We start from the raw sequence: 210,889 nt of genomic DNA, 5'->3' as shown, positions 1-210,889 counted from the left end.
AGGGGCCTGATTCATAGGCAAAGCGAAGTTCAGCGCCCGTGCTTTGCAACTTGCGAACAACCTTGTGCAGCGAATCCAGGTCGCCACCGATCGTGCCGTAGAACCGGACATCACCGTCACGGCCGACATCAGCCAGTGCGACATCGATGGAGTCTTTGTGAACATCAAGCCCGACAAATATGGTATTCTTCTTCATGACCTGCCTCCTTGGTTGTGGCTCTGTGTGGTGAATTCCCATTCCCAACATAACCCACGTTTGCAAGGGGCAGGTCGCTTACTTTCTACTGACAGACATTATGTCTAGTATAGAGCGGCGAAATCGAAATGCCAGCACCTGTGACTTTAACAAAAAGGTAAAAGAAATCAATATAATGACGCCAAATCGAGTGTACCGCCACAGAACCAGGATGTGAGAAAATGGGCGCCTGCCAGGATCACCCTGTTTTCCCCACATTGCAGCAGGTTTCAAGTATACCAACCATCGAATTGAGCAGCCCCAGCACCTCCGACTGGCCACTTAGATAATAGGGTGCAACCGTTTGATCGTTCTTCCCAATATGAATGCCAAATACATCTATAGCCCTCAATAGAAAGACTTCTTCGTCCGTCTCGTCGTCTCCAAAATAGATCGCCCTTGTTGAGCCGAAAAGTTCCATTGCTGAGATAAGTGCTTCCCCTTTGGTGAATGCTTCCATGGGAACCAGGTTGACCACAAGTTTGCCGCCAATTTTTTTGGGCCTAGGCGCCAGTTGTTCGATGGCTGCATTGATTCGCTTGAGCGCATTCTCACGGTCGGTTGCATATCGGTAATGTAGCGACAGTGACTCCCCCTTGAACTCGATCTCTATGCCCTGCTCATTGAAAAGCATGTCGAATAGCCGGTCCCTCCATTTGAGGCAATGCCTGGCGAACTGCCAGTTTCGCTTGCTATCTTGAGATGGCCATTCGGCCCCATGATTGCCAACGAGCAGGTGCGGCTCAAAACCAAGGATCGCCAGGGCGTCTTCCCTCGACCTTCCGGTGATCACGGCAACTTTCACGAGTTCGATAAGCCGTGCCAGGGTGATTCGGGTCGGGTCGGCAACCCGCGCAGCTTTGTAATCTTCAACTATGGGAGCAAGCGTGCCGTCCAGGTCGAAGGCGAACAACGTGTCAGGAGTTACATAACGAGCAAGAGCGACAAGTCCTTCAGAGTTGAACAAATACGATGACATTACGATTCTCCTCCGATTCTGGTTGCCAGCTTCTCCCGCTGGCGCACGCGTGCAGCGTCAAGGAGCATCCTGCCGGCCCAACGGTATACATTGAAGTCTCTCACCAGTGCCCGCATGCTGAGCATGCGCTCCCGTTGCTCCAAGTCAGGCATGATGAGCGCCCGATAAAGGGCCTCGGCGGTCTGTTCGATATGGTAGGGGTTTACGATAAGTGCTTCGTGCAGTTCGTGGGCCGCACCGGTGAACTGACTCAGGACGAGCACCCCCTGCTCATCGTCACGGGAAGCAACAAACTCCTTTGCCACCAGGTTCATCCCGTCGTGGAGGCTGGTCACCATGCAGACATCCGCCGCCCGATAGTATCGGTTTACCTCTTCAGGCTCGTGGTGCTCCGCCTTGAGGCAGATCGGCTGCCAGGTTCCGCTCGAGAACCGCTGGTTGATGTGTATGGCCAAATTTCGGACCTGTGCTTCAAAAGCCTGGTAATCATCAAGGGCCGAGCGGGTCGGCGCAGCAATCTGGATAAAGGTAAACCGTTCGACCAGCTCAGGGTGCAGTTCAAGCAGCTTTTCTACGGCACGGAACCTCTCGAGAATTCCTTTAGTATAGTCCTGACGGTCAACTCCGAGCCCGATTTTGTGGTTCGACGGGAGTCCCAGCTCTTTACGCACGTCTGCGCGACACTGCTCGACGGGCGCTTGCGTATCCTGCCAGGGGGGTGGCCACTGGATTGAAATCGGGTAGCTTTCCACCATTGTCAGCGTACCGCGACGGGAGATAGTCGACGATTCATGCTCTATGCGCGTTTCCAAGTAGCGGTCAACGGTTTCGAGAAAATTCTTGCAGTGGAAGGGGGTATGGAAACCGAGAATCGTGCTGCCGAGCATCCCTTTCAGGAGTTCTTCACGCCAGGGGCAGATGCCGAAGGACTCAGGGTTGGGCCATGGAATATGCCAGAACGTAATGATGGTCGCCTTGGGAAGCGACCTGCGGATCATCCCTGGCAAAAGTGCAAAGTGGTAGTCCTGTACCAGCACCACAGGATCGTCACTGTCAGCCTCTTTGACCACCGCATCGGCAAAGCGCTGGTTGATGGCCACATACTGTTGCCAATCACTGGAGCGAAAGATAGGGCGAACGTGGGCAATATGGCAGAGGGGCCATAGCCCCTCGTTGGCGAAGCCGTAGTAATATCCGCTTTCTTCTGCCTTGGTGAGCCAAATTCGCCGAAGCGTGTATTCAGGATGTTCAGGGGGGACCTGTGCCCTGTCGTACCGATCCACGGTTTCCCGGTCCGCAGAGCCGCTGCCGTGGGCAATCCAGGTGCCGGAGCAGGCACGCATGACCGGTTCGACGGCAGTCACCAGACCACTGGCGGGCCGATGGACCTCTATCCGTTCGTCTTTTCTGATATGAATATACGGTTCCCGGTTGGAAACAACGATGATTCGCTCGCCAGTGAGCTGTTTATGGAGCAGTTTGCGAAGGGAGTCGGGACTCCAGGTGATGGTGGCGTCATCGGCAAAGCGGCGTTCTGTGTCGAGTGCCCGCAGGAGTGTCCGCAGGTCACCAACGAGCGGTTGTAATTCAGGAGCCACTGCCGGCTGGGAAAATGGTCTGAGTATTCCCTCTCCGCGCAGCATGGCCCGTACGCCATCGATCCATCCACGCCAGCTCAAGTGGGCGACGAATACGGTGATGACGGAGACGACAATCCCAAGCAGCGTAAAGAACATGATGACATATTTGCGGGTATCTGCGCTGCGCCTCGCGACAAAGCTCATGTCGTGGACGAGGACTAGGGAGCCGCTGCGTCCCCCTTCTAAATCCATGGGGTACGTTGCCACGTGAACAGCCCCTTGCGGGAGCATATGAAGCGGTCCTGTCGCCTTATCTTGTGATACTGCCGAGGAGCAGCCGAGTGATTCCGGAAAGGTTGATGTCCGATAGAGCAGCTTGCCATCGCCACCACAGTACCCCAAGGCCAGTAATCGCTCGTCCTGGATGGCCCGAAGCAGAAGGGAGTTGATCTTGGTTTTGTTCCCCTGTTGGAGAAGTTCAGCCAGAGGATCATGGAGGGTGTTGGCAATCAGCCGGGAGCGGATATCCATGTCCCGGACAGACCAGCGGAGGGTAAGCTTGTCAACCAGCGGTACAACTCCATAGGCAAGCAGTGTCAGCGCGATGACCAGGGGTATGATGAAACGCAGTGACAAGCGAAGAGATCTCATAGTGATCATTCTGGAGCACCTCTCTAGAAAGCGGCATCCCAGCGTTTACTGAGACGGATGGCGGCATTGATCAGGCCGACCATGCTGTAAGTCTGCACAAAATTGCCCCACTGTTCTCCCGAACGGATGTCGAGATGTTCGGCAATGAGACCGTGGCGGTTATGCCGCGCCAGCAGGTTCTTGAACAGCACCCTGGCTTCGTCGCTACGGCCTAGGGCCACAAGGGCATAGATGTACCAGTAGGTGCAGACGATAAACGCGTTTTCTGGGGCGCCGAAATCGTCTTTTTCGACGTAGCGGAAAATATAGTCCCCTTGTCGCAATTCCCGCTCAATAGCCGCGACGGTTGATGCAAACCGGGGGTCGTCAGCGGTAAGGAAGCCGACGTCATGCAACAACAGCAGGCTTGCATCAAGTGAGTCTCCCTCAAAGGCTGCGGTGAAGGCTTTATTCTTGTCATTCCATGCCCGGTCACAGACGGTGGCGTGAATCCGTTCAGCCTGGGTGCTCCAGTAGATGACTCGTTCCGTAAGACCGAGGCGGTCAGCGATCTTTGACAGACGATCACAGGCAGCCCAGCACATGATGCTGGAGAATGTGTGAACCCGCTTGCTGCCACGTAACTCCCACAGGCCTGCATCCGGTTGGTCGTGCACCTGAATGGCGGTCTCTCCAAGCGGCTCAAGCCGATGAAAGAGAGCAGCATCTCCCCTGTGCATCAGGCGCCGGTCGAAGAAGACATGGGTAACCGCCAGAATTGCCGAGCCATACACGTCATGCTGGGTCTGCTCATAAGCCTGATTTCCCACCCTTACCGGCCCCATCCCTCGGTATCCGGCAAGCGTCTCTATTTCCCGCTCCTCCAACCGGTCCATGCCGTCTATGCCGTAGACCGGTTGCAGGCGCCCGCCATTGGTGCCGGCCACCAGGTTGACCAGATACCTGAGGTATCTCTCCATGGTGTTAGTTGTGCCGAGTCGGTTCAGGGCATTGACAACGAAATAGGCATCACGAAGCCAGCAGTATCGATAGTCCCAGTTCCTGCCGGAGTTTGGCGCCTCCGGGATCGATGTGGTCATTGCGGCCACAATGGCGCCGGTATCATCAAAAGTATTGAGCTTCAGGGTAATGGCGGCACGAATCACTTCATCCTGCCATTCGAAAGGGACCCCCAGATCGCGGACCCATTCATGCCAATAGGCAAGGGTTTCATGCTTGAATCTGCGTGCCAGTTCGTGAATTGCCTCCGCAATTGTCTCGTCGGGACCGAAAACGAGCGTCAGCTCCTCTTCGAGGATAAATGGCAGCTCCTGGGCAATCGTTGTAATGGATGCATCCGTAGTCAGTCGCAGGACCCAGTCGGGAGACACATAGCGGATATGGTGGCTGCCGTATGTGATGTCGCATTGATTTCGACCATAATCATGGGTCGGGCGAACACGGAGGCAGATCCTAGGGCTTCCGTGAACTCGGCGAATCTGTCTCACCAGCATCATCGGAGTGAACATCCGCCCGTGCAGCCTAAAACGGGGCGCGAAATCAGTGATCTCCACAACCGATCCATTGGTGTCGGTCAGCCGTGTTACGAGAACTGCGGAGTTGGGCAGATAGTTCTGTTCATCCTTGATCTGGTCGATCAATTCGATCGTACAATACCCATTGCCTGAACTGGTTTCATGCTCCTGCAACAAAGAGCAAAACACGGGGTCTCCATCAAAGCGAGGCAAGCAGTACCAGACAATTTCTGCCACAGGATCAATCAAAGCACCGATCTGGCAGTTGCCGATCAATGCAAGGTCAAGGGAACTCTTCATATGTCTATCCCTTTACGACTGCTATCTGGCTGACCATACACAGATGTAACTGGAGGCTCAGACGTGCAAACCAGAGTTGGTACCCCGCATGGTTGTTATCAGCCGTAATCCTTCAAGGAAATTTCCGCACGGAGATGATTCATTTACCACTTGGCGGTTTTAATCATCGGGTCTTCCAGGTCGTAATGAAGCGCGCTTCCTCGAACTCCCTTGATTTACTGGCAGTACGAAAAACCCATTTTTTAAGGTGTGAACACGACACGGCATATTATTTTGCTACACAAATTATATCTTAATACAAACTATAAAGTATATAAAGCTCGTTCGTCAAGTTATGAGATGCAAGCGGACTGGACGTGGCAGATGGACGTATTGAGACTGACTAAATAAAAAAGGGGGGGGCATCGCCCTCCCCCATATCATTGCACTCTCTGGCGGAGAAAATCAGTGATCGATGGCCTTGGCCATGCCGATACCGGTATTCTGGCGGACATAGATCTCGTCCCACATCTCCTCCGACTTGCGGCTCGGGAAGGCGAGGCAGCCTAAGATCGCGGCCAGAAAGCCAATCGGAATAGAAACAATTCCGGGGTTCTTGAGGCCGAAGAGTGGCTTGTCGAGACCCATCATGGATTTGCCATCCTTGTTCTTCTCGTAATCTTCCTTGGCTTTAACAAGGGCCTTTGTGTCACTCTCCTCAAGCATGGTTCCCGGCGGCAATGCGGCCTGCTTCTTCTCCAGGGCCTCTATGGTTTTCTGGGCGCCGGACGCTACAACTTTGGGATAGGTCATGTTGGGAGAAACCATCACTAGCGCGATCGAGACGATGGTGCCGACCACCAGGCCAGAGATGACGCCGGCGGTGTTGAATTTCTTCCAGAACAGTGACAGGAAGACGACCGGCAGGTTTCCGGAAGAGGCAACGGCGAAGGCCAGTGCCACCAGATGGGCAACGTTGGCTTTCTCGGCCATGATTCCGATGACAATGCCGATAGCCCCAACTACCAGAGAGGTAATGCGGGCAGCCATGACCTGCTCGTGCTGATCGGCGTGACCGTCCTTGATCACGTTGACGTAGATGTCGTGGGCAATGGCCGCGGAAGCAGCAAGGACCAGACCGGAAACGACCGCCAGGATGGTGGCAAAGGCAACAGAGCAGAGAAAGGCCAGAAAGATATCGCCGATGATCGGGGAAATATCGGCACCCATCTGTTGGGCAAGTAGCAGGGTGGCCATGTTGCCTCCCTTGTCAACCGAAATGATACCTTGCGGAGTAAGGTGAATGGCGGCACCGAATCCAAGCAGGGTGGTCAGGACATAGAAAGCGCCGATGATCCACATGGCGATGATGACCGACTTACGGGCAGCCTGGGCGGTAGGCACGGTAAAGAAGCGCATCAGGATGTGCGGCATGCCGGCGGTACCAAGCACCAGGGCCATGCCGAGGGAAATCTGGTCGAGCGGTTTCTTGAGAAACAAGCCAGGTTCTAGGAAGCGTTGACCGGCATCAGTACCGGCCAGCGTGATTCCGTCCTTCAGCACCATTTTGGAGACATGGTCCTGAATATAGGGGTTGTTGACGATATCGGAGAAAAAGCCGATCGGGTTGAAATTTGCCTTGGCCATGACCAATACGGAGAGCAGGAAGGCTCCGGACATGAGCAGGCCGGCCTTGATGATCTGGACCCAGGTGGTGGCGGTCATGCCGCCGAAAACGACGTAACCGACCATTAGTATGCCAACGCCAATGATTGAGGTCTTATAGGGGACGCCAACCAGGAGTGCCATCAGCTTGCCGGCGCCGACCATCTGGGCTGTCAGATAGAAGGTGGAAACGGCCACGGTGGAGATGGCGGCTACGGCGCGGACCGGTTTGGGATTGGTCCTGAAGGAAAGGATATCGCCCAACGTATACTTGCCGGCGTTTCGACAGGGCTCGGCGATGATCAGGAGTACCGTGATGTAGGCCACCAGCCACCCGACGGAGTACATGAACCCATCATAACCGTAAAGTGAGATAAGGCCGGAAATCCCCAGAAAAGAGGCTGCCGACATGTAGTCGCCGGCAATTGCCCAGCCATTCTGGGTGCCGGTGATGCCGCCGCCGGCAGCGTAAAAATCGGCTGCGGTTTTTGTCTGTTTGGCGGCCCAGACGACAACGCACATGGTGATGCCGATGATGACGGCAAACATTGTCAGGGTGATGGCCTTGTCAGCTTTCAGTTCCCTCTTTTTGGTGAGCGGCGCTGTTGAGGGAGTTGCGGCCTGGGTTGGTGTCGGGGTTGATGGAACGGCAACGGCAGGAGGACCGGAACCTGATACTGAATTTGATGCAGATACTCCATTGGCCTGATCGGCAGCAAGTGCGACAGAACCCATAATGATGGCTAGTACGAAACCTATGAACAACTTTTTCATTTAAACCTCCCATGGAAGATAGCAACTTCTCGTGGATGAATTACTTTTAGGTACCTTTCGATACATAACAAGGGGCTCTTTGACGTCATGGAACCGTCTAGGCATTTCTCACAAAGACTTCCAGAAGGCCAGGCGAAGCTGATGGGCACACATGTAGAAACCGGCAACGGCCAGGAGAACAAAACCGGGAACCATCAGCATCTGGGGAATCCAGACAGGCCATGCGAGAATCGGGGATGTTTCACCAACCTCCTTGACGGACAGAGCCCCTGCGGCCGTCCTCCAGGCGATCAACGCTCCGAACAGTCCAATCGCCAGTGAACCGATGGCATCAAGAAACGCAACCTTGTTGGGTGACAGGTTGTGGGTGAAGAAATCGACCTTTATGTCGCCACGAATCAGGTGGCAGTAGGCAAAAAAACTCGAGAGGGCGATGGCGGCGCACATCTGCAACATCTCCACGTCTCCGGGTACTGCAAAGCTGAACAGCTTGCGGCCGACAACGGAAACCAACTGCATGACGACCAGCGCCAAGAAAATCAGCCCTCCGCAAAGAGCAAACGCCCGGGATACCTTCAGAAGAAAATTGCCCAGATGACCAAAGGCATCGGATCTGGTGAAGGGGTCGTACGACAACCGTTCTTCTCGCTCGAATTCTTCTTCCATGTGACCTCCGTTACCTGAGTTCGTCCACCAGTTCTCGTGTCAGACGATCGAAATCCCTATTGGCCACATGGGCATAGTAATGGGCCAGAGCCCAGGAAACTACGAACTGTGAAAGGGCAAAGATATACCCGAAGTTTAGAACACCGATGACCTTGATCTTGAAGAGGCTTGGTGTGTAAGCCGCACCGATCGGAAGAAGGAAATAGTAGACCGTTGAAAAGATCCACCAGCCAAAGAGGAAAACGGATTTCTTCCTGTGAAGTTCGACGAACTTCGGGTTTCTGGCGATTGCTGACCAGTCGTACTCTTGCGCCATGATTTGTTACTCCTTTCTGAAATAAATTTGTCCATGAAACGGCGTCCCGCTTCTGACCTCATACAAATCCAGACAATTTCCTCCTTTCCGAAGAGCTAATTTCCTTTCAGTTATCCGCGTGCATAACCGAATCTAGCCGAAAGCATCTCAGCCCCTTCTCGTAAGGATGGGATGATCTCGTTTTCCAAGCGTTCAGCCAGCATCCTGAACGAAGGACCCAACACCGTCAGGGCACCAACGACCTTGCCGGCGTAATCTTTCACAGCGACAGCTACACTGATAATACCGTCGCCCAGGCAGTTGGAGTCCACTGCGACCCCTTTGCAGCGTATGTCGTCCAGTTCTCTTTGAAGCTGGGTCAAGTCGCATGGAACCTGTCTGCTCCTCCCCCGCTTGATCATTTTTTCCATGTCCTGAAATTCGAGAGCCTTGATGGCCTTACCGGCAGCGTTGCTGAAAAACGGAAAAAGCTGACCCACCAGGGGAGCAGCCTTGACCGTCTGGTCACAGTCGACCATGTCCAGGAACATCACTTCATCTCCCTTCAGAACGGTCATGTATACGGCTTCATCATGCTTCTTTGCCAAGTCTTCCAGAACCGGATGGGCATGCTTGATGATACTGGTGCCGTTCAGTATCTTCTGAGAAAGTCCCACGGCACAGATTCCAAGGCGGAGTTTGCCGCTTCCGGGGTCCTTTTCGACCAGTCCCCGCTTTTCAAGTGTTGCCAGAATACGAAACGCCTTGTCCTTGCTGATACCCAATGCGGAGGCAAGGCGCGGCAACGTTAGCAGCATCGTCTCTTCGGCGATTATCAGTTCCAGCATGTCGAATACGATATCCACGGTTCGCACGGAGTAATCGGTTTTGTTTGTTTTAGCCATGTCGGACCTCATTGAATCCTCATCAGTTTCTGAGTATCGGGACACGCGCTTAGCGAAAGACCGCGACGAAATCGCGATGGCAGTTGCCCTGCTGTCGCTTGTCACAGAGTAACGGACCAGCAAAGCGCGAGACGCACCGAGCTCTCGCCGCCTAAAGCGGCAGTTTTCCCGGGAAACGGCAACATGGAAGGATGCAGCCGTCCTACGGCAGTTCACGTTGTGCTACAAATCGTGGGGGGCTCAGGAATGAAAAGGTAAGTGTGAAGGTGGTGCGCGGGCGACCAAATTTGTAGTTGGAATGAAAGGCGGAAAGGTAAACTCTATGGCAGGTGCTAACTTTGTGCTGTACTGAACAGGCCCGACGAAGTAAAACCCGTGAGGGTCAGCAGCCTCAGTCTTCACCTGTTGAACCACTTCTAGGGCATTTTTGACAACATGTTCAACAACAGCTCGTGGACGCTGCTTGGGAGCGCTTCCTCCTGACAGGTACGGATTCCGCATCCCCAGGAAAACGAGGAAGGATGAGGCGACCAGTATGGTTATGAGGAGAATCTTTCGGTTCATGGTAACCCGTGTTCTACGCCATGCTGAAATTATTTCGGTGGTATGAACCATATGCAATCACATATGGTTTGTATACACAAATTTGTTTAAGTATATAACAATTTTTTATTTTGTTCGCAACAACAAATCTCATCCGTGCACCAACGCACGCAACGTACCAGTTTAGTACACATTTCTTCGTGAACGCTGTGCCATATCTACATTAGCGGATTAATTTGCCACCCCTTTAGCGAATGTTCGGATCAAGGCACAGGTCAAGAGACGGGGCTTTACCATAGGCTTTATGGGTGTTTTGTGGTAATTATCTCATCATCAATTAATCAGACATCAACGTACAGGATTTTCACAACCTTTAAGGACTTTTTATGGTAAACACCCCCGAAGTGGTAGCTGGGATTATTGACAATATTCGACGTTTTTTCCAGGTGGTTAATGAACACTCAAAACGGGCTGAAAGGGAAACGGGATTGACTGGTCCCCAACTGTGGGCGATTAAGATGATCGCCGAGTCCGCGCCCATCAAACCTTCCGAACTGGCACGCCGCATGTACCTTCATCCGGCTACTGTTGTCGGGCTTATCGATAGGCTGGAAAGGAAACTATTAGTTACACGTACCCGCTCCAATGAAGACCGGCGGGTCGTGGAAATCTCACTTACCGAACAAGGGAGGGAATTGCTCGCCCTAGCACCCGAAGTACCACAAGGATATCTGGTAAGAGGTTTGGAGAACCTGACAGACAAAAAACTTCTAAAAGTCGCTGAGGGTGTTGAGGAACTGGTGAAGATTCTTGGGGCTGAAGAGATCCCGCCGCAGCTGATCCTGTCTTCAGAGATAAATCTGCCCCGGAAGAGACGATCGCAACTTTAGAGATGCTGTCCGTAATCGATCTCGCGTGCTATGAGCTGCTCAATCATAAACATTAATGGTGAATGGTGAAGGAATTCGCAATGCTCATCGCTCTCGTCATCATTTTTGTCATCGCCTATGCTGCCATCGCCTTGGAACACCCGCTTAAGGTTAATAAGTCCGCTTCTGCCCTGATCGGCGCTGGCCTGCTCTGGACGATCTATGCTCTGTCAACCGGAAATCATAACCTAGTGAACGAGCAGCTCGGCGAATCCCTCATAGGAACCGCCCAAATCGTCTTTTTTTTGATGGGGGCCATGACTATTGTCGAGGTGGTGGATGCGCATAATGGCTTTGATATTATCACCTCGCGCATTAAGACCACCAGACTGACCTCGCTCCTCTGGCTTGTTGGATTTGTAACATTCTTCCTGAGCGCCGTGTTGGATAACCTGACCTCCACCATCGTGATGATCTCGTTGATCAAGAAACTTTTGGACAAGCACGACGACCGCCTCTTCTTTGCCGGCATCACCGTTATCGCTGCCAACGCCGGCGGCGCTTGGTCACCTATTGGTGACGTCACCACCACCATGCTCTGGATCGGTGGCCAGATCACCACCCTTGCAATAATGAAAGGGGTCTTCCTAGCTTCGATCATCAACATGGTCGTGCCGCTGGCCATCACCAGCTGGTTTCTGCGGGGGCGGAAGGTGGCAAGTCCGGTCGAAAGCGTTGAACTCGGTCACCGTGACAAAACCACCCCATTCGAGCAAAATCTCATGTTCGCCATGGGACTCGGCATCCTGATCTGCGTACCGATCTTCAAGACCATCACCCATCTTCCCCCGTTCATGGGGATACTCTTCGGCCTGGGGATCATCTGGTTGGTCGGCGAACTGATTCACAATAAGAAGGATGATGAGGCCAAGGAACACTTGACCCTAGCCAGGGCACTCAAGCAAATAGACATGAGTTCTATCGTCTTCTTCATCGGCATCCTGCTGGCTGTGGCCAGCCTGGAGCACACACACATCCTGACAAATTTGGCCGATTGGCTTAACAAAACCGTGGGGCGCGAGGATGTGATTGTCACCATCATCGGCATGGCGAGCGCCATCGTGGACAATGTGCCGCTGGTGGCCGCCTCAATGGGAATGTACAGCATGTCCCAGTACCCGACCAACAGCTTCCTCTGGGAGTTCATGGCCTACTGTGCCGGCACGGGCGGTTCGATCCTGATTATCGGCTCGGCGGCCGGGGTGGCCGCCATGGGGCTAGAGAGGATCCATTTTTTCTGGTATGTAAAGCGGATCAGCGGATTGGCGCTGGTGGGGTACTTCGGCGGGATCGTCACTTACATAATCCAATATCGGCTGTTACACTGAGGATATTGGATTTTCTGCTCTCTAAAATCTCTTAAATATTCATCACTTTTAAGCGTTTTTCCCTCCATCCTGCAATCCCAAATCAGTGACAGGATGGGAGAACGGATCGATCAGGGATAGATAATCGAACCTAATCCTGTCCGAATTTGCCGGTGTAGGCATTGAGGGGACCAAACCAAACTTTTCACCGTGCAGCGACCAGGAACTCGCTCCTTATAAGTTCGTAGTGATTACAATGAGAACGCATCCTCCACGTTATAGCCCCAGCCCGAGAAATGTGCCAAGGAGGAGAGAGCACTTTACCTTTTCCTTCCAGTAAAGACCGGACATTTTCCAATCCCCTTCCCTTATACGGGCCAGCTGTCGTCCCTCCAAGCCACAACTCCTCAGACGTTGCGCTTGTTGTCCAGGAAAATGGTGACGCAAAAAGAAACGATGCACTTTGATCGCGTGCAACCCTGTTCATCTCGTACAAGTGGGCAAGGGGATAGCTGACCCTATCTAGCAGGTTGAGGGAAGCCATTTGTTGAAAAGTTCCCTTGGAGAAAGGCACCTTAAGCACGTCCGCCATCACAAACTCGAGGTTGTCTGTTTTCCAGGCTTCAGGGAGCTTAATGTGGAACGTTTCGCGAAGATTTCCTTCCAAGGGCAATGTGAATGTCAGATGCCGGTCCCGGGCCAAACGACGGGCTGTTCTGATAAAATTGAGCGAAAGGTCGCACCCCACTGCCCAACTACTCCTTGCGGCCATTTCAAAGGCAACCCGCCCCACAGAACACCCTGCATCGAATGCCGATGAAACATGACCTGCCAGACAAGTGACCAACGCAGCTATCGAACATTCTTCAGTATCACCTAGCAGATCCCTATAATGGCACCAAAGGTATTGGTCAACCATCCCCGCCTCCTCATACCGCCATTGCGCACCTGCCGGGCAACTGTCAGGACTTGGCAGCAGTTGTGCAATCCCTTCCCGAATAGGGAAACGGCGCTTACATTTTTTGCATGTGAGGCTTCCCGTGATGATGTCACCATCAGTTTCGCAATCAACGGAAAGATCCAGCTGATATTCATATGGAAGGCAAACAGGACAAATGAGATGCGGGAGCAGGAAACGTTTCATGACTATGCCTGCAATTTTGAAAAATCCCTGTATATGTCAGGCACAGCCTTTCTCATCATGTTTCGTACTGCCTTCAACATGAGCTCCTCATGAAGCAGAGGTTGACCTGAGATCGAATAATCGGAAACGGTTGTTGCATACTCATGCGATACATGCAGCGCACCGTTTCGCCACATATCCACCTTGATATCCAGATGGCATCTTCCATCAAGGGTCAACAGCGCCGAATTCTGCTCTAAATTTGCATAAACCCTTGAGATGTCGATCCCAGTTCCCACATTCTTCGGCAACTTCTCAACCAATAATACCGTATAGCCTGCCGCACTGAGTTCCTGCTTCAGCGCATCAACGAGGATATCCCCGGAATATACGGGTATCACCCGTTTGGCAATGGTTATCCCGTAGCCGCTTTTCACGTTGACGACCGTGATCTTTGGCGGAATGGTTGTTTTCTTCCTGGGCCTAAAACTTACCTGTTCCAGTCTCCGCATGAGGCGGGAAGGTCTTTTTTCTTGGGTATCCTTCCAGGGACTGCCATTCATCGACAAGAACACTACTCCACTACCTCCTGTTGCATGAACGACCTGCTTGTACCGCAAGGAAGCATTCCGACCCGTAGTTGCGCATCCGGCAATCGTGCCAGCACACCATGCAATCAGTATTACTCCCGTCATCAACCGGTTCATGGCATTTCTCCAGGTAATCAACTGACGGTTCTTAAGTTACGATTTTCCGTTCAGCACCGCGACGATCTCTGGAACTGCCTGGCTCATGACACCGCGCAATCCTTTCTCGATCATATCTCTTGGCAAGCGTTCCCTGTCTATTATCGCAAAATCGGATACCCTCGACTCATAGCTCAGCCGTTTCATTTTTGCGCCATTTTTCCAAACATCCATCGAGATCTTGACCGTGCATGTCACCTCGATCTTCGGAATGCCGGCGGTTTCCTCAAGTTCAACCTGTACCGAAGCCAGATCAATGCCTTTGGAGACTCCCGAGGGCATTGATGCCCCTAATTCGACCCTGTACCCAGCAACGGTCAATTCCCGCTTGAGTGCATCAAGCACTATGTCACCCGCAGAGTTTGCCGACAGTATTTCGCCTGTTACCATCCCGTCGGAATCTTTCCGTTTGCCAATGACCCACCGGACGTTATCCGCATTACTGATGGCTGTGTTACCAGTTCCAGATTTCAGAAACAGATTACCCGAACCTCCTCTGGCTTCAACAGATGGGGAGTACAGAATTGACACGGGAATAGTAGTCGTTGCACAGCCGGCAAGAATACCCATACAATATGTCAACAAAGCAGCACAGATTGTTCTCCGGATCATTACCCTCTCCTTGATTCAACGGTTCACCAACTCATGCCTAATATCCCTGAGACCGGCGGGAGATGGCCTGCATAAGACTATTTTGTCGCGATTACGAATTCATCCCGGCGGTTACTGGACCATGATGCTTCATCGTGCCCGATGGCAACGGGCTTTTCCTTGCCATAGCTGATAACTGACAACCGCTTTGGGGGAATCCCCATCGCCACCATGTACTGCATGGCAACCCTAGCCCGCTTCTCGCCCAAGGCCAGGTTATATTCGTCCGAACCGCGTTCATCGCAATGCCCTTCTATCTGCACGGTAACGTCAGGATCGTTTTTCATGATTTCGGCATGCCTCAAAAGAATTCTGCGGGCTTTTTGCGATAGTACGTACGCATCGAAATCGAAGTATATGTTTTCCATAACTACCTTAAGTTCGCCTGCATTCGGGATCGGCTCCAAGGTATCATGGGTGATACTTTCCTGGTTCAAAGACTGCCTGTTCTGCTGCTTACTGGAAGGTACCGAGACTGTCGGATCAGTTTGGACTGATTTGGAGGGTGTTAAAAACCGCGTAATCGGCTCATCCTTCTTCACCATTTCATTCTTAGCGCAACCACTGGCAACGAACAGTACGCAACTCAATACCAGATGTAACCATGCACCATGGTTCTTCATTCGTGCCTCCTTTACTTGGAATCCAATAAAGATGACCGCTAATCAAGCATTGACGGGTTTATGAGGCTCCATCATTGAAAAATATGAGTGACGCTGACTATTTTATCGGAACCAATTTCTGGAGCGTTATGAAGAAAGAACGATTCGTCACCTTAACCTCCCCTGACAATAAGGGTTCTAAGACCAGTAGCGGTTGAAGTGTGATGTGTCATCTCTCCCTTTTTTTGACCAGACGCAAAGCCATTGCCATGAAGCCGATCAGGGACTTTTCACGGTGGGAGACGACCGCAACTTCCACCTCTCCAACCGGTTTCCCTGTGGCAACTTTCAGGGAAGCACTCTTCTGTATTCCCAGGACCTGACTCGGGTAAATGCTGCGGTAGCCAACAATCAGGAAGCTAACCATGCAGGCCACCGCTGCGTGGGGGGCTATGGCCGGGCCAAACAGCTCCATAGCCATGACCGACGCTGCGATAGGAGTATTGGCCGCGCCAGCCAGAAGAGCCACCATGCCAATAGCGGAAAACGTGGCCACATACGGCTCGCTTAGAAGTTGGGCGAAGAGGTTGCCAGCAGCTGTACCTATGAAGAAAATTGGAGTGACTACCCCGCCGCTTCCACCGCATCCCAGAGTGATGGCAGTGGCTAGCCCCTTCCAGAGGAAAGCTCCAACCGGAAGCACTTCTCCTCTCAGTCCTGCGTCGATGGTTTCCAGGCCCAGGCCAAGATAGCGCTTGGACACTAATGCCCCAATAAGGACGAGGATACATCCTCCCAGAAGTGCATTCATCGATCTGTGCCAAGGTAGGTTGTCGAAAAGTTTATGAATGACTTTCATGGCTTCGATCAGGAGCAGGGCTACAAGTCCGCACCAGATACCAAGCAGGAGCATTTCTGCAAAACTCCTGCTGGTCAATTCCGGGATGACTCGACCCACCTGGTATGAGTACTGTACTCCAAGCTGTGTGGCGACATGATAGCCGACAATGCCGGCCACGAACGACGGGAAAAGCACGTCGTAAAGCATCTGCCCCAAGACCAGGACTTCAATACCGAAAAGAGCGCCGGCAATGGGGGTTCCAAACACGGTGGCAAAGCCGGCGCTAATCCCGCAGATGACAAGTTTACGTTGATCCAGCGGCTCTAACCGCAATAGTCTGCCGAAACCTGACGCCAATCCAGCGCCGATCTGGGCACAGGGGCCTTCTTTACCGGCCGACCCACCACCTGCCAAGGTAATTACAGTAGCCACCAGCTTCACGGGGACCACCGCTAGGGGGATACGTCCCATACGCTTGTGAACCGCTTCAATGACCTTTTCCGTGCCGTGTCCGGCTGCATCCGGGGCCAACCATTGTACTAGCAAGCTGCTCGCTAGAAGGGCAAGAGGCAGGTACAGGTAAGAGTTGGGAACCCTTTCGCACTGTCCGGATGTCCAGGAAAGCGCCCGGAGGAAGACGGTTGTACCGAGCCCCACCAAGACCCCAACGATCGAGGCATAACAACTCCATTTTACTACACTCGCTACGAGGGTTATCTGCTCATTAAGCTTCTGTTTCATAGCGAATCTTATTCCTTGCGGGCTGTAGAAAGACTTTCCATCAGTTTGTGATGGCCCCAGGTCGACTGTTTATGCGATCGGAGGCCATGGGGAGCAGCCCCAATGTATGGCTTACGCCGGACTCAGAGGGGCTGCCGGTTTTGATGTTTAAGGATTTACCGGGACGAATTCATCCCTGCGGTTCTGCGCCCAGGCGTTTTCGTTGTGGCCCGGATTGGCAGGTTTTTCCTTGCCGTAACTGATCACTGAAAGTCGATCAGTCGGTATACCCATGGTTACAAGGTACTCCATGGCTTCTTTGGCTCGTTTTTCACCCAGAGCGAGGTTATATTCGTCGGAACCGCGCTCGTCGCAGTTCCCCTCTATTCTAATTCTGCCCTTGAGGTGTTGCTTGATAACGGCTGCGTCTTTGACAAGTGCTTGACGGGCCTTCTGGGAGAGTTTTGCGGAATCGAAGTCAAAATATACTTTTTCTAGAGCCGACTTCAGCTGTTCGATCCCTTGGTCAGGTTTCTGCGAAAGGGTTGCTTGTGAGGGGGCTTGCTTGGGCTCCTGCTTCACAAGCTGGGTACCGAGCTTATCCGTTTTTGCCACCCCCTTGTCGGTAGCTGCCGGCAACAACGTCTTTGGCGCCAATGACTCATCCTTCTTGACGATCTCCTGCTTGGCGCACCCACTAACGACCAGAGCGACTCCGCAAAATGACACAATCATACCAATTACTCTTCTTTTCATTTTTGTTGTTCCTTTCTGTCGGGTGATCTTCCCTCAATTGCGGGGGGACGCATAAAAGTGGCCAATTCTACATGACTATTTACGTATCGATTTGATGAGTCTAACGTTTTGCTTGCGCATTTTGTTTCTGTCGCATATTATTTGTATATGAATACTATTTTGTCAACTGGTTTTTGGAGCAGTTATGTCTACGAAATCAGAGGCCATTGCGGGAATCGTCGATAACCTTCAACGAATCATCCAAGTGGTCAACGAACAATCGAAAATTTCCGAGCGCGAAACGGGATTAACCGGCCCTCAACAATGGGCTATTAAAGCTATTGCTGAGGCTGAACCGGTCATGGTTTCCGAGTTAGCGCGTCGCATGCACCTGCATCCTGCAACTATAGGTGGAATTCTCGATCGCCTCGAGACCAGGGGACTCATCACGCGCACCCGCTCCCTGGAAGACCGGAGAGTTGTTCATGTAGACTTGACCAGCCAAGGGAAGCTGTATGAAACCAACTCACCCGAGGTGGTCCATCGACTTCTGAAGGCACGTCTGGAAGATCTCTATCAAGAAGAGATTGACCGGATTGCTTTGGCGTTGAAGGGCCTGGCAAAAATTCTCGGAGCTTCTGAAAACAATACCAAGCCCATCAACCCGTTAGATGACAATGTGCGAAGGCGAGCGACGGATGACGGTTCGGATAGTTAATCCCGCATCCATACTCTTTCTAAAGAGTGCTACGCTGGAAGTAGAAGTAGTTTAGAGCTGTATCGAGTTGGCTAAAACAGTATGGGGGGTACAACAATGGAAGATTTCAAACGTATTCTCGTCGTGAGCAGAATGACCGCAAATTGTCAGAAGGCGGTTCACTTCGGTGTATCCTTGGCCCGTAAACACGAGGCGGAACTGACCGTTATTCACGTTATACACAATCCCTTCGGGCTCGAAGGTTGGAACCTACCGACCATCTCCCTTGAGAAGGAGTACCAGGAGATCACGCGGCAGGCCAAGCAAGACCTGGATCGAATTCTGAAGAACGAGCGTAGTGAAGGGCTCGCAGTGACCGAGTTAATCAGGGAGGGAGAACCGACCAAAGAGATTCTTAAAGCAGTGAAAGAGTTGAAGATCGATCTTCTAATCATGCTGGCACATCAAGAGTGGCGGCTCGAGCATTTTCTTTTCGGCCGTAGTAACGAAGAAATCGTTCGAACGATGCCCTGCTCGGTCCTCCTCGTCAAGAATGAGCCTAAACCGGTTAGGTGGTAGACGTATCGTATTAGGCTTGGGTATGGGTCACGCTTCGACGCCGATGGTGGGTTAGGATTCAGTGCCGATCCACATCAACCACACGGCTTATTCGCAATCTACTTAAACAGATCCTCCAGATGCTCTACGAACACGTGTTGCATATCCAACCCCAGCAGGTCTCTGTAATGCTGCTGCCACCCCTCGCGCATCGCTTCCAGGCTCGCCAGCCACGCCAGCTGCCCGGGATCTTGCGACTGTCGCACCTGGTGCTCTACCTTCAAAAGCTCTCCGAAACCTGGATTAAGGAGGCTTGCGTAAAAATGATCGATTTCCGGAACATGTGATGGATCGGCTTCGTGTCTGTCACATGCCCAATCGTCAACCAAAATCACGCCGTACCCGTAATAGACATATTCCGGAACACTTCGACCTCTCCCCTGTTCCCATTCCCACAGCCGGCTTTCCGGAATTGCTGGTGAATACTTGCAGCCTGGTACGTAGCAGGGTATCAATGTGCCCATCAGGGACAGTGTCATCTGGCCGTACCTCAGGGAGGTTCTTACCCTTTCCAGGTCAAGAGGTTTGATTTTTTTCATGATGTTACCTCCTGCCCGTTGTCCACTACGATGCCCCAGCGAGCTTTCCTAGGTACCCTGGTAACCAGATTCCTTAGCCTCTCGATTGCTGATCAGGATCGAGCCTTGGAAATGCTGAGGCTCATGGGCGAGACAGGTGGTAACGCGACGTCGGCTAAGCGGGATGTGTGAAATATCCCCGGCCATGGTGTGACTTGGCATAGAGGTGGGTCGCCGGTAGTCACTGAAAAGTCACGACTACCGTTTGACCTTAGAGATCACTTCCGAGCTGATTCTGGCCGGGTGACCGTCTGGAAACTGGATGAACGGGGCTCGTTGGTGGCCGTGACGCTGCTGAAATGATAGGCTCGCCCCGCCAAATAGAACGGCATAAGGTACCTCCAAACATAGGGCACGGACTCCGTAGGTTAAATAATGTCATGCTACGAAATATTCCCGGTGATCTCGGGAAGGGCATGCTGTTAGTAGCCTTACGGACACGCAGCTTGTTATGGGCGGTTAACGGCTAGAGTTTGATGCCGATGAGGGAGGGATTGTGGGGCCTCTGGTGCTAGAGTCCCCGTGAAGCCTTAAAGCGCCTTGCAGCGATCTGACGCAATTTTGATACTCTCCGGGCGACCCAAGGAGTTGGAAGGGTTTGGAATAATTTTCTCAATTCCTCGATGACTTGATTCGTATCGATTCTGTATTCCGGTTGTCTGCTCTTTTTTTCGTATAGCGTCAGAAACCGGTTGATAACCCAGAGTTCCCACTTCTTTAGCTGCCAATCCCCGGGGTTTTTCGCCAAGTCTTCCCGTTCCTTCTGGGTGATCCTTGCAAGTTGCAGTCGCAAAATCTCTCGATTGCCGAATATCTTTTTAAAATTCTTGATGAACAGGGCATCTTCTGCGGAAAACTTATTAAGGTCACGCGGCAATGCTCCGCAACGCTGCAATTCAGAGACGATATTGACGTGTAGTCCGGTCAAGTCAGCCAGTCTAGCAGATAGGCTTTTTTGTTCAGGCACACTCGCTTTCATCGCATACCCCCGCACTTTTTTTCCCGCCGGACCCTTTCTCTGGCTGCCCGGCGGATTTGATTTGCCTTTTTGATGGTCTCAGGAGTGATCGCGTGAGCGTATAACAATCTGCCAAGAACCTCTCTTGTGGTTGCTGCTTTGCCAGTGCGGTAGTTATTGACGAAGACTTCCATGACATCAGCTTCCAAATCTCCGACCTCCTTCTCTCTGATCAGTTCTTCGCGCTCGTGCTTGGAAAGACCAGCCAATCGGGCCTGCATAAGCCGTCTATTGCTCCAGATGGCTTTCATTCGGACCAGAAACGGATCGTTTTCTTTTACATTGCTCAGGTCGCGGTCAATAAGGCCTAGCCGCTGAAATTCGAGAATTGCTGCAAACTGAAACCCAAGCGCATTCGACAGACGACTCAGATCTGATTTACTCGCTTTCGTCTTCATGAGACCCTCCTTCACGCAGGACGTTGACTGACGGTTTGACCGGGGTGACGTAAGAAATCCTGGCTGACAGCCTCCATTTCTTCCGGCGTTCTAACAGATCGAGGTCAGAAGTAAGGTACGTTGCGCGAATTGGCACGAGATAATGAGTTCTGCTCGGCACAACCCGACCTTTAAAGTTGATCCAGAACATTCCACCCGTTCGTCCAGGGGGGATCAAATCAGTAGCTATGGCCCCTGCCGCCAGCAGTTCTCCGGCGACAAAGCTTGCCGCATCACTCTGCCGCTGTTCGCTGGCACTCCATATGTCGGCAATGATGGATCTGTGGTTAGTGCAGAGGTCGTGCAACGCGGCGAATAGTATCTTAGGGTAAAAATAACAAATGCCCTGCTTAGTCGAAAAAGACTCGACATAATCATGTGTAGGGGCATTTACGTGTTCGGCCAGTATTCTGAGATATTCTGGGATATTCCAGAAGGGCAGCAGCTTTCGGTCAATAGGTCGTGGAATATACTCGTCATTACGCTTGCTACGCCGGATTGGTTTAGGTTCCGTCTGCTGCGCAACCGTCTCTTTTGCGCTCTGGAAATCAGCGCCTTCATCGAACCGCGCCAAGGCGTCAGCTCTCTTGAGAATGTCCAGCAAATGACCCGAATCCTCGGGATTATGGTGACGATTTACGGCTGACAGAATCAACTCAGCTTCCCGTTCAGGCAAACGGCCAGGAAGAAGCAAAGCTGTCAGAACCTTGGCGCTAGAAGCGGCATGCGCCCGCTTGTGGCTAATCCCGAGGTCCCTGTTGTAGAGACGGGGGATCTTTCCGATGTCGTGGCTCAGGGCAGCGATGAGCGCGATCGGTCGCATGAGTCCCGAGTCATCTACAAGCTGTACGATTCGATCCGCAGTATCGATGCAGTGCTGCCTGACGGTGACCATTGCAAGTTTTTCGAATTGCGGTTCGCTATGGATCTTCCACCTGGCTGGATCTCCCTTTATATGCTCTGTGCTGATGGAAGAGACCCCCCCTTCGGTGTCAAGCAGATACAGAATGTCATACGCAATATCTGCATAGTCGCCACGGAGCGTGTCCGCATGCCGACCGATGAACTCCCGAATCTCTAACGTCTTGTAATCTGTTGGATCCATCCCCGCCTCCTTAAACTGAATTGGTGCCGGCAGCAGCCCCGATGCCTAGCAGCCCACCATTTATTAACTCCGACAACCGGTGCGAAGCCTTGTCGCAATTGGACTTGCCCTCTATGACTTCTTGCCCTTCGCCCCTTTTCGGGGCCGTGTGGCGTTGGTCCCTTCAGTGCTATTGTCGCCGGGGGTACCAGGAGGGGCAGTTTTAGGTCTTTGCCGACTACGTCCCAAGTTGCCGTCATCGTCTGTCCCTTGATTCCGTACCGTTATCAAACGTATGACGCCCAAACTGAGAATTGACGTTATTTGCTGCAATCTGTGTTTTGGCTCCATCGCTGCCGTCCGCAAAAAATAGAAGATTTTCTATTAGGTGTGACGGCCAGCAACACCTGTCGGGGGCTACAGTGCCTTTTGAGAGCCACATATAGACCATGCAGAGACGGTGGCATGGATGTAACTAAGCAAAAAACATGGAGATTTGGTGAGATGGTATGCTGCTAACTTTTTTTTGTGTAGATCAATAGAAACAAGATTGGATTTAATATGGGTATCTGTTACGCTTGAAAAACTAAGGAGGACGGTATGGCTGACTTACTTGATAAGGACAGAAAATGTGCTCTCTACGTCAGAGTATCAACGATACATCAGTCAGAAGAGGGCGAGTCGCTGGATGAACAGGTTCGGACACTGCAAAGCTTTTGCGGTTACCGAAAATGGCAGGATGTCACCGTATACCGGGAGGAGGGGTTTTCTGGGAAGGACCTCAACAGGCCGGCGTTCCAGCGGATGATGGCGGATATCCACAAGGGCAATATTAACACGGTCATCGTCAAGAAAATTGACAGGTTGTCGCGCTCCATAATCGATTTCGAAAACTTGTACAAGAAATACCAGGAGAATAATGTCGACCTGATTTCGATTCAGGAAAATTTTGACACGTCGACGGCCATTGGACGCAGTGTCATCCGGATCGTATTGATCTTTGCACAATTGGAACGGGAGCAAACGTCGGAACGTACGATTGATGTCATGGCATACCGGGCGAAACAAGGTCTGTATAACGGTGGCTACCCCCGGCTAGGCTACGATATTGACTATGAGAATAACTGCTTGGTGCCCAATGAAGATGAAATGCCGATTTTACGGGAGGTATTTGAAACCTACATCAGGCTTGGCTCGTTGAGCGGGGCTGCAACTGATCTGAACGATCGAGGTTACAGGATGAAAACGTGGACGACCAAGGCTGGGAAAAAACGAGGAGGGGAGCGCTTTCAGAAGACAAGTCTCAGCCGAATTTTGAACGATCCGGTGTGCATCGGCAAGGTAAAGCACAAGAGCAGTGTTTATGATGGCCAGCAAAAAGCCATCATCAGCGAGGAGCTTTTCAATGCTGCGCAGGCAATTTTGCAGGCTAATAATCTGACCAAAACTGGCTATCGCCAGCTTGAGAACACCTTTTACCTTAAAGGACTCGTCAGGTGTGGTTCATGTCGTTCGGCAATGGCACCGAGTTTTGCCATTTCAAAGGGCAATAAGTACTTCTATTATCGCTGTACGGTAAATAACGACCAAAGCAAGACCACCTGTCGTATAGGCAGCGTCAGTGCTAGAAAACTTGAGGAACTGGTTGTGGACGAATTGAAATTTCTCGCAAGCGACCCTCGGATTATTGTCGGAGTAGTGGAAAATGCGACGAAGGAACAGCGGGAAAAGGTGAATGTGCTTGCGTCAAAGAAAAAGTCTCTACAGGACAAGCAGGGTCACGCGGATAAAAAAGCCAAGAATTTGCTTGGGGTGCTGGGGGAAAGTGGGGTCGAGACTAAGGGCGGTGTTGGTATGATCATGAAGGAACTTGAAGAGCTGGGTTTGCAAAGGGAACAATTGAGGACAGAAATCGAAGGGATTGAATTTCAAATCCATGATCTCGAGAACAAGATTTACAGTGCAGACATCATTCTCGAGAACTTCAAGGTCTTCAGAGAAGTCTATGACCAACTCACCCCAGAAGAAAAATACGATCTTCTCCACCTGCTGATCAAGAAGGTCGTCTATTTTGAAGAGGCGGACGCAACAGAGGACGGTAAGAAGGTGGGGAAAATAAAAATGGATCTATGGGAGTTGCCGCCCATAGATCCATCTAACCTAAGCTCAACAAAAGTTTTTGCTGAGCGTAACACTTGGCTCCCCAGCGCGGACTCGAACCACGGACAAGGTGGTTAACAGCCACCTGCTCTACCGACTGAGCTACTGGGGAATATGTGTCTGCAAGTTGTTAGCCTTACAGGCTTTTCAGCCTCTTTCTGATCCGGTGTCTTTGCTGGACTCCATTTCAATGAAACATGTGCCGAAAAGCATTGGTCTTATACCATGAGATTTTTTAGCCTGTCAATCGTAAAATGTACCACGGTTCCTGGTGGAGTGCTGTGGCTGGTAATATGGTCGCTTGTTGTTATGTGCTTCTTCCGGTCAGGGCTTGAATCGAATGCGGATGTAATGCTGTATTTAATTAATAAAATCATTTTGCCTGTCAAGGGTTGTTGACCCAAGTAAAAGTATTTGACACCCCTTTTGTATCATCAAATCTTTGTTATACTTCTGTAACACGCCAAATCTTAGAGATTAATTTGTTGTTGCTACCAACGGTATGCCAATTGCGAACGTAATACACACCTTCAGGCTGGCATTCGCATCCTCTAAAAATATCTTCTAAAGGAAGAAACTGATGTTCAGACTCATTCTCATTTTTGTGATTGCATTGCTTGCCTCTCCAACATTTGCAGCCGGTCCGCCCAAGACCGAGGAGCAGAAAACCCTTTATGCCATCGGCCTGCTCGTGTCCCGCTCCATTGCTGTATTCAATCTGTCACCCGAAGAGTTGGAATTCGTCAAGCAGGGGCTTACGGATGCCGCTACCGGGAAAAAACCGGATGTTGATTTGAGTAGTTACAACGATAAGGTGCAGGAACTGGCACGGGCGCGCCGCACAGCCCAGGGCGAGAAGCTGGCTGCCATGAACAAGGAGTTCATTGCCAAGGCAGTTGCAGAGAAGGGGGCAGTGAAGACGGACTCCGGCTTGATCTATCTCTCATTGAGAGAGGGGACCGGAACCAGCCCGACCGTTACGGATACGGTCAAGGTCAATTACCGCGGGACGCTTCCTGACGGGAAGGAGTTCGACAGTTCGTACAAGCGCGGCACTCCGACTGAATTCCGGCTGGACGGTGTCATCAAGTGCTGGACCGACGGGCTGCAGAAGATGAAGAGCGGCGGCAAGGCCAAGCTGGTCTGTCCGCCGAACACCGCCTATGGCGATGCCGGTGCCGGGGACCTCATCCTACCGGATGCCACCCTGGTGTTTGATGTGGAGTTGCTTGAGGTAAAAAAATAACCGGAAGAGCCGCATGAGAGTACTTACACGGAAAATAGTCCTTGGCAGCATTATGTTGCTGCCGTGCGCTGCCGTTGCTGACAGCAACTGCCGGGTCATCGAGTTCCCGGATCATGTCGAGGCGGTCTGTAACGGTGCCCCTGAACGGACTGAACCGATGGCTACGGAACAGATTAACCCCCGTGGGGCGCACGTATCGAGGCAGCGTCAGCAACTGGAGAAAATCCGCACCATGAATGCGCAGCGGCTTGAAGCCCCGGTCACATCAAGTACACTTGGCACTGTCCCGGAGAGCGGCGGGAAGGGGTTTTAATCAAACACAAGGAGAGCAGATGAAACTGGCTGTGATGATAGCCTCGGGAGCAATCCTGGCTGCTTTCCAGGTAAATGCCCAGGAGCAGCAGGTGTTCAAGAACTCCATGGACAGGCTCAATTACGGCATTGGCGTCGAAACGGCCAGAAACCTGAAAAATCAGGGGGTCGATGTCAATCTGGACCTGCTGATTCAGGGGGTAAAGGACGGTCTTTCGGGAAGGCCGCTTCTTGTCTCGGAAAAGGAGCTTCGTGGCTCAATCGTTTCGTTTCAGAGTGAGCTGAGACGCCGACAGGCTGTGAGCAAGAGGCTGGCGACGATGGGCAACATTTCGAGTGGGGTAGTTCGGTTCAAGTGATTTCGACTCGTTAACGGCAAAGCCATAACTGACAAGAACACGCAAGAAATCGGGGGGAACATGGACGGGCAATATTCATGGAAATGGCAGTACCTCTTGGCGGCAGTGGCTTTCCTTTCACTGGGTACTCCGGCCTATGCCGGGCCGGGTGGTGGTACCTATTACGCCAACAGTCCGGCCGGCGGCGCTTCCGGCACAGCGCTCAGGAAATTCGTTGATTCCCTGCCGGGGCTTGGACCAACGGGAGCCAACAATCTGGGGAATTATATCTCCGTGGCAACGCCGATCACCGGCAAAGCGGGGGTTCCCGCCGATGGTAATTATTATGAGATCGGGGTGGTCGAGTACTCCCAACAGATGCATTCCGACCTGCCCAAGAAGACCAAATTGCGTGGCTATGTGGACCTGAATCCGGTGTTCGGGACCCTGTCGACGGCATACCGGCGGGCGAACTACCTGGGTCCGGTGATCATTGCCAAGAGCGGTACACCCACGCGGGTCAAGCTGGTCAACCTGCTTCCGTTCGAGAACAGTACTTCGGCCAGGGTGCGTAAGGGTGACCTGTTCATCCCGGTGGATACTACAATCATGGGGTCCGGTTACGGACCCTGCAGTAAGGCATTCCCCGCTGACAACACCTGCGATCCGAAAACGAACACAGCCATCTGTGATTGGAGTTCCAACACTGCCTGCAACAATTACCTGTATACCCAGAATAGGGCCACCTTTCATCTTCATGGCGGCAATAGCCCCTGGATAAGCGACGGCACCCCTCACCAGTGGACCGCGCCGGTCGGCGAGACTTCGGTTCCCTTGGCAATGCGGAAAGGCGTATCGACAAGGGATGTTCCTGACATGCCAGCCTCCGGCGACGGGGCTATGACCTTCTACTGGACCAACGAACAGAGTAACCGGTTCATGTTCTACCACGATCACTCCTATGGCATCACCCGTCTCAACGTCTATGCCGGCGAAGCTGCCGGGTATCTGTTGTGGGATGCAACCGAGGATGACATGATCAACCGCGGGGTGCTGCCGAACGTGGGAGGACCGTACAAATACGGCATCCCGCTCGTAATTCAGGACAAGACCTTCGTCCCCCAGAACGTTGCTGTCCAGGACGCCAAGTGGGATACGACCAAGTGGGGAAAGCCCGGCGACCTCTGGTTTCCCCATGTGTACGAGCCTAACCAGGATCCCAACAGCCCGGACGGCGCCAACCCATTCGGCCGTTGGGACTACGGTCCCTGGTTCTGGCCGCCGGTGGTGATCGCCGATCCTGCCAAAAAGGTTCTTCCCGAACCTTCAGCAACGCCCGAAGCCTTCATGGACACCATGGTAGTTAACGGTGCTGCTTATCCCTATCTGTCGGTGGAAGCACGGCCGTACCGGTTCCGCATCCTGAACGCCTCCAACGACCGGACCCTTAACCTGCAGCTATATTATGCCGACCCGAACGATCCCCTCGGCACCGAGGTCAAGATGGTGCCGGCGGCGCCAACGGCGGGCTTTCCGCCCGACTGGCCGACCGATGGCCGGGCCGGCGGCGTCCCCGATCCGGCCACGGCCGGGCCGAACATGATCCAGATCGGCACCGAGAGCGGCTTCCTGCGTAATCCGGTGGTCATTCCCAACCATCCGGTCAATTACGAGTACAACCGCCGCAACATCGTCGTGCTCAACGTCAACCAGACCGCACTCATGTTGGGGGCGGCCGAGCGGGCGGACGTCATCGTCGATTTCTCCAAGGTGCCGGTGGGCTCCAAACTGATCCTTTACAATGACTCACCGACGCCCAACCCCGGCTTCGATACCCGCTATGACTACTACACGGGCAACCCGGATCAGACCACCAGTGGCGGTGCCCCATCGACCATGCGGGGCTACGGTCCCAACACCCGCACCGTCATGCAGTTCCGGGTAGTGGCACCCACCTCGCCGGTCACCCCCTTTGATCAGGCCAAGATGCAGACCCTGCAGACCGAACTGGCCAAGGCGTTCGACGCCACCCAGCCTACTGCGGTAGTTCCGGCGACCTGGGACGGGGCGGCGACGGACCTCTATTCGAAGATTCAGGATTATTCCTTTACCTTTACGCCGCCAACCGGTTCGGACCTGCAAAAACTGCAGGCGGCCAATGGCGCTGCTACGCCGGTGCCGATGACCATTCCCTTCCAGCCAAAAGCGATCCAGGAGTTGTGGGACCCGTACGGCCGGATGAACGCCACCCTGGGGATCGAACTCCCCTTTACCAGCAACCTGACCCAGACTACTATCCCCATGGGGTATGCCGAGCCGGCCACCGAGCGGATCATCGACGGCCTGCCCCAGATCTGGAAGATCACCCATAACGGCGTTGATACCCATCCGGTGCACTTCCACATGATGAGCGTGCAGTTGATCAACCGGGTCGGCTGGGACGGCGCCATCCGGCCGCCCGATCCCAATGAGCTGGGGTGGAAGGAAACGGTGCGGATGAATCCGCTGGAGGATGCCATTGTGGCCATCCTCCCTAAAAAGATGACCACCCCGTTCGACGCAACGCTTGCTATTCCCGGGAATCACAGCAACCGCCTGATAGATCCCACCCTGCCGGCTGGTGCGAGCATCATCACCACCGACATCGGCAACCTGGGGGTAAGTCCCCAGGCGACGCCTATAAACGGTACGCAGGTGACTATTCCCAACAACCAGTCAAATGCGACCATGAATACCAACGACTTGGACTACGAGTATGTCTGGCACTGCCACATCCTGGGACATGAGGAAAACGACTTCATGCGCCCGATGATTTTCTCGGTGTCCACGACACCACCATTGGCGCCTTCGTTTACCGTCAATGCCAATGCCAACGTCGGGGCCTTTGTCGGCGGACAGCCTGTCCCGGGCAAGACCAACTATGTGAACGCATACACAAACCCGTCCATCAATCAGGTCGTTCTTCAATGGGCAGAAAACATCAATACGCCGGTTTCCAAGCCGAGCAGCTTCAGGATCGACCGCAACACGAATGGCGGTGCGTTCGCGCCGATTGCCTTCGTATCGTACCTGCCGGGCTTCCCCGCCATCTATACCGATTCTACGGTGTCCCCGGGGAACACCTACAATTATCAGGTATACGCCTTCAATGCCGTTAATTCGACGGTCAATTCCGGGGGGGCTGCCGTTGCGGATCTCACCACTTTGAACTGGACCTCACCCCTGAACGTGACGCTTGCGGCCAGCAAGCCAACTCCCCACGTAACCGGCAGCAACGTGCAGTTCACCGCCTTTGCCTCCGGTGCCACTGCCACGGTGGGAGGTGTTGCCTCTACGCTCAAGATCAGCTACGAATATCAGTTTTCGCTGGACACCACCGGCGCCGGGACTGCCTATACGGTGGTGCAGCCGTACAGCACCAGCGCCTATTGGGTCATGCCTGCCTCAACCATGGCCGGTACCTACGCCATCAAGGTCGAGGCACGTACCAGCCCGGCTGGCGCAGTGAAGACTGCCGAAGTCAAGCCATACACCGTGGTGGTACCACCACAGCCACCGGTGACCGTGGCCAGCCCGGTGCCCGGCACCTATACTACCAATCCGCTCTCCGTGACCCTGGCTGCCAGCACCAATTCGCCGCCGGCCACCATCTTCTACACCCTTAACGGTACTGTGCCAACCACCGCATCCACCAAGTATGCCGGACCCATAACGCTGACCGCCACCACTACCATCAACTACTTTGCCGTGGATGTGAACGGCATTCAGGAGGCGGTACACGCAGACACCTGGACCATTCATCAGTCCGACCTGGTGGCCACGGCCCTGATCAACAACGGCGCTGCCGTCACCAACAGCCCCAATGTCACGTTGACCCTGAATGCAACCGACCCGACCGGGGTGGCCACCATGCAGTTCTCCAACGACGGGACATTCTACAGCGCCGAGGAGCCCTACGCCACCACCAAGGCCTGGACGCTGTCAACGGGTGACGGCTTCAAGACGGTGTATGTGAAGTTCCGCGACAAGTCGTTACCCGCCGGTAACCTTTATCCTCCGTTCACCGCGGCCATCACCCTTGCTACTGCGGCGCCGGTCACGTCGGCCAGCCCGATTGCCGGCTCCTATGCCGGTCCGGTAACGGTGCGCCTGATCGCCAGTTCACCGGCCATCATCTACTACACGCTTGACGGCACTGCGCCTACTACTTCGTCGACCAAATATACGAAGCCCATTCAGGTGAGTGCCACCACCACCATCAAGTACTTCGCCATGGACACGGTCGGCAACACCGAACAGGCCAAGACGGGCACCTGGACCATTGTCTCGGCCACGCCGACGGTCGGGGTCAAGATCAACAACGGTGCCTTCAGCACCGGTATTCCGTCAGTCAACCTGGCACTGACCGCCCCCAATGCGTCTTCCATGCAGATTTCCAATGTGGGGGGGAACAATGCCACCGACTGGAGCGCCGAGGAGCCATTCAGCGCCAGCAGGAACTGGCTCCTCACTTCCGGAGAAGGGGTGAAGACCGTGTATGTGAAGTTCCGCGACAAGACGACGAACAACTTCATGGATCCGGTTGCAACGTCAATCGTGCTCGGTATCAAGGACGGTCTCATACCCGGCACGACGAATTATCTGTCCAGTGCGCTGTTTGTGATGAAATTCGCCAGTGGCATGGCTATTCCCGATGACCTGGACATGGCCCACGCCGATGTGGCGCCGTACCGCAATGGGGCATCGCTACCAGACGGCTTAATGAACTCGCTGGACGCCTTTACCATCCTGCTCCGCCAGGTCAACATCATTACGGGGTTCTAGTACGGTGCCCGGACCCCTCTCCGAGAGGGTGCCCTTACTCACACACTACACAGGAGATGCATACAATGAGAAAATGTAACCTTGCTTTGATTCTGGGGACGGTTGGGGCACTGACACTCGCGGGATGCGGCGGAGGAGGTGGCGGTGGTGGCGGTGGCCCTTCGAAGGCGAGCACCAAGCTGTATCTCTTTGGTACCATGTCGTCGAATTACAACATTGCGAGTGTGGACACATCCGTAATCGTACCGAATTTTAAAGACTATACGGCACCGACCGGCTCAACTGCCACAGTCTTTCAACTACGTAGCGGGGTCCTGGTTCCATCGGCCAAGGTTTCACTTGCCACCGCCTCGTATGATACTGTCGGCAAGGTTTTGACGATCAACGTTAGTATGGATCGCTTCAAAAATATGTCGAGCAGTACAACCAGCAACGCAGGCAAGGGAACGGAGTTCGCTACACTGATTACCACTCCTGGCTCGACGTTCCCCTCGGCTGATGCCTCTCCTTATGTCGGACAATTCTGGTTGAATGGACCAAACGTTCGTACTTTGACTGGCTGTAAAGTCAATTACGCACCATAGGTAGTCTGCTTTATTCTGATGTGGAAACATAAAAAGCTGGCAGTGGCTCAGAAATCCACTCCCGGCTTTTTATGTTCAGATGCACTCCCTACCATGCCGGCTGGGGAAAACCTCTGCCGGCCGGACACGGCCTTGGGATCGCTGTGCATGAGTCGTTCGGCAGTTTCGTCGCCCAGGTGGCGGAGGTGTCGGTCCCTGTCAAAGGGGCGATCCGGGTGCACCTGATGGTCTGCGCCATCGACTGCGGCCGGATCGTCGACCCCGACCGGATACTGTTGAAACGTCCTGTACCTGTCCTTCTCTGCCCTGTTGGTTAAATTTCCTTTCGTTGACCATTGCCCGTCGATTGTGCTAACAATCTCTTATAGTTCGCACGGTTTCCGATTCACCCGTCAGCGATTTCTCTCTCGCCATGGGATCTGCCCCATGGCGTCATTAGTTGTCCTGACACGTCGGTACCATAGGAGGAGTAATGTTACTCTGGAAGATTTTCCTGCTCTATACGCGGGTGGCCCTTTTTTCCTGGGGAGGAGGGCCGGCGTCGCTGGCCCTGATGCAGCGTGAGACGACTGCGGCTCTCTGGATACCGCCGGGCGGCATGACAGCGGTGCCCTGGCTGACTCCGGAGGAGTTTGCCGATGCGGTCGCCGTTGGCAACGCCCTGCCGGGACCGATTGCCCCACAGGTCTCGGCCTATGCGGGGTACAAACTGGCCGGCGTTCCGGGCGCCATCGCTGCCGCCGCCGGCACCGTCCTGCCCACTACACTGCTGATGCTGCTCATGATCGTTTATTTCTTCAAGATCAAGGACAGCCTGACCGTGCAGTCGATGTTGAAGATGGTGCGGCCGGTGGTGGTCGGACTCCTGCTCTGGACGGCCTACGATATGGCTTACACGGTATTCGGGGCAGGAAAGCACGGGTGGGTGGGTGCCGGAATGCTCGGCTGGGACAAACTACTGATTATCCTGGTCGCCTTTGGCCTGCTCACCTTTACCAAGGTCAACCCTGCCTTTATCATCCTGGGGGCGGCCATGCTGGGGGGAGCGGTCTACCGCTGAGCTTTGCCGTCAGAACCGGTACCCCACCCCTCCCAGGATCATATCGGTATCCCGGTTGTAGCTGGTGACGATACGGTTCCATGAGCTGCGCAGCGCCCAGTCGGGGGCAAGACGGTAGCTGGCCGTGAGGGTGACGATGCCGGATATGGCCCTGGTCCGCTCACTCGTTTGCAGCGGATTTCGGTAATGATCGACATTGATGTAGGGGCCGACACCGATACCGAGAGAGAGGCGGTCGTCAAGGACCGCCCTGGTCGCCCAGAGCTGGGTGGTCAGGCCGTTTCGTCTGCTCAGGCGGTTATCCCCTTCAAAGAGCCAGCCAACGGTCCAGTCCACATAGCGCCAGAGGCCCCGCCGGTATTCCACTGCTGCAGCGACCGAATGCTCGGAACTGAAGCTGTTCACGATGGTCCGGCCGAGAAAAACGGTCAGCTCGTTTTCGGTAGTTTTCCATCGCCGGGGACTGGCTGAGCGGAGCGGGCCCGGTGTCGGCGGGGCCTCCAACTGGTAGCCGATGCCGATCAGGGTCGAGATGGTGTCGATGCTGGAAGTGGTCTCGACAAAATTGGTGCGCAGCTGGAACAGCCAGCGATCTGCGGTATACCAGGTGGCGGCCAGGCTCATGGTGACTCCCCAGCCGTGATCGTTTTCGTAGGAGGCGCCGGCTTTTGCGGCTGTGGTGTCGAAGTAGCGGAACGGCCCGATCCCCGCTGCCAGTGACAGCCGCCGGTCCATGAGGTTGGTGCGGGTCCAGAGCTGGGCCATGTGGCCATCGCGATGATGGCCTGCCACGTGACCTTCGTTCAGGTAGCTGATGCTGTAGGCAAAGTGCTCGCCCAGCCCTTCCCGGTATTCCAGTTGCCACGAGTAGGAGCTATCGTCGGTGTCAGTATGCTGCATAATCCCGCCGAAGCCGTGGAGTTCCTGGGCCTGTGCCCGGCAGGTCGCCATACTGATCAGTGCACATGCAGCGAACCCACCTGCTAACGAGTTCAGATTCATGCCTACAGTGTATATCCTGCCCACCCTCTTGCAACCCGAGCCCATTTCCTCTGCCTGTTCTTGATGATTTCTTGACCTGTTCTCCGTTGATCTTGATATCACCTTTATGCGGAACCGGCTAAAGTGGAAAATTAAGGGAGCGTGAAATAATGGAATTGGAAAAGAACGGAAACGGCAACCTGCTGCAGAAAATCGTCCGCACCATCTTCGGTGCCCCCAAGTACCTGAAGGACCCCCACCTGTTCCACAAGATGTCGCTCATTCCGATCCTGGCATGGGTGGGACTGGGCGCCGACGGCCTGTCGTCGTCGGCCTATGGTCCCGAGGAGGCGTTCCGGGCGCTCGGGAGTCACACGTATCTGGCAATCCTCCTGGGGCTGACCACCGCTCTTACGGTTTTCATCATCTCCTATGCGTACTCCCGCATCATTGAGCATTTTCCCCATGGCGGCGGTGGTTACATCGTCGCCACCCACATGCTGGGGGAGAAGGCCGGGGTCGTTTCAGGCAGTTCTCTCCTGGTCGACTATGTACTGACCATCACCGTTTCCATCGCCTCCTGCGTCGATGCGCTGTTCAGCTACGTCCCGCAGCATTATCATCACTACAAGGTGCCGTTTGCCTGCGTTCTGGCACTGGGACTGATCATTCTCAACATCCGGGGGGTCAAAGAGTCGATCACTGTGATGGCACCGATCTTCCTTATCTTCGTGCTCACCCACCTGCTGATGCTGCTCGACGGCATCATTACCCATACCGACAGGATCGCCCCCCTGACCAGTGATTTTCAAACCGGTTTGCACCACGATCTCTCCACTATCGGCCTGTTCGGCATTCTGCTCCTCTTTCTCCGTGCCTATTCTCTGGGAGGTGGTACATACACCGGGATCGAGGCGGTCTCCAACGGTCTGCAGATCATGCGCGAGCCGCGGGTACAGACCGGCAAGCGGACCATGATCTATATGGCCACTTCTCTGGCATTCACCGCCGGGGTTCTCTTTCTCTGCTATGCACTGATCGGGGTCAAACCGGTGGAGGGGAAGACCCTTAATGCGGTCCTGGCCGACGGCTTGTTTGCGAACTGGCCCTTTGGGAACATTATCGCGTTCATAACTATCTTTTCGGAAGGTGCCCTGTTGCTGGTGGCTGCCCAAACCGGTTTTGTCGACGGCCCCCGGGTTATGGCCAACATGGCGGTAGACTCCTGGTTCCCGCACCGCTTCGCAGCCCTATCCGTCCGGCTCACCATGCGAAACGGCATTGTCCTCATGGGGGTCTCATCCATAGCCCTTCTCCTGTATACCAAAGGCTCGGTGTCGGCCCTGGTGGTTATGTACTCCATCAACGTTTTTGTCACCTTTTCCCTCTCCCAGCTCGGGATGTCCCGTTTCTTCATCCAGCGCCGGAAGGAGGATCCCAAGTGGCTGCAGCACCTGGCGGTTCATCTGGTCGGCCTGGTGCTCTGTGTGACGATTCTGGTCATCACGACAGTGGAAAAGTTCACCGAGGGAGGGTGGCTGACCCTGCTCATAACTTCCTTGGTCATCGGCCTCTGCTACCTGATCAAGGGGCATTACCAGCGGGTGCGGCAGGGGATGGCCGAACTGGACGAGACCCTGCTCGATTTTCCCACCCACGGCCCGATCAACATGGATCCCCTGCAGAAGAACGAGCCGACCGCCATTCAGCTGGTGTCAGGCTACAGCGGGTTTGGTGTCCACACCCTCCTTTCCATCCTGACCACCTTCCCCAAGACCTACAAGAACATCATCTTCGTCTCTGTGGCGATGATCGACTCCGGCACCTTCAAGGGGGCGGAGGAGATGCAATCTCTGGAGGAGTCGGTGAAATACGGTCTGGAGCGCTACACGAATCTGGCCCGCCGGCTCGGCTTTGCAGCTGACTACCGGATGACACTCGGGACCGAGGTGGTAGAAAGCGCCGTTGACCTGTGCGAAAAACTGGCCGAAGAGTATCCCCGCTCCACGGTCTTTACCGGTCAGCTCACCTTCCGACTGGAGAAGTTCTATCACAAGATGCTCCACAACGAGACCGCCTTTGCCATTCAGCGCCGGTTGCAGTGGAACGGGCTGACCACGGTGATCCTGCCGATCAGGGTGAGAATCTGAAGAAGAGGGCGGAGCATTCCGCCCTCACCAGCCCCCATACGGCTGCCCCCCCTTTTTCCCCTCTCCTTATCTTTCTGAACCGGCCCAAGCCTTTACAGACATCTCCGGTCTTGACGATATTTTGACCTCTTTGCCCGGTAAATTGACCCCCAATTTATGCCGAGCGCGCTAGAGTGATAATCAGACCAAGGGACATCGTTAAGAAAAGTGAGGTGGCAGACCATGAAAATCTACCTGTTCGATACGGAAACCGGCATCTACCTGGGAGAAGATTTTGCGGACGAAGGAGATCGGCCCGGGGAGTATCGGCTGCCGGAAGGAGCCACTACTATTGCTCCGCCGGAAACGGTGAACGGTATCCTGAGATTCGACCGGGCCAGGCAACGGTGGGAAGTTCTGCAGTCCACTATTCGGCAGATCATGGGATTGCGTGGTAGACTTGAGGGAAATGCGGCCGGGGAGACCAACGTATGAATACGTACGAATGGCTGGAAATCATATTCTTCTTTGTCGTCCTGCTGGTCCTGATCAAGCCGCTCGGCACCTTCATGGCCAGGGTTTTCGGGGGAGAACGGACTTTCCTGTCGCCAATCCTGGTCCCTTTTGAAGACCGTCTCTACCGGATCTGCGGGGTGGACAAGGACGAAGAGATGGACTGGAAAGGGTATGCCGTTGCCGCGGCCCTTTTCAACCTGGTGCTCTTCGTGGCGCTCTTCGCCATGCTGATGCTGCAGCAGTTCCTGCCGCTCAACCCGCAGAAGTTTCCCGCCTTTACCTGGCAGCTGGCGCTGAACACGGCGGTCAGTTTCGTCACCAACACCAACTGGCAGGCCTACAGCGGTGAATCGGCGGCCAGTTATTTTACCCAGATGGTGGGATTCGCGGTCCACAACTTCGTCTCCGCCGCCACCGGCATTGCCATCGCGATTGCCGTTATCCGCGGCTTCAGTCGGCGCAGGACTTCCCTGCTCGGCAATTTCTGGGTCGACATGACGCGCTGCACCCTCTACATCCTGTTGCCGATCTCCCTGATTGCCGCCGTATTCCTGGTCTCCCAAGGATCGATCCAGAACTTCAGCGCCTATAAGACGGTACCGCTCGTGCAGGCGGTAACCTACGACAAGCCGAAGCTGGACGGCAAGGGGGACGTCATCAAGGATGCCAAAGGAAATCCGGTCACCGAAAGTGTTACGGTAAAGTACGTCACCATCCCCATGGGGCCGGTCGCCTCCCAGGAGGCAATCAAGGAGCTGGGGACCAACGGCGGCGGCTTTTTCAACGCCAACTCGGCCCATCCTTTCGAGAACCCGACCCCGCTTTCCCACATGGTGGAGATCCTGCTGATCCTCCTCATTCCCGGTTCGTTGACCTACACCTTCGGCGTCATGGTGGGGAATCCCCGCCAGGGATGGACGATCCTGGGGGTAATGCTGCTACTCTTGATCGTCTCCTTCGGCGTCCTGCAGTGGGCCGAAACGAGCGGCAACCCTCTGGTGGCAAGGCTCGGCGTGAGCGGGGCCAACATGGAAGGGAAGGATATCCGCTTCGGACTAGCCGCCACCAACCTATTTGAGGTGGCCACCACCGGCACCTCCTGCGGCGCGGTCGCCGCCATGCACGACTCCATGACCCCCCTCGGCGGCATGGTCCCGCTCTCGCTGATCCTGCTGGGCGAGATCGTCTTCGGCGGGGTTGGCTCCGGACTCTACACCATGCTCGCCTTTGCTGTCATCGCCGTCTTCGTCTCCGGCCTGATGATCGGCCGGACCCCTGAATACCTGGGGAAAAAGATCGAGGTGCGGGAGATGTGGATGTCGATCGTCACGATCCTGACCGCCGGGGTCGTGGTCCTGATCCTGTCGGGGATTGCCATGATCACCACCTCCGCCACGGCATCCATGGCCAATCCCGGCGCCCACGGACTCTCAGAGGTGCTGTACGCTGTCGCTTCCATGGCCAACAACAACGGCAGTGCCTTTGCGGGCTTAAATGCCAACATCAGCTTCTATAACATCTGCGGCTCCTTGGCGATGCTCCTCGGCCGTTACGTGCCGGCGGTCGCTGTGCTGGCCATGGCCGGGTCGCTGGCAGGGAAGAAGTATGTGCCGCCCAGTCTGGGGACCCTCCCCACCGACAAGGTCCCGTTTGCCCTCTGGCTGACCTTGGTCATACTCATCGTCGGGGCGCTGACCTTTTTCCCGGCCCTTTCCCTGGGGCCGATCGTGGAACAGCTGACCATGGCGTCGTAGGGGCGAATCTGGTATTCGCCCCGATGGAATTACCACGAATGCCAAGGGCGGGCGATCACAAGGATCGCCCCTACGGAGATAACCGAAATGTCGAAACATACCCAACAGCCGAAATCGGCCTTTGACCCCGAACTGATCCGGGGGGCATTGGCGGAATCCTTCAGGAAGCTGGACCCCCGTGCTCTCTGGCGCAACCCGGTCATGCTCTGCGTGGAGATCGCCAGCCTCATCACCCTTGTCACCTTCGCCCTGTCCCTGACCGGCGCCAACCGGGAGCCGGCCTGGTTCACCGGTACCGTTTCCCTCTGGCTCTGGCTGACGGTCATCTTCGCCACCTTTGCCGAGGCCCTGGCCGAGGGGCGCGGCAAGGCGCGTGCCGCCAGCCTGCGCAAGAGCCGCACCGACGTGACGGCCAAGCTGCTTTCAAAGCCGGAATTCAGGAGCGCCTTTACCACGGTCGGTGCCAGCCAACTCCGCAAGGGGGACCTGATCCTGGTCGAGGCAAACGATACGATCGCCGGCGACGGCGACGTGGTTGCAGGCGCGGCCCTGGTGAACGAGTCGGCCGTCACCGGCGAATCGGCCCCGGTGGTGCGTGAGTCGGGGGGCGATCGGAGCGCGGTTACCGGCGGCACTACGGTCATTGCCAATGCCATCATCGTCCGTATCACCGCGAACCCGGGCGAAACCTTCCTGGACCGGATGATCTCCCTGATCGAAGGGGCCAAGCGGCGCAAGACCCCCAACGAGATCGCCCTGGAAGTGCTGCTGATAGCCCTGACCCTGGTCTTCCTGTTGGTCTGCGTCAATATCAGCCCCATGTCCACCTACAGCGTCAAGGCTGCCGGCCAGGGAACGCCGGTATCGCTCACCATCCTGGTGGCGCTCTTTGTCTGCCTGGCGCCAACAACCATCGCCGCGCTCCTCCCGGCTATCGGCATCGCCGGCATGGACCGGCTCTTCCAGAAAAACGTCATCGCCCTCTCGGGCCGCGCCATCGAGGCGGCTGGCGACGTGAACGTGCTCCTCCTGGACAAGACCGGTACCATTACCCTCGGCAACCGGGAAGCGGTGGCATTCGTGCCGGTAGGCGGCCATACCGAACAGGAGGTGGCGCAGGCGGCCCTGATGGCGTCGCTCACCGACGAAACGCCGGAAGGGCGGAGCATCGTCGTCCTGGCCAGGAAGAACTACGGACTCCCCGACGATGCGCTTCCGGCCGGTGCGGAAACCATAACCTTCAGCGCCGATACGCGCCTCTCCGGTTTGAACACGGGGGGGGAACAGTACCGCAAAGGGGCCGCCGACTCCACCGTTGCCTTTGTCCGGGGCTTGGGCGCCGGTAGCGTGCCCACGGACCTTGGGGAGATCGTCGACAGGATCGCCCGGGCCGGGGCCACCCCGCTGGTGGTCTGCCGCGACACCGAAATCCTCGGGGTCATAAACCTGAAGGACATCGTCAAGGGGGGAATCCAGGAGCGTTTCCAGCAACTCCGGAGTATGGGGATCAAGACCGTGATGATTACCGGCGACAACCCGCTCACTGCCGCAGCCATAGCGGCGGAGGCCCAGGTGGACGACTTCCTGGCCCAGGCGAAGCCCGAGGACAAGCTGCGCCTGATCAAGGAGAACCAGGAGGCCGGCTACATGGTGGCCATGACCGGCGACGGTACCAACGATGCCCCGGCCCTGGCCCAGGCGGACGTGGCGGTGGCCATGAACACCGGCACCCAGCCGGCCCGCGAGGCGGCCAATATCATCGATCTGGACTCGAACCCGACCAAGCTCCTGGACATCGTGGAGGTGGGGAAGCAGATTCTGATGACCCGCGGCAACCTGACTACCTTCAGCATCTCCAACGACGTGGCCAAGTATTTTGCCATCATTCCGGCGATGATGCTCTCCATCTATCCCCAACTGGGGGTGTTGAACGTGATGCGGCTGGGGAGCCCCTACAGCGCCATCTTGTCGGCAGTCATCTTCAACGCGGTCATCATCCCGATGCTGGTGCCGCTGGCACTCAAGGGGACCAAATTCCGCCCCATGCCGGCCGAGAAGCTGCTGATCCACAACCTCCTGCTCTACGGCGTGGGTGGGATTATCGCGCCGTTTGTGGGGATCAAGGCGATCGACCTGGTCATCGGGATGATGGTGTAACCAATAATGTAGGGGTGCGGTTGCCGCGCCCGGGGCGGGGAAACCCCGCCCCTACGGGAGAAAACAAGTCATGAAGGACCTGAAATCAGCAATTCTGATGCTGCTTGCCTTCACCATCATCTGCGGCGGCATCTACCCGGCCGTGGTCACCGGCGTTGCCCAGGTACTCTTCCCGGGGCAGGCCAACGGGAGCTTCATCTCCGACAAGAGCGGTAAAGAGATAGGTTCGACACTGATCGGCCAGCCTTTTTCAGCCCCGAAGTACTTCTGGCCCCGGCCTTCGGCTACCAGCGATTTTGGCTACAACCCTCTCGGCTCCGGCGGCTCCAACGCCGGCCCGACCAACCCCGATTACCTGAAGACGGTGGCCGACAAGGTCAAGTCCCTCCGTAACACCGGCATTGCCGGCAGTATCCCGGCCGACCTGGTACAGGCTTCTGCCAGCGGGCTCGATCCCCACATCTCGCCGGATTCCGCCATGGTGCAGATTCCGCGGGTAGCCGCGGCCCGCGGCGTGAACGCCGATCTCCTGAAGCGTATCGTTGCCGCCCATACCGAAAACCGCCAGCTCGGTCTTCTCGGCGTGCCGCGGGTTAATGTGCTTGCGGTGAACCTGGAGTTGGATACACTGGCACCATGACCGATAACGGCGATGATACCCGTCCCTCTCCGGAGGCGTTCCTGAAGCTTGCCCGGGCCGAAGAGGCCGAGGCGGAAGAGGGGAGGGGGAAGCTCAAGATCTTCCTCGGCTATGCCGCAGGCGTGGGCAAGACCTACGCGATGCTGGAGGCTGCTGAGCAGCGGCGGATGGACGGCCGCGATGTGGTGGCGGGGTACGTGGAGTCCCACGGCCGGTTCGAGACCGATTCGCTCCTTGCGCTGTCCGGGGTGGAGGTCATCCCCAGGGCGCAGGTCGAGTATATGGGGGTGCTCCTGCCGGAGTTGGACATCGACGGGGTGCTGGCCCGCAAGCCGCAGATCGTCCTGGTGGACGAACTGGCCCACACCAACGCCCCTGGCTCCCGTCACGAGAAGCGCTGGCAGGATGTTGAAGAGCTGCTGGACGCTGGCATCGATGTCTACACCACGGTCAATGTCCAGCACTTCGAGAGCCTTAACGACGTCGTGGCGCAGATCACCGGCGTCATCGTGCGGGAGACTGTCCCGGACAGCTTACTGGACCAGGCGGCGGAGATTCGTCTGGTGGACATTTCGCCGGACGATCTGCTCCAGCGGCTGCGGGAGGGGAAGGTGTACATCCCCGAGCAGGCGGCCCGGGCCATGGAGACCTTTTTCCGCCCCGGCAACCTGCTCGCCCTGCGTGAGCTATCCCTGCGCCGAGCCGCTTCCCGGGTGGACGATGAGATGCGGGCGTACATGGAGACCCGCGCCATTTCCGGTCCATGGCCCGCTGCGGAGCGCCTGCTGGTCTGCGTCAGCGGCAGTCCGTACAGCGAGAAGCTGATCCGCACCACCCGGCGCCTGGCGGACGAACTGAAGGCAGCCTGGCACACGGTCTATATCGAGACCCCCAGCACGTCGAAGCATGCCCGCCAGAACCGGGAGCAGGTTTGGCACGTCATGCGTCTTGCCGAAAGCCTTGGTGCCCAGGTGTCGACCGTGACGGCCACCTCGGTGGCCGAAGCGGCCATCACCTACGCGGTACGGCACAACGTCACCAAGATCGTGGTGGGCAAACCTACCAAGCCGCGCTGGCGCGAGCTTCTCATTCCCCCGATTGTCGATCAGATCATCCGCCTGAGCGGGGTGATCGACGTCTTCGTGGTCAGTATCTCCGCCGGCGAAGGCGCGTCAGCGGCTGTGCCGGTCAGGGGCTGGCAGCCGATCTCCTGGTCGGGTTATTCAGGGAGCCTGATCCTGGTTGCGGCGGCATCGGCGGTCTGTGCCCTGGTGAGTCCGGTTATCGCCCCGACCAACATGGTCATGATCTATCTCCTGGCAGTGGTGCTGGCGGCGATCAAACTCGGTCAGAAGCCGGCCATTCTCACCGCCTTTCTCGGTGTGTTCGCCTTCGATTTCCTCTTTGTCCCCCCCCACCTGACCTTTGCTGTTGCCGATACCCAGTACCTGATCACCTTCATCGCACTGTTCACCGTCGGGGTGGTCATCAGCACGCTGGTCGCCAAGGCGCGCGAACGTGCCGATGCGGTGCGGGTTAGGGAGGTCCAGACCGCCAGCCTCTACTACCTGAGCCGTGACCTGGCCGCTGCGGCCGATGTGGCTTCCATCCTGCAGGCGGTAGTGAAAAACATCGAGGAGACCCAAAATGCGCGGATTGCCGTTTTCCTCCCGGAGGGAGAGAGGCTGGAGATCGTCGCCGCCAGCCAGGGGCTGGAGTTCGACCTGAACGAGCGGGCTGTGGCCGACTGGGCCTTTCGCAACAGCCAGTCCGCCGGCCGGGGAACCGATACCCTGATCTCAGCGGACTTTCTCTACCTGCCGGTGCAGACGTCGGCAGACCCGCTGGGGGTGCTGGGGGTGAAGCTGGAGAACGAGGCAGAGTACCGATCCCAGGAGACCCGCCGCCTGCTGGACGCTTTTGCCAGCCAGACCGCCATGGCCCTGGAACGGGTCCAGTTTTCCCATGAAGCGGAGCAGGCCCAGATATTGAAAGCCCGTGAGAATCTGGAGCGCGCACTCCTCAACTCCATTTCCCACGACCTCCGCTCGCCCCTTTCCTCGATCATTGGTGTGCTGAGCAGTCTCAAGGGGGAGGGGGAGCTGTTGAACGAAAGCGCCAGGAGGAATCTTCTGGAAACTGCCTGGGAGGAGGCGGTTCGCCTGAACCGCTTCGTCGGCAACCTGCTGGACATGACCCGGCTGGAGGCCGGAGCGGTCCGGCTCAAGGAGGAGCTGTGCGACGTTCAGGATCTGGTGGGCTGTGCCTTGGCGGCCCTCGAACAGCGGATCGGTACGCGTACCATCAATGTTGATCTGGCGCCGGATCTGCCGCTGGTGACCATGGATCTGGCACTTATGACCCAGGTGCTGGTGAACCTGCTGGAAAACGCCCTGAAATATGCGCCGTCGGATCGAACGATCGGGATCTCCGCCCGGATCGACGGCGCCTGGCTGATCATCGAGGTCTCCGACCGGGGGCCCGGCGTCCCCCACCACGATCTGAAGAGGATCTTCGATAAATTTTACCGGATTCCGGTTCCCGAGGGGGCCGGCGGCACCGGCCTGGGGCTCTCCATCTGCAAGGGGATCGTCGAAGCCCACGACGGCCGGATTCGGGCCGAAAACCGTTCCGACGGCGGGCTCGTCGTCGACATCCGGTTGCCGCTCAGGCGGCCGGCCCGCGATAGGAAAAAACTCCATGACCAATGATTCGCGCGCTACCAATCCACCCCGCATCCTCGTCGTGGATGACGAGCTTGCCATTCAGCGGTTTCTCCAGACCGCCCTGAACGGCGAAGAGTTTTCCCTTCACCAGGCGGAGACCGGCCGGTCCGGTCTGGTTGCTGCCGCCACGGTCAGACCGGACCTGATCCTTCTTGACCTGGGACTCCCGGACCTTGACGGGGTCGAGGTGATCAGAAGGATTCGCGAATGGTCGACGGTGCCGATCATCGTCCTTTCGGTGCGCGAGCGGGAGGACGACAAGGTCGCCGCGCTGGACGCCGGTGCCGACGATTATCTGACCAAACCGTTCGGTATCGGCGAACTCCTGGCGCGGATCAGGGTATCGCTCCGCCGTTCGGTGCAGCAGGTGACCGAGCCGATCTTCAGGGTCGGGGAGTTGGAGGTCGACCTGGGGCGCCGGCGGGTGACGGTTCGTGGCGAGGAGGTGCAGCTGACCCCCACAGAATACGATCTTCTCCGCCTGCTGGTGATCCACGCCGATAAGGTTCTGACCCATGGCCAGATCCTCAAGCAGATATGGGGCGTTGCCTACGTGGAACAGCCCCATGTCCTGCGGGTCAATATCAGCAATCTGCGGCGCAAGATCGAGGTCGATGCCTCACGGCCCCGCTATATCGTCACCGAACTCGGGGTGGGCTACCGGCTCCGGGCTTCGGTATTATGACGTAACACGTTACAAGAAGTGAGCAAACCTGAACTTCAATAGAACGCGGATTAGGCGGGTTCACACGGATTTGAAGAAAACTATTTCGGACTCGCTTTATCCACGTTGATCCGCTTTCATCAGAGTTGATCCGTGATCTGCATTCAATAAGATGAAAAAATGTACACGGATGTTATACTCCCTCCGTGTCGAATCACTTCTGGAGGATCTTGTGAATATTGCGCTCGTCTCCCGTCAAGGGGAAGCCCAGAGGGCTTATACGGACTTTCTTGCTGCCCATGGTGCCGTTGCCATTCATTTTTCTTCCATTGCCGAGATGTACCAGAAACTTGCGGAGATCCCCATCAGCGGTTTCATTCTGGACATTCCCGCGATCATCAAGGCCACTGAACGGGAGCGGATGCTCCTCCAGACTTTGGAGACGGTCTTTGCGAATATCAGGATCAACTGGAACCACAAGGCCGGATTTCGGGCGCTCTTTTCCGACAGTACCAAGAGCGGTCAGGAGAACCTGCTTGCGTTCCTGGCCCGCTGCGAGATTTTCAAACCCCGCTCCCTGCGCAAGGATGATCGCAAGCCGAAGAACTTCAACCTCCTGGTCTGGGGGGAGTCCGAATCGGAGGCGCAGGCGCGGCGGGCCTTTAGCCTGGATATGTCGCGCAGCGGCATGTTCGTCTGCACCTGTGATCCGTACCCGGTCGGGCGTATGCTGAACGTGAAGATCATGGAACTGGACGACCGCCCGTTCCGCGTCGAAGTCCGCTGGGAGCAGGCGTGGGGGGTGGCCATGCGGATACCCGGCATCGGCTGCCGGTTTGACGGGCTTAAGGGTGAGCGGCTGAAGCTCCTTGAAGCGGCGCTTTTTTAACCGACAATCGAATAATATTGGCACTGAGTACTGTCACGCGTTCGGAATAGTCCCTGCGCATCCGGGCGTGTCCGTGCAGGTACCGGCATTGGTAAGGGAAAGATATGGGATACAACTTTTCTAACGAAGACCAGATTGCGGCAAAGGGTAAAACGATTCTTCTCGTCGAAGATAGTCCTGACGATGCGCTGCTGACCCAGCGATCTCTGAAAAAGGCCAATGTACTCAATGAAGTGGTGTGGCTGAAGGACGGGGCGGAGGCGCTTGATTACCTGTTCAAGGGGTGCCTGGAAGGGGGCATGCACTTTCCGCAGGTCGTGCTGCTGGATATTCATATGCCGCGGGTGGACGGGATCGAGGTGCTGCGGGCGATCCGGGCCGACGACCGGCTGAAGGGGTTGCCGGTCATCATCTTCACCTCGTCAAAAGAGGAACAGGATCTGGTGCTGAGCTACCGCCTCGGGGTGAACAGCTTCATCCGCAAGCCGGTCGATTTCGGTGAGTTCGCCACCATTGTCAGCACCCTTGGCTGTTACTGGCTTCTGGTCAACCGGAGCCCGTTGGAAAAGGGGCACTGACCAACGAATGTCGCCGCTACTTGTCACAAGCTGCTGAGCTACGCCTTCTTGACGAATTCCGATTTCAACTGCATGGCGCCAATGCCGTCGATCTTGCAATCGATATCGTGGTCGCCGTCGACGAGACGGATGTTTCTGACCTTGGTCCCCACCTTGACTACCGCTGACGAGCCCTTGATCTTCAGATCCTTGACCACCGTCACCGAATCGCCGTCCTGCAGCAGGTTCCCGAAGGCATCGCGCACGACCCTCTCTTGCTCGCCGCTCTGCCCGGCTGCAACGATAGCCCATTCATGGGCGCACTCCGGGCAGACATACAGGTTTCCGTCTTCATAGGTGTATTCCGAACTGCATTGCGGGCATGTGGGCAGACTGCTCATTCTGACTCCTATCTTTTTGCTCGGCTGCATTGAGCAGCTAACTGGTAGGCCGGGCAGTCCGTGCCCGGCGTATGACTTATTCGAACCGCCGGTTGTCGAAGATCCGCTTGGTTTTCTTCTCCGACCGCGGCAGACTGCCGTAGTCGAGCAGTTCCACCACCGGCGATACCAACAGGGTGTGCTTGATGCCGGCAGCGATCTGCTTTGCCACCCCGTCGTCCGGCAGGGCCTGACAGTTACCGGCCCGCTCCACCCTGATCTGCATGAAGTCGCGGCCGTCCGGGCCGTGGTCGAACAGCACCTGGTATTCGCTGCCGATCCCCTGGACCTGGTGCAGCACTTCGTCCAACTGGCCGGGGTAGATGTTCACCCCGCGGAAGATGACCACGTCGTCGGAGCGGCCGAGGATCCGGTCGTGGCGGGGGAGCCAGCAGCCGCAGGGGCAGTCCCCTTCGATGAGGCGGGTCAGGTCGCGGGAGCGGTAACGGAGCAGCGGCGCCCCTTCCTTAGCGAGGGTGGTGTAGACCATCTCCCCGATCTCGCCCGGCTTGACCGGTTCCAGCGTCTCGGGGTCGATCACCTCCAGGATGTAGTGGTCGGCCCAATAATGAATGCCGTCGTTGGCGCGGCAGGAGAGACCGGTGCCGGGGCCATAGACCTCGGTCAGGCCGGTGATGTCGTAGATCTCCTCCACCCCGAGGCATTCCCGCATGGTAGCGAGCATGGCGCTGCTGGCGCGCTCCGCCCCCATGATGATCTTTTTCAGGTTGAGGGTATGCTTCAGCCCCTTGCGCTGCACCTCCTCGGCCAGCAGGAGCCCCATGGAGGCGGTGCAGCAGAAGACCGTGGACTGCAGGTCCTGGAGGAAGGTGATGTGGATCTCCAGGTTCCCCGGGCCGACCGGGATGGCCAGGGCGCCGAACCTTTCGCACGCCTGCTGGAAGCCGACTCCGGCGGTCCAGAGCCCGTAGCCGACGGCAATCTGGACCCGGTCCTCCCTGATCAGGCCGGCCAGCTCAAAGCAGCGGGCGAACATCTCCTGCCAGTCATCAAGGTCCTTCCGGGTATAGCAGAGGATCTTCCGCTTGCCGGTGGTGCCGCTGGAGGCGTGGATACGGACGAGATCCGCGAACGGGGCGGCCCTGAGCGCAAACGGATAGCCGGCGGCCAGGTCGTCGGCGGTGATGAACGGCAGTCGCCGGAGGTCGTCCAGGGAACGGATGTCGTCCGGCGTGATACCGGCCTGTGTCAGCCGCTCGCGATAGAAGGGGGCGTTGTCGAAGGCGTGCCTGACACTCCACTTGAGCCCGGCCAGTTGAAGGGCCGGCAGCTCCGCCGGAGAGGATACCTTGGGGGGGAAACGTTTCAGCATGAAGCAACTCCTGACAGCGGTATGAATTTATGCTTTCAGCCCGGCCCGGAAGGCGGCCAGCGCCCCTTCCAGCAGGGTTGGCTTGGCAACAAGCTTGCGGCGGATCGTCTCCTCGATCTCGGCGGCCGTGCAGAAGAGCCGTCCCGGCGCGGCCAGGGCCAGGCCGAGGACGATCAGGTTGACCGCCTGGGGGTTGCCGAGGCTTAAGGAGATGGGGTCGGCGTCGATGGTGGCGATCGGGTGGTCCGCTTCCACTACTGCCAGGGGGGTGGCGTTGGCCACGATCCAGCCGGCTCCCTTCAGAAAGTGACGGTGCAGGGCCACGGTCTCCGCCTTGAGGGACAGGAGGCCGTCGGCCTGTCCCGGCCGCACCAGCGGGCTGGAGAACTCCCCCACCTTCAGGTGGGAGACGACGATCCCTCCCCGTTGGGCCATGCCGTGGGTCTCGGAGGTGAGGACCGGCAGTCCCTTGGCGATGGCGGTCTCGGCCAGGAGCCGGGTGATGAAGAGTATCCCCTGGCCGCCGACGCCGGCGATGATCAGCTGCTGTCCGTTCATGGCCGCTCCTCCCGGCGTGAGATCGCCTGTTGCGGGCAGACGTCCAGGCAGACCCCGCAGCCGCTGCAGATCATCAGGTCCACGGTGACCTTTTTCGTTGCGTCGTCATAGACCAGGGCCGGGCACTCGAACTGGCTGGTGCATACCTTGCAGCCGGTGCAGGTGGCGTCCACCGCGGCCTGGGGGCGCTTCGCCGCCGGTCGGCTCCGGTCCACCAGGCAGGGGCTTTTGGCGATGACTACCGCCACTCCCTCTTCCCGGGCGAACAGCACTGCCTCCTTGACCAGCCTGGTAAAGCCGGGGAGGTCGAGCGGGTCGCCGGTGGTGCAGAAGCGGACCCCGCAGCCGCGGACGATATCCTCGATGACCACGGGCTGGCCGGCCGGGGTGCCGTGGGCCGGGGTCGGCTGGTTGCCGGTCATGGCCGTGGTGGCGTTGTCGAGAATGACCAGGACGAACCTGGCTCCCTGGGCCACGGCGTCGATGAGCGGCGGGATGCCGGCATGGAAGAAGGTGGAGTCGCCGATGGTGGCCACGACATCCTTTTCCTGACCGGTGATCCGGTAGGCCTGGTGGAAGCCGGCGGCCTGGCTGACCGCTGCCCCCATGCAGAGGACCGTGTCCACTCCGCCCAGGTTGAGGCCGAGGGTATAGCAGCCTATGTCGCTGGGGTAGATCCCCTTGGGTGCGGCCCGCTTGATGGCATAGAAGCTGGCCCGGTGGGGACAGCCGGGGCAGAGGGTGGGGCGCCGCCCGCCTCCGGTCGGCGGTTCCGGCAGGAGAGGGGCCGGACAGCCGGCAAATCCGGCGATGAGCCGTTCAACAATCTCGGGGAGCAGTTCCCCTGCCTCGGGAACAGTGCTGGAAAGTTTGCCCCGCACCTTGTAGCGGTCGCGGAGCTGCATCTCGATGACGCCGGTGGTCTCCTCCAGCACCAGGATTTCGTCGAACCGTGCCAGTACCTCTTCGGTAAAGGCGGTGTGCAGCGGATAGGGCTGGATGACCTGATAAAAAGCCAGCTCATCCACCAGTCCGAGGCTGGTCAGGGCCTCACTGGCGTAGCCGGCCGCAGCTCCGGAGGCCACCAGGGCCCGACGGCTCTTGGCCTGCGGGTTGATGAGCCTGGGGGCGGTCTGCCCATAGGCGGCGATCCGCTCCAGCTTCTCGTTCAGCTGCACATGGAGCCGGTAGCGGAAATTGGGAGTGGCTGCCCAGCGGCTCGGATCCTTGGTGAAGGCGGCCAGCCGGCCGAGCTTTTCGACCGGGGCCGGGGCGATGTCCTGGCAGGCGTGGCAGACTCTAGTAGTGGGGCGGAGCATGACCGGGATGCTGAACGCCTCGGAGAGTTCAAAGGCGATGCCGGCGAACTCGCGGGCATCGGCCGGCGAGGCGGGGTCGAGCACCGGGATCTTGGCCAGCATGGCCGTGAGCCGGCTGTCCTGCTCGGTTTGGGACGAATGGGGGCCGGGGTCGTCGGCGCTGACCACGACAAACCCGCCCACCACTCCCAGGTAGGCGGCGCTCATGAGGGGGTCGGAGGCGACGTTCAGCCCCACCTGTTTCATGGCGGTGGCGGCGCGCAGGCCGGCCTGGCTGGCGGCATAGGCGATCTCCAGGGCCACCTTCTCGTTGACCGACCATTCCAGGTGCATGGTGAGTCCTTCGGCCTTCTGCCAAGCCTGGATGGCGGTCAGGATCTCGGAGGCCGGCGTGCCCGGATAGGACGCGGCCACAACACAGCCATGCTCCACCAGCCCGCGGGCCAGTGCTTCATTTCCCTGCATCAGGATCTTTTGTGGTTCGGTCAACAGAGCCTCCTCGCTATTCACTCCCGGCAAAGAGGCTCATTCTCGTTTTGCATCGCGGGTTTGTCAACCCAAAATCCGGTCACGGCAATGGAAAAGGGCCGGCCATTCGCTGGCCAGCCCTTCCGGAGCAAAAGGCTGCTTCGCACGCCACATGGATTCAGTTGATCAGCCGGTCGAAATCGGCGATCAGGTCGTCCGGGTCTTCCAGGCCGACTGACAGGCGCATCAGGGTGTCGCTGATCCCGCGGGCGGCCCGCTCCTCGGGCGGCATGGCGGCGTGTGACATCCTGGCCGGGTAGGAGAGGATGCTTTCCACCCCGCCGAGGCTGACGGCAAAGGCGGCCAGTTCGACCCCTTCCAGGAGTTTCCGGGTCAGGTCGAACGAGTCCAGTTCAAAGGAGAGGACCGCACCGGGGCCGTCGCTCTGCCCCTGGTGGATGGCAGAGCCGGGATGCTCGGCCAGTCCCGGGTAGTAGACCCCGGTGACCCGCGGCTGGTCGGACAACCAGGCCGCCAGTTTCAGTGCGTTTCGCTGACTCTCCTCCATCCGGATTTTTAGGGTCCTTAAGCCCCGGAGTACCAGCCAGCAGTCCTGCGGACCCAGGATGGCGCCGAAGGCGTTCTGGATGAAGCCGAGCCGGCTTCCCAAGTCGCTGTCCTTTGCCACGGCAAACCCGCAGATCACGTCGCTGTGGCCGTTCAGGAATTTGGTGCCGCTGTGGAGGACGATGTCGCAGCCGAGCTCCAGCGGCCGCTGCAGGTAGGGGGTCATGAAGGTGTTGTCCACGAGGGTGAGGAGCCCCTTCGTCTTGGCGATGGCCACGGCGCCGCGCAGGTCGGTGATCTTCAGGAGCGGGTTGGATGGGGTCTCCAGGTAGAGGGCCTTGGTCTCGGGCCGGACCGCGGCTTCGATGGCCGCGTTGTCCGTGGCGTCCACAAAGGTGACGGTCAGCCCCCATTGGCCAAAGAGCCGGGTCAGCGCGCGGAAGGTGCCGCCGTAGACGTCCTCGCAGACCACCAGGTGGTCGCCGGGGGCGAAGAGGAGAAAGGTGGAGCAGATGGCCGCCATGCCCGAGGCAAAGGCAAAGGCGCGGGTTCCCCCCTCCAGGCGGGCGATGGCTTCCTCCAGGGCGTCCCGGGTCGGGTTGCCGGAGCGGGCGTAGTCGTACTTGCCGAAGTTGTCCACGGAGTGCTGGGCAAAGGTGGAGGTCTGGTAGACCGGAATCCCCAGGGCGCCGGTGGCCGGGTCAAAGGTATGGCTGCCATGGATGAGCTGAGTGGCGAATTTCATGCTGGTTCTCCTTGGAGGTGATCGTTAAGCCGTTGCTGCTGCGTATGAGCCGTGACGGGCGGGGGGCCGCTTCCGCCTCTCTCCCGCGATTTGACAAGATTTTCGTCCCATCGGGACAGAATGCCTGTAGCCGGGGGATTCATCCCCCGGTGTGGGGATTGGATTAATCCTTCAGTCACGTACGTGACAAAAGAACCTATCGCTCGAATCCCGGCGATAAATCGCCGGGCTACAGGGCATTCTGCCCCTACGGGGCGTAACCTGAAGAAGCAGAATTAATAATTTAGCGCTTGATCAAGGTCGGCGATCAGGTCATTCACATCCTCGATCCCCACCGACAGCCGGAGCAGCACGTTGCTGATGCCGAAGCGGGCCCGCTTTTCCGGCTCGATGTCGGCGTGGGTCTGCACCTCCGGGAAGGTGATGAGGGATTCCACCCCCCCGAGGCTCTCGGCAAAGGAGATCACCTGCGTCTTCAGGAGCAGCCGTTCCACCAGGGCGGGATCGGTCACCTCGAAGGCGATCATGCCGCCGAACCCCTTTGCCTGACGCTTCAGCAGCTCGTGTCCCGGATGGTCGGGCAGTCCCGGGTAGTGGACCGCGCGGACCAGCGGCTGGGTCCGGAGCCACTCGGCAATGGCTTGGGCGTTTTGCTGCTGTCGGTCGAGGCGCACCGCCAGGGTTTTGAGCCCCCGAATGGTGAGCCAGGAGTCCTGGGGGGCGAGGACCGCGCCGGCCGCGTTCTGGTGGAAATAGACCCGCTCGGCCAGGGCCGGGTCCTTCACCACCACCAGGCCGCAGACCGTGTCGTTGTGCCCGGCCAGGTACTTGCTGCCGCTGTAGATGGCGATGTCCGCCCCCAGGTCCAGCGGCCGGAGCAGGTAGGGGGTGAGGAAGGTGTTGTCGACGATGCAGAGGATCTGCCGCTCCTTGCAGAGCGCGGCCAGGGCGCCGATGTCGGCCACCTTGAGAAGCGGGTTGGTCAGCGACTCGACGAACAGTGCCCGGGTGTTGGGGCGGAGCGCGGCCCGGACCTCCGCCTCGTCGCTGGTGTCCACGTAGGTGAACTCCAGGCCGTACTGCTGGAAGATCTTTTCGAACAGGCGGTAGGTGCCACCGTACAGGTCTTCGGTGACAATCAGGTGGTCGCCGTGCCTGAACAGGAGGAGCAGGCTGGTAATGGCGGCCATGCCGGTCGAGTAGGCGAAGCCGCGACGACCGTTGTCAAGACGGGCCATCCCTTCCTCAAGGGCCTGACGGGTCGGGTTGCCGGAGCGGGTATAGTCGTAGCCGGTGCTCTGGCCGAGGCCCGGGTGGCGGAAGGTGGCGGTCTGGTAGATCGGGACGGTCACCGCGCCGGTGCGGGTGTCCCAGTCGAGGCCGATCTGTGCGGTTTGGGTGGCGATGTTCGTGCTCATGTTCGTTCTCCTCAAATGAAAAATCCCCTTCCGGGGTGCGGAAGGGGACGCCTCATGCGAGTGGTCCGCGCTTCCTTATCTCCCGAAACCGATGGTTTCGCAGGAATTGGCACCTTCCCATGGGGGGTTGCCGCGACGTCAAAGGGCCTGTCCCTCAGTCGCTCTGGATAAGAATGCTGCTATTCGGTTGTCTGTTCTAAATGCTGTAAGTCTATCAGACTCAACAAGTTTAAGCTTTATGATTCTTTATCATTTGGCTTTGGCAAATGTCAAAATATTTTTCCGTGCCGAGGTCAGCGCCCCGGCTGCGCCGCTGATGCGGCGGTTTCCAGGTGCTCGCGGAGGTAGGCCTCTGGTTTCATCATCTGCTGGGTGCGCCAGAGTACCCTGATGATGTACGGGATCTGGGTCGGGCGGACCTGGCGCACCCAGTCCAGGAGGCTCTTCTCGCCCGAGGTGTTGAGGATGGAGCGCCGCCAGGTCTCGGCGTAGAGCTCGAAGAAACGCCTGGCGCCGAGACGCGGCTCCCAGAGCAGGTGGTGCATGTCGAAATTGGCCCAGGGTTGGTTGACGATCCGCCCCTTGACGCTCTCGTAGAATTCGGTGCCCGGCAGCGGGGTGAGAATGGTGAAGCCGGCGCGCTGCAGGCCGTAACGGGCCACGAATTCCCACAACTCAAGGAAATCGTCTTCACTCCAGTCCGGGTCGATGAGGAAGTTGCCGTTGATACCGTACCTGAGCGAACGGGCGACCCGGACCGCCTCGATGCTCTCGGCAACGCCGCTGTCCTTGGTCAGTCCGGTCAGGCCGCGGTCGCTCGCCGCTTCCAGGCCGAGAAAGATATCGAAATCCCTGGCCAGGGGGCGCCAGGCCGCCATGATCTCGCTGCTGCGGCAGATGAGGTCGGTGCGGGTCTGGACGAGAATCCACCGTTTGTATATCCCCCGCTTTTTCAGGGCCGCGGCCAGTTCCAGGCTCCGTTCCGGGTTGTACCAGAAGAGGTCGTCGGCGACGAAGATCGAGTCGCCGGTGGTGGCGAAATCCTCCACTACGGCGTCCAGGCTCCGCTCCCGGCAGGAACGGCCGTACAGCTGCCAGACCGAGCAGAACGAGCAGCGGTGCGGACAGCCGCGGGCGGTTTCGATCAGCCAGACCGGCTTGAACAGGAGACAGTGATAGCCGCTTCTGTGGCGGTCGACCAGGTGCCGTGCCGGCAGGGGGACCAGGTCGAGGCAGGTCCGCTCAAAAAGCGGCGGGGTGGAGAGCCAGCCGTCACGGGTCCTCAGCCGGAGGGCCGGCACCGTTTCGAGGTCGCTCCCGGTGGCGAGTGCCTCAGCCAGGGCCGGCATCACCTCTTCGCCGTCGTCCAGGCAGATGGCATCGATCTCGTCCCGCTCCAGCGGCCCGGAAAAGGCTGCGGCCGCATGGCCGCCGACGACGATGAACGCCTCGGGACAGGCCCGGCGGATCTCCCGGGCGGTTTCCAGTATCCGGTCGTACTCCAGGGCATGGAGGCAGGAGATGCCCACCAGTCGCGGCCGGCTGCGCCTGACCCAGGTTGCGGGGCCGGGGCGGAAGCGGAGATCGGCGATGGTGACCGTATGGCCTTGCCCCAGGAGGGCGGCGCCGAGGTATTCGAGGCCGAGCGGCTCGACCCGGAAGAACGGGCCGAGGCCGAACCGGTCATCGCCGGGATGGGGACGTAGGAGCAGTATGTTCATGGTTTCAGGAGAAAGGGGTGAGTTGTGTGCGATCAGGGGCGACTATACCAATTCGGGCACCCTTTGGCCACTGTTTTGGGGTGTTATCGGCACTGCAGGCCGGTCCGGAGAGTTGCGAGATTCTTTTTCATCAGCGCGATGAAGGTGGCACCGCTGGCCAGTTCGTCCTTGCTGATGTTGTGGGCACCATGGAGCATCAGGATCTTTGCCCCGGATTCCTTGGCGATCATCTCCGCATTGCGTGGTGACAGCAGTTCTTCGCTGTAGACGTAGGTGAGGTGATGCTCCCGCATGAGCTTGACGAGACCGGCAATCGTGGCCGGAGTCGGCTCGGCGTCGGGGTTCACCGCCTGGGCGGAGCGATAGGTGAGCCCGTAGCGGTTGGCCAGATAGCCGAAGGCGTAGTGGCCGCCGTGCAGGAATTCCCGCGTGCCGCAGGTTGCCAGTCCTGCCTTGAATTCGTCGTCCAGTTTCTGCAGCTCGGTCTTGTAGGCCGCAGCCCTGGCTGTATAGTACTCCCTGTTGGCCGGGTCCTTGGTCGCCATCCCTGTTGCCATGTTGTCCACCATGATCCGGGCGTTGCTGAAATCGAGCCAGATATGCGGGTCCATCCCTTCACCATGATGGTGCCCATCGTTACCGGCGGTCATGCCGGCACTCTGTTCCCCTTTGTGCTCTTTGGCGGCGCCAGCCTTAAGGAGCCTGGCCCCCTTGCTGGAATCAACCACCAGCAGTGATTTCTCAGCCACCCCCTTGATGAGCTTCATCGCCCACGGCTCCATCTGCTCGCTGGTAAAGATGAACAGGTCGGCCTTGCTGATCCTCACCAGGTCGTCAGGCCGGGGTTCAAAGCTGTGGGGCTCGACGCCGGGCGGCAGGAGCAGGGTGACGTCGACTTTGTCGCCGCCGATCTCCCTGGCGAAATCGTACAGGGGGAAGAGGGTGGTGACCACCCGCAGCTTCTGGTGCTGCGAGCGGGGGGCATCGTTCTTCTGGCAGGCGCACACGATGCACAGTGCGGCAAAAAGGATGGCGCCGGGGAGCAGTCGTTTCATGGTGTATCCTTACGGGTCTATTGCGCACCAGTATAGACGTTTGGTAGCCGGCTGCAAGCTCTCCGATTAATCGGGACGCCGGGAAGCGAAAGGGGGGCGAGAGCAGATCCGGGTCTCGGTGCGCTGCACGCGGCACACATCGGTGCCAGCAGGCGGGAAACTTTGTTTGCCGTTGGCGCAGAAACGCGCTATCTTCATCCGGCTGCATATTCCCCCGGCAGGTGCTGCCCGGGTCACGAGGTGCCAGATGCGCAACATTCGCGTAACCCCCTTGATCGTACTTGTTCTTGCCCTGCTTGTCGTCCTGCCGCTGTTCGCTCGTGCTGCGGACCCGCTCCCGGCAGTAGTGCCCGCCCCCTCCGCGCTACCAGTTCCGGCACCAGCCATTGTGCCTGCTCAGGAACCGAAAAAGGTCGAGCCGGCTCAGGCAGCCCCGACGGTTCGGATCGGCTATGCCGATATCAGCCGGATCGGCAGCGAATCAGCACCCGGCAAGGCTGCCCAGCTGCGCTTCAAGGCAAAGGCCGATAAGTATCAGACGCAGATAACCGCCAAACAGAAGCAGCTGGAAAAGCAAAAGGCCGCCATCGAGGCGAAACTGCCGTCGCTTCTGCCTGAGCAGCGGGCTGCCAAGGCCAAGGAGTTCGAAAAGAAGGTGGATGACTACCGCCGGTTCGTGCAGAACGCCGAAAAAGAGCTCAAGCCGCTGGAAGAGGAGTTGACCCGCTCTCTGTTCGGCGAGATCGAGAAGGTGGTCACCGATTATGCCAAGGCCAACGGTTTTGCCGCCATCGTGGCGAAGAAAGAGCTGCTCTACCAGGGGGGCAGCGTTACGGTGCAGGACGTGACCGACGATATCCTCAAGCTGGTGAATGAGAAGGGGCAAAAGAAGTAACCCCTCCTGCAACCTTAAGGGGAGGAAACTGATTCCCCCTCTTAAGTTAAGAGGGGGGGCCAGGGGAGTTAAGAATTAAGTCGTTGCAGATCGCTTCTGCCGTATCCTACCGCCTGTAACGGTACGGACTTGGCCGGCGGCCGCCGTCGAACCCCCTGAACCGGCCGTCACCCCGGAAATGACGAGGGTAGGGATAGCTGCCATGCCCTCCGTCGAAGCGGAAGATGAAATAGCCGGGCGGCCAGGTGTCATAGGGGTAGTAGTAAGGGTAGTAGGGGGAGCTGTACCGGTAGTAGGGTTCGTAGTAATAGTCGCGCTCTTCATAGATCCAGTCCGGATCATAGTCCCGCTCGGTGCCGTATTCCTTCCAGAGCTGGATCTCCTTGATGGCGAGCACAGGCAGGACCTGTTCCTCGCCTCCCCGTTTTACCTCCTTCCCGCTGGTCACCGTGCCGATAATGGCCACCAGATTCCCTTCGCGGTAGATGGAGATATTGAGCGGCTCCTTGCTGGTGGCGATGAAGCTGCCCGGAGAACTGAACGAATCGTCCGGTTTGTGCCTGGCATCCAGCGGTAGTTGGGCAATCTCCAGGCTTTTGGGCCTGGCCAGGACGATGGTTCCGCCCAGCAGCAGCTGTTTGCCGACGTATCTGGCCGGGTTGTCCCGCAGTTCGTCGAAGGTGATGGTGTCGTCAACCAGCTTCAAGGCCTCTTCGGTGAAGCCGAAGCAGATGCCGGTCATCAGAAGCAACGCCGGCAACAGAGCTATGATCCGTTTCATGGCGCACCTCGTTGGGGTTGGTTCCCTGCTGAAATGATAGACCGAAACAACCGGTAGTCAATGCATCCTGCCGGGCACACTGGTCGTAATTGCAGAATATTGTCATGTGGTTATGCCGGGTTAGGTGTCTCCATGCCCCTGGGTCTGCGCCAGCAGAAAGTCGACGAAGGCCCGGTTCGGCCGGGAAAGATAGGTATGTTTTTTCCAGGCGATCATCAGGTCGAGATGGAGCGGCGGATCGAAGGAGACCGCAATGAGGTCGTTGTCGTTCGCCACTACCATCCTGAGGAAGGAGGTGATTCCCAGTCCGTCCCTTACCAACGGCTTGATGAGCGAATACAGGTTCGTCTCGAAAACGATGTTGGGTGTCCCGCCTTTCTCCCGCAACTCCTCGAAGAACAGTTCCCGCAGGTAGTACCCCTCTTTGAAAAATACCAGCGGCTCTCCAATGAACTCCGCGAAGGGCACTGAGCGGTGTTGTGCGAACGGATGACCGGGGGGAACGCAGATTACCACTTCCTCCTGCAGGAAGTGGCGGCATTCAAGGGTATCGGGAACCGAGCGCCCGGCGATGACCCCCATGTCCAGTTCTCCCTGGCTGATCATCTTCTGGAGCCGCCAGGTCCCTTCACCGTGAACCGACAGGTGCAGGGCGGGATAGCGCCTGGTGAAGTCGCGGATGATGGCCGGAAAGAAGTAGGCACTCAGCATGGGGGGGATGCCGACCCTCACCTCCCCCCTGCCGAGGCCCCGCAGTTCGGCCATCTCCTGTTCCGCCGATTCCAGGTCGCCCAGAATTCTCCGGGCATGTTCCCGGAAAATTTCACCCTCGGCCGTGAGCGAGACCTTGCGGTCCTGCCGGTTGAACAGGACCAGTTCCAGGGTCTCTTCCAGCTTCCGGATCGCCATGCTGACAGCGGGCTGGGCGACGCGGAGCTGCTCCGCCGCCCTGGTGAAGCTGCCGAGCCGGGCGATTTCAAGAAAGTAGCGGAGCTGCCGTATTTCCATGTTCATTCCTGGCGATCAATACTATTTATCGTAACTATAATTATAATATATTTTTCTTATCCATTGGCAACTGCTACGTTACATTCATGAGAAGCGCTTTCGCGGAAGCGTGCATCAAATGCTTGTTCAGCAGCGGGGACAGGCGGGGAGTGGGGCGTGCAAACAAACGTATCGGCGATCCGGCCGACAGTGGCAGGGAACGGGGCTGGCCATGACAGGTGACTGTGCAGCAACATTTGAGGGCGGACTGATCCGCAGCGGTACGAAGAGCTTCCGGCATGTGAACCTGGCCCTCTTTGCCTCCGGTTTCGTCACCTTTGTTTCCCTCTACGCGGTCCAGCCGCTTCTGCCGGTGTTCGCCCGTGAATTCGGGGTTTCGCCGGTACACGCCAGTCTGCCGCTCTCCATCGCCACCGGTGCCATGGCGATCTGCATGCTGGTTGCCGGCACGGTCTCGGAAACGTGGGGCCGCAAGCCGATCATGACCATCTCACTGGTGCTCACGTCGCTTCTGGCGATCCTGACCGCGTTCAGCCAGACCTTCACTGCCCTGGTTGTTGTGCGACTGCTTCAGGGGATTGTGCTGAGCGGGCTACCGTCGGTTGCCCTGGCCTATCTGAACGAGGAGATCGATCAGTCCTCGGTCGGTGCGGCCGTGGGGTTGTACATCAGCGGTAATGCCATCGGTGGCGTGACCGGCCGCATCCTCACGGCCGTTCTGACCGATCTCTTTTCCTGGCGCGTCGCCCTCGGCACCATCGGGGTCATCTGCCTGGGACTTACCCTGGTGTTCATCTACACCCTGCCGCCTCCCACCATGCTCAAACGGCGGCCGTTCAAGGCCGGGTACCTGGTTACCTCGCTGGTGCAGCATCTGCGGGAACCTGGTCTCGCCAGCCTGTTCGGCCTGGCCTTTGTGGCCATGGGATGTTTCGTTACCCTCTACAACTACCTGACCTTCAGGCTGATTGCGCCTCCCTACAGTCTGAGTCAGACAATCGTCAGCCTGGTCTTTGTCGTCTATTTCATCGGTTCGGGGAGTGCCACCACGGCAGGCCGGCTGGTCAACCGGTTCGGCCGCAGCGCAATCATCCGGTTCTCTCTCATGGTGATGCTCGCCGGCGCCCTGCTTACGTTGGCACAGCCACTCTTTTGGGTCATCGCCGGCGTGGCGCTCTTTACCGCCGGCTTCTTCGGTGCCCATGCCGTTGCCTCGGGCTGGGTGGGGCGGCGGGCGAAGACCGCCCTGGCCCAGGCCTCGTCGCTCTACTTCTTTTTCTACTACCTGGGCTCCAGCGTCTCCGGCACGATTGGGGGGTATTTCTGGGTCCATGGGGGGTGGCACGGGGTGGCAGGTCTCATCGGCGTGCTGCTTGCAGTGGCACTGGCCATCACGGTACGGCTGTCGCGTCTGGCAACGGAATAGTGGATCACTGTCCTGACTGGTCCCTGATCCCCTCCAGCTCTTCCCACCTCTGATAGGCCGCGGCCAGTTCCTCTTCCAGCTCTGCCAGCCGGGCATTGATCGTCGCCACCTCGGTCCCTGCGGTTCGGTAGAACTCCGGGTCGGCAAGGTTTCGGTGCAGTCCTTCCTGTTCCTCCTCCAGGCCGGCGATCCGTTCCGGCAGGGCTTCCAGCTCCCGCTCCTCCTTGAAGGTGAGTTTGCGGGGGCGGTCGGCCGCTTTGCGTGGTTTTTCCGGCACCGACTTTGCCGCCGCCGGCAGGGCCGGGGTCTCGGCTGCCGCCTGTCGCAGCCAGTCGGCATATCCCCCCACGTATTCCCGCACCGTGCCATCCCCACCCAGGACCAGGGTGCTGGTCACCACATTGTCCAGGAACTCCCGGTCGTGGCTCACCAGGAGCAGGGTGCCGGAGTATTCGGCGAGCAGCTCCTCCAGCAGGTCCAGGGTCTCGGCGTCCAGGTCGTTGGTCGGCTCGTCCATTACCAGCAGGTTGGACGGCTTGCTGAAGAGCTTGGCCAGGAGGAGGCGGTTGCGCTCGCCGCCGGAGAGTATCCGCACCGGTGTCCTCGCCCGGTCCGGAGAGAAGAGGAAGTCCTGCAGGTAGCCGATGACATGGCGGGGCTTGCCGTTGATCATCAGGGTGTCGTTCCCCTCGCCCACGTTGTTCTGGACGCTCTTGTCCAGGTCGAGCTGCTCACGCAACTGGTCGAAGTAGAGAACCTCCCGGCGGCTGCCGAGCTGTATCGTCCCTTCCCGGGGCTCCAGCCGCCCCAGCAGCAGCCGAAGCAGGGTGGTCTTGCCCGAGCCGTTCGGGCCGATGATCCCCACCCGGTCGCCCCGCATGATGGTGGTGGTCAGATCCCGGATGACCGGCTGGCCGTCAAAGGCAAAGGTGGCCCCTTCCGCCTCGACCACCAGGGCCCCGGACCGGTCGGCCTCTTGGGCCCGCAGCTTTACCTGGCCGGTCCTCTCCCGCCGCTGCCGCCGTTCCTCCCGCATCTTCTTCAGCGCCCGGACCCGCCCTTCGTTGCGGGTCCGGCGGGCCTTGATCCCCTGCCGTACCCAGACTTCCTCCTGGGCCAGTTTCTTGTCGAACAGGGCCTGGCGGGTGACCTCCGCCGCCAGCAGTTCTTCCCGCCGCTCCACGAACGCTTCGTAGCCGCAGGAAAAGGCGTAGAGCTTGCCCCGGTCCAGTTCGGCGATCCGGTTGGCGAGCCGCCGGGCAAAGGCCCGGTCGTGGGTCACGAACAGGAACGTCTTGACCTGCTTGAGGAGGAATTCCTCCAGCCAGACGATGGTATCGATGTCCAGGTGGTTGGTCGGCTCGTCCAGGAGCAGGATGTCGGGGGCGCCCACCAGCGCCCGTGCCAGAAGGGCGCGGCGCTTGGTGCCGCCGGAGAGGGTGGTGAACAGGGCATCCGGGTCGAGGGAGAGGCGACTGAGAATCCGCTCCACCTCCTGGTGCAGGTGCCAGCCGCCGGTCTCTTCCAGGGCCTTCTGCAGCTGCTCCAGGCGGGAGAGGAGTTCCGGGCTCGCCTTGGCTGACAGTTGGTGGCTGACCTGGTGGTACTCGGCCAGGAGATCGGTGGCCGCACCCATGCCGCCGGCCACCACATCAAAGACGGTACCTTCTAGCCCCCGGGGGATTTCCTGGGAAACCAGGGCGACCTTGAGCCCCTGTTGCCGGTCGATGTCGCCCGATTCAGGCGGGAGTTCGCCGCTGATGACCTTCAGCAGGGTCGACTTGCCGGTGCCGTTGCGCCCCAGCAGGCAGAGCCGGTCGCCCGGTTCCAGTTGCAGCGAGACGCCGTCGAAGAGCGGTGGCCCACCAAAGGCGAGGGTGATGGCGCGAAGGGAAATGAGTGCCACGGTAGCTCCAATATGTTCGGGTTGATAGAGGGCACATAATCTCCTTTTTCACGAGGCGCGTCAACCGTCAGTGATGCTAAAGGAAAGGGGAGTGGCGCAGTGCCTCTCCCCTTTCCTTTGCAGCGTGATGTTGACTGATATGGCTAGTTGGCGTTCACGAATGCCTTGATATCGGTCAGGTTGGTCGCGGAAAGCGTGATCCCGTTATGCCCGGCTACACCGGCTGTCGGGAATTTGCTGCTGATCAGGCTCCCCTTGCCGGACAGGTTGGGTGCGAACCCGGTAGCGTCGTAAGTGCCGAGGCTGTGGCAACCGGCACAGTTGGCATCATAGACGGCCTTACCCGGTAGCGGCGCTGGTGTCGGCGTTGGCGTAGGCGTTGGGGCCGGAGCCGGTGCCGGTGCCGAACCGGAGAGTATGGTCACCTTGGTGGCCACGATTGCCCCGTTGGTGATGAACCCTTCCACCTGCACCTTGACGTTGTTTGCCAGGCCGGTAAGGTTGAGGGCGGAGGCGTCAACGGTAATGCCGTTCACCATGAAGCTGGACTGCGACGCGAAGCTTGTCACCATCCCTTCCAGGCGGACGCTTTGGCCCTCTTCAGGCTCGATCTCGGCCTTCTTTACTTCGATTTCGGATGCGGCCAGCGTTCCGGTCAGACCGGAGAGGGTTCCCTCGACCTTCACGAAGGCACCGACCGAGAGCTGTGACGGCAGTTTCTTGTCGGAGGTCACCTGCAAGGGGCCGATGGTGAACGATTGGTCAACCACGCTGGTCACCGTCCCCCGGATCTTCACCGGGGTGCTGTTGGCGACAAACGGGGCGGACCTCTTGTGGATGCGGGTCGCCTGGATGATCCCACCTTCGCCGGGGAGGCCGTCGATCTTCACCATGTCGCCGGCGGCAAGAGCGGCCAGGCCGGAGATGCCGCTGAAGCGGGTGAAGGAGTCCACGAGCACGGTTTGGCCGAGGATGGTCAGCTTTCCCCCGGCAGCGTCGACAGCGGCAACCGGTCCCTTCAGCAGGTTCTCGTGATGTATTTCCCGCGCCTCCCCCTTCTTCCCGTCGTGATCGCCGCGGATTTCGACGACCATCCCCACCTGGAGTTGGTCGTCGGAGGGGTCGTCCTTGTTGTCCAGGACAATCGACGCGCCAGCCACGTCGAACTGTACGCCGTTGATGGCCAGAGTTCCGACGGGCGCTTTGGCAACGATGCCGGTTGCCTGGGTGCTGTTGGAGATGTCGGTTATCACGCCGCTGGTGAACTTGGCGGGAGCGGCGACGTTGCCGGTGGAACCGCCGCTGCCACACCCCGCAAAGGAGAGTGCGCTCATTGCCAGTATCGCTGAAGTGATAATGTGTTTGTAGTTCATAAATCCTCCTGTAATACGTAAATCGTGATTGCGGTTGCTGCTTCGTGTCGTCTCATGTCCGATGCGAATTGGCCAGATTCCCATCGGCGACATGCCCGGAACGCCGAGATCGTCGTCCTTTGGATCTTTTCACCTCCCGAGTGGCGACCGGCGTTTGCGCAACAAAAAAGCCGGGTTGCCGAAAATATCGTGGATATTTCGGCAACCCGGCTGTCTCGGTGAGACCCTGTAGGCTTTCCGCCCCATCCTCGCGGATGGTTTAGTATTATCGTCTATCGCCTATGTTTTGTGTCGACCGGACAACTGCTGCCGGGGAGGCACAAAATGTTCGCTAAGCGTTACTGGGGGTAGCTTGTCTCCTGTTTCGTATTTTTGGCAACAAAAAAGCCGGGACCGATATCTGTGCAGATATTTCGGCGACCCGGCTGTCTCGGTGAGACCCTGTAGGCTTTCCGTCCCATCCTCGCGGATGGTTTAGTATTATCGTCTACCCACTAATTGTCCTTCTCTGTGCAGAGGAACCATAAATTAATGAGTCAGAGGAGTCAATACAAAAATTTTCAATAGTACAAAGTTGTTAATTAAATAAACCACCTAGCCGCCGGCGCGCTTGACTGTCATTCCCCGCTGTGTCAGTTCGGCCACGAGGAGATCACAGTGGTCGCCCTGAATCTCGATAATTCCGTCCTTTACCGTGCCGCCGGTACCGCAGCGGCGTTTCAGCGCGCCGGCCAACTCCTTGACCGCCTCGTCAGTGCCGGTGATCCCGGTCACCACTGTCACGGTCTTGCCGCCGCGGCCCTTGGTTTCCCGCCTGACCCGGACAATGCCGTCGCCTGCCGGCCGAGCTGCCTGTTTCCGGCAGATGCAGGCAGCTACGGCCTTGCCGCAGCCGGGGCAGACACGGCCCAGCTGCGACGACCAGACCAGCGATGAGCCGGCGTATTTCTTACTCATGGCTTCGCTCCCTGAATCCTGTTACGGCGTACACTTCACGCAGATGGCATATTTGAGATAGCGCCCTTCCGGGAAGGTAACCGGGTAGGGGAAGTCCTCAGGCTGGCCGGCCAGGGTGATGACCCGCAGGTCGCTACCGGCCTGCAGGGCGCCGCGGCGCAGCTCCTTCAGGTAGTCGGCTGTGTCGACTTTCTGGTGGTTGGACGAGGCGATCAGGAGTCCGCCATCGGTCAGCAGGGGCAGGGCGGCTGCCACCAGATCGGCGGTGCCGCCACGGGTGGTGAAACGGCTCCTGGCTGTGGTGGAAAAGGACGGCGGGTCCATGAGGATGACATCGTAGCGTTTCTGGTTGTGGGCCAAGTCGGCCAGTACGGCCAGACAGTCGCCGACGATGAATTCGTGCCGTTTCGGGTTGAGCCGGTTGGCGCCGAAGTTGGCGCGCCCCCATTCGGTGTAGCCGGGCGAGGCGTCCACACTGGTCACCAGGGTGGCCCCGGCTGCTGCAGCCGCCACCGAGAAGGCCGCAGTGTAGGCAAAGAGGTTGAGCATCCGCTTGCCGCGTACCCTTGTCATCAGGTCCCGGCGGTTACGGCGTTGGTCCAGGAACAGGCCGGTGTTCAACCCCTGCTCCAGGCTTACCAGGTACTGCAGGCCGTTTTCCCGCACCGTGAGCGGAGCCGGGGCCGGCGTGCCGGCCAGGAGCCGGCCGTAGCGCTTGGTTTCGCTTACCGCCTCCAGCTCGCGGGTCTTCTGGGGACGGGTTTTTTCATAGATCCCGGCCGGTGCTACCAGTTCCTGCAGTACTTGGGTCACGGTTCGCAGGTGCGGCTGCCAGCCGGCACAGTAGAGCTGGATCAGGAGATAGTCTCCATACCGGTCAACCGTAAGGCCGGGCAGTCCGTCTCCTTCGCCATTCACCAGTCGGTAGGCGTCGGTATCGCCAAGGTCGGCATGGGTCCGGCGGAGTTCACGGGCCGTCTCCAGCCTCTTGCGCAGCCACGCCCGATCCAGGCGGAGACGTTCCCGGCAAAGGACACGGGCGACGATCCGATCCGACGGATCAAGCAGGGCCGTGGCGATAAAACGCCCGCTTGCGTCGGTCAGTTCGATCAGTTGACCGGCACTGCCAGCCGGCCATCGCTTGGTGTAGGCGTCGGCAATGATCCACGGGTGTCCCAGTTCCAGCATCCGCACCGTCTCCGGCCCGACCATCCAGCTACCGTTTTGTTTCATTGTAACCTCTCGGCTGCGAAGGGCGGCACTCAACACGATTGCAGCATAATTGCAAGGTTGTCACATTCGCGTACGTCCCATCGGGACAGAATGCCTGTAGCCGGGGGATTCATCCCCCGGAAATGGATCAGTCTTTTCCTTCAGTCACGTACGTGACGAAAATCATGTGCCGTCCACGAAACCCGGCGATAAATCGCCGGGCTACCGGCGTTCTGTCCCTACGGGACGTAATCCGACAAAGTGGAGTCGGCTACCCGTGTTTTATACAACGAAAGCTTTCTCCGCACAATCAGACGTTATCATTCCAAAAAATGGGTAATCTCTAAGGCGCATAACCGTTTGCGTCATAAAAGTTTCCAGGCTGATTTGCTGTCACATGCGGTATACTCCTTCAAATCCCTCGTGGAGGTGTTCCATGTCCGCAACCGTCCGCCGTTCCGTCTGCCCCTATGACTGTCCCGATGCCTGCGGCATGCTGGTGACCGTGGAGAACGGCCGTGCCGTGAGCGTTGCCGGCGATCCGGACCATCCCTACACCCGGGGTCTCCTCTGCCCGAAGATGATCCGGTACGAGCAGACCGTCCATTCGCCGCGCCGGCTGACCACACCGCTTCTGCGCCAAGGCGCAAAGGGGGATGGGGCGTTCACCGCCATCACCTGGGACGAGGCGATTGAGCGGATTTGCAGCCGGTGGCAAGAGTTGATCGCGACCCACGGGGCCGAGTGCATTCTCCCTTATTCGTATGCCGGCACCATGGGGTTGGTGCAACGCAATGCCGGCCATCCGTTCTTTCACTATCTCGGGGCCTCACGGCTGGACAGGACCATCTGCTCACCGGCAAAGGACGCGGGCTGGAAGGCGGTCATGGGAGATACGCCGGGACTTGATCCCGGCGAGATGGCAGAGAGCGACCTGATCATCCTCTGGGGAATTAACGCCGTTGCCACCAGCATCCATTGCCAGCGGGACGTTCAAGAGGCGCGGCGGCGCGGCGCCGGGGTCTGGGCGATCGATACCTGGCGCACCCCGACACTGGAAGCCGCTGACGAGTCGTTTGTGGTCCGGCCGGGAGGCGACGGGGCGCTGGCTTTAGGAATGATGCATGTCCTGACCAGGAACGGACTGGTTGATCACGACTTTATCCGGGGGAACGTCGCCGGCTTCGACGAGTTCGCGGCCACCGTCCTGCCCGATTGCGCCCCGGCCCGGATGGCGCCGGTCTGCGGACTGGCGGAGGAGGATATCGAACGCCTGGCCAGGGCCTATGCCGCGGCCAGGGCGCCGTTCATCCGCCTGGGGAGCGGTCTTACCCGGTACGGTAATGGCGCCATGACCGTGCGGACCATCACCTGCCTGCCGGCATTGATCGGTGCCTGGCAGCGCCCCGGTGCCGGCCTTTTATGCGGTACGACCAGTGCCCCGGCGTTTCCGCTTTCCCCGCTGCTGCGTGAAAATTTCTCCCCCCGGCCGACTCGGTTGATCAACATGAACCGGCTGGGAGAAGCCCTTACCCGTTTGAACGACCCGCCGGTCATGTCGCTGTATGTCTATCATTCCAATCCTGCGTCGGTCACGCCGGACCAGAACGCGGTGCTTGAAGGGCTTTCCCGCCCCGATCTCTTCACCGTGGTACACGAGCGTTTCCTGACCGATACTGCCCGCTACGCCGACATCGTGCTGCCGGCAACCTCGTCACTGGAGTATGCCGACCTGTATCGCAGCTACGGCACCTACATCGCCCAGCGCTGCGACGCGGCCATTCCGCCGGTGGGGGAGTCGAAGCCGAACTGGGAGGTCTTCAGCCTGCTGGCCCGTGGCATGGGGTGGAATGAGCCGTTTTTCCGCCAGACGACCGACGGACTGATCGATCTCCTGATCGATCAGGAAACCGCCTGGCGCGGACCGGTCGCGAACGAGAGGCTGCGGCGGGGCGAACCGGTGCCGCTGACGGTGCCTACAAGTGCAAGGGGTGGGTGGCTGACTCCTTCGGGAAAGATCGAGATACTGAACCCGCTCGAGCCGGAAACGCTTCCCTGTCTGCTGCCCACCCATGCTGCCGGCGACGGTCTGCCACTCTTACTGCAATCTGCCCCGACCCCCTACGCCCTGAATGCCTCCTTTTACGAACGGGACGATCTGCGGCAGAAACAGGCGTGCATGGCGCTGCTGATGCATCCGGACGATGCGGAACAGCGCGGACTGGCCGATGGCGAGCGGGTGGCGGTAGGCAACCAAGAGGGGGAAGCACTCTTTATGCTTACGGTGACCGAGCGGGTGCCGGCGGGAACGGTGGTGACCGAGGGAGTGTGGTGGGGAGAGTTCATTGACGGCAAGCGGGGCGTCAATACCCTTACATCGCAAAGGCTCACCGACCGGGGCAACGGCAGCACGCTCTACGATGTGGCGGTCGAGGTCAGGAAGTGGGTCGTTGCTGACGATGCATAGCCGTGGTGTGTCCGTGCATTGTGCCGTTGCTTAGTGGATCACGACGCCGCCGGAAACCACGAACTTGACCGCTTCCTCGACGGTCATGCCGCTTTCGAGCACCTCGTCCTCGCGGAAGAAGAGGGCGAACCCCGAGGTGGGGTTGGGCATGGTCGGCACATAGACTACGACCAGCCGTTGACCGTCACGTTCTATCTCGGCTGTTACGAACCCTATTGCCCGGATCCCCGGGCGTGGCCATTCGACGAACACGGCACGCCGGTAGGAGCCCTTTCCCTCGCTGAACACCTTCATCAACTGCTTGCTGGACGTGTAGATCGCATTTACCAGGGGGATGCGGGACAGCAGTTCGTCTCCCCAGGTGAGGAGTTGCGTTCCCAGGACATTGGTGGCCAAGAGGCCGGTCAGGTAAATGACGATGGCGCCGGTGATCATGCCGAGACCGGGGAAGTGGGTCTCCCGGTGGCTGATGGCGCTGAACAGGTTGTCCAGGTAGACGCCGAGGATGCCGTCGGCAAAATTGAAGAGGAACTTGAGGATGAAGATGGTGATCCCCACCGGGATTACCACGAACAGACCGGCGACGAATTTCCCTCTCAGGTGGTTGAGTGCTCTTTCCATACCGTTCCCCTTACGTGGATCATCTTTGGCGAGCATACTCCGTCCCGAGCCGATGTCAACGGTCCGCCGCAGGTGAGAACCGTACCCTTTTTCACGCAACGCCGCCACGACGCAACGAAAAACCAAACAGGGAAAAAAGATCGGGTTATGACGGAAAATGAAATTGCAGCCAAGGTTATGGCCGCATCCTTTCTCATTCGCCTTCGACGGTATCGATCAGTTTTCTATACGCGTCAGCTAACGCATCTTTGAGTTTCAGCAGTTCCGCCGGGGTGTATACCTCCGTACCCTTTTCAATTTCCTTGCGTAGCCTCTCGATCCGCTGCTGGACTGTGTAGATATCATCCACACAGTTCCTCGCGAGCAGCAGACACTCTTCTCTTGCTTGCGGCTCTATGGCCGTCTCAGCCGACATGAGGGGCGAGGCGACTATCACCAGAGATACCGCCACGGCAAAAATCAGACATGCACTCCTTCTCATGGCCGACCTCCTATGATCTGCGTCATAACCTCCTTTAACTACATGATACGCCTCTTCTCGACGTCCTTGTCGAACTCGTCCGGCGTTTTGCACCAACCTCAAGGCAGCCCTCCTCTGCTGATGCTGATATCCCGCCGCGGTGGCGCTCAAATCCGAAAACGAAAAAAGGGTGCGCCTTGCGGCACACCCTTTTTCATTCATCGCCAAGAAAAACGACTAGTTACTTGGCAACCGTCTTGGCCAGCTCGACGGCGATGTCCTTGTAGGGGTTGGCGAACAGGATGATCAGGGCGACAACCAGGACGTAGATGGCGAGGGACTCGATCATGGCGAGACCGATCATCATGGTGGTCAGGATCTTGCCGGAAGCGCCCGGGTTGCGGGAAACGCCTTCAACGGCGCTCTTGACGGCGAGACCCTGGCCGATGCCGGTACCGAATGCACCGATTGCCATACCGAACCCTGCTGCCAGCATACACATTGTGAAAAAGCTCATGTTTCTTCCTCCTTCTGCAGTTTTTATAATTTTCCTAAACAGTATAGGAAAAGGGTTTTGTTAGATTATTCCAGTCACCAGTCACCAGTCACCAGTCACGGATCTTAGTGTGCTTCTTCCAGCGAGCCCTGGATGTAGATCATAGCCAGCAGCATGAACACGAAGGCCTGGATGAACGAGACCAGAACGCCCATCAGCATCATCGGGAGCGGTACCAGAAACGGTGCCAGGGCGAAGAAGATCATCAGGACCAGTTCGTGGCCGTTCATGTTGCCGAAGAGCCGCAGCGACAACGAGAGCGGACGGGAGAGATGCCCGATGATCTCGATGAAGAACATCAACGGCGCCAGCCACCAGATGGGGCCGGTGAAGTGATGGAAGTAGTGGATGCCGTGCTCCTTGATCCCGACCACGTGGGTGGAGAGAAAGACCACGATGGCGCAGGCCGCGGTGGTGTTCAGGTTGGCGGTCGGCGGATAGAAGCCGGGGATCAGTCCGATCAGGTTGGAAACCAGGACAAAGAGTGCCAGGGTGGCGATGAGCGGGAAGTAGCCACGCCCCTTTTCGCCCATGGTCTCGCTGATCATGTTTTCGATCCCGCCAATGATCACTTCCATAAAGTTCTGCAGACCGGAAGGGACTGATTTCAGGCTTTTGGTGGCAAGAATCGAAACCACCAAGAGCAGGGCCATGATCAGCCAGGTGTAGGCAACTGCATCAGCCCCGGCCTCGGAAATGTGCAGCGGCTCAAGGAGAGTGCGGAAAAACTTCAGGAACAGTAATGGATGGACCATCTTTTCTATCCTCCCGAACGGTTCGTCACCTGATAGATGGCGACCGCCATGATATTTATGACTAAGATCGACAGGCCGAGCAGGAGGCCGTAGATATCGACGCCAACCCGCACGATAAGCAGGTAGATGGCGCCTGCCAGCAGGGTCAGCCTGAATAGGTAGCGCACTTGGGCAAAACGTGCTGCCTGGCGGGCCTCAAGATTCAGCGAACGCGCCAGTATGTTTCTGAGCCAGGCAAAATTTGCCAGGGAGAGCAACCCGCCTGCCAGAACTCCGGCAGCAAACTTGGGTGCCGCAAACAACAGGCTGCCCGTTACCAGGAGAATCAGGAGGACCCACCCGCCTCGAAACAGCACGACGAGCAGATTTTCGTCACTTATCCCGGTCACGGTCGCTCTTCTTGATCTCCCTGCCGGCAATGATGTAAATGTTGCGGAAGCCGGCAGCTATGCCGAAAAAGAGGAAGATAAAGAAGAACCAGGGTTTGGTGCCGAACCACTTGTCCAACTGGAGGCCGACGATGACGCCGATGGCGATGGCCACCGCCACCGAGATCCCCATGCTGGAGACCATCCCCAGCGTGCCCAGCAGGTTTTTCTTGTCTTCATCCATTCTTACAGATCGCTTTCTAGCGGCCCCGGTCAGGGGCCGCACGAAAACTCACGCTAGATAGCATAGCTGTTATTGACTGTCAACCGAAAACAGCTTGTTTCCTACAGGGATTTGAAGCTCTTGGCTGCCGCAGCGATGGTCTGGTCAAGGTCGGACTGCGTGTGGGCGTTGGAAACGAAGGCGGTCTCGAATTGGGACGGGGCGAGGTTGATCCCCTCGGCCAGCATCAGGCGGAAGTATTTGGCGAAGGCAGCGGTGTCGCTGGTGGCCGCGCTGTTCCAGTCATGCACCTCCCCCTTGGTGAAGAAGGCACAGAACATGCTGCCGACGCGGGTGGAGTAGATCGGAAAGCCGGCGTCCTTTGCCGCTTTGGCAATGCCGTCGGCCACGTAGGCGCTCTTGTCTTCCAACTCCTTGTAGAAGCCGGGACGCTGCAATAGTTTGAGCATGGCGATCCCTGCGGCCATGGCCAGCGGGTTGCCGGAAAGGGTGCCGGCCTGATAGACGCCGCCGGAGGGGGAGAGGAGGGACATGATCTCTTTCTTGCCGCCAAAGGCACCGACCGGCAGGCCGCCGCCGATGATCTTGCCCAGGGTGGTCATGTCGGGAGTGACGCCGTACAGCTCCTGGGCGCCACCGTAGGCAACGCGGAAGCCGCACATGACCTCGTCAAAGATCAGGATAATTCCTTCGTCACTGCAGATCTGCCGGAGTCCTTCGAGAAAACCGGGCCGGGGAGGGACGGTCCCCATGTTGCCGGCGATCGGTTCGACGATTATGCAGGCAATCTCCCCCTTGTTGTCGTTCACCAGGGCCTTCACCGACTCCAGGTCGTTGAACGTGGCGGTCAGGGTCAGTCTGGCGAAGTCCTGGGGGACGCCCGGGGAGTCGGGAACCCCGAAAGTGGCGGCACCCGACCCCGCCTTGACCAGCAGGGAGTCGGAATGGCCATGGTAGCAGCCGGAGAATTTCATGATCTTGTCCCGGCCGGTATAGCCGCGGGCCAGGCGGATGGCGCTCATGGTTGCTTCGGTGCCGGAGCTCACCATCCGGACCATCTCGATGGACGGGACCGCATCGATGACCATTTTGGCCAGGGTGATCTCCATCTCCGTGGGTGCGCCGAAGCTGCTCCCCTTGTCTGCGGCAGCCTTGACGGCGGCAACCACGTCCGGGTGGCAGTGTCCGACGATCATGGGGCCCCATGATCCGACATAATCTATATAGGCGTTGTTGTCGGCATCGAAGATCCTGGAGCCGGCTGCATGATCGATGAACAGCGGGTCGGCGCCGACCGACTTGAAGGCACGGACGGGCGAGTTGACGCCGCCGGGAATTATGTTCTTTGCTTCGGCGAACAGGGTGGCGGAACGGGTGGTTGACATGGCTGCCTCCGGGAACAGTGTTTTATTAGCGTTTTGTAAAAACTGTTCGGATGGTAGCATAGTGATGTGGCAGTTTCAAGCGTGTAAGGGGCTTGAATATAAAGGAGTGTGGGGATAAATGGTGAAGATGAGAAAAAATTTTTCTGCTTGACTTCATTGGGTAAATGGCATATTGTTCGCTCGATTGTATACAGTATACGTGCCCATGCAACGCCAATTGACGGGCGAAGGCAGGGGTGGGCGTCTGAAATGGAGGAAAACACTATGCTTGGAGCGTATCTGCCGATAGTCGTCCTGGTTGCCATTGCCGTGCTCTTCGGGCTCGGATCAATCATCCTGTCGACGATCATCGGCCAGAAGAAGCCGTCGGTTGTGAAGATGCAGCCGTATGAGTGCGGGATCGAGCCTGTGGGGAGTGCGCGGGAGCGGTTCTCGATCAAGTTCTACCTGATCGCCATGCTCTTCATCCTGTTCGATATCGAAGCCGTGTTTCTCTATCCCTGGGCCATACTCTTCAAGCGTCTCGGTGTGTTCGGCCTTGTCGAGATGGGGGTTTTCATCGTCATCCTCTTTGTGGGTTATATCTATGTATGGAAAAAAGGAGCCTTGGAATGGGAGTAGGACAGCCGCTGGGCGATAACATTATCACCACGTCGCTGGATGGCCTCGTTAACTGGGCGAGGAAGTCCTCCATCTGGCCGATGACCTTTGGTCTTGCCTGCTGCGCCATCGAGATGATGGCAACCGGGGCATCGCACAACGACCTCGACCGTTTCGGCATCATCTTCCGTGCGTCGCCGCGGCAGTCGGACTGCATCATCATTGCCGGTACCGTGACCAAGAAGATGCTGCCGGTCATCAAGACCGTGTACGAGCAGATGCCCGAGCCGAAATGGGTTGTCGCCATGGGCGCCTGCGCCTGCTCCGGCGGTATTTTCGATACCTATAGCGTTGTGCAGGGAATAGACGAGGCGCTGCCGGTCGACGTGTACATTCCCGGCTGTCCGCCACGGCCCGAGGCGCTGCTTTACGGACTCATGAAGCTTCAGGACAAGATCATGAAGGAAAAGAACTCCTTCGGTGCCACCCTCGGCTTTGGCGAGCGCCTTGAGCCGGCAGCATAGACTGCATTCAGAACGACCAGGGGAAAAGGAATGTCAGAGATGGCAGAAAATAATCGTGCAGTTGTGAAACTCAAAGAGCGGTTCGCGTCGTCCATCCTGGATGTGAAGGAGTTTCGCGGTACGGTGACCGTAACGGTCAAGAAAGAGGCGATCGTCGAGATATGCCAGTACCTGAAGACCGGTCTGGCCTTCAATCTGCTTACGGACGTCACCGCGGTGGACTACCTGGGGAAGCAGGACCCCCGGTTTGTAGCGGTGTACAACCTCTACTCGATCCCCAACAAGGACCGGATACTCATCAAGGCGCCGGTCTCCGAGGCTGACTGTACCATCGATTCGGTAACCGGCCTCTGGAGCTCTGCCCTCTTCCTTGAGCGCGAAGTCTACGACCTGATGGGGATCAAGTTTAACCATCATCCAGACCTGCGACGGATACTGATGACCGACGATTGGGTAGGACATCCACTGCGCAAGGACTACCCGCTCCAGGGACCTGACCGCGAGCCATACAAGGGCCGGCTGTCGTAACCAGAACCAACAGGGCATTACTTAACGTCTAACGTAGAGGCGATCAATGGCAAAAGAGATCATGACAGTAAACATGGGGCCCCAGCACCCCAGTACCCACGGCGTGCTCAGGCTGGTTGTCGAACTGGACGGCGAGATCATCGAGAAGATCACCCCCCACATTGGCTACCTGCATCGTGGCGTGGAAAAGCTCTCGGAGCATCGGACCTATCACCAGACCCTTCCGCTCACCGACCGTCTCGACTACCTGGCACCCATGAGCAACAACCTGGGCTATGTGCTGGCGGTAGAGAAGCTGCTCGGCATTGAGGTGCCGGAGCGGGCACAGACGGTGCGGGTGATCATGGCTGAGTTGACCCGTCTCAAGTCGCACCTGGTCTGGATCGCCTGTCACGCGCTCGATATCGGCGCCATGACGGTCTTCATCTACGCCTTCCGCGAGCGGGAAAAGGTCATGCAGTTGTACGAAAAGATCTCCGGCGCCCGTATGACCAGCAACTACTTCCGCGTCGGCGGCCTTTCCGCGGACGTTTATGACGGCTTCGAGAAGGACGTGCAGGAGATCGTGGATACCTTCCCCGGTCACTTCGATACCTACGAGGGGCTTCTGACCAAGAACACCATCTGGCTCCAGCGGACCATCGGCAACGGTGTGATCTCCGCCGAGGACGCCATAGACTTCGGCATTACCGGTCCGGCGCTGCGCGGCTCGGGCGTTGACTGGGACCTTCGTCGTGATAATCCGTACAGCGGTTATGAGAAATACAAGTTCACCGTGCCGGTCGGCGAGAAGTGCGACACCTATGACCGTTACAAGGTGCGGCTCGTGGAGATGCGCGAAGCGGTGAAAATCGTTCAGCAGGCGCTCAACGACCTGAAGCCGGGTCCGGTGCTGGCCGATGCGCCTCAGGTCTGCTATCCGCCGAAGGAAAACGTCTACAACTCCATCGAGGGGCTGATCCACCACTTCAAGATCGCCAGCGAAGGGTTCTCTGTTCCGGAAGGGGAAGTGTACCAGTCGGTCGAAGCCCCGAAAGGGGAGCTCGGCTACTACATCGTCAGCGACGGCGGCAACAAGCCGTACCGGATGAGGATCAGGCCGCCATCATTCGTCAACCTGGGAGCCATCGAGAAGATGGCCAAGGGGGCGATGATCGCCGACCTCGTTGCCGTGATCGGAACCCTTGACATCGTGCTCGGTGAAATCGACCGCTAAACCCTGCAGAGGAGAGAGCGCCCATGAGCCACGCTCAGGCCGAAGAGTTGCCAGAAGATAAAGATATCGATCTTGGACCCGCCAATGCGGTGATCGACAAGTACTTTCACCTGCCCGGGAACCTTATGCCGGTTCTCCAGGGGATTCAGGACGAGTACGGATATGTGCCGAAACCGACCATCGACCTGGTGGCCGAGCGACTAAACGTATATCCGAGCCAGATATTCGGGGTGCTCACCTTTTACGCCCAGTTCCACCTGAAGCCACGGGGCAGGTTCATTATCCGGGTCTGCGTCGGCACCGCCTGTCACGTCCAGGGTGCTCCGCGTATCGTCGAGACCTTCTTCGACAAGTTGCATATTGGCCATGCCGAAACCACCGAAGACCTGCGCTTCACCTTCGAGAAGGTTGCCTGTCTAGGGGCCTGTGGGATGGCACCGTTGGCCATGGTGAACGACGACACCTTCGGCAAGATGACCGTCCAGAAGGTTGACGAGATCGTTGCCGACTACAGCCAGCGGCCAATGAAGTAAGCAAGAGTTCAACAAAACACCAGAGGGCGAATCGCTATGGGTGAAGCAGTAAAGATACTTATCTGTCAGGGTACCGGTGGGGTATCCGCAGGCGCGAAAAAGGTCGAGGCCGAGTTCCTGAGGGTCATCAGGGAAAAAGGGGTCGACGCCGTTGTCGGCAAGCGCTGCGATATCGTCAAGACCGGCTGCCGTGGACTCTGTGCCAACGATGTGCTCGTGGACATCATCACTCCCGAGCAGGGGCGGGTGACCTACGACTTTGTCCTTCCCGAAGAGGTCGAGCAGATCGTTGACGAGCATATTGTCAACAAAACGGTCCTGGAGAAACGCAAGGCCAAGCCCTACTACAACACCTTCGTCGATCAGCAGATGCGGATTGTCATGTCCGGCTGCGGCGAGATCGACCCCGAGAGCCTGGACGCCTATCTGGCCGTGGATGGGTTCAAGGCCATCGAGAAGTGCGTCAAGGAGATGAAACCGGCCGAGGTGACCGAGGAGGTCAAGAAGTCCGGACTCCGTGGCCGTGGGGGCGGGGGGTTCCCCACCGGGATGAAGTGGTCCTTCTGTGCCGCCTCTCCCGGCGACAAGAAATACCTGATCTGCAACGCCGACGAAGGCGACCCGGGTGCCTTCATGGACCGTTCGATCCTGGAAGGCGACCCCTACTGCGTCATCGAGGGGATGATGATCGCTGCCTATGCCATCGGCTGCTATGCAGGGTACGTCTATGTCCGTGCCGAGTATCCGCTGGCCATCGAGCGTCTCCAGAAGGCCTTGGACACCTGCTATGAAAAGGGGTGGCTCGGCAAGAACATCCAGGGATGGGGGATGGATTTCGACCTCAGGATCAAGAAGGGTGCCGGTGCTTTCGTCTGCGGCGAGGAAACCGCCCTCATGGCCTCCATCGAGGGCGAGCGGGGCATGCCCCGTCCCCGTCCGCCGTTCCCGGCGGTCAAGGGCCTCTGGGCCAAGCCGACCAACATCAACAACGTGGAGACGTTTGCCAACGTCCGTCATATCATTCTTCGCGGTTCCGCCTGGTATGCATCCCTCGGCACCGAGACCACCAAGGGAACGAAGATTTTCGCCGTTACCGGCAAGGTGAAGCATACCGGCCTTGTCGAAGTCCCGGCCGGGATGTCGGTCCGTCAGGTCATTTATGATGTCTGCGGCGGTATCCTCAACAACCGGAAGTTCAAGGCCGTTCAGGCCGGCGGGCCGTCGGGCGGCTGTATCCCCGGCGAGATCCTCGATACCCCGGTTGACTACGATTCGCTGATCAAGGCCGGCGCCATGATGGGCTCCGGGGGGCTGGTCGTCATGGACGAAACCACCTGCATGGTGGACGTGGCCCGCTTCTTCCTCAGCTTCACCAGGATGGAGTCGTGCGGCAAGTGCGTACCGTGCCGGATCGGTCTGAAGGCGATGCTGGATATCCTGGAGCGGATCACCGAAGGTCGTGGCGAGATGGCCGACATCGAAACCCTGCAGGAGATGGGGATGACGATCAAGAAGGCCTCCCTCTGCGGTCTCGGTCAGACGGCGCCGAACCCGATCCTCTCCACCATTAAGTATTTCCGCCACGAGTACGAGGCCCACATCAACGACAAGCGCTGTCCGTCCAACTGCTGCAAGGAGCTGCTCCTGTGGCAGGTGGTGGAGGATAAGTGCGTCAAGTGCGGCGCCTGCTTCAAGGCCTGTCCGGTAGATGCCATTGTCTGGGAAAAGGGGCAGATCGCCTTCCTTGACAAGGAGAAGTGCACAAAGTGCAAATCCTGCTACGATGCCTGTCGTTTCATGGCCATTGAGTAGCATTCAAGATCCGAGGGAACAGAGGTCGCGATGGTAAATCTGACAGTAGACGATAAGCAGGTAACGGTCCCGAGGGACTTCACCATCTTTGACGCCGCAAAATCGGTGGGCATCAGGATTCCGATCCTCTGCCACGACAAGAAGTTGCATCCGTTCGGCGGCTGCCGGATGTGTCTGGTGGAAGTGGAGCAGATGAAGGGGCGTCTGATCCCGGCCTGCACCACGCCGGTCAGCGAAGGGATGATCGTCCGCACCACCACGGACGAGATCGTCAAGGCACGCAAGCTGGTGCTGGAGCTCCTGCTCCTCAAGCACCCGATCGATTGTCCGGTTTGCGACGCCGCCGGTGACTGCGACCTGCAGAACCTGACCTACGAGTACAAGGTCAACAGCAACCACTTTGTCGACGAGAAGTTTGCCTGGCCGATCGACTACGAGAACCCGCTACTGGAGCGCGATCAGAACCGCTGCATCCACTGCGGCAAGTGTTCGCGGATCTGCGACGAGATCGTCTCCTTTGGTGCATATTCCTTCATCAACCGTGGCATCGAGGCAAAGATCGGCACGCCGTACGACGGCAAGCTGGATTGCGAGTACTGCGGCTCCTGCGTATCGGTCTGTCCGGTGGGCGCTCTCATCGCCCGTCCGTTCAAGTTCAAGGCCCGCTGGTGGGCACTGAACAAGGTCAAGAGCGTCTGCTCCTACTGCGGCACCGGCTGTCAGCTCACCCTGGGGGTCAAGGACAATCAAGTCATGACCACCATTTATGATGAAGACCAGGGGTTCCACAACGGTCAGCTCTGTACCCGCGGCCGGTTTGCGTACCAGTTCGTCAACAGTGACCAGCGGCTCAAGACCCCGCTCATCCGCAAGGGGAATTCTCTGGTGGCAGCCAGCTGGGAAGAGGCTCTGGGCGTCATTGCCGAGCGTCTGCAGGCGGCACGTCAGAATCCCGCCTCGGCAGCGGCACTGGTTTCGCCGCGTCTGACAAACGAGGAACTGTTCCTCGCCAAGAAGTTCTTTGGCGGCGCTCTGGGGATCGAGGCGGTAGATCACTCCGCCGGGTATGCCCATGCCGCCCTTACTGAAGGGCTTAAGCAGAGCCTGGGCCAGACTGCGTCACCGTCAGTTATAACCGACATCCAGAAGACCAACCTGCTCTTGGTGATCAAGACCGATGCCTACGAAACCCATCCGGTCATCGGTTTCGAGATCAACCTGGGGGTCAAGCGCAAGGACGTTGATCTGCGCATCCTTTCCGACAAGAGGGGGAAACTGAGCAAACTGCCCAAGGCCCAGACATACGTCCACAAGCCGGGTACCGAGCTCCTGCTGGTCAATGCAGTTGCCAAGGCGATCATCGACGCCGGGCTGGCCGATGCCTCTGCCCAGTCGATCCCGGGATTCGAAGCGTTGACGGCCTCACTGGCCGAGTACGCCCCGGAAACTGTTGCCGCGGCTTGCGGTGTTTCCGCCGAAGAGATCAAGTCGCTGGCGGCCGATTACGCCAAGGCCGAAAAGGCCCTCATACTGCTCCCCATCGGTCTCGCCTACGTCGGGCACGGCAAGGAGCTTGCGCAGGCAGTGGCCAACCTGGCGATTCTCACCGGGAAACTCGGCAAGGAAGGGTCCGGTCTGCTGGTCATGGCCGAGAAGAACAACAGCCAGGGTGCCGTTGATCTGGGACTCTATCCGGCCGACCCCGCCAAGGGTGCCCGGGCGATCCTCAACGGCTGCGCAAGCGGCAACGTCAAGACCCTGTACATCGCCGGCGAAAACCCGGTGGTTGCCTATCCGGATCGCAAGCAGGTCGAGTCAGCACTGGACAAGGTCGAGTTCCTGGTTGTCCAGGACCTGTTCCTGACCGAGACCGCCCGGAAGGCCCATGTGGTGCTGCCGGCCTGCTCCTTTGCGGAAAAGGACGGTACCTTCACCAGCGTCGGCCGGGCCGTGCAGCGGGTAAACAGAGCCATCAAGCCGCTGGCGGAAGCGCGGAGCGACTTTGACATCTTTACGGCACTGTCTGCCAAACTTGGTGCCGAACAGCCCTTCTCGACACCGGCAGAAGCATTTGCCGCCATTGCTGCCGAGGTACCTGCCTACGCCGGGCTGACCCTGGCCGGGCTGGGAGACGCCGGTGCGGTGTATGACGTGAAGTGCTCGCCGCGGTTTATTGTGGTCAAAGGCTCACAGCCATCAACCGAGAGCGGCAAATTCGCCCTGGTCGGCGGTAGTGCCCTCTACCACAACGGTACCATGTCCCGCTTCGGGGAGGGTCCGATGCACGTATGCGCCGATCCCTACGTGGAACTGGGGCGTGAAGATGCCAAGGCACTGTCCATCGTCGATGGTGATCTGGTTACCGTCAAGGCCGCGAGCGGTGAGCTCAGGCTCAAAGCCAGGGTAGGGGTCCGGCTGCCACAGGGGGTGGTATTCGCACCGTATCACTTCGGCGAGCAGTCTCTCAATACCATTGCCACCGGGTCGGAAGTGACCTGGGTGAGCATCAGCAAGTAACGACTACGCCAAATCTTCATTAAAGGGGAAGAGGATAGAATGGAAATTTTAGGACTGCCGCTTATCTATTACGGAGCCATGCTTGTGAAGGTGCTCGTGGCCTTTGTCTTTGTCCTTCTGACGGTGGCCTACGCGACGTACGCCGAGCGAAAGATTATCGGTCACATGCAGGTGCGCCTCGGCCCCATGCGGACCGGTTGGCACGGGCTCCTGCAGCCGATCGCCGACGGCCTGAAACTCTTCTTCAAGGAAGAGATCATCCCGAGCCAGGCCAGCACGTTCGCCTTTCTCCTGGCCCCGCTGGCGGCGCTGATCACCGCGTTCATCTCCTTTGCCGTTATCCCCTTCGGCGATACGATCGAGGTGTTCGGCTACAAAGTGCCGCTGCAGATCGCCGCCGTGGCCGATAATGCCGGCAAGGTCTTCGACATCAACGTCGGGGTCCTCTACATCCTGGCCATGGCATCGCTGGGTGTCTACGGCATCGTCCTCGCCGGCTGGTCGTCCAACAGCAAGTACTCGCTCCTCGGCGGCCTTCGCGCCTCGGCCCAGATGATATCGTACGAACTGGCTGCCGGCCTGGCCATCGTCTGTATCTTCATGCTGTCCGAATCACTGTCTCTGCAGAAGATAGTTGCCGATCAGGCGGGTCTCTTCGGCTGGTACATCTTCCGCAACCCCTTCACCTTCGTTGCAGGCATCATCTTCTTCATCTGCTCGCTGGCCGAGATCAACCGTACCCCCTTTGACCTGCCGGAAGCGGAAACCGAGCTGGTCTCCGGCTTCTGCACCGAGTATTCGAGCATGAAGTACGCCATGTTCTTTATGGCGGAGTACGCCAACATGATCACCGTCTGCGCCGTCACCACCACCCTCTTCCTGGGCGGCTGGCACGGACCGCTGCCGCCGGTACTCAACTTCGTCGTCAAACTCTACTTCCTGATCTTCGTCTGCATGTGGGTCCGGGCCACCTATCCGCGCTACCGCTACGACCAACTCATGCGGCTTGGCTGGAAGGTGTTTCTGCCGATCACGCTGCTCCTGATTGTCGGCAACTCCATCTGGATCACCCTGTTCCAGCACTGACCAGTGCCTGCTGAAGACGAAAATTTCTGAGAGGATACGCCCATGATTACGCCATTGCTGCAAGGCCTGAAAATAACCCTGGCGCACATGTTCAAGAAGCCGATCACCCTGCAGTACCCGGATGAACGGCCCGTGGTACGACCGAGCTACCGTGGTCTCCACGCCCTGAAGGTTTCCCATGACCGGGCCAAGTGTGTTGCCTGCTATCTCTGCCCCACCGTCTGCCCGGCTAAGTGCATCACCGTTGAGGCGGGCGAGGACGCCAAGCACGACAAGTATGCGGCCAGGTATGAAATCGATCTGCTGCGCTGTATCTTCTGCGGCTACTGCGTCGAGGCCTGCCCGGTCGACGCCCTGAAGATGACCGAAACCTTCGAGCTGGCCAATTACAAGCGGGCAGACTTCGTCTTCACGAAAGAGCGACTCTTAGAAAAGAAATAAAGGAGCAGCAATGGAATCGATCTTCTTCACCATCGTGGCTGCAGCGGCGATCCTGTTCAGCCTCCTCGTCATCACCTGCAAGAACCCGATCAACAGCGCCCTTTCGCTGGTGATGACCTTCTTCTGCCTGGCGACCTTCTACGTGATGCTCGACGCGCCGTTCATGGCCGCCATCCAGGTGATCGTCTATGCCGGTGCCATCATGGTGCTCATCATCTTCGTCATCATGCTCCTTAACGTCAGGACCGAGTCGGGCCGCAGAACTACCCACGCGCTGTTTATCGGTGGCGCAACAGGGGTCTTTCTGCTCTTTCAGACCTTCTACTTCCTGAACCGGAGCAGCCTTACCGGTGCCAAGGGGGCCATCGACTCGGCAATGATTCAGCAGGTCGGCCACACCGAACTGATTGGTACGGCTATGTTCACCGAGTTCCTCCTCCCCTTCGAGGCGGCCTCCATCCTCCTGCTGGCGGCGATTGTCGGGGCCGTCGTACTGTCCAAGAAAAAACTCTAACAGGAGACGCGACATGCTAGCCCTGCACAATTATCTGATTGTAAGCGCCATAATTTTTGCCATCGGTACCATCGGGGTCCTGACCCGCCGCAACGCTATTGTCATCTTCATGTGTGTCGAGATGATGCTCAATGCGGTCAACCTGACCTTCATCGCCCTTTCCAAGTACCTGGGCAATCTGGACGGACAGATCTTCGTCTTCTTCGTCATGACTGTTGCCGCTGCCGAAGCGGCAGTCGGCCTGGCCCTGATGATCGCGTTCTACAAGAATCGCGAGTCGATCGATGTTGAGGATGTCAATCTCCTCAAGTGGTAATGAACATTCATAATACCTACGGAATTTTCTGATAAAGGAGTCTGGAATGTTTGAATACGTGTGGCTGATACCGTTCTTTCCGCTTGTCGGGGTGGTCATAAACGGCCTCTTTGGGAAGAAGATCAAGAACGAGACCGTGATCGGGGGGCTCGGTACCGTGCTGGTGGCCTGTTCATTCCTCGTTTCCGCCGGCATACTCTTCCAGCTCCTTTCGTTGCCGGCTGAGCAGCGGGTCTATGAGAAGACCCTCTTCACCTGGATACAGGTGGCCCAGTTCAAGGCCGATGTCGGTTTCCTCATCGATCCCCTTTCTGCCATTATGATCATGGTGGTTACCGGTGTCGGCTCGTTGATCCACCTTTACTCCATCGGCTACATGCATGGCGAGGAAGGGTTCTACCGCTACTTCACCTACCTGAACCTGTTCACTTTTTCCATGCTCCTCCTGGTGCTCGGCAACAACCTGCTGCTCATGTTCGTCGGCTGGGAAGGGGTCGGTCTTTGCTCCTACCTGCTGATCGGTTATTACTTCCACAAGAAGTCTGCCGGTGACGCGGGCAAGAAGGCGTTCGTCATGAACCGGGTCGGCGACTTCGGTTTCCTGCTCGGGCTCTTCACCCTCTTCTGGTACCTGGGGAGCAGTAACAATGTCTGGACCATCAACTTCCGCGAGCTGGCCCAGGCCTCCCATCTCCTGCCGGTAGGCGGTGTGGTGACCATCGTGACGCTCTGCTTCTTCCTGGGCGCCACCGGTAAATCGGCCCAGATTCCGCTCTATACCTGGCTTCCTGACGCCATGGAAGGTCCGACGCCGGTTTCCGCCCTCATCCATGCCGCCACCATGGTCACCGCCGGTGTCTACATGATCGGCCGGCTGAACTTCATCTTCATCAAGGCCCCGGAAACGATGCTGGTCATTGCCTGCGTCGGTGCCGCCACCGCCATATTCGCCGCCACCATCGGCACGGCCCAGAACGACATCAAGCGCGTTCTGGCCTACTCGACCGTTTCCCAGCTCGGCTTCATGTTCCTGGCCATGGGCGTTGGCGCCTTTGCCGCCGGTATCTTCCACCTGATGACCCATGCCTTCTTCAAGGCCTGCCTGTTCCTCGGTTCCGGTTCGGTCATCCACGCCATGCACCATGCCCTGCACCATGCACATTCCCATGATGACCCGCAGGATATGCGGAACATGGGTGGTCTGAAGTCCAAGATGCCGGTGACCTTTCTGACCTTCTTGGTATCGACCATCGCCATTGCCGGTATTCCGGGCTTCTCCGGCTTTTTCTCCAAGGACGAGATCCTCTGGCAGGCATTCTCAAACCCGCACCACGGCAGCATCAACTATCTGCTCTGGGCCACTGGCGCCATTGCCGCTGGCTTTACGGCCTTCTATATGTTCCGTCTGGTCTTCATGACCTTCTTCGGTGAGTGCCGGATCAACCCCAAGGCCAAGGACCATCTGCACGAGTCACCGGCGGTCATCACCATCCCGCTCATCGTCCTCGGCTTCCTCGCCCTGGTTGGCGGTTATGTTGGCATTCCCAAGGTGATCGGCGAGCTGTTCGGTGGCATTCCCAACTACTTCGAGCACTACCTGGCACCGGTCTTCGAGATCTCCGAGGAATTCGTCAAGCAGAATGCGCACGCAGCCGGTGCACACCACAGTGCAGCCCTGGAGTGGGGGCTCATGGGCACGTCGGTCGTCATAGCGGTGATCGGCATCAGCATCGCCTTTGCCCTCTACGTCGTCTCGCCGCAGATCCCTGCCAGGTTCACCGCCGCCTTTCCGGCGCTGCACCGGGCGGTCTACAACAAGTGGTATGTCGACGAGATCTATGACTTCATCTTCGTCAATCCCTGCAAGGCGTTTGGCAACTTCCTCTGGAAAGGGTTCGACGTGCTGGTGGTCGACGGCATTGTCAACGGCGTTGCCAAGGTAGTGATGGGGGTCAGCACCGGCATGAAGGGCCTCCAGTCCGGTTATGTTCACAACTACGCCTTCGGTATGGTCGCGGGCGTGGTGGCGATCCTCGCCTTCTACCTCTTTCGCTGAGTGACACGAAACATTTTTACTTGCTGATAAAGGAGCAGATTCAATGAACGAAGCGATCCTGAGCCTGTTGACCTTTCTGCCGTTAGCAGGGGCCATCCTACTGCTCTTCATCCCGAAGGACAATCACGGCCTGCTGCGCGGGTTCACCCTGGCGGTCACCGTTGTGACCTTCCTGGCGTCGATTCCGCTGGTCACCGGCTTTGTCCCCAACGCCGAGTTCCAGTTCGTCCAGAAGATCTTCTGGATACAGGCCGGCCCGTTCCAGATGAACTACCATGTGGGGATCGATGGTATCAGCCTCTGGCTGGTCATGCTGACGACCTTCATCATGCCGATTGCCGTGCTCTCCACCTGGACTGCCGTTGAAGAGAAGGTGAAGGGGTACATGTTTTGTCTGCTGCTCCTGCAGGTCGGCATGCTGGGGGCTTTCGTCTCCCTTGACCTCTTCCTTTTCTACATCTTCTGGGAACTGATGCTGATCCCGATGTACTTCATCATCGGTGTATGGGGCGGCAAGAACCGGATCTACGCCGCGGTCAAGTTCTTCATCTATACCCTGGTCGGTTCGCTCCTCATGCTGGTCGCCATCATTGCCCTCTACTTCAAGGCAGGCGGCGGTGACTTCAGCCTCCCCCACTTCTTTGGCCTCAACCTCGACCCGGCGACCCAGACCTGGATGTTCCTGGCCTTTGCCCTGGCTTTTGCCATCAAGGTACCGATGTTTCCGCTTCATACCTGGTTGCCGGACGCCCATACCGAGGCACCGACCGCCGGTTCCGTCATCCTCGCCGCCGTGCTGTTGAAATTCGGTACCTACGGCTATATCCGGTTCGCCATGCCGCTCTTTCCCGACGCGGTCGCGCGCTTTACCCCGCTCATGGCGACCCTGGCAGTCATCGGCATCATCTACGCAGCACTTGTGGCCATGGTGCAGGAAGATGTAAAAAAACTGGTTGCCTATTCATCGGTGGCCCACCTGGGCTACGTCATGCTCGGAATCTTTGCCCTGAACCAGCAGGGAATCCAGGGTGGCATGCTGCAAATGCTCAACCATGGCGTTTCCACCGGCGCACTCTTCCTCATCGTCGGTTTCATCTACGAGCGTCGCCACACGCGCCTTATCACCGATTTCGGTGGCCTCTCCAAACAGATGCCGATATTTGCCACCATCTTCATGATCGTGACCCTGTCGTCCATCGCCGTTCCCGGCACGAACGGATTCACGGGTGAGTTCCTGATCCTGCTGGGCAGCTTCCAGAGCACGCTCCGTCCTTGGGCTGTGATCGCAACCAGTGGCATCATCCTTTCTGCCGTGTACATGCTCTGGATGTTCCAGCGGGTCATGTTCGGCGAACTGAACAATCCGAAGAACCAGAAGCTGCTCGATCTGAATGCCCGGGAAATCGCGCTCATGCTGCCGCTGATCTTCCTGATCTTCTACATGGGTGTCTACCCGTCCCCGTTCACAAGCAGAATGGCACCGGCGATCGACAAGGTGATTGCCATCAGCAAGGCAAGGCAGAATGTGGTGGCAGCACCGGTATCGATGCCGTCCATGCCTGCCATGCCTGCCATGCCGGCCCTTCCGATGGGTCACCAGGAAGTCGCCCCGCACGGCGAATTTAAGTAAATTGCCCACTAAGCACTGGAGGATACAGTAGATGCAAGCTATCACCATTCCAGCGATCAACTTTGCCGCGATCATGCCGGAGACCATACTCTCCGTAGTGGGCATGGCGCTCCTGCTGATCAACGTCTTCGTACCGAGCGAGAAGAAGGGATACCTGGCCTGGCTCAGTCTGGCCGGTATTATTGTCACCTTTTTCAGCGTTGTCAGTGGCTGGGGGAATCCACAGGAGGGGTTCAGCGGGTCAGTGCTTCAGGACAACTTCTCCCTCTTCTTCAAAGCGGTCTTTCTGGTGGCCGCCGCTCTCTCGGTATTGATCACCGACCAGTATCTCGAGCGTGAAGGGTGCAATCACGGCGAGATCTATCCGCTGCTCCTCTTTGCCACTGTTGGCATGATGCTGATGGCAGCCGGTACCGACCTGATGGTCATTTTCATCGGTCTGGAGATCATGTCGATCTGTCTCTATGTCGTGGCTGGATTCAACCGCGATAATCTGAAATCCAACGAGGCCGGTCTCAAGTATTTCCTCCTCGGTGCATTCTCAACCGGCTTCCTGCTTTACGGCATGGCCCTTACCTACGGTGCCACCGGCACCACCAAACTGGCCAAGATTGCAGCCTATGCCATGCAAAACGGCATGGTTGCAAGTAATCCGCTGCTCCTGGTCGGGATGCTCCTGATGGCAACCGGTTTTGCCTTCAAGGTAGCTGCTGCGCCGTTCCACATGTGGACCCCCGACGTCTATGAAGGGGCGCCAACCCCGGTGACTGCCTTCATGTCAGTCGGTCCCAAGGCCGCCGGATTTGCCGCCTTCCTGCGGGTGCTCGTCATTGCCATGCCGACACTCAGGCCCGAGTGGACCGGACTTCTTTGGATACTCGCCGTCCTGACCATGACCGTTGGCAACATCACTGCTCTTTATCAGCGGAACATCAAGCGGATGCTCGCTTATTCCTCCATTGCCCATGCCGGCTACATGCTGGTCGGGTTCACTGCCGGCAATCCGGTAGGTGCAGCCGGGATCATGTTCTACATGCTCTCCTATGCCTTCATGAACATTGGCGCCTTTGCCATCCTGATCCTTGTCGGACGCAAGGGTGACAGTGGCAACACCCTCGATGACATGGCTGGTTTTGGCTACAAGCATCCGGTCCTCGGTGTGGCCATGACAATCTTCCTGTTCTCTCTGGCAGGCATTCCACCGGCAGTCGGATTTGTCGGCAAGTTCTATCTTTTTTCCGGTGCCATTCAGGCCGGCTATTTCTGGCTTGCCATAATCGGTGTACTGAACAGCGCAGTTTCCGTATATTACTACCTGCGGGTCATGGTCTACATGTACATGAAGGAGCCGGTTGAAGATTTCGGCTTGCTGCAGGTTACTCCGGCTTTTGCCCTCTGCCTGCTGGTTTCGGTGGCTGGTGTGCTGATTCCGGGGATATCTCCCGGCATCCTGCTCGACCTGGCACAAAAAGCTGTATTCATGTAAGCCGCATCATCTTAGATTGACATTTGGAGCCCCTCTGGAAAAATATCCCGAGGGGCTTTTCTTGTACGGTCGACTTTTTTGATAAACGGGGTGGCAACTGTGGCGATGAAGATGATCTTTTCCCGGAACGATTATCGTATCATGGTTGATCATGACGAACGGCGGGCCTGTATTGTCAAAGGGAAGAACACTCTCAACGTTACCCTGGAAGAGCTTACCCCCCTTTCCCCGGTGGCGGCCAAACATCTCAGGCTGATGGGGTGTGAGCCGGCGAATTATCTGAATATCGGGTTTACCAACCAGGTGATCCTGAAGGAGGCAGCTGCTGCCTGGCAACAGGCACTGGAGACCGTCGCGAGTCTGACCAGGAAAAAGGACAGCTCCATGATTCCGACGTTCTGGAACAGTCTGACTGGTCTCCTGGAACTGAGGGAGGCTGAGGATAGTTTTGCGGCCTGTCAGCGGACGGCGAGCATGATGTTCGAGTATGGTGAGCGTAGCGGTCCGCCGAGTTCCTTGCAGGAACTGCGCAAACGTTATCCCCGGTCGGCTGCCTACATCCTGGCAGAATCCCATGCGTTTTCCGCGGATGAAAGGGTAGCTCAGCGCGCGCGACGGGCGATGCATCTTATTGTCAGCAACGGCAATATTGAGAGGGCTCTGGAGTTGCTTCCCAGAACGCCACCCAACCTACAGCATGAGAAACGTCGGCGGGGACCCGATGATGAATAATTGTTGTCTGAAGCGCCAGAGCGGCGGAAAACAGATTAATGGTTGAAAAGGCAAAACAGCTTGAGGGACAAATCCGTGAGCTTACTGATCTCATCGGGATCGCTCGTGCGGTTGTCGAAAGTCTTGAACTGGACGAGGTGCTGGACAAGGTGCTTTCCAGCGCTCGCGACCTGCTGGACATGCCTGCCGGCATGCTGGCCGTCTACGACGAACAGAGGCAGGCCATGGATCTCCATGTCCATTCCGGGTTGTCCGCTGAATTCACAAGTATAGACCGTTGGCCAATTGCCGGCCGTGGCGACAGTGTTACCGCAACGGCTATGACAACAGGGAACGTGGCGGTAGTATCGGATCTGTCGCGGGACACCGCCAACAACGATCAGTCGCTGTTGCGCGAAGGTATCGCTGCGCTGGTCTGCATCCCTCTGCTCCACAACGACCAGCCGGTCGGCGTGCTCTATCTCTATGACTTCGGGCCGCGACAGTTTGCCGACCGACAACTCGACCTGATGGCGCTGCTCTCCTCATTTGCCGTAATGGCGACCAACAATGCAAGCCTGCATGCCCGCACCCGGCAGATGGCCATTACCGACGCCCTGACCGGACTGCACAATAATCGCTATTTCAAACAGGTTTTCCCTCAGGAGATGGCGAGAGCTCGACGCTATGCCAAGCCGTTGACCCTGATCATGATCGATATCGACAACTTCAAGCGGATAAACGACACGTATGGCCACCCGCGAGGGGATCAGGTGTTGCAGTCCCTGGGGAAGGTCCTGTCGACATCGCTCAGGGCTTCTGACTATTCGTTCCGTTACGGTGGTGAAGAGTTTGCCGTAATTCTGCCCGAAACGCGTCTGGAAGGAGCGTTCCTCGTTGCCGAACTGCTTCGCGAAAAGGTCAAGGAAACGGTGACGCCGCTCAAGAGTGACGGCATTGCCCAGCCGGTCACCATCAGCCTTGGTGTGGCCTCCTTTCCGAACGATTACGGCGCGCCCGAACATCTGTTGCGCCATGCCGATCACTGTCTCTATCGGGCTAAACAGGAAGGCAAGGACCGGGTCTACTGGGAAAGTACGCAGGAAGTAAGGAAATTCTCATAGGGGTAGGTAATGTCCGAGGCATTTGAGGAGTATGCCCGTTATTTCCATGCTGATCTCAGGGTCGAGATTGGCATCCGTCTTCCCACGAGGGATATTTTCCGGGAATGGGGGGTAGTTCGGGACTACCATGACGACATGATCGTGGTGGAACTGTCGCGCGACCAGCTTCCTGCCGGCATGACGCTTGATTATGGCGCGATCCTGGATGTGGGAGTCTGGGTTAAAGAGCAGGTGTACACCTGTAATGCAATCATTGTCGGGAAAAAGGGTGTCGTCACCTACGCCATTCAATTGTTGAGCTCGGTTACTCTGAAGGAGCGCCGGGAGTTTTTCCGGATTGGCGTGGCCCTGCGGTTCAAGTATGCCTTCCCACCGCATAACCAGGCAGGCAATGAGGTTCGTGAGGAGCGGGAAAAAAGGGCGGAGTTGGAATATTTAAAGCATATTGACGCCGGAAGCGACTTCGTCGACTCCCAGCTGTTCTTTGCCACCCATCATCATCTGCGACCATCTGGCCCGGAACTGCGGTGGGTCGACAACATCGGCGCGCCAGCTACTATCTGTGGAGGTGGGGTGCGTTTCAAGCTCCCCCGTCAACTGCGTGAAGGGGAAATGCTCAACCTTGAACTCCACTTGCCGCTCAAACCGATGAGGATCGTGCATGCCGTCGCTGAGGTGGTCCATGTCATGGAGCCGGTGCGTAGTTCCGGCAAAGCCAGCATTGAATATCCTACCGGCATGCGTTTCAAATGGATTGACACGCGAGACCGTGAGCTGATCATCCAATACATTTCGAGTGAGCAGCTGGAGCAACTGCGGCGGTTGAGCAGCAGCCTGCGTTATCAGGAGGAGCCGGTTGCAGCGGTAGCGGCCCCCCTGACCTGGCAGCTACTGCTCAGACGGGTGATCATCGCCGTCACCGTAGCGCTCCTTTTCTACGAACTCACCCTCTATTTCATCGAGTACGCCACCAGCAATACCCAAAGCGAGATCCAGAACATATATGGCAAGGAGCTCGGCAAATATCGCCTGAAGCGCTTCATCCCCGATTTCCCCCGCGAGAAGTAGCAACCTCCGTAACTCCCGTCTTGAGAATAACCAGATAGCGGCGCGAAAACCTTAGTACCTTCCCCTGCGTTGCCTCTCGACGGTGTCCGGGTGGTGTCCGTCCCTTTCGGTAGCCAGGGGACGTCCCTCCCGCTGGATCTGCTGCCGACCCTTCCGCTCTACCCGTCCTTCATGCCGGCCCGGTCCGGAGAGAACCGTTGCTGGTTGCGGCGGACGGACAATACGTGGGGGCCGCGTTCGTTCTTGCACCGGTAATGGCGGTACCACCCGGCCCGGGGAGAATACCGACCCTTTTTCATCGTGCAGGAGCCCGCGCTCCTGGCGAATCTGGTTGACGGTTAGTTGTCTGATCCGTACCGGAGGTCTGCGTTCCGGGGCTATAATCCGGATTATCGGGGCATTGGCCGAACGAACGGGGCGGAACGGTGGCGGGGCAAATGTGGCGCCCGGCCTGGTGAAGAGGTACTCCCCCCGAAGTCCGCCGTCACCCCTTCTCCCTGAAACAAAGGCATCTCTGTTGATGACGGTGACGCCGTTTCTGACCCTGACGTTACGGAACTCGAATCGGGACACCGGCTGGTTGACCGCTCCGTTCCAATGGTCGCTCCTACGGTGGCCATAATAGACCTCGCCGGGTGCCAGCGGCACCCATGCGACGTTGCCGGCGGTATAGGTCCAGCCGACATAGCCGGGTGCCCAGACGACCGAGTTTCGTGGTGGCGGTACCCAGCACCAGCCCCTGGCCGGAATGTGAATCCAGCGGCCATAATGGTGGGGTGCCCATCCCCAGGGGTCGTAGGATATCCAGACAAACTGGTCCATCGTCCATATCCAGCGTCCGGAACGGTACGGAGCCCAGTCGACTACGGTTACTCTTGGTGTCCAGACATAGCCGTACTCCTCGACAAGGGTCCAGGAGCCATTGTCGTCGAAATCCGTGGCAAAGTCGTCCAGTTCGTCGGGAAGATAGCGCAGGCTGACGCTGCCGCGGGCCAGTTTGTTGTCGCGATCGTGATTCCAGCGCTCCCATGGGTCGGGTTTTCCGAGGGGGAAGATCTCAGTGTCCATGGTTTGGGCAACCCGTAAAATACTACCGGCAGGGACCCGTATCTTGCCATTTGCGGTCTCGGTTCGGGAATACCCCTTCAGCACCGAGAGATCGGTGCTGCCACTCTCGCCAACATCGACCAGGACAATAGAGTTGTCATAGCAGCCGATGGAGGCGGCGGGGGTCTCAATCTGGATATAATCTATACCCCCCTTGCGGTTGTTGATATAGACATGACCCTGCTGCAGCGAAAAGTGGTGGGACTCTTCCTCAAGGGTCAGGATATCCAGGGCGGTGCGGGCATCAAGCCGCAGGTAGATGCCGCCCAGAAGATGGACCTCGGCCCGGCCGTTGTCAGGTACCCAGATCCGGTCTCCTTGCTTGAGAATCATGTTCTGGGTTGCCGGGAACCATTCGTCGTCCTCGCCGGTGTACACCTGCACATCGCCCTTGACAAGGCTCAAACGTGCGGTTCCCAGGTCGGCGCTCCAGGATGGGCCGGCAAAAGCAAGCACGGCCATAAGGAACAAAAGCCATCTCATATGCAGCTCCTTTTGCTGAACATGGTCTGCTGACAAGCCGAACCATGTACTGCTTTTTGTGGTGAGGTCCCGGGTGAGGTAACAAATATTTTAAGTATAGTAAGTATAACGCAGAGACTGTCACGTGGTTTACCCGTGCGATAAAATTGACAAACAGGGATTGCATCGATACTGTTACGGCATCGGCCGAATTGCTTATTTCTCCACAAGGAAGTGACACGAGTGCAACAGACGACATTGAAAGATGGACCGATCACCCTCATGCTGATCGGTGGGGGTAGCCGCTGCTCGTCATTTATCGGCGCCCTGAGGGCAATCGAGCAGAAAGGGCTCAACGTGGCTTCCGTGGTGGGGTCTTCAACGGGAAGCATCATAGCTGCCCTTTATGTCGCCGGCATGACCACCGACGAACTATACGCCGAGGCCCTGGAGCTTGATGCCGGTCGGTTCAAGGATATCAGCCCCGCTGCCATGCTGACCGGTTATGGGCTCTGCAGCGGTGAAGCGCTGGAACAGTGGCTGAGGGAGCGGCTGGAGGGGAAAACCTTCAGGACCCCCGGCCGTTGCCCGTTGCGGATTATCGCAACCGACATCCTGAACTACGAACCGTTGCTCTTCAGTGCCGAGACAACGCCCGACCTGGACATAGCAACGGCTGTCCGCTGTTCAGCCGGGGTCCCCGGCGTGTTTGCCTGCCGCCGGCTCAACGTGGCCGGGCGGGAACGGGTGCTGGTGGACGGCTCACTAATGGCCGGGCTCGTGGAGAAGCAGCTGGAGCGCAATGAAAAGACATTGGTGCTCAAGACGGTGTCGAAGCGGACGTTGCACCACGGCAAATCCGCACGGTTTAATCTGGAGAGGTATGCCCATGAACTGCTGACCTATTTCATACATGGTCAGGAAAAGGAGTTCGTCAAGGGGGGCAAGTGGAAAGATACCATTCTCATCTATTGTGCCGACATCTCACCGGCCCGTTTTTCGCTCAGTCGTCAGGAACGGATCTATCTGCAGGAGCAGGGATATGAGCAGACGCTCCAGTATCTGGAGTACAAGTGGGGCATCTGACCAGTTGTCATGACGGCCCGGTGTGTTATGATTTTTTAGTTGCTCTCTGCTTTCCGTAGTCCTGCCAGAATCCGAGGTGTTTATCATGCGACTCTCCCGGTGTCTCGTTGTTATGCTGTTTCCCCTTGCACTGTCCGCTTGTGCCATGTTCACTGCCTGGAAATCCATACCGCCGCCCGGAGGGTGCGACCAGTGCCACACTACCCCGATCGGGGGCGACTGGCAGGTGGCGTACAAGGCGCCGATCCTGTCGGACGAGCGGAACCGGCCGTATTTCCAGACCCCGGAATATACCATGCCCAGGCAGGATCAACCGTCGTCGGTCCTGGACCTGCGCAAGGTAGAAGAACTCAAGTGTTTCGAATGCCACAAGTCTCCGACTCCGGCCCATAGTGGACGGACTGGCCGTTTCCACCACTAAGGGAGCATATGAACCGTTTCAGCCGCAAGACCAAGATCGTCGCCACCCTCGGCCCGGCCAGCGCTACTCCGGAAAAGATCACCCGCCTCATGGATGTCGGGGTTGATATCTTCCGGTTGAATTTTTCCCATGGCTCCAATGAGGAAAAGGGGCGGATCATTGAACTGATCCGTCAGCTGTCGCTGAAGCGTGGCAAGGCGGTTGGCATCCTGGCCGACCTGCAGGGGCCGAAGATCAGGACCGGCCGGATGGAGAACGGTGCGATTCCCCTTCGGAAGGGGGAACTGATCGACATCACCACCGACGAAGTGCTCGGACGGCCAGGGCTCATCTCCACCATCTACAAGCCGCTGCCACTGGATGTCCGTCCCGGTTCCCGCATTCTCATGGACGACGGGCTGATCGAACTTAAGGTCAACTCAGTGGAGGGGAACCTCGTCCACTGTGTCGTGGTGGGGGGCGGGGTCCTGAAGGACCTGAAGGGGATCAATCTACCGGGAGTGGACGTCTCCAGCCCATCCCTTACGGATAAGGACCGCATCGACCTGGAGTTCTGCCTGGAGAACAAGGTCGACTACATAGCCCTTTCCTTTGTCCGTAAAAGCGCCGACGTGGAGGACCTGAAGCGGATCATATTCGAGCGGGGGCTGCATATCCCGGTGGTGGCCAAGATCGAAAAACCCGAGGCCTTACGCAACTTCAAGGCGATTCTGAAAGAGGCCGACGCGATCATGGTGGCTCGTGGCGACCTTGGAGTGGAGATCAGCGCCGAACGGGTGCCCCTCATTCAGAAGAAGATCATCAGGGCTTGTAACGAAGCGGGGAAGCCGGTCATCACCGCTACCCAGATGCTGGAGTCGATGATTCTCAACTCTCGCCCCACTCGGGCCGAGACCTCGGACGTGGCCAATGCGATTCTGGACGGCACGGATGCGGTCATGCTCTCCGGCGAGACCGCGTCCGGCTCCCATCCGGTGGAAGCGGTGCGTACCATGGCCAAGATAGCGCTGGATGTGGAACAGAGTGAGCTCTGGCGGTTGCCGCCGCGCCCCATTGTGCACAGTAACAGCATTGCCGTGGCCGTGGCCGAGGCCGCCTGCCACGCTGCCACCACCCTGAAGGCCAAGGCGGTGGTTGCGTTCACCCAGTCCGGGAGCACGGCCATGCTGGTTTCGAGGTTCAGGCCACAACTGCCGATCATCGCCTTCACCCCGGTACGGGAGATCGAGTGCAGGCTGGCGTTGTATTGGGGGGTCACCACCTTTTCGCCGGGTCCGACACCGGATACCGACTACCAGATCCGGCTGGTCGAAGAAACGCTCCTGGCCAAGGGGTTCAAGAAGGGGGACGTGGTGGTGATCACCATGGGGGTACCGGTGGAGAGCAGGGGATCAACCAATCTGATGCGGGTGCACAAGCTGGGTGCCGGCGGTTTTTACGAGATATTTTAGAAGTGTTTGTGGAGGAGCCATGCGCAAGCTGTTCGATGAAACCAGTATCAAGGGGATGCTGCTGAATAACAGGCTGGTCCGGTCCGCCACCTGGGAAGGGATGTGCGCTCCTGACGGGAGGCCGACACAAAAACTTGCCGCCTACTATGGGACTCTGGCCCGCGGCGGGGTGGGGCTGATCATTAGCGGCTATGCCTATGTCCGACCGGATGGAAAACAGTTGCCGGGCCAGTTGGGGGTGCACGACGATGCCTTTGCTGAGGAGTTGGCGGCACTGGCCGGCGCGGTCCATCGGGAAAGCGGTCGGATATGTCTGCAACTGGTCCATGCCGGAGGCCAGACAATGGCCAAGGTTGCCGGGAGGCAGCCTGTCGCTCCCTCGGCCGTGGCGGTCGACCAGTACCCCGAGATGCCGGCAGAGCTTTCGACGGACGACATCGCAGCCCTGGTTACCTGCTTTGCCGATGGTGCACGGCGCGCCAAGGGGGCAGGGTGCGATGCGGTCCAGCTCCACGCGGCCCACGGCTACCTGATCAACCAGTTCCTCTCCCCCCTTACCAACCGGCGGGAAGATGCCTACGGGGGATCGATCGAGAACCGCTGCCGTTTCCTCATGCAGGTGTACCGGGCAATACGGTGCGTTGTGGGCAAGGATTTTCCGGTTCTGGTGAAGCTGAACGGCTCCGATAACCTGCCGGGTGGACTCGATCTGGATGATGCCCTGGTGGCTGCCCGCCTGCTGGATGAGGAGGGGGTGGATGCCATCGAGGTGACCGGCGGCACCCCGGCTTCGGGCAACCAGACCCCGGTCCGCCAGGGAATCGACAAGCGCGAGCAGGAGGCGTATAACCTTCCCCTTGCCTACCGGATGAAGAATGCCGTCAGTTGCCCGATCATGGTGGTCGGGGGCTTGCGGTCGTTTGAGGTGGCCGAGGGGATCATCCGACGGGAGGAGGCCGATTACGTCTCATTTGCCCGGCCGTTCATCCGTGAGCCCCATCTGGCCCTCCGCTGGCGTGAGGGGAACGAGGTCCATGCCCGCTGCATCTCCTGCAACGGCTGCTTCAAGCCCGGCCTGAAAGAAGGGGGAATCTACTGCGTGGTGGACAAGATTGAACGGGAAAGCCGGGGAGTGTCCCTGTAGGCCATGTTTACGCTGAAAAAAACGTGTTCCTCTGAGTAACTCTGTTGCTATATTTGAAGCTACCAGTTTGTCCGCAGGAGTTGCGCCCCGCCCTGCGCCCGTTTACCAATCCCTGATCCCGGTTGCCGACCCATGTCCAATATTGTCCTCCTGATTGTCTGTTTTGCCGCCGGCATGGGGTTGCGCCGCACCGGCCGCTTCCCCGAGAGTACGCCGGCAGCCCTGAACGGTTTCATCATCCATATCTCGCTTCCCGCCCTGGCGCTCCTGCACATCCATCGCCTGAAGGTCGATCCTACGCTGCTCTTTACCGCGGGCATGGCCTGGTGCCTGTTCGGGGCGGGATTCCTCTTCTTCCGCCAGGCCGGGCGGCTCTTCAAGCTTCCCGCCGGCACCGTCGGCGCCCTGATCCTGGTGGGGGGCCTGGGGAACACCTCGTTCGTCGGCCTTCCCATGATCGAGGCCTACTACGGGAAGGAGTATCTGGGTATCGGGCTGATTGCCGACCAACTCGGTTCCTTTCTGGTCCTCTCCACCCTCGGTATTCTCGTTGCCACCCTCTACTCCAGCGGCAATGTCACCCCGCGCCAGGTGCTCCGGAAGGTCTTGTTGTTCCCCCCATTTCAGGCACTGATTCTGGCTTTCCTGCTCAGGCCGATGCCGTTTCCCGACTGGCTCGGCCTGGTGCTGCAGAAGCTGGGCGATACCCTGACGCCGCTGGCTCTTGCGTCGGTCGGCTTCCAGCTTCGCTTTGCCCGGATGAGGGAGGAGTTGACGGGGCTTTCCATCGGCCTGCTCTTCAAGCTGGTGCTCGGTCCTGCCCTTCTCTACCTGCTCTACGTGGTGATCCTCGGCGGCAGTGGCACGGTCATGCAGGTAACGATCTTCGAGGCAGCCATGGCGCCGATGATTACGGCCGGCATTATCGCCGTGGATCACAAGCTGAATCCTTCTCTCGTCACCCTGATGCTCGGCATCGGCATCCCGCTGTCTTTTCTGACCCTGCCGGTCTGGTGGTGGCTGCTGTACGGGGTGTGAGGGCGTGCTCTCCCGAGCAGCAGCATGACGCCGGCTTCGGTTCATTGACGCTTGCCGGTGCCGGTGATATGCTCCGTCCGCGGGGAAATCGTCTTTTCCCGTCATCATTGCCAGCGCAGGTGAACACCCAATGAACCTTACCCTCACGCCGTCCGGTCATCTGCTGCTGATTGATGCAGCATGCGGCGAGACATCGGACGTTTCCGCAGCCGGACCGTTCAACGCCGAAAGGATAGCCCGGGCCTTTGCGGAGTCCCAATCCGCAGGGATCATGACGCTTGCCGGGGGGAGGTCCGCTCCCGACTGGCCGCTCTCCTGGATGTTCTGGCGCGATTTCGGCGCCCGCTATCTGCTCCTGCTCTGCCAAAGCCAGCCAACTGCCGAGCGGCTGGAACCGTTACCCCCCCTTGATGATGCAACCCTCACCCATCTGACCCTCAGCATCCCTCCCATGCCGGGGGCCGAATACTGTACTCCCGAAGCGCTTGCCGCCATCTGGCGCACGCTCGGCGCCTGGGCACTGGATTCGATAGCCAGGGATACGGAGGGGCTGGCCGGCTTTCTGCACCGGTATGCGCCGCTCTGGCGGCAGGTGGGGCGGGTCTGTTTCCATCTGGCGGAGAACAGGCAGGACCCTGAATTCCCCTTTGCCTTCATGGCGACCTACATCCCCCGCCTGGGCAAAAACGCCCGTGCCCAGCATCTCCCCTTAAGCCAGGCGCTCCGCGAGTATGCCGGGGCCAATAACCGCGAAGCGCTGCTGCGCCTGCTGGAGCCGGTACACGAGGCAAGCACCCGCTGTGCCTGGGTGACGGAGCTGCTGGAGAGTGGCGATATCTATCACCCGCTGGCATGGACGCCGGAGGAGGCCTATCCGTTCCTGAAGGATGTACCAACTCTGGAGGAGAGCGGCCTCGTCGTGCGCCTGCCGGACTGGTGGAAGAAACGGCCCCGTCCACGGGTGCAGGCCGTCATCGGCTCCAGTGTCGGAGAATCCCTTTCGGCGCAGTCGTTGCTCGATTTCCGGGTGCAGCTGACCCTGAACGGCGCCGACCTGACACCGGAAGAGGTTGCGACCCTGACCGCAGCCGGTGAGGGGTTGACGCTCCTGCGGGGGGAGTGGGTCGAGGTGGATGGGGAAAAACTCCGCCAGGCCCTGGAGCAGTGGCGCCGGGTCGAGGCCGGGGCCGGGGAGGATGGCCTTTCCTTTGTTGAAGGGATGCGGCTCCTGGCCGGCGCCCGTCGTGACCTGGCCGGCGACGACCCCACGTTGGATGAAACCGGCTGGGCCTTTGTGGAGGCGGGGGGGAGGTTGCGGGAGATGTTGGCCGGGCTGCGGGAACCGGCCAGGCTGGCGGCAGTGCAGGCCGGTTCCCGGTTGCGGGCGACCCTGCGCCCTTACCAGCAGACCGGCCTCAACTGGCTCTGGTTCCTGTCGGAACTGGGGCTGGGCGCCTGCCTGGCCGACGACATGGGGCTCGGCAAGACCATCCAGGTTATCTCCCTGCTGCTGGCCCAACAGGGGCGCAGCGGGAAGCCCACCCCCAGCCTGCTGGTGCTCCCCGCCTCGCTGCTTGCCAACTGGAAGAGCGAGCTGGAGCGCTTTGCACCGTCGCTTTCGGTGGTATGCCTCCATCCGTCGGAAATCGAACGAGCGGAACTGGAGCGGATTGCCGCCGACCCCGCCTCAGGGCTCGCCTCCGCCGATGCGGTGCTGACCACCTACGGCATGCTGCAGCGCCAGGAGTGGCTGAAGGAAACGACCTGGAACCTGATCGTGCTGGATGAGGCCCAGGCAATCAAGAACCCCGGCACGCAGCAGGCCAAGGCGGTGAAGACCCTTTCCGGAAGGGCGCGCATCGCCCTGACCGGTACCCCGGTGGAAAACCGGCTCTCCGATCTCTGGTCCCTGTTCGACTTCATCTGTCCCGGCCTGCTCGGCTCTGCGCCCCGGTTCAAACAGTTCGTCACCTCGCTGGAAAAGCGCGAGTCGCCGTCGTATGCCCCGCTGCGCACACTGGTGCAGCCCTATATCCTGCGTCGCTTGAAGACCGACCGGAGCGTCATCAGCGATCTTCCCGACAAGGTGGAGATGGCGGCCTGGTGCGGTCTGAGCAAGGTGCAGGCCCGGCTGTACAGCCAGGCGGTGAAGGAGCTGGCCACAGCCCTCAAGGAGCAAGAGGGAATGAAGCGCCGGGGGCTGATCCTCTCAATGCTGATGCGGTTCAAGCAGATCTGCAACCATCCGGGTCAGTCCCTGGGGGACGGCGATTTTGCCGAGGAGCGGAGCGGCAAGTTCGTCCGCCTGCGAGAACTTGTGGAAGAGATCGCCTCGCGCCAGGAAAAGGTGCTGGTCTTTACCCAGTTCCGGGAGATGGCAGGGCCGCTGGCCGCCTTCCTGGCCACGTTGTTCGGCCGTCCGGGCCTGGTCCTGCACGGTGGCACACCGGTGGCGGCGCGCAAGAAACTGGTGGACCGCTTCCAGCACGAGGATGGCCCCCCGTTCTTCGTCCTCTCGCTCAAGGCGGGCGGTTCCGGTCTCAATCTGACCGCTGCCGGCCATGTCATCCACTTCGACCGCTGGTGGAACCCGGCAGTGGAGAACCAGGCCACCGACCGCGCCTTTCGCATCGGCCAGAACAAGAACGTCATGGTGCATAAGTTCGTCTGCAAGGGGACGGTGGAGGAGAAGATCGACGCCCTGATTACCGCCAAGGCCGGCCTGGCGACGGAGCTGCTGGAGGGGGCGGAAACCCTGCTGACCGAGATGGACGATGAGGCGCTGCTCAGGATGGTGACGCTCGATCTGGAGAAGGCGGGGATATGAAGTTGCTGAAAAAATTACATCTTCGTATTGACAAACCAGGTCATCCTTAGCACAATCTAGCCAGATGATCTAGCTAGTTGGAGGTGGTGAGTATGAATTCTCAATCGTGGCGGCTGCAGGATGCAAAAAACCAGTTCAGTAAAGTGGTTGAAGCTGCGCTTCATGGTGAGCCGCAGCATGTGACCCGTCGCGGGCGCGAAGTGGTTGTGATCGTTGCCGCCGATGAATACATGCGGCTTGAAAAGTTCAAGGCGGCAGCCATGCCCCGTTTTGTGGATCATTTGCTGGCAATGCCGAAGGATGATGAGGAGTTTGAGCGGCTGCCGTATGTTTCCCGCGAGGTCGAATTCTGATGTGGCTACTCGACACCATGGTGATTTCGGAACTGCGGAAGCGTGCTCCTGACCGGAACGTTGTGGCTTGGTTGTCGTCGGTCCAGGGGAAAGGCCTGTTTATAAGCGTGGTTACCATAAGCGAAATTCAGCGTGGGATCGCCCTGCAGCGGAGCAAGGATGCACCGTTTGCGGAGCGTTTGCAGCAGTGGCTGGACGTGCTGATGAGGGATTACGGTGATCGCGTGCTTCCGGTTACTCCGGACATTGCCTGCCGCTGGGGGGAGCTGACCGCACGTGTCGGTCATGACGGCGCCGATGTGATCATCGCCGCCACTGCCCTTCACCACGGCTTGTCCGTAGTTACCCGCAACGAACGGCACTTCAGCCCGTTTTCAGTCCGGGTTGTTAATCCGTACGACAACAACGGCACGGCATCTTGATGGTGCGGGGATGTGGCCGAATGATGGCAGGCGAGGAGTAAGTTCAAGTGTCAGACCTACACTCTTGACAAAGTCAGATGTGTAGGTCTGATAATCCTAATACTGCCTCAGTGTTTGGATTCACGTACAGGGGACTTGCACCCCATAAGTTCACGCCCATGCCGGGCGTACACCTTCGGCACGACCCCTCTCCCTACGGTCGAGGGTCAGCCTCAGCCCCGTTGGAACAAATTTAAATGAGCAGATGCGGATTAATTATATTGTCAGAACCAATAAATAATGCAAAATATGATTATCATATTTTGCGGAGGTTGCCATGCAAACAGTAATCAGTTCAACCGATGCGGTGAGAAATTTTTCGGAACTGCTTAATAACATTAAATACCGTGGAGATCGGTATACTGTTGTCCGTGGCGGAAAACCGGCCGCATCCCTAGTTCCGGTGGAACCGATCGACAGTGGCGCAACCCTTGCTGACCTGCGTAAGATTGTGCAAGCTTTCCCCCATCTCGACAGAAGTGACTCATTTGAAGCCGATGTTATAGCTGCTGCAAGTTCACAGCCTTCAATGCCAGAGGCTCTGCCATGGGAGTGATACTTGACTCCAGCGAGATCATCGTACTGGAAAGAAGCCGGGGGGTAGTTGAAAATCTAGTGGCTGGTCGTGAAGATGAGCCGTTCGGTATTAGCGTGGTAACAGTGGCCGAACTTCTCCATGGAGTCGAGCGGGCCGACACGGAAACCAGGAAAATAAGACGTCAGGCCTTTGTGGAAAAAGTGATCGAGATGATCCCTGTATTCCCGTTTGACATTGGAGTTGCCCGCATCTACGCCAGAATATGGGCATCACTGGTACAGCGAGGTTTTACGGTAGGTTCTCATGATCTGATTATTGCAGCGACGGCTATTTCTCTGGATTACACGGTTATTACCGCTAACCGGCGCGATTTTGAGAAAATTGAGGGATTACGCCTTGAAGTGCGACAGGCGTAGTTAATCTACGCACATCTTCACATGCACACAGGATAAATGTTCCATTTGGGAAGATGACCGGTTCACGCAAGGAATAGGCGTCAACCATGGAGTCAACCATGACCGCAGATTGCAGGTGATATTTCCCAAAAGTATTTTCCCGAGTTTGAACAACTCTATCCCACCCCGTCGGCCGGACAGCTTACCTAACGTGACGAACCGAAGGAAACCTTTACCATGAGATATTACGGCTGGGCGCCCTACGTTTCGGTGGCGGAGCGGCGGGCAAAGGCGGAGAAGCAGCTTGAAAAGATGAGGAAGAAGGGGCTCAAGGTGCAACCGGTCCTCTTGTCCGGCCGCAAGATCGCCGACTCCTTCTGGGGCAAGGGGTGGTGCGACCATATGGAGTCATTCGGCGATTATGCCAATCGTCTCCCCCGCGGCCGCAGCTATGTCAGAAACGGTTCGGTCTGCCATCTGGAAATCCGGAGCGGCCTGATCAAGGCCATCGTCAGCGGATCGTCGCTGTACAACGTTTCCATCACCATCACCCCGCTCAAGAAAACGAAATGGGATACCGTCAGGTCGGCCTGTACCGGGCGGATCGGGTCGTTGATCGATCTGTTGCGGGGCAAGCTGGACCGTGGCGTCATGGAGGTCGTTTCGGATCGCAGGGAAGGGCTCTTCCCGCTCCCCGGCGAGATGAAATTCGACTGTGACTGTCCTGACTGGGCCGGCATGTGCAAGCATGTGGCGGCGGTACTCTACGGTGTGGCGCCCGGTTGGACCACTCCCCGGAGCTGCTGTTTCTCCTGCGCGGGGTGAATCACGAAGAGCTGGTCGATGTCTCCGCGGCGGTTACGGATGCGGCCACGGCAGGGACCTCCCGCCGGAGGATAGCCGCAACCGGCATTGCCGACGTATTCGGGATCGATCTGGCCGGGTCGGGGGACGCGCTCCCACCGCCGCCGGCCGTTTCCGCCGCAAAGAGACCGGGCCGGGGGAAGGTGTCCACACCATCTGCCGATGCGCAGCCATCCGTTGCGAAACCGTCCACAAAAGCCGCTCCGGCAACGTCGGAGCGTCGCAACGGTACGGCCGGAACAGTGCCGTTTCCCGACCCGCTTACCGGTGATGCCATCCGTGCCTGGCGGTCATCTCTTGGTGAGACCCAGACGGAATTTGCAGCCCGCTGCAGGATTACTTCCTCCAGCATCTCGCAGTGGGAAAAGAAGGGGACGTCTGTCATCGGCGTGCAGTCCCGCACCCTGGCGGCACTGCGCAAGGCGTGGAAGCTTACACGTTAGACTTTCGTGTGCAAAACCGTCCTCGGAGACGCTCATGCTTGGCTCTTGCACACGCTGCAGCGGATTCGACAGACCTGCCGGATGCTCCCCCGTGCTATAATTGATGTAAGGAAAGGGGGCGTTGGTCATGAAAGGATTTGGGAGAAAAGGAATCAAGGCAGAATCGGTCGATGAGCGGTGCGACACCAAGGTCTGGAGCGGAGCGTGCGAAAAGAACGACTACACTGACAGCAGTGACAAATACCTCTGCGTTGCCTGCGGCACGATCAAAAACCTTGACCACGAGGTGCGGCACGAGGTGTTCCCTCTCGTCAGGGGCGATTATGACAACCTCAGTTGAAGAAGGCGATAACAACAATGCACCAACGAAAAAACCCTCCATGCGGAGGGCTTTTTCGTGTCAGCTGTGTTCCCGTGTTTCGTGGAACTCCAGTTCTTTCCAGTTTTCCATCGTGTTCTCCAGTCGCCAGGCACTGCCCGCCAGGTAGGCCAGGTTCCCTTCGCCGTCGATGTAGCAGTGCATCGCTTCCTTGCGCTGGAATTCATCCAGTTTTTTCCGCTCGCCGGTGACCCAGCGGGCGGTGACATAGGAGACCGGCTCGTAGGTGGCTTTGACCTTGTATTCATGCTCCAGCCGGTGCATGACCACATCGAACTGCAAGAGGCCGACAGCGCCGACGATCCAGTCGGAGCCCATCTGCGGGCGGAAGACCTGGGTGGTTCCCTCCTCGGCCAGCTGCACCAGCCCCTTTTCCAACGCCTTCGACTTCATCGGGTCGAGCAGGCGGACCTTGCGGAAATGCTCCGGCGCAAAGTTCGGGATGCCGGTGAATTTCAGATCTTCCCCCATGGTGAAGGTGTCGCCGATTTTGATGGTGCCGTGGTTGTGGATGCCGATGATGTCGCCGGGAAACGCCTCGTCCACGTTGGTCCGGTCCTGGGCCATGAAGATGGTGGCATTGGCGATCTGCACGTCGCGCCCCAGGCGCAGGTGACGGACCTTCATGCCGCGGGTGAACTTTCCGGAGCAGATTCGGAAGAAGGCGATCCGGTCGCGGTGGGCCGGGTCCATGTTCGCCTGGATTTTGAAGACGAAGCCGCTGAACGGTTCTTCGTAGGGGACAACGGTACGGGTGGTGGCTTCGCGGGGAAGCGGTGTCGGAGCATGCTCGACAAAGCTGTCCAGGAGTTGCTGGACACCAAAGGTGTTGACGGCGCTGCCGAAGAATACCGGGGTCTGCAGGCCGGCCAGGTACGCCTCCTGTTCGAACGGATGGGCGACCCCCTCGATCAGCTCGATGTCGTGGCGTAGCTCGTCCACCTGGCTCCCCAAAAGTTCCTCAATGCGAGGGTCATCCAGTCCCTGGACGGTAACGATATCACCCGTGCCCCGGTCGGCCTCGGCATCGAAGAAGGTCAGCTCCTTGGTGTACAGGTGGTAGGTGCCGCGGAAACGCTTGCCCATGCCGATCGGCCAGGTCATGGGGGCGCACTGGATCTTCAGGACGCTTTCGATCTCGTCGATCAGGTCGATCGGCTCGCGCCCTTCCCGGTCCAGCTTGTTGATGAAGGTCATGATCGGGGTGTTGCGCAGACGGCAGACATCCAGGAGCTTCTTGGTCTGGCTCTCCACCCCCTTGACCGAGTCGATGACCATGAGGGCCGAGTCGACCGCGGTCAGGACCCGGTAGGTGTCTTCGGAAAAGTCGTTGTGACCCGGCGTGTCCAGGAGGTTGATCTCAAAGTCTCTGTAGGTGAACTTCATGACCGACGAGGTGACCGAGATTCCCCGCTGCTTCTCCATCTCCATCCAGTCCGAGGTGGCGTAGCGGGCCGACTTGCGGGCGCGGACCTCGCCGGCCTGCTGGATGGCGCCGCCGAAGAGAAGGAGTTTTTCCGTAATGGTCGTTTTGCCGGCGTCAGGATGGCTGATGATGGCGAAGGTGCGCCGGCGGTCGATTTCGTGCTGGTTGTGCTTCTTCAAATCGTTGCTCCGTGTAGATGAGACTGGCACAAAATTATGGCGGGGCCGAACAGCATTGTCACAATGCCTCACTTTTCTCTGAAAAATCACTGGACAAAGAAAAGGCGAAGAGTTTATCTTCGCCTGACATGTGATAATGATTGCATGAACAGTGACAAAAGGGCAATAGATTTTTCAGGGACGCCAACCAGCATGAGTGACTACTACCAGATAGTCCCGGTGGGGACCGCACAGACAGACAGCGATGCCATCCTCGCCACGCTCAAGGCTGTCAAGGATGGGCAGCTGGCGAACGATCTCCGGCTTCTCAACTACTATCATGAGATTCCGGTCAGCTATGGAGCTACCGTCGACTTCATCGAAGGAGACATGGTCGACTTCGGGGTACACCAGCATCAGGCCGTGGTGATGAGGCTGGAAAAGTCGACCATCATCAAGAGCCGGCATTTCCCCCACGAGGTGATCGCCAATGTTTTCAGGGCTGATATCACCCGCTGCATGGTGACCCTTACCAAGTTTGCCTATGGTGTGGTTCGGGCCGAGCGCCGGCGGTTCGTGCGGGTTGCCGTTACCGAGGCGGTGGATGTTGTGTTCCGGACCGACACGGCGACCATTGGCGGCAGGATGACCGATATTTCCGTCGGCGGGATTTCCATACAGCAGGAGAAGGAAAGCGGCGCCATCGACGTCGGCTGCCAGGGTGTCGCCCGGCTGAGCCTGCTGGGCACCCCGCTGGAGATGCCGGCCCGTTTGATCAAGATCCTGTCGGAAGATGGGCAGTTTAAATATGTTTTTGAACTGGATACCTCCAGCAGGGAGGAGGCGGTGATTTCCCGCTTTATTTTCCAGCGCCAGGTTGAGATCATCCGGGAGCTGAAAGACCACATCGTCTGACATTCAGGTCCGTGGCGGCCATGTCCCCTTTGGTTCCCATTGCATACCCCACCACTCCGACCCTGGTAGATACCCACTGTCATCTCGATCTTCATCCGCTTGTCGACCAGCTTCCTGCAGTGCTTGACCGGGCAGGCGCAGCAGGCGTCCGCCGTTATGTCGTCCCCGGCGTGTCCGCCGAAGCGTGGCCGGCCATCGCCGGATGTGCCCGGGAGTATCCGGCCATTCTCCCGGCTTTCGGCCTGCATCCCATGCAGGCGGCTTCATGTTCCGAACAGCTGCTGGCTCATCTGACACGCTTCCTGCCGCAGGCTGCCGCTATCGGTGAAATCGGCCTGGACTATCTCCTGCCGGATCCGGACCGGGAACAGCAGCGGACTGCCTTTTGCGCCCAGTTGAGGCTGGCAGTCGCTGCCGGGCTGCCGGTACTGATCCACTGCCGCCGCGCCTTCAACGATCTCCTGACGATTCTCAGGGAGGAGCGGGTAGGGCGGGTCGGTGGCATCATGCATGCCTTTTCCGGCAGTGTCGAGGTTGCCCGTGACTGTATCCGGCTCGGACTTCTCATTTCCATTTCCGGCACCGTCACCTATCATAATGCCGTTCGGCCGGTTGCTCTGGTGCGTGCGCTTCCCCTGGAGAGTCTGGTCCTTGAGACCGACGCCCCGGATATGACCCCCGAACCATGGCGCGGACAGGATAATGAGCCGGCCTTTATTGTCGAGATTGCCAGGGCCGTGGCAACCATCAAGGAGGTCGATATGGCTACCGTGGCGGCGGTTACCACCCGCAACGCACTGCGACTTATCGGCCGGCACGGCAATACGAGCAACAAGCATCCCGGAGGCGCACATGTCCCATCTCCATAGATTCTCCCGCACCGAACTCCTGGTCGGCAGCGCCGGCCTGGAACGTCTGCAATCCGCCAGCGTGGCGGTTTTCGGTCTGGGCGGGGTTGGCAGCTTTGCCGCCGAGGCCCTCTGCCGTGCCGGTGTCGGCCGGTTGACCATCGTCGATTTCGACGATATCTGTCTCACCAACGTGAACCGGCAGCTCCATGCCATGGACGGCACGGTCGGCAAGGCCAAGGTGCAGGTCATGGCAGATCGGTTGCGTCTCATCAACCCCGACGCCGAAATTGTCCCGTACCGTGATTTTTATGCAGCGGAAAACAGCGAATTTCTCCTTAATGGCCCCTATGACTATGTGGTGGACTGCATCGATCACTTCACCAGCAAGGTGCATCTGATCGTCAGTTGCCTGGAACGGGGAATCCCCATCATCGCCAGTATGGGGGCGGCAGCCAAGCTTGATCCGACCAAGATCCACGTTGCCGACATCGCCGATACCCACAAGTGCCGCATGGCTCGGTCCGTACGCAAGCTCCTGCGGCAGCGGGGGGTTGAACGGGGGGTGACGGTTGTCTATTCCACCGAGGAATACCGCGAACCGCTCAGCAGGGACGCCGGCTGCAAGAGCGACTGCATCTGTCCCAATCGTGGCGAACAGCAGTTTTCCTGCGAGCATCGACGGGTCATCCTTGGCAGTGTTTCGTACATTCCTTCCATTTTCGGTTTGACCATGGCCGGTATGGTGGTTACCCATCTGCTTTCCACTGCTTCAAACGCAAAATAAGGGGGGCTGTTGAAGTTGCAGAGGAGTTGGCTATACTGTTTGCACTAACCAATTGTGAACGGGAGGGACATGCCATGGGAAAGGAATATTCGCTGCAGGAGGCACTGAAACTGGCAGTACAGACCGAGAAGGACAGTATGGACTTCTACCGCAGGGCCGCATCGGTAACCAAAAACGAGCGGGCAAAAAAGGTGTTCGAACTGCTGGCCAACGAAGAGGTGGGGCATCTCAAGTCATTTCTTGAGCACTACAAGGGGACCGAGTTCGGCGATCTGAAGAGTTTCATCGATTCTCCACCCAATGCCAAGAGTGCCACCATAATGGCTCTGGAAAAGGCGATTAAGGAGGATACCCCTGAGCAGCAGGCCCTGGAGATCGCCATGAAGGAGGAGAAGTCCGGTATCCAGCAGTATTCCCTGTTGGTAAAGGACATCATCGATCCGCTGGTGCGGGGGGTTTTCGAGCGGGTCATCAAGGAGTCCCAGGGACACTATGACATGATCGAGGACGAGTACATGCATATCATGGGGATGGTTGATAAGTCCGATCAGGACACCTATGTGAGGGAGTAAATGAAAGCGCCGGCACAAACCGTTGCGTTGGCGTTTCTCCTGTGCGGGGCTGCTGCATTCGGTGCGACCAGGGAAGAGGTGCAGGGCATTGCCTACCATGAGCAGGGGCTCAAGGTGGTAGAAGAAAAGTGCCTTTTTTGCCACAATCGCCATAGGATCGACGCTGCCATCAAGAGCCGTCAGAATATGGAAAAGGTGTTGAAAAAGATGGAGGGAAAGGGTGTCATCCTGACCGACAAGGACCGACAGGTAATGGGTCATTTTTGGGAAAAAAGCCCCTTCAGGGAGCCTCGCAAGTAACGATCCTTGCATACGTGAGAATATAAAGGGCGGCCGGGGAATCCGGCCGCCCTTTGTCGCTGCGGGGGCTCAGGCGATGTTCTGGGAATAGAGGGTTTTTACCCTGGCAAGATAGGCGCGGGTTTCGGTGGGGAGCGCACTCCCCAGCCCTTTACGGTCAACATTGCCCGGTCCCCAGTTGTAGGCCGCCAGTGCGGCATCCATGTTGCCGTTGTAACGTTCCAGCAACTCCTTCAGGAACCGGGTGCCGGCCATGACGTTTTGTTCCGGATCAAAGGCATTGGTGACGCCGAGCTGCCGGGCCGTGGCGGGCATCAGTTGCATCAGCCCCTGGGCACCGGCTGATGATACCGCCCTGGGGTTGAAATTGCTTTCGGCCTTGACCACTGCCTTGATGAGCCCGGCCTCCACACCGTAACGTCTGGAGGCTTTCTGTATGATGCCATCGATGCTGCCAGTCGCTGCCGGTTCCTCTGCCTGAGGTGGTGCCGGTGGGGCGGTTTTCGGCACTACAGCCGCTGGTGAAGCAGGTTGGTTGGCGACAGAATTTTGACCCCCCTGGCGAGATACTTCCAGGAATGCCTGTAAGGCTTCCCGTGCCGGAGAGGTGGGGGAAGGACCATCGTCCGTCGCTAAGGCGCTTCGCATCATCTCCAGTCGCAATACTTCCGCCGCGGTGGCGACGACTGTGGCGCGGTCCTTGCCTCGGGCGTTGTCTGCCAGTGCGAGGATCGCATCGAATGCGGGTCCGCTTCCGGACCGTGGCGTTACTGCCGGGGCGGGGCGCTCTTCGGTGCGGATCGGTTGCGGTGTATTCTGCAGTTGGGAAATGGACATGCTGGCTCCTGCTTTGTCAAGTTGCAGGCAGAGAAAAGCATGGAACGTGCCAGTAAGGGAATGTTTTTCGGTTTGTCAGCTGAACGGCAGAACTCTCAAGTGTCTAAAGAACGCGTGGATGACGGAAGGAATAGCTGCTTTTTTTTCAGCTTTTCAATGAGAGTCGTTCGTTTGAGATTGAGGAGATTGGCGGCTTCTTTCTTGTTGCCGCCGGTTTTCTGCAAGGCCTGAAGGATCAACTGATTCTCGAACTCTTCTACGGCAGTGTTGAGGCAGAATCCTTTTTCCGGCAGCATGAGAGGTTCGGAGGCCGGCAGCGGCCGTGATCCGCGATATTTATCGGGTAGGTCATCAGGGGTTATCGAGCCACTCCCTTTGAGGATAACCAGCCGTTCGACGAGGTTTTCCAGTTCCCGTACATTGCCGGGCCAGTCATAACCGCAGAGCAGGTTCATGGTGCTTCGGTCGAGTCCGGTGACCTTGTTGTGCTTGTCCCGATTGAACCGTTCGAGAAATGAGTTGATCAGGAGCGGGATGTCATCGTTTCGCTCCCGGAGCGGGGGAAGCATGATCGGTATGACAGAGATCCGGTAGTACAGGTCTTCCCGGAACTCCTTTTCAGCAACCATCTTGTCCAGGTTCTGGTTGGTGGCGGCTATGATCCTTACATCCACCTTTTTGGAGCTTGTGGAACCAACTGGCTCGATTTCCCTGTTTTGCAGAACCCGCAGCAGCTTTACCTGAAGATTGGGTTTCATGTCCCCGATTTCATCCAGGAAGAGGGTGCCCCGGTCAGCCATTTCAAAGCGGCCGATCCGCGTGGCAATGGCACCGGTAAACGAGCCCTTCACATGGCCGAACAGCTCGCTTTCCAGCAGGTCATCGGGTATGGCTGCACAGTTTACCGGGACAAAGTTTCGGTTCCGGCGGGTGCTGAGGTCATGAATGGCACGGGCGACCAGTTCCTTGCCGGTCCCTGATTCGCCTTGCAACAGAACGGTCGAGTCCGAGCCGGCAACCTTTTCGATGAGCTCGAAGAGGGAGAGCATCTTGCGACTCTCGCCGATTATGTTGTTGAGCAGGGAGCGGTTCTTGACCTGGGGTTTGGTGCGAAAGCTTCTCGTTTGAAGTGTCTGATGTTCCAGACCGCGCCGGACGTGAGATTCAAGGTCCTCAAGGTTGAACGGTTTTTCCAGAAAAAAGAAAGCGCCGGCCTTGAGCAGGTTAGCAGTCATCTCGAAGTTGGCAAATGCGCTGTATACTATAGTAACTATTTCCGGATGAGTTGCCTTGAGATTCTTGATGAAATCGAGACCATTCACCCTTGGCATCATCAGGTCGGTGATGACCATGTGGATGGTATCCTGATCGATTTTTTCCAGGGCGTCCTGGCCGTCAATTGCCTGCAGGATCTGGTAACCCTTGTAGGCCAGGAAGGCGGCGACGAAATCACGGGTTTTCTTGTCATCGTCGACAATCAGGATTCTCGCGGTATCCATTGGCTTCCGTTCGCGAAGAGGGTATTTTTTGTGCGCACCAACTATACCGTCAATATTTTACCATGTCAATTAAATGACTTCAGGTTTGGAAAAAAAATGACAAAAATGTGACAGGTTCTCTGCTGGAATGAGAATGTTTTTAAAATCAATTAATGGGCGAACGAATAAAAACTATTTAACCAGTAGCTGCTAGTGCCGAATAAGATACAATCATTCTCTAGGCAGCAGCGTTGAGGGTGGCGGATTTCCGCTGAGTCAGGGGGGCTTGAGACGATGGATATCATTAAAGAACATTCAGATATTGGTGTCGGAGAGTTGATCCAACTGGTGAGCTTCATGCTGGGCGAGGAGGAGTTTGGCGTGGATGTGCTGAAGGTCAGGGAGATCATTCGCATGCCGGAGATTACCCGAGTCCCCAACACCCCCCATTATGTGGAAGGGGTGATTAATCTTCGGGGGAAGGTTATTCCGGTCATGTCCATGCGCAACCGTTTTGGCCTCGAGCAAAGGGAGTGGGACAAGCAGACCCGGATAATGGTTATGGAAGTTGACAGCGAGCTTATGGGGTTTATCGTTGATTCTGTTTCCGAAGTCATTCGCATCTCTGAACAGGAGATTCAACCTCCGCCCGCAGTCGTTTCTACCGGAGTGGACCACGAGTGTCTCTCCGGCATTGTCAGCCAGCGGGAGCGTCTGCTGGTCCTTCTTGACCTTGAAAAGGTCTCCAGCAAGGAAGACCGGATGCTCTTATCGATGTAGACCCAAAATTGCTTTTCAATCTTGGATAGTGTGGAGTGGCCATGCCGTTTGCGCCGGAAGATCAAGAACTAATTGATGGATTTTTGACAGAGACCACGGAGCTATTGGATAAGCTCGATGATGATCTGGTCACTTTGGAAAAGACCCCGTCCGATATGGAACTTCTGAACGGTATCTTCAGATCGATCCACACGGTAAAGGGAGCGTCCAGCTTTCTCGGTTTTGATCTGCTGGTCAAAGTGACCCACAAGACTGAAGACGTTCTCAATCGCCTCCGCAAAGGTGAGTTGGTGGTCAACCCCGAGATCATGGATGTGATCCTGGAAGCGGTCGACCTGGTGAAGGTCCTGGTGGGAGATATCAAGGCCGGAGAGATAGTGGAGCGGGAGATCGACGGGACAGTCACCAAGCTGCTGCCTCTCCTCTCGGAGGGGGCAGGTGAGGCGACGGTGCTTGCCGCTCCGCAGCAGGTCGTTTCGGCGGCAGCTTCAGCGGAAGAACCACCGGCCGAGGCTGGAGAAGCGTCTTCCTGTTCCGTACAAGAGCAAGAAAAGGCTTCCACTGACGAGCAGCAGGTAGCTGAGTCGTTACAGCCAACAAAGGAGAAGGCACCGCCACCAAGGCCTGCGGCACCGCCGGCAGTGGCGCCGGGCAAGGAGTTGAAGGCCAAGCCCGAGGACCTTACCGATAGTTCGACGGTCAGGATTGACGTCAAACGGATCGATGATCTGATGAACCAGGTTGGCGAGTTGGTGCTGGAACGAAACCGTATGCTGCAACTGGATAGCGATTTGCGTAGCGGTGCCGATATGAACCGGTTCAGCGAAGAGTTCGGCAAACTGGCCAAGCGGCTCAATTTCGTTACCTCGGAAGTCCAGATGCAGGTCCTCAAAATCCGGATGATTCCGGTGGAGAAAGTCTTTAAGAAGTTCCCGCGGATTGTCAGAAATCTGGCTCGTGAATTGGGAAAAGAGGTGGAACTGCACCTCCTCGGTGAAGAGACCGAACTGGATCGCTCGGTGGTGGATGAAATCGGTGACCCCCTGACCCACCTGATTCGCAATGCCATGGACCATGGTGTCGAGATGCCCGAGGAACGGGCCGCTGCTGGTAAGTCCCGGTGCGGCACCATCGTTCTTTCCGCGGCGCATGAGGGGAACCAGATCGTCATCAGTATCAAGGATGACGGCAAAGGGATTGATCCTGACAAGGTGGCAGCCAAGGCTGTTGAGAAGGGATTGGTCACCCAGGCCCAACTGGCTAACATGGGGACCCGGGAGATCCTTGACCTCATCTTCCTGCCCGGTTTTTCCACGAAAGAAGTTACCACCGACCTGTCGGGACGCGGGGTTGGCATGGATGTGGTGCGGACCAATATCAAGAAACTGAACGGCATCATCGAGATCCGTACCGAACTGGGGCACGGCAGCGAATTTATCCTGCGGCTCCCCTTAACCCTTGCTATAATTCAGTCATTGTTGGTGGATGTGGAAGGAGAGATTTACTCGATTCCACTCGCTGCAGTGTTCGAGACCCTGCGGGTGGAGATGAAGGAATTTCATACGGTGGGAGGACAGGAGGTCCTCAAACTGCGGGATTCCGTGCTGCCGCTTGTCCGCCTTGAGCGGGTTTTCAACGTCAATCATACCTATGCAAACGACGTGTCGTGCTATGTGGTCGTCGTCGGTGTGGCGGAAAAACGAGTGGGCGTGATCGTAAGCAGGTTGCTCGGACAACAGGAAGTTGCCATCAAGTCGCTGGGCAAATATCTGGCAAATGTTCCCGGGATAGCCGGGTCGACAATACTGGGTGATGGCCGTGTCGCCCTTATCGTCGATCCGGTAGGCCTTGTGGAGGGAAACGAAGGAGGGAGTGCCGGTCGTTAGCGGCTGGTGCGGACAACCTATGGCGTTTGAACCGGTTACAGGGGGGAAAACAGCCCCTTCCAAGATTTCTGACAAGGATTTCGAGCTCCTCAGGGATTATATCTACAATCTCTGCGGGATCTATTTCCATGCCAGCAAGAAATATTTCCTCGAAAGCAGGCTTTCACGGCGGATGGAGGCGACCGGCAGCAAAACCCATACTGATTATTACCAGTTGGTCAAGGGGGCTGGTGGCAGCGGGGAGTTGAAGAAGCTGCTGGACGAAATAACCACCAATGAGACCTGCTTTTTCCGTAACCTCCCTCAGCTCAATGCCTTGGAGAACAAGCTCCTGCCCGAAGTGGTGGAGACCAAGAGCAAGATTGGTTTCCGCAAGCTGCGGATCTGGAGCGCCGGGTCCTCTTCCGGGGAAGAGGCCTATACCATGGCCATGATCCTGGCGGAAAAAAGGTCAACGATCCTTAAAGACTGGATCATCGAGATCATCGGGACCGACATCAACGAGACGGTGTTGGCCATGGCCCGAGAAGGGATCTACAATAGCTATTCGGTCAGGAATACCCCCGACTATTATCTGAAGAAATATTTCACCAAGGAAGGCCCCGAACGTTTTGTTCTCTCGCCGGAGGTCAAAAAGTTCGTTACCTTCTCGTCCCTCAACCTGTATGACGACACCAAGATGATCTTCATGAAGAGCTTTGATTTTATCTTCTGTGCCAACGTGCTCATCTACTTTGACACTGCCTCCAAATCGAAGGTCGTGCAGCACTATTATAATAACCTGCAACCCTATGGCTATTTCTTTGTCGGTCAGTCCGAATCACTGCACGGGGTGAATGACAAGTTCAAGACGGTCCACTTCCCGGGTGGTTTCGCCTACAAGAAGTGAGGAAACGGTAATCATGGACAAGACGGCTATGGTACAAAAAGCCCGGGAGATGGTGGCAGAGGTCGATGAACTCCCCACCATTCCGGTGGTGGCGATGAAGGTGCTGGAACTGCTGGAAAAACCTGATGTGGAGCTGGACGAGGTGGTGGATCTGATCCTTACCGACCAGGTCATGGCGGCACGGGTCATCAAAATCGTCAATTCCCCCCTTTACCGGGCGGCCCATGAGATCTCGTCGGTCAAACAGGCGCTCATCTATCTCGGGTTCCGGCATGTTCGGGAACTGGCGCTTACCTGTTCGTTTATCGAGGCCTTCAAGGACAAGGACGGTGCGTTTGATGTTCAGACCTTTTGGGAACATTCCTTTGGTGTCGGCATTGTTGCCAAGCTCATTGCCCAGCGGGCACGGTACCATGACATTGAAAAGGCGTACCTTGTCGGCATCATACACGATATCGGCGAGGTCTTTCTGAGCTACTACCACCAGGACGAGTTCATGAAGATTGTTGCATCGAAGCAGGGCGAGCCGTGCAAGTTCTACACCCTGGAAGAGGAGTATTTTGGCACCACCCACTGTGAGGTTGGCCTCTGCATTGCCGAAAAATGGAATTTCCCCAAGGAGTACAGGGAGATCATTTCCCTCCACCATACTCCGCTGGAAGCGACCATTGACCCACCGCTCAATGCCATCGTCAACCTGGCCGACCTCTTCTGTACGGTGCGGCAACTCGACTACGGCGGGCGGGAGTGGATCTCGTTCAACCTGGCAGAGGAAAAGGCCTGGGAGATTTTGAAGAATTATGCTCCCCACCTGGGAGGCCTGGATGTGGAGCGATTCTGCTATGAGCTTGATGACAGGGTGGAAGAGATTCAAGAGTTGGTCCGGTCGATCTTTGCCGGCATAACGGAGGAGTAACGCGAATATGGTGCTTATGCCGGGCAAACGGATACGGGTTCTGATCGTTGACGACTCGTCATTTATGCGGATGGCCATCAGGGGGATACTCTCCCGTGATCCGGAAATCGAGGTGATCGGGAGCGCTGTCGACGGTCAGGAAGGGGTGGACAAGGCGATTGAACTGAAACCCGACCTGATCACCATGGATATCGAGATGCCGCGGCTGGACGGTATCAGCGCCCTCAAGCAGGTCATGGCAAAAGCACCGACCCGGGTGATCATGGTCTCGACTCTGACCAACGAAGGGGCCAGGGCCACCTTCGAGGCTTTGGAAGCCGGAGCGGTCGATTACATCCCGAAGAACGTGACCGACTCAAGTGATGCCCAGCAGGTCTTCAAGGAAGAGCTGCTGCGAAAGGTCAAGGGGGCGGTCAGCTCACGGTTCCGCTCCCCGGCACTGCCGCGGGCGGCTGTGAGCCCACCCCCACGGCCGGTTGCCAGTCGGCTGCCGAAGCGCAATGTCCAGTTTGTGGGGATAGGTGCCTCTACCGGCGGTCCGGTTGCCCTGCAGGAGGTGCTGTCGCGGATACCGATGAATTTCCCCCATCCGGTTGTGGTGGCGATTCACATGCCCAGGGCCTTTACCGGCCCGTATGCGGAGCGGCTCAATGCCAAGTGCTCAATCCAGATCAAGGAGGCGGTTGACGGCGACATCCTGAAACCGGGGCAGGTGCTTATTTCTCCCGGCGGGCGGCACCTGTCCCTGGTAAAGAGAGGCTCCAACGTTGTGGTTGTAACGGCCCAACCATCCGAGTTTCCCAAGTATCTCTACGTGCCGTCGGTCGATCAGATGCTGACGACCATGGCGGACGTGAGCAACGGTTCAGCGCTGGGAGTCATTCTGACCGGCATGGGTAACGATGGCTTCAAGGGGATGCAGCACCTGAAAAGCAAAGGCGGGGTTTCCATTGCTCAGGACGAGGCGACATCGACCATCTACGGCATGCCCCGGGCCTGTGTGGAGGGCGGCGTTGCCGACGAAGTGCTCCCCCTTGGCGATATCGGCTTCGAGATAGCCAGGGTGGCGGGATAACTGTCAGCGCCGGGCGAAGAGATGAAGCCCGCCATCCTGGCTGGTAACCCGGCAGTCGGAGTACCCCAGGCGCTTGAGGCGAAAAAGGAGAAACGGTGCGGCAAAGGAGGCCGTGTCAGGGAAGAAGAATCCGGTCTCTCCCGTCTCTGATCCGGACGGTTTGGTTTTGATGGCAAAGGCGACGGCAGACCCGAGTGGGCTGCCGTTTTTATTGGTGGACAATCGCAGCAAGCTGCAAACCAGTCTGATGGTGCGGAGCATTCTGCCTATTCGGTACATGGGGCCACTGTACCATGGGGATGGAGAGCCTACAATGGGGTTGAGCTATTGCCCGACCATTGAAGCGAAGGAGCTGCAACGCCGGCTCAGGGCGCTCCTGGTGACGGACTCCATCATGGATACCGATCTGGAACGGCGTCTGGCGCGACTGGAGTTACAATATCGGCTCTATGCCGCCACCTGCCCGGTATCCTTGTGGGCGCCCGGCCTGGTCCTCACCAACGAACTGGTGAACCAGGCCGAACGGTATCTGCCGGTTGCGGAGATTGCCCGCACCTTCAGGCGGTTCAGCCGGCTCGCCATGACTGGCCCGACCCCTTCTGATCCCCTCGTCTTTCATGGTGCCACCGGCTGGCTCCCGGTCCTGCAAAGGCTCGGCTGGCCGTTGACAGACGCCAATCCTGCCGGACTGTTGAGGGCGCTGCACTCTGACCGGGAACGTCGCGTCGGTCTGCTCTTCTCCCTATATCTCCCGGAACGGCATGGCGGAGGATTCAGCCGCTACCCGGGGCAACTGCAGGCGTTACGCGACTGGCTTGCTGTTCGCAGCGGGCAGAAGGGGATGGTCCGCTGCCTGGATGCGGCCTGCGGGACAGGGGAAGGGACCTGGGACCTTGCCGAAGCGCTCCTTGCTACGGGACTCCCTCGCGAACAGGTCATGATTACGGGACTCACGCTGGGAGCCCTGGAACTCTTTGCCGCTGCCCATGCCTTTTTCCCCCAGGACCGTGAACGTCAGCACGCCTACCGGGAGCGGATCACACAGCTCATGGCCAGCGGCATGTCAAAGCGGATGCTGTTCAGGCAGGCAGATCTGAGGGCTTGCGAGGATCTTGGGGGGGATTATTCCGCCATCCTCTGCAACGGGCTATTGGGAGGGCCGATGCTGCATGATCGGGAGAGTGTCGGAAGGGTCGTGAAGGGGCTGGCGGCAAGCCTGGAACCGGGCGGCATTTTGCTGGCCGCGGACCGGTTCCATGCCGGTTGGCGTAAACTGTTCCCCCGCGAACAACTGGCGGAGTTGTTCGTTCTCTGCGGGTTGCGGCTGGTGGCCGGCGGGGAGGGGATTGCCGGAATCAGAATCTGACCAAAAGCCCTCCCCAGGAGAGGCCACCGCCAAAGCCCATGATCAGGATCTGGTGCCCCGGCTTGATGGTGCCGTTGCGGAGGTTCTCGTCCAGGGCCAGCCCGACCGATGCGGCAGCGGTGTTGCCGAACCGGTCCAGGTTGAGGAGGAACCGTTCCTTTTCGATACCGGTCTTTTTGGAAATGAAATCGATGATCCTCACATTGGCCTGGTGGGGGATGATGTAGTCCAGGTCTGTCGGCTTGATCCCGGCCTTGGCCGTGACCTCGGCAATGATCTCGGGAATCACGTCGGTAGCGAAGACAAACACCTTCTTTCCCTCCATCTTGAAGGTGTTTTCTTTGGCCTCTATGGTTGCCGGGGTGATCGGTTTGCGGGAGCCGGATGACGGAATCTGGATCAGCTCCCAGCCGTTGCCGTCGCTCCTGACGATGCTCTGGATGATTCCCTTCGGCTGCTCGGTGGCCCCCAGGATCACTGCTCCGGCACCGTCGCCGAACAGGGGGCAGGTGGTCTTGTCTGCGAAGTCGAGGATCTTTGAGTAGGTGTCGGCGCCGATCACCATCACCCGTTTGTATTTCCCGGAACGGATGAGGTTGTCGGCGACTTCCAGGCCGAAGACCAGGCTGCTGCAGACGGCATTCATGTCAAAAGCGACCGCCTTGGCGGCGCCGATGTTCTTCTGCACCATGCAGGCTGTAGCCGGGAGGTACATGTCCGGTGTGGAGGTGGCAACGATGAGGCAGTCAAGGGAGAGCGGGTCTATGTTGCCGGCGGCAAGTGCGTTGCGGGCCGCTTCGGTGGCGAGGTCGGATGTTGCCTGGTCTTCACTCACGAAACGCCGCTCGCTGATGCCGGTCCTGGACCTGATCCACTCGTCGGCGTTGTCAACGAGATAGCTGAAAAAATCGTTGGTTACTACCCTTTCGGGGATGCCGGACCCGGTGGCAAGCACCTCTGCATGGATCATTGATGTTCTCCCACTGCTGCAAATATTCATAAACTTATCATTTATTGCACAGAAGGTCGAACCATGTCAAATAGAATGCCGTTTCAGCCGGATTAGCCCGGCATAATGGATCACTGTTTTCCTTTGCTGATGGCCGCGTCCAGGACGCTGGCAAGCCATAGGATGCCGAATCCCCAGAGGAGCCAGCGCGCCTCGGGAGAGCTCTGGCGAATCGTTTCGATGGTCTTGATGACGTCGGAAGTGCCGCCGGTTTTTGCCGCGAGCAGGACGGGACTCATCCCCCGGAGCAGCATGAACAGGGCTCCCAGGAGAAAGATGTTGACGAGGATGATGAAGATTCCTCCCTTGACCCGGTCACCCTTGGCCAGTTGGCCGAGGCCGGGAAGGAGGAACGCGGAAAGGAAGGCTGCCTTGATGTTCTGGTGCATCTGAAACGCTCCAATACGTTGTGACGTCCGTACTCCGGCTCCTAACGGGCGGTTGCCGGTCGGATGACGGTAACGGTTTCCAGGGTGATCAGCCCGCCGGACAGCATGCCACGGAGGGAGGGAATCACCGCCTCCAGCCGCTCCCTGGCGTCAATCGCTTCAATGACCAGCGGCAGGTCATGGGCCAGGTCCAGAAGCCGGTCGGCATGGAAGGCGCGACTGCCGCCGAATCCCGCCACCCCCCGCAGGACCGTGGCGCCGGCGATTCCTTCCCGGCGAAGATGCTCCACGATCGCTTCATAGAGGGGGATATGACCGTGGCGGTCGTTTTCGCCGAGAAAGATGCGCAACAGGAGTTCTTCGTTTGTCTGGCCGGTCATGACGGCGTTCTCCTCTTCCAGTACGCGAGGTTTGTTACAGTATCCTGGCAGCCAGGATTCCCAGCCAGGTAAAGGCAAGGCAGATCAGGACACTACCCAGGACATTGCCGGTGGCGATGAGGAACTCACCCTCTTCCAGCAGGCGGAAGGTTTCGTAACTGAAGGTGGAGAAGGTGGTAAGTCCGCCCAGAAAGCCAACGGTGAGGCCGATCCGGAGATTGGGGGAGACGAGGGTGCTTCGGAGGGCGAACTCCATGATCAGGCCGATGAGGAACGCACCGAGGATGTTGACGACAAAGGTCCCGTAGGGGAAGGTGCGTCCCAGCAGGTCGTACACCATGCCGGACAGGTAGAAGCGGCCCAGGCAGCCGAGAGCCCCGAAGACGGCTATGAACAGGGCTGTGACGACAGTGCCGCTCATGGCCGGCTACCTGAAGCAGTACCCGACGCTGACGCCGACAACATCTTCGGTGGAGCGGGGCTGCAGTATCGAGGTCGACTGACTGATCCGCACGGCCGGTGACTGGTCGGTGCGGTACCCCTGGTAAAAGATGGCCGTGCGGACCTTGCCGGTGCGTATTCCCGCCTCGCCAAATGCAGACCAGCGTCCATCGGGCCTGACCGTGGTGGTTCCGTCTCCAACGATATCCACGCTGTTGGTGTTGTAGAAGGGGTAGCTGACTCCACCTTCCAGAAACAGGCGCCAGTTGTTGTCAAAGGTGTGGGAGAGGTTAAGGCCGAGTTTGGCGTAGGCGCTTTCCCAGACTTCCGTATATCCCTGCACCTGCAGGGCCTGGCCGTTACGGTCCGTGGTCGAGGAATCGTGCAGGTCCCGCAGCCAGATGCGGTAGCCGATCCCGGAAAACGGCTGGATGGCAAAGCGTCCGGCTGGAAAGGACCAGCCCAGGTTCAGTTCGCCCTTGCCGCCGACATAGGTAACATCGGTCTTGACCGGCAGGGAACTGGGGGCCTGGGTTTCGCCGTCGTAGTCGATAACGCCGCCGAACAGCTCGCCTTTTGCTTTCATGAACAGGGAGCCGGAGGTGTCGGTCCGGAGAAGGTCCAGCCCGACGGCAGTACCGATGCCGTAGAGGGGACCGCTTTCGGTCAGGAGTTTGCGGCCTCCGCTCTCCTCTTGCCAATGAAAGTACTGGATATAGGGGTAGAGGTAGAGCTCGGTCATCCCCCCGAAGCGGGGTGCCGCCAAGGCCGGTGCCGACCAGAGAGCCAGCAGCGCAGCCAAAACGATGAACACGCCTTTGGTGCGACGCAGCATGCTACTCCTCCTCAACAACAGGTTCAGCCTTCTTACGCCTGGTCCGCTTCGGTTTTTCAACAGGAGTGTCGGGTGCCGCTTCCGCCTGCTGCTCGACCGGTGCCGGCGTTTCTTCTTTGCCGGCCGCCTTTGGGCGCCTGGTACGTTTCGGTTTTTGCTCTTCAGCCGGTGTGGCCGCTTCAGGATGGGTGACCGGTTCGGCAACAACTGCCGGTTCGCTGGCCTCCGGGGCATCCGCTTTTTTCCGCCGGGTGCGCTTCGGTTTCGATTCGCTGGCGACTGCCGGAGCAGTTTCCTCTGGCCGTTGAGACGGTGCCGGCTGTTCCTGCATCACGACCGGTGCCGGCGCAGCGTCAGCCGGGGGTTCGCTGGTCAGTTGCCCCTGTTCGGTATCGGTGGGAGCACCCTTCCCCTTAGCGCGCCTGCGCCGCCGTCGCTTCTTCTTCTGTTCCTCGTGGTGCTCGCCATCATCCTCTTCACCGGTTGTTTCCAGCGATTCCACGGACTCCTGCCCGGCCGGCTCGGCAGTTGGGGGCAGCAGATCGGACTCAGGTGTGGCGGGAGCAGCCATCCCTTCCGTGGGCTTTCCTTTGCCCCGGCGGCGACGCCGGCGGCGTTTTTTCTTCTGTTCCTCAGTCGCCTCGTCACCCTCCGGAGTAACGCTCTCCGCCAGAGGCTCTTCGTCGGTCGGAGTGACAAGGACCTGCGGGTGAACCGCTGCCTCTACTTCGACAACTGCTGCGGCCGTCTCTTCGGCATCTTTCTTCCGTCCCCGCGAGCGCTTTTTCTTGCCAGCCGGCTCGACATCGGTCTCGCTGCTGGCGGTGTCCTGCGGTTCGATGGGAGGAACAATAGGTTTTCGCTCAGGACGTTCCTCTGGCAGCGGTTCGATGTGGGCCGGCTTTTCCCGCTTGACCAGTTCCAGTTCCAACTGGTTCATGAGGAAGGAGGGTTTCCCCTTGATCGTCACCTCGATATCGTAGTCGTTCTCGATCTGGGCCAGGTCCCGTTTCTTGCGGTTGAGCAGGTAGTAGGCCACCTCCAGCGGCAGTTCGCCCCGGACTTCGGCAGCGGTCCCTTTTGCCGCGGCGGCATGGACCTTGCGCAGAAAGGAGAGGGCCATCGATTCGACCGATTTGACCTTACCGCGGCCCTCGCAGTGGGGACACTCCAGGTAGCTGGCCTGGTTGAGCGCCTGTCGGATCCGCTGGCGGGACATCTCCAGGATGCCGAACTGGGAGATCCTTCCCACGGTGACCCTTGCCTTGTCCCCTTTCAGGGCTGCCTTCAGGATCTTTTCCACTTCCCGGATATGCTTGTTGTCCCGCATGTCGATGAAGTCGATGACGATCAGGCCACCCAGGTCGCGCAGGCGGAGCTGGCGGGCAGCTTCTTCTGCCGCCTCCACATTGGTCCTGAACGCGGTGTCCTCCACTCCCCGCTCGCCGGTGGATTTGCCGGAGTTGACGTCGATGGAGACCAGCGCCTCGGTCGGCTCGATTACCAGGGAGCCGCCGGACTTGAGAGGGACCTTTTTCTCGTGGGTCTGGTCGATCTGTTCCTCGATCTGGTAGCGGGAGAAGATGGGGCGTTTTTCCTGGTGCAGCTTGACCAGCTTTTCGTACTTGGGCATCGCCTCCTTGAAGAAGGCCTTGGTCTCCCGGTGCACGTCCTTGCTGTCGATCAGCAGTTCGTCGATCTCGGCGGTGAAGTAGTCCCGGATGCTGCGAATGACCACCGAGTACTCCTTGTGGAGCAGGGCCGGCGCCTTGGCCGACTCCGCCTGCCGCCGGAGCTCCTCGTATTTGGCCACCAACTGGTCCAGGTCCTTCTGGAGCTCTTCCAGGCTCTTGTCCACCGCCTCGGTCCGGATGATGTAGCCGATGCCTTCGGGAATCGTCATCTGGGCTACCAGCGCCTTCATTTTTTTGCGCTCCGCTTCCCCCTCCACCTTGCGGGAGATGCCCGAGGAGTCGCTCCCCGGCATGAGCACCATGTAGCGTCCCGGCAGCGACAGGTATGAGGTGAGGGCTGCTCCTTTCATGTCACGCTCGTCCTTTTCCACCTGGACGATCAGTTCCTGGCCCCGGCGGAGGACCTCCTGGATGCGGGGGCGCCGTTTGCGCTGGTCCTCGGGGACATCGTCGCGCCATTGCCACCATTCCGGGTGCAACTCCCCGATCTGGAGGAAGCCGGGCTTCTTCAGGCCGATGTCGATGAAGGCCGCCTGGAGGGCCGGCTCCACGCGGAGCACGACCCCTTTGTACACGTTGCCGCGGGTCTGTTCGCTGCCGGCGATCTCTATATCCAGATCTATCAGACGGCCTTCGTCGACGATGGCGACCCGCGCTTCCTCGGGATGGAGGGCATTGATGAGCATCTTTTTTGCCATAGGTGCAAGTTCCTTGTGGGGAGGCTGGATGCCAGGCTCCCTGAATGTATGTATGGTCAGCCGGCGGCTGCGGAGCAGCTCGCTTCCGGCGTAACGTCGACTAAAATCGGTAAACTATACCAGAAATTACCCGGCTTGCCCATATAAAAGGCAGGAGCGGGAAATTGACAAGGCGTGCCATCCCCCCTACAATGCCGCTGTTTTCGTATGGAGAAAAGGAGCATGGCATGTTGCAGTTGGACAATCTTAGCAAGGAATTCGGCGGGCGCGAACTGTTTCGCAGGATTTCCTGGCAGTTGAACGGTGGTGAGCGGGTCGGCCTCGTGGGGGAGAACGGAGCCGGAAAATCGACCCTGATGCGGATCATTGCCGGCGAGGTGGAGAGTTCCGCCGGCGAGATCCGAATGGTCCGGGGGGCCACGGTCGGTTATCTCCCGCAGGACGGGCTCGTCACCCGCGGCAGGACCCTTTTTGCCGAGTCCCTGGCCGCTTTGGGCGACCTGCAGCAGATGGAGGAGGAGATTGCGAGCCTCACCGCCGATCTAGCCCATCTCCCCCATGACGACCCGCGCCACGAAGCCCTGCTCGAACGATACGGCCACCTGCAGGAGGAGTTCCGACTAAAGGGAGGGTATGCCAAGGAGGCGGTGGTGGGAACCGTCCTTGCCGGACTGGGGTTTCTGCCGGGCGACTGGGAGCGGGACTGCGGCGAGTTCTCCGGCGGGTGGCAGATGCGGATCGCCCTGGCCCGGCTCCTCCTGAAAAAACCGAACGTGCTGCTTTTGGACGAACCGACCAACCACCTGGACATCGAGGCCCGTAACTGGCTGGAAGGGTACCTCAGCCAGTATCCCTACGCCGTCATGCTGGTCTCCCACGACCGCTTCTTCCTGGACACGGTCTGCAGCCGGATTGCCGAGGTCTGGAACGGCACCCTTGCCGACTACCACTGCAACTACAGCAGCTATCTGGTGCAGCGTGAAGAGCGGGTGTCCGCCCTCAGGGAGGCGAAAAGGCGCCAGGACGAAGAGGTGCAGAAGCTGGAGGATTTTATCGGCCGTTTCCGTTACAAGGCAGACAAGGCGGCCCTGGTCCAGTCCCGCATCAAACAGCTGGAGAAGATCGAACGGATCGTGTTGCCGCCGGAGCGGAAAAGGATCCGCTTCCGTTTTCCCGACCCCCCCAAGAGCGGGCGGATCGTCATGGAACTGAAGGGGCTCACCCGGGCCTACGACAGCAGGGTGATCCTGGATCGGGTCGACCTCGTCGTGGAAAAGGGAGAGAAGGTAGCCCTGGTCGGCCACAACGGCGCCGGCAAGTCGACCCTTATGCGGGTCCTGGCCGGGGGCCCGTTCCAGGGGGGCGAGCGGATCGTTGGCCACAATGTACTGCTCGACTACTTTGCCCAGGACCAGGCACGGGAACTGAACGGCGACCTGACGGCGTACGAGGCGATCCTGGCCGATGCCCCGTACGACATGGTGCCGCGCCTGCGGGACCTCCTGGGCGCCTTTCTCTTTTCCGGGGACGACATCCACAAGCGGGTAGCGGTCCTTTCCGGCGGGGAGCGAAACCGCCTCGCCCTGGCCAAGATGCTTCTCAAGCCGGCCAACCTGCTCCTCATGGACGAGCCGACCAACCATCTGGACCTGTTCAGCAAAGAGGTGCTCCTGGACGCCCTGCGGGACTTTCCCGGTACGGTGGTGTTCGTCTCCCATGACCGGCATTTCATCGACGGCCTGGCCACCAGGGTGGTGGAGGTGGATGGCGGCGCTCTGACCAACTATTTCGGCGACTATGAGTACTTTCTGGCCAAGAAAGAGGGTTGTTCCGAGTCACCGGTCACCAGTCACCAGTCACCAGTCACTGTTTCCAAAGAGGAACGGCTTCGCCAGCGGGACGAGGAGAAGCAGCGCCAGAAGACGGACCGGGCGCGGCAGAAACGCCTGGCCGAGATGGAGTCGGCGATCGAGTTGGAAGAGTCGCGGCAGGCGGAACTGGAAGCACAGTTGGCGGACCCGGCCGTGGCGGGAGATTACACCGAATTGCAGCGGCTCGGCGCCGAGCATGCGGCCCTGGCGGCCCGGATAGCTGCCCTCTATGAGGAGTGGGAACAGCTCCAGGCCGAATTATAGCCGCTTCCGGGAGCGGCTATCCTTGACACTGCCCCACCGTCCCGATACTCTTTACGTGTACCTGATGTCGCGTTTTCAGCAGTGGGGTCAGCGAACCGCCCTGCTCACCGAGGAACAGACCATGCCGGACAGCACCCCCATACCGGAGATCCTCCCCCTCTTCCCTTTGCGGGAAATGGTGGCCTTTCCGTACATGATCCTCTCCCTGTTTCTCAAGGATGAGGAAACCCCTGCCTTTGAAGAGGCGGTTGCCGCGCACAACAGCCTGATCGTGCTGGCAAAACTCAAGAGTGACCCGAATGGTGACGGTTTGTTCCCTTCGCTCCATCAGGTTGGCACGGCCTGCCGCATCACCCGCCTGCGCCATCTGGATGAGGGGGGTGCCAAAGTGACCATGGAGGGGCTTGCCCGGGTCCAGCTCCAGGAATTGGTGCAGGAAAAGCCTCTTACCATGGTCCGGCTGGAACCGCTCCGCGAATTCGTGGAAAAGAGCCTGGTGTCCGAGGCGTTGGTGTCAAGCCTCTCTGCACTCTTGAAGATAGCCCTTTCCTACGGCAGGCCCCTTCCGGACGACGTGATGAAGATGATCGACTACATCGACAACCCGGCCCGCCTTGCCGACCTGGTGACCCTCTATATGAACCTGCCGCTGGATGACCAGCAGACCCTGCTGGAGACCATCGATCCGCTGGAGCGGCTCAAAACGGTCTACGCCCACCTGACCAGCGAGGTTCAGCGGCTGCAGATCAAGGGGGAAGTGCAGGCGGAGGTGACCAAACGGGTCGGCAAGACCCAGAAGGAGTATATCCTCCGCGAGCAGATGAAGCATATCCAGGAGGAACTGGGGGATGAGGACCCCCGGAGCGCCGACCTGAACGAACTCAAGAAAAAGGTCATTGCGGCAGGCATGCCGACCGAGGTGCGCAAGGTCGCCGACAAGGAGCTGAAGCGGCTGGAGCGGATCAACCAGTCATCGCCCGAATACACCGTGGCCCGTACCTACCTTGACTACCTGGCGGGCATGCCCTGGCAGACCGGCACCATTGACAACCGGGACATCACCCAGGCGGAAACGGTACTGGACGAGGACCACTACAACCTGAAAAAGGTGAAGGAGCGGATACTGGAGTACCTGGCGGTCCGCACCCTGAAGGAGTCGATGAAGGGGCCGATCCTCTGCTTTGTCGGCCCGCCGGGGGTGGGGAAGACCAGCCTGGGGAAGTCCATCGCCCGTGCCCTGGGGCGGAAGTTCATCCGCGTCTCCCTGGGGGGGATGCGGGACGAGGCGGAGATCCGGGGCCACCGCCGGACCTACATCGGCGCCCTGCCGGGGCGGATCATCCAGGAGATTTTTCGCTGCGGCGCCAACAACCCGGTATTCATGCTGGACGAGGTGGACAAGATCGGGCTCGACTTCCGGGGCGATCCGGCCAGTGCCCTGCTGGAAGTGCTGGACCCGGAGCAGAACTCCACCTTCACCGACCATTACCTGGACCTGCCGTTCGACCTGTCAAAAGTCATGTTCATCACCACCGCCAACCAGCTTGACCCGATCCCTCCCCCCCTCAAGGACCGGATGGAGGTGATTACCCTCTCCGGCTACACCACCGAGGAAAAGGAGCATATCGCCACCCGCTACCTGGTGCCGAAGGAGATCGAGGAGAACGGCCTTGCCGACTACCACCCCCAGTTTCCTCCGGAGGCGTTGCTCAGAATCATCGAAGAGTACACCCGCGAGGCCGGGGTGCGCACCCTGCAGCGCAACATCGCCTCGGTCTGCCGCAAGGTTGCCAAGGAGATCACCCAGGGGAAACCGCCCCGGGAGACCATCAGTGCCGAACTGGTGAGCGAATTCCTCGGCCCGCGCAAGTTTTTCAACGAGGTGGCCGCCGAAGCGGACCGGGTTGGCGTGGTAACCGGCCTTGCCTGGACCGAGACCGGCGGGGACATCATCTTTGTCGAGGCTACCCGGATGAAGGGGAAGGGAGAACTGATCCTGACCGGTTCCCTGGGGGAGGTGATGAAGGAGTCGGCCCGGGCGGCCCTGTCCTTTGTGGAGGCCAATCAGGACGAGTTCGGGATCAGCGGCGACGCCTTTATTGACACCACCATCCATATCCATGTCCCGGCCGGGAGCATCCCCAAGGATGGCCCCTCGGCCGGGATCACCATGGCGACGGCCCTGGTATCCCTCATGACCGGCCGCTTGGCCCGGCGCGATCTGGCCATGACCGGCGAGATCAGCCTCACCGGCCGGGTCCTGGCCATCGGCGGGCTGAAGGAGAAGGCGTTGGCCGCCCGCCGCGCCGGCGTGGTCAGGATCATCGTCCCGGAGCGGAACCGGGTCGACCTGGATGATCTGCCGGAACCGGCGCGGGCCGAACTGACGTTCGTTTTTGTCAAGGATATCCGTGAAGCCCTGGCCGAGGCGCTGGTGTGATCGGCTTTGTGCGGTTGGATGACAGACTGAAGCAGGTCTTTTTCGAGATTCAGTCGTACTTTGCTCTGGCGTGGAGGGCAGTCAGGGGGATGGTCTTTCCTCCTTTCTATTACCGTGAGTTCGTTGCCCAACTGGACCGGATCGGGGTCGGTTCACTCTTCATCGTCTGCCTGACCGGCCTCTTTACCGGCATGGTCATGGCGCTGCAGGCCCTGATCCAGCTCAAGCCGTTCGCTGCCACCAGCTATGTGGGGGGGATGGTTGCCGTGACCATGGTCAAGGAGCTGGGGCCGGTCCTCTCCTCGCTCATGGTTGCCGGCCGGGTCGGATCGGCCATCACCGCCGAGTTGGGGACCATGGTGGTGACCGAGCAGGTTGACGCCATGCGGGTGGAGGGGACCGACATCGTCAAGCGGCTGGTGACGAGCCGGCTGAAGGCAATGCTGGTCGCCATGCCGCTCCTGGCGATCGTCACCGACACGGTGGCGCTCTTCGGCGGCTACGCCATGTCCATGGGGTACGGGATCAATCCGCTCATGTACTGGAAGTCGCTGCCCCAGTTCATGGTGTTTCAGGACCTGATCGAAGGGGTGGCCAAACCGGCCATGTTCGGATTCATCATTGCCATGATGGCGTGCCATGTCGGTCTGAACACCCGCGGCGGCGCCGAAGGGGTCGGTGCGGCGGTGAAGCGGACCGTGGTGCTGGCCTCGGTGCTGATCCTGATCACCGATTTCTTCATGACCAAGATATTCATCGTTTTCAGGGGATAGGACAAGGATGAAGGCGGCCGATACGAGCGGAATCCTGATGGATAAGGTCACCTACAGTGTCGGAGGGCGGCGTATTCTGGAGGAGTTCGACCTCCGTCTTACCCCTGGCGAGAACCGCACCATTCTCGGGGTGAGCGGTGTCGGCAAGACCACCATCCTCAAGCTGATCCTCGGCCTGCTCAGCCCCGATGCCGGCCGGATCTTCATCAACGGCACTGCCATTGCCGGCTTGCGGGAACAGGAGTTGACCACTGTCCGCCGCTGTATTGCCATCGTGTTCCAGGGAGGGGCGCTGTTCGACTCCATGACCGTGGGCGAAAACGTCGGCTACCGTCTCTTCGAGGAAGGGGAGCTGTCCGAGGCGGATATCGAACGGATCGTCCTGGAGAAGCTGGGCTTTGTCGGCCTGGAGCATGCCATCGACCTCTATCCGTCCGAGCTGTCCGGTGGGATGAAGAAGCGGGCCGCCATTGCCCGCGCCCTGGCGGCCGATCCGGAGTATATCTTTTTCGACGAGCCGACCACGGGCCTTGACCCGATCGGGGTCTACAATATCAGGCATCTGATGCTCCGTCTCCAGGAGGAGGGAAAGACCACCCTGATGGTGACCCACGATCTGGAAACCGCCTTTGCCGTCTCCTCCCGCTTCTCCTTTATTCACCAAAGACGGCTCGTCTTTGACGGCAGCAGTGACGAACTCCGCTCAGCCTCCCTGCCGGAGATCAGGGAGTTCTTCGCCCCGACGGAGCAGTCTCTGTTCACTTATCCCAATGGACTGGAAGCGCGGTTATGAAACGTAGTGATACTCTAGGATGGTCGCAGGTAACAACCGGCATCTTCATCGTCGTCGCTTTGCTGCTCTTTGCCGGCGGCGTGCTCCTCATGGGGGACAAGACCAAGATGTTCGTCCCCAAGGGGGAGATAACGCTGGTCATGGTCGATGTGGCCGGTCTGAAGGTCGGGGCGCCGGTCTGGCTGTCCGGGGTGGATGTGGGGATCGTCAAGGATATCCGTTTTGTCGACGCCAGGAAGAGCAACGATGTGGAGGTCCTCCTGGAGATTGAGAATGAGGCGCTGAAGAAGGTGGGCAAGGATTCCCGGATCACCATCAAGACTCGTGGCCTGATGGGGGAAAAGTACGTGGATATCACCCCCAGCCGGCACTATGCGGAGGTACCGGAGACACGGGTCGCCGGCACCGAGGTGCCGCGACTGGACGACGTGATGCAGAAGGCCGGTTCCGCCTTTGACCGGCTCAACGGGATCATGGACAAGATTGATAAGGGGGAGGGTTCCCTTGGCCGCTTTGCCAAGGATCCCAAACTTTACGACAACCTTTCGCGGCTGACAGCGGAGCTGCAGATCGTTACGCACTCAGTGAACCAGGGGCAGGGGACGCTGGGGAAGCTGACCAAAAACAGCGAGCCCTATGACCGGCTCATTGCCATCCTGACCAGGACCGAGGACACCATCAGGGATATCCAGTCAGCCGATGGCACCCTTGGGCGGCTGGTTCATGATCGCCAGCTGTACGACAAGATGGTGGCCGTGGCCGACAAGAGCACCCAGGCGGCCGAGGATGTACGGGAGCTGAACCGGAAGCTGCTCTCCAGCGACAGTACGGTGGGGATGCTGCTGAGTGACCGCGAACTGTACGACAAGGGGGTGGCCCTCATAGAGCGCGCCGACAGTGCGGTCAAGTCGTTCGACGACGTGGCCGGCCGGTTGCGCGGCACGGAAGGGACCGCCGGCCGTCTCATCAACGACCGGGAGGCCTACGACCGGTTAACCCGGATGGTGGAGAGCGTCGATGCCCTGGTAAAGGACATCAAGGAGAATCCGAAACGGTATGTGAAGTTTTCGTTGTTTTAAGAATGGAGTTTGCACTATGAAAAAGAAAGCAGTCGTCCTCTACAGCGGGGGGCTCGATTCTACGACCTGCATGGCCATTGCCAGGATCGAGGGGTTCGAGCCCTACGCCATCAGCTTTGCCTACGGCCAACGCCACAGTGTGGAACTTGAACTGGCCAAGAAGAATGCCCGGCCCATGGGGGCCAAGGACCATCTGGTGGTGGATTTCGACTACCGCCGGATCGGAGGGAGTGCCCTCACCGCCGACATCGCTGTTCCCAAGGAGGGGGTGGGGAGCGACATCCCGGTCACCTACGTGCCGGCACGGAACACCATCTTCCTCTCCTTTGCCCTGGGCTGGGCCGAGGTGCTCTCCGCCTTTGACATCTACATCGGTGTCAACGCCCTGGACTACTCGGGGTATCCCGACTGCCGGCCGGAATACATCGCCGCCTTCGAGGCCATGGCTAACCTGGGGACCAAGGCGGCGGTGGAGGGGAAGGGCCAGTACACTATCCACACCCCGCTTATCCACCTTACCAAGGCGGAGATCATCACCCGTGGGCTTTCCCTGGGGGTGGATTACGGCCGGACCCACTCCTGCTACGACCCCACCCCGGAAGGGTTTGCCTGCGGCCTCTGTGACTCCTGCCGCCTGCGGCTCAAGGGGTTCATTGAGGCCGGGGTCCCGGATCCGGTGAAGTATGTGCGGCGTGACACGTGACGAATGATCGTGAAATGAGAAAGGTGTAACGTGAATCAGAAGAAAGGGAGTGACAGTCAGTCCCCGGTCCCGGATACCCAGTCTCGTCAGCCGTTGCACGACGTGCAGCAGTTGCACGATCCCCGCAACATCCCGATCAACAAGGTCGGGGTAAAGGACATCTCCTACCCGGTCGTGGTCATGGACAAGAACCGGAAGTTCCAGCAGACCGTGGCCCGGATCAACATGTACGTGGACCTGCCCCATCACTTCAAGGGGACCCACATGAGCCGGTTCGTCGAGCTCCTGAACGCTCACCGCGAGGAGATCGCCCTGGACAAGCTGGAGACCATTCTGGGCGAGATGAAGAAGAAGCTCGGAGCGTCCAGTGCCCACCTGGAGATGGAGTTTCCGTACTTCATCGAGAAACGGGCGCCGGTCTCCAAGGCCAAGGGGCTTATGGAGTATACCTGTGAGTTCAACGCTTCCCTTGCGGAGAGCTTCGACTTCGTCCTCGGCATCAGGATACCGGTCACCTCGCTCTGCCCCTGCAGCAAGGAGCTTTCCCAGTATGGTGCCCACAACCAGCGCTCCATCATCACCATCCGGGTCCGCTACCGGGAGTTCGTCTGGATCGAGGACCTGGTGGCGCAGGTGGAGGAGTGCGGCTCCAGTCCGGTCTATTCTCTGCTGAAGCGGGTTGACGAGAAGTTCGTCACTGAGCGGGCCTATGAGAACCCGAAATTTGTGGAGGACATTGTCCGTGAAGTGACCCAGCGGCTCCTGGCCATGGACAACATTACCTGGTTCAGCGTGGAGGCCGAGAACTTCGAGTCGATCCACAAGCATTCGGCCTATGCCGCGATCGAACGGGATAAAAGAAGGAGCGAGGTTCGAGGATAAAGGACCGAGGATAAAGGGGCCGACGAGCATACTGGAATTCCTTTATCCAACTCCTTGCCCTTGTGGATAAGTCTGTTGAAAACTCCTGAAATTGTGGATAACGCTAAATTTTTCATTTTCATTGGAATGGTGGTTTTACAATCGTGTTACACAACAGCGCCCTGATCGTTTTTGCCAAACATCCCACCCCGGGTCGGGTAAAGACCCGGCTGACCCCTCCCCTCACGCCGGAAGAGGCGACCGAACTCTACCGCTGTATGCTCCTGGACACCCTGGCCAAGGTGCGTTCACTCCTGCAGGTGCAACGTTTTCTTTTTTTTCAGGATGAACCGGCGGCGTTCCCGTATTTTCAGGGAATTGCCTCCGACTTTGTGTTGTTGCCCCAGCAAGGGGGCGATCTGGGGGCAAGGATGGCCGGTGCGTTTCGCGAGGTCCTGTCCCGCGGGCACCAACGGGTGGTCATTGTCGGGACTGATGCGCCGGACCTGCCGGTGGACTATCTGCACCAGGCGTTCCGGGCATTGGCTGAGGAGTCGGTGGATGTGGTGTTTGGCCCCAGCTGTGATGGCGGCTACTACCTGCTGGGCCTGAAAGCGCTGCCCGACAGTCTGTTTGGGGGGATTGCCTGGAGCACCGGTACCGTACTGGCGGAGAGTCTGGCACGGGCCGGTGCAGCGGGTCTGCGGGTGCGGCTGCTGCCCGAGTGGCATGATGTGGATACCCCGGCAGACCTGCAGCGGACTGGGTTGGTGCAGGCCGGGAATTGTGCCCCATTGACGCGTGAGTTTGTTCAACGGCTCAGGTTTCCAGGACGCCAACGGCACTCTTTTCCACGATGTCCTCTATGAAGGGCTGGATGCGGTTCCTCCCGGGATCACCATCATCGTGGTGAGCCGGGAGGCGCCACCGGCACGCTTTGCCCGATTGCAGGCAAATGGCAGGATTGAGCTGCTTGGGTGGGAGCAGGTGCGGTTCACGCTCGAAGAGGCGATGGAATTCGTCAAGGCGAGATCGGCCGATGGAGTTGCTGCGGTTGAGTTGTATCAACAGGCCGGAGAGTGGCAGAAGCGGAACTGTTCTGGGAGCTCGGGAGGGATGAAGAGGCCGTGGCCGCATTGGCAAAAGGATGACATTGCCAGTCGGAGGAGCCTGATCTCCTCGTGAAATTTTCGCGGATCTCCGAACAACTCAAGAGGATCTCCGAATGCCTGCAAAGGGTCTATTAAGGCGCCGGAATCGTTTCACCGAATAAACTGCACTGTTGCCGGAAACCCGCTTATAGCAAGTAAAGGTTCAAATTCATGGCGGTCGGAGGTGAGCATAACCGCATCTTCACGCACAGCGAGCACAACAGCAAAACAGTCGGCAAGGGAGATGCGGCCTCGTGCCTTCAGGCTGCCTGCGGCCTTCCAGAACTCCGCATCCATATCGTTCCTGATTACCAGACCGGCTTTATCCAGGTTGGCAAGTAGTTTTTCTGCCGGTTCAAGGCCATAGCAGCGAAGGCAGTCATAATACACTTCACAGATGTTGACGGCGTGAACGAGGCACGTATTACCCCCTGATTCCAGCGCCTGCCGTACCATAACCGCTCCATCCCCATTCTTTATGAGAGCAAGGATGGCGCAGGCATCCAGAACATATCTCATCGCTTAAACTTCCTCTCCTCAAGTTCGATTTCACTCTGCTTTATCCTGGCAAAATCATTGCTTGATGACATCAACGGATAAGCACCGATTATTGCGTCCAGGGCCGTCTTTCTCTGCTCCGCAGGAGAAACCCGATCTGAGGCAACCTGCAACGGGAATGGCAGCCCCTTGCGGTTGCGCACCGCGGCAAAGAATATCTTGATCGCTTCGCTGGTTGTCAGTCCCAACGTGTGAAAAATGGTTTCGACGTCGGATTTCAGTTGGTCGTCGATTCTCATGCTAATGGTTGCGTTCTTCGGCATGGTGAACCTCCTTGTTCATTTAGAGAGGAATTGTACTGCAAAAGTCACACATTAACAAGATAAGGATGCTGTTTGCCGTGGGAACTGTATGCTACCACCAGATCATCAACCAGAGCAGCTGGGGAGAGAGTGTGACACTGGAAGGTGGCTATGCGCCGGGCTTCACTGTCAGGACCGGGGCAAGCCGGGGGATAGGTGCGCTGATCATCACCTGCGGCACACTGGTGGCTGAAGAGGCCTATGAGGCGGCCGTTTCTTTTGAAAAGCTACTTCAACACCTCCACCTCATACCCCACCCCCTCCAAGTGCCCGATAACATCCTGGATATGATCGTACCCCCGGGTCTCCAGCTCCACCAGTACCTCGGTCTTGCCGATGGGGAGAGACTTTGAGCGGCGGTCGTGATTGATGATGGAGATGTTGGCACGGGCAGTGGCGATCTCTGCCGTCAGTCTGGCCAGGGAGCCGGGGGCATCGTCCAGTTCCACCTTCAGCTTCAGGTAGCGGCCGGCGGCCAAGAGACCCCGTTCCACCACGACGGAGATGGTCTTCACGTCGATGTTTCCGCCCGAGAGGAGGCAGACCGTCTTCCCGGAAAGGTTTGAGGCAGCCCCGCTCATGATTGCGGCCAGCGGCACGGCACCGGCCCCTTCCACCAGCAGCTTGGTCCGCTCCAGAAGCCCGACGATGGCCAGGGCGATATCCTCTTCCCCCACCAGCACCACGTCATCCACCAACTGCTGGACGATCGGGAAGGTGTTCGCTCCGGCCCGCTTGACGGCGATGCCGTCTGCCAGGCTGACCGTGAGCGGAGTTTCCACGATCCTTCCCGTTTTCAACGCCAGGCTCATCGACGGCGCCGCTGCGGCCTCCACACCGATGATCCTGACGCCGGGATTGGTCTCCTTGATGGCGGTTGCCACGCCGGCGATCAGTCCTCCTCCGCCGATCGGCACCAGCAGGTTGGCCAGATCGGGAATCTCCTCCAATAACTCCAGGCCGATGGTCCCCTGGCCGGCCATGACCAGCGGGTCGTCGAACGGGTGGACGAACAGGGCGCCGCTCTCGCGGCCGGCCTGAACCGCGGCGGCGTAGGCTTCGTCGAAGTTCCTGCCGGTCAGGACCACGTCGGCGCCGTAGTCCCGGGTGGCAAAGACCTTCTGGGGCGGGGTGGTCTCCGGCATGTAAACCGTGGCCCGCACCCCCAGCAGGTCGGCGGAAAAGGCAACCCCCTGGGCGTGGTTGCCGGCTGAGGCGGTGATGACCCCGCCGGCCAGGGCTTCCTTGGACTGGGCGGTCATGAAGTTCATGGCGCCTCGGATTTTAAAGGAGCCGGTGCGCTGCAGATTCTCGCACTTGAAATAAAGCGGGATACCCAGATGATCGCTGAAGTGGTGGGAGTGGATCAGTTCGGTGCGGCGCACCCGCTTCTTCAGGCGGTATTCGGCCTCATGGATGAGGCTGTAGGTAAGCGATGTCTGATCGGTCATGGGGATTTAGTGGCTGTGGCCGTGCTGGTGGTCATGGCGGCAGCCGCCGCCGTGGGGGTGATGGTCGTGGGGATGATCGTGGCCATGTCCCGCCCGGGGACGGTGGCGCATCTCCTTGATGACCGGGCCTTCGACGCACATGGTGCACTCCACCTGCAGGGTGGTGTGGGAGATATGGTATTGCTCGAACAGGAGTTCCTCTATGCGGCGCAGTACCCCGGCCTGTTCACCCTTGAACTCGGGCTTCACGTCCACATGGGCGGAGAGGGCGAGGATATGGGAGCAGATGGCCCACAGGTTCAGGTGGTGGACATCGTTCACCCCCTCCACACTCCTGATGGTATCGGCAACGATGGTGCCGGACATTCCCCGCGGCACCCCTTCCAGGAGAATATGGGCCGAATCGCGGATGACCCGCCAGGCCCCCCAGAAGATGACGCAGCCGATCCCGACGGAAATGACTGCATCCAGCACATACCAGTGGGTATAGTACATTACCACCCCGCCGATGATGACGCCGACCGAGGCGGCTGCATCTCCCAGTACGTGGAGGAAGGCGCTGTGTACGTTCAGGTCGTCGTGGGAGTGCTGATGCAGGGCGCCGGCGGCGATCAGGTTCATAACCAGGCCGATCAGGGCGATGACGAACATGGGAACGCTCTTCACCTCCTGGGGGGCGCCGAAGCGGCCCCATGCCTCGTAAAAGATGCCGATGGCGATGAGGAAGACCGACGCGCCGTTGATGAACGAGGCAAAGACCTCGGCCCGGTGCCAGCCGAAGGTCCGGGTATCGCTGGTTGGAAAAGAGGCGAGCTTGATGGCGCCGAGCGACAGGAGCAGGGCGAACAGGTCGAGAAAGACGTGGGCTGCATCGGAGAGCAACGCCAGGGAGTTGGTCCAGATGCCGCCGATCACCTCGGCCACCAGGGTCAGGGCGGTCAGGACGATGGCCCAGGTGAAGCGGCCGGCAATGCTCTTGTCCAGATGTTGGTCAGCGTGCATAAGGTCAGGCACGAGGTACGAGGATCAAGGCGCGAGGAGATCGAGTTACCCCATGCCTTATCTTCGTGCTGCTCGCCTCCGGTTAGAAATCAATGGCCGCTTTCAGGGTATAGATCGGTCGTACTGCATATTCGATCTCGCCGGTTACCTTGATGAACGGCAAGATGGTGATCTTGGCGCCGACAAAGCCGCGGGGGAGCCAGACTTTCTCCTCAGAGAGGGACTTGCCCCCGTTTACCGCCGGTGAGAAAGTTGCCAGGTTTCCCTCCGCTTTGCTGTCCACCCAGACCAGACCGGCGCCGGCATAGGGGGTGATGATGGCGAACCCCTTACTGATATTGGCGTCGATGCCGATGGTCTGCAGATCCAGGTCGTTTACCCCGGCCAGTTTCGTATAGCTGGCCCGAACGCCGAGGGCCGGGGTCACCGCGGTTCCCTCCAGGATTGCCTTGCTCACCTCGAAGCCATAGATCTTTACGTTGCTGTCCGGGACGTAGCTGTACATTGCCCCTACGTCAATGCCGAACGGGAGCCCCTTGCGCGCCCGCAGGCTGGGAATATAGAGGTACGATGGGGCATCGTTGCCCAGGGCGGCCTTCCAGTACTGACTATCGCTCTTGATGTCGATGATGGAGACTTCCGCCCCCAGGTCGAAACCGGTGATGCCGAGCGATGCGGCCGGAGCCGCGTTACGGTACGCCAGGGCCGCGCCTGCCTCTTTGCTCAACTCCTTGAACTGGCTCTGGACGAGGCCGGAAGAGAAGCGGATATCACGGGCGCCGGCGACCGAGGCGGCCAGAAGAGTGCCACCGATGATGAGGCTGGAAAGCATACGTTTCATAATTAAATCCTCCTGCTGCGATTGAAATGACGAAGACAGTGTGAAGGAAGTGTACCAGAGCATTCCCGGACGGTCAACGTCGGAGGGCCTTGCCAGGGGCCGCGCTCCTTGCATTTTCCGGGTTCTGCTGGTATTGTTTGGGCACATTAACCTGGAGGTGTATTCCATGTCGTCCCACTATCGGCTTCTCATTCTCGGCTCCGGCCCTGCCGGCTATACGGCAGCCATTTACGCGGCCCGTGCCAACCTGCAGCCAGCCCTGATCACCGGCCTTGAGCAGGGTGGCCAGCTGATGACCACCACCGATGTGGACAACTGGCCCGGCGATGTGGACGGTGTGCTGGGACCGGAACTGATGGACCGGATGCGGCGCCATGCCGAGCGTTTCAATACCCGGATCATCAACGACTATATCAGCAAGGCGGACCTGCAGCAGCGTCCCTTCGTCCTTACCGGCGAGTCAGGGACCTACACCTGCGACGCCCTGATTGTCGCCACCGGCGCCACGGCCAGGTACCTGGGGCTGCCATCCGAGGAGCGGTTCAAAGGGAAGGGAGTGTCCGCCTGTGCCACCTGCGACGGTTTTTTCTACCGGGGCAAGCCGGTGGCGGTCATCGGTGGAGGGAACACGGCGGTGGAGGAGGCGCTCTATCTCTCCAACATCGCCAGCCACGTGACGGTGGTGCACCGCCGCGACCGGTTCCGCTCCGAGAAGATGCTGGCCGACAAGCTGATCGAAAAAACCCGGGGCGGCAACGTCACCATCGAGTGGAACCATGTCCTGGGCGAGGTCCTGGGGGACGACGGCGGCGTGACCGGCATCCGCATCCGCCATACCAGCGGTTCCACCAAGGATATCCCGGTCCATGGCTGCTTTGTTGCCATTGGCCATCAGCCGAACACCCATCTGTTCGAGGGACAGCTGGAGATGGACAACGGTTACATCCGGACTCAATTAGGGTGCGAAGGGTTCTCCATGGGGACCAGTATCCCCGGGGTTTTTGCCGCCGGCGATGTGCAGGACCAGATCTACAAGCAGGCGATCACCTCGGCCGGCGCCGGCTGCATGGCAGCCCTGGATGCGGACCGGTATCTGGAAAGCGTAAAAAGCGGTGACTCGTGACTGGGAAAACCTTGAACTTTGAACCTTGAACTTCACGAGGCGGCCGTGCGCATTGACGATGAACTCCCCGCCAGGGGGATCGAGAAGAAAGGGAAGGGAGTGCCGGCCCGCAAAGCGGGGTCCGTGGTCACGACCCTTTTTGGCCGTACCCTGCAGCGGCAGGAAGATGCCCTGGACGATTACCAGAAGGAGCTCAAGGAGCTGAAGCGGGAGATCGACCGGGTCGGCGATGCCCTGGACCGGGACCCGACCATGGCCAACTTCAAGGCTTTCCGAGGGCTTCTTTCCCAACTTTCCCGCAAGGTTTTGTCCAACGCCTACAAGCTTGAACTGGTGAGCGGTCCGTCCAGTCCCCGCGTGCACGAGATCGTTGCCACGATCGACCGGGAGGCGGATGAGCTCTACCGCCTGATCATGGCCGAGCAGAAAGACCACATGAAGATCACCGACAAGATCATGGAGCTGAAAGGGCTGGTGATCAACTTCTTCCTGTAGGGGCGGGCTTGAAACCTGCCCCTTTTTTGTGCCAAGGAGACCGATAGATGCTTGCCAAGGTTCTCAGCTCCGCCCTGCACGGCATTGATGCCATTACCGTCGCCGTTGAGGTGGATATCGCCCAGGGGCTTCCCCAGTTTGCCACGGTAGGGCTGCCGGACGGGGCGGTGAAGGAGAGTAAGGACCGGGTCAAAGCGGCACTGAAGAACAGCGGCTACGATTTTCCGGCACGGAGGATAACGGTCAATCTGGCGCCAGCCGACATCAGAAAGGAAGGCGCGTCTTTCGACCTTCCGATTGCCATCGGTATCCTGGCGGCAACCGGGGTAGTAAAGGAGGGGCGCCTGGGTGACTATCTCCTGGTCGGGGAACTTTCCCTGGACGGGAGTATCAAGCCGGTGCGCGGCTGCCTGCCGGTCGCGGTAGCCGCCAGGCAAAAGGGGTATGCCGGTGTCATCCTGGCACGTGATAACGCTTCCGAGAGTGCCGTGGTCGAAGGAATAGTCGTCATCGGCGTCAGCGAACTGGCCGAGGTGGTACAGTTCCTGAATGGTGAGCTGGAGATCGAACCGCACCGGGTGGACGTGCAGGAGCTGTTTCGCCAGGAATCGGTCTATCACGAGGATTTTGCCGAGGTCAGGGGACAGGAGCACGCCAAACGGGCACTGGAGGTGGCCGCTTCCGGAGCGCATAATCTCCTGATGATCGGTCCGCCCGGTTCGGGCAAGACCATGCTGGCCCGCAGGATTCCGACCATTCTGCCGAAGATGTCGTTTGCCGAGGCGATCGAAACCACCAAGCTGTACAGTATCATGGGGCTCCTGGACCGGGAGCGGGCGCTGATCGCCCAGAGACCGTTCAGAAGGCCCCATCACACCATCTCCGACATCGGATTGATCGGTGGCGGCAATACGCCGAAACCGGGCGAAGTCTCCCTTGCCAACCACGGCTTGCTTTTTCTGGACGAGATGCCCGAGTTCAAGAAAAGCGTTCTCGAAGTGCTCCGGCAGCCGATGGAAGATGGCCGGGTGACCATATCCAGGGCGCTCACCTCCATTACTTATCCCGCCCAGTTCATGCTGGTGGCGGCATTGAACCCCTGTCCCTGTGGCTACAGCGGTGATCCGGCCCATACCTGCTCCTGCACGCCACGGGAGATCCACCGTTACCGCACCCGCCTTTCGGGACCACTTTTGGACAGGATCGATATTCATATTGAAGTGCCGGCGGTCAAATATCGCGAACTGGTCGACAGGCAGGAGGGGGAAAGCTCCGCGGCTATTGCTGCCCGGGTCGAACGATCCCGTGTCATACAGCGGGAGCGGTTCAGCGGTACCAAAGTCCACAGCAACGCCCAGATGCCCCCCCGCTTCATCCGCAAATTCTGCGAGCTCGATGCCGCCGGCAACCGGATGCTGGAGATGGTTACCGACCGTCTCGGCCTCTCCGCCCGTTCCTACACCCGTATCCTCAAGGTTGCCCGCACCATTGCCGACCTGGACGGTGCCGAAAACATCCGCGAGCAGCACCTGGCCGAGGCGATCCAATACCGGAGCCTGGATCGGAAGACGGTCTGAAACCCGTATCCCACGGTCATGTCCTACTGCATATCGAACCCTCCTGCATGTGGGGGTAAGTCGTGTGATATCTGCCTTGTTGTCGGGATGTTACAATATTTTGGCAAGTTAACTGTCGCGTGTAGGTTGATCTCCCCTACTGAGAATGTCCATATTGTCCAATACATAAAAAAGAAAAAAACTGACTGTCAAGAAAGCCCACACGTAGTGGCCGTTTCTGAACACGGCCACCTATTCCACACAACAGCTCATCCGACCGATATCCCGCCGGAAGGCCTGGGCTGCCATCTTTATCCCTTCACAGTAGGTGGGGAAGATGTGGGTCGTCTCGATCAGGTCGTCGATGGTGAGCCCGAACCGGATCGCCAGGGTGGCCTCGTGGATCATCTCCGCCGCATGTGGGGCGAGGATATGGACCCCCATGACCTTCCCCGTCTCGTGGTGGGCCACCATCTTCACCAGTCCCCTCGTGTCGTTCACGGCAAGGGCCTTCGGCACCTGGCTCAGTTGAACGGTCCGGCAATTACAGGTGCCGTAGCGGGCCATGTACTGGGCCTCCGTGAGCCCCACCCCGGCCACCTCCGGATCGGTGAATATGGCGAAGGGGATGGAGCCTAAGTCCATCGTCTTTCGTGCCCCCGTGAAGGCGTTTTCCACCGCCATCTTCCCCTCCCTGGCAGCGACGGTCTCCAGGCAAATGTGGCAGACCACGTCGCCGGCGGCCCAGATATGGGGGATGTTCGTCTGGAGATGCTCATTCACCTTGATGTTGCAACCCTTCTCGGTCTCGATGCCGATTCCCTCCAGGTTCAGCCCTTCAATGTTGCCGATAACGCCGGTAGCCACCAGGATATCTTCCCCTTGGACCGTCATTTCCTTGCCGTCCGTCTCGACGACAACCTCCTTGAACGCGCCATTCCTGCGCACCCTGCGGATATTGACCCCCGTGTGGAAATCAATCCCTTCGGCTTCCAGGTAACCGCACAGGGCTTCACATATCTCCGGCTCGGACATGGCGGCGATCCTCCTCGCCACCTCGACGACCTTCACCTTAGTGCCGAAGCGGGCAAATATCTGAGCGAACTCCAGCCCCAGCGGACCTCCACCCAGGACCACCAGGGAGGAGGGGAGCCTTTGTAACGACAGCACCTCCCGGTTTGTTACGTAGCCTGTCTCCGCAAGCCCCTCGATGGGGTAGACCCTGGTCCGACAGCCGGTGGCGATAAGGATATGTTCTCCCTCGATTTCCCTGCTTCCTGCCCGGACGATCCGCTCGGATGCAAAGGAACCTTTCCCGTCGATCCATGTAACATGTTTGAACCCCGTCAGGACATCCTGATAGTTCCTCCGACGGGCTTCCGTAATAAGGAGGTCCTTGTCCGCCATGGCCTTCCCGAAGTCGAAGGCGGGCGGGATGGATGTGATGGAGGCGAAGCGGGGATTGCGGATTGCGTGCAGTTCTCCGGCTACGGCCAGAAGGTGCTTGGTGGGCATGCACCCCACGTTCACGCAGGTCCCCCCCATGGGAAGACCGTCGTTGATGATTACCGTCCTGATGCCGAGGCGGTCCGCCTCCGTCGCCGCCGCAAAGGCTGTAGCGCCTCCTCCCAGAATAATCAGATCGTACCGTTCCATGCTCTCCTCCTTTTCTCTCCGGCAGGCTACCGGAGGAAATCTTCAAAGATCATCCTGCCATGACGCAACGCTTCGTCGAGCGTGTAGGTCTCGCCGTTCGCCAGTTTGGGGTTCTGCTCTTGCCATCTCGCCAGATGTTCCACGGAGCAGAAGAAGTTGATGTATGGGCAGCAGGTTTCGGCCGTGCAGCCGCATCGTTCCCGTTCGCTCACAAACTCCAGCATCCCTTTCGGCTTGCGGGAATCGATCGTGCCGTTTTTCACGGCCACCTCCGTTTCCCCTTCGCACCAAGGGCACCGGGAGAGGATAATGATCGGCTCGTTCAGCATGAAGTGGATACCGAAGGCGTCCGTGGCGCAGAGGGCGTGCACCCGGCGGCCATTGGCGAAAACAACCCGGTGGCGCGTTTCCTGGGCCGAGAAGGGATAGGCGGAGACGATATCTCCCTCTTTTCTCGTCAGGATATCTGCCAGTTCAAGTTTTTCTACGGTGCGGTTAACGAATTCCATTGAAGCGAGGCCCATCTCCTCCCCGATCTCTCGCAGGGAAGGGGCCTTGCCGGTACCTGCAAGCTTCCGCAGGATAAATTTCCTGATTTCGTCTTCTACGGGGTCGAGCTTTGCCGCCGCTCTCCTCCCACGTACCGATTCACCGATCCGCTCAATAAGTCCGGCCAAGACTTCCTCCTCTTTCGTCATGTCGGGCGAAGTTATTCTGCGTACTCCCCGGCGCGGGGATCACCGCGTCTGCTTTCTCTCGATGACTTTCCCCGTATACGTGCCTGCCTTCTGCACCGCTTGCTCAAGCGCCTTGTCGGTCACCGCTTCGTCTACGGCAAGCCGGGCCTTCTTATCATCGAAGGAGACCTTGACACTCTTGACCCCCGCGACCTTTTCCAGCGACTTCCTGATCGCCAGCGGGCAAAGCTCGCAGGTCATCCCCTTGATATCCATCACCACCTGCTGCGCCGCCAGGACGTACCCGGCCGTCAGAAGCAGAACCGCAACCACTACCGTTCCAATTACCCTTTTCATAATCTCGTTTCTCCTTTTCAGCTATAGAGGCATAGTATGATCGTCTTGGAAAAAGCCGCCAGAAGGACCACCACCAGGCCAATCCAGAATATCCAGCGGGAGATGCGCCTGATGCGGACATCCGCAGGACAGGCACAGTCTGATTTTTTCAGGTAGAGCTTCCAGAATGAATAGCCGACCATAACGCCCGCCAGCCCGAGGAAGTAGGGGCGAAACTGCTCCATGAACGACAGCTTCCCGAGAAAGGCGAAGGAAGCACCGAAGAGCACGAAGATCACGGGACCGATGCAGCACGTTGCCGCCAGAAGGGCCGCCGCCATTGCCCCGAGGCTTGTCACGGTTTCCTTTTTCATCTCAGATATCCTCCCTTGCTTGTTCAACGTCATTTACAGCAGCCACCCGGACCGCAGCATTCCTTGTCATCACCTTTCGATTTCGGAGCGCTCGCCTCGACGCCGAACCGGGCATAGGCCGCCTGGACGACACCTTCGACCGTTCCGAGACAGCAGCTCCCCAGCGGGTTTTTTGTCTCGCAGGAGCACCCCTCCTCCGCCATCCTTCGCCTGATGTCGGCAACGACCGTGCTCTTCCCGGTCCGTTCAACTTCGTCGAAGATTTCTTCCATGCTATGGCCGAAGCAGTAGCAGACCGGTCTCGGGGGAGAGGACTCTTTCACTCCGACCCGTACCATCAGGTCTGCCCTGGAAAAGGTCCGGCTACTCTCTTCCGTGAAGTAGACTGTTTCACACCCCATTGAGCCGCAAAAATAGTAGCGGCTGTCGCCGATCAACACCTGCTTTTCTGGCCGAAGCAGGGAGCGGAGGGTGGTTTCCTTGACCTGTTTCCCGCTCATGCCACATTCAGGGCAGAAGATTTCATTCATCACTTTGACTCCTTTGGGCTTCAAGATGCGAGAATTGATGGGAGAAGGAGGGGGAAATCCCCCTCCTTCCGGACATCACGGCAACGGCTGACCAAGCCCGGCCGCTCTCAGGGTCGCCTCATCGGGTCCCCCTTTGGCGCAGCAGGCAGCAAGCCTGCCGTCGATGGTAACGGCCGGGACCGACCGGACACCGAGGCTTTTCGCCCGTTTTGCGACTTCGGGGTCCTTCATGTCGAGGATGGTCACCTCGCAGGATGGGCAGGCGGTCCTCTTCACGAGGTTCACCGTCTCATCGCACGCTGGGCAGCCGGCGCTGAAGACGTCGATTTTTCTCTTGGCGTTCATGATATCACCTCCTTTCCGTGTAACTATTTGACTCCCCCATTCCATGAGGCACAGGCAGGGCAAGAGCCGCTTCCCTCCTTGCGTAGCGGCCAGGAGTTCCAGAGCGAGGCAGACGTCAGCAGGGCAATCCCCGCATACAAGGCTGCTTCGGAAGCGAAGAGGAACTTCCCGATGAGCAGAATGAGGGCCGCAACGGTCCCCATGGTGAGCGGTCCGTATCCGCGCCTGTTCTTCGCCCGCAGGCCCAGAGACACGACTGCCGGGATGAGGAACAGGGCGGTCAGGGGGAGCAGATAAAGGCTGTAGTTGACAAAGCCCAGGCCCAGTGAGCTGAAGACCCCCGCATAGGCGGGCCAGCAGGCGGGGCAGGTAAGCTTCGGAAGAAGCGCCAAGCCTATCCCCGGAAGCATGGCCACTGTCCCGCGCCAGCCGGTCCTGCCGGCATCCGTTGTTGCGGAACCCGCTGCCTCTTCCTTTGCCGGTAAATGTTCACTCCTCGGCATCGTCTTCCTCCTTGGCCTCCAGCGCCTCCAGAATCGGGCATTCTCCGGCAGAGCCGCTTCCGCTGCATGACGCGGCCAACTCTGCCAGCACCTCCCTCATTCTCTGAAGGGTGCGGATCTTGCCCTCGATATCGGCGATCTTCTCCTCCGCCCGCATCTTTACGTCGCCGCAGGTGGTGTCGGGGCCAACCCTGAGGGCGAGAAGCCCGGCAATCTCCCTGAGGGTGAAACCGAGACCCTGCGCCTTCCTGACAAACCGGACACGGGCAACCGTCTCCTCCGGGTATTGCCGGTACCCCGACTCCCGGCGCGGCGGCGGAGGGATCAGCCCCTGCCGCTCGTAGTAGCGGACCGTCTCTATCTTCACTCCAGCCTGTTGTGCCACTTGACCGATGGTCAGCCCTTTCATACACACCTCCCTGACAGAAAGATAAACCCTGTACCAAGGTATAGGGTCAAGAGAAATTTGTAATCAGGTTTTTCCCTTGATACGGCACCCTATAAAATATGTTTTTTACCAACCGGTTGGTTTAATGGGCGGATAAAAGACGATGTCAAAGGGTGAAGCGACAAGGGAAAAAAATCTGGAAACGGCGGCCTAGCTTATCCACCGCAGGGGATTCGGGGCCACCAGTATCAATTACCTCATTACCAAAAAGTCCGAAAAAATGCGGCGTGATTTGATGAGAACAGCGGCGGGTCGTTTTTCAATATCGCCGCCACCGAAGTATGCCGCTTGAATTCGTTGGCCAGGAACAGCCGAACTTCTTTCCGGTCCCATCCATGGGGATGACGAAAGGCGGTGTAGAGTGAAAGATCCCCATCGTAGAACGGCTCGGTTTCATGCCGGGCAGCTTCGTCACCGGCTATGGGCATATTGAAGATCGCCAGGTTCATGAAGCCGATCGCCTCCCGGTGGCGGACGACAAACTCCAGGGTCCGCCTGGCTTCGGTCAGCGTTTCGGCCGGTGTGCCGAAGAGCAGGTAGAGATAGACCGCTATTCCCGCCCGCTGCAGGTTCGTCAGTATCCGCGACGCCTGACCGAGGTCGATTCCCTTTTGGAGCTGGTCCAGCACCCCCTGGTCGCCAGATTCAAGCCCCAGTTTCAGCATCACACATCCCGAGCGCCTGAGTGCAAGGCAGAAATCTGCATCCGCTAACTCCTCCTCGAATCTGGCGAACCCGTACCATGGTGCCGGTGGCGGGTCTGCTGCCAGCGCCCGCATCAGTGCCGGACTGATGGCGTTGTCCAGCAGGTGGATGAGAACCGGCCTGGTCCGTGCGGTCAATTCGTGCAGGTCGGCCAGGGCACGTTGCACCGGGACCGGCCGGTAGCGGTTCCCCTCCGCCAGTTCGGGGCAAAAGGAGCAACGGTTCCAGTAGCAACCACTGGCGCTGCTGTAGGGAAGAATGAATCCCGGTGACAGGTACTCGTGATGGGGCAGGACGCTGTAGTCCGGCGTAACGTGACGGTCGGGCAGACCGTCAACCCCGAACAGTGAGAGCAGTGGGCGTTCACCGGGACCGGCAACCAGTTGGTCGACAAGATTGCCAAACGGGTTCTGCCAGCCGGGCCGCTGCAGCCAGGAGGTTGCCAGCCCGCCGCCAAGAGAGATGCGTAATGCAGGGAACTCGCTTCTGATAAAACCGATCATGGCGAATGTGCAGAGCGCCTGGCTCAGGTAGTTCAGGGAAAATCCCACCACGCGGACCGGTGCATGGGTGGCATCAGCCAGAATGTGCCGCAATCGTGCGCTGAACCAGCGGAAAAAGGGGTTCTGTTCCGGGTGCTGTGCCGCTTTAACAAGATCGCTGCTGCGCAGGGGCGAGAGTTTTTCATGCTGATAATCGGCCAGCCCGAGGGTTGTTCCACTTCCACGGGCGGCGACGGCCAGGACGCGATTGACCTCCCTGACGGCCCGGCTGTAGCGGTCAGGTGAGCGATAGGTCTCACGGTCGTATAGTGCGGCAAGGTTGCGTGCGAGGTTTTTTCCGGCCCTGCGGGTCCAGGTGTCATTTGCTGGCAGCGGCTGTTTCATGAGCCAGAGCTGGCCTTCGAGGTTGGCGTCCAGCACCCGGCAGGGAATGCCGTGAGCGTGCAGTGCAGATGCAAGTCTGGCTATGCCGGCCGGCGGCTCGCATGCTTTGGCAATGGGGGGGAAGATGAGCAGCATGGCGGCATTATGCGCCATGCGTGCCGTTCGATCAAGCGCATTCCCGGCGCAGGAAAGGGCCTCGGGACATCGTCCCAAGGCCCTTCCGACCATCTAAAACGACAGTTTCTACTCAGTTATGACCGGCCTGCCGTCAGACTCGATGGCCACACTGGCCTTCAGGTAGCGTGCCGGGATTCCCTTTTCCTTGAGGATGTCGAAGGCCATTTCAGCCCTGGTGCCGGTAGAGCAGTGGATGATGAGCGGCTTCCCGGAAGGTATCTCCGCGAAACGCCGGGCCATCTCTTCGGCCGGGATGTTCAGCGCTTTGGGGAGATGCCCCTTGGCGAACTCTTCACTGCTGCGGGCGTCGACGATGAGGGCCGACCCTTTTGATACCGCGGCTTCGAATTCCTTGATGCCGATTTCGCCGGCCCCGAGCTTGCGGACGTAGGTGATCGTCGTCGCTGCCGGCCCCTTTGCCAGTTCGTTGCCTGCTGCCTGCCAGGTCGCGGTTCCGCCGGGGAAGACGGTTGCATTTGTGTATCCCCAGTCGCGCATCTGTTCCAGGGCCGCGCTGAGTTCTGCGTCCTGCTCGCAATAGAAGACAATCGGGGCACCCTTGTAGGCCGGGAACTGCTGTTCGCTTGCCGCCAGTTTGGCCGAAGGTATATTGACCGCCCCGGGGATATGGCCTTTCTGTACGGCAGCCGGATTGCGGAGGTCGATGAGGACGATATTGCCCGATTTCACGAAGCCCGGGCTGGACTCGGTGGCTCGCTCGGATTTTCTCCACCCCGGCTCACCCTCGGGAAAGACCCGTACATCCTGGAAACCTAACTTTCTGGCCAGGGCCGCCGATTTCGGGCTGAGCACGCAGGAGAGACCGCCGCAATAGAACACCAGGGTCTTGTTCCTGTCGGTCGGCAATAGTTTTTCGCCATTCTTCTCCAGTTCGTTGAATGGGATGGAGATGGCTGACGGCAGATGCCCTTCGTTGAATTTTCCCGCCGGCCGGGAGTCGATCAGCAGGTAGTTGCCGGCGGCAGGTCCTCTGCGGATCAGTGCATCCAGCTCTGCCGCCTGGATGCGCTTCACCCCTTCCGGCAGTGGCGCAATGAATTTGCTGATGCTCCTGGCCCGGTTCTCCGCGCCGTTGCCGCTGTAATCGACCGTGATCACCTCATCGGGAAGAATGTCCGTTGCCGACGCTGCGTTCTTGAACTGGGTATCCTTGTCATACTTGAAGACGACAACCCCCTTCTGTTCCACCTCTACGGCAATGGTTCGGGATGATTTGGAAACGGCCTTGACCTTTCCCTTCAACTCTTCGGCTGCGGCAGCATTCACTGCCAGGGTGAGCATGGTGCCGATTGCAATCAATGTAACCGCTTTTTTCGCCTTGGACACGCGTCCTCCTACTTGTGTTGACATGAATGGGATATGCCGGTTCCCACCCGAAAGCCCCGGATGGGAACCGGCGGTATGATTACCACTCCTCTTTCTGCTTGTTCACCAGTTTTTCAAAATAGATCTCGGCGTTGGTAAGTTTCCGGATCTCTTCATCCGTATACCCCAACTCCTTGAAGTTCAGTACACCATTGACCGCATGGCAGTTGGTGCAGGTGAGTGCCTTGGTCCTGGTCGTCAGATGGTTGCTGCCGAAATAGACCGTCTGCCAGCCGGGAACGGGGTCATAGCTGGTTATGCCGAGGGTTTTGGCCGCGGAGGCAATGCCGGCCAGCGTGTCGCCGGTGGCCATGGGGGGGGCGAAGTCCATGGACAGCAGGTTGCCGGTTTTCTTGTCAAAAAAGGCCTTACCCTGGAAAATCTTGAACGGGTAGATCTTGCTGGCCTTATCGCCGCGGTTCCCCTTGGGGCCGATGAAGTGGGGGGTATTGACGACCGTCTTGTTGTACCACGCATAGACCGGCACAGTCTCATTGGCCTCCTTGCGCAGGGTGGTCGGCTCGAAGAACTTGTCCGGCCCTTGCTCCCACTTGGTAAAATCCTTGGCCATGGCGCCGCCGGTGCGGGGAATGTGGCAGGTCTGGCAGGCGATGCGCGCCGTGTGGCGGTTGTAATCGGCGTCCTTGTGGGGGGCTTCGCCGTGACAATCCAGACAGGAGAGGCGCAGACCGTCATTGGCCCAGTTGTTCGGGTCGTAGCCGGTCGGTATCCTGTGGCCATTTGTCTTGTGGCAGTCCACGCAGACCATCCCCTTGGCCGCGTGCAGGTCGGTATCCTTGGTAAAGGCGAAGCCGCGCTTGATGAGCACCCCTCCGCCGGCCGACTCGTGGCAGACCATGCAGTTTTTCACCGTCGGCTTACCGATGGCGAGCGCCGCCTTGGTGCTCCTATCCTGTCCCATGACTACCCGCCCCTGGTCGTCCTTGAACGGTTTTCGCTGCCGGAAGTCGTAATCGGTCGAATGGCAGACCAGGCAGTCTACGGATTTTTCCGCTTCCGGGCCAGTGCTGCCGACATCACTCAGGTGATTACCGGGATGGCACGTGTTGCAGCCGGAAAACTTGGACTTGCCGGCGGCATTCTTGGGGATTTCCTTCAGGTTGTTGACGATATCGTTCCCATTGCACATGGTGTAGATACGGTTCAGCATGCCGTATTCCCTGTTCGGGTCGATACCTTCAACGTTGTCGATTTTCGAGGAGTGTTTCCAGTGAACGGTGGAGAGGAACTCCTTGGCCTTGCCGGTGTGGCACTGCTCACAGGTTTCCGGACCCTTGTAGCCGCTCTTCGCAATTTCCTCCTTGCCGGGGTGCTCCTTGGGAGCGGCCAGGGCCGAGGTCGCCAGTAATCCCACGGCAAGGCAGGTAATGGTTGCTGCTAACCGTTTCATAAGAATCCTTTCTTGGAACAATTTTATATATTGATATTGCTATAATTGGATGTCTGCCGCCAAAAAGAAGCCCCCGGGTGGTTCCCGGGAGCTCCCGTTGGTATCAACAGCCGGCGGTTTTACGGAACAGCTTGCTGTTATTCTTGCCGTCGATCGGTTCGAACTTGCAGCGGATTTCGTCGCCTTCGACAATCCGGTGGTCCTTGAACTTGTCGAGGGTCAGGTCGTCGGTGACGATGATTACCACCGACTCTCCGCTCTTGTTGTCCTTGAGGGTTACGGTTGCCGTTTTGGCGTCCTTGCCGGCAATCTCGATCTTTGTTATCACGCCGACCATCTTGATCTCTTCGGCGGAGGCCTGACTGCTTATGGAGAAGATTCCCAAGGCTACCAGGGTTACCAGAACCAATATTGATACCAGTCTTTTCATGATTCAACTCCTTCTGTTAGTGTTGCTTAATTCTACCAAGTGCAATCGAAACTGCAAGCAGGCTTTTCGTCCTAGAACTTGACCTCGAAGGTGCCATAGATGTTCTGGGCGCTCTTGAGCGGTGCGAGCAGTTGCATCTCGGCACCGGTCAGGTCGGATATCCTCTGGGGTGCGCCGACCCAGTTGTTGCTGCCGGTGTACTCGAAATCGTAGTACTGGTAGCCGACCCGGAAAAAGGTCTTGGATAGATACGAAGAGATCGGTTTCAGGTTCAGTTCCTGGATGATGTACCCTTCGTATACATTGCCGCGGGTCCCGACTTTGCTGGTCCAGATGTCGTCGGCAGCCGGAGCGAAGGTTATCCAGTTCCTGGAGCCGTGGTTGTATTCGAAGCCGAGTTTGGTCTTGGTCGGCAGGTCATAGCGGGCACCCACATAGGCGGCCCAGCCGGTCTTGTCGGTCGGGGCTTCGGGATTGAAGAACCGGCCGGTCATGAGCCCCTGGAAGCCGGCATTGGCCGAAACGTTGTCGTTCGGGTGGGTGAGGCTCAGCCCGAACTCGGTAAAGAAGTTCAGGGTTCCCGGCCCGACGTTTTTCAGGGTGCTCATGACTCCGGTGCCGAACCAGTCGATATCCCCCAACTGTACGGCCGGCGCCGTGTTGCCGAAATAGGTGTTGTTCATGACCGGAAAGTCGAAGATATTGTAGCCGTGGTTCCACTGCAGATGAATCCGGAGAGGATCGGTATCGATGGGGATGACTGCAACGCCGAGCATGTCAGTGTCGCGTAGCGTGTTCCCAACCGGTTGCGAGATCCCGGCCTCGAAGCCACGGCCGTAGCAGATCTTGGCGTAGGCGCCGGGAAGGGCATCGATATCAGGAGCCCAACCGAGGGTCATGCCGTCAAAGGCATAATCCACCAGCAGTGACGGGGTGCCGCCGTTGCCGGGTCGTTCGTTGTTCAGCCGCAGGTTGCTCGGAACACCGTTGGTGGAGGGACGTCGGCCGACGGAGATCCAAACCGGCTCACCGGCGATGTTGGCCCAGGTGGCATAGGCCCGGTCGACCCCGAGAAAGTCGCTGGACGGGACATGGCCGATGGTACCGTCGAAGACGCCGACCCGGTCGGCGAAGAACGGCGTCCCGCCACTGCCGGTGACGGCGCTGTCGTTGTCGGAGCCGAAGGTCTTGTACATGAGGAGGCGGACGTTAACCGTCACATCCTGGGTGGCCTTGGCGTGGAGATCGAGGCCGAGCCGGTTGGTGTAGAGGGTGTCGTTGCTCGGTTTGGCGGCCGGTATCGACTTGGCAAAGCCTTGCAGCGCTCCCAGCATGGTCGCGTTGTTGCCGAGGAACGTCTGCGCCCCGCTGACGGTTGATACCTGCTTCATGCTGTTGGCGAAGTTCAAGAAGGCGGCTACCTGTGGACCGGCAGCGACGGGCGAGGCTATGAAACTGTTGTTCATCTGCTGCTGGGCGTTGTTGAAGGTGGCATTCACGTCAACATACGGCTTTGACTCCCCCCGCAGGCTGTCCACCCGAAACCGGTAATCGCCGCCAATGGTCAGCCATTTGCCGAGGGACTTGTCTTCGGTTTTCTTCACCTGTTGTTTCAGGACATCGATCTCTTTCGACAGGGAATCGATCTTCTTCTCCAGATCCTGATCGGCTGCCAGGGCGGCAGCCGGCATGACCAGTCCGGCCAGCAGTGCACCTGTTAGAAATTGTTTTCCTGTTTTTTTCATGGGATCTCCTTAGATTGGGTTTTTAGCTAAAATTGGCTAAGGCTAATCTGCTTCACTGGCTTTAAGTTGTATCACCTTCTTTCCTTATTAGGATGTAGTGGTGTAACTCATTAAAATTGCAACTGTATCCAATAATATAGAATCAGCAATATCTGGGCCAACGTGTGCAGATTCTTATTTATGCTGGGTTTGTGCGGAAAAGCGTGTAGTGGATGAGAAAAATTTCACTGTGATTTGGCGTAGAATAAGTCAAATACCTGACAGAAGGAGTGCATGCACGACTGTGGCGATAATGCATCAGTGCACCTTGAACCAGCTGACCTTGTCGTTAAGTTTTTGGGCCAGCTGTGACAGAGAACTGGAAGAGGTCTGAACTTCCCGGAACGCCAGGAAAAGCTTTCGGGTTACCGCGTCAATGGCAGTCATGTTGTGGTTGATCTCCTCGCTGGTGGAAGACTGCTGTTCGGCTGCCACAGCGGTACGCTGGACCATGTCGGTGACCTGTCCCACATAGTCGACAATCTCGTCAATGGCGGCCAGGGTCTGGTTGACGTGGATCACCACCTTGTCCAGGGAACTGCTCTCCTGGTGCATGAACTGCACGGCGTGGGCAACGCTCTGCTGCATTCCGCCGACCATGTGGCTGATTTCCTCCGTTGACGCGGTTGTCCGTTCCGCAAGCGCCCTGACGCTGTCGGCCACAACCGCGAAACCGCGCCCCATGTCGCCGGCCCGTGCTGCCTCGATCGCCGCGTTGAGGGCGAGGAGGTTGGTCTGGTCGGCAATATCCTTGATGAGCGATACAACCTCGTTGATCTGCTGCGACTGGTCGCCAAGGGATTCAACCCGTGCGGATGCCTCTCTAACCGAGAGAGCGAAGCGATCCATTTCATGCACTGTTTCAGTCATTGCCCCTTTGCCCTGCTCGGCCACCTGTTTCATCTTCTGCGCGGCATCTGCGGTCTCCGAGGAGTTTCTGGCCACTTCCAGAGTCGTCTGGGTCATCTCGGCCATTGCGGTAACCGCCTGCTCGATCTGGCCAGTCTGCAGGCTGGCTCCTTCCTGCAATTCAACGGCAGTCCTTGACAGCTCTTCCGAGCTGCTGTTCAGGTCACGGCTGACGTCATTGATGTTCCCGACCATCCCCCGCAGGTTTCCGACCATTTCGCCTACCTTTGCCTGAACCTCACCCACTTCGTCATTGCTGACATCGGAAAGATTGCCGGTCAGGTCACCCTTTGCAACCTGGGCAGAGGCGCCAAGGAGTTGTTGCAACGGCCCGGCAACGGAGCGATAGATCCAAAAGCCGAAGAATACGCCGATGATGATTGACGCAATGCCGATACCACCGATGAGCGCGGTATTGAAACGGACTATCCGGTTGACCGTGGCGATGGCCTTTTCCTGACCTTCCTGGGCACCTGCAGCAGTCCTTTTCCCCTGCTCGGCCTGGGCCGTTACGATGCCGCGGAGTTTAGCGGCTACCGCCGTAGCCTTGGCCTCCATCTCCATTTTTCGTTTCAGTTTGGTAATAATGCCTTCTTCGGCAAACAGAATCGTTCGGGTGCCATTAAGGGATGCAACGGCTGCTGCCAACATTTTCTGTTCTCTGGCGGCGCCGATTTTTTTCAGGGAGGTGTCCAGATTTTTGTATACGGTGTTGATCTTGGCAAAGGCTGTGTTTGTTTCTGCTGCAATGATGTCCAGATCCTTGGGACTATTGACGGTAAAGAGGCGAGTAGCAAATCCTTCAACGGAGATCCCGAGCGCAACCAGTTCCGAGTTCGCTGCCAGAGAGGTGACGGCAATGGCGGCCTGGGACTGGAAGCCACCCTGCTTGCCGGTGATGGCGCTGTATTTCTCATCCTCATTATCTGCTTCGTCCGAAATATCATCGATGAGCGCATCCAGACGGGTATTGACGTCAGCGAGCCTGGAGTCGCTTCCCGCATCACGTGCCTTGGTGATTTCTTCAATTTTGGCAGCCAATGATTTCACTTCTGCCAGGATCTTTGGGTTGCTACGGACAAAAGAGTTTTGCACTGCCTTGTTCAGCAGCTTTCCCGGATCGCTTTTTGCCCCTTTGCGATTTGTCTCATATATGGACAGCTTGAGCTCTTTCAGGGTGGTCTTGAGCATCTCCAGGCTACGGACCCTGGTGAGGATCGCATCCTTGTTGTCGGCAGAGGTTGAGTAGGCTTTTGAGCGGCTGACTTGCAGCGCCTTGATCTGAGAGTCGAGTTCTTTGAGGCGAGCTGTTGTTTCTTTGAGCCGCTGCGTTGTCTGCTGGCCTGCTTTGGTTGCCTCGTTCTCGGCTTTGAGCCGATTTTCCGTCACCGAGGTCAACTCTCCGGCTATGGCCGCCAGATCATCGGACGTTGACAACCGTTCGCCGGACATTGTCTCAAGGGTTTTCTGGGCTTCTCTGGCAGCAAGCAGAGAGGCGTCCGCCTCTTTCCTGGAAGAGACAAATTCGTCATGCGAGTGCGAGGCACCGACTTTTGTCAGGTCGGAAGTTACGGTCTGCACAGCGCGTTGGAACTCGATAGTACGCAGTTGAAACGGTGTACTTTTTTCCGTCAGATATGAAAGCTTCTCCTTGACAAACCGCATTCCCAAAAAACTGGTCGCGGCTACTGCTCCGATCATGACAACTACCAATAGTACGTTTGCGGTCAGTTTTGCTCTGATGGTCATCAAAAGTTTCCTTGTTGATACGTACGGTGTATTTCCGCACTGTTTATTGGAGAATTATTCGGCAAGCTTGAAAAGTTCTTGAATGATTTGTACGCAAATATTTTTTTGCTGTGCCGCCGACGTTGTCCGGCCCACCGTATCCAGGTCTGAGTAATCTTTGTTAGAGATCTCCGGACGGGAAACTACTGTTCCCGAGTTGCGAGCACCGAATCTCTTGTGCAATTTTGACAAAACAAGTATGCTGAACTTCCATGTGGCGTAGTTAATACAGATTTTGCAGGAGTTTCGGAATGTCAAACGTGAAATGGTTATTAGTGGCAGGATTCGTTGCAGTGTTGCCGGCAGGGGCAATGGCTATGCCCAATATGGTTCCCCCTGCCAACACCAATGTCGAGAAAAAGACGGAAAAGACTGCCGAGCAGCCTCCTTTGGCCGGTAAGGTCATGGAGACCATGGACAGTAGCGGGTATACCTATATGCTGCTGGAGACCAAGGGTGAGAAGAGGTGGGTGGCGATTCCCGAGATGGTTGTCAAGGTCGGTGAGACCGTCGAACTGGAGCCCGGTGTGCAGATGGGCAAATTTACCAGCAAGGCGCTTGACCGGACGTTTGATAGCATTCTTTTCTCCGGTGGGCCGACGGAGAAGTTCAATGAAGAGCGCAAGAAGAACGCCCATGCCGGGGTGAAGTTGGAAGATGTCAAGATAGGGTCGGCGACGAAGACGGAAGGAAAGGTCATTGAAGGGTTGAAGGTGGACAAGGCAGCCGGAGCCAATGCCTACACCGTGGCGGAAGTCTTTGGCAAGAAGGCCGAGCTCAACGACAAGCCCATTGCCGTTCGTGGCCAGGTGGTCAAGGTTTCAATGTCGATCATGGACCACAACTGGGTCCATCTCCAGGATGGCACCGGTGAGGCTGCCAAGCAGAACAACAAACTGGTGGTGACCACCAAGGACAAGGCGACCGTGGGTGACATCGTCACTGCTACCGGCACGGTTCACCAGAATCGGGACTTCGGTGCCGGTTACAAATACGACGCGATCCTTGAGGATGCCAATCTGAAGTAATGGCCACGACGGTAGCCCGTGATACCAACGCCCCCCGATGCGATGCACCGGGGGGCGTTGGCGTTGTTGCTCACAGCAGTGTCTATGGCTGCCGATGTTTACTGCAGCAGCGGTTTTGCCAGGGTGCCGCGGATCGGGATCTGGTAGTGTCCCGGCGAGATCAGGTACTTGACCAGGAGCAGAAACACGAATTTCTGTCGTTCCAGAAATTCCGGCTTGGGCATAAGTTCCAGAGTCAGATTGAGGGGAGAGGCGTTGAGGGGGGCGCTGATCGGCATGTCGCCTTTGAGTCGGACATACAGGCCGTCCCCCTGGAGCGTGAAGCTCTCCAGGCTTGCCCTGCCGCCACCGACCCTGAGCATTCCCTGTACTTCGCGATACGCCGCATCCGGTAGCGGGGTCTCGCCGATCTTGATGCCGTTCAGTTCCGCCCCGCGTACTTGCAGCTGCATGGTTCCCTTTGCTCCGGAGCCGACCCCCTGAATCGTGGTGCTGACGCGTGCGATCCCCTTTGCCTGCGTTCCGGCGACGGTTGCAAAAAATGGGACGGCGCCGAGCGAGAGGTCCCTTATCGTCAACTCCAGTTTTTTCTGCGGTGCAACGGTGATGGTGCCGTTTATGGTGCCGGCGCCGATCCTGCCGTCGAGGGCAACGGTAACGCGGCCGGTCAGCAGGGGGAGGATTTTGAGACGGATCGCGGCCCGGTCAAGGACCAGGATCGGCCCTGCGTCAGTACCGATCTCCAGACGCTTTCCCTGCAGTCCAAGCGGGAAGGCCTTGCCGAAAGCTACTGCCTTGAAGGTGAACCCATCCGCTGTCAGCGTCCTGGCCACGGCCTGCTCCAGAGCCCGGTCCGGAATGAACGCGAGACTGAGGAGCAGGAAGAGCAGTACTCCGCCCGTACTGGCGGCAGCGATGATGACAGGGCGGGGAATGGTCATCGCGCTCCCTGGGGGGCCGGTTTGAGCAGGGCCAGGGTCAGCGAAAGATCGAGCTTTGCCGGGTCGTCGAAGCGGGTCCTCACCAGGGCCTTCTTGATCATGACCGGTTTCGTCCCCTTTTCCAGACGATGGAGCAGGTTAACGGCCTCGTTGGCCGTAAGCCCTTCCAGCTTAACGTCAGCGGCATCTTCCACCATGCCGGGCCGTTCGTCCCCCTTCGCGGGCCGGATCTGGCTCCCTTTTCCCTTGATGCCGATTTCATCGATCAGTTTGGCAGGCGAGTCGTCGGCCCTCACCGCGGAGAGGCGGTTGGCGAGTTTCTGGGCACCGGCGTTCGCCTCGCGAAAGCGCTGACGCAGCACCATCATCTCGGCAAGGGCAGCCTCCCGGCTCTGGCGCTTACTGCCAAGGCGTTTCACCTGGTCGTTGGCCGCCGAATAAAGGATGGCGAGGGCAAGGACGACTGCGATGGCAATGCCGATGCGCAGGCGTATTGGCCGGTCCATACGGTCGTACGTCTCTTTCACCCGGTCGAGGACGCTCATTTTCCCCCCTCCTTAAGCGTGCCCCTCAGGGAGAAGGTGACACTGCCGTCGGGACGTGATTTGATCTCGCCAACCTCAAGCGAGGCGAACACCGGTTTCAGGCGGGCCTTGAAATCGTTGACAGCCTGGGCCGAACGGGCGTCTCCTTTGATCCGGAGTTGACTGCCGTCCAGGTCGGTCTCCACAATGCCGGTCACCTCGTCCCCTTTGGCGTCGGCCAGGAGTCTCAGTGTTGCCAGGACTCCGCCGCTGCCGGAACTGCTGCCGAGTCGCCGGATTTCGGCTCTCAGCTCGGCAACCTCGTCCACCGGTTTTGTCCGGCCCGGGAAGACGTCTTTGTAGATGGTCCGGATGGAGCCGTTCAGGGAATCCAGGTCGCGCGTGGCGAGAAACCAGCGGAGTCCGGTCTCGGCGAAGAGGAGGGTAACGACGGCTGCGGCAAGGATGGCGGTGAGACGGAGCTGTTTCCGGAGCTTTTCGTGTCCTCGGGTGTAGGCAAGGGGACCGTTGCGCAAGTCCAGCGGTGCACCGAAGCAGACGGCTCTGGCCGCGGCAAAGGCAGCCGCCAGGTCGCGGGCTGCTGCCTGGTCAGTGGCAAAGGTCTCGGCCAGCGGTCCGTCTATTGGCAGCGGCGTAACCTTGGGCAAGGTTTCGCCGGAAGGCTCCTGCCGTGCGGCGGCGCCGATGGCAAAGACCGTGGCAACGGTGAGCCCTTTGCCGAGTTCAAGGGCGTTGAGGGTCCTGGCCAGTTCGCTCGGCGCTGCCGAAGGGAGGGTGCGGCAGAAGACCTGTTTCCCTCCCTGGAAGAGTGCCACGGCCGAACCGTCGGTAATTGCCGCATCGCCGGGCCGGGGAAGAAGGTCGGCCCAGTCGAGGAAGGCGGAGGTGACCATTTCGGGCTCAACGCCGTTGTCGGCCAGGAACCGGATCAGGTCGGCAACGGTTTCCCGCGGGCACCAGGCGGCCAGGACAACGCCTTCAGCCAGTGGAATGGCATCACAGGCCAGTTCCTCGCTGTCCAGGGCGGTTTCGCCCCGCAGTTCCAGCGGGAGGATCTCCCGGAGCTTGCGCCGGTCAGTGATCGGCAGGGCTATTTCCCGCAGGGTGAGGAGCGACGGCGGCAGGGAGAGAATAATCCGTGAAGTTTCCACATGGGGGAGGAGATGGCTGGCAATGAGCTCGGCCAGAACGGCACGGTCGGCACAGTCATGACAGAACCCGTCGAGAAACAGGAGCCGGTCCCGCTCCCGGCGAAAGCGGGCAAAGACTACTTCTCCGTCGTTCAGTTGTATGATCTGGATATCCATAATTCCTCGAAAGATGCAGTCCCGGACCGATGGGGCTAGTACCCTGTAACTCTTGAACTAACGTAGGTTGGGTTAGGCGGTTGTATCGCCGTAACCCGACGAATCAGCGGTATATGTTGGGTTACGCTGACGCTAACCCAACCTACAATTCTGCTTTTACCGGTCCCTGTCTAATACTCCCGCCAATACAGGACGGTTGGACCTGTGGGTCGGACCACCGCCTCGATGACCCTGATGGTGCCGTTGACGGTCGCCTCGGCCCGCAGGCGGTAGACGCTCCCCTTGGTTCTCAGCACGGTTTGGAGGCCGGTGGCGATGGTTTCCATCCCCGACACCCGGGTCAGTTCGGCCGGGGACTTGAAGGGGGTGGTCTTCCGGTACTCGATGATGCTATCCGCCAGCGCGTCGGTCATCCGGTCATCCAGGGCCAGCAGCAGCTCCCTGGGGGCGGTGTTGATGTTGATAGGCGCTGCCGGCGCTGCCGGGTCATCGGCATAGACCGTGACAAAAGGACGAAGCTGCTCCAGTGTCTTGCCGCTAAAACCCTTTACCAAGGCAAGTTCCTCCAGGGTTTCCAGCCTGCTGTTCTTGGCGTGGTAAGGAGGTTTCCGGGCCATGTACCAGGCGGATTCCGCCCCGCCGGGATGGGGTTCCTCGTTTTCGTCCACCCAGTCGGCCAGGGTATCGCACAGGTCCGGCGACAGTCCGAGCTTTTTCAGCAGTCTGACTGCTATCCCATAGTAGGCCTCATTGAAGGTACCGTTGGGAAGCGCCACGTGGTTCAGGCTCAGCTTGCCGTTTTCCTCCTCGACGGTCACCCGGAGCGAGCCCTTTTCCTCCTCCAGGACCAGCGGCGTTGCCCAGCGGTCCTGGAGCGAGGAGTAGTTCTGCCCCCCCAGTTCACGCTGCAGCAGCTTGATGGAGCCGGTCATCCCGGATTCGGCGAGCAGGCTTGCCTGCTGGGCGTCCACAGCGTATTGCCGGGACGACGTGTCCACGTAGACCTCGGTGATGAACTCCGTCACCAGGGCCACGAGGATGGCCGTGATCACCAGGGCCAGGACGAGTGCAAATCCCCGCTCCCCCTTCATGGTCCGGTTATCGGCGGGGTGGCTATGGTCGAAAAGTCGACGGTCCGCTCCCCGTCCTTTACCGAGACCGTCACCCGGACCGCCTTCGGCAACCCCATGTTGATGGCGGTATCCCAGCTCTTCACCCACTTGCCGCCGTCATAGCATTCCACCAGGAACCCGGACAACTCTTCCATCTGCGGGTAGCGGGGAGGATCGCCTTCCAGGTAGAGATCCCGGCTCTGCCGGGTGAGCACCATCTTCTGATCCGTAACTACCGGCTGGTAGCGGACCACGATCTGGTCTGAGCTGCCGCTGTCCGGAGAGGGCGGGGCAATGGCGGTAAACTCCAGAATCGATGCAGGGTTGCCGTACTCGTCCCGGTCTTCCACCACAAAATGCAGCCGCTTGTTTCCCCGGACGTAATAGGTACCGGAGAGTTCCCGACGCAGGAGATCGAGGCTGCTCCGCAGCTCACGGCGGGTCTCCATGCCCGCTGTTGCCGCTTCCCGGCCGGCGGTGAGTGAAAAGAAGGTGCCGTAGAGGGCGCCTGCCACCAGGGAGAGGAGCGCCAGGGCGATCAGTACCTCCAGCAGCGTGAAGCCTCGTGCTGCGCTATGCCTGGTCCGGCTACAGTTTTGCCACATACTGGACAAGGGAGAGTTTTCTCCGGGTTCCGTCCCAGGTGACCGTCAGGGTGAGGCGGCTGACGCCCGGGAGCTCAGTCGGGGCAGTGGCGGTTTCCCAGGCGATGAGCGGCCACTGGGGGGCAAAGGTTCCTTTGCTGCCGGCCGGCAGGTCGCGAAAGCCGGGCTCGTCGATCTTCGACCGCGCCAGGAGCAGGGCGATTGTTTCCTCCTTGTCCCTGCTCACAACCGAAAGATGCTGGTTGAAGACGGAGATCACGGTGGTGACGACGCCGGCCATAATGGCCAGGGCGATCAGCACCTCCAGGAGCGTAAACCCTCTCGCCCCGGTCCAGGTCCCCCGATTCATAACCCGGCCTCCTGGTAGCCGCTTGCCACCTTTACCTTGCCGCTGGCCGGATAGGCGGTGACCGTGTAGTTCTCGCCGCCCTTTCCCTGAAGGTGGATGACCAAAAGGTCGGCCAGGCCGCCGGGGCCGACATCGACCATGACCTCGCCGCCGGTCACCCTGCCGAGCCGGCCGGTCTCCACGTCGCTCATGGTGATCCCTGACGCCAATAGCGGCTTGGTCAGCAGGGTGTCGCTAGGCAGGACTTCATCGCCCGAGGCGAGCCGCTTCATGACCGTCAGTCCGGTGCCGCCCGGTTCCAGGTGCAGGCGGTACACGGTCTTGGTGGTAATCGCCTGTTCGCCGAGGTAGCGGAGCATGGCCGCCACCCCCCGGGCCGAACCCCGGAGCGCTCCCGCCTCGGTGGAGGGGAGGAGCGGGAAAATCAGGGCCGCGGTGAGTGACAGGATGGCAACCACCACCAGCAGCTCTAAGAGCGTGAAGCCGTGACTCGTATCCCCCATCATGTTCTCCTGCCAGTTACGAGTCACCAGTCACGGTTTTTCACTGCATGTTCCAGCTGCAGATGTCCGCCGCCTTTCCTTCCCCGCCTTTGGCACCATCGGCACCGTAGGAGCAGAGGTCGTAATCGCCGTGTTCACCAGGGGAGAGGTAGATGTAGTCGTTTCCCCACGGGTCCTTGGGGAGCTGTTTGTTCTCCAGGTACCCCTCTGCCTTGTAGTTCCTGGGGATCGTCCCGATGGTCGGTTTGGTCACCAACGCCTGCAGCCCCTGCTCGGTGGCGGGAAATACGCTGTTGTCCAGCTTATAGAGCTTGAGGGCAGTCTCGATGTTGCGGATCTGCACCTTGGCGTCAGCGATCTTGGCATCGTCGGAACGGCCGATGATCTTAGGCCCGACCAGGGCCGCCAGGAGCGCCAGGATGACGATCACCACCATGATCTCAATCAGGGTAAAGCCGTGGTTGTTACGTCGGTAATTCATGCAAAAAGCCTCCAATGAGGTTAGTGTAGTTCCCTCTCCCTGAGGGAGAAGGGTTCAGTTGCTAAGCCTATTTCACCAACTGGTTCAACTGGAAGATGGGGAGCAGCACCGCCACTACCACGAGCCCGACCGCCAGCCCCATGGCCAGGACCAGAAGCGGCTCCAGGAGGGCCAGGAAGCGCCCCACAGAGGCCTCGAACTCCCGCTCATAGGCGCTGCCCGATTTCTCCAGCATCCCTTCCAGCGTGCCGCTCTTTTCCCCCACAGCGATCATGTGGACCAACAGCGGTGGGAAGACGCTGCTCCGTGCCAGGCTGGCCGAGAGTTTCCCCCCCTCCGCCAGCTCCAATCGAGCCTCGGCCAGGACGACACGGTAGGCCCGGTTCACCACCGCCTCGCCGGTGATCTCCAGTGCCCGGATGACCGGTACACCGCTGGCCAGGAGCAGGCCAAGAACCCGGGCAAAGCGGGATAGGACAAGCTTCTGGACCAGTGCCCCCGCAAAGGGGAGGCGCAGCAGGAGCCGATCCCGTTTGAGGCGGAATTCCTCCTTCTGTGCCAGACGGCGGTAGATGAACGTCGCAGCTGCGACCAGGATGAGGATGAGCCACCACCCCTTGCGTAGCGCGTTGCTCACGGCAATCAGGGCAACGGTGATCAGCGGCAGGGCCGCCTTGTTGTCGGCAAAGACCCCGGTGATCTTGGGAATGACAAAGGCGAGCAGAAAGAGCATCACCCCGCTCCCCACCACCACCATCAGGATCGGGTAGGCAAGGGCGCTGGTCACCTTGCTCCGGACCACCTCCTGTCCCTCCAGGAAGTCGGCAAGCCGCTCCAGCACCTGGTCCAGCGCGCCGCTCGCCTCGCCGGCCGCGACCATGCTGACGTAGCTCTCGCTGAAGATGCGCGGTTCCCGGCCCATCGCCTTGGCCAGCCCGGCCCCTTCCGACAGCCGGTCGCGCACCCTTCCCAGGACCTTGCGGAGTTCGCCCGGCCGTTCCTGTTCCAGGAGGGCGGTGAGGGCTTCGTGGATCGGCACTGCCGAGGAGACCAGGGTGGCCAGCCGCCGGGTGAAGAGGGCGAGTTCGGCTACCGGCACGCCACTGCGAAACGTTCGCGACAGCCCCTTGGCCGGGGCCTCGTCTGCCGGCACCAGGTCGATGGGGAGCAGCCCCTGTTGCTTCAGCCGTTCCCGCGCCGTCCGGATGCTGTCGCTGTCGACCGTGCCGCTGGTCTCCCGGCCGTCGGCCCGATATGCCCTATACTGGAAGGTCGGCATAATCGTCCTGGGTCACCCGCAGCACCTCCTCGATGGTGGTGATGCCTGCCGCGGCCTTGTCCAGGCCGTCGTCCCGCAGGGTGCGCATTCCTTTGGAGACCGCGTATTCCTTGATGACGCCGGCAGGGGTCCGCTTGATGATCATGGAGCAGAGTTCGCTGTCGATGAGGAGCATCTCGTAGATGCCGATCCGCCCCAGCATTCCCAGGCCGAAGCAGTGGTCGCAGCCGCGACCCCGGTAGAGGCGCGGGGGGAGGGTGATGCCGGCGTATTCCCGCTCCGGCTGGTACTCTTCCCGGCAGTGGGGGCAGATGACCCGTACCAGCCGCTGGGCCAGGACCCCGGTCAGGGTGGAGGCGACCATGAACGGTTCGATACCCATGTCCACCAGCCGCGTGACGGCCGTTGAGGCGTCGTTGGTGTGCAGGGTGGACAGGACCAGGTGGCCGGTGAGGGAGGCCTGCATGGCGATTTCGGCCGTCTCCGCGTCCCGGATCTCACCCACCATGACGATGTCCGGGTCCTGGCGAAGGATGGAGCGCAACCCTTGCGCAAAGGTCAGGTCGATCTTCGGATTCACCTGGATCTGCCCGACCCCGGCCAACTGGTACTCGATCGGGTCCTCGATGGTGATGATGTTCTTCTCCGGCGCGTTCAGGCGGGAAAGGGCCGCATAGAGGGTGGTGGTCTTGCCGCTGCCGGTGGGGCCGGTGACGAGGAGGATGCCGTTCGACCGGGTGAGGAGCCGCTCCATGGCGGTTTTGTCCCGGTCGGAAAAGCCGATGTCCGTGAGCGACAGCACCCCCCGCTGCTTGTCCAAAAGGCGCAGCACGGTCCGTTCGCCGAAAAAGGTGGGGATGATGGAGACCCGGATGTCCACCTCCCGGCCGGCCACGATGACCTTCAGGCGACCGTCCTGGGGAAGACGCTTTTCGGCGATGTTCAGCCCGGCCATAATCTTCACCCGGGATACCAGGGCGTCCAGGATCACCCGGGGCGGTGCGAGCATCTTGTAAAGGATGCCGTCGACCCGGAAGCGGACGTCCAACTCCCGTTCGTACGGTTCGATGTGGATGTCGCTGGCCCGTTCCTTTACCGCCTGGAACAGGATCGAGTTCAGGAGCCGGATAACCGGCGCCTCGTCGGTCAGGTCCAGGAGGTCCTGGGGCTGGGAGAGCTCGGTGGCGATGGCTGACAGGTCTTCACCGGCCAGTTCCGCCACCACCTCCCGGGCGCTGCCGGCAAAGCGGCTGTAGAGGCGGTTGACCGCGTCCAGCACCTCCTGCCGCGGCACCACAATCCCTTGGAGCGGCAGGCCGAAGATGGCAGCGACCTCGTCCTGGGCCAGGAGATCGGTCGGCTCCCCCAGGGCCACCAGCAGCCGTCCTTCTTCCTGGCGCAACGGCAGGAGGGCGTGCTTCCGGGCAAAAGTCAGGGGAAGACGGGAGAGCAGGCCACCATCGACCTGGTTGTCGTCGATGGTGGCCTGGAAGGGGAGGCCGAGGCGTTCGGCTATCTGTTCTTGATCATATATGTTCGGCATGACTCTCTCGAGAAGCTAACTTGGCTTTTTGTTGTTTCGTTGTCAACGAATTCTTAATCCGTCTGCGATTACAACGCCGTCAAGAATGCTCAGGCTTCCATTCAAAATCAGTTCGCCGATTATGCTCGTGAAACCACTGTCATACCCCCCTTGGAAGGTAACCTCCAATGGTCTATTACAGACGAGGGATTCAGTGTAGGTAGTTGCCCAGAGTTTGATGACATCCCCATGCGCAGCGGCATTATAAGCGGCTTGGATGGTGGAGTAGTATGTCGTTGCGGTGCCGCCGATGCTTACCTGATGGGCGGCGTCGTAGTCGAAGAGCGCAGTTTCAGTGGTGTCCGCGTTCAGTGTCAACAGGCAGACTCCGGTCCCGGCACACAGGCCGTTTTGCCAGCGAGTGAACAAGGAGTAGGAGGCCGCAGCCGGAGAAAGCGTCAGTTGGGTGCCGGACGGAAATGTCGAAGTACAGTTGGTGTTGCAGACCGTTCCAGCAGGCGCGATGGTGATGAAGCCGTTCCCCGTGCCGGCAAAGACGAGATTCAGCACTCGGGGTGCACCGGTTATGGCAAAAGAGCGGCCGGCCACGTTGTATACGGGAGCGACACTGGCGGTTAAATTCAGATAGTGGCTCCCGTCGTTCTTCGAAATCCCGGAACCGAAGTCAGCGCTGTTAATGGCGCTGAATACTTTATAGTCAACCCTCATGCTCCCATTGGGGGACAGGACCACCTCGAAGATGTTGGGGCTGAATGACCCTTCGTCGCTGTATGTTTCCGCCTGCCACTCGATTACCACCCGTTCGGGGTTGGTCTTATGCTGCACGAAGACGCCGCCCTGGTAAAGGGACGACAGGTCGTTGTTCCATGCGGAGATGACCGGTCCGGTAGTCGGCAGATTGAAGGAATTGGCGTTTCCGTTTGCACCGAACCAGACGTTGCCGTTGGTGTCGACTGTGATCTGTGTGAAGGACTGACCATAGAAGGTGAATGGCCACGGCAGGGTGTAGGTGATGCGGTTTTCGTCCCCGTGGCTGTAATCGTAATCGGGAGTCGGATTATTGAGACGGCTGGCGTCGGTGCCGTCCCAGGAATACGTGGTTTCGGAAAGAATGTAGATGCCATCAGTGGCAGCGAAAACGTTGCTTTTAAGCAGAAGAAAAAGGCAGGCAACGATTATTAATGCAATGAGTTTTTTCCCGCTACGCATCTTAATTAATCCCATCAACCGTCTGTAGTTAGGCTGCATTCAGAATCCTACATAATGCTGACTGATTATCGGACGTCCTACTTGGCTGGGTGCTTGGCTGGGTGTCAGACCTACACTTTTGACAGATCCAGTTTTGCTCTCAATTTTTCGGCAAGCTTCCTCAACTCTTCATCTTGGCCCAACTCCTGCGCGAACCTGCGGCTCGACTGCGATACCGCCGATTCACCTATGTCGAACCGCTCGCCTATCTCCTTCAACTTGGCTCCGCTGTATTTGTGGCAGAGGTAGATGCCGACCTTTTCCGATAATCTGTCGTTTCCTGCAAGATTCCGTGCCGCTTCGATGATCGCTTCCATGGTGGGCCTGGCCGATAGTTTCCTTACCGCCGGCAGATCCCGGCCATGCTGTTTGCCGTCAACATGCCTGGCTGCAATTTCGGTCACAAATTCCGCACCGCCCAAGATGGTCGCGGCTTTTGCCCCGTTCAACGGGCTTTCGTACTCACGTTCAATCAGGTCTTCAACAAATTTTTGATATTTCTTGCAGGCGTTCTTGCCCTTGCCGAAGTAATCAAGGATGAATACCGTCTTCAACCATTCAGGGCTTTTTCTCCCCCCGATATAGTCGAGGTAGCTCGACCACCGATATTCTTCCGGCCTGGATACCATTCCCGCCCGAACCGGGTTGAGATGGATGTAGCGGGATAGCTCTTTCGCGTATTCGTCGGCCTCTATAAGTATCGCTTTATAACGTCCCTGGAATAGATGACCGTATCGCTTTCGCTTGACGTTGAAGTAGTTGGTATATGCCCCGTTAATATGCTGCATGATCTGCGACAGGTTACCGGAGGGGGTCTCCAGCAGCAGATGATAGTGGTTGCTCATCAGGCAATAGGCATGGATAACGGCCCCATATCTGAATACCGCCGATTCGAGGTACGAAAGAAATTGTTCTCTGTCTTTCTGGCTCTTGAATACATCCTTTTGTTCGTTCCCTCTCGATGTCACATGATAGTGTGCGCCAGGAAATTCGATTCGTAGCGGCCTGCCCATGGTTTTTCTCCTTTGATCGCTGTAGCTATTCAGAATCAAAAGAGTATCAAAGAAGGCTATCTTGTCAAATGTGTAGGTCTGACACCTCTTAGGCTTTGACACCTCTTAGGCTTTGTCGAAACGCCTGGCAAATTCGGCAGCCTCGGAGAAAGCCCAACAAAGATACTTGTTGCCATTCTTCTTGTTCCCCTTACCCTTTGTTTTGCCGTTACTGGTCCATTGCGAAGAGACGGCCCGACAGTACGAAGCATAGTTGCCAACCTTTTCAAAACGTTCGACCGGGCCGGTTTCGAGCATGATGGTCAGGCCCAGGATCTTGCCAATGCCAGGAATGGTCACAAGATTCTGGTAGGCATCCCTGAGTTCAAGCTTCTTTTCGATGAATGTCTCAATAGTCCGTATCTGTCGAGTCAAAAAGTCGATGGAGTCTTTGCTTACCTGGCCGGCAAGGGCCAAGTCTTCATTGCCCGCCAGGAGCGGCTGGACACGGTTTTCGCGAAGGCGTCGGATGTCATTCGTTTTCATCTTCGCGCCACAATTGCGAGTGATGATGTTCTGAAGACTGATAAGCAGCGACGATCTCAGGTTCACCAAGTGACTCCGCTTTCTGAGCAGATCACGGATCGGCCGCTCTTCCTTCGGGTAAATGTAGCCTTCCGGCAGAATGTTGAGCCGCAGCATCTCGGCCAACCAGAAGGCGTCGTGTTTGTCATCCACATGCTTGAGACCTGAATATTTCTGGATGGCTGAAGGATTCGCCAGGTGTACGGTGAATCCTTCAGCCATCAACCCATCGACAAGCCAATACCAGTTGTAAGTTGATTCGACGACTACGCCTTCAAGTGTGCCGCTGTACAAGGAAAGCTTCTCGGTGATCGTGGCAATTTCGTTCGGCAGCTTTTCCTTGAAGATGCGTTTTCCGCTTTCATCAATGATTGCCAAATAGCTGTTGGTTGAATGCAGATCGATTCCAGAGTACAGTTTCATTGGGCACCTCCTGATGTTAGAGATTGGTCTCTGTAACAGCATATCAGGAAGTCTTTGCCTCCTCGCTATGCCAGGAGGTGCCTTTTATATGATTATCAGGCCTACACATGCGACAAAACCTCTGATGTCAAAAGTGTAGGTCTGACACCCCATGTCTTTTGACACCCCATGTCTTTTTCTCTGCATGGCCCTTTATTCTCTGTTTACTTATTATCCATATTTTTCTTACCTTTCATCATAATACTTAGTCCGATAATTAACATGATAGCACCAAGAATACTGCTATATTTAATAATCCAGATACTTATTATGACTATTACAAGACCTATAATTACATAGTTCATAGTGCCCTCTCATTGTTATTTGCATTGTTTTTTAGCATCTTTTATTGGACTTAGTATTGAATCTATTAATGCATTAGTCAACAAACTGGCTGGTGGATCAGCCCTCATCAATGCTTTAGCCAACTCACCAACGGCAGTAACAACAGGATCTTCAGGATAATAATGTTGATCGGCTATTGCTGCTCCTGCAGCTATGCCTCCAAAAACCGCAATACCAACAGCATCTAATGGCGGTGGAGTAAAAAAAGCACCTGCGGCAAAGACACTCGCTTGAGTTTGAATGTTTTGCAAAGTTCCATGTGAAGGAGCTAACCCCAGCGGGTCGATAAAGTTAATTGGATTATTTTGAACGTACGAATATAGGTTTATTCCGCCTCTAAAGCCGATCGGATCGCGGCTTATGAAGCGTCCGTCCATCGGATCATAGTATCTGTACCTCAAATAATACAACCCTGTCTCCTTATCCCACTCCCTGCCCGTGTAAGTCAGACTGTTCCGGAAATTAGCTGAGGGCGTCGGCCTGCCGAAGCTTTCGTATTCATAGCTTTGGACAACATTCCGGTTTGAATCGGTAATGGCGGTAACGCTCTTTATCCCGTCTTGATGGAAATAATAGAAGCTGCCATTGCGTTCCATGGCCAAGTGCTCATCAACCCCTGGGCCGTGGGTGTTGAAGGTCTTGGTGACTACATTGTTGCTGTCGGTCTGGATTTCCAGGGCAATGTTGTTCTGATCGTATACGTAATTGTACGTCGTTGTCTTGGTAACGCCGGCGATGAGTGTTGTCAGCTGCTTCTCGATCCTCCTCCCCAGCGGGTCGTACTTGAAGGTGACGGTCCGTTTCTCGGTGGTCCCTTTGCTCTTCTCCATCTTCGTCAACTGGTTTTCAAAGTTCCAGGTGAGGGTCCAGTTCTTGTCGGCGGCGTTGGGGATGGTCCTGGTGGTCTGGTTCCCCAGGTTGTCGTAATCGTAGCCGAGTTGCCTCCCCTTGGTCATCCGGTTGGCCGCGTCGTACTGGTAGCCGGTGTCCTTGGGGCCGGGGCCGGTCAGGCGGTTGCCGACCAGGTCGTAGGTGTACTTCTCCGTCCCCCTGGCGGTGGTAGCTTGCATCAGGCGGTAGGTTTCTTCGTAGTTGTAGGATTCGTTGAAGGTGCCGGTCTTGGTCCTGCGGTTCCCTGCCTGGTCGTGGCTGTAGCCGTAGGCGGCGATAGTTGCGGCCTGGCTCTGATGAGTGAGGCTGGTGAGTCGGTTCAGGTCGTCATAGCCGTAGCTGCCGGTGATCTGGTTCGGGTAACTGAAGGAGTTGCGCCGGCTCAGGCTGTCATAGCCGAAGGTGAACAGCCCGGCGGCGCTGGTGATGCTCTGCAGCCGGTTGGCCGTGTCGTAGGTGTAGCTGATGACCCGCTGATCGGCAGTAGTTGGGAAGTAGGTGACCTGTTGCCGCTGGCCGAGGCCGTCGTATCGGTCGTAGCTGATGGTGCGGCCGTTGCTGTCGCTGACACTCTTTAGCCGGCCGCTGTCATAGTAGTCGTAGAGGTAGCTGATATGCTGGTTGGCCGCCGTATGGAGGGTGCCGTCGGGGTTGTAACTGTAGGTGGCGTCCGAGCCGTCGGCGTAGAGCTTTCTGGTGAGCCTTCCCAGGTTGTCGTAGTAATAGGTGACCAGGAGTTTTTCCGGGGTGGCGGTGGCATCGTATTTCTCTTTGACGAGGCCGCTGTCGTAGTAGGTGTAGTGGATATTCTTCTGGAGTGGGTCGGTTTCGTACTGCAGCCGGCCCAGATTGTCATAACTGAAGCCGGTGGTCTGCTGCTTGGCGTCGGTGACTGCGGTTAGCTTGTCCACGCCGCTGCCGCAGGAGGGACAGGCGGTTGCGCCGTAGGTCAGGACCGTGTCGGCCTTGTTGACGCCGGTGCCGGTCGTGATCTTGGTGACCTGGTGGTTGTAGTTGTACTCGTGTTTGGTTTCGTGCTGCTCCGGGTCGATGACCAACGTGCGGTTGCCGCTGTTGTCGTAGTTCAGGGTGGTGACGTTGTCGGGGAGGTTGGCCGCGTACCTGGTTACGGTCCGTAGCCGGTTCAGGGCGTCGTAGGCCCGGACGGTGCGGAGTTCCTTGCCGTCGGTGCCGATAGTCTTGATCTCCAGGGGATTGCCGTTCTTGTCGTAGCCGGTGACAGAGACCGACACCCCGTCGGGGCCGGTGGCCGTCTGCAACAGCCCGACGATGCCCGCTGTGCGATTCACGGTTGTATCAGGATAATAAAGGTAGCTCGTCGGCTTCTGGTTGGCGTCGATGAACTGCCTGATCGTGCCGTTCGGGTTGTATTTGGCGACGGTGACGAGATTGCCCGGCGCGGTCGTGGTCACCACGTCGCCCCCATTTTCCGTGGTGTAGCCGTAGGTGGTGAGCAGTGGCGTTGTGCCCCGCTCGTCGCTTACGCTGGTGAGCCGGTCGTAATGGGCGGTGTCGTAGGTGTAGCGGTAAGCCGGCTTGATCGGCGGGGTGAGGCTGGCCAGGGTCGCCGGGTCGGTTACGGTTTCCGGATCAATGGCCGGGGTGTAGACGGAGAGATCGACCGGGTTGGTTTCGGTCAGCATGTTGCCATTGCCGTCGTAGGTGTAGAAGGTGGTGAGGAGCTTGGCCCCGTCGTACGGGACAGTCATCGATTTGAGACGTTTGTCGGCATAATAGGTGAAGCTGGTCGCCTTCCCGTCGGGGCGGCTCTTGCTCTTCAGAAGGCCGGTTTGGGTGTCGTAGCTGTAGGTCCACAGGGTGCCGTCCTTCTCGGTCAGGGTGGTAGTAAGGAGCGTGCCGGTCAAGGAGCTAAAAACCAAGCTACGGGTATGCCCTGCCGGTGTTATTGCCCCGTCCGGATCAATGCTGCTTTGTACCCTCAGATCGTCGTAGTAAGCATTGCTGCTGGTATTGCCGTTAGGGTCCCTCTTGGTTACCATGAGCTCTTTGGCGTTATAGATGTACTCCCAGTAACCTCGCACCATGCTGGCAGCGTCTGCTAGAGGGTTCAGCACCCGCCAGAGCCGTCCGTTCTGGTACTGTATGTCGTAGCTCTTGCCGGCCGGATCGGTGACCGTGGTGAGCCGATGGGGCGTGGCGGTGAGATCATAGCCGAGGGTGATGCTGCGGCCCAGGGCATCGGTGATCTGCGTAAGGTCGCCGTTGGTGTATGTCAGGATTGTCCTGTTGTTGTGGCGGTCGACAATTTGGGTGAGGCTGCCGCTCGTGTCGAAATTGTAGGTCAGACCGTCCCGGTTCGTCAGGACGGCGGTGTTGTCGGGATTCCGGGTAAGGGTGGACGAGTCGCCGGCAGGGGGAAGGAATTGGCCGTTGGTCAGCGTAAAAACTGTGATCACGCCGTTGCCGGACCGCAGGTAGATATGGTTGGCGTCGCTGGGCGAGGGGCCGATCAGTTTCGCGCCAAAACCGTGGCTCCACCCCCTGCCGAGCGGGCTGATGTTTCTGTTGAGGCTGTTGTAATAGAGGGAGAAGGTCGTGGAAAAGGTACCGCTGGTTGCGAACAGCACCTGGTCATGCGAATAGCTGCCGCTGCCGACGTCCGCTTTTGAGCTAAGTGGGGCCTTGGGAATACTGTCACAGGGTGGAGACGGCGGTCCTGGATTCGGGTCCGGTCCTGTATTGGGGGCCGGCGACGGGTTGTTAGCCCCTCCGCCACCGTGGTTCTGGTCGCCGGATGTTTCACAGGGCGAACAAGGGCCGCCGCAATCGACTCCTGTCTCCCCCTGGTTCTGAATGCCGTCATCACAGGTTGGATTGCATTGCCATTGAAATACCTGATTCACATAGGCAACCATGACTTGAGTGGAGCCCGGACTATATTGGTTGTCACACGAACAGATCGGTGCCTTTGGGCCGGAAGCATCTTTGTGGAAATGAACCGAACCATCCCACCATACATACCCGGGGACCACGGTAAAACCGTAAGTCGTCAGGCTTTTAGTCGTGCCGTTTACGCTTTCACAATACAGGTAACCCGGGGAACTCCCTCCACTCCCGCCACATGAGTAGGTTACTCTATCCACCGTATCGTAAGCATACTGGCCTGCACATATCTGACCATTGTCGCAGTCCGCATAGGTGGTGCCCGTTTGCACCCAGCTTCCGGGTTTTGAAGTGTCGCAAGCTCCCCATGCCGATGAAGAAACGGATACATTCAAGAGAGCAGTAATAACAAGCAGACGCCATAACTTTATCCGGCTGCTTGACATATTCACTCCAAGATCTCTGAACATCGCGGTTCCTCATGGCCTGCAGATGGCACAACGAATCCGTGAAAATATGTGTTCATCCGTGGTCAAATTGGAGTTTCTCTTCAAGCCCTTCTCTCATGGTCGGGTTATTGTTACGGCTTTGCGGGTTGCTTCAGTGCAGCCGGGATATCCAGCGGCGTGGTCCGCTTGATCGCCTCGTCAAGCTTCTCTCGCTGCCGCTCGGAAACCTCGGCCAGGTCCCTGGCGTCCTTGATGACGCGGGGGGTCAGCAGGATCATCAGGTTGGTCTTGTTCCTGGATTTGTTTTTAGTCTTGAAGAGCCACCCCAGGAGCGGGATGTCTCCCAGGATCGGTACCTTGCTGTAAGACTCCTGTTCTTTGTCCTGGATCAGCCCGGCAATAGCAACGGTCTCCTGGTTTTTCACTACTACCGAGGTCTTGGCCGAACGTTTGGTGGTGGTTATGTCGGCGGCGGCTCCCGTGCTGTTCGCATCCTTGACAGCAGAGATCTCCTGGTAGATATCAAGTTTTACATATTCCCCCTCGCTTACCTGTGGGGTGATCTTCAACGTTATGCCGGTGTCCTTCCGTTCGATGGATTGCTGAGCAGAGTTGGGGAGACTGGAGTTGTAGGTGATGCTACCCCGGAATGGGACGTTCTCTCCAACGAAGATTTCAGCCTCTTTGTTGTCGGAGGTGAGAATGTTGGGGGTGGAGAGAACGTTTGCAATTCCATTTGTTTCGAGCGCTTGAATGGCTACTGCGAAGTTTACCGGCGTTCCAGTAAGGTCGGGGATGGTTATTCCGGCGCCTTTCAATGCAGACAGAACGCTGAAAAGTTGGTTAAAGACACCCTGAGGGTCATATGACCCAGCTACTGTGGCAGTGTTGTTAGAAGAGCCTCCGAGCGCCCCCCACTGTACCCCCAGGCTCTTGAGTTTGTCCAGAGAGACCTCGGCGATCAGTGCCTGGACAAAGACCTGTCGCCGCCGTTTGTCCAGCTTCTGGATCACCTGGAGGAGGTTCTGGTAGTCGTTGGGGGAGGCCATGACAACCAGGGAGTTGGTCGCCTTGTCCGGGGTAATGGTAATTTTCCCCCCCTCGAAAGGAGACTGCTGGGGAGCCGTTGCCGGCTGGCCCGGAGCAGGAGCGGCGGCCGACCCCTTGACCACGCCGTCCAGGACCTTGGCGACCTCGGTGGCGTCGGCATTCTCCATGTAATAGACGTTGACCTTGCTGCTGGTAGTGGGTGGCGGGACATCGAGCAGGGCGACGAACCGCTTCACCTCTTCCTTGTCCTTGTCGCTGCCGAAGACCACCAGGGCGTTCAGTCGGGTATCGGCCACCACGAGGCCGCCGGTCTGGGCTGGCTGGCCCGGCTGGGTCGGCGCCTTGCCGGCACGGCCGGCGAGCCACTCCTGGACCACCTTGGACAGAGCGTCGGCTGCCGCATGCTGCAGAAAGACCAGCTCCGCTTTTTCCCGCGGTTTTTCCGTGTCGATCAGGTCGACAATCTCCAGGAGTTTGCGGATGTTCAGGGCGGAGTCAACCACCAGCACCATGTTGGCCGGTCCGAACGGCGCGATGTAGCCATCCTTGGAGACCAGGGGCTGGAGGAACGTGACCGCCTCCTGGGGTGCGACGTTCTCCAGGGAGATGACCCTGGCCACGTAGGTCTCGTTCACCGGCACCTTCTCGGCGTCGGTGAGCAGCCGGGTTCCGAGCTGCTTGGCTGCCGCGGTCGGAACGATCTTGTTGACCCTGCCGGCCTGGATCAGGGTGAACCCCTTTAGTTCCAGAACCGACGTGAAAACGTTGAACGCCTCTTCGGGGGAGAGCTTGGCAGGCGAGTAGACCGAGATCTTCCCCTTGACCCGTTCGTCCATGACGAAGTTCCTGCCGGTGAGGTCGCTGATGAATTTCACCATGGTCGAGATGTCCACGTCGGTGAAGTTGAGCACGACCCCCTTGGCGGCAAAGGCCTGGAGTGGTAGCGTCAGCAGCAGGAGGAGCAGGGCAATTATGATGGTATGGGAACGTCTCTTCACGATGGGAACCTCCGGGCAGGCAGGAGCAGCGATGAAGGCGGCACCGGTTCGGTGTTCGTTGCCGTTATCGCTGCCGTTGCCTGATTCATCGTATGTCATAGGTGAATGTCGTCGGCTGGCCGTCTCGGATCAGGTCCAGCTTGATCCGGTTCTGCCCCTTCAGAGAGGCAAAGGACTGGATTGCCTTTTCCGGGGAGTCGATGGGAAAGTCGTTGATCCGCAGGAGCACGTCTCCGTTTCTGATCCCGATCGTGCCGAAGATCCCCTGGGGTTTGACTTCGGAAACTCGGAATCCTTCCACCTTCCCGTCTTTGCTGCTGGGAAGGAGCCGGGCATCGGTCATGGCCTGGCCGATGTTGTCCAGGGACGCATTCAGTGCCCGCTGGTCGATTACATAGCTGCCGGCGCCGACCTGGGCGGCGAGCGTTCCGCCCGGCCCCGGCTGCCCCGTCGCAGGAGGCGGCTGGCTGCCCGGCATGCCACCGCCGGCAGTCGGCGAGGTGAGGGTGATGATCTGTCCGCCCGCCTTGATTGAGACCGACTCCTTTTTCACCGTCATCAGTGGCCCCAAGTCGAAGACGCTGTCTCCGAGGCGGAATACCCGCTCTTCCCTGGTGCTGGTGCGCTGGACCAGGGCGAAGGTCTCACGGAACGAGCCGATGGCAGTCCCCAGGAGTATCAGGTCGCCTTGGGAAACGGTGGCTGCTCCCTTCTGCTGGGACTGCGCGGCAACAAACGGGGTGAGTTTTCCCCGGGTCGCCGGACCGAAGAGTCCTTTGTCGAGAATGGTGCCGAAAGAGGCGAGGTCCTCGGCCGGTGCCGCTATCGCAGGTGCTGGCCGCGATTTTCCCATCGACGTTCCGGGAAAGAGCCGGCCGAGCCTGAAGGTAGCCAGGTCAGAGGTGATGAGTGCGAGGGCCGCGATGACGAGTACGGTCAGAAGGATGTTTATGGGGGCAACCAGTTTGTCCATTCCAAGGCCTTACGCGAGGGTGAAATGCGGGGAAATAGTATCAAAATGCCCGCAGTATGCAAGGGAAAAGAGCATCTGCCGACCGCTGGGAGCGGGTTTGGCGGGAGTCGAGGAAGCAGCGGGGGAATGCTCCGGTTTGACTGACAGTTAAACTGTTCAGCTCTTGTATGCAGCCTTGAATAAAGGTATAGTGTGCGGAATTTCATGATTGATGCTAAACGGGAGTCTGTGATGGGTGCAGCCATAAATGAGGGGCGAAAGGGCGTTGGTCCGCTCCTGATCACTGCCGCAACCGATCGGGAGATTGCCCAACTGGTGCGGGAGACCGGAGGGGTACTGGCGCCCGGCACTGAACCCCGCCCTGTTTGGGAATGCGAGTTCGCCGGGCACCGTCTGGTCCTGGCCATTACCGGGATCGGCAAGGTGAACGCCGCATCGTCAGTGACCGCCCTGGTGGCCGGCTACCAGCCGAGCCTCATCATCAATACCGGTTGCGGTGGGGCCTATCCCGAGACCGGCATGCGGGTGGGTGAGCTGGCAATTGCGACGGCAGAGATTTATGGCGACGAAGGGGTCTTGACCGCTGACGGCTGGCATTCCCTGGAACTGATCGGCATTCCTTCCGTGGAGCGGCGGGGGAACCGCTATGCCAACGAGTTTCCCCTGTCACTGGAGGCTGCGGAAAAGGCGTTCCAGTTGGGGATGTCCCTGAATCTGCAGATCCGGCGCGGGAAGTTTGTCACCGTTTCCACCTGCAGCGGCACGGCTGTCCGGGGTGCAGAACTTTACCGGCTGTTCAACGGCATCTGCGAAAACATGGAAGGTGCTGCTGTGGCCCATGTGGCACTACTTTACGGAGTGGATGCCCTGGAGGTGCGGGGGATCAGCAACATGGTGGAGGACCGGGATATTTCCCGCTGGGACATTCCGCTGGCAGCGGAGATGGCCCAGCGTTTTCTGCTGAAGTACCTGGAAAACTATTAGATTACAGACTGGATACGGCGCCCCATGAAAACCTCGAACCTCGAACCTCGAACCTCGAACCTGTCGTTGGGCTTCTCTCCCTGCCCCAACGATACCTATATCTTCCACGCCTTGGTGCACGGACTGGTGCCATCCCCCGGTATCGTCTTCCATGAACGGCTGGAGGACGTGGAGACCCTGAACGCGCTGATCCTGGCCGGGGAACTGGATGTAAGCAAGATCTCCTACCATCTGCTCGGCCATGTGCGGGACCAGTACTGCCTGTTGTCGGCAGGAGGGGCGCTGGGGCGCGGTTGCGGACCGCTCATTGTGGCACGCCCCGGCACGACCCTGGCGGACCTGGCGGGGAAGCCGATTGCCGTACCGGGCCGGTATACCACGGCCTGCCTGCTGCTGCGGCTCTTCGATCCTTCCCTGGCCAACCTGCTGTTCGTACCGTTTCACGAGATCATGGGGATGGTCGAGCGCGGCGCGGTGGCGGCCGGGGTGATCATTCACGAATCCCGCTTCACCTACCGGGAGCAGGGGCTCGTGCAGCTCCTGGACCTCGGCGCCTGGTGGGAGGAGACCACCGGTTGCCCGATCCCGCTGGGCGGAATCGTGGCGCGGCGCTCTCTGGGCGTGGAAACGATCAGGACCGTTGTTGCTGCCATCCGGGCGAGCCTGCTCCATGCCCGGAACAATCCGCAGGTTGCGTTGCCGTATATCCGCGACCACGCCCAGGAGATGGCCGATGAGGTCTGCGCGGCCCACATCGGCCTGTATGTGAACGATTTTTCCCTCGACCTGGCCGAGGAGGGGAGAAGCGCAGTGACCACGCTGCTTCGGCTGGCCGAGGAACGTGGTGTGATACCTCGTTTCGAGGGCAACCTGTTTGAATCGTGAAGCAGTAAGCGAGACATAAGACGTAAAAATCCGGCCCTTACCCCGAGCCCTGAGTCAAGAACATGTACAACGAAAAGATTCGTATACTACTGGTCGATGATTCCGGCGACAACCGCCACTGTTTGCTCCAGTTGCTGGACAGGGTGACATGGTTTGCCTACGACCTTGATTACTGCAATGATTTGTCCTCGGCACCGGAGAAGCTCCTCAGTGCTGCCCATGACGTCTATCTGATCGCCTACCGCCTGGAAGGGACGAACGGCGTCGAGCTCATGCAACGGATTCAGCAGCAGGGGTGTCTGGTTCCGGTCATCATCGTGGCGAGCCGGGAGGAAAGCGGATACGATCTGAATGCCCTGAAGTCCGGAGCCGCTGACTTCCTGATTCTGGACGATATCACGCCGGCCGGTTTGCAACGCATCATCCGTTATGCCATGGAGCGGCGGCGCCAGGGGGAGGCGCTGCGCCGCAGCGAGGAGGGGCTGATCAAGGCCCAGCGAATTGCCCACTTGGGCAACTGGGACTGGAATATTGCCACCGGTGAATTCCATTGGTCGGACGAGGTGTTCAGGATCTTTGGCCTGCGCCCCGGTAACTTTTCTCCCACCTACGAGTCGTTTCTCGGTTTTGTGCATCAGGACGACAAGCTTCTGGTCAATCGAGCGATCAACGAGGCGCTCTATGAGCGAAAGCCATACCAGATCGAATACCGGATTACCCTGGCGAACGGCGAAGAGCGCTATGTGGACTGTCAGGCGGAGGTGACGTACGATCGGGCCGACTACCCGATGCGGATGGTCGGTACCATCCAGGACATCACCACGCGCCGGAAGGCCGAGGTGTCACTGCGCCTGATGGAAGAGAAGTTTTCCATGGCGTTTCGCAACAGCCCCGACTGGATCGTGGTCACGCGGATCGCTGATGGACGGTACATCGAGGTGAACGAATCGTACCTGCAGACCACCGGTTATAGCCGTGACGAAGTGATCGGCCGTACATCGGTCGAGCTCGGCATCTGGCAGGATGCGAAGGACCGGGCCAATATGCTGAAGCATCTGGATGAGTATGGCCGGGTGCGGAATCTGGAGGTCCACTTCCGGGTCAAGTCCGGGGATATCAGGACCATGCTCTGGTCTGCGGAGGTTATCGAATACGGCGAGGAGGCCTGTCTCATCGTAGTTGCCCACGATATAACCGAGAAACGCCAACTGGAGGAGGAACTGCTCCGGAGCCAGGTCAAGCTGTACCAGAATCATGAAGAGCTGAAGCGTTATTTCGCCCAGGTGGAACAGGCCAAGAAGGAGTGGGAACGTACCCTGGACTGCATTGGCGACATGGTGATTCTGGGGGACCGGCAGGGGAAGATCGTACGCTGCAACAAGGCCTTTCAGGAGTTCATGGGGATTCCCTATGAACGGATCATCGGTGCCGATTGGACCGAACTTTTGTACAGTCGTGAATTGAGTACCGGCACCATTTTCCTCCAGAGTATGGAATTGTCACACGAGCCGACCGGTCGCTGGTTTGTTCTGAATCCGTATCAGTTCAGGGACCAAGGGGACGAGGTCACCGGTACGGTGGTCACCATTCATGACATGACCGAGCTGAAGCAGTTGACCGAGCAGTTGCAGCGCATCACCGGCAGTGATGGTGTTGGCTGCGATGGGTAACATGCTGTAAAATAGAACTAATTCTCCTGACCCCTCGCCTTTTACTTGACCCCTGTGTGACGCCTGTGCTATAAGAACGCCTCGCCCAAGAAGGAGGTGCGCATGGCGCAACTGAACTTGGGGGGCAGACTGGCGCTCATGTTGGTGATTTGCCAGCTGTTCCTTGCGTTCCACACACTTCCCCTGCAGGCAGAAGGACTTGCACAGACGTCGCAAGAAGAACCGGCCGCTAAATCGGATGAAGTGGCCAAAGGCGTGGCAGGGACCGCCACTTACTACGCCAGGAAGTACAATGGACGGCGGACATATTCCGGGGCGCGCTACAATCCGCAGAAACTGACGGCGGCCCATGCAACCCTGCCGATGGGAAGCAAGGTCAAGGTGGTTAACCTGGCCAATGATCGGGAGGTTGTTGTTACCATCAACGACCGTTGCCGCAAGAGAAAGTCGAGTCACATCGACTTGTCACAGGCAGCGGCCAGGGAGCTCCGTTTTCTCGGCAAGGGGATGACGAAGGTGCGGATCATTTCCCTGACAGAGACCGAAGAACAAGCTTCCTAACAAAAATCATCTGGGCGAAAACAAGAAAAGAGGCCGGGGAAACCCGGCCTCTTTTCTTGTTCACAGGTGTTGCTCTTATTGTCCGCTGCAAGGATTGTTTTCTTGGCTGTCGACCTAAATAGCCGCTCCGGAGCCCGACTTGAACCAGGACGCACGCCGACCCAACTCGGCTGCCAGCTTTTCAAGCTCTGCCGTAGCTGCACTTATCTGCCCTGCCGCCGCCCTGGTTTGTTCTGACATCTCAGACATTTTCACAACCCCTGACGATACCTCGGTCGCAGTCGCTGCCTGTTCCTCAGTGGCCGTGGCAATCTGGGCAACCATCTGTGACGCGCTGTCACAAACGGTCACGATCTCATTGAGGGATTTCTGGGCTCCGCCAGCCAACGTCACTCCGACATCGACCTGCTTGCGTCCCTCATTCATGGCTTTTTGCGTCGAATTTATGTCGGACTGGATCACACCAATCATATTGGCAATCTCCTTGGTTGCCTCGGTTGTTCTCGTTGCCAGAGCGCGAACCTCATCGGCAACTACGGCGAAACCCTTACCCTGCTCACCGGCCCGTGCCGCTTCGATGGCTGCGTTGAGGGCAAGGAGATTGGTCTGGTCGGCTATCTCGTTTATTACGCCGACAACCCCGCCCACTCGCTCGGAACTCTCGGCAAGCCTCGTCATTACTGTCGCGGCCGTGCTGACCGCAGCGGCAATCCCCGTCATGGCAGTTACCGTTTCTGCGACGGCCTGATGTCCCGCCCGGGCCGTGCGTTGTGACTGAGCGGTCAACTCGGAGGTGTTGACGGCAGTCTTGGCCACATCGCTGACAGTAGCCGACATCTGTTCTATGGCGGTGGCCGACCCTTGGGCCAGGGAAGCCTGCATGTCGACTGCGCGGTCGATGGTGGTGACAGCATTGGTAAGGTCGGTGACCGAGCCGACCATTTTTTTGATGGCCCCAGTCAATTCGACCACGATTTCGCTTAGAGTCTCGCTCGACCCGTTGAAGTCCGCTGCAAGTACCCCGAACTCATCTTTGCGTTGGGCATCGAGCCTTGTCGAAAAATCTCCATTGCCAAATTGTGCGGCAAACTGCTCCAGGTCACCAATAGGGCGCATGACCGATTTGAGCAGGTGTCGACTGGAGAACATGGCAAGGGCCAGTACGGCCGCCCCGATGGAAACCACCAGTATGATTGACGAACGGAACATAGAGTTGACGCTGGTGATTGCCAGGGCTTGGGCTGTCTTGGCCTTTTCGACGCCACTGTCGCCAAGGCTTCTCTGCTCGGCGACAATCCTCTTGAGGCGTTCAGCAGAGGCAGTTGCCTGGGCCGTGACCTCGACAATGTTCGTCAGCCGCTCGTAGGCGCCGTTTTGGCCGAACAAGGCGCTGTTGATGGCGCTGAAATTCGCTGCCACGGCATCTATCCCGGTGACGCCACGGAGCCCTTGGCGCAGCGAGTCGGCCCGGGCGAGAAGGGCATTGATATCTCCCTTTGTCTGGTCCAACTCTGCCTGGTTACGCGCGGTAAACATGTCGCGAACCCGCGCCTTGACCTCCGCACCCAACGAGACGAGGTCGCCGTTTTTGGCCAGCTGTGCACTCACTGCCACAGAATTTGCAAGTGTCTCGTCCAGATGCTTGCCATCGCTGGCAGCTGCCTGGTTCGAGGCCTCAATTGTCTCGCCGAGCGCCCGGATATGCCGGTTGACCACCTTCATGGACTTTGATATGTCCGCCAACGCCCTGGCCCGCTTAACTTCATCGCGCGGATCGAGAGAGACTGAGACGGCGTCGCACAGCACAGGGTAGTTCCTGCCGAAATCGGCCAAAGAATCGGCCAGCTCCCGGATACTCTTTGTTCCCTTCTCGACCTTCAGAACGGTGGTGGCGCCCAGGGCTTTAACGGCACCATCAAGTCGGCTGCGTATCGAAGCGACCTCTTCGCTTGCCTCGGCTGCGGAAAGCTCGGTGAGTGCCAGTTTTATGTCGTTCAGGTGGCCGAGTGCCTGCTGAACCGCCTTGATCCTGGCAGATGAGCGCTTGAAAGAGTCGTTCGCCGAAGCGATATCCCGCACCATCTTCTGTTGCGTCCCTTTCATGGTACGGTCGACCCCCTTAAGGGAACTGCCGATCCTCTCCAGGCTCACATCGATCTGCCGAAGGGCCTTTTGGACTTCATCAAAAGCGGCAATCCGTGCCGACGAGGCAGATTCTATCTCGCGCGTAATCTCGCGCAGGGTCGTCATCTGGCTGTCGCTCAGGTTCGTCTCCCCCTTAAAGGCGGCCAGTTCCGTCGTCACCCTTTCGACTGCAGCAAGTGTCTTTTCGGCATTCTGCCTGGTCGTCACAAGTTCTTGTGAGGTGGTCACAACCGAGAAACGAAGCAGATTGCCGATGTGCTCCTGCAGGGCACGCTGCTGCTCATAAACCTTGAGCTGGTAGGGTGTACTCTGCTCCGTCAAGACATGGAGCTTGTTCTGTACAAAGCGCATTCCTGACAACGAAAACCCGGCAATAATGACGATGCCCAACGCCGTCAACGTCATATTGACAACCAGTTTTTGCTTTAATGTCACGTGGCACCCCTCTGCGGTTCACGGAATGAAATAGGCTTTCCGGAACGGCTCTTCATGTTTTGCATCTGCTCTCGCCCGGGCTGCGGAAACACCGTCTCTGTCAGATGGTATTCCGAACCATGGCTTTTTACGGATTATCGTCACCACGGACTCGTAACTTTAAATTATTACTAAAGAAATTGTGTGTTGGGACGAACAGCTAACGTACAAAACGGAGAAACACATTCTCTAAGCCATATTCAAGGAGGTTGTTCATGAAGAAATTACTGTCAATTGTGTGCCTGCTTGCCTTTGGTGTATTGACCACTGCTGTATGGGGCGACGAACGGGGTTCCAAAGATGAGGCCAAGGTCCTGGTGGAAAAATGTGTCGCATACATCAAGGAACAGGGTAAGGATAAGGCCTTTGCCGAAATTAACAACCCAAAGGGTGGGTTCGTTAATAAAGACCTCTACATCTTTGCCTATGACTTCCAAGGTGAAGTCCTTGCCCATGGTGCCAACCAAAAACTGATCGGCAAAAATCTCATCGATATGAAGGATCCCGACGGGGTATTTGTCATCAAGGGTCTTATTGAACAGGCCAGCAAAGGGGAGGGGTGGTTCAAGTACAAATGGACGCACCCCCAGACGAAAAAGGTCGAAGGAAAGGACGCCTTCGTCAAGAAAGTAGATGACACACTGTGGATTGGGAGCGGGGTTTATCGCGAAGTGAACTAACGAATGATAGCCGGAGAGTACGTCTGAAAAGTCCCGCAACATTGTGTTGCGGGACTTTTTTTATCATGCCGTGCCGGGGAACCCGGCCTCTTATACAGCCAGCTTCACTGCTAACGGGCGGCCTTCTTCCCCTTCTTGCCGGTTGCGACCTTTTTTGAACCCCTTTTACTCCCTTTTTTCGAGACCTTCCCCTTTTTGCCCTTTTTGTGCTTCGTGTACTTTCTGGGTTCGGGAGAGAGTTCATCCTTTATGTTGCTCAGGAGCAGGGTTGTCTCCTCCAGGTTCGGATCGGCCTGTTTGGCCTTCTCCAGGGCCACCTTAGCGTCCTGTATCCGTCCGGTCTTCATGTACACCCGGCCGAGGGCGTTCAGGGCCTTGGCGTGATCCTCCTTGAGTTTCACCGTCTCCTGGTAGCTGGTTGCCGCGTTGTCGTAATCCTTGTTGAATTCATACACCAAGCCCAGTTTGTACTGGTTGTTGGGATCGGCGGGCGAAAGTTCGGCTGACTCCTTCAAGAGGGCGATCAGCGGTTCGTAGGTCTTGGCCTTCACGTAGATTGAGGTGAGTGCCGTCCGCGCTTCCTGGTCACCCTTTTTCAGGCGCAGCACCTCTTTGTACTGCTTTGCGGCCTCGTCCAGCGCGTTGTTCCGCCGAAGCAGGCTTGCCAGTTCTCGATGGGCCTCGATATTGTCGGGGTCGAGTTTGAGGGATTCTCTGTATGCCTCTTGGGCCTCCCGGTACTGTTTGTTGTTCACGTAAGCCTGGGCCAGCTTGAAGTGGACGACCGGATTGTCGGCCCGTGTCTTGAGCAGTTCCTTGTACTGTTCAATCGCTTGGACATGGGTGCCGCGCAGCGTATAGATATCTGCCAGCCGGCGGCGGGCGTCCGCATTCAGGGGGGTGATGCCGATGGCACGCCGGTATTCCACCACTGCTTCATCGAGAAATGCCTTTTTTTCATAAAGCTTTCCCAGTCCCAGGTGGAGTTCGGCGCTCTGGTCCTTGAGGCGGACCGCCTCCTTGTATGCGGCGATGGCCTCATCGTCGCGTCCTGCGGCAGCCAGCGCCGCACCGAGCGACTGGTGGGCTTCGGCCGAGTCGGGACGGGTCTTGGTGACAGCTTTATAGGCTGCAATCGCCTTTTCGAACTCCCTGGCCTTCATGTACTCGTCACCGCTTTTCAGCAGATCATCCGGCTGCGTCGAAGCGGGTGGCGTTGCCGGCACGCCTGCCAGGAGGAATTCGTACTCAGCCCCTTTCTTGTCCCCCTTGTGAACCAGGACCTCGGCCAGGCGACGATGAATCTCCTTGCTGTGCGCGTTGGCGGCCTCAGCCTTTCGCAGTTCGGCCAGGGACTGGTCATACTGTTCCTGGTCACGGTAGGTGTCGGCAAGGCCCAGGAGGGCCTGTTCATTTCCCGGTGCCACGGTCAGCGATTTGCGGTATGCGTCGGCTGCCTTGGAGAGCATGCCGCTTGCGCGGTACGTTTCGGCCATGCCGATCAGCAGCAGGGAATCGGTAGGGTATGCGGCGATTGCTTCCTGGTAATGGTGCAGGGCAAGGGAGTAAAGCTTTTTGTCGCTGAAAATCCGGGCCAGTCCCTTGTGATACTCCGGGTTGCTTCCCCCCATCAGCCCCCTGGTGAGGTCGGCGGCTGCCTCATCTTGATTGGACTGTTCGAGGAGCAGCAGACCTATGCGGCCATTGGCGAGGAAGAAATCGGGGTCGAGGCGCAGAGACTCACGATACTCGGTGATGGCACGTTCACTGTTGCCGGCCTGCTCGAAACCGAATCCTTTGGCGTAGTGACCGGCCGCCCCATCGCTGCAGAGTTCCTGGATGCGTGCTTCGGTTTCCAGCCGTTTCCTGACATCGCCGGTTGCCAACGTCGCGGCCATTTTCTTGGCCTCGTCGCATTTCGCAGCCGGCGCCTTGCCCCAGGTGAAGCCGCAGAAGAGCAGGACCGGCAGAAGCAGAGTTGTGCCTTTAATCAGAACTTTCATGAGGTTCTCTCCAGTGCTGCGTACGTGTGGTGATCTGGCAAAAAGCCGTATGCAAGGGGGGACGAACAGTTCCCATGGTAGATTGCTGGCCCCGAAAAAATGCGAAGTATACACAGCATAGGGCCATATTTCAATGAGTTCTCATGTATACGCCGATTGGTGCGGCTCCGGGAGTCGCATGGCCGGCGCCTTCCCTTGACTTTCAGCGGAAAAATGATTACATGAATGCATATTTCAAGCCCTGCTTCAGGGGAGTGCCATGTCCGTTATTCCGAAGGATCCACTCGGCTGGCTGATGCTGTTTCGTCAGCAAATGAATGAAATATTCACCTTTCTTTCAGGACTGGAGCGCCCCGACCAATTGGGCGAGCGGGAGTTTACGCCGCTCCTGGATATTTACGAAACAGCGGATAATTACTGCATAGAAATAGAACTGCCGGGCTTCCCGCTCAGGGACCTGCGCCTCACTATCTGCTGCAATACCCTGGTCATCGAGGGACAGAAGGGGAAGGAGTGCGGGGGACAGCGTTCCCAGACATATATCTGTCTGGAAAGGCATTTCGGCCGTTTCTGCCGGACCTTGGAAATCCCGCCGGCATGCGATCTGGAAGGGGCGAAAGCCCGGTACGACATGGGGGTGCTTCTGGTGACCTTTCCGCTCAACAGAGAGCGGACGGCAATCGTCAGGACCATTCCGATCCAGCAAGGAGACTAACGTAATGGAAATGGAAATGGAAATAGAGGCCAAACAGGACAACGAAGAACTGAAGATTCCCGATGTCCTTCCCCTGCTGCCGGTACGGGACGTGGTGGTCTATCCCTACATGATCCTTCCCCTGTTCGTGGGGAGGGAGATATCCATCAATGCCGTCGACCAGGCCCTCTCCGGGGACCGCCTCATCTTTCTCGCCACCCAGAAGGAGGTGAGCGACGAGGACCCGGCGCCGGATGCCATCTACACCGTTGGCACGGTGGCCATGATCATGCGGATGCTGAAGCTTCCGGACGGGCGGGTGAAGATCCTGGTCCAGGGGCTGGTCAAGGGGCGCATCCTCTCCTACGAGAGTGAAAAGCCCTATTACTCGGTGCATATCGAGCGGATACACGAGACGCAGCCGCCGGAAGGGTCCCTGGAGGTCGAGGCCCTGATGAGGGCCGTTAAGGATCAATTGGCCAAGATCATCGCCCTGGGAAAGGTGATCTCCCCCGAGGTGATGGTCATCGTGGAGAACATGCAGGAGCCGGGAAGTTTTGCCGACCTGGTGGCGAGCAATATCGGTCTCAAGGTGGAGGAGGCCCAGGGGCTGCTGGAGATATTCGATCCGATAGAGCGGCTCACCAAGGTGAACGAACTGCTGATCAAGGAGCACGAACTTCTCAGCATGCAGGCCCGCATCCAGACCGCGGCCAAGGAGGAGATGGGGAAAAGCCAGCGGGAGTACTACCTGCGGGAGCAGCTCAGGGCGATCCAGCAGGAGCTGGGGGAGACCGATGCCCGTTCCGAGGAGATCTCCGAACTCCGCAAGGCGATCGAGCAGGCCAAAATGCCCGCCGCGATCGAGAAAGAGGCGCTCAAGCAGTTGGGGCGGCTGGAGCAGATGCATCCCGACGCTGCCGAGTCGGGGATGCTCCGGACCTTTCTGGACTGGATGGTGGATATCCCCTGGAGCAAGGCCACCAAGGACTCCCTGGAGATTGCACGGGCCAAGGAGATCCTGGACGAGGACCACTACTACCTGGACAAGATCAAGGAGCGGATACTGGAGTTCCTGGCGGTGCGCAAGCTGAAAAAGAAGATGAAGGGGCCGATCCTCTGCTTTGTCGGTCCTCCCGGTGTCGGCAAGACCTCGCTGGGGAAGTCGATTGCCCGGGCCATGGGGCGCAAATTCGTCCGGATCTCCCTGGGCGGCGTGCGGGACGAGGCGGAGATCCGCGGCCACCGGCGCACCTACGTCGGGGCACTGCCGGGCAGGATCATCCAGGGGCTGAAGCAGGCCGGCACCAACAACCCGGTGTTCATGCTGGACGAACTGGACAAGCTCGGCAACGATTTCCGGGGCGATCCCTCGTCGGCCCTGCTGGAGGTCCTGGACCCGGAGCAGAACCACACCTTCTCGGACCACTACATCAACCTGCCGTTCAATCTGTCCAACGTGATGTTCATTGCCACGGCCAACCAGATCGACACCGTGCCGGGGCCGCTCCAGGACCGGATGGAGGTGATAAACCTTTCGGGCTATACCGAGGAGGAAAAGCTGGAGATCGCTAAACGCTATCTGGTGCCGCGCCAGACCAAGGAAAACGGGATCACGGACAAGCATATCGCCTTCTCCGACGAGGCGATCAAGACGATTATCGGCAAATACACCCGTGAGGCGGGGCTGCGCAATCTGGAGCGGGAGATCGGCTCGGTCTGCCGGAAGGTGGCACGCCGGGTGGCCGAGGGGGAGAAGCGGCGGTTTGCCATCAATGCCTCTGCCGTCCATCGCTACCTGGGTCCCCCGAAGTTCCTCCGTGAAGAGGAGATGGACCGCAACGAGGTGGGGGTGGTTACCGGTCTGGCCTGGACGCCGGTGGGAGGAGAGATCCTCTACATCGAGGCGACGGTGATGAAGGGGAAGGGTGCCCTCACCCTGACCGGTCACCTGGGGGACGTGATGAAGGAGTCGGTGCAGGCGGCCTTATCCTACATCCGGACCCGGGCCAGGGAGCTGAACCTGGAGGATGATTTCTTTGCCGGTCAGGATATCCACGTCCATGTGCCGGCCGGAGCGATCCCCAAGGATGGCCCGTCGGCCGGTATCACCATGGCAACGGCCCTGGTTTCGGCACTTACCAAGGTGAAGGTCAGAAAGGACGTGGCCATGACCGGCGAGATCACCCTGCGCGGCAAGGTGCTCCCCATCGGCGGGCTCAAGGAGAAGATGCTGGCGGCCATCCGGGCCGGGATCAGCACCATCATCATCCCCGAACAAAACCGCAAGGACCTGGTGGACGTGCCGAAGCAGATCCTCAAGAAGGTAACGGTAATCTCTGCACGGGAGATCGACGATGTGCTGAAGGTTGCCCTGGAAACGTATCCGCCGCCCACGGCCGGCAAGCCACCGGCAAAGGTGAAAGCTGCCCCGCGCAAGGTCCTGGTCACCCCGCGCAAAGGGGTGAGGGTCAGAGGAACGGGTGAAGCTTAGGGAACTGGGGGAGTTCGGGTTCATCGACCGGCTCTCCCGGACCGTGAGCCTCCGGGACGGCGTGCGACTCGGCATCGGCGACGATGCCGCAGTCACCGAACCTTTTCCCGGCACGGTAACCCTCACCTCGACCGACATGCTGGTGGAGGGGGTGCATTTCGACCTCTCCTACAGCGACCCCTACCGCCTGGGGCGCAAGTCCCTGGCGGTCAACCTCTCCGATATCGCTGCCATGGGGGGGCGTCCCCGCTTCGTGCTCCTGGCCCTGGCCATCCCGCCAACCCTTTCCGTTGAATTCCTCGACATCTTTACCGCCGGATTCCTGGCCCTGGCCGAGGAGCACGGCGTGTCGCTGGTCGGCGGCGATACCTGCAGTTCAACGTCCGGACTGGTCATCTCCGTCACCGTCATGGGGGAGCAGGAGCCGTCAAAGGTCGTTACCCGCGCCGGGGCGAAGCCGGGCGAGCTGGTCTGCGTCAGCGGCAGTGTGGGTGATGCGGCTGTTGGGCTGGAGCTTCTGCGGCGTGGCGATAGGGAAGGGTGGTGTGTCCGGCGGCATCTGGATCCCACGCCGCGGTTGCGCGAAGGGGAGAGGCTGGCAGCGGCCGGGCTCCCCTCTGCCATGATCGACGTGAGCGACGGTATGTTGGCCGACCTGGGACATATTCTCGAGCATTCGGGATATGGCGCCAGCATCGAACTGGCCCGCCTCCCCCTTTCTGAAGCCTACCAAGAGGCGGTCCACCGGCTCTCCTTGGCTCCGTTCTCTCCCGCCCTTACCGGGGGCGAAGATTACGAACTCCTGTTCACGCTTGCCAAAGACCGATGGCCGATAGCCGAGGAACTCTTTGCGGCTGCCGGAACACAGGTTACGATCATCGGCGAGATCCGTCCCGAACCGGGGATTACCGTTACCGGTCCCGACGGTCTTCCCTGGGAGCCCGGTCCAGCCGGATTCGACCATTTCCGATAAGGTTGCCATGCCCCTTTCAGCGCCGCACACCACTCAGCCCGTGCCACCCGTTATTGAGATCGGCGAGGAGGAACTCCTCGTTATCCAGCGGCTGCTCAAGGAGCAGCGGGGGTTCCGGCTCGACGGCTATAAGGACAAGTGCGTCAGGCGGCGGATATCCATCCGTATCCGTGCCAACCACTGTGCAACGGTACGAGAGTACTGCTCCCTGCTTACGGAGAGCGAGGTCGAACTGGACCGGCTCCTCAAGGTGCTGACCATCCATGTCAGCCAGTTCTATCGCAACCCCCCGATGTTCGAGAAGCTGGGAAACGATGTCCTCCCTTCCTTGATGAGGCTTCGCAGCCAGGAGGGGAGGGTCGCCCTCAGGGTCTGGAGCGTTGGGTGTGCAGGGGGGGAAGAGCCCTATACCCTGGCCATGGTACTGCGTGATCTGATGCCGTCCATCCCGGGAATCGATGTCGAGATTGTCGCAACGGACATCGAGGCCATGGTCCTTGCCGCTGCCCGTCAGGGGAGCTATGTCGAAGAACGGCTGGCAGAACTTCCTCCTTCTTTTCGCAACGCGTATTTTACCCAACAGGCGGACCGGTATCAGCTGAAACCCGAAATCCTGCAGATGGTCTCTTTCCGCCAAGCGGACATGTTCGATACGGATGCCTATGAAGAGTGCGACCTGATCCTCTGCCGCAATGTCCTTATCTATTTCGAGCGGGTCCAGCAGGAACGGATCATTCGCAACTTCGCCCGTGTCCTTCGTCCCGGTGGTATTCTGGTCCTCGGCAAGTCCGAGACCCTCTTCGGCGAAAACCGCCGGCTCTTCCAGGCCATCTGTCCGGTGGAGCGGATTTATCGGGTGGTGAAATAAGTTCTACGTTCAAGGTTCTATGTTCTACGTTTGATTTATTGCATGTCGCATCTCTCACGTTAGAATTCAACCTTGAACGTTGAACCTTGAACTTTTCGGGAGGGCCTTCCATGCATGTTCCCATTGGCTACAAATTCATCCTCGGTTTCGTGGTCGTGGTGGCGACCGTTGCCTTTGTCCCGGCTGCTGTCCGCCTGCTCGGCTACCCGCCCGAGCTGACCAGCATCCTTTCCTATCTGGTGGCACTAACCATCGGCCTGATCCTCGGGTGGTTCTTCACCCGGAGCTTCAACCGGCGGATCGGTGCCCTGACCGCCGCAACCGAGGGGATCAGCCGGGGAGACCTGACCTGTGCAGTCAACGTGCCGGCGAGCCGTTTCCCCGATGAAACCGAGGCCATGGCCAATGCGCTCGCCACGATGGTGTCGAACCTGCAGTCCCTGGTCCGGCAGATCCGGGAGGTATCGGGCCATGTTTCCGACTCGGCCCGTACCCTGTCGGCATCGGCCCTGGAGATCAATGCCTCCACTGAAGAGGTCGCCCAGGCGATCGAACAGATTTCCCACGGTGCGGAGAACCAGGCGGAGATGGTGGGACGGAGTTCCAAGACCATCCACGAGATGGCCATCTCGATCGAGCTGGTGGCGAAGCGGGCCAAGGAGTCGGCCGTTGCTGCCCGGGAAACCAGCTTGACGGCCCAGCGGGGCGGAGAGCTGGCCAACGGAGCGCTTGACCGTATGAAGTCGTTTCTCGACGGGGTCGAAGCGTCAGGGCGACAGTTTGCCGACCTGAATGCCAAGCTGCAGCAGGTGGGGAAGATTGCCGACGTGATCAGCGAGATAGCCCGCCAGACCAACATGCTCGCCCTCAATGCCTCCATCGAGGCGGTCCGGGCCGGCGAATACGGCAAGGGGTTTGCCGTGGTCGCCGAAGAGGTCCGTAGGCTGGCCGATGGGACCGGGAAGTCCGCTGCCGACATCATCGACCTGGTTGAGCAGATCAAGGGTCAGAGCCAGACCGTTCATGCGGCCTTTGCTGACAGCTCCCGGCAGATCGGCGAGGGCAAGAAACATGTCGATACCACGGCAACGGTATTTGCCGAGATCCTGAAAACGGTTCTGGAGACGGAACGGAAGGCGAACAGCATTGCCGATCTTTCCCAGATGCAGAACCAGGGGGCCGAAAAGATGGTGCATGCCATCGACGAGATCGCCCGGGTGGCCGAGGACAATGCCGCTTCAACCGAGGAGGTCTCGGCTGCCACCGAGGAACAGTCGGCTGCCATGCAGGAGATGGTTCGTGCGAGCCAGGAACTGGCGCAGCTTGCGGCTACCCTGCTCCGGGCCGTGGAGCGCTTCAGTATTCCAGCCGGAGCAGGGATGGGCGGGCAATGACTGCTGGCGAACAGTGCCTTCTGGTGCGGGTTGGCGAGGGACGCTATCTACTGCCGGTTGCCGCGGTGGTTGAACTCCTTCCGGTGCCGGCCTGTTCCCCGGTTCCCGGCGCACCTGACTGGCTCCTCGGCGTCTGCTCGCTGCATGGTGAACTTACCGCTGCAGTGGATCTTGCCCGTTTCCTGGATGTTCCCGATGCAGCCCCACCTTCCCTTTGCCTGCTGTTCGATCGGAAAATCGCCGCGCTCGCCCTGCTGGTGTCCGGTGTGGAGCAGTTGGCGGTGACGGGTGATCCCGCTGCCACCCCGATCGAGCCGCAGATGCTCCTTTCCCGCCTGGAAGCCGCCATGACCGCCCTGTTTCCGCCTGTTGCCGAAAAAGGCAGAGGGTAGTAGCCCATGGACATTTCACAGTACCGCGATCTCTTTGTGAACGAGGCGAGGGAGCATCTGCAGACCATGTCCCGACTGGTCGTGGCCCTCGAACAGGGAGCAGCCGACCCGGAAGGCATTGCCGCGCTGTTTCGCGCCGCCCATTCGGTGAAGGGGATGGCTGCCTCGCTTGAACTGGAAGCAATTACCGGACTGGCCCATGCCCTGGAAGACCTCATGGATCGGGTCAGAAAGGGGCTGCCATTTGCCAAGGGGGTGACCGACCTGCTCCTGGAGGGGGGCGATTTCCTTCATCTCATGGTGGATGCGGTAGCAGAGGGGACGTCGGCTTCACCGGCAGAAGAACTCATCGGCCGGATCAGGGGGTACGATCCGGCGTCAGAGGGTGAGCCCGCTGTGCCGGCGGGGCGCGACAAGAAAGTCAGCAGCCGGAAGGAAGCGCCGCCTGGCGACGAACTCCGGACGGTCCGGATCAGGACAACGCTGCTGGACAAGCTGGTGAACTGTGCCGGTGAACTCCTGACGATCCGGCACCGGCTGGAACTCCTGGCCGCGGATGGTGGTGTGCCGGGGCTCATGGAGGCGGTTAATGACCTGACCCGGTTGGTTCGCGGTCTGCGTGACGATGTGACCAGTGCCCGCCTGCTCCCCTTTGCCACGATCAGTGACCGGCTCCCCAGGGTCGTGCGGGACCTGGGCCGCAAAGAAGACAAAGAGGTGACGTGGGTCGCCTCAGGAACCGATGTCGAACTGGACCGCGCCATCCTGGAAGCCCTGGCCGATCCCCTGCTGCACATCATCAGGAACGCCGTCGACCACGGACTGGAAAGGGCCGACGAACGGAGTGCCTATGGCAAGCCGCCGGTCGGGACCGTCCAGCTCCAGGTGGAACGGGAACTGGACCGGGTCGTGGTCACGGTGCGTGACGATGGCCGGGGGATGGACCCGGACAGGATCGTGGCGTCAGCCCTGGCAAAAGGGGTGATCGGGAGTGACGAGGCTGCGGAGATGTCGCGGCACCAGGCGTTTCTGCTGACCTGTCTCCCCGGCTTTTCCACGGCCAGTGAGGTGACGGAGGTCTCCGGCCGCGGCGTCGGTATGGATGCGGTGTTGACCGCCGTCCAGCAACTGGGGGGGACTCTTGCCATTGATGCGGAACCGGGGGCCGGTACGATCATTACCTTGCGGATACCGGCAACGGTTGCCATCATCAATGTCCTGCTGGTGCGGGTAGCCCACTTGACGCTGGCAGTGCCGCTGACCGTGATCCGCCGGACGAGTGACCTCGACCGGAGCGCTATTGTCCGGCGCGATGGGGGGGGATACTTCTCCTGCAACGGTTCAGAACTGCGGTTGGAGCTCCTCGGCAGTATCCTCGGCACCCCCTCGATATCGACTGGCCAGGACCATATCCCGGTGCTTCACTGCGAGGTCCGGGGGGCGCTGGTGGGGTTTGCCGTTGACGAAATCATTGGCCATCGGGAGGTCTACAGCAAGCCGCTCGGCCGCCCGTTAGAGGTCTTGCGCGGTTTTTCCGGCGGTGCCGTTCAGGGTGACGGGAGCGTGGTGTTGATTCTCGACCCGGCCACGCTCCCTGTGCCATATTCGGGTTGCGCCTCATGATCGATTATGGCAAAATCTGTCGCTGAACAGAGGAGGATTGCATGAAGATATTCAGGATGTTCTCCGCACTGGTGCTGCTTCTGGGGTTGATCATCCCCCTTGAGTCCCTTGCCGTTGAGCCGGCCAGGGTCGGCTTGAACGATGTGATCGACTCGGTTGAGCAGCAGTTCAGGATCGGCAGGAACGGCCTCCCTCCGCTGACTACGGTGAGTGCCGACTTCTTCCAGCGCTCCACGATTGCGGCACAGAATCGGGAACTGCGGGCCGATGGCCAGATGTTCCTGAAGCTGGCCACCGGTTCCGAACCCCTCATGTTCCGCTTCGACTACTTCCGACCCCTCACCCAGGAGATCATCTGTGACGGCCGGAGCCTCTGGATGTACCAGCCTGACAACCGCCGGGTAATCCTGAGCGATGTGAGGGATACCTTTGATCCCGATTCCCGCTTCAATCCGGAGCGGGACCGGGCCACCAACTTTCTCCAGGGGCTCGGCCGCATCTCCAAGGACTTCGAGATCACCTTTGCCAGCGGTGTACGGGACGTGGGCGGGAATTACGTGCTGGAGCTCACCCCGCGCCGCGTCAGCGTATCCATCGCCAAGCTTTTGCTGGTGGTGCACAAGGATGCGGTCCTGCGCCACGCTTACAGCCGCCAGGGGCGCAACGATTACGCCCTGAACCGCCCGGAGCTGGAGTTTCCCATTCTCTCCACCACGGTCATCGACCCCGACGGCAACACCACCACCATGGAGTTCAGCAACATAAAGACCAACATCTTTCTCTCCGACTTCTTCTTCAAGTTCATGCCTCCGGCAGATGTGCAGGTGGTACGGCCGCCAACCGGCCGGTAAACGGGCCGACCATGCAGAGTGAGGCCGGTGAATTCAGGGATTTCATAATGTTCAAGCTTTTCAGCCGTATATTGACCGCAGCGCTTGTCGCTGCTCTGGCCGTGCCGGCCGCGGCAACTCCAGTTGCTACCCTCCGGGAGGTAGTCGCCACCCTGGAAAGAGGCTATGGCGCACTGCACGACCTGCAGGCCGGCTTCAGCCAACGGACCACCATCAGTGCCATCAAGCGTGAAGAGAAGGGGAGCGGCGAACTCCTGTTGAAAAAGGGCAAGGGGGCGAATCCGCTGTTCAGGTTCAACTATGCCAATCCGAAACAGCAGATCATCTGTGACGGAAAAACGGTCTGGTTTTATCAGCAGGAGAATCGCCAGGTCTTGGTGAGCGATGCCGCTACCCTCTTTGCCGGCGGCAATGCCATCGCCATGAGTTACCTGACCGGGCTCGGCCGCCTCTCCCAGGACTTCACCATCCGTTTTGCCGGCCAGGCGCCGGACCTGAAGGGGAACTACACGCTGGAACTGCTCCCCAGGAAGCCGACACCGGCGGTTGCCAAACTTCAGCTGACCGTGGCGGGTGACGCGGTGGAGCAGTTTCGGGCCAGCGGCAAGCCGCAGGTTCTCTTTCCGATCATTTCATCGGTTCTCTACGACCCGATGGGGAACCGGACCGTCATCGAGTACAGTAGCGTGAAGGTGAACCGGGGGATGGTGAGTGAGCGCTTCAATTTCAAGGTCCCGCAAGGTGTGCAGGTCATAGAAAATCGGTAACTTATAAGCTACGTAACCAATCCCGGAGGTTATCCATGCCATCGTTTGATATCGTCTCGAAAGTGGAAATGCAGGAGGTGGACAACGCGGTCAATCAGGCGGTCAAGGAGATCGCCCAGCGTTACGACTTCAAGGGGTCCAAGTGTGAAGTGAGCCTGGAAAACGAGAGCATCAAGGTGCTGGCCGATGACGACTATAAGCTGAAGGCGGTCATCGAGGTGCTCCAGTCAAAGTTCATCAAGCGGGGGATTTCCCCCAAGGCGTTACAGTACGGCAAGACCGAGTCGGCCTCCGGTGGCATGGTTCGACAGAACATCGCCATTCAGCAGGGGATCTCCAAGGAGAAGGGGAAAGAAATCATTGCGGTCATCAAGGAGACCAAACTGAAGGTGCAGCCGCAGATCCAGGACGATCAGGTGCGGGTTGTCGGCAAGAACATCGACGACCTGCAGGAGGTCATCCAACTCCTCAAAGGCAAGGATCTGGAGGTGGAGATGCAGTTCGTGAACTTCCGTTCCTGACCGACGCCATTCGCGTCGTCGTTGAAAAGCCATCCTGCGGGGTGGCTTTTTTGTTATGTGACAGTGATTTTTTCTACAAAGGCCGCGACCGCCTTCAGCACGGCCCGGGGTTGGTCCTTGTGCGGCGAATGCCTGCAATCGGGAAGCTTCAGGAGTTCGACATCCTTTACCGTGCGATCGATGATGTGGATTTGCTCCATCGTGCCGTATTCGTCGTCAACACCCTGAATGGCCAGAATCGGGCAGGCGATCGGGGGGAGATAGCCCTCGATGTTCCAGTGCAGAAATGCCGGGTGCAGCCAGATATCGGCCCAGGGCCGGAATGTCAGATCCACGTTGGCGTGGTACCTGGCCAGCTTCTCGCCCAGGTTGCCATCCAGGTAAGCCTCTCTGGCCGCCGCAATGCTGGTGACGGTTAGCTGTTCCACCTTGACATGCGGTGCCATCGCAATCACGCCGGTTAGGTCGCGCTGCGCTCCTCCGGCATAAATCAAGGCGATGGAACCGCCATCGCTATGGCCAAACAGGATCGGCTTCCTGATATGCAACTGATCCAGCAGGTCGGGAAGCGCCTCCAGCGCCTCTTTGTGCATGAAATTGACGTCACGGCTCTGTTCAGTGGGGTCTGACATGCCGTAGCCGTAGCGCGAATACACTACAACTTCACAGCCGCTTGCATCTGCCACCTGCTGCGGAAAATCCCGCCACATGGCGATCGATCCCAACCCTTCGTGGAGCATGACAATGGACGGTCTGTGCACTTTCGCGGTCATGGTCGTTGGTTGCAGTCGTACGTACTCTAGTCGCCGCGATTGAACAGTCAGAAATGCCATTGTCATGCGCTCCTCCTCTGGGGCGACAGATCCCCTCTCATGGGTACAGTGAAACTTTGGTCCATTACCACGCGGTGGCCGGTCTGACCTTCCCGGCCAGCACTGCACCGGTTGTTGCGTCGACCGTGAAACTGCTCATCCATAAGCCGACGCCATCACTCCCGTCGGTAGCGCGGTAGAGGATCAGGAACCGCAGCCGGTCGCCCGGGCTCAGGGTGGCACCCTTCAGTACCATATCAAACGGCAGTACTTCATCCATCCGTATCCGTTTCGGGATGGGGATGGTGGTTGCTTCGGCCAGCACTTTCCGTTCACCGTTCAGCAGGGATACGGTCAGCACTGCCCCTTCTACATTGAAGTAGCGGATGTTTTTCACCAGACCGTCAATAGCTACCCCCTGTCCGAGAGGGGCTGTCTTCCAGGCGTATTTGAAGTCGAATGCGCTGTGCCGATACGGCAGGTCGGCCACTGTGCTCATGCCGGCGGCATGGAGTTCAGGAGCTGTCGACAGCATGCAGAGCATAACCAATGATACGATTCTCAGTAACATTGTCTTCACCTCCTTGCAATATTTTACCTCTAGCGAACAAAAAAGAATATAGGCCGGTGCTGCCTGAACGGCTTGCTGCCCAAAGGAAAAGTAACGGGACGCAGGTCATTACCATGCGTCCCGTTATGGCGGTGCCTGCCTTCACAACAGCGACGTGAAGCCGACTAGTTGGCCCGTAAATACTGGTTCGGCCAGGGGATCTCCACGCGCAGGGCCTTGGCGGCATGGAGCGGCCAGTAGGGGTCGCGCAGCATCTGCCGTCCCAGCAGCACGACATCGGCCTGGCCAGTGGCCACTATCTGCTCGGCCTGGGCCGGCTCGGTGATGAAGCCGACTGCACCGCTGGCAATCCCGGCCTCGGCCCGGACCCTGGCTGCAAAGGGGACCTGGAAGCCGGGACCGAAGGGAACCGGTTCATCCGGTACCGCAAACCCTGAAGAGCAGTCCATCAGGTCCACCCCGAGCTCCTTCAGCTGGCGGGCCAGAAGCACCGACTGATCGATATCCCAGCCACCGGCTGCCCAGTCGGTTGCGGAGATGCGGACAAACAGCGGCAGTTCCTTTGGCCATTCCTGGCGCACCCCGCGGGCCACTCGCAGCGGGAACCGGAGCCGGTTTTCCAGGCTGCCGCCGTAGTCGTCCCCTCGCTGGTTAACCAGCGGAGAGAGGAATTCGTGGAGCAGGTAGCCGTGGGCCATATGCAGCTCAACCACCTGGAAGCCGGCGGCAAGAGCCCGATGGGCGGCGGCGCGGAACTGGGCTTCGATCTCGTCCAGTTCATCCAGCGTTATGGCACGGGGAACGGGATGCCCCACGTCAAAGGGGACGGCGCTCGGCGCAAGCGGCTGCCAGCCGCAGGCCCCCATCCCCAGGGGGCCACCGCCGAGCCACGGCAGTGAACATGACCCCTTGCGACCGGCATGGGCGAGCTGGATGCCCGGCACAGCACCCTGTTCTCTGATGAAGCGGGTGATCGGTACAAACGCCTCGGCATGGGCGTCGCTCCAGATGCCGCTGTCGTCCGGGCTGATCCGCCCTTCCGGGCTTATGGCGGTTGCCTCGACCATGACCAGTCCTGCACCACCCACGGCGCGGCTGCCGAGATGAACGAGGTGCCAGTCGGTGGGCAGCCCGTTGTGACTGGAATACTGGCACATGGGGGAAACGAAAATCCGGTTGCGAAACGTGATGGACCTCAGGGTTAGTGGTGAAAAAAGCATGCTCATGGCTGATTCCTCCGTGGTGTACCGAAACTGTGCGCCATATATAAAAGTATACCTGCAATAGAGAGCACAGCGGTGGCGAGTTATGAATTCGAGGTGGCTTAAGCGGAATTGCAGGCGATATGGGGAGCTGTGTCAACCGGCGTGCAAGATGATGCGGGCAAAACGAAAGGCCCTAGATTTTCGGGTTTTCAATCCGTTTTTCCAGAGCCTCAGGATGGAAAGTTTTTATTCTTTCCACATCTTTAATATACGCCTTATCTGGCTATACTGTCAACCTGCCAGCCAAGGTTTCCGGCGTTAACGGGAGATATATTTTCATGCTCAATAACAGCTCCGGATCAAGGGACAACCACTCTTTGCTGCCTCACATAGTCTTCAGTCATGGCAAAGAAAGCGGTCCTTGGGGGACCAAAATTACCCACCTTGCCGCTCGTGCGAAACGTTGTGGTTGCAGTGTGCAGAGCATTGACTACACCTGTACCACCAATCCTGACGAACGGGTGGAGATACTGCTCGACTCCGTTACTCCGACCGACAAGCCATTAATTCTCGTGGGATCAAGCATGGGAGGCTATGTGTCGGTGGTGGCGTCCCGGGTTATCCGTCCCCGGGGGCTCTTCCTGTTGGCCCCGGCACTCTATCTCCCGGGGCATGGTGTACAAGAGCCAGTGCCGTTTGCCGAGACGATCGAGATCGTTCACGGCTGGGGTGATGACATCGTTCCGCCTGAGAATAGCATCCGGTTTGCCCGCCTGTACCGGACCACTCTGCATATGATTGATGGAGACCATCCTCTCAATGGACAAGTTGACGTGATTGGGGAGTGGTTTGAAAGATATTTGAAAGCGCAGTAGCGTTCCAAGCGCTTCTGCTGAGTATAAATCTGGTTGACAATTCAGTGTTACTGTAATAATTTTAACAAAAATAAAAAAATGTTTTATTAAACCATCTGGGATGCGCTGGAATTCTTTTTTGCAATTCAACGCCGAATGACATAATTATAATAACTGCAGTCATTAGAACTTAGAGGCAGTAGATTGGTATGCGTTTTATGACTGACGTTAATCACATAATGCGTAATGGATTGGAGATACTTTCAAATCCAGAAAGACTATGGATTGTTGTTCTCGATGAGAATCTCAGGATAGTTTCGTCCAATTATCCATGTAAGTCCTTAGCAGATATAAGCCCAGAGGAACTCACCGGAAAACCTTTGGAAGATGTTGATGGGTTCCATGACCTTTGTCTTCTTATTGACAAAGGGTTTTGTTTCAGCTCTCAGCTGTTTAAGGCTTTTGAGCAGAATCTGGTTTGCGATTACGAACCTATTGAAGAGGACAATAAGCCTGTTGGTGGAATATTAAGTATCAGAAAAACTTGTCTGGATGAGTCTCAGTTCTTTCCTTTGAGTGAAATCATTGAAATCATAACTAAAGATGCGGATATCCAAAAGGACGGGGTGATCATCGTCAATAGGGAAGGTGTGGTAACGATGGTCAATAGGTCCTTTGCAGTATTTGTTGGCACACTCCCTCAAAACCTGATCGGCAAGCATTGTCTGAAAACTTACCCTGCGTACTCAAATTCCAAACTTTCTCGTTTGCCGATTGTGATGCAGACCGGGATTGCCGAAATAGGGGTACCACACCTGATTAGCGGCCGGGATTGGATCGTGAGTCGCTATCCTCTGACGAAGAATGGAAGGGTGATAGGCGGATTTGGTAAAATTCATCATGATGAGAAGGCTCAGGTGCTTTCGGATATTTCTATACAACCGCTTGTCCAGAATATTGATGCTGCCAAACTTGCTGTAGCGTTTAAGAAACGTCGCGATCTTCGTTATGATGTCCATAATATTATTGGTCAGAGCAAGATCATGCTGGATCTCAAAGGCAGCCTGCTTCAGGTGGCAGAAAGGGGGTCCAATGTCTTGCTGATCGGGGAAAGCGGTACGGGCAAAGAGCTTTTTGCCCATGCCCTGCATGCAGCCAGCAAACGCAGCAGTGGCCCATTCGTCGAAATCAACTGCGCCGCTATTCCTGAGAACTTACTCGAGTCGGAATTGTTCGGATATGTTGAGGGGGCCTTTACTGGCGCGAAAAAAGGAGGGCAGGTCGGCAAGTTCGAGCTTGCTCATGCCGGAACCATTTTTCTCGACGAAATAGCCGAGTTACCCCTCCATATGCAGGGGAAACTGTTGCGTGTGCTACAGGAAAAAGAGCTTTCTCCGCTCGGAAGTACCAAAACTAAGCATGTTGATGTCAGGGTCGTGGCCGCAACTAATGCCGACTTGCAGTACCTGGTCAATAACGGTAAGTTCCGAATGGATCTTTACTATCGCCTCGACATTATGACACTCCACATCCCACCTCTTAGGGAAAGGGCTGAGGATATATTTCTGCTCACCAAGCATTATATCGACAGCTTCAACGCCGAGTTCGGTCTGGATGTTCAGGATTTGGCACCGGATGCCTGGTTGGCAATCAAAAACTACAATTTCCCCGGAAACGTTCGTGAACTGCGTAACATCATCGAACGCGCATTCAATTCGGTTACGGGCGCCCTGATCGAATTGAAGCACCTACCGAACTATATTGTCCAGCCACCCTCCCATTATTCCCTCCCTGCATTAGAGTTGCCTGCACCAGTCGATTTTGACGAGAGTCTTGGGAAGAAAACCCTGCCGGAAATGATCGAAGAACTGGAGAAACAGCTCATCGAACGGGCCATGAAACAAACTGGTGGTAATAAAAACGAAGCAGCAACCCTGCTGGGCATCTCACGAGCGGCAATCTATAAAAAAACACAGAAATACAATCTATAATAGATTCAGTTCAATCTATCCCTGCCAATTTATTTCCCCGTCATTCACGTGCCGTTTCGTACTGCTCCAAGTTGATTCACATCTGTGTGGACATGGGAGCCCAGTGAACGAATTCGCACTTACTATTGTTTGTCCACGATCGTAGACTAAATTCTACAAACATCGACACAAAATCCACGAAGCAAGATCCGGTTTGTTCGCAGAGTAATCCCTTTAGAAATGAAAATAAATATAAAGCCTAGTATAAACAGTATGTTGTTCATTTATTGGCATTTGATATAAATAAAACTACGTTCTGGCACGTCATTCGCTATCTGTTCGATATCAGAATGATACGACAGTCCAACATTAGTACATCAAGAGGGTCAAAGAGTTCCTTGCTGGCAGCTGTCCCTTCTGTCTCATCATGTTCGAAACGGAATCAAGACCTGCAACCACGAAGTGGAATTGGTGGTTAAAGACCTTGCTGAAATCGTTGCTGCACGACTCTGGGAAGAATCTGTGCGGGTTTGCTGCCGTATTCCTTTCGTTGCTGTGATTCAAGGGGTGGGACGCCACCCCGGTGTTTTCCATGTAGCAGATGAAAAGCCAGCGACAGTGAATAGTGGAAATTCGATACGCAAATAACAAGGAGAGACCAATGAAGAAGACAGTGATCGTTAGCGCGGCTCGTACTCCATTCGGGAAGTTCGGTGGCGCTCTGCAAAGTGTATCTGCAGTCGAATTGGGGGGCATGGCCCTTAAAGGAGCGCTTGAGCGTTCAGGATTGGCGCCCGAGCAGGTTGAGCATGTGTACATGGGGATGGTCCTCCAGGGAGGAGCCCGCCCGATCCCATCCCGTCAGGCATCGAGGCATGCAGGTCTCCCCTGGGAGACAACCTCAGAGACCGTCAACAAACTATGCGCTTCTGGTCTTCGGGCGGTCTCCATGGCGGATCAACTGATCCGCGCAGGCGGAGCGGATATCGTCATGGCTGGCGGAATGGAGAGCATGAGCAATGCCCCCTACCTGCTGACCGGGACGAGGTGGGGGCAGAGAATGGGGGATGGCAGGGTCCACGACACCCTGCTTTATGACGCCCTGAACTGCGCCTTCCACGACAGGCACATGGCTGTCCATGGTTCGGTGGTGGCAGCAGAGTACGGCATCTCCCGCGAGGAGCAGGACGAATGGGCATTGAGAAGCCAGCAACTTGCCTGCAAGGCAATCGCCCTGGGAAGATTTGCCGAGGAAATCGTACCCGTCCTCATTCCCCAGCGCAAAGGAGAGCCGGTGATGGTCAGCCAGGATGAAGGGCCGCGGTCGGACACGACCCTGGATGGCCTGGCGAAGCTTCCGCCACTGTTTATTAAAAACGGTACGGTGACCGCCGGCAATGCCCCCGGCGTCAATGACGGGGCCGGCGCCTTGCTCCTCATGAGCGAAGAAAAAGCACGGGATCTCGGCCTTACGCCGCTGGCGACCATTGTCGCCAATGCCATGGTGGGTGCCGAGGCCGCATATATTGCCACCGTTCCGGGTCTGGCCGTCAACAAGCTGTTGGCGAAAACAGGGCTGAACATCGACCAGGTAGACCTGATCGAGGCCAACGAGGCCTTTGCTGCGGTCTCCCTGGTAAGCGGCAGCATTGCCGGCTGGGACAGCAACAAGGTCAATGTCAACGGAGGTGCCATTGCCCTGGGGCACCCGGTCGGCGCGAGTGGCGCCCGCATCCTGATGAGTCTGATTTTCGAACTGCGGCGCCGGGGGGGCGGACGCGGGATTGCCACCATCTGCAGCGGTGCCGCCCAGGGGGATGCCATGCTGGTTGAAGTGAAGTAGCTGCTCACGGCCGACAACAGGGAGAGGAAGCTTATGGAATTCGAAAATCTGCTGGTCGAACGCAGCGATGGCGTCGCAATCGTCACCATCAACCGCCCCAAGGCACTCAACGCCCTGAATGCCGGGACCCTGGAGGAGCTGCTCAGCGCGGTCACCAACCTGGAGAAGGATGAGCAGGTCAAGGCCATCATTCTTACCGGCTCGGGTTCCAAGGCCTTCGTTGCGGGGGGGGACATCTCCTTCATGCAGAGCCTCCAGCCGATCGCAGCCCGGGAGTTTGCACACCTTGGACAGAAGGTATTCGGCGTCATCGAGGCCCTGGCGAAACCGGTGATCGCCGCTGTCAACGGTTTCGCCCTAGGCGGCGGCTGCGAACTGGCCATGGCCTGCGACTTCCGTCTGGCAGGTGAAAACGCCAGGTTCGGCCAGCCCGAGGTAAATCTGGGAGTCATCCCCGGCTTTGGCGGCTCACAGCGCCTGCCCCGTCTGGTCGGCAAGGGGCGGGCAAAGGAGCTCCTTTTTACCGGCGACCTGATCGATAGCCGGGAAGCGTGGCGCATCGGGCTGGTGAACCGGGTGGTGCCGCAGGAGGCACTGCTTGCGACCGCCCGGGAGATCGCCCGAAAGATTGCCGACAAGGGACCTCTGGCTGTCCGCCTTTGCAAGCATGCGGTCAACAACGGGCTGGAAATGGAGAGCGAAAAAGGATGCGCCTATGAAGCGGAGTTGTTTGCCCTCTGCTTCGCCACCGAAGACCGGGCCGAGGGGATGAGGGCCTTTATCGAAAAACGACCGGCCACGTTTCTGGGCCGCTGACAGAAGGAGGATGGCATGTATCTGGAGCTGACCGAGGAGCAGAAAATCATTCAGGAAACGGCGCGCAACTTCGCTGCTGCCGAGTTGGAGCCGGTTGCCGCGCAACTCGACCGAGGCGGCGATCGGCAGATTTATCTCGATAACCTGAAAAAGCTGGCTGAGCTAGGGTTTATGGGGCTCAATGTCAAGGAGGAGTACGGCGGGGCTGAGGCCGGGGTCGTGGCATTCAGCGTGATGATGACGGAGATTGCCCGGGCCTGCGCAGCCACCGCAGTGACCGTTACGGTCAACAACATGGTCAGCGAGGTCATTCAGGCCATCGGCACAGAGGAGCAGAAAAAGAGGTATATCCCCAAGATCGGTTCCGGGGAGTACCTGGCCGGGGCCTTCGGGCTCACGGAACCGGGGGCAGGCTCCGACCCGGCCGGAATGACTACAACAGCGGTGCTTGACGGCGACGAATGGGTACTGAACGGCAGCAAGATATTCATCTCCAGTGCCCCCTATGCCGGTGTGTTCGTAGTCTGGGCGGTGACCGACAGGGACGCGCCCAAAGGGAAAGGTATCAGCTGCTTCCTGGTGGAACCGTGCATGCCCGGCTTCGTTATCGGCAAGGCGGAGAACAAGATGGGACAGCATGCCTCCTCCACCAACGAGATCATTTTCCAGGATTGCCGCATCCCCAGGGGTGCCCTGATGGGGAAACTGAACGATGGTTTCCGGATCGCGGTGACCGAATTGGCCGGTGGCCGTATTGGGGTGGGTTCACTCGGGCTCGGTATCGGTCTGGCGGCAATGGATTTTGCCACCAGATATGCCTCTGAGAGGTCGCAGTTCGGGCAGAAGATCGCCAACTTCCAGGCAATCCAGTGGAAGATCGCCGACATCTACACGGAACTTGAGGCAGCAAGGTTGCTCCTCATGAATGCTGCTTTCCGGAAGGAGCAGGGGAAGCCATTTGCCAAGGAGGCCTCCATGGCCAAGATGTACGCAACCGAGGCGGCGAACCGGGCCTGTTGCGAGGCACTGCAGATACTGGGCGGTTACGGCTATACCAATGATTTTCCCGTTGAGCGCTTCTATCGCGATGCGCGGATCACCACCATCTACGAAGGGACCAGCGAGGTACAGAGGATGATCATTGCCAGGGAGACACTGAGGCAGTTTTCCTGACGAATGGTCTTGTTCCGGGACGATGTAAAAGGGATGAAGGGAGACGTTATGAAAAACAAGAAAATTTCCATACAGGAAGCGGCTGAACTGGTCAGGGACGGCAGCCGTCTTACCTTTGCCGGATTCACCATCTGGCGCAAGCCGTTTGCCGTGGCCTACGAACTGATCCGCCAGCAGCGCCGGAATCTGCACCTGATCGAAGTTGGCGGCGGCTCGATCAGTGATTGTCTTATAGGGGCCGGCTGTGTCGGCGTTTACGAGTCGTGCTGGGTTGGGCACGAGCTGTACGGGAAATATGGCGCCAACCTTTCCCGCAAGGTCAAGAACAGAGAGATCATCATGGAGGATTACAGCCATGGGGAGATGGTGTTCCGATTCGCCGCCGCCGCGGCCGGGATGCCATTTGCGGTCAGCCAGTCATCCCTGGGAACCGACATCCACAACCCCGAGTACGACATGCTGGGCCGGGCCGGACTGCGCGATGGAATAAAGAATGCCCGTTCCAAGTACCAGTACATGGATGACCCCTTCTACAATGGTGGCAAGTATGTACTACTGCCCGCAGCCAAGGCCGATGTGGCGGTGCTGAGCGTGCAGCAGGTTGGCGAGGAAGGTACGGTACGCATCAAGGGGCAGTACTATTCCGACCCGATGGTTGCCCGGGCGGCAGACATCACCATAGCCATTGCCGAGGAGATCGTCCCGGAATCGTATCTGCGCCGGGACTCGCACGTGAACACAATCCCGAGTTTCGAAGTCGATTATATCGTGGAATGCCCGTGGAGTGCCCATCCATCGGGGATGTTCGGCCGTTACGATGTCGACGGGGATTTCCTGCGCAACTTTTTCCAGCAGACCCGTTCCCAGGAAGGATTTGATGCGTTCGCCAGAGAGTGGATTTTCGGGCTCGACCACGACAGCTACCTGGAAAAGCTCGGCGTCTCGCGTCTGCAGCGGCTGCGGGCCAACACGGCCCTGAACTACAGCACCAACAGGGGAAGGGGGAAATAGCCATGAGCTTGAACAGCGACTATGCAACACCGGAAGAATATGGGCTGGCGGATCTTCTCTGCTGCGCTGCCGCTCGCGAGGTACAGGACAACGAGGTAGTATTTGCCGGCACCGGGCTCCCCATGGTTGCCATCCTCCTCGCCCAGCGGACCCACGCTCCGAACCTGAAACTCATCTTCGAGGCCGGCACGCTGGACGGGCGCCCGCCCGAGATCCCCACCTCAGTGGGGGATGCCCGCTGTGAGGTCGGCTCATCTCTCGCCTCCGGCCTGTACGACGCCTTCAGCGTCGCCCAGCGCGGCTACGTGGATCTCGGCTATCTGGGCGGGGCCGAGGTGGACGAGTACGGCAATGTGAACACCACATGCATCGGCGATTATCTTAATCCGGAACTGCGCCTCACCGGAAGCGGCGGCAATCCGGACATCAACTCCTTTGCCAAAAGAACGGTTTTTATCATGCTTCACGAAAAGCGGCGCTTCGTGGGGAACGTAAGCTATATCACGAGCCCGGGCTGGCGCCTGAAAAACTGGCCGACGGGTGAATGGGTGCACCGGCGTGAGATGTACGGCGCGGCATTCTGTGGTGGTCCATCGGCAGTCATCAGCACCCTGGGTGTATTCCGCTTTGCCGAGGATACCGGCCGAATGTATCTGGATACCTGCCATCCGGGGACCACGGTGGAGCAGATCCGGGAGCAGTGCCAGTTCGACCTGGATGTCACCCGTGTGTCCGGGGAAACAGCACCCCCCACCAGGGGAGAACTTCATCTCATCCACAACGTCCTTGATCCGGAGGAAATATTTATTCCCAAAGTGAAAAACGGTAATGACCGCGGCTGAGGGATAATACAGCATGGCAACGGCGCAGGACCCATTATCACATCCTAGGCAATTCCCCTGGCGCAAGCGAACGATGCGAGCCAGTAGGAATAGACAGGGAACGGAGAAACCATGGAATATATCGACGGCATACGTGTACTCAATCTTGCGGTAAACCTTCCTGGCCCTGCTGCAGCGCGCAAACTTCAACAGTTTGGAGCAACGGTGACCAAGGTCGAACCCCCAAGCGGGGATCCATTAGAGCAGTACCATGCGGGCTGGTACCGGGACATGGCCAAAGGCCAGACGATTGTCACAATCGACCTGAAAATGGCCGAAGGGCACGCCAGACTTGACGAGCTTCTAGCCGGGACGGACCTGCTCATTACCGCTACCAGGCCTGCGGCTCTGGAGCGTCTCGGACTCGGCTGGGCGGAACTGCACCAGAAGTATCCCCGCCTGTGCCAGGTTGCGATCGTCGGTTACCCGTCGCCGCGGCAGAATGAGGCAGGGCATGACCTGACGTACCAGGCGACCTTGGGACTTCTGAATCCTCCCCATATGCCGCGCACTCTCATGGCCGACATGGCTGGCGCCGATCAAACAGTGGGCAGAGCCCTGGCCCTGCTCCTGGCCCGTGAGCTGGGCAACGGGAGCGGCTACGCCGAGATAGCCCTTTCGGAGGCCGCGGCGGAGATGGCAGAGCCTCTCACGTATGGCACCACTATGCGGGGGGCGCTTCTTGGGGGAGGCATTCCCGAGTACAACGTCTATGCTACGAGCGAGGGCTGGGTGGCGGTAGCGGCGCTGGAGCCCCATTTCAAGATGCGCCTGGAGGAATCGCTCGGAGTAAGAACCATCGAGGAATACCGGACCGCTTTCGGGCAAATGAACGCCGACTACTGGCAGGAGTGGGGACGGGAAAAGGACGTACCCATAGTTGTTGTCCAATAATCGTTGGATACGTGCTCAAGTAATTCAAGACGGAAAGGAAGGGAACAATGCAAATCAGCAAAGCTACATTTATCATCACCGGCGCCGGATCAGGTCTTGGAGCCGCGACTGCCCGTTCTCTGGCAGCGGCTGGCGGCAATGTGGTCATAGCCGATGTGAGCAGTGAAGCTGGAGAGAACATAGTTAGTGAACTTGGCGCCAGTGCCCGTTTCGTCCAGACCGACGTTGCCAGCGAGGAGAGTGCGAAGTCATGCGTTGCCGCCGCAGTGGCGACCTTTGGTGGCCTGCATGGCCTGATAAATTGTGCCGGGATTGCGCCCGCGGAAAAGGTCGTGGGCAAGGAGGGGCCCCACCGGCTGGAAACCTTTACCCGCTGCATCACCATCAACCTGATCGGTACCTTCAACATGATTCGCTTGGCTGCTGAGGCTATGCTGAAGAATGAACCAAATGAGAACGGCGAACGGGGAATTATCATCAACACCGCGTCCATTGCTGCATTTGAAGGTCAGCTGGGGCAAGTGGCGTATGCTGCCTCCAAGGGGGGAATCGTTGGCATGACCCTTCCCATTGCCCGGGAGTTTGCCCCGAAAGGGATTCGCGTCATGGCCATAGCCCCTGGGATATTCGACACGGCAATGATGGCCGCCATGCCGGAAAACGTTCGCGATTCGCTGGCGCAGATGATCCCTTTCCCTTCACGTTTTGGCAAGCCCACTGAGTATGCTTCCCTGGCGTGCCATATCATCGAGAACGTGATGCTCAATGGCGAAGTTGTTCGTATAGATGGCGCAATAAGGATGGGGGCACGCTGAACAAATATTGGCCCATTCTCGGGCTTGGCCGATGAACTTGGGGATTGTATCGCGAAACTCTGTGGATGCCGGCTGGAAGATATTCCATGAACGATAGGTCGGTCAGACTGGCAATTACCTGCTCCTTAAGGTTTACATGGCCTGCGGAGCCCAATAGACAGAAAAAAGGACTTGGTCCATAAGGCCAAGTCCTTTCTTTCCTGACGCGATTCTGATTGAACTTCTCAGGGACGTTCTGTTGTCCCCATCAGGTAGCGGTCGCACTCCCGTGCCGCGCCGCGCCCCTCGTTGAGGGCCCATACCACAAGGCTCTGGCCCCGGCGGCAGTCTCCGGCCGCGAAGACTCCGTCAACGCTGGTGGCGTACTTCCCCATGTCAGCCTTGATGTTGCTGCGCGGGTCACGCTCGACTCCGAGAGCCGCCGGGAGTTCCTGCTCGGGCCCCAGAAACCCCATGGCCAGCAGGACCAGAGTCGCCGGCCGAATCTGCTCGGTCCCCGGTACCGGCGTGGGTACAAACTGCCCCTTGTCGTTCTTGCCCCAGGCAACCTGTACCGTATGAACCGCGGTGACGTTGCCATCGGCATCGCCCGCAAACTTTGTCGCCGTGGTCAGAAACAGTCGCGGATCGGCACCGAACTTTGCCGCGGCCTCTTCCTGGCCGTAGTCTGTCTTGTGGGTCTTTGGCCATTCCGGCCAGGGGTTGTCATCCGCCCGGGTCTCGGGTGACCGCGGCATGATTTCCAGCTGCACCGCTGATCTGCAGCCATGACGCAGCGAGGTGCCGACACAGTCAGTGCCGGTATCGCCACCGCCGATGATCACCACATCCTTATCCTTGGCGGAGATGCAGTCGACGCCTTCGCCCAGAATCGCCCTGGTGTTGGCGGTGAGGAAGTCCATGGCGAAGTGGACTCCTTTCAGTGACCGCCCTTCGATCGGGAGGTCCCGGGGAAGGGTCGCGCCGGTTGCAAGGATCACGGCGTCGAACTCGCTCCGGAGCTTTCCCACGGGATAATCGGCAGTCCCGATGTTCGTGTTGCAGACAAAGCTGATCTTTTCCTCCTCCATCAGCTTAATGCGGCGGAGCACCACTTCACGCTTGTCCAGCTTCATGTTCGGGATGCCGTACATCAGGAGTCCGCCGGGAAGGTCGGCCCGTTCGAAAACCGTTACGCGGTGTCCGGCCCTGTTGAGCTGCGCCGCAGCTGAAAGCCCGGCGGGACCGGATCCGACAACCGCGACGCTTTTGCCGGTGCGGATCTTTGGAAGAACCGGCGTTATCCATCCCTCCTGCCAGCCGCGCTCGACAATGCTGACCTCTATATTCTTGATGGTTACCGGAGGTTCGTTGATGCCGAGGGTGCATGACCCTTCGCACGGCGCGGGACAGACCCTGCCGGTGAACTCCGGGAAGTTGTTGGACCGGTGCAGGCGATCCAGGGCCTGACGCCAGAGCCCCCGGTAGACCAGGTCGTTCCATTCCGGGATCAGGTTATTTATCGGGCAGCCGCAGGCCATGCCGCTCACCAGCATGCCGGTGTGGCAAAACGGCACACCGCAGTCCATGCAGCGTGCCCCCTGGGTGCGGAGCCTTTCTTCCGGCATATGCAGATGGAACTCATTCCAGTCGTTGATCCGTTCCAGCGGCTCCCGGTCTGCAGGGAGTTCGCGGTCATATTCCATGAATCCGGTTGGTTTTCCCATAGTCGTTTTCCTGTCACATTGTAGGGGCGGCGTATGCCCTCGTTTTCGGTTAATTCTGCAAAGACGCGAGCAGTGAGTACCTAGTACCACATCGGTCAATGTCCGCTTTGTGCGTTCTCCTCGAAAGCGGCGGCCATCGCATCATCTCCGCTGAGGCCGGATGCCGTGGCCTTTTCCAGCGCCAGCAGTACCCGTTTGTAATCCGTCGGCATGACTTTGACGAATTTGCGCGCATAGGTTCGCCAGTTGAGCAGGACTATCGTCCCCCTGGCGCTGCCGGTACGTTCGACATGCTTCTCGATCATGGCCTTGAGCGTTTCCAGGTCGTTGTCGTCCAACGTCTCCAGAGCGACCATCTCACTGTTGCAGGAGTCTTTGAACGCCTCGAACTCGTCAAGCACGTAGGCGGTTCCGCCACTCATGCCGGCGGCGAAGTTGCGACCGGTCGCGCCCAGGACAACCACGGTGCCGCCGGTCATATATTCGCACCCATGGTCGCCGACACCTTCCACGACCGCATTGACACCGGAGTTGCGGACGCAGAAGCGTTCCCCGGCAATGCCGTTGATATAGGCACTGCCGCTGGTCGCACCATAGAAAGCAACGTTGCCGGCAATGATATTCTCTTCTGCCTTGAATTTCGACGCGGCGGGAGGACGGAGGATGATGGTGCCGCCGCTCAAACCTTTCCCCAGGTAATCATTGGCGTCACCCGAAAGCTCCAGGGTCATCCCCTGCGGGATGAAGGCACCGAAACTCTGTCCGGCCGAGCCGTTGAAACGGAGGCTGACGGTGTCGTCGGGGAGGCCGTCGGCGCCATGGGCGCGGGTAATCTCATTGCCGACAATGGTGCCGACAACCCGGTCGATATTGGTTATGGGAAGCTCGGCCGAGACCTTTTCCCTGTTCTCGATGGCAGGTTTGCATATTTCCAGCAGCCTGGTCATGTCGATCGATTTTCCCAGGCCATGATCCTGGGTTTCGATGCAGTAGCGACTCCCCTTGATCCCCATGTCCGGTTGATAGAGGATGTTGCTGAAATCAAGCCCCTGGGCCTTCCAGTGGGCAACGGCCTTCTTCGGCTCCAGCCGGTTGGCGCGGCCGACCATGTCATTGAAGGTGCGGAAGCCGAGTTCCGCCATGATCTCCCTGACCTCCTGGGCCACGAAGCGCATGAAGTTGACCACGTACTCCGGCCTGCCGGCAAACTTTGCCCGCAAAACCGGGTCCTGCGTAGCGACGCCGGCGGGGCAGGTGTTGCTGTGACAGACCCGCATCATGACGCAGCCCAGGGTTACCAGCGGCGCGGTGGCGAAACCGAACTCCTCCGCGCCAAGCAGGGCGGCGATAGCTACGTCACGACCGGTCTTGAGCTGGCCGTCAACCTCGACAATGATCCGGCTGCGCAGGTCGTTCAGAACCAGGGTTTGGTGGGTTTCAGCCAGGCCGAGCTCCCACGGGAGGCCGGCATGCTTGATGCTGGAGAGCGGCGATGCGCCGGTGCCGCCGTCATAGCCGCTGATCAGCACCACGTCGGCGTGGGCCTTGGCGACCCCGGCGGCAATGGTGCCGACCCCGACCTCGGAAACAAGCTTGACGCTGATCCGGGCACGGCGATTGGCATTTTTCAGGTCGTGAATCA

Annotated in this window: 194 protein-coding genes, 1 tRNA gene, 2 pseudogenes and 3 riboswitches (1 of these 200 running past the window's edge); of the genes and pseudogenes, 102 read left to right on the top strand and 95 right to left on the bottom strand. The window is 58.4% G+C overall.

Features of this window, described 5'->3' with window-relative positions; all coding sequences use genetic code 11:
* The 8 genes and pseudogenes from JN12_RS01475 to JN12_RS01440 form a co-directional block, all read right to left on the bottom strand.
* Nucleotides 1–196 (bottom strand): annotated as a pseudogene (locus tag JN12_RS01475) (IS110 family transposase); the annotation flags it as partial.
* Between the two features lie 238 nt (nt 197–434).
* Nucleotides 435–1,214, bottom strand: coding sequence for a trehalose-phosphatase (gene otsB / locus JN12_RS01470; RefSeq protein WP_145017344.1), 780 nt, complete (start codon nt 1,212–1,214; stop codon nt 435–437).
* Nucleotides 1,214–3,454 carry an alpha,alpha-trehalose-phosphate synthase (UDP-forming) gene (locus tag JN12_RS01465; RefSeq protein WP_145017342.1) on the bottom strand — a complete coding sequence of 747 codons (2,241 nt, stop codon included), beginning with the start codon at nt 3,452–3,454 and terminating at the stop codon, nt 1,214–1,216. Before JN12_RS01465 ends, otsB begins: the two co-directional genes overlap by 1 nt.
* 14 nt (nt 3,455–3,468) lie before the next feature.
* Entirely contained in the window at nt 3,469–5,259 is a 1,791-nt protein-coding gene (locus JN12_RS01460; RefSeq protein ID WP_145017340.1) for a glycoside hydrolase family 15 protein, read from the bottom strand.
* A gap of 444 nt (nt 5,260–5,703) precedes the next feature.
* The gene (locus JN12_RS01455; protein ID WP_145017338.1) at nt 5,704–7,677 is read right to left on the bottom strand and encodes a solute symporter family protein; all 1,974 of its coding nucleotides are present in this window, start codon (nt 7,675–7,677) and stop codon (nt 5,704–5,706) included.
* Between the two features lie 108 nt (nt 7,678–7,785).
* Entirely contained in the window at nt 7,786–8,343 is a 558-nt protein-coding gene (locus tag JN12_RS01450) for a TRAP transporter small permease (RefSeq protein ID WP_145017336.1), read from the bottom strand.
* A gap of 10 nt (nt 8,344–8,353) precedes the next feature.
* Entirely contained in the window at nt 8,354–8,659 is a 306-nt protein-coding gene (locus JN12_RS01445) for a DUF485 domain-containing protein (RefSeq protein ID WP_407925365.1), read from the bottom strand.
* A 110-nt stretch (nt 8,660–8,769) separates the two neighbouring features.
* A complete protein-coding gene (locus tag JN12_RS01440; protein WP_145017332.1) occupies nt 8,770–9,543 on the bottom strand; it encodes an IclR family transcriptional regulator in 774 nt (257 codons plus the stop codon).
* Between the two features lie 929 nt (nt 9,544–10,472).
* On the opposite strand from JN12_RS01440, the gene JN12_RS01435 reads away from it, so the two are divergent.
* A complete protein-coding gene (locus JN12_RS01435) occupies nt 10,473–10,976 on the top strand; it encodes a MarR family winged helix-turn-helix transcriptional regulator (RefSeq protein ID WP_145017330.1) in 504 nt (167 codons plus the stop codon).
* 80 nt (nt 10,977–11,056) lie between these two features.
* On the top strand, nt 11,057–12,343 hold the full coding sequence (gene nhaD, locus JN12_RS01430; RefSeq protein WP_145017328.1) for a sodium:proton antiporter NhaD: 1,287 nt from the start codon (nt 11,057–11,059) through the stop codon (nt 12,341–12,343).
* Between the two features lie 184 nt (nt 12,344–12,527).
* Here nhaD and JN12_RS01425 read toward each other — a convergent pair whose 3' ends face one another.
* From JN12_RS01425 to pal (JN12_RS01400), 6 genes are all read right to left on the bottom strand, one after another.
* Nucleotides 12,528–13,466, bottom strand: a complete 939-nt coding sequence (locus JN12_RS01425; protein ID WP_145017326.1) for a methyltransferase domain-containing protein — start codon at nt 13,464–13,466, stop codon at nt 12,528–12,530.
* A gap of 2 nt (nt 13,467–13,468) precedes the next feature.
* Nucleotides 13,469–14,152, bottom strand: a complete 684-nt coding sequence (locus tag JN12_RS01420) for a hypothetical protein (RefSeq protein WP_145017324.1) — start codon at nt 14,150–14,152, stop codon at nt 13,469–13,471.
* 36 nt (nt 14,153–14,188) lie between these two features.
* A complete protein-coding gene (locus JN12_RS01415) occupies nt 14,189–14,803 on the bottom strand; it encodes a hypothetical protein (RefSeq protein WP_145017322.1) in 615 nt (204 codons plus the stop codon).
* A 77-nt stretch (nt 14,804–14,880) separates the two neighbouring features.
* Complete coding sequence (pal, locus tag JN12_RS01410; RefSeq protein WP_145017320.1) at nt 14,881–15,465, bottom strand: peptidoglycan-associated lipoprotein Pal; 585 nt, start codon at nt 15,463–15,465, stop codon at nt 14,881–14,883.
* 208 nt (nt 15,466–15,673) lie between these two features.
* The gene (locus tag JN12_RS01405; RefSeq protein WP_145017318.1) at nt 15,674–17,026 is read right to left on the bottom strand and encodes a chloride channel protein; all 1,353 of its coding nucleotides are present in this window, start codon (nt 17,024–17,026) and stop codon (nt 15,674–15,676) included.
* A 147-nt stretch (nt 17,027–17,173) separates the two neighbouring features.
* Complete coding sequence (gene pal, locus JN12_RS01400; RefSeq protein ID WP_145017316.1) at nt 17,174–17,761, bottom strand: peptidoglycan-associated lipoprotein Pal; 588 nt, start codon at nt 17,759–17,761, stop codon at nt 17,174–17,176.
* Nucleotides 17,762–17,945: 184 nt separating this feature from the next.
* Here pal (JN12_RS01400) and JN12_RS01395 point away from each other — a divergent pair, with 184 nt between their 5' ends.
* Nucleotides 17,946–18,458 carry a MarR family winged helix-turn-helix transcriptional regulator gene (locus JN12_RS01395; RefSeq protein WP_145017314.1) on the top strand — a complete coding sequence of 171 codons (513 nt, stop codon included), beginning with the start codon at nt 17,946–17,948 and terminating at the stop codon, nt 18,456–18,458.
* Nucleotides 18,459–18,554: 96 nt separating this feature from the next.
* A complete protein-coding gene (locus JN12_RS01390) occupies nt 18,555–19,016 on the top strand; it encodes a universal stress protein (RefSeq protein ID WP_145017312.1) in 462 nt (153 codons plus the stop codon).
* A 98-nt stretch (nt 19,017–19,114) separates the two neighbouring features.
* Here JN12_RS01390 and JN12_RS01385 read toward each other — a convergent pair whose 3' ends face one another.
* The 4 genes from JN12_RS01385 to JN12_RS01370 all read right to left on the bottom strand — a co-directional run bounded on the left by JN12_RS01385 (nt 19,115) and on the right by JN12_RS01370 (nt 22,193).
* Entirely contained in the window at nt 19,115–19,594 is a 480-nt protein-coding gene (locus tag JN12_RS01385) for a hypothetical protein (RefSeq protein WP_145017310.1), read from the bottom strand.
* 550 nt (nt 19,595–20,144) lie between these two features.
* A complete protein-coding gene (locus JN12_RS01380; protein ID WP_145017308.1) occupies nt 20,145–20,612 on the bottom strand; it encodes a hypothetical protein in 468 nt (155 codons plus the stop codon).
* Nucleotides 20,609–21,049, bottom strand: coding sequence for a hypothetical protein (locus tag JN12_RS01375; RefSeq protein ID WP_145017306.1), 441 nt, complete (start codon nt 21,047–21,049; stop codon nt 20,609–20,611). The genes JN12_RS01380 and JN12_RS01375 overlap by 4 nt, the downstream gene beginning before the upstream one ends.
* Nucleotides 21,030–22,193 carry an HD domain-containing protein gene (locus tag JN12_RS01370; protein ID WP_145017304.1) on the bottom strand — a complete coding sequence of 388 codons (1,164 nt, stop codon included), beginning with the start codon at nt 22,191–22,193 and terminating at the stop codon, nt 21,030–21,032. The genes JN12_RS01375 and JN12_RS01370 overlap by 20 nt, the downstream gene beginning before the upstream one ends.
* Before the next feature lie 579 nt (nt 22,194–22,772).
* Between JN12_RS01370 and JN12_RS21175 the strand changes: the two are divergent.
* A pseudogene (locus JN12_RS21175) lies at nt 22,773–23,822 on the top strand (recombinase family protein); the annotation flags it as partial.
* 111 nt (nt 23,823–23,933) lie between these two features.
* On the opposite strand, the gene JN12_RS20695 reads toward JN12_RS21175, so the two are convergent.
* Together JN12_RS20695 and JN12_RS01355 are read right to left on the bottom strand one after the other, a co-directional pair.
* The gene (locus JN12_RS20695) at nt 23,934–24,218 is read right to left on the bottom strand and encodes a hypothetical protein (RefSeq protein WP_246125703.1); all 285 of its coding nucleotides are present in this window, start codon (nt 24,216–24,218) and stop codon (nt 23,934–23,936) included.
* Nucleotides 24,219–24,368: 150 nt separating this feature from the next.
* A tRNA-Asn gene (locus tag JN12_RS01355) sits at nt 24,369–24,444 on the bottom strand.
* Between the two features lie 468 nt (nt 24,445–24,912).
* Between JN12_RS01355 and JN12_RS01350 the strand changes: the two genes are divergently transcribed.
* The 7 genes from JN12_RS01350 (at nt 24,913) to JN12_RS01325 (ending at nt 32,696) form a co-directional block, all read left to right on the top strand.
* Entirely contained in the window at nt 24,913–25,578 is a 666-nt protein-coding gene (locus JN12_RS01350) for an FKBP-type peptidyl-prolyl cis-trans isomerase (RefSeq protein WP_145017302.1), read from the top strand.
* 13 nt (nt 25,579–25,591) lie between these two features.
* Nucleotides 25,592–25,891 carry a hypothetical protein gene (locus JN12_RS20395; RefSeq protein ID WP_170241809.1) on the top strand — a complete coding sequence of 100 codons (300 nt, stop codon included), beginning with the start codon at nt 25,592–25,594 and terminating at the stop codon, nt 25,889–25,891.
* A 19-nt stretch (nt 25,892–25,910) separates the two neighbouring features.
* The gene (locus tag JN12_RS01345; RefSeq protein ID WP_170241808.1) at nt 25,911–26,249 is read left to right on the top strand and encodes an FKBP-type peptidyl-prolyl cis-trans isomerase N-terminal domain-containing protein; all 339 of its coding nucleotides are present in this window, start codon (nt 25,911–25,913) and stop codon (nt 26,247–26,249) included.
* A gap of 60 nt (nt 26,250–26,309) precedes the next feature.
* Complete coding sequence (locus JN12_RS20930; protein WP_145017298.1) at nt 26,310–31,052, top strand: chitobiase/beta-hexosaminidase C-terminal domain-containing protein; 4,743 nt, start codon at nt 26,310–26,312, stop codon at nt 31,050–31,052.
* Between the two features lie 65 nt (nt 31,053–31,117).
* The gene (locus JN12_RS01335; protein WP_145017296.1) at nt 31,118–31,636 is read left to right on the top strand and encodes a hypothetical protein; all 519 of its coding nucleotides are present in this window, start codon (nt 31,118–31,120) and stop codon (nt 31,634–31,636) included.
* Nucleotides 31,637–31,707: 71 nt separating this feature from the next.
* On the top strand, nt 31,708–31,953 hold the full coding sequence (locus JN12_RS01330; RefSeq protein ID WP_145017294.1) for a hypothetical protein: 246 nt from the start codon (nt 31,708–31,710) through the stop codon (nt 31,951–31,953).
* Nucleotides 31,954–32,108: 155 nt separating this feature from the next.
* Nucleotides 32,109–32,696: a chromate transporter gene (locus tag JN12_RS01325; RefSeq protein ID WP_145017291.1), complete on the top strand. Its 588-nt coding sequence runs from the start codon at nt 32,109–32,111 to the stop codon at nt 32,694–32,696.
* A gap of 9 nt (nt 32,697–32,705) precedes the next feature.
* Here the strand turns inward: JN12_RS01325 and JN12_RS01320 are convergent, their stop codons facing one another.
* Nucleotides 32,706–33,698, bottom strand: a complete 993-nt coding sequence (locus tag JN12_RS01320; RefSeq protein ID WP_246125701.1) for a porin family protein — start codon at nt 33,696–33,698, stop codon at nt 32,706–32,708.
* 149 nt (nt 33,699–33,847) lie between these two features.
* On the opposite strand from JN12_RS01320, the gene JN12_RS01315 reads away from it, so the two are divergent.
* From JN12_RS01315 to JN12_RS01275, 9 genes are all read left to right on the top strand, one after another.
* Nucleotides 33,848–35,827 (top strand): APC family permease, encoded by a 1,980-nt coding sequence (locus JN12_RS01315; protein WP_145017289.1) that lies wholly within the window; start codon nt 33,848–33,850, stop codon nt 35,825–35,827.
* A gap of 222 nt (nt 35,828–36,049) precedes the next feature.
* A complete protein-coding gene (locus tag JN12_RS01310; RefSeq protein WP_145017287.1) occupies nt 36,050–36,301 on the top strand; it encodes a hypothetical protein in 252 nt (83 codons plus the stop codon).
* The gene (gene kdpA, locus JN12_RS01305) at nt 36,298–38,076 is read left to right on the top strand and encodes a potassium-transporting ATPase subunit KdpA (protein ID WP_145017285.1); all 1,779 of its coding nucleotides are present in this window, start codon (nt 36,298–36,300) and stop codon (nt 38,074–38,076) included. The genes JN12_RS01310 and kdpA overlap by 4 nt, the downstream gene beginning before the upstream one ends.
* An 87-nt stretch (nt 38,077–38,163) precedes the next feature.
* Nucleotides 38,164–40,233: a potassium-transporting ATPase subunit KdpB gene (gene kdpB / locus JN12_RS01300; RefSeq protein ID WP_145017283.1), complete on the top strand. Its 2,070-nt coding sequence runs from the start codon at nt 38,164–38,166 to the stop codon at nt 40,231–40,233.
* A gap of 70 nt (nt 40,234–40,303) precedes the next feature.
* Nucleotides 40,304–40,873, top strand: a complete 570-nt coding sequence (gene kdpC / locus JN12_RS01295) for a potassium-transporting ATPase subunit KdpC (RefSeq protein ID WP_145017281.1) — start codon at nt 40,304–40,306, stop codon at nt 40,871–40,873.
* Complete coding sequence (locus JN12_RS01290) at nt 40,870–43,584, top strand: sensor histidine kinase (protein WP_145017279.1); 2,715 nt, start codon at nt 40,870–40,872, stop codon at nt 43,582–43,584. Before kdpC ends, JN12_RS01290 begins: the two co-directional genes overlap by 4 nt.
* Nucleotides 43,574–44,284 carry a response regulator gene (locus JN12_RS01285; RefSeq protein WP_145017277.1) on the top strand — a complete coding sequence of 237 codons (711 nt, stop codon included), beginning with the start codon at nt 43,574–43,576 and terminating at the stop codon, nt 44,282–44,284. Before JN12_RS01290 ends, JN12_RS01285 begins: the two co-directional genes overlap by 11 nt.
* A 211-nt stretch (nt 44,285–44,495) precedes the next feature.
* Nucleotides 44,496–45,152 (top strand): PilZ domain-containing protein, encoded by a 657-nt coding sequence (locus tag JN12_RS01280; protein ID WP_170241807.1) that lies wholly within the window; start codon nt 44,496–44,498, stop codon nt 45,150–45,152.
* Between the two features lie 104 nt (nt 45,153–45,256).
* Nucleotides 45,257–45,730 carry a response regulator gene (locus JN12_RS01275; RefSeq protein ID WP_145017273.1) on the top strand — a complete coding sequence of 158 codons (474 nt, stop codon included), beginning with the start codon at nt 45,257–45,259 and terminating at the stop codon, nt 45,728–45,730.
* 38 nt (nt 45,731–45,768) lie between these two features.
* On the opposite strand, the gene JN12_RS01270 is transcribed toward JN12_RS01275, so the two are convergent.
* The 8 genes from JN12_RS01270 to JN12_RS01235 all read right to left on the bottom strand — a co-directional run bounded on the left by JN12_RS01270 (nt 45,769) and on the right by JN12_RS01235 (nt 55,333).
* Nucleotides 45,769–46,110 (bottom strand): zinc ribbon domain-containing protein YjdM, encoded by a 342-nt coding sequence (locus JN12_RS01270; RefSeq protein WP_145017271.1) that lies wholly within the window; start codon nt 46,108–46,110, stop codon nt 45,769–45,771.
* Between the two features lie 76 nt (nt 46,111–46,186).
* The gene (locus JN12_RS01265; RefSeq protein WP_145017269.1) at nt 46,187–47,482 is read right to left on the bottom strand and encodes a phenylacetate--CoA ligase; all 1,296 of its coding nucleotides are present in this window, start codon (nt 47,480–47,482) and stop codon (nt 46,187–46,189) included.
* A gap of 27 nt (nt 47,483–47,509) precedes the next feature.
* Entirely contained in the window at nt 47,510–48,040 is a 531-nt protein-coding gene (locus JN12_RS01260; protein ID WP_145017267.1) for an indolepyruvate oxidoreductase subunit beta, read from the bottom strand.
* Nucleotides 48,037–49,848 carry a thiamine pyrophosphate-dependent enzyme gene (locus JN12_RS01255; RefSeq protein ID WP_281287703.1) on the bottom strand — a complete coding sequence of 604 codons (1,812 nt, stop codon included), beginning with the start codon at nt 49,846–49,848 and terminating at the stop codon, nt 48,037–48,039. The genes JN12_RS01260 and JN12_RS01255 overlap by 4 nt, the downstream gene beginning before the upstream one ends.
* Before the next feature lie 157 nt (nt 49,849–50,005).
* Entirely contained in the window at nt 50,006–51,139 is a 1,134-nt protein-coding gene (locus JN12_RS01250) for a trans-sulfuration enzyme family protein (protein WP_145017265.1), read from the bottom strand.
* 275 nt (nt 51,140–51,414) lie between these two features.
* Nucleotides 51,415–52,557 (bottom strand): trans-sulfuration enzyme family protein, encoded by a 1,143-nt coding sequence (locus JN12_RS01245; RefSeq protein WP_145017263.1) that lies wholly within the window; start codon nt 52,555–52,557, stop codon nt 51,415–51,417.
* 72 nt (nt 52,558–52,629) lie between these two features.
* Nucleotides 52,630–52,731, bottom strand: a riboswitch (SAM riboswitch).
* 119 nt (nt 52,732–52,850) lie between these two features.
* Nucleotides 52,851–54,278, bottom strand: coding sequence for a B12-binding domain-containing radical SAM protein (locus JN12_RS01240; protein ID WP_145017261.1), 1,428 nt, complete (start codon nt 54,276–54,278; stop codon nt 52,851–52,853).
* A gap of 83 nt (nt 54,279–54,361) precedes the next feature.
* Complete coding sequence (locus tag JN12_RS01235) at nt 54,362–55,333, bottom strand: metal ABC transporter substrate-binding protein (protein ID WP_145017259.1); 972 nt, start codon at nt 55,331–55,333, stop codon at nt 54,362–54,364.
* Nucleotides 55,334–55,580: 247 nt separating this feature from the next.
* Here JN12_RS01235 and JN12_RS01230 point away from each other — a divergent pair, with 247 nt between their 5' ends.
* Entirely contained in the window at nt 55,581–56,228 is a 648-nt protein-coding gene (locus JN12_RS01230; protein WP_145017257.1) for an OmpH family outer membrane protein, read from the top strand.
* 106 nt (nt 56,229–56,334) lie between these two features.
* Here JN12_RS01230 and JN12_RS01225 read toward each other — a convergent pair whose 3' ends face one another.
* Nucleotides 56,335–57,009 carry a Slp family lipoprotein gene (locus tag JN12_RS01225; RefSeq protein ID WP_145017255.1) on the bottom strand — a complete coding sequence of 225 codons (675 nt, stop codon included), beginning with the start codon at nt 57,007–57,009 and terminating at the stop codon, nt 56,335–56,337.
* Nucleotides 57,010–57,129: 120 nt separating this feature from the next.
* Nucleotides 57,130–58,017, bottom strand: a complete 888-nt coding sequence (locus JN12_RS01220; RefSeq protein ID WP_145017252.1) for a LysR family transcriptional regulator — start codon at nt 58,015–58,017, stop codon at nt 57,130–57,132.
* A 211-nt stretch (nt 58,018–58,228) separates the two neighbouring features.
* On the opposite strand from JN12_RS01220, the gene JN12_RS01215 reads away from it, so the two are divergent.
* Nucleotides 58,229–59,443, top strand: a complete 1,215-nt coding sequence (locus tag JN12_RS01215) for an MFS transporter (protein ID WP_145017250.1) — start codon at nt 58,229–58,231, stop codon at nt 59,441–59,443.
* 4 nt (nt 59,444–59,447) lie between these two features.
* Here the strand turns inward: JN12_RS01215 and JN12_RS01210 are convergent, their stop codons facing one another.
* From JN12_RS01210 to JN12_RS01195, 4 genes are all read right to left on the bottom strand, one after another.
* Nucleotides 59,448–61,349: an ATP-binding cassette domain-containing protein gene (locus tag JN12_RS01210; RefSeq protein WP_145017248.1), complete on the bottom strand. Its 1,902-nt coding sequence runs from the start codon at nt 61,347–61,349 to the stop codon at nt 59,448–59,450.
* A gap of 143 nt (nt 61,350–61,492) precedes the next feature.
* Nucleotides 61,493–62,722 carry a DUF5666 domain-containing protein gene (locus JN12_RS20625; RefSeq protein WP_246125700.1) on the bottom strand — a complete coding sequence of 410 codons (1,230 nt, stop codon included), beginning with the start codon at nt 62,720–62,722 and terminating at the stop codon, nt 61,493–61,495.
* Nucleotides 62,723–62,919: 197 nt separating this feature from the next.
* Nucleotides 62,920–62,996, bottom strand: a riboswitch (cyclic di-GMP riboswitch).
* A gap of 138 nt (nt 62,997–63,134) precedes the next feature.
* Nucleotides 63,135–63,211, bottom strand: a riboswitch (cyclic di-GMP riboswitch).
* A 105-nt stretch (nt 63,212–63,316) separates the two neighbouring features.
* Nucleotides 63,317–63,679, bottom strand: coding sequence for a translation initiation factor Sui1 (locus tag JN12_RS01200; RefSeq protein WP_145017246.1), 363 nt, complete (start codon nt 63,677–63,679; stop codon nt 63,317–63,319).
* Between the two features lie 21 nt (nt 63,680–63,700).
* Entirely contained in the window at nt 63,701–64,912 is a 1,212-nt protein-coding gene (locus JN12_RS01195; protein ID WP_170241806.1) for a class I SAM-dependent rRNA methyltransferase, read from the bottom strand.
* A 415-nt stretch (nt 64,913–65,327) separates the two neighbouring features.
* On the opposite strand from JN12_RS01195, the gene JN12_RS01190 reads away from it, so the two are divergent.
* On the top strand, nt 65,328–67,358 hold the full coding sequence (locus tag JN12_RS01190) for a molybdopterin-dependent oxidoreductase (RefSeq protein ID WP_145017244.1): 2,031 nt from the start codon (nt 65,328–65,330) through the stop codon (nt 67,356–67,358).
* Between the two features lie 30 nt (nt 67,359–67,388).
* On the opposite strand, the gene JN12_RS01185 is transcribed toward JN12_RS01190, so the two are convergent.
* The 7 genes from JN12_RS01185 to hemL form a co-directional block, all read right to left on the bottom strand.
* Complete coding sequence (locus tag JN12_RS01185; RefSeq protein ID WP_145017242.1) at nt 67,389–67,979, bottom strand: DUF502 domain-containing protein; 591 nt, start codon at nt 67,977–67,979, stop codon at nt 67,389–67,391.
* 193 nt (nt 67,980–68,172) lie between these two features.
* A complete protein-coding gene (locus JN12_RS01180) occupies nt 68,173–68,460 on the bottom strand; it encodes a hypothetical protein (protein ID WP_145017240.1) in 288 nt (95 codons plus the stop codon).
* Between the two features lie 220 nt (nt 68,461–68,680).
* On the bottom strand, nt 68,681–68,956 hold the full coding sequence (gene atpE, locus JN12_RS01175) for an ATP synthase F0 subunit C (RefSeq protein WP_145017238.1): 276 nt from the start codon (nt 68,954–68,956) through the stop codon (nt 68,681–68,683).
* A gap of 104 nt (nt 68,957–69,060) precedes the next feature.
* The gene (locus JN12_RS01170; protein ID WP_145017236.1) at nt 69,061–69,750 is read right to left on the bottom strand and encodes a F0F1 ATP synthase subunit A; all 690 of its coding nucleotides are present in this window, start codon (nt 69,748–69,750) and stop codon (nt 69,061–69,063) included.
* A 5-nt stretch (nt 69,751–69,755) separates the two neighbouring features.
* Entirely contained in the window at nt 69,756–70,139 is a 384-nt protein-coding gene (locus JN12_RS01165) for an ATP synthase subunit I (protein WP_246125698.1), read from the bottom strand.
* Entirely contained in the window at nt 70,123–70,362 is a 240-nt protein-coding gene (locus JN12_RS01160) for an AtpZ/AtpI family protein (RefSeq protein ID WP_145017232.1), read from the bottom strand. The genes JN12_RS01165 and JN12_RS01160 overlap by 17 nt, the downstream gene beginning before the upstream one ends.
* A gap of 101 nt (nt 70,363–70,463) precedes the next feature.
* The gene (gene hemL, locus JN12_RS01155) at nt 70,464–71,747 is read right to left on the bottom strand and encodes a glutamate-1-semialdehyde 2,1-aminomutase (RefSeq protein WP_145017230.1); all 1,284 of its coding nucleotides are present in this window, start codon (nt 71,745–71,747) and stop codon (nt 70,464–70,466) included.
* 264 nt (nt 71,748–72,011) lie between these two features.
* On the opposite strand from hemL, the gene JN12_RS01150 reads away from it, so the two are divergent.
* The 17 genes from JN12_RS01150 to JN12_RS01070 all read left to right on the top strand — a co-directional run bounded on the left by JN12_RS01150 (nt 72,012) and on the right by JN12_RS01070 (nt 89,909).
* Entirely contained in the window at nt 72,012–72,368 is a 357-nt protein-coding gene (locus JN12_RS01150) for an NADH-quinone oxidoreductase subunit A (RefSeq protein ID WP_145017228.1), read from the top strand.
* Nucleotides 72,359–72,871, top strand: a complete 513-nt coding sequence (locus JN12_RS01145) for an NADH-quinone oxidoreductase subunit B (RefSeq protein WP_145017225.1) — start codon at nt 72,359–72,361, stop codon at nt 72,869–72,871. The genes JN12_RS01150 and JN12_RS01145 overlap by 10 nt, the downstream gene beginning before the upstream one ends.
* A gap of 39 nt (nt 72,872–72,910) precedes the next feature.
* Nucleotides 72,911–73,399 carry an NADH-quinone oxidoreductase subunit C gene (locus JN12_RS01140; RefSeq protein ID WP_145017223.1) on the top strand — a complete coding sequence of 163 codons (489 nt, stop codon included), beginning with the start codon at nt 72,911–72,913 and terminating at the stop codon, nt 73,397–73,399.
* Between the two features lie 46 nt (nt 73,400–73,445).
* Complete coding sequence (gene nuoD / locus JN12_RS01135) at nt 73,446–74,615, top strand: NADH dehydrogenase (quinone) subunit D (protein ID WP_145017221.1); 1,170 nt, start codon at nt 73,446–73,448, stop codon at nt 74,613–74,615.
* A 23-nt stretch (nt 74,616–74,638) separates the two neighbouring features.
* Nucleotides 74,639–75,148, top strand: coding sequence for an NADH-quinone oxidoreductase subunit NuoE family protein (locus JN12_RS01130; RefSeq protein ID WP_145017219.1), 510 nt, complete (start codon nt 74,639–74,641; stop codon nt 75,146–75,148).
* 36 nt (nt 75,149–75,184) lie between these two features.
* Nucleotides 75,185–76,960 carry an NADH-quinone oxidoreductase subunit NuoF gene (nuoF, locus tag JN12_RS01125; RefSeq protein WP_145017217.1) on the top strand — a complete coding sequence of 592 codons (1,776 nt, stop codon included), beginning with the start codon at nt 75,185–75,187 and terminating at the stop codon, nt 76,958–76,960.
* 30 nt (nt 76,961–76,990) lie between these two features.
* Nucleotides 76,991–79,477, top strand: a complete 2,487-nt coding sequence (locus JN12_RS01120) for a molybdopterin-dependent oxidoreductase (RefSeq protein WP_145017215.1) — start codon at nt 76,991–76,993, stop codon at nt 79,475–79,477.
* Between the two features lie 39 nt (nt 79,478–79,516).
* Nucleotides 79,517–80,563 (top strand): NADH-quinone oxidoreductase subunit NuoH, encoded by a 1,047-nt coding sequence (gene nuoH / locus JN12_RS01115; RefSeq protein ID WP_145017213.1) that lies wholly within the window; start codon nt 79,517–79,519, stop codon nt 80,561–80,563.
* Nucleotides 80,564–80,605: 42 nt separating this feature from the next.
* A complete protein-coding gene (gene nuoI, locus JN12_RS01110; RefSeq protein ID WP_145017211.1) occupies nt 80,606–81,004 on the top strand; it encodes an NADH-quinone oxidoreductase subunit NuoI in 399 nt (132 codons plus the stop codon).
* 10 nt (nt 81,005–81,014) lie between these two features.
* Complete coding sequence (locus tag JN12_RS01105) at nt 81,015–81,518, top strand: NADH-quinone oxidoreductase subunit J family protein (protein ID WP_145017209.1); 504 nt, start codon at nt 81,015–81,017, stop codon at nt 81,516–81,518.
* 13 nt (nt 81,519–81,531) lie between these two features.
* Entirely contained in the window at nt 81,532–81,834 is a 303-nt protein-coding gene (gene nuoK, locus JN12_RS01100; RefSeq protein WP_145017207.1) for an NADH-quinone oxidoreductase subunit NuoK, read from the top strand.
* A 46-nt stretch (nt 81,835–81,880) separates the two neighbouring features.
* A complete protein-coding gene (nuoL, locus tag JN12_RS01095) occupies nt 81,881–83,890 on the top strand; it encodes an NADH-quinone oxidoreductase subunit L (protein ID WP_145017205.1) in 2,010 nt (669 codons plus the stop codon).
* Nucleotides 83,891–83,933: 43 nt separating this feature from the next.
* The gene (locus JN12_RS01090) at nt 83,934–85,520 is read left to right on the top strand and encodes an NADH-quinone oxidoreductase subunit M (protein WP_145017202.1); all 1,587 of its coding nucleotides are present in this window, start codon (nt 83,934–83,936) and stop codon (nt 85,518–85,520) included.
* A 31-nt stretch (nt 85,521–85,551) separates the two neighbouring features.
* Nucleotides 85,552–87,006, top strand: a complete 1,455-nt coding sequence (locus tag JN12_RS01085) for an NADH-quinone oxidoreductase subunit N (RefSeq protein ID WP_145017200.1) — start codon at nt 85,552–85,554, stop codon at nt 87,004–87,006.
* 99 nt (nt 87,007–87,105) lie between these two features.
* On the top strand, nt 87,106–87,738 hold the full coding sequence (locus JN12_RS01080) for a hypothetical protein (RefSeq protein WP_145017198.1): 633 nt from the start codon (nt 87,106–87,108) through the stop codon (nt 87,736–87,738).
* Between the two features lie 38 nt (nt 87,739–87,776).
* Complete coding sequence (locus tag JN12_RS01075; protein WP_145017196.1) at nt 87,777–88,841, top strand: sensor domain-containing diguanylate cyclase; 1,065 nt, start codon at nt 87,777–87,779, stop codon at nt 88,839–88,841.
* A gap of 9 nt (nt 88,842–88,850) precedes the next feature.
* A complete protein-coding gene (locus JN12_RS01070; RefSeq protein ID WP_145017194.1) occupies nt 88,851–89,909 on the top strand; it encodes a PilZ-like domain-containing protein in 1,059 nt (352 codons plus the stop codon).
* Nucleotides 89,910–89,960: 51 nt separating this feature from the next.
* Here JN12_RS01070 and JN12_RS01065 read toward each other — a convergent pair whose 3' ends face one another.
* Nucleotides 89,961–91,499, bottom strand: a complete 1,539-nt coding sequence (locus tag JN12_RS01065; protein WP_145017192.1) for a FecR family protein — start codon at nt 91,497–91,499, stop codon at nt 89,961–89,963.
* A 222-nt stretch (nt 91,500–91,721) separates the two neighbouring features.
* Between JN12_RS01065 and JN12_RS01060 the strand changes: the two genes are divergently transcribed.
* The 13 genes from JN12_RS01060 (at nt 91,722) to JN12_RS01005 (ending at nt 102,839) form a co-directional block, all read left to right on the top strand.
* The gene (locus JN12_RS01060) at nt 91,722–92,564 is read left to right on the top strand and encodes a patatin-like phospholipase family protein (RefSeq protein WP_246125696.1); all 843 of its coding nucleotides are present in this window, start codon (nt 91,722–91,724) and stop codon (nt 92,562–92,564) included.
* 85 nt (nt 92,565–92,649) lie between these two features.
* The gene (locus JN12_RS01055) at nt 92,650–92,985 is read left to right on the top strand and encodes a cytochrome C (RefSeq protein WP_145017190.1); all 336 of its coding nucleotides are present in this window, start codon (nt 92,650–92,652) and stop codon (nt 92,983–92,985) included.
* Between the two features lie 8 nt (nt 92,986–92,993).
* Nucleotides 92,994–94,436 carry a pyruvate kinase gene (gene pyk, locus JN12_RS01050; protein WP_145017188.1) on the top strand — a complete coding sequence of 481 codons (1,443 nt, stop codon included), beginning with the start codon at nt 92,994–92,996 and terminating at the stop codon, nt 94,434–94,436.
* A gap of 19 nt (nt 94,437–94,455) precedes the next feature.
* The gene (locus JN12_RS01045) at nt 94,456–95,580 is read left to right on the top strand and encodes an oxidoreductase (RefSeq protein ID WP_145017186.1); all 1,125 of its coding nucleotides are present in this window, start codon (nt 94,456–94,458) and stop codon (nt 95,578–95,580) included.
* A 132-nt stretch (nt 95,581–95,712) separates the two neighbouring features.
* Nucleotides 95,713–96,618 carry an AEC family transporter gene (locus JN12_RS01040; protein ID WP_145017184.1) on the top strand — a complete coding sequence of 302 codons (906 nt, stop codon included), beginning with the start codon at nt 95,713–95,715 and terminating at the stop codon, nt 96,616–96,618.
* A 130-nt stretch (nt 96,619–96,748) separates the two neighbouring features.
* Nucleotides 96,749–99,445 (top strand): DEAD/DEAH box helicase, encoded by a 2,697-nt coding sequence (locus JN12_RS01035; protein ID WP_145017182.1) that lies wholly within the window; start codon nt 96,749–96,751, stop codon nt 99,443–99,445.
* Nucleotides 99,446–99,537: 92 nt separating this feature from the next.
* Complete coding sequence (locus JN12_RS01030) at nt 99,538–99,798, top strand: type II toxin-antitoxin system Phd/YefM family antitoxin (protein ID WP_145017180.1); 261 nt, start codon at nt 99,538–99,540, stop codon at nt 99,796–99,798.
* Nucleotides 99,798–100,220 (top strand): type II toxin-antitoxin system VapC family toxin, encoded by a 423-nt coding sequence (locus tag JN12_RS01025; RefSeq protein WP_145017178.1) that lies wholly within the window; start codon nt 99,798–99,800, stop codon nt 100,218–100,220. The genes JN12_RS01030 and JN12_RS01025 overlap by 1 nt, the downstream gene beginning before the upstream one ends.
* A gap of 316 nt (nt 100,221–100,536) precedes the next feature.
* Nucleotides 100,537–100,815: a type II toxin-antitoxin system Phd/YefM family antitoxin gene (locus JN12_RS01020; RefSeq protein ID WP_145017176.1), complete on the top strand. Its 279-nt coding sequence runs from the start codon at nt 100,537–100,539 to the stop codon at nt 100,813–100,815.
* Nucleotides 100,806–101,213: a type II toxin-antitoxin system VapC family toxin gene (locus JN12_RS01015; protein WP_145017174.1), complete on the top strand. Its 408-nt coding sequence runs from the start codon at nt 100,806–100,808 to the stop codon at nt 101,211–101,213. Before JN12_RS01020 ends, JN12_RS01015 begins: the two co-directional genes overlap by 10 nt.
* 216 nt (nt 101,214–101,429) lie before the next feature.
* On the top strand, nt 101,430–102,017 hold the full coding sequence (locus JN12_RS20685; protein ID WP_246125694.1) for an SWIM zinc finger family protein: 588 nt from the start codon (nt 101,430–101,432) through the stop codon (nt 102,015–102,017).
* Nucleotides 101,975–102,499 (top strand): helix-turn-helix domain-containing protein, encoded by a 525-nt coding sequence (locus tag JN12_RS20680; protein ID WP_246125692.1) that lies wholly within the window; start codon nt 101,975–101,977, stop codon nt 102,497–102,499. Before JN12_RS20685 ends, JN12_RS20680 begins: the two co-directional genes overlap by 43 nt.
* Before the next feature lie 127 nt (nt 102,500–102,626).
* Nucleotides 102,627–102,839, top strand: a complete 213-nt coding sequence (locus tag JN12_RS01005; RefSeq protein ID WP_145017172.1) for a hypothetical protein — start codon at nt 102,627–102,629, stop codon at nt 102,837–102,839.
* 60 nt (nt 102,840–102,899) lie between these two features.
* On the opposite strand, the gene JN12_RS01000 is transcribed toward JN12_RS01005, so the two are convergent.
* The gene (locus JN12_RS01000; protein ID WP_145017170.1) at nt 102,900–104,483 is read right to left on the bottom strand and encodes a peptide chain release factor 3; all 1,584 of its coding nucleotides are present in this window, start codon (nt 104,481–104,483) and stop codon (nt 102,900–102,902) included.
* Between the two features lie 192 nt (nt 104,484–104,675).
* On the opposite strand from JN12_RS01000, the gene JN12_RS00995 reads away from it, so the two are divergent.
* From JN12_RS00995 to JN12_RS00975, 5 genes are all read left to right on the top strand, one after another.
* A complete protein-coding gene (locus tag JN12_RS00995; RefSeq protein ID WP_170241805.1) occupies nt 104,676–105,377 on the top strand; it encodes a PilZ domain-containing protein in 702 nt (233 codons plus the stop codon).
* A gap of 20 nt (nt 105,378–105,397) precedes the next feature.
* Nucleotides 105,398–106,246 (top strand): TatD family hydrolase, encoded by an 849-nt coding sequence (locus tag JN12_RS00990; protein WP_145017166.1) that lies wholly within the window; start codon nt 105,398–105,400, stop codon nt 106,244–106,246.
* A complete protein-coding gene (locus tag JN12_RS00985) occupies nt 106,230–107,012 on the top strand; it encodes a tRNA threonylcarbamoyladenosine dehydratase (protein ID WP_145017164.1) in 783 nt (260 codons plus the stop codon). Before JN12_RS00990 ends, JN12_RS00985 begins: the two co-directional genes overlap by 17 nt.
* Nucleotides 107,013–107,086: 74 nt before the next feature.
* Nucleotides 107,087–107,584, top strand: coding sequence for a ferritin-like domain-containing protein (locus tag JN12_RS00980; protein ID WP_145017162.1), 498 nt, complete (start codon nt 107,087–107,089; stop codon nt 107,582–107,584).
* Nucleotides 107,585–107,884: a hypothetical protein gene (locus JN12_RS00975; protein ID WP_145017161.1), complete on the top strand. Its 300-nt coding sequence runs from the start codon at nt 107,585–107,587 to the stop codon at nt 107,882–107,884.
* Nucleotides 107,885–107,953: 69 nt separating this feature from the next.
* Here JN12_RS00975 and JN12_RS00970 read toward each other — a convergent pair whose 3' ends face one another.
* Complete coding sequence (locus JN12_RS00970) at nt 107,954–108,721, bottom strand: lytic transglycosylase domain-containing protein (protein ID WP_145017159.1); 768 nt, start codon at nt 108,719–108,721, stop codon at nt 107,954–107,956.
* Between the two features lie 95 nt (nt 108,722–108,816).
* Complete coding sequence (locus JN12_RS00965) at nt 108,817–110,220, bottom strand: sigma-54-dependent transcriptional regulator (RefSeq protein ID WP_145017158.1); 1,404 nt, start codon at nt 110,218–110,220, stop codon at nt 108,817–108,819.
* A 273-nt stretch (nt 110,221–110,493) separates the two neighbouring features.
* Here JN12_RS00965 and JN12_RS00960 point away from each other — a divergent pair, with 273 nt between their 5' ends.
* The 5 genes from JN12_RS00960 to JN12_RS00940 are packed head-to-tail and all read left to right on the top strand — an operon-like array spanning nt 110,494 to nt 115,745.
* Nucleotides 110,494–110,979: a chemotaxis protein CheW gene (locus tag JN12_RS00960; protein WP_145017156.1), complete on the top strand. Its 486-nt coding sequence runs from the start codon at nt 110,494–110,496 to the stop codon at nt 110,977–110,979.
* A 41-nt stretch (nt 110,980–111,020) separates the two neighbouring features.
* Entirely contained in the window at nt 111,021–112,865 is a 1,845-nt protein-coding gene (locus JN12_RS00955) for a chemotaxis protein CheA (RefSeq protein WP_145017154.1), read from the top strand.
* A 19-nt stretch (nt 112,866–112,884) separates the two neighbouring features.
* The gene (locus JN12_RS00950) at nt 112,885–113,754 is read left to right on the top strand and encodes a CheR family methyltransferase (protein ID WP_145017152.1); all 870 of its coding nucleotides are present in this window, start codon (nt 112,885–112,887) and stop codon (nt 113,752–113,754) included.
* Between the two features lie 13 nt (nt 113,755–113,767).
* Nucleotides 113,768–114,670, top strand: coding sequence for an HDOD domain-containing protein (locus JN12_RS00945; RefSeq protein ID WP_145017150.1), 903 nt, complete (start codon nt 113,768–113,770; stop codon nt 114,668–114,670).
* Between the two features lie 7 nt (nt 114,671–114,677).
* Entirely contained in the window at nt 114,678–115,745 is a 1,068-nt protein-coding gene (locus JN12_RS00940; protein ID WP_145017148.1) for a protein-glutamate methylesterase/protein-glutamine glutaminase, read from the top strand.
* Nucleotides 115,746–115,748: 3 nt separating this feature from the next.
* Here JN12_RS00940 and JN12_RS00935 read toward each other — a convergent pair whose 3' ends face one another.
* Entirely contained in the window at nt 115,749–116,024 is a 276-nt protein-coding gene (locus JN12_RS00935; RefSeq protein WP_145017146.1) for a hypothetical protein, read from the bottom strand.
* Nucleotides 116,025–116,058: 34 nt separating this feature from the next.
* On the opposite strand from JN12_RS00935, the gene JN12_RS00930 reads away from it, so the two are divergent.
* Nucleotides 116,059–117,111, top strand: a complete 1,053-nt coding sequence (locus tag JN12_RS00930; RefSeq protein ID WP_145017144.1) for a methyltransferase domain-containing protein — start codon at nt 116,059–116,061, stop codon at nt 117,109–117,111.
* Here JN12_RS00930 and JN12_RS00925 read toward each other — a convergent pair.
* The 6 genes from JN12_RS00925 to JN12_RS00900 form a co-directional block, all read right to left on the bottom strand.
* Nucleotides 117,101–118,081 carry a beta-ketoacyl-ACP synthase III gene (locus JN12_RS00925; RefSeq protein WP_145017142.1) on the bottom strand — a complete coding sequence of 327 codons (981 nt, stop codon included), beginning with the start codon at nt 118,079–118,081 and terminating at the stop codon, nt 117,101–117,103. The two genes, JN12_RS00930 and JN12_RS00925, sit on opposite strands and share 11 nt — an antisense overlap.
* A gap of 110 nt (nt 118,082–118,191) precedes the next feature.
* Nucleotides 118,192–118,509 (bottom strand): hypothetical protein, encoded by a 318-nt coding sequence (locus JN12_RS00920; protein ID WP_145017140.1) that lies wholly within the window; start codon nt 118,507–118,509, stop codon nt 118,192–118,194.
* A gap of 41 nt (nt 118,510–118,550) precedes the next feature.
* Nucleotides 118,551–118,889 (bottom strand): DUF190 domain-containing protein, encoded by a 339-nt coding sequence (locus JN12_RS00915; protein ID WP_145017138.1) that lies wholly within the window; start codon nt 118,887–118,889, stop codon nt 118,551–118,553.
* A gap of 34 nt (nt 118,890–118,923) precedes the next feature.
* Nucleotides 118,924–119,310: a fluoride efflux transporter CrcB gene (gene crcB, locus JN12_RS00910; RefSeq protein WP_145017136.1), complete on the bottom strand. Its 387-nt coding sequence runs from the start codon at nt 119,308–119,310 to the stop codon at nt 118,924–118,926.
* 6 nt (nt 119,311–119,316) lie between these two features.
* Entirely contained in the window at nt 119,317–120,165 is an 849-nt protein-coding gene (locus JN12_RS00905; RefSeq protein ID WP_145017134.1) for an autotransporter outer membrane beta-barrel domain-containing protein, read from the bottom strand.
* A 1-nt stretch (nt 120,166) separates the two neighbouring features.
* Entirely contained in the window at nt 120,167–122,557 is a 2,391-nt protein-coding gene (locus JN12_RS00900; RefSeq protein WP_145017132.1) for an Rne/Rng family ribonuclease, read from the bottom strand.
* Nucleotides 122,558–122,784: 227 nt separating this feature from the next.
* Between JN12_RS00900 and JN12_RS00895 the strand changes: the two genes are divergently transcribed.
* From JN12_RS00895 to JN12_RS00855, 9 genes are all read left to right on the top strand, one after another.
* A complete protein-coding gene (locus JN12_RS00895) occupies nt 122,785–124,692 on the top strand; it encodes an ABC-F family ATP-binding cassette domain-containing protein (protein ID WP_145017130.1) in 1,908 nt (635 codons plus the stop codon).
* A gap of 121 nt (nt 124,693–124,813) precedes the next feature.
* Nucleotides 124,814–127,132 (top strand): endopeptidase La, encoded by a 2,319-nt coding sequence (gene lon, locus JN12_RS00890; RefSeq protein WP_145017382.1) that lies wholly within the window; start codon nt 124,814–124,816, stop codon nt 127,130–127,132.
* A gap of 47 nt (nt 127,133–127,179) precedes the next feature.
* On the top strand, nt 127,180–127,905 hold the full coding sequence (locus JN12_RS00885) for an MlaE family ABC transporter permease (RefSeq protein ID WP_407925366.1): 726 nt from the start codon (nt 127,180–127,182) through the stop codon (nt 127,903–127,905).
* A 7-nt stretch (nt 127,906–127,912) separates the two neighbouring features.
* Entirely contained in the window at nt 127,913–128,698 is a 786-nt protein-coding gene (locus JN12_RS00880; protein WP_246125690.1) for an ABC transporter ATP-binding protein, read from the top strand.
* Nucleotides 128,695–129,777, top strand: a complete 1,083-nt coding sequence (locus tag JN12_RS00875) for an MlaD family protein (protein WP_145017129.1) — start codon at nt 128,695–128,697, stop codon at nt 129,775–129,777. Before JN12_RS00880 ends, JN12_RS00875 begins: the two co-directional genes overlap by 4 nt.
* A gap of 16 nt (nt 129,778–129,793) precedes the next feature.
* Entirely contained in the window at nt 129,794–130,480 is a 687-nt protein-coding gene (queC, locus tag JN12_RS00870; protein ID WP_145017126.1) for a 7-cyano-7-deazaguanine synthase QueC, read from the top strand.
* 93 nt (nt 130,481–130,573) lie between these two features.
* Nucleotides 130,574–131,362, top strand: coding sequence for a GTP cyclohydrolase FolE2 (gene folE2, locus JN12_RS00865; protein ID WP_145017376.1), 789 nt, complete (start codon nt 130,574–130,576; stop codon nt 131,360–131,362).
* Nucleotides 131,363–131,505: 143 nt separating this feature from the next.
* Nucleotides 131,506–132,210, top strand: coding sequence for a TIGR04282 family arsenosugar biosynthesis glycosyltransferase (locus JN12_RS00860; RefSeq protein WP_246125688.1), 705 nt, complete (start codon nt 131,506–131,508; stop codon nt 132,208–132,210).
* Nucleotides 132,149–132,526, top strand: a complete 378-nt coding sequence (locus JN12_RS00855) for a hypothetical protein (protein ID WP_145017122.1) — start codon at nt 132,149–132,151, stop codon at nt 132,524–132,526. The genes JN12_RS00860 and JN12_RS00855 overlap by 62 nt, the downstream gene beginning before the upstream one ends.
* 77 nt (nt 132,527–132,603) lie before the next feature.
* Here the strand turns inward: JN12_RS00855 and JN12_RS00850 are convergent, their stop codons facing one another.
* The 5 genes from JN12_RS00850 to JN12_RS00830 form a co-directional block, all read right to left on the bottom strand.
* A complete protein-coding gene (locus tag JN12_RS00850; RefSeq protein ID WP_145017120.1) occupies nt 132,604–133,011 on the bottom strand; it encodes a type II toxin-antitoxin system VapC family toxin in 408 nt (135 codons plus the stop codon).
* A complete protein-coding gene (locus tag JN12_RS00845; protein WP_145017119.1) occupies nt 133,008–133,313 on the bottom strand; it encodes a type II toxin-antitoxin system RelB/DinJ family antitoxin in 306 nt (101 codons plus the stop codon). Before JN12_RS00845 ends, JN12_RS00850 begins: the two co-directional genes overlap by 4 nt.
* Nucleotides 133,314–133,579: 266 nt before the next feature.
* Nucleotides 133,580–134,803 (bottom strand): threonine ammonia-lyase, encoded by a 1,224-nt coding sequence (gene ilvA / locus JN12_RS00840; RefSeq protein WP_145017116.1) that lies wholly within the window; start codon nt 134,801–134,803, stop codon nt 133,580–133,582.
* 6 nt (nt 134,804–134,809) lie between these two features.
* Nucleotides 134,810–135,805 (bottom strand): cation diffusion facilitator family transporter, encoded by a 996-nt coding sequence (locus JN12_RS00835; RefSeq protein ID WP_145017114.1) that lies wholly within the window; start codon nt 135,803–135,805, stop codon nt 134,810–134,812.
* Between the two features lie 82 nt (nt 135,806–135,887).
* Nucleotides 135,888–136,646 carry a hypothetical protein gene (locus JN12_RS00830; protein WP_145017112.1) on the bottom strand — a complete coding sequence of 253 codons (759 nt, stop codon included), beginning with the start codon at nt 136,644–136,646 and terminating at the stop codon, nt 135,888–135,890.
* A gap of 166 nt (nt 136,647–136,812) precedes the next feature.
* Between JN12_RS00830 and trxB the strand changes: the two genes are divergently transcribed.
* The 3 genes from trxB to JN12_RS00815 are packed head-to-tail and all read left to right on the top strand — an operon-like array spanning nt 136,813 to nt 139,841.
* Nucleotides 136,813–137,769 carry a thioredoxin-disulfide reductase gene (trxB, locus tag JN12_RS00825; protein WP_145017110.1) on the top strand — a complete coding sequence of 319 codons (957 nt, stop codon included), beginning with the start codon at nt 136,813–136,815 and terminating at the stop codon, nt 137,767–137,769.
* A 45-nt stretch (nt 137,770–137,814) separates the two neighbouring features.
* A complete protein-coding gene (locus tag JN12_RS00820) occupies nt 137,815–138,264 on the top strand; it encodes a YaaR family protein (protein ID WP_145017108.1) in 450 nt (149 codons plus the stop codon).
* A 47-nt stretch (nt 138,265–138,311) separates the two neighbouring features.
* Nucleotides 138,312–139,841, top strand: a complete 1,530-nt coding sequence (locus JN12_RS00815; protein WP_145017106.1) for a YifB family Mg chelatase-like AAA ATPase — start codon at nt 138,312–138,314, stop codon at nt 139,839–139,841.
* 231 nt (nt 139,842–140,072) lie between these two features.
* Here the strand turns inward: JN12_RS00815 and merA are convergent, their stop codons facing one another.
* From merA to JN12_RS00745, 14 genes are all read right to left on the bottom strand, one after another.
* A complete protein-coding gene (gene merA / locus JN12_RS00810; RefSeq protein WP_145017104.1) occupies nt 140,073–141,476 on the bottom strand; it encodes a mercury(II) reductase in 1,404 nt (467 codons plus the stop codon).
* 26 nt (nt 141,477–141,502) lie between these two features.
* Entirely contained in the window at nt 141,503–142,153 is a 651-nt protein-coding gene (gene merB / locus JN12_RS00805) for an alkylmercury lyase family protein (RefSeq protein ID WP_170241804.1), read from the bottom strand.
* 60 nt (nt 142,154–142,213) lie between these two features.
* Entirely contained in the window at nt 142,214–142,510 is a 297-nt protein-coding gene (locus JN12_RS00800; protein WP_145017100.1) for a heavy-metal-associated domain-containing protein, read from the bottom strand.
* Nucleotides 142,511–142,527: 17 nt separating this feature from the next.
* Nucleotides 142,528–142,863 carry a mercuric transporter MerT family protein gene (locus tag JN12_RS00795; RefSeq protein ID WP_170241803.1) on the bottom strand — a complete coding sequence of 112 codons (336 nt, stop codon included), beginning with the start codon at nt 142,861–142,863 and terminating at the stop codon, nt 142,528–142,530.
* A gap of 29 nt (nt 142,864–142,892) precedes the next feature.
* Complete coding sequence (locus tag JN12_RS00790) at nt 142,893–143,393, bottom strand: putative iron-sulfur cluster-binding metallochaperone (protein WP_145017096.1); 501 nt, start codon at nt 143,391–143,393, stop codon at nt 142,893–142,895.
* A 75-nt stretch (nt 143,394–143,468) separates the two neighbouring features.
* Nucleotides 143,469–143,738 carry a glutaredoxin family protein gene (locus JN12_RS00785; RefSeq protein ID WP_145017094.1) on the bottom strand — a complete coding sequence of 90 codons (270 nt, stop codon included), beginning with the start codon at nt 143,736–143,738 and terminating at the stop codon, nt 143,469–143,471.
* Between the two features lie 23 nt (nt 143,739–143,761).
* Nucleotides 143,762–144,241: a MerC family mercury resistance protein gene (locus JN12_RS00780; RefSeq protein WP_145017092.1), complete on the bottom strand. Its 480-nt coding sequence runs from the start codon at nt 144,239–144,241 to the stop codon at nt 143,762–143,764.
* A complete protein-coding gene (locus tag JN12_RS00775) occupies nt 144,228–144,650 on the bottom strand; it encodes a heavy metal-responsive transcriptional regulator (protein ID WP_145017090.1) in 423 nt (140 codons plus the stop codon). The genes JN12_RS00780 and JN12_RS00775 overlap by 14 nt, the downstream gene beginning before the upstream one ends.
* Before the next feature lie 239 nt (nt 144,651–144,889).
* Nucleotides 144,890–146,416 (bottom strand): radical SAM protein, encoded by a 1,527-nt coding sequence (locus tag JN12_RS00770; protein ID WP_145017374.1) that lies wholly within the window; start codon nt 146,414–146,416, stop codon nt 144,890–144,892.
* A gap of 108 nt (nt 146,417–146,524) precedes the next feature.
* Nucleotides 146,525–147,805, bottom strand: a complete 1,281-nt coding sequence (locus tag JN12_RS00765; RefSeq protein ID WP_246125685.1) for a rhodanese-like domain-containing protein — start codon at nt 147,803–147,805, stop codon at nt 146,525–146,527.
* A 79-nt stretch (nt 147,806–147,884) separates the two neighbouring features.
* Nucleotides 147,885–149,255, bottom strand: a complete 1,371-nt coding sequence (locus JN12_RS00760) for a multiheme c-type cytochrome (RefSeq protein ID WP_145017088.1) — start codon at nt 149,253–149,255, stop codon at nt 147,885–147,887.
* Between the two features lie 103 nt (nt 149,256–149,358).
* Nucleotides 149,359–149,685 (bottom strand): hypothetical protein, encoded by a 327-nt coding sequence (locus JN12_RS00755; RefSeq protein WP_145017086.1) that lies wholly within the window; start codon nt 149,683–149,685, stop codon nt 149,359–149,361.
* Nucleotides 149,686–149,756: 71 nt separating this feature from the next.
* A complete protein-coding gene (locus JN12_RS00750; RefSeq protein ID WP_145017084.1) occupies nt 149,757–151,430 on the bottom strand; it encodes a DUF3373 domain-containing protein in 1,674 nt (557 codons plus the stop codon).
* A 297-nt stretch (nt 151,431–151,727) separates the two neighbouring features.
* Nucleotides 151,728–154,127 (bottom strand): methyl-accepting chemotaxis protein, encoded by a 2,400-nt coding sequence (locus tag JN12_RS00745; protein WP_145017082.1) that lies wholly within the window; start codon nt 154,125–154,127, stop codon nt 151,728–151,730.
* Nucleotides 154,128–154,417: 290 nt separating this feature from the next.
* On the opposite strand from JN12_RS00745, the gene JN12_RS00740 reads away from it, so the two are divergent.
* Nucleotides 154,418–155,194, top strand: a complete 777-nt coding sequence (locus tag JN12_RS00740; RefSeq protein WP_145017080.1) for an OB-fold nucleic acid binding domain-containing protein — start codon at nt 154,418–154,420, stop codon at nt 155,192–155,194.
* 98 nt (nt 155,195–155,292) lie between these two features.
* Here the strand turns inward: JN12_RS00740 and gspN are convergent, their stop codons facing one another.
* The 16 genes from gspN to gspC form a co-directional block, all read right to left on the bottom strand.
* Nucleotides 155,293–156,135 carry a type II secretion system protein GspN gene (gene gspN, locus JN12_RS00735; RefSeq protein WP_145017078.1) on the bottom strand — a complete coding sequence of 281 codons (843 nt, stop codon included), beginning with the start codon at nt 156,133–156,135 and terminating at the stop codon, nt 155,293–155,295.
* Nucleotides 156,132–156,680 carry a general secretion pathway protein GspM gene (locus JN12_RS00730; protein WP_145017076.1) on the bottom strand — a complete coding sequence of 183 codons (549 nt, stop codon included), beginning with the start codon at nt 156,678–156,680 and terminating at the stop codon, nt 156,132–156,134. Before JN12_RS00730 ends, gspN begins: the two co-directional genes overlap by 4 nt.
* Complete coding sequence (gene gspL / locus JN12_RS00725; RefSeq protein WP_145017074.1) at nt 156,677–157,987, bottom strand: type II secretion system protein GspL; 1,311 nt, start codon at nt 157,985–157,987, stop codon at nt 156,677–156,679. Before gspL ends, JN12_RS00730 begins: the two co-directional genes overlap by 4 nt.
* A 170-nt stretch (nt 157,988–158,157) precedes the next feature.
* Entirely contained in the window at nt 158,158–159,078 is a 921-nt protein-coding gene (gspK, locus tag JN12_RS00720) for a type II secretion system minor pseudopilin GspK (protein WP_145017370.1), read from the bottom strand.
* A complete protein-coding gene (locus JN12_RS00715) occupies nt 159,075–159,704 on the bottom strand; it encodes a GspJ family type II secretion system protein (RefSeq protein WP_145017368.1) in 630 nt (209 codons plus the stop codon). Before JN12_RS00715 ends, gspK begins: the two co-directional genes overlap by 4 nt.
* A complete protein-coding gene (gene gspI / locus JN12_RS00710) occupies nt 159,688–160,053 on the bottom strand; it encodes a type II secretion system minor pseudopilin GspI (RefSeq protein ID WP_145017072.1) in 366 nt (121 codons plus the stop codon). The genes JN12_RS00715 and gspI overlap by 17 nt, the downstream gene beginning before the upstream one ends.
* Nucleotides 160,050–160,559, bottom strand: coding sequence for a prepilin-type N-terminal cleavage/methylation domain-containing protein (locus JN12_RS00705; protein WP_246125683.1), 510 nt, complete (start codon nt 160,557–160,559; stop codon nt 160,050–160,052). Before JN12_RS00705 ends, gspI begins: the two co-directional genes overlap by 4 nt.
* A 37-nt stretch (nt 160,560–160,596) precedes the next feature.
* A complete protein-coding gene (gene gspG, locus JN12_RS00700) occupies nt 160,597–161,037 on the bottom strand; it encodes a type II secretion system major pseudopilin GspG (protein WP_145017068.1) in 441 nt (146 codons plus the stop codon).
* 67 nt (nt 161,038–161,104) lie between these two features.
* Entirely contained in the window at nt 161,105–162,316 is a 1,212-nt protein-coding gene (gene gspF, locus JN12_RS00695) for a type II secretion system inner membrane protein GspF (protein ID WP_145017066.1), read from the bottom strand.
* A complete protein-coding gene (gene gspE, locus JN12_RS00690) occupies nt 162,297–163,859 on the bottom strand; it encodes a type II secretion system ATPase GspE (RefSeq protein ID WP_145017064.1) in 1,563 nt (520 codons plus the stop codon). Before gspE ends, gspF begins: the two co-directional genes overlap by 20 nt.
* Nucleotides 163,860–163,901: 42 nt before the next feature.
* Complete coding sequence (locus JN12_RS00685) at nt 163,902–165,068, bottom strand: right-handed parallel beta-helix repeat-containing protein (protein WP_145017062.1); 1,167 nt, start codon at nt 165,066–165,068, stop codon at nt 163,902–163,904.
* Nucleotides 165,069–165,178: 110 nt separating this feature from the next.
* A complete protein-coding gene (locus JN12_RS00680) occupies nt 165,179–166,159 on the bottom strand; it encodes an REP-associated tyrosine transposase (protein ID WP_246125681.1) in 981 nt (326 codons plus the stop codon).
* Nucleotides 166,160–166,225: 66 nt separating this feature from the next.
* Nucleotides 166,226–167,107 carry an IS110 family RNA-guided transposase gene (locus JN12_RS00675; protein WP_170241802.1) on the bottom strand — a complete coding sequence of 294 codons (882 nt, stop codon included), beginning with the start codon at nt 167,105–167,107 and terminating at the stop codon, nt 166,226–166,228.
* Between the two features lie 359 nt (nt 167,108–167,466).
* Entirely contained in the window at nt 167,467–171,279 is a 3,813-nt protein-coding gene (locus JN12_RS00670) for an RHS repeat-associated core domain-containing protein (RefSeq protein ID WP_281287701.1), read from the bottom strand.
* A 548-nt stretch (nt 171,280–171,827) separates the two neighbouring features.
* Complete coding sequence (gene gspD, locus JN12_RS00665; protein ID WP_145017056.1) at nt 171,828–173,843, bottom strand: type II secretion system secretin GspD; 2,016 nt, start codon at nt 173,841–173,843, stop codon at nt 171,828–171,830.
* Nucleotides 173,830–174,717, bottom strand: coding sequence for a type II secretion system protein GspC (gene gspC, locus JN12_RS00660; protein ID WP_145017054.1), 888 nt, complete (start codon nt 174,715–174,717; stop codon nt 173,830–173,832). Before gspC ends, gspD begins: the two co-directional genes overlap by 14 nt.
* Nucleotides 174,718–174,948: 231 nt before the next feature.
* On the opposite strand from gspC, the gene mqnB reads away from it, so the two are divergent.
* The 4 genes from mqnB to JN12_RS00640 all read left to right on the top strand — a co-directional run bounded on the left by mqnB (nt 174,949) and on the right by JN12_RS00640 (nt 178,817).
* On the top strand, nt 174,949–175,701 hold the full coding sequence (gene mqnB / locus JN12_RS00655; protein ID WP_145017052.1) for a futalosine hydrolase: 753 nt from the start codon (nt 174,949–174,951) through the stop codon (nt 175,699–175,701).
* 24 nt (nt 175,702–175,725) lie between these two features.
* The gene (locus JN12_RS00650) at nt 175,726–176,586 is read left to right on the top strand and encodes a 1,4-dihydroxy-6-naphthoate synthase (RefSeq protein WP_145017049.1); all 861 of its coding nucleotides are present in this window, start codon (nt 175,726–175,728) and stop codon (nt 176,584–176,586) included.
* A gap of 62 nt (nt 176,587–176,648) precedes the next feature.
* Nucleotides 176,649–178,256, top strand: coding sequence for a PAS domain S-box protein (locus JN12_RS00645; protein ID WP_145017047.1), 1,608 nt, complete (start codon nt 176,649–176,651; stop codon nt 178,254–178,256).
* Between the two features lie 102 nt (nt 178,257–178,358).
* Complete coding sequence (locus tag JN12_RS00640) at nt 178,359–178,817, top strand: septal ring lytic transglycosylase RlpA family protein (RefSeq protein ID WP_145017045.1); 459 nt, start codon at nt 178,359–178,361, stop codon at nt 178,815–178,817.
* A 114-nt stretch (nt 178,818–178,931) separates the two neighbouring features.
* On the opposite strand, the gene JN12_RS00635 is transcribed toward JN12_RS00640, so the two are convergent.
* On the bottom strand, nt 178,932–181,397 hold the full coding sequence (locus JN12_RS00635; RefSeq protein ID WP_145017043.1) for a methyl-accepting chemotaxis protein: 2,466 nt from the start codon (nt 181,395–181,397) through the stop codon (nt 178,932–178,934).
* Nucleotides 181,398–181,651: 254 nt separating this feature from the next.
* On the opposite strand from JN12_RS00635, the gene JN12_RS00630 reads away from it, so the two are divergent.
* Nucleotides 181,652–182,116 carry a cache domain-containing protein gene (locus tag JN12_RS00630; RefSeq protein WP_145017041.1) on the top strand — a complete coding sequence of 155 codons (465 nt, stop codon included), beginning with the start codon at nt 181,652–181,654 and terminating at the stop codon, nt 182,114–182,116.
* 110 nt (nt 182,117–182,226) lie between these two features.
* Here the strand turns inward: JN12_RS00630 and JN12_RS00625 are convergent, their stop codons facing one another.
* Nucleotides 182,227–184,119, bottom strand: coding sequence for a tetratricopeptide repeat protein (locus tag JN12_RS00625; protein ID WP_145017039.1), 1,893 nt, complete (start codon nt 184,117–184,119; stop codon nt 182,227–182,229).
* A 259-nt stretch (nt 184,120–184,378) separates the two neighbouring features.
* On the opposite strand from JN12_RS00625, the gene JN12_RS00620 reads away from it, so the two are divergent.
* From JN12_RS00620 to JN12_RS00575, 10 genes are all read left to right on the top strand, one after another.
* The gene (locus JN12_RS00620) at nt 184,379–184,834 is read left to right on the top strand and encodes an Hsp20/alpha crystallin family protein (protein ID WP_145017037.1); all 456 of its coding nucleotides are present in this window, start codon (nt 184,379–184,381) and stop codon (nt 184,832–184,834) included.
* A 4-nt stretch (nt 184,835–184,838) separates the two neighbouring features.
* Complete coding sequence (gene lon, locus JN12_RS00615; protein ID WP_407925364.1) at nt 184,839–187,307, top strand: endopeptidase La; 2,469 nt, start codon at nt 184,839–184,841, stop codon at nt 187,305–187,307.
* Nucleotides 187,297–188,280, top strand: a complete 984-nt coding sequence (gene thiL, locus JN12_RS00610) for a thiamine-phosphate kinase (RefSeq protein ID WP_145017035.1) — start codon at nt 187,297–187,299, stop codon at nt 188,278–188,280. The genes lon (JN12_RS00615) and thiL overlap by 11 nt, the downstream gene beginning before the upstream one ends.
* Nucleotides 188,281–188,287: 7 nt before the next feature.
* On the top strand, nt 188,288–189,148 hold the full coding sequence (locus tag JN12_RS00605; protein WP_145017033.1) for a CheR family methyltransferase: 861 nt from the start codon (nt 188,288–188,290) through the stop codon (nt 189,146–189,148).
* A 110-nt stretch (nt 189,149–189,258) separates the two neighbouring features.
* Entirely contained in the window at nt 189,259–190,542 is a 1,284-nt protein-coding gene (locus JN12_RS00600) for a methyl-accepting chemotaxis protein (RefSeq protein WP_145017031.1), read from the top strand.
* Nucleotides 190,539–190,934, top strand: coding sequence for a chemotaxis protein CheW (locus JN12_RS00595; RefSeq protein ID WP_145017030.1), 396 nt, complete (start codon nt 190,539–190,541; stop codon nt 190,932–190,934). Before JN12_RS00600 ends, JN12_RS00595 begins: the two co-directional genes overlap by 4 nt.
* A 6-nt stretch (nt 190,935–190,940) precedes the next feature.
* Nucleotides 190,941–192,557, top strand: a complete 1,617-nt coding sequence (locus tag JN12_RS00590) for a chemotaxis protein CheA (RefSeq protein WP_145017028.1) — start codon at nt 190,941–190,943, stop codon at nt 192,555–192,557.
* A gap of 41 nt (nt 192,558–192,598) precedes the next feature.
* Entirely contained in the window at nt 192,599–193,408 is an 810-nt protein-coding gene (locus tag JN12_RS00585) for a LolA family protein (protein ID WP_145017026.1), read from the top strand.
* A gap of 47 nt (nt 193,409–193,455) precedes the next feature.
* A complete protein-coding gene (locus tag JN12_RS00580) occupies nt 193,456–194,175 on the top strand; it encodes a LolA family protein (protein ID WP_145017024.1) in 720 nt (239 codons plus the stop codon).
* A gap of 35 nt (nt 194,176–194,210) precedes the next feature.
* A complete protein-coding gene (locus JN12_RS00575; protein ID WP_145017022.1) occupies nt 194,211–194,696 on the top strand; it encodes a YajQ family cyclic di-GMP-binding protein in 486 nt (161 codons plus the stop codon).
* Nucleotides 194,697–194,749: 53 nt separating this feature from the next.
* Here JN12_RS00575 and JN12_RS00570 read toward each other — a convergent pair whose 3' ends face one another.
* The 3 genes from JN12_RS00570 to JN12_RS00560 all read right to left on the bottom strand — a co-directional run bounded on the left by JN12_RS00570 (nt 194,750) and on the right by JN12_RS00560 (nt 197,305).
* Nucleotides 194,750–195,535 (bottom strand): alpha/beta fold hydrolase, encoded by a 786-nt coding sequence (locus JN12_RS00570; protein ID WP_211360483.1) that lies wholly within the window; start codon nt 195,533–195,535, stop codon nt 194,750–194,752.
* A gap of 58 nt (nt 195,536–195,593) precedes the next feature.
* Nucleotides 195,594–196,079 carry a hypothetical protein gene (locus tag JN12_RS00565; RefSeq protein WP_145017019.1) on the bottom strand — a complete coding sequence of 162 codons (486 nt, stop codon included), beginning with the start codon at nt 196,077–196,079 and terminating at the stop codon, nt 195,594–195,596.
* 164 nt (nt 196,080–196,243) lie between these two features.
* Entirely contained in the window at nt 196,244–197,305 is a 1,062-nt protein-coding gene (locus JN12_RS00560; RefSeq protein ID WP_145017018.1) for an NADH:flavin oxidoreductase/NADH oxidase, read from the bottom strand.
* A 455-nt stretch (nt 197,306–197,760) separates the two neighbouring features.
* Here JN12_RS00560 and JN12_RS00555 point away from each other — a divergent pair, with 455 nt between their 5' ends.
* From JN12_RS00555 to JN12_RS00515, 9 genes are all read left to right on the top strand, one after another.
* Complete coding sequence (locus JN12_RS00555; RefSeq protein ID WP_246125679.1) at nt 197,761–198,159, top strand: alpha/beta hydrolase; 399 nt, start codon at nt 197,761–197,763, stop codon at nt 198,157–198,159.
* 188 nt (nt 198,160–198,347) lie between these two features.
* Nucleotides 198,348–200,129, top strand: a complete 1,782-nt coding sequence (locus tag JN12_RS00550) for a sigma-54 interaction domain-containing protein (RefSeq protein WP_246125678.1) — start codon at nt 198,348–198,350, stop codon at nt 200,127–200,129.
* A gap of 640 nt (nt 200,130–200,769) precedes the next feature.
* The gene (locus JN12_RS00545; RefSeq protein WP_145017014.1) at nt 200,770–201,951 is read left to right on the top strand and encodes an acetyl-CoA C-acetyltransferase; all 1,182 of its coding nucleotides are present in this window, start codon (nt 200,770–200,772) and stop codon (nt 201,949–201,951) included.
* Between the two features lie 33 nt (nt 201,952–201,984).
* Nucleotides 201,985–202,767: an enoyl-CoA hydratase-related protein gene (locus JN12_RS00540; protein WP_145017012.1), complete on the top strand. Its 783-nt coding sequence runs from the start codon at nt 201,985–201,987 to the stop codon at nt 202,765–202,767.
* 15 nt (nt 202,768–202,782) lie between these two features.
* The gene (locus JN12_RS00535; protein WP_145017010.1) at nt 202,783–203,940 is read left to right on the top strand and encodes an acyl-CoA dehydrogenase family protein; all 1,158 of its coding nucleotides are present in this window, start codon (nt 202,783–202,785) and stop codon (nt 203,938–203,940) included.
* 48 nt (nt 203,941–203,988) lie between these two features.
* Nucleotides 203,989–204,951, top strand: a complete 963-nt coding sequence (locus JN12_RS00530; protein WP_145017008.1) for a CoA transferase subunit A — start codon at nt 203,989–203,991, stop codon at nt 204,949–204,951.
* Between the two features lie 2 nt (nt 204,952–204,953).
* Nucleotides 204,954–205,793, top strand: coding sequence for a CoA-transferase subunit beta (locus tag JN12_RS00525; protein ID WP_246125676.1), 840 nt, complete (start codon nt 204,954–204,956; stop codon nt 205,791–205,793).
* Nucleotides 205,794–205,904: 111 nt separating this feature from the next.
* Nucleotides 205,905–206,726 carry a CoA transferase gene (locus JN12_RS00520; protein WP_145017006.1) on the top strand — a complete coding sequence of 274 codons (822 nt, stop codon included), beginning with the start codon at nt 205,905–205,907 and terminating at the stop codon, nt 206,724–206,726.
* 47 nt (nt 206,727–206,773) lie between these two features.
* Nucleotides 206,774–207,541, top strand: coding sequence for a 3-hydroxyacyl-CoA dehydrogenase (locus tag JN12_RS00515; protein WP_145017004.1), 768 nt, complete (start codon nt 206,774–206,776; stop codon nt 207,539–207,541).
* 224 nt (nt 207,542–207,765) lie between these two features.
* On the opposite strand, the gene JN12_RS00510 is transcribed toward JN12_RS00515, so the two are convergent.
* Both JN12_RS00510 and gltB read right to left on the bottom strand, forming a co-directional pair.
* Nucleotides 207,766–209,247: a glutamate synthase subunit beta gene (locus tag JN12_RS00510; protein WP_145017002.1), complete on the bottom strand. Its 1,482-nt coding sequence runs from the start codon at nt 209,245–209,247 to the stop codon at nt 207,766–207,768.
* A gap of 95 nt (nt 209,248–209,342) precedes the next feature.
* Nucleotides 209,343–210,889, bottom strand: the final stretch of a protein-coding gene (gene gltB, locus JN12_RS00505) for a glutamate synthase large subunit (RefSeq protein ID WP_145017000.1). It continues 3,034 nt past the right edge of the window; only the last 1,547 of its 4,581 coding nucleotides appear in the window; its start codon lies off the right edge, out of view; it ends in the stop codon at nt 209,343–209,345.

The sequence above is a fragment of the Geobacter argillaceus genome (genome assembly GCF_007830735.1).
Taxonomy (GTDB): domain Bacteria; phylum Desulfobacterota; class Desulfuromonadia; order Geobacterales; family DSM-12255; genus Geomobilibacter; species Geomobilibacter argillaceus.
The sequence above is the reverse complement of the archived record's forward strand: the minus strand, read 5'-3'. Positions and strand labels throughout refer to the sequence as shown.

Bases quoted from the DNA above. Each gene is read 5' to 3' on its own strand.
- otsB (WP_145017344.1), bottom strand. From the start codon at position 1,214: ATGTCATCGTATTTGTTCAACTCTGAAGGACTTGTCGCTCTTGCTCGT.
- JN12_RS01465 (WP_145017342.1), bottom strand. From the start codon at position 3,454: ATGATCACTATGAGATCTCTTCGCTTGTCACTGCGTTTCATCATACCC.
- JN12_RS01460 (WP_145017340.1), bottom strand. From the start codon at position 5,259: ATGAAGAGTTCCCTTGACCTTGCATTGATCGGCAACTGCCAGATCGGT.
- JN12_RS01455 (WP_145017338.1), bottom strand. From the start codon at position 7,677: ATGAAAAAGTTGTTCATAGGTTTCGTACTAGCCATCATTATGGGTTCT.
- JN12_RS01450 (WP_145017336.1), bottom strand. From the start codon at position 8,343: ATGGAAGAAGAATTCGAGCGAGAAGAACGGTTGTCGTACGACCCCTTC.
- JN12_RS01445 (WP_407925365.1), bottom strand. From the start codon at position 8,659: ATGGCGCAAGAGTACGACTGGTCAGCAATCGCCAGAAACCCGAAGTTC.
- JN12_RS01440 (WP_145017332.1), bottom strand. From the start codon at position 9,543: ATGGCTAAAACAAACAAAACCGATTACTCCGTGCGAACCGTGGATATC.
- JN12_RS01435 (WP_145017330.1), top strand. From the start codon at position 10,473: ATGGTAAACACCCCCGAAGTGGTAGCTGGGATTATTGACAATATTCGA.
- nhaD (WP_145017328.1), top strand. From the start codon at position 11,057: ATGCTCATCGCTCTCGTCATCATTTTTGTCATCGCCTATGCTGCCATC.
- JN12_RS01425 (WP_145017326.1), bottom strand. From the start codon at position 13,466: ATGAAACGTTTCCTGCTCCCGCATCTCATTTGTCCTGTTTGCCTTCCA.
- JN12_RS01420 (WP_145017324.1), bottom strand. From the start codon at position 14,152: ATGAACCGGTTGATGACGGGAGTAATACTGATTGCATGGTGTGCTGGC.
- JN12_RS01415 (WP_145017322.1), bottom strand. From the start codon at position 14,803: ATGATCCGGAGAACAATCTGTGCTGCTTTGTTGACATATTGTATGGGT.
- pal (WP_145017320.1), bottom strand. From the start codon at position 15,465: ATGAAGAACCATGGTGCATGGTTACATCTGGTATTGAGTTGCGTACTG.
- JN12_RS01405 (WP_145017318.1), bottom strand. From the start codon at position 17,026: ATGAAACAGAAGCTTAATGAGCAGATAACCCTCGTAGCGAGTGTAGTA.
- pal (WP_145017316.1), bottom strand. From the start codon at position 17,761: ATGAAAAGAAGAGTAATTGGTATGATTGTGTCATTTTGCGGAGTCGCT.
- JN12_RS01395 (WP_145017314.1), top strand. From the start codon at position 17,946: ATGTCTACGAAATCAGAGGCCATTGCGGGAATCGTCGATAACCTTCAA.
- JN12_RS01390 (WP_145017312.1), top strand. From the start codon at position 18,555: ATGGAAGATTTCAAACGTATTCTCGTCGTGAGCAGAATGACCGCAAAT.
- JN12_RS01385 (WP_145017310.1), bottom strand. From the start codon at position 19,594: ATGAAAAAAATCAAACCTCTTGACCTGGAAAGGGTAAGAACCTCCCTG.
- JN12_RS01380 (WP_145017308.1), bottom strand. From the start codon at position 20,612: ATGAAAGCGAGTGTGCCTGAACAAAAAAGCCTATCTGCTAGACTGGCT.
- JN12_RS01375 (WP_145017306.1), bottom strand. From the start codon at position 21,049: ATGAAGACGAAAGCGAGTAAATCAGATCTGAGTCGTCTGTCGAATGCG.
- JN12_RS01370 (WP_145017304.1), bottom strand. From the start codon at position 22,193: ATGGATCCAACAGATTACAAGACGTTAGAGATTCGGGAGTTCATCGGT.
- JN12_RS01350 (WP_145017302.1), top strand. From the start codon at position 24,913: ATGTTCAGACTCATTCTCATTTTTGTGATTGCATTGCTTGCCTCTCCA.
- JN12_RS20395 (WP_170241809.1), top strand. From the start codon at position 25,592: ATGAGAGTACTTACACGGAAAATAGTCCTTGGCAGCATTATGTTGCTG.
- JN12_RS01345 (WP_170241808.1), top strand. From the start codon at position 25,911: ATGAAACTGGCTGTGATGATAGCCTCGGGAGCAATCCTGGCTGCTTTC.
- JN12_RS20930 (WP_145017298.1), top strand. From the start codon at position 26,310: ATGGACGGGCAATATTCATGGAAATGGCAGTACCTCTTGGCGGCAGTG.
- JN12_RS01335 (WP_145017296.1), top strand. From the start codon at position 31,118: ATGAGAAAATGTAACCTTGCTTTGATTCTGGGGACGGTTGGGGCACTG.
- JN12_RS01330 (WP_145017294.1), top strand. From the start codon at position 31,708: ATGTTCAGATGCACTCCCTACCATGCCGGCTGGGGAAAACCTCTGCCG.
- JN12_RS01325 (WP_145017291.1), top strand. From the start codon at position 32,109: ATGTTACTCTGGAAGATTTTCCTGCTCTATACGCGGGTGGCCCTTTTT.
- JN12_RS01320 (WP_246125701.1), bottom strand. From the start codon at position 33,698: ATGAATCTGAACTCGTTAGCAGGTGGGTTCGCTGCATGTGCACTGATC.
- JN12_RS01315 (WP_145017289.1), top strand. From the start codon at position 33,848: ATGGAATTGGAAAAGAACGGAAACGGCAACCTGCTGCAGAAAATCGTC.
- JN12_RS01310 (WP_145017287.1), top strand. From the start codon at position 36,050: ATGAAAATCTACCTGTTCGATACGGAAACCGGCATCTACCTGGGAGAA.
- kdpA (WP_145017285.1), top strand. From the start codon at position 36,298: ATGAATACGTACGAATGGCTGGAAATCATATTCTTCTTTGTCGTCCTG.
- kdpB (WP_145017283.1), top strand. From the start codon at position 38,164: ATGTCGAAACATACCCAACAGCCGAAATCGGCCTTTGACCCCGAACTG.
- kdpC (WP_145017281.1), top strand. From the start codon at position 40,304: ATGAAGGACCTGAAATCAGCAATTCTGATGCTGCTTGCCTTCACCATC.
- JN12_RS01290 (WP_145017279.1), top strand. From the start codon at position 40,870: ATGACCGATAACGGCGATGATACCCGTCCCTCTCCGGAGGCGTTCCTG.
- JN12_RS01285 (WP_145017277.1), top strand. From the start codon at position 43,574: ATGACCAATGATTCGCGCGCTACCAATCCACCCCGCATCCTCGTCGTG.
- JN12_RS01275 (WP_145017273.1), top strand. From the start codon at position 45,257: ATGGGATACAACTTTTCTAACGAAGACCAGATTGCGGCAAAGGGTAAA.
- JN12_RS01270 (WP_145017271.1), bottom strand. From the start codon at position 46,110: ATGAGCAGTCTGCCCACATGCCCGCAATGCAGTTCGGAATACACCTAT.
- JN12_RS01265 (WP_145017269.1), bottom strand. From the start codon at position 47,482: ATGCTGAAACGTTTCCCCCCCAAGGTATCCTCTCCGGCGGAGCTGCCG.
- JN12_RS01260 (WP_145017267.1), bottom strand. From the start codon at position 48,040: ATGAACGGACAGCAGCTGATCATCGCCGGCGTCGGCGGCCAGGGGATA.
- JN12_RS01250 (WP_145017265.1), bottom strand. From the start codon at position 51,139: ATGAAATTCGCCACTCAGCTCATCCATGGCAGCCATACCTTTGACCCG.
- JN12_RS01245 (WP_145017263.1), bottom strand. From the start codon at position 52,557: ATGAGCACGAACATCGCCACCCAAACCGCACAGATCGGCCTCGACTGG.
- JN12_RS01240 (WP_145017261.1), bottom strand. From the start codon at position 54,278: ATGAACATACTGCTCCTACGTCCCCATCCCGGCGATGACCGGTTCGGC.
- JN12_RS01235 (WP_145017259.1), bottom strand. From the start codon at position 55,333: ATGAAACGACTGCTCCCCGGCGCCATCCTTTTTGCCGCACTGTGCATC.
- JN12_RS01230 (WP_145017257.1), top strand. From the start codon at position 55,581: ATGCGCAACATTCGCGTAACCCCCTTGATCGTACTTGTTCTTGCCCTG.
- JN12_RS01225 (WP_145017255.1), bottom strand. From the start codon at position 57,009: ATGAAACGGATCATAGCTCTGTTGCCGGCGTTGCTTCTGATGACCGGC.
- JN12_RS01220 (WP_145017252.1), bottom strand. From the start codon at position 58,017: ATGGAAATACGGCAGCTCCGCTACTTTCTTGAAATCGCCCGGCTCGGC.
- JN12_RS01215 (WP_145017250.1), top strand. From the start codon at position 58,229: ATGACAGGTGACTGTGCAGCAACATTTGAGGGCGGACTGATCCGCAGC.
- JN12_RS20625 (WP_246125700.1), bottom strand. From the start codon at position 62,722: ATGAACTACAAACACATTATCACTTCAGCGATACTGGCAATGAGCGCA.
- JN12_RS01200 (WP_145017246.1), bottom strand. From the start codon at position 63,679: ATGAGTAAGAAATACGCCGGCTCATCGCTGGTCTGGTCGTCGCAGCTG.
- JN12_RS01195 (WP_170241806.1), bottom strand. From the start codon at position 64,912: ATGAAACAAAACGGTAGCTGGATGGTCGGGCCGGAGACGGTGCGGATG.
- JN12_RS01190 (WP_145017244.1), top strand. From the start codon at position 65,328: ATGTCCGCAACCGTCCGCCGTTCCGTCTGCCCCTATGACTGTCCCGAT.
- JN12_RS01185 (WP_145017242.1), bottom strand. From the start codon at position 67,979: ATGGAAAGAGCACTCAACCACCTGAGAGGGAAATTCGTCGCCGGTCTG.
- JN12_RS01180 (WP_145017240.1), bottom strand. From the start codon at position 68,460: ATGAGAAGGAGTGCATGTCTGATTTTTGCCGTGGCGGTATCTCTGGTG.
- atpE (WP_145017238.1), bottom strand. From the start codon at position 68,956: ATGAGCTTTTTCACAATGTGTATGCTGGCAGCAGGGTTCGGTATGGCA.
- JN12_RS01170 (WP_145017236.1), bottom strand. From the start codon at position 69,750: ATGGTCCATCCATTACTGTTCCTGAAGTTTTTCCGCACTCTCCTTGAG.
- JN12_RS01160 (WP_145017232.1), bottom strand. From the start codon at position 70,362: ATGGATGAAGACAAGAAAAACCTGCTGGGCACGCTGGGGATGGTCTCC.
- hemL (WP_145017230.1), bottom strand. From the start codon at position 71,747: ATGTCAACCACCCGTTCCGCCACCCTGTTCGCCGAAGCAAAGAACATA.
- JN12_RS01150 (WP_145017228.1), top strand. From the start codon at position 72,012: ATGCTTGGAGCGTATCTGCCGATAGTCGTCCTGGTTGCCATTGCCGTG.
- JN12_RS01145 (WP_145017225.1), top strand. From the start codon at position 72,359: ATGGGAGTAGGACAGCCGCTGGGCGATAACATTATCACCACGTCGCTG.
- JN12_RS01140 (WP_145017223.1), top strand. From the start codon at position 72,911: ATGGCAGAAAATAATCGTGCAGTTGTGAAACTCAAAGAGCGGTTCGCG.
- nuoD (WP_145017221.1), top strand. From the start codon at position 73,446: ATGGCAAAAGAGATCATGACAGTAAACATGGGGCCCCAGCACCCCAGT.
- JN12_RS01130 (WP_145017219.1), top strand. From the start codon at position 74,639: ATGAGCCACGCTCAGGCCGAAGAGTTGCCAGAAGATAAAGATATCGAT.
- nuoF (WP_145017217.1), top strand. From the start codon at position 75,185: ATGGGTGAAGCAGTAAAGATACTTATCTGTCAGGGTACCGGTGGGGTA.
- JN12_RS01120 (WP_145017215.1), top strand. From the start codon at position 76,991: ATGGTAAATCTGACAGTAGACGATAAGCAGGTAACGGTCCCGAGGGAC.
- nuoH (WP_145017213.1), top strand. From the start codon at position 79,517: ATGGAAATTTTAGGACTGCCGCTTATCTATTACGGAGCCATGCTTGTG.
- nuoI (WP_145017211.1), top strand. From the start codon at position 80,606: ATGATTACGCCATTGCTGCAAGGCCTGAAAATAACCCTGGCGCACATG.
- JN12_RS01105 (WP_145017209.1), top strand. From the start codon at position 81,015: ATGGAATCGATCTTCTTCACCATCGTGGCTGCAGCGGCGATCCTGTTC.
- nuoK (WP_145017207.1), top strand. From the start codon at position 81,532: ATGCTAGCCCTGCACAATTATCTGATTGTAAGCGCCATAATTTTTGCC.
- nuoL (WP_145017205.1), top strand. From the start codon at position 81,881: ATGTTTGAATACGTGTGGCTGATACCGTTCTTTCCGCTTGTCGGGGTG.
- JN12_RS01090 (WP_145017202.1), top strand. From the start codon at position 83,934: ATGAACGAAGCGATCCTGAGCCTGTTGACCTTTCTGCCGTTAGCAGGG.
- JN12_RS01085 (WP_145017200.1), top strand. From the start codon at position 85,552: ATGCAAGCTATCACCATTCCAGCGATCAACTTTGCCGCGATCATGCCG.
- JN12_RS01075 (WP_145017196.1), top strand. From the start codon at position 87,777: ATGGTTGAAAAGGCAAAACAGCTTGAGGGACAAATCCGTGAGCTTACT.
- JN12_RS01070 (WP_145017194.1), top strand. From the start codon at position 88,851: ATGTCCGAGGCATTTGAGGAGTATGCCCGTTATTTCCATGCTGATCTC.
- JN12_RS01065 (WP_145017192.1), bottom strand. From the start codon at position 91,499: ATGAGATGGCTTTTGTTCCTTATGGCCGTGCTTGCTTTTGCCGGCCCA.
- JN12_RS01055 (WP_145017190.1), top strand. From the start codon at position 92,650: ATGCGACTCTCCCGGTGTCTCGTTGTTATGCTGTTTCCCCTTGCACTG.
- pyk (WP_145017188.1), top strand. From the start codon at position 92,994: ATGAACCGTTTCAGCCGCAAGACCAAGATCGTCGCCACCCTCGGCCCG.
- JN12_RS01045 (WP_145017186.1), top strand. From the start codon at position 94,456: ATGCGCAAGCTGTTCGATGAAACCAGTATCAAGGGGATGCTGCTGAAT.
- JN12_RS01040 (WP_145017184.1), top strand. From the start codon at position 95,713: ATGTCCAATATTGTCCTCCTGATTGTCTGTTTTGCCGCCGGCATGGGG.
- JN12_RS01035 (WP_145017182.1), top strand. From the start codon at position 96,749: ATGAACCTTACCCTCACGCCGTCCGGTCATCTGCTGCTGATTGATGCA.
- JN12_RS01030 (WP_145017180.1), top strand. From the start codon at position 99,538: ATGAATTCTCAATCGTGGCGGCTGCAGGATGCAAAAAACCAGTTCAGT.
- JN12_RS01025 (WP_145017178.1), top strand. From the start codon at position 99,798: ATGTGGCTACTCGACACCATGGTGATTTCGGAACTGCGGAAGCGTGCT.
- JN12_RS01020 (WP_145017176.1), top strand. From the start codon at position 100,537: ATGCAAACAGTAATCAGTTCAACCGATGCGGTGAGAAATTTTTCGGAA.
- JN12_RS01015 (WP_145017174.1), top strand. From the start codon at position 100,806: ATGGGAGTGATACTTGACTCCAGCGAGATCATCGTACTGGAAAGAAGC.
- JN12_RS20685 (WP_246125694.1), top strand. From the start codon at position 101,430: ATGAGATATTACGGCTGGGCGCCCTACGTTTCGGTGGCGGAGCGGCGG.
- JN12_RS01005 (WP_145017172.1), top strand. From the start codon at position 102,627: ATGAAAGGATTTGGGAGAAAAGGAATCAAGGCAGAATCGGTCGATGAG.
- JN12_RS00995 (WP_170241805.1), top strand. From the start codon at position 104,676: ATGAGTGACTACTACCAGATAGTCCCGGTGGGGACCGCACAGACAGAC.
- JN12_RS00990 (WP_145017166.1), top strand. From the start codon at position 105,398: ATGTCCCCTTTGGTTCCCATTGCATACCCCACCACTCCGACCCTGGTA.
- JN12_RS00985 (WP_145017164.1), top strand. From the start codon at position 106,230: ATGTCCCATCTCCATAGATTCTCCCGCACCGAACTCCTGGTCGGCAGC.
- JN12_RS00980 (WP_145017162.1), top strand. From the start codon at position 107,087: ATGGGAAAGGAATATTCGCTGCAGGAGGCACTGAAACTGGCAGTACAG.
- JN12_RS00975 (WP_145017161.1), top strand. From the start codon at position 107,585: ATGAAAGCGCCGGCACAAACCGTTGCGTTGGCGTTTCTCCTGTGCGGG.
- JN12_RS00970 (WP_145017159.1), bottom strand. From the start codon at position 108,721: ATGTCCATTTCCCAACTGCAGAATACACCGCAACCGATCCGCACCGAA.
- JN12_RS00965 (WP_145017158.1), bottom strand. From the start codon at position 110,220: ATGGATACCGCGAGAATCCTGATTGTCGACGATGACAAGAAAACCCGT.
- JN12_RS00960 (WP_145017156.1), top strand. From the start codon at position 110,494: ATGGATATCATTAAAGAACATTCAGATATTGGTGTCGGAGAGTTGATC.
- JN12_RS00955 (WP_145017154.1), top strand. From the start codon at position 111,021: ATGCCGTTTGCGCCGGAAGATCAAGAACTAATTGATGGATTTTTGACA.
- JN12_RS00950 (WP_145017152.1), top strand. From the start codon at position 112,885: ATGGCGTTTGAACCGGTTACAGGGGGGAAAACAGCCCCTTCCAAGATT.
- JN12_RS00945 (WP_145017150.1), top strand. From the start codon at position 113,768: ATGGACAAGACGGCTATGGTACAAAAAGCCCGGGAGATGGTGGCAGAG.
- JN12_RS00940 (WP_145017148.1), top strand. From the start codon at position 114,678: ATGGTGCTTATGCCGGGCAAACGGATACGGGTTCTGATCGTTGACGAC.
- JN12_RS00935 (WP_145017146.1), bottom strand. From the start codon at position 116,024: ATGTACCGAATAGGCAGAATGCTCCGCACCATCAGACTGGTTTGCAGC.
- JN12_RS00930 (WP_145017144.1), top strand. From the start codon at position 116,059: ATGGGGTTGAGCTATTGCCCGACCATTGAAGCGAAGGAGCTGCAACGC.
- JN12_RS00925 (WP_145017142.1), bottom strand. From the start codon at position 118,081: ATGATCCATGCAGAGGTGCTTGCCACCGGGTCCGGCATCCCCGAAAGG.
- JN12_RS00920 (WP_145017140.1), bottom strand. From the start codon at position 118,509: ATGCACCAGAACATCAAGGCAGCCTTCCTTTCCGCGTTCCTCCTTCCC.
- JN12_RS00915 (WP_145017138.1), bottom strand. From the start codon at position 118,889: ATGACCGGCCAGACAAACGAAGAACTCCTGTTGCGCATCTTTCTCGGC.
- crcB (WP_145017136.1), bottom strand. From the start codon at position 119,310: ATGAGCGGCACTGTCGTCACAGCCCTGTTCATAGCCGTCTTCGGGGCT.
- JN12_RS00905 (WP_145017134.1), bottom strand. From the start codon at position 120,165: ATGCTGCGTCGCACCAAAGGCGTGTTCATCGTTTTGGCTGCGCTGCTG.
- JN12_RS00900 (WP_145017132.1), bottom strand. From the start codon at position 122,557: ATGGCAAAAAAGATGCTCATCAATGCCCTCCATCCCGAGGAAGCGCGG.
- JN12_RS00895 (WP_145017130.1), top strand. From the start codon at position 122,785: ATGTTGCAGTTGGACAATCTTAGCAAGGAATTCGGCGGGCGCGAACTG.
- lon (WP_145017382.1), top strand. From the start codon at position 124,814: ATGCCGGACAGCACCCCCATACCGGAGATCCTCCCCCTCTTCCCTTTG.
- JN12_RS00880 (WP_246125690.1), top strand. From the start codon at position 127,913: ATGAAGGCGGCCGATACGAGCGGAATCCTGATGGATAAGGTCACCTAC.
- JN12_RS00875 (WP_145017129.1), top strand. From the start codon at position 128,695: ATGAAACGTAGTGATACTCTAGGATGGTCGCAGGTAACAACCGGCATC.
- queC (WP_145017126.1), top strand. From the start codon at position 129,794: ATGAAAAAGAAAGCAGTCGTCCTCTACAGCGGGGGGCTCGATTCTACG.
- JN12_RS00850 (WP_145017120.1), bottom strand. From the start codon at position 133,011: ATGAGATATGTTCTGGATGCCTGCGCCATCCTTGCTCTCATAAAGAAT.
- JN12_RS00845 (WP_145017119.1), bottom strand. From the start codon at position 133,313: ATGCCGAAGAACGCAACCATTAGCATGAGAATCGACGACCAACTGAAA.
- ilvA (WP_145017116.1), bottom strand. From the start codon at position 134,803: ATGACCGATCAGACATCGCTTACCTACAGCCTCATCCATGAGGCCGAA.
- JN12_RS00835 (WP_145017114.1), bottom strand. From the start codon at position 135,805: ATGCACGCTGACCAACATCTGGACAAGAGCATTGCCGGCCGCTTCACC.
- JN12_RS00830 (WP_145017112.1), bottom strand. From the start codon at position 136,646: ATGAAACGTATGCTTTCCAGCCTCATCATCGGTGGCACTCTTCTGGCC.
- trxB (WP_145017110.1), top strand. From the start codon at position 136,813: ATGTCGTCCCACTATCGGCTTCTCATTCTCGGCTCCGGCCCTGCCGGC.
- JN12_RS00815 (WP_145017106.1), top strand. From the start codon at position 138,312: ATGCTTGCCAAGGTTCTCAGCTCCGCCCTGCACGGCATTGATGCCATT.
- merA (WP_145017104.1), bottom strand. From the start codon at position 141,476: ATGGAACGGTACGATCTGATTATTCTGGGAGGAGGCGCTACAGCCTTT.
- JN12_RS00800 (WP_145017100.1), bottom strand. From the start codon at position 142,510: ATGAAAAGGGTAATTGGAACGGTAGTGGTTGCGGTTCTGCTTCTGACG.
- JN12_RS00795 (WP_170241803.1), bottom strand. From the start codon at position 142,863: ATGAAAAAGGAAACCGTGACAAGCCTCGGGGCAATGGCGGCGGCCCTT.
- JN12_RS00790 (WP_145017096.1), bottom strand. From the start codon at position 143,393: ATGAATGAAATCTTCTGCCCTGAATGTGGCATGAGCGGGAAACAGGTC.
- JN12_RS00785 (WP_145017094.1), bottom strand. From the start codon at position 143,738: ATGAACGCCAAGAGAAAAATCGACGTCTTCAGCGCCGGCTGCCCAGCG.
- JN12_RS00780 (WP_145017092.1), bottom strand. From the start codon at position 144,241: ATGCCGAGGAGTGAACATTTACCGGCAAAGGAAGAGGCAGCGGGTTCC.
- JN12_RS00775 (WP_145017090.1), bottom strand. From the start codon at position 144,650: ATGAAAGGGCTGACCATCGGTCAAGTGGCACAACAGGCTGGAGTGAAG.
- JN12_RS00770 (WP_145017374.1), bottom strand. From the start codon at position 146,416: ATGCTGCTCATCTTCCCCCCCATTGCCAAAGCATGCGAGCCGCCGGCC.
- JN12_RS00760 (WP_145017088.1), bottom strand. From the start codon at position 149,255: ATGAAACGGTTAGCAGCAACCATTACCTGCCTTGCCGTGGGATTACTG.
- JN12_RS00755 (WP_145017086.1), bottom strand. From the start codon at position 149,685: ATGAAAAGACTGGTATCAATATTGGTTCTGGTAACCCTGGTAGCCTTG.
- JN12_RS00750 (WP_145017084.1), bottom strand. From the start codon at position 151,430: ATGAAAAAAACAGGAAAACAATTTCTAACAGGTGCACTGCTGGCCGGA.
- JN12_RS00745 (WP_145017082.1), bottom strand. From the start codon at position 154,127: ATGACCATCAGAGCAAAACTGACCGCAAACGTACTATTGGTAGTTGTC.
- JN12_RS00740 (WP_145017080.1), top strand. From the start codon at position 154,418: ATGTCAAACGTGAAATGGTTATTAGTGGCAGGATTCGTTGCAGTGTTG.
- gspN (WP_145017078.1), bottom strand. From the start codon at position 156,135: ATGACCATTCCCCGCCCTGTCATCATCGCTGCCGCCAGTACGGGCGGA.
- JN12_RS00730 (WP_145017076.1), bottom strand. From the start codon at position 156,680: ATGAGCGTCCTCGACCGGGTGAAAGAGACGTACGACCGTATGGACCGG.
- gspL (WP_145017074.1), bottom strand. From the start codon at position 157,987: ATGGATATCCAGATCATACAACTGAACGACGGAGAAGTAGTCTTTGCC.
- gspK (WP_145017370.1), bottom strand. From the start codon at position 159,078: ATGAAGGGGGAGCGGGGATTTGCACTCGTCCTGGCCCTGGTGATCACG.
- JN12_RS00715 (WP_145017368.1), bottom strand. From the start codon at position 159,704: ATGTGGCAAAACTGTAGCCGGACCAGGCATAGCGCAGCACGAGGCTTC.
- gspI (WP_145017072.1), bottom strand. From the start codon at position 160,053: ATGAATCGGGGGACCTGGACCGGGGCGAGAGGGTTTACGCTCCTGGAG.
- JN12_RS00705 (WP_246125683.1), bottom strand. From the start codon at position 160,559: ATGATGGGGGATACGAGTCACGGCTTCACGCTCTTAGAGCTGCTGGTG.
- gspG (WP_145017068.1), bottom strand. From the start codon at position 161,037: ATGAATTACCGACGTAACAACCACGGCTTTACCCTGATTGAGATCATG.
- gspF (WP_145017066.1), bottom strand. From the start codon at position 162,316: ATGCCGACCTTCCAGTATAGGGCATATCGGGCCGACGGCCGGGAGACC.
- gspE (WP_145017064.1), bottom strand. From the start codon at position 163,859: ATGCCGAACATATATGATCAAGAACAGATAGCCGAACGCCTCGGCCTC.
- JN12_RS00685 (WP_145017062.1), bottom strand. From the start codon at position 165,068: ATGCGTAGCGGGAAAAAACTCATTGCATTAATAATCGTTGCCTGCCTT.
- JN12_RS00675 (WP_170241802.1), bottom strand. From the start codon at position 167,107: ATGAAACTGTACTCTGGAATCGATCTGCATTCAACCAACAGCTATTTG.
- JN12_RS00670 (WP_281287701.1), bottom strand. From the start codon at position 171,279: ATGGTTGCCTATGTGAATCAGGTATTTCAATGGCAATGCAATCCAACC.
- gspD (WP_145017056.1), bottom strand. From the start codon at position 173,843: ATGACATACGATGAATCAGGCAACGGCAGCGATAACGGCAACGAACAC.
- gspC (WP_145017054.1), bottom strand. From the start codon at position 174,717: ATGGACAAACTGGTTGCCCCCATAAACATCCTTCTGACCGTACTCGTC.
- mqnB (WP_145017052.1), top strand. From the start codon at position 174,949: ATGGGTGCAGCCATAAATGAGGGGCGAAAGGGCGTTGGTCCGCTCCTG.
- JN12_RS00650 (WP_145017049.1), top strand. From the start codon at position 175,726: ATGAAAACCTCGAACCTCGAACCTCGAACCTCGAACCTGTCGTTGGGC.
- JN12_RS00645 (WP_145017047.1), top strand. From the start codon at position 176,649: ATGTACAACGAAAAGATTCGTATACTACTGGTCGATGATTCCGGCGAC.
- JN12_RS00640 (WP_145017045.1), top strand. From the start codon at position 178,359: ATGGCGCAACTGAACTTGGGGGGCAGACTGGCGCTCATGTTGGTGATT.
- JN12_RS00630 (WP_145017041.1), top strand. From the start codon at position 181,652: ATGAAGAAATTACTGTCAATTGTGTGCCTGCTTGCCTTTGGTGTATTG.
- JN12_RS00625 (WP_145017039.1), bottom strand. From the start codon at position 184,119: ATGAAAGTTCTGATTAAAGGCACAACTCTGCTTCTGCCGGTCCTGCTC.
- JN12_RS00620 (WP_145017037.1), top strand. From the start codon at position 184,379: ATGTCCGTTATTCCGAAGGATCCACTCGGCTGGCTGATGCTGTTTCGT.
- lon (WP_407925364.1), top strand. From the start codon at position 184,839: ATGGAAATGGAAATGGAAATAGAGGCCAAACAGGACAACGAAGAACTG.
- JN12_RS00605 (WP_145017033.1), top strand. From the start codon at position 188,288: ATGCCCCTTTCAGCGCCGCACACCACTCAGCCCGTGCCACCCGTTATT.
- JN12_RS00600 (WP_145017031.1), top strand. From the start codon at position 189,259: ATGCATGTTCCCATTGGCTACAAATTCATCCTCGGTTTCGTGGTCGTG.
- JN12_RS00595 (WP_145017030.1), top strand. From the start codon at position 190,539: ATGACTGCTGGCGAACAGTGCCTTCTGGTGCGGGTTGGCGAGGGACGC.
- JN12_RS00590 (WP_145017028.1), top strand. From the start codon at position 190,941: ATGGACATTTCACAGTACCGCGATCTCTTTGTGAACGAGGCGAGGGAG.
- JN12_RS00585 (WP_145017026.1), top strand. From the start codon at position 192,599: ATGAAGATATTCAGGATGTTCTCCGCACTGGTGCTGCTTCTGGGGTTG.
- JN12_RS00580 (WP_145017024.1), top strand. From the start codon at position 193,456: ATGTTCAAGCTTTTCAGCCGTATATTGACCGCAGCGCTTGTCGCTGCT.
- JN12_RS00575 (WP_145017022.1), top strand. From the start codon at position 194,211: ATGCCATCGTTTGATATCGTCTCGAAAGTGGAAATGCAGGAGGTGGAC.
- JN12_RS00570 (WP_211360483.1), bottom strand. From the start codon at position 195,535: ATGACAATGGCATTTCTGACTGTTCAATCGCGGCGACTAGAGTACGTA.
- JN12_RS00565 (WP_145017019.1), bottom strand. From the start codon at position 196,079: ATGTTACTGAGAATCGTATCATTGGTTATGCTCTGCATGCTGTCGACA.
- JN12_RS00560 (WP_145017018.1), bottom strand. From the start codon at position 197,305: ATGAGCATGCTTTTTTCACCACTAACCCTGAGGTCCATCACGTTTCGC.
- JN12_RS00550 (WP_246125678.1), top strand. From the start codon at position 198,348: ATGCGTTTTATGACTGACGTTAATCACATAATGCGTAATGGATTGGAG.
- JN12_RS00545 (WP_145017014.1), top strand. From the start codon at position 200,770: ATGAAGAAGACAGTGATCGTTAGCGCGGCTCGTACTCCATTCGGGAAG.
- JN12_RS00540 (WP_145017012.1), top strand. From the start codon at position 201,985: ATGGAATTCGAAAATCTGCTGGTCGAACGCAGCGATGGCGTCGCAATC.
- JN12_RS00535 (WP_145017010.1), top strand. From the start codon at position 202,783: ATGTATCTGGAGCTGACCGAGGAGCAGAAAATCATTCAGGAAACGGCG.
- JN12_RS00530 (WP_145017008.1), top strand. From the start codon at position 203,989: ATGAAAAACAAGAAAATTTCCATACAGGAAGCGGCTGAACTGGTCAGG.
- JN12_RS00525 (WP_246125676.1), top strand. From the start codon at position 204,954: ATGAGCTTGAACAGCGACTATGCAACACCGGAAGAATATGGGCTGGCG.
- JN12_RS00520 (WP_145017006.1), top strand. From the start codon at position 205,905: ATGGAATATATCGACGGCATACGTGTACTCAATCTTGCGGTAAACCTT.
- JN12_RS00515 (WP_145017004.1), top strand. From the start codon at position 206,774: ATGCAAATCAGCAAAGCTACATTTATCATCACCGGCGCCGGATCAGGT.
- JN12_RS00510 (WP_145017002.1), bottom strand. From the start codon at position 209,247: ATGGGAAAACCAACCGGATTCATGGAATATGACCGCGAACTCCCTGCA.